Here is a 230,686-nt window from a genome sequence, read left to right on the forward strand (position 1 = left end):
TTGGAACATTTAGAAGAACTATGGAATAATGTCCTGGCTCAAGTTGAACAAAAAATTTCTAAACCAAGCTTCGAAACGTGGCTAAAGTCTACTAAACTACTTTCTTACAATGGAAGTGGTTCTACTGTGACAATTGCTGCGCCAAATTCGTTTGCTCGAGACTGGCTTGAAAATCATTATATTCATTTGATTACAGGTATATTAACGGAGCTTACAGGCGAAGACTTGCTTATTAAATTTGTTGTTCAAAAAAACCAGGATTCGGACGATTTCGATCTGCCAGCGCCGATTATCCAAGCAAAAAATAACGATCATCATGATATTTCACCAGGTATGTTAAACCCGAAGTATACTTTTGATACGTTTGTTATTGGCTCTGGTAACCGCTTTGCACACGCTGCCTCGCTAGCTGTCGCAGAAGCGCCCGCGAAGGCTTATAACCCATTTTTTATCTATGGGGGAGTAGGGCTTGGCAAAACACACTTAATGCACGCGATTGGTCATTATGTACTAGAACATAATCCAAATGCAAAAGTTGTATATTTATCATCTGAAAAATTTACTAATGAATTTATTAACTCAATTCGAGATAATAAGGCACTTGATTTTCGCAATAAATACCGCAATGTAGATGTACTGCTAATTGATGATATTCAATTTCTAGCTGGAAAAGAATCAACTCAGGAAGAATTTTTCCACACTTTTAATACATTGCATGAAGAATCGAAACAAATTGTCATTTCCAGTGACCGTCCACCTAAAGAAATTCCGACATTGGAAGATCGTTTACGTTCTCGATTCGAATGGGGACTAATTACAGATATTGCGCCTCCTGATTTGGAAACGCGTATCGCCATTCTTCGAAAAAAAGCGAAGGCTGATGGTCTAGAAGTACCAAATGAAGTTATGCTCTATATTGCGAACCAGATTGACTCCAATATTCGGGAGCTTGAAGGTGCGCTTATTCGCGTCGTTGCCTATTCATCACTTGTTAACAAGGATATTAATGCGACTTTGGCTGCTGAGGCATTAAAGGATATTATTCCTAATTCGAAGCCTCGAACTGTCACTATATTAGACATTCAAAATGCAGTAGGAGAGCATTTTAATATTCGTTTAGAGGATTTTGCCGCGAAAAAACGTACAAAGTTAATTGCCTTTCCACGTCAAATCGCGATGTTTTTATCCCGCGAATTAACGGATTTTTCGCTGCCGAAAATTGGCGAAGAATTTGGTGGACGAGATCATACTACTGTTATCCATGCTCACGAAAAAATATCTTCTATGTTGAAAAATGACGTTCAGCTGCAGCAAGATATTAAACAAATTCGAAGCATGCTAGGGAAATAATTCTGTGGATAACACAATCGTTTAAACACAAACTTATACACAGTCTATCTACATGTGGATAGACTGATTTTATTCACTTAAACATACTTATCCACAAATCCACAGGACCTATTACTATATCTTTTTTATTTTATATAAATAAATAATATAAATATGTGAGGGAAAACGAATGAAATTTGATATTTTACGTGACCGTTTATTAGAGGGTTTAAATGATGTCATGAAAGCCGTAAGTTCAAAAACAACTATTCCAATTTTAACGGGGATTAAAATCGATGTAACAAATGAGGGTATTCGTTTAACAGGTAGTGACGCTGATATTACAATTCAAACGTTTATTCCAGTTGAAGAAGATGGTCAACAAATAATTCACATTACAGAAACAGGATCGATTGTTGTACAAGCCCGTATGTTTAATGAAATTGTACGTAAATTACCAACAAATGAGGTTGAAATTCAAGTAACAACTGGTTTACAAACTCATATCCGTTCAGGTAAATCTGAATTCCACTTAATTGGCTCAGATGCTGCTGAATATCCTTTGTTACCCGAATTAACAGAGGATCAAAAATTTACTATTCCTGCAGATCTTTTAAAGTCAATTATCCGTGAAACAGTATTCGCTGTTTCCACTTCAGAAAGTAGACCGGTGTTGACAGGTGTAAACTGGCAAATAAAAAATGAAAATTTAATCTGTGTTGCAACAGATAGCCACCGTTTGGCAAGACGTAAAGTTCAACTAGAAAATTTACCTGAAGTTGAACATAGTGTTGTAATTCCTGGTAAAAGTTTAAATGAGTTAAATAAAGTTCTAGAGGATTCGACAAATCTTGTGCAAATTGTTATTACAAGTCAGCAAGTGTTATTTAAAACTGGTGAAGTATTATTCTTCTCTCGTTTACTTGAAGGTAATTACCCAGACACAACACGTTTAATTCCAGAAGAGTATCAAACAAATCTAACGATTAATGGTAAATCATTATTACAAGCAATCGATCGTGCATCTCTTGTTGCTCGTGGCGATCGTAATAACGTTGTGCGTTTCGAAATTTTAGATAATCGAGCTGTTGAAGTTTCTTCTAATTCTCCAGAGATCGGTAAAGTACAAGAGGAAATCCCTGTCGAGTCATTAGAAGGGGAGAACTTAAAGATTTCTTTTAGTGCGAAATACATGATGGAAGCATTAAAAGCAATAGATGGTCAAGATGTAGTCATTCAATTCACAGGCGCAATGAGACCGTTTATTTTACGCTCTGTTCATGATGATGCTATTTTACAGTTGATTTTACCTGTACGTACGTATTAGAAAATCGGTTATGCCTCGGTAGATGTTTGGACACCCGCTGGAAAGTGAGTAGCCCATAGAGGAAATCAGCCTCTTCGAACTAATTCGAATGTATAAAAATGGTTAATCAACACATCTGAAGTTAAACAATTTTTGTTGGAGAGAATAAAACTCCATAATTTTAAGCTCTAATGGCTTTAAAAAACATTCTGATAGTCGCTAATTGCGGCTATCTTTTTTTACTTATGACGAATTTTTAGGTATGATAGAGAGATAGACAATCTGTATTTGGAGGGAAACATAGCTATGAAGGACATTAAAATTGATGAAGAATTTGTCACGTTAGGACAGCTTTTAAAAATGACCGATGCAATTAGCTCTGGTGGCATGGCCAAGTGGTTTTTACACGAAAATGATGTATATGTAAATGGAGAAGTGGATGATCGACGCGGTCGTAAATTACGTAACGGAGATATTGTAAATATTCCTGGATGTGGTCGATTTCGAATCGTTGGACCCACTGGACAGTAGATTATGCATATAGAGCAGTTAAAACTTACAAATTACCGTAACTATGATGCCTTAGCTTTAAATTTCTCTCCAAAAATTAATGTTTTCATTGGTGAAAATGCTCAAGGAAAAACAAATGTTATGGAATCTATTTACGTATTGGCGATGGCTAAATCCCATCGAACGACGAACGATAAAGAATTAATACGTTGGGATTCAGACTATGGTAAAATAGAAGGGGCCGTTCAAAAAAGGCATGGTATTTTACCAATTGAGCTTACGATTACGAAAAAAGGCAAAAAGGGTAAGATAAATCATATAGAACAAAGTCGCCTCAGTCATTATATTGGCCAAATGAATGTCGTTATGTTTGCACCCGAAGATTTAAATGTTGTAAAAGGGAGTCCGCAAATACGACGACGTTTTATTGATATGGAGATTGGGCAAATTTCGCCTGTTTATTTACATGATTTATTAACCTTTCAAAAAATTTTAAAGCAACGTAACCATTTTTTAAAAATGAATCAAGGTAAAATGATGTCAAATGACGTGATGTACGAGGTTTATAATGAACAATATATTCACGCAGCTACCCAAATTATTCGCAAAAGATTTCAATTTATGGATTTATTGCAAGAGTGGGCAGAGCCAATTCATGCAGGTATTTCACAAGGGAAGGAAACGTTGGTTATTAAATACCGCACTGTAGCTGGTATTGAAAAAGAACATACTTCTAGTGAAATTGAAGGCTTCTTGCATAAAAAGCTAATAGAAGTTAAGGAGCGCGAATTTGATCGGGGTGTAACACTAGTTGGTCCACATCGAGATGATTTGCAGTTTTTAGTAAACGGCTATGATGTTCAGACATACGGCTCACAAGGACAGCAACGTACAACCGCTCTTTCATTAAAACTTGCTGAAATCGAGTTAATTAAACAAGAAACAAATGAAACACCCATACTACTTTTAGATGATGTATTGTCGGAACTCGACGATTATCGCCAATCGCATTTATTAAATACCATTCAAGGTGAAGTTCAAACCTTTGTTACGACTACAAGTGTTGATGGAATTCATCATGAAACGATGGAGCATGCACAGCTGTTTCACGTGAAACAAGGAGCGATTGAAGAAAGTTAGCCTGGGGAGTTTTTTAGATTACAAAAGAATGGTAATAGTCAGCTCGGTTGACTGTTCATTCATTTACACACAATGATGTTATGAAGGAGTAGATGAAAGCCGTGGCTATAGAGAACGAGGGTTTACAAAATCAGGCTTATGAAGCCGATCAAATACAGGTATTAGAAGGTTTAGAAGCGGTACGTAAAAGACCAGGGATGTATATTGGTTCAACAAGCTCTAAAGGGCTTCACCATTTAGTATGGGAAATTGTTGATAATAGTATCGATGAAGCACTTGCAGGATTTTGTACAGATATAAAAGTAACGATAGAAAAAGACAATTGGATTCGTGTAGAAGACAATGGTCGTGGTATTCCAGTAAGTATTCAAGAAAAAATGGGTAAGCCTGCTGTTGAAGTTATTATGACAGTACTACATGCTGGCGGTAAGTTCGGCGGTGGAGGATACAAAGTATCTGGTGGTCTACATGGTGTAGGGGCATCTGTTGTAAATGCTTTATCAATTGAGACAATCGTTCAAGTTCATCGTGAGGGTCATATTCATGAGATTAAATTTGAACGTGGGAAAACTATTCAAGAGTTAAAGGTTATTGGTGATTCAGATCGTAACGGTACAACTACACGTTTTAAAGCAGACCCTGAAATATTTAAAGAAACGACTGTTTATGAATATGATATTTTAGCGCATCGTATTCGAGAATTAGCATACTTGAATCGTGGTATTAGAATTACAATTGCTGATGAACGCGAAGGTGAAGAACGTTCTACTACGTATCATTATGAAGGTGGTATTCGTTCTTATGTAGAGCATTTGAATCAATCTAAAGAGCCAATCCATGATCCGATAGATGTTCTTGGAGAAAAGGATGGTATTTCAGTTGAAATTGCTATGCAATATAACGCTGGATTCTCTTCTAATATTTTCTCATTTGCTAATAACATTAATACGTATGAAGGCGGTACACATGAATCTGGTTTTAAAACTGCTCTAACACGTGTTATTAATGATTACGCACGAAAAAATGGACTTTTAAAAGAGTCAGATGCAAATCTTACTGGTGAAGATGTTCGAGAAGGTTTAACGGCTATTGTTTCGGTTAAGCATCCAGATCCACAATTTGAAGGACAAACAAAAACGAAGCTTGGTAACTCTGAAGTTAGCCAAATTACTAACTCCTTGTTCTCAGATGGTTTTGAACGATTTATGTTAGAAAATCCAACTGTTGCTCGTAAGGTTGTAGAAAAAGGTTTAATGGCTGCTCGTGCACGTGTTGCTGCTAAAAAAGCACGTGAATTTACACGTCGTAAAAATGCACTTGAAGTATCGAGTTTGCCAGGTAAATTAGCTGACTGTTCATCTACAAATCCATCTGAATGCGAAATTTATATCGTTGAGGGTGACTCTGCCGGAGGATCTGCGAAATCGGGACGTGACCGACACTTCCAAGCAATTTTACCGTTACGTGGTAAAATCCTTAACGTTGAAAAAGCACGTTTAGATAAAATTTTATCAAATGCAGAGATCCGTGCAATGATTACAGCATTTGGCACAGGTATTGGTGAAGAGTTTACTTTAGAAAAGGCTCGTTATCATAAAATCGTTATTATGACAGATGCCGATGTTGATGGTGCGCACATCCGCACATTACTTTTAACATTCTTCTTCCGTTTCCTTCGACCTCTAGTAGAGGCAGGTTATATTTATATTGCACAGCCACCTCTTTATCAAGTTAAGCAAGGTAAACATGTTGAATATTGCTATGATGAAGAAACATTAAAAGAAATTTTAGAACGACTACCAAAAATGCCGAAACCAAATGTACAACGATACAAAGGTCTTGGAGAAATGAATGCAGAGCAGCTTTGGGAAACTACAATGGATCCTGAGCACCGCACATTGTTACAAGTAGAATTAGATGATGCAATTAAAGCAAACCAAGCATTTGAGCGTTTAATGGGCGATGAAGTTGAACCTCGTCGTCAATTTATCGAAGAAAATGCAGTATACGCTAATTTAGATATTTAATTTTTCTTGAGAGGAGGTCTACACTTTGTCAGAACAAGAACGCTCCGGTGTTAAAGGAGTTAATATAACAAAAGAAATTGAAACATCCTTCCTCGATTATGCGATGAGTGTAATCGTTTCTCGTGCATTACCAGACGTACGAGATGGCTTAAAGCCTGTACATCGCCGTATTTTATATGGTATGCAAGAGCTAGGGAATACAGCAGATAAGGCGTACAAAAAATCAGCACGTATTGTTGGGGACGTAATGGGTAAATACCACCCACATGGTGACTCATCCATTTATGATGCAATGGTACGTATGGCGCAAGATTTCAGCTATCGTTACATGTTAGTCGATGGGCATGGTAACTTTGGATCTGTCGATGGTGACGGAGCGGCGGCGATGCGTTATACAGAATCGCGTATGTCTCGTATTGCAATGGAAATGCTTCGCGATATTAATAAAGACACAATTGACTATACAGATAACTATGATGGATCAGAAAAGGAGCCTATTGTCCTTCCTAGTCGCTATCCAAACTTATTAGTAAATGGAGCAGCAGGAATTGCGGTTGGTATGGCGACAAATATTCCGCCACATCAACTTGGGGAAACGATAGATGCAGTGATAGCACTTTCAGAAAATCCAGCTATCACAACGGAAGAATTGATGGAAATCATCCCAGGACCTGATTTCCCAACTGGTGGATTAATTTTAGGTCGTAGTGGTATTCGCCGTGCTTACGAAACAGGTCGTGGCTCTATCATTATTCGCGCAAAGGTAGAGATTGAACAAAAATCAAATGGTAGAGAAACAATTCTTATTCATGAATTACCATACCAAGTAAATAAAGCTAAGCTTATTGAAAAAATAGCAGAGCTTGTACGCGATAAAAAAATTGATGGTATTACAAATCTACGTGATGAATCTGACCGACGTGGTATGCGAGTAGTTATTGAAGTCCGTAAAGATGCAAATGCCAATGTAGTTTTAAATAATTTATATAAACAAACAGCAATGCAGTCGAGCTTCGGTATTAATATGCTGTCATTAGTAAATGGTCAGCCTAAAGTAATGGGCTTAAAAGAAATGTTGTATCATTATTTAGAGCACCAAAAGGTTATTATTCGTCGTCGTACGGAATTTGAATTAAGGAAAGCAGAAGATCGTGCACATATTTTAGAGGGCTTACGTATTGCCCTTGATCATATCGATGAAATTATTGCTATTATTCGTGGCTCACGTAGTGGTGAAGAAGCGAAACCTCAACTAATGGAGCGATTCAATTTATCTGAACGTCAAGCGCAAGCGATATTGGATATGCGTTTAGTTCGTTTAAGTGGATTAGAGCGTGAAAAAATTGAAGCAGAATATCAAGAGCTTCAAAAATTAATTGCTGAATTAAAAGAGATTTTAGCAGATGAAGCTAAAATTGTTGAAATTATTCGTACTGAAATAGTAGAACTAAAAGAACGCTTTAACGATAAACGACGTACTGAAATTACTTCTGGCGGTTTAGAAATGATTGAGGACGAAGATTTAATCCCAGTTGAAAATTCAGTCGTAACTTTAACGCACAATGGTTATATCAAACGTTTAGCTGCGAATACATATCGTAGTCAAAAACGTGGCGGTCGTGGTGTACAAGGGATGGGCACAAATGAAGATGATTTTGTAGAGCATCTTATGAATACATCTACACACGATACAATTTTATTCTTCACTTCAAAAGGAAAAGTATTTAGAGCAAAAGGTTATGAGATCCCTGAATTCGGTCGTACAGCGAAAGGATTACCGATTGTTAACTTACTCAATATTGAAAAGGGTGAGAAAGTAACCGCAATGATCCGTGTTGGTTCATTTGATGAAGATGCGTACTTTATCTTCACTACTAAAACTGGTATTACTAAGCGTACACCAGTATCTCAATTCGCTAACATCCGGACAAACGGCTTAATAGCTATTAGTTTACGAGAAGATGACGATCTCATTTCTGTTCGTTTAACAGATGGCGATAAGCAAGTAATTATAGGTACTCGTGATGGAATGCTTGTACGTTTCCAAGAGGATGATATTCGTTCAATGGGCCGTACTGCAGGTGGTGTACGAGGTATTAAACTTCGTGATGGTGACGAAGTAGTTGGTATGGAAATCGTAGAACCAGGACAGGAAATTTTAGTTGTTACTGCAAAAGGTTACGGAAAACGTACTTCTGAAGAGGAATATCGTTTACAAAGCCGTGGTGGTGTAGGATTAAAAACAATTCAAATCACTGATAAAAACGGTCCAATGGTAGCTGTAAAAACTGTCGATGGTTCTGAAGATTTAATGCTTATTACAATTAATGGTATGCTAATCCGTATGGATGTAAATGATATTTCATTAATTGGTCGTAGTACACAAGGAGTTCGTTTAATTCGTTTAGGGGATGAGGAGCTTGTTGCAACTGTAGCAAAGGTTGAAAAAGAAGAAGAATCTAACGACGAAGACAATGATCAAGTAGACGAATTTAACAACGCAGACAATGATCAAGTAGAAGAATAATAAAAAGGCCGATGACGACAGCTAATGTTGCCGTTCATCGGTTTTTTAGCATAAAATATGAAAAATAAGTAATTATTTTGAATTACATGATAAAATGAAAGCAACCTTATGTTTAAGCAAGTGAAATAGTGAAGAGGTGTTAATCGGGTGGAAACTATACATGTCCCAATTTCAGAGTTACGTGTTGGTAAAGTAATTTCTGAAGATATTTTTGCTAATACACAATATCCAATAATTTTTAAAAACACGATAATTTCCTATGATCATTTACAAGTTTTTTTTGCTTTTAATATTTCAAGAGTCCCTGTTTATAAAGAGGGTATAGAGGCAAAATCAGAGATGAAAGAAATAGAATTAGTCGTTCCACCAGAGGTTATTCCAACTTTTAAAAGAGTCTATGACAATTCTGTTGAGCAATTCAAAAAGGAATTTAAAAATTGGGAAGCTGGCGCAAAGGTAGATATTGCGAAAGCACGTAAAATTATTTTGCCATTAGTAGAAATGGTTTTAGAAGATCGTACGATAATTTTTGATTTAAATGAGTATTCAAATCCAAAAGACTATTTGTACCATCATAGTGTAGCAACAGCATTGATTTCTTCAGTGATTGCACAAAAATTAGGCTATGACAGAGGAATTACAATTCAAGTAGCAATTGGAGGGTTATTAGCTGATTGTGGAATGGCAAAAGTTCATCCGCGTATTCGCGATAAAAAAACAACCTTAACAGAGCAGGAGTTTGATGAAATTTATAAGCATCCAATTTATAGCTATAATATGGTCAAAGATTTAACAATCTTAAAGGAAACAATGAAAGAGGCTATTTTCCAGCACCATGAGCGTTTAAATGGTAGTGGCTATCCAAAGGGCGAAAGAATTGCTAACATTTCCACTTTTGCTCAAATTATCGCTGTTGCAGATGTATTCCATGCAATGACATGTGAGCGAGTTTATAGAGCAAAGCAATCTTCTTTTAAAGTTATAGAGATGATTAATGAATCTGAGTTTGGAAAGTTTGATATTAAAGTAGTTCGTGCACTTATAGATATTGTTGCTGATCTTCCTATAGGTACAATAGTTGAGCTATCTAATCTGGAACATGGCGAAGTGATGTTTGTAAATAAATTTGCACCAACTCGACCACTTATCAAGTTAAGTCATTCAGAGGAAATATTTGATTTAGGTAAAAATCGTACCTTCTATATATCACGTATTATAACGAATTTATAATAGTCGAAAGGCAACCCATTAACATTGGCGTTTGCCTTTTTTTGTTTTTATCTTCATTCAGAAATGTTTTTTGTAACGAAAGTGCAACGTCAGTTACAGATGACTCCCACATCTTTAGGTGGTGAGGAATGCGGGTTTTAGTTATTTTTAAGCGGGCACCCAAACATCTGTACCTGTCACTACGCTTTCGGTACAAAAGACATCCGCTGAAGTAGAAGAACTTAGTCTAAGAACGCCACGTCCTGTGGTAATTTATCTGTGCGAAATTACGACAACGGTAACTCGTATTGTGAAAGTTTGGAAAGAGAAAGAAGCTTCACGTATTCAACAAGCCTGTCTGCACAAGGCATCTCATTGTCAAAACCTCGTACTTGGACTTGATGATTTCGCCATTCGCAAGGGGCATACCTACAATACTGGTTTACATGATTTACGAAATGGCACATTTTTAGATATTGTTCCAGGACGCACCACCCTTGAATTAGAGGCATATTTCAGTGAACAGGTGACACTTTGCGCATTAAAACCGATTGTCATCGTAATGGATTTGGTAAAGGCATATCATTCATTCGCTAAAAAAATGTTTCCAACAGCAATCTGTATTTCTGATCGGTATCATGTGAATCGATACGTGACAGAAGCACTGCAAGCTGTCCGAAAGTCTGTTCAATAGAGGTTGAATCCCTTTGCGAAAAAGGATTTAAAACAACATTTTCGTATTTTAGGAAAACGAAATGACCAACTTTCGATAGAAGAAAGTTGGATTTTAAAATGACTTCTACAATATGACACTGTTTTACGACAAGTTTACGATTGGAAAGAGGCTTTTATCGACTGGTACGATTATAGTCCATCGTATAAACAAGCGAAAAAAGGTTTTCAACACTGGCTTTCGCAAGGTCGAGAAATTCTTCATCCTAAAGTGCAAGACTGTTTACAAACCATGCATAATTGGCAGGATGAAATCTGTAATTATCATCAATTACGTTTCACCAATGCGACAGTTGAAGGGTAAAATAACTTCATTAAGCCCTACAACGTCGTCACTTTTTCACGCGTAACTCGCAACACTATAAGGAAACGATTTTACTCGAGTGCAATGCAGAATGGATTGAATACGGCTCTTAGTCAAGCACATGTTTTGGTGAAGAGCCTAAACTATTGAATTATTTTTTTGAGAAAGTGTTGACATAGTTTTAGATTCTTGATATTATAAGTGAGTCGCCAAGAGGTGACGCTTAAAATAAAGTAATGAACCTTGAAAACTGAACAAGCAAAACGTAATCAATAAAGTTTTTAGTAGCTAACCTTGAGTTGGTGAACGAAACAAAATTTTGGACATCAAACATGATGCCAGCAAAACAATTTGAGCTAATCAAATTTCTTTTTATGGAGAGTTTGATCCTGGCTCAGGACGAACGCTGGCGGCGTGCCTAATACATGCAAGTCGAGCGAACAGAGAAGGAGCTTGCTCCTTTGACGTTAGCGGCGGACGGGTGAGTAACACGTGGGCAACCTACCTTATAGTTTGGGATAACTCCGGGAAACCGGGGCTAATACCGAATAATCTGTTTTACCTCATGGTGAAACACTGAAAGACGGTTTCGGCTGTCGCTATAAGATGGGCCCGCGGCGCATTAGCTAGTTGGTGAGGTAACGGCTCACCAAGGCGACGATGCGTAGCCGACCTGAGAGGGTGATCGGCCACACTGGGACTGAGACACGGCCCAGACTCCTACGGGAGGCAGCAGTAGGGAATCTTCCACAATGGGCGAAAGCCTGATGGAGCAACGCCGCGTGAGTGAAGAAGGTTTTCGGATCGTAAAACTCTGTTGTAAGGGAAGAACAAGTACAGTAGTAACTGGCTGTACCTTGACGGTACCTTATTAGAAAGCCACGGCTAACTACGTGCCAGCAGCCGCGGTAATACGTAGGTGGCAAGCGTTGTCCGGAATTATTGGGCGTAAAGCGCGCGCAGGCGGTCCTTTAAGTCTGATGTGAAAGCCCACGGCTCAACCGTGGAGGGTCATTGGAAACTGGGGGACTTGAGTGCAGAAGAGGAAAGTGGAATTCCAAGTGTAGCGGTGAAATGCGTAGAGATTTGGAGGAACACCAGTGGCGAAGGCGACTTTCTGGTCTGTAACTGACGCTGAGGCGCGAAAGCGTGGGGAGCAAACAGGATTAGATACCCTGGTAGTCCACGCCGTAAACGATGAGTGCTAAGTGTTAGGGGGTTTCCGCCCCTTAGTGCTGCAGCTAACGCATTAAGCACTCCGCCTGGGGAGTACGGTCGCAAGACTGAAACTCAAAGGAATTGACGGGGGCCCGCACAAGCGGTGGAGCATGTGGTTTAATTCGAAGCAACGCGAAGAACCTTACCAGGTCTTGACATCCCGTTGACCACTGTAGAGATATGGTTTTCCCTTCGGGGACAACGGTGACAGGTGGTGCATGGTTGTCGTCAGCTCGTGTCGTGAGATGTTGGGTTAAGTCCCGCAACGAGCGCAACCCTTGATCTTAGTTGCCATCATTTAGTTGGGCACTCTAAGGTGACTGCCGGTGACAAACCGGAGGAAGGTGGGGATGACGTCAAATCATCATGCCCCTTATGACCTGGGCTACACACGTGCTACAATGGACGATACAAACGGTTGCCAACTCGCGAGAGGGAGCTAATCCGATAAAGTCGTTCTCAGTTCGGATTGTAGGCTGCAACTCGCCTACATGAAGCCGGAATCGCTAGTAATCGCGGATCAGCATGCCGCGGTGAATACGTTCCCGGGCCTTGTACACACCGCCCGTCACACCACGAGAGTTTGTAACACCCGAAGTCGGTGGGGTAACCTTTTGGAGCCAGCCGCCGAAGGTGGGATAGATGATTGGGGTGAAGTCGTAACAAGGTAGCCGTATCGGAAGGTGCGGCTGGATCACCTCCTTTCTAAGGATATTTTCGGAATACAAACCTAGGGTTTGTAAGATTACGTTTTGCGTTCAGTTTTGAAGGTTTATGACTAAATATAAAACTTCTAAGAGGGCCTATAGCTCAGCTGGTTAGAGCGCACGCCTGATAAGCGTGAGGTCGATGGTTCGAGTCCATTTAGGCCCACCATATATACCTCTTGGGGCCTTAGCTCAGCTGGGAGAGCGCCTGCCTTGCACGCAGGAGGTCAGCGGTTCGATCCCGCTAGGCTCCACCATTTTTTTGTTCTTTGAAAACTGGATAAAACGACATTGAAATTGTAACAAACACATTTATTTTTAAGTTTTTTATAGGCTTAATAACTTGGTTAAGTTATTAAGGGCGCACGGCGAATGCCTTGGCACTAGGAGCCGAAGAAGGACGGCACTAACACCGATATGCTTCGGGGAGCTGTAAGTGAGCTTTGATCCGGAGATTTCCGAATGGGGGAACCCACTACGTTTAATCGCGTAGTATCTTGACGTGAATTCATAGCGTCTTGAAGGCAGACCCAGGGAACTGAAACATCTAAGTACCTGGAGGAAGAGAAAGAAAAATCGATTCCCTGAGTAGCGGCGAGCGAAACGGGAAGAGCCCAAACCAAGAGGCTTGCCTCTTGGGGTTGTAGGACACTCTATACGGAGTTACAAAAGAGCGAGTTAGATGAAGCGACTTGGAAAGGTCCGCCAGAGCAGGTAAAAGCCCTGTAGTCGAAAGTTCGTTCTCTCCTGAGTGGATCCTGAGTACGGCGGAACACGTGAAATTCCGTCGGAATCCGGGAGGACCATCTCCCAAGGCTAAATACTACCTAGTGACCGATAGTGAACCAGTACCGTGAGGGAAAGGTGAAAAGCACCCCGGAAGGGGAGTGAAAGAGATCCTGAAACCGTGTGCCTACAAGTAGTTAGAGCCCGTTAATGGGTGATAGCGTGCCTTTTGTAGAATGAACCGGCGAGTTACGATTACGTGCGAGGTTAAGCTTTAGAAGGCGGAGCCGCAGCGAAAGCGAGTCTGAATAGGGCGAATTAGTACGTGGTCGTAGACCCGAAACCAGGTGATCTACCCATGTCCAGGGTGAAGGTGAGGTAACACTTACTGGAGGCCCGAACCCACGCACGTTGAAAAGTGCGGGGATGAGGTGTGGGTAGCGGAGAAATTCCAATCGAACTTGGAGATAGCTGGTTCTCTCCGAAATAGCTTTAGGGCTAGCCTCGTGATGAGAATACTGGAGGTAGAGCACTGTTTGGACTAGGGGGCCATCCCGGTTTACCGAATTCAGACAAACTCCGAATGCCAGATATTTATACACGGGAGTCAGACTGCGAGTGATAAGATCCGTAGTCAAAAGGGAAACAGCCCAGACCACCAGCTAAGGTCCCAAAGTAATCGTTAAGTGGAAAAGGATGTGGCGTTGCACAGACAACCAGGATGTTGGCTTAGAAGCAGCCATCATTTAAAGAGTGCGTAATAGCTCACTGGTCGAGTGACGCTGCGCCGAAAATGTATCGGGGCTAAACGATTCACCGAAGCTGTGGATTGACATCTATGATGTCAGTGGTAGGAGAGCGTTCTAAGTGCGTTGAAGTCAGATCGGAAGGACTGGTGGAGCGCTTAGAAGTGAGAATGCCGGTATGAGTAGCGAAAGACGGGTGAGAATCCCGTCCACCGTATGACTAAGGTTTCCTGAGGAAGGCTCGTCCGCTCAGGGTTAGTCGGGACCTAAGCCGAGGCCGATAGGCGTAGGCGATGGACAACAGGTTGATATTCCTGTACCACCTCCTCACCGTTTGAGAAATGGGGGGACGCAGTAGGATAGGGTAAGCGCGCCGTTGGTTGTGCGCGTCCAAGCAGTAAGGCGTGTGTGTAGGCAAATCCGCACACTGTAACGTTGAGCTGTGATGGCGAGTCCGTATGGACGAAGTTCCTGATTTCACACTGCCAAGAAAAGCCTCTATCGAGGTGAGAGGTGCCCGTACCGCAAACCGACACAGGTAGTCGAGGAGAGAATCCTAAGGTGTGCGAGAGAACTCTCGTTAAGGAACTCGGCAAAATGACCCCGTAACTTCGGGAGAAGGGGTGCTCTTGAGCGTGCAAGCGCATGAGAGCCGCAGTGAATAGGCCCAGGCGACTGTTTAGCAAAAACACAGGTCTCTGCAAAACCGTAAGGTGACGTATAGGGGCTGACGCCTGCCCGGTGCTGGAAGGTTAAGAGGAGTGGTTAGCGCAAGCGAAGCTGCGAATTGAAGCCCCAGTAAACGGCGGCCGTAACTATAACGGTCCTAAGGTAGCGAAATTCCTTGTCGGGTAAGTTCCGACCCGCACGAAAGGCGTAACGATCTGGGCACTGTCTCAACGAGAGACTCGGTGAAATTATAGTACCTGTGAAGATGCAGGTTACCCGCGACAGGACGGAAAGACCCCGTGGAGCTTTACTGTAGCCTGATATTGAATTTTGGTACAACTTGTACAGGATAGGTAGGAGCCAGAGATCTCGGAGCGCCAGCTTCGAAGGAGGCGTCGGTGGGATACTACCCTGGTTGTATTGAAATTCTAACCCATGCCCCTTAGCGGGGTAGGAGACAGTGTCAGGCGGACAGTTTGACTGGGGCGGTCGCCTCCTAAAAGGTAACGGAGGCGCCCAAAGGTTCCCTCAGAATGGTTGGAAATCATTCGTAGAGTGTAAAGGCACAAGGGAGCTTGACTGCGAGACCTACAAGTCGAGCAGGGTCGAAAGACGGGCTTAGTGATCCGGTGGTTCCGCATGGAAGGGCCATCGCTCAACGGATAAAAGCTACCCCGGGGATAACAGGCTTATCTCCCCCAAGAGTCCACATCGACGGGGAGGTTTGGCACCTCGATGTCGGCTCATCGCATCCTGGGGCTGTAGTCGGTCCCAAGGGTTGGGCTGTTCGCCCATTAAAGCGGTACGCGAGCTGGGTTCAGAACGTCGTGAGACAGTTCGGTCCCTATCCGTCGTGGGCGTAGGAAATTTGAGAGGAGCTGTCCTTAGTACGAGAGGACCGGGATGGACACACCGCTGGTGTACCAGTTGTCTTGCCAAAGGCATCGCTGGGTAGCTATGTGTGGACGGGATAAGTGCTGAAAGCATCTAAGCATGAAGCCCCCCTCAAGATGAGATTTCCCATTACGCAAGTAAGTAAGATCCCTCAAAGACGATGAGGTAGATAGGTTCGAGGTGGAAGTGTGGTGACACATGGAGCTGACGAATACTAATCGATCGAGGACTTAACCACAATGTTTGAAACATTCAATGCACCGTTTATCCAGTTTTGAAAGAACAATTATTCTTTCATCAAGGGTTTCAAGATACGAGTAGTTCGAGGAAGAGATGGAGAGAGGAAAGGAGCGTACTCAAGTACGTGACTGACTGAACGACAGAAGCTGACGAAGAAATGCGACGTATATTGAAAGCCAAAGAGAGCTTCAAGACACAAGTAGTACAAGGAAGCAAACGAGTGAATGAGGGAGCGTACCTCCGTACGTGACCGATTGAGCGAGAGAAGCTGACGTAGTAATACGCCGTGTATTGGAGGTCGAAAATAGTCTAGTGATGATGGCAAAGAGGTCACACCCGTTCCCATACCGAACACGGAAGTTAAGCTCTTTAGCGCCGATGGTAGTTGGGGGCTTCCCCCTGTGAGAGTAGGACGTCGCTAGGCAAAGAAAACAGTCAGCTGTGTGCTGGCTGTTTTTTTTTGCTAAGGAAATTATAAAATTTGCGCTTGTAGATAACTAAAACATGAAAATAATCTTATAAAGGAGAGAACTTGATGGAATTCATTAAACGAGGAATTATTTAATGCATTTTACAAGAACATTTCAGTGATTTTGGTAATTCCATTAAGGGAAAGGTTCTCAAGTTCTATCCTCTCATGCTTAAATTATTAGAATTCTTTATTCCAATGTTCATTACCATACATAATAGTTACATTTGCGTGTTCTACTTTTAATTCGTGCTGAAGATAATCAATAAAAGATTCAAACATTTCTTCGTTTATCTCTTCTTTTTTGTTATTTAATTTAATATTGAGCGAAGAGGGGGTATCGATTGAAGGTGTAAATGCGATACTTTGAGGTTCTCCGAATGTTTCAGTTATGTAACTATAAACTTTCGGTTTTACTTGTTCTATGAATTTTGTTAACTCTTGAAATGCTATATCATCTTCCATTTGCCTCGTATGTCTATTTTCATAAACCATGAACGTATTCTGTGTTTCTGTATTTAAAATCACTGCAGCATAATCAAATTTATCGTATTCCGACCCTTTATCATACTCGACACCAGAAATTTCGTATTCCATGGTTGGATATTTCTCTTGTAAGTATTGTTCGGCTTGAGAAAGTACCTTTGCTTCTTCTTTTTCATCTGGTGTTAACGATCCCTTAAAATTAAAAAATAATAAGACAGTCCCGAATATTAGTAATATCACTATTCCTCCAATTGAAAAAATGAATATGCTCCACCACTTTAACCACTTATTCATCATTTCACCCCCCTTATATAAGTATATCATCTGTTTATTTGTAAATATGTATAAAAATGTATCATCGCATTACGTGTGGTTTATTTCCTTTCCTACTGGTGCTTTGTCGCTGCCGCTTTGCTTTCACGCAGATAAAACATTTGTTGTTGCTGTCGCTACGTTTTCGCACAGAGCAAAGCTGCCTGGGGGCGTCCGAAGAGCCGCTTGGGCCAACAAATATTTTATGTACGAAAGCGAAGTGTTAACGTAGCGGCAGCAACAGCACGATGTTGGTCACGATGGCGTTATCACAGGACGTGATGACTTTAGCCTTCGTTTCCCCTACTGGTCGCTCCAGGGTCTCATCTGTGACACTGATCCCTAAAGAGTCACCCAGCCTCCACTCAACTTATATTAATTTCTCCTAGCCGTAATTGTAGCTGTCGCTATGCTTTCGCTACAGATAACAATGCGTCCGGGTTTTGAATTGTGCTTTATGAATCTGAGTGAATGCAAACCTAAGGGATTAGGCCCTGTTTTATACAGTACTTAATCCTTTTGTTTTATAGACGTCATTTCTAAGAGCTACAGGAATTCGACATAAATCTGCATATTTATAGTTCTAATTGTTGTTACTAATTCTTATAATGTAAAGATTATTTGAAAAAGGAGAGGGAATTTTGTGGATTGATGGTGTTTTTTCTGGTGGCGGTTTGAAGGGGTTTGCACTGGTAGGGGCGTATCAAGTACTAGAGGCTGAAAATTTTCGTTTTAAACGGGTGGCTGGGACGAGTGCTGGAGCCATATTAGCTGCTTTTATTGCTGCAGGATATAGCGGAAAAGAAATCCAAACTATGTTAGAAGAGTTGGATGTACCTTCATTACTAGATCCAAGGAAGACAATCTTACCATTGCCGTTTATGAAGTGGGTTAATGTTTATCACCATTTAGGTTTATATAAAGGAAAAGCATTAGAAAAATGGTTTTTTCAGAAATTAGCTGCAAAAGGCGTTTATACATTCGGAGATTTACCTAGAGATTCGTTAAAATTAGTGGCCTCAGATTTAACAAATGGCAAAATGATGGTGTTACCGGATGATTTACACAATTATCATATTGATGCAAAAAAATTTTCTGTTGCAAGTGCTTTACGTATGAGCTGTGGTATACCGTTTTTCTTTGAACCTGTTACATTAAAAACAGGAAAAGGAGAATCTGTTATTGTAGATGGTGGAGTATTGAGTAATTTCCCGTTATGGGTATTTGATGATAGAGGTGGACGTAAAGTACGACCAATCATTGGGATTAAATTGAGTAGACGTAGAGAAGAGCAGCGCCCGCACGAAATTAAAAATGGATTAAATTTATTTGAAGCTTTATTTTCTACTATGAAAGATGCTCATGATGAAAGGTATATTTCAAGACGACATGAAAGAGATATTATTTTCATTCCTGTCGATGATTACAGTGCCACACAATTTGATTTAGATCAAGAGACTAAAGAAACGCTTTTAGAAATAGGAAGGAACCGTACTATTCAATTTTTAAAAACATGGCCAAGATTTAAGTTATAAAACTTTAAAAAAAAACGCTAGAAAACTATTGACGTTCTATAGGAGTAGATGATATTATATAAAAGTTGCTGCTGAACAAACAGCTACAACAATATAAAAACAAAATAACTTGTTGACATCATATATGAAACATGTTATTATATAAGAGTTAACTCTTAACAAAGAGATAACAAGATGAACCTTGAAAACTGAACAAGCAAAACGTAATCAATAAAGTTTTTAGTAGCTAACCTTGAGTTGGTGAACGAAACGAAATTTTGGACATCAAACATGATGCCAGCAAAACAATTTGAGCTAATCAAATTTCTTTTTATGGAGAGTTTGATCCTGGCTCAGGACGAACGCTGGCGGCGTGCCTAATACATGCAAGTCGAGCGAACAGAGAAGGAGCTTGCTCCTTTGACGTTAGCGGCGGACGGGTGAGTAACACGTGGGCAACCTACCTTATAGTTTGGGATAACTCCGGGAAACCGGGGCTAATACCGAATAATCTATTTTACCTCATGGTGAAATACTGAAAGACGGTTTCGGCTGTCGCTATAAGATGGGCCCGCGGCGCATTAGCTAGTTGGTGAGGTAACGGCTCACCAAGGCGACGATGCGTAGCCGACCTGAGAGGGTGATCGGCCACACTGGGACTGAGACACGGCCCAGACTCCTACGGGAGGCAGCAGTAGGGAATCTTCCACAATGGGCGAAAGCCTGATGGAGCAACGCCGCGTGAGTGAAGAAGGTTTTCGGATCGTAAAACTCTGTTGTAAGGGAAGAACAAGTACAGTAGTAACTGGCTGTACCTTGACGGTACCTTATTAGAAAGCCACGGCTAACTACGTGCCAGCAGCCGCGGTAATACGTAGGTGGCAAGCGTTGTCCGGAATTATTGGGCGTAAAGCGCGCGCAGGCGGTCCTTTAAGTCTGATGTGAAAGCCCACGGCTCAACCGTGGAGGGTCATTGGAAACTGGGGGACTTGAGTGCAGAAGAGGAAAGTGGAATTCCAAGTGTAGCGGTGAAATGCGTAGAGATTTGGAGGAACACCAGTGGCGAAGGCGACTTTCTGGTCTGTAACTGACGCTGAGGCGCGAAAGCGTGGGGAGCAAACAGGATTAGATACCCTGGTAGTCCACGCCGTAAACGATGAGTGCTAAGTGTTAGGGGGTTTCCGCCCCTTAGTGCTGCAGCTAACGCATTAAGCACTCCGCCTGGGGAGTACGGTCGCAAGACTGAAACTCAAAGGAATTGACGGGGGCCCGCACAAGCGGTGGAGCATGTGGTTTAATTCGAAGCAACGCGAAGAACCTTACCAGGTCTTGACATCCCGTTGACCACTGTAGAGATATGGTTTTCCCTTCGGGGACAACGGTGACAGGTGGTGCATGGTTGTCGTCAGCTCGTGTCGTGAGATGTTGGGTTAAGTCCCGCAACGAGCGCAACCCTTGATCTTAGTTGCCATCATTTAGTTGGGCACTCTAAGGTGACTGCCGGTGACAAACCGGAGGAAGGTGGGGATGACGTCAAATCATCATGCCCCTTATGACCTGGGCTACACACGTGCTACAATGGACGATACAAACGGTTGCCAACTCGCGAGAGGGAGCTAATCCGATAAAGTCGTTCTCAGTTCGGATTGTAGGCTGCAACTCGCCTACATGAAGCCGGAATCGCTAGTAATCGCGGATCAGCATGCCGCGGTGAATACGTTCCCGGGCCTTGTACACACCGCCCGTCACACCACGAGAGTTTGTAACACCCGAAGTCGGTGGGGTAACCTTTTGGAGCCAGCCGCCGAAGGTGGGATAGATGATTGGGGTGAAGTCGTAACAAGGTAGCCGTATCGGAAGGTGCGGCTGGATCACCTCCTTTCTAAGGATATTTTCGGAATACAAACCTAGGGTTTGTAAGATTACGTTTTGCGTTCAGTTTTGAAGGTTCATTCTTACGAATGAAATACTTCAAAACTTGTTCTTTGAAAACTGGATAAAACGACATTGAAATTGTAACAAACACATTTATTTTTTAAGTTTTTTTATAGGCTTAATAACTTGGTTAAGTTATTAAGGGCGCACGGCGAATGCCTTGGCACTAGGAGCCGAAGAAGGACGGCACTAACACCGATATGCTTCGGGGAGCTGTAAGTGAGCTTTGATCCGGAGATTTCCGAATGGGGGAACCCACTACGTTTAATCGCGTAGTATCTTGACGTGAATTCATAGCGTCTTGAAGGCAGACCCAGGGAACTGAAACATCTAAGTACCTGGAGGAAGAGAAAGAAAAATCGATTCCCTGAGTAGCGGCGAGCGAAACGGGAAGAGCCCAAACCAAGAGGCTTGCCTCTTGGGGTTGTAGGACACTCTATACGGAGTTACAAAAGAGCGAGTTAGATGAAGCGACTTGGAAAGGTCCGCCAGAGCAGGTAAAAGCCCTGTAGTCGAAAGTTCGTTCTCTCCTGAGTGGATCCTGAGTACGGCGGAACACGTGAAATTCCGTCGGAATCCGGGAGGACCATCTCCCAAGGCTAAATACTACCTAGTGACCGATAGTGAACCAGTACCGTGAGGGAAAGGTGAAAAGCACCCCGGAAGGGGAGTGAAAGAGATCCTGAAACCGTGTGCCTACAAGTAGTTAGAGCCCGTTAATGGGTGATAGCGTGCCTTTTGTAGAATGAACCGGCGAGTTACGATTACGTGCGAGGTTAAGCTTTAGAAGGCGGAGCCGCAGCGAAAGCGAGTCTGAATAGGGCGAATTAGTACGTGGTCGTAGACCCGAAACCAGGTGATCTACCCATGTCCAGGGTGAAGGTGAGGTAACACTTACTGGAGGCCCGAACCCACGCACGTTGAAAAGTGCGGGGATGAGGTGTGGGTAGCGGAGAAATTCCAATCGAACTTGGAGATAGCTGGTTCTCTCCGAAATAGCTTTAGGGCTAGCCTCGTGATGAGAATACTGGAGGTAGAGCACTGTTTGGACTAGGGGGCCATCCCGGTTTACCGAATTCAGACAAACTCCGAATGCCAGATATTTATACACGGGAGTCAGACTGCGAGTGATAAGATCCGTAGTCAAAAGGGAAACAGCCCAGACCACCAGCTAAGGTCCCAAAGTAATCGTTAAGTGGAAAAGGATGTGGCGTTGCACAGACAACCAGGATGTTGGCTTAGAAGCAGCCATCATTTAAAGAGTGCGTAATAGCTCACTGGTCGAGTGACGCTGCGCCGAAAATGTATCGGGGCTAAACGATTCACCGAAGCTGTGGATTGACATCTATGATGTCAGTGGTAGGAGAGCGTTCTAAGTGCGTTGAAGTCAGATCGGAAGGACTGGTGGAGCGCTTAGAAGTGAGAATGCCGGTATGAGTAGCGAAAGACGGGTGAGAATCCCGTCCACCGTATGACTAAGGTTTCCTGAGGAAGGCTCGTCCGCTCAGGGTTAGTCGGGACCTAAGCCGAGGCCGATAGGCGTAGGCGATGGACAACAGGTTGATATTCCTGTACCACCTCCTCACCGTTTGAGAAATGGGGGGACGCAGTAGGATAGGGTAAGCGCGCCGTTGGTTGTGCGCGTCCAAGCAGTAAGGCGTGTGTGTAGGCAAATCCGCACACTGTAACGTTGAGCTGTGATGGCGAGTCCGTATGGACGAAGTTCCTGATTTCACACTGCCAAGAAAAGCCTCTATCGAGGTGAGAGGTGCCCGTACCGCAAACCGACACAGGTAGTCGAGGAGAGAATCCTAAGGTGTGCGAGAGAACTCTCGTTAAGGAACTCGGCAAAATGACCCCGTAACTTCGGGAGAAGGGGTGCTCTTGAGCGTGCAAGCGCATGAGAGCCGCAGTGAATAGGCCCAGGCGACTGTTTAGCAAAAACACAGGTCTCTGCAAAACCGTAAGGTGACGTATAGGGGCTGACGCCTGCCCGGTGCTGGAAGGTTAAGAGGAGTGGTTAGCGCAAGCGAAGCTGCGAATTGAAGCCCCAGTAAACGGCGGCCGTAACTATAACGGTCCTAAGGTAGCGAAATTCCTTGTCGGGTAAGTTCCGACCCGCACGAAAGGCGTAACGATCTGGGCACTGTCTCAACGAGAGACTCGGTGAAATTATAGTACCTGTGAAGATGCAGGTTACCCGCGACAGGACGGAAAGACCCCGTGGAGCTTTACTGTAGCCTGATATTGAATTTTGGTACAACTTGTACAGGATAGGTAGGAGCCAGAGATCTCGGAGCGCCAGCTTCGAAGGAGGCGTCGGTGGGATACTACCCTGGTTGTATTGAAATTCTAACCCATGCCCCTTAGCGGGGTAGGAGACAGTGTCAGGCGGACAGTTTGACTGGGGCGGTCGCCTCCTAAAAGGTAACGGAGGCGCCCAAAGGTTCCCTCAGAATGGTTGGAAATCATTCGTAGAGTGTAAAGGCACAAGGGAGCTTGACTGCGAGACCTACAAGTCGAGCAGGGTCGAAAGACGGGCTTAGTGATCCGGTGGTTCCGCATGGAAGGGCCATCGCTCAACGGATAAAAGCTACCCCGGGGATAACAGGCTTATCTCCCCCAAGAGTCCACATCGACGGGGAGGTTTGGCACCTCGATGTCGGCTCATCGCATCCTGGGGCTGTAGTCGGTCCCAAGGGTTGGGCTGTTCGCCCATTAAAGCGGTACGCGAGCTGGGTTCAGAACGTCGTGAGACAGTTCGGTCCCTATCCGTCGTGGGCGTAGGAAATTTGAGAGGAGCTGTCCTTAGTACGAGAGGACCGGGATGGACACACCGCTGGTGTACCAGTTGTCTTGCCAAAGGCATCGCTGGGTAGCTATGTGTGGACGGGATAAGTGCTGAAAGCATCTAAGCATGAAGCCCCCCTCAAGATGAGATTTCCCATTACGCAAGTAAGTAAGATCCCTCAAAGACGATGAGGTAGATAGGTTCGAGGTGGAAGTGTGGTGACACATGGAGCTGACGAATACTAATCGATCGAGGACTTAACCACAATGTTTGAAACATTCAATGCACCGTTTATCCAGTTTTGAAAGAACAATTATTCTTTCATCAAGGGTTTCAAGATACGAGTAGTTCGAGGAAGAGATGGAGAGAGGAAAGGAGCGTACTCAAGTACGTGACTGACTGAACGACAGAAGCTGACGAAGAAATGCGACGTATATTGAAAGCCAAAGAGAGCTTCAAGACACAAGTAGTACAAGGAAGCAAACGAGTGAATGAGGGAGCGTACCTCCGTACGTGACCGATTGAGCGAGAGAAGCTGACGTAGTAATACGCCGTGTATTGGAGGTCGAAAATAGTCTAGTGATGATGGCAAAGAGGTCACACCCGTTCCCATACCGAACACGGAAGTTAAGCTCTTTAGCGCCGATGGTAGTTGGGGGCTTCCCCCTGTGAGAGTAGGACGTCGCTAGGCAAAGACAGTCAGCTGTGTGCTGGCTGTTTTTTTTTTATAAAAAACTTTAATAAGTTAAAACTTCCGGCAGATGTCACGGAATCGGAAAAGCGTTCTTTGTGCAAGCGCCAATCCAGACGTAATTATGCCGAGGTATAATTGATTAATAATTCCACAAAACTTGTCTAAAAATAAGATAGTCTTCAACTAATATGTATATAATAAATGATGAAGAACATTAAAAAGGCTATATTTTTATCAGTGTAAAAAAAGGGAGAAAAGGCTATTAGATTTGCTACCTTTAAAAATCTGAATTGTCTTTCTTTTATAAGTTTCTTGACAGTAGCTTAGCACGTTGTTAATCTTACAATTAATATTCTTTTAACTATAGGAGGACGTTACGAAAATGTGGGAAACTAAATTTGCCAAAGAAGGTTTAACTTTTGATGATGTATTATTAGTACCAGCGCATTCAGAAGTATTACCGAAAGATGTTGATTTATCAGTTCAACTAACACCAAAGATTAAATTAAATATTCCAATGATCAGCGCAGGCATGGATACAGTTACAGAATCTAAAATGGCAATTGCTATGGCACGTCAAGGTGGTATCGGTATTATCCATAAGAACATGTCGCTCGATGAGCAAGCTGAGCAAGTAGAAAAAGTAAAACGTTCTGAAAATGGTGTTATTACAAACCCATTCTTCTTAACTCCGACTCACCAAGTTTTCGATGCTGAGCATTTAATGGGTAAATACCGAATTTCTGGTGTACCAATCGTTGATAGTATGGAAAACCAAAAGCTAGTTGGGATCATTACAAACCGCGACTTACGTTTTATTTCTGACTATTCTTTAAAAATTGAAGATGTTATGACAAAAGAAGATTTGATTACAGCTCCTGTTGGAACGACTCTAGAGGATGCTGAAAAGATTCTTCAACAATATAAAATCGAAAAGCTACCAATTGTAGATGAAGAAGGTAAATTAACTGGATTAATTACGATTAAGGATATTGAGAAGGTAATTGAGTTCCCTAACGCTGCAAAAGACATACATGGTCGTTTATTAGTAGGGGCAGCAGTTGGTGTTTCAAAAGATACGATGATACGTATTGAAAAGCTTGTTGAAGCACAAGTAGACATCGTAGTAATCGATACAGCTCACGGTCATTCTGAGGGTGTACTACAAACGATTCGCTCAATCCGTGAATCTTATCCAGAGCTTGAAATTATCGCTGGTAACGTGGCAACAGCTGAAGGTGCACGTTCATTATTTGAAGCTGGAGCAGATGTAGTGAAAGTTGGTATTGGACCAGGATCTATTTGTACTACTCGTGTCGTAGCTGGTGTAGGTGTACCACAAATTACAGCTGTTTACGATTGTGCAACAGTAGCACGTGAGCTTGGTAAAGCAATTATCGCTGATGGAGGCATTAAATACTCTGGAGATATTGTTAAAGCTCTAGCGGCAGGTGGTAATGTTGTAATGCTTGGTTCACTACTTGCAGGTACTTCTGAATCTCCTGGTGATACTGAAATCTTCCAAGGTCGTCGCTTCAAGGTTTACCGTGGCATGGGTTCAATTGGAGCTATGGAAAAAGGTTCAAAGGATCGTTATTTCCAAGAGGATGCGAAAAAATTAGTACCTGAGGGTATTGAAGGTCGTCTTCCTTACAAGGGACCTCTAGCGGATACTATTTATCAACTAATCGGTGGTATTCGTGCAGGTATGGGCTATTGTGGTTCAGCTAACCTTGAGTTCTTACGTGAAAATGCTCAGTTTGTTCGAATGACAGGTGCAGGCCTACGTGAATCACATCCACATGATGTACAAATCACTAAAGAATCACCAAACTATTCGATGTAATATATTACTAGCAACTTTTATGCTCTCGAATCGTCTACAAAGATGGCGCGAGAGCATTTTTTTTATGATAGAGAGTGCGCACGGACGGTACTTTCTATGATAAAATGTCGAGGACAAGATTATTTTTTGGAGGGCTTTAAAGGTGAAAAAGACAATGAACACAGTTATTCGCTTGCTCCTAATTCCTGTTTTGTTATTTAGTGTTTTGGCAGGTGTTCCTGCAAAGGCAAATGCAGAAACAGATTTAGGATTAAATGTGGATGCTGCGATTTTAATTGACGCAGATTCAGGTAAAATTTTATATGAGCAAAATGCAGATACTTCACTAGGTATTGCGAGTATGACAAAGATGATGACTGAATACTTGTTATTGGACGCAATTAATGCAGGTACAGTTAAGTGGGATCAGGAATATCATGTAACTGATTATACGTATAAAATTTCTCAAAACCGTGCGTTAAGTAATGTACCATTACGTAGAGATGGAACTTACACAATTCGTGAATTGTATGAGGCGATGGCTATTTACTCTGCAAATGCTGCTACAGTGGCTATTGCGGAAACAATTGCAGGTACTGAAACTGAGTTTATAAAATTAATGAATAAAAAAGCGGAAGAGCTTGGTCTTAAAGACTATAAATTCGTAAACTCTACTGGACTTAACAATGCAGATTTATTTGGTATGCATCCAGCTGGTACTGGACCAAAAGATGAAAACGTAATGCCTGCTAAATCTGTAGCAAAATTAGCATATCATTTACTAAAAGATCATCCAGAGGTATTAGAAACGTCTAAAATTGCAGAAAAGACGTTCCGTAAAGGTACAGAAGATCGAATTGAAATGAGAAACTGGAACGATATGTTACCTGGATTAGCAAACCATTATGAGGGCGTTGACGGGTTAAAAACAGGTACAACAGACTTTGCTGGACATTGCTTTACAGGTACTGCAACGCGAAATGGTACACGTTTAATTTCTGTTGTTATGAAGGCTGTAGATGAAAAGGGAGAAGGCACAAGAAAAGCTCGCTTCGATGAAACAGCTAAATTATTTAACTATGGCTTCTCACAATTCTCGAAACAAGAAATTATTCCAGCGAACTATAAGTTTAAAGATCAAGAAACAGTAAAAGTTACAAAAGGTAAAGAAAAGAATGTAGCGATTGCTGTTAAAGAACCAGTTTCATTTATGGTAAAGTCATCTGAAAAAGATTTATATAAACCTAAACTGGTATTAGATAAAAAGAGTCTTGAAGCAGAGGTTAAGAAGGACACAGTTGTCGGAAAGGTAGTTATTGAGCGCTCAGAAGGCACAGATTACGGTTTTATTGACGGTAAGGACCTTTCAGCTGATGTTGTCACTACAGAGGCTGTAGAGCGTGCTAATGGTTTCTCATTATTCTTCCAAGGTATTGGTAGCTTCTTCGGAAACTTATGGGACGGTATTACCGACTTTGTTGGTGGCTTATTTTAATAAATAATGGATAGAACACGTAGATGTTTTCAAACATCTCGTGTTCTTTTTCACGTTTCCACGCTTTACTGCATACGCTAATAGGCGAAAGGATGTGTGGCTAAATGTGTGGTATTACAGGATGGGCTAGCTTTCAAAAGGATTTAAGAACAAGTGATAGAATTCTGAAGTTAATGACGCAAACGTTAAATAAACGTGGGCCTGATGATGAAAATATTTGGTGTAGTGAGCATATTGCATTTGGCCATCGACGGTTAGCTGTCATAGATTTGATCGGTGGAAAGCAGCCGATGATGAAAGTACATGATGGAGCAAACTATGTCATTACATATAATGGCGAGCTTTATAATACAGAAGAATTACGGAAAGAGCTTCAAAATCGAGGGCATGTTTTCACAACACATTCTGATACGGAAGTGTTATTAACCGCTTATATTGAATGGAAAGAGCTGTGTGTTGATTTTTTAAATGGAATTTTCGCTTTTGGTGTATGGGATGAACAAGCACAATCGCTTTTTTTATGCCGAGATCGACTAGGGGTAAAGCCTTTGTTTTATACAGAGCTTCAAGATGGCTTGCTTTTTGCATCCGAGGTGAAAGCATTATTAGCTCATCCATTGATGAAAACAACAGTTAATGCAGAAGGTCTAGCAAATATTATGGCTGTAGGACCGTCTAGAATGCCCGGAAAGTCACTTTTTCAAAATATTGATGAGCTACGTCCAGGATATGCAATGCGTTTCTCTAGAGAAGGGATACGCATTTGGCAGTATTGGCAGTTACAGAGTAAACGGCATGAAGAGTCATTAGAAGAAACAATCGATCATGTCCATTTTTTGCTAACTGACGCTATTGAACGACAGCTTGTTTCAGACGTACCGATTTGTACCTTTCTTTCAGGCGGTTTAGATTCCAGCATTATTACTGGAATTGCAGCAAACATGTTTCAGCAACAAAACAAAGGTACACTTCATACGTACTCTATAGACTATGAGGATAACGAACGTTTCTTTAATCCACATGCTTTTCAAACATCCACAGACACGTATTGGATTCATAAAATGACAGATACCTTTAGTACTACACATCACGCTGAGGAAATTTCTCAACAGCAATTAATCGATTTGTTAGTAGAGTCTGTCATTGTTAGAGATTCACCAGGGATGGCCGATGTAGATTCATCCTTATTGTGGTTTTGTCGAGAAATAAAAAAGGACTTTACCGTTGCACTATCAGGTGAATGTGCGGATGAAATTTTCGGTGGTTATCCATGGTTTACAGAAACGACTACAGGATTCCCTTGGATTCGTTCACTGTCTGAAAGGTCAACAATGTTACAAGAGCGGTGGCGTAAGAAATTAGCAGTTGAATCATATGCACAACAAGTATATTCGCAAACAATTGCTGAAGTACCATATCTTGATGGAGAGAGTATTGAGGAAATAAGGCAACGTGAAATGTTTTATTTGAATATGGTATGGTTTATGCAAACATTGCTGGAACGAAAAGACCGTATGAGCATGGGGGCAAGTCTTGAAGTTCGTGTTCCATTTGCAGATCATCGCCTTGTGGAATATGCGTGGAATATTCCGTGGGAAATGAAAAATTTAGGCGGTATAGAAAAGGGGTTGCTTCGTAAGGCAATGCAACATTTATTGCCAGAAGAAGTTTTATATCGGAAAAAGAATCCGTACCCTAAAACTTATCATCCAGTTTATACAGCAGGCGTTCAAAAATGGCTAAGAGAAATAATGAAAGATAAAAATTCAATTCTTCATGAATTATTTGAGCGACAGAAGTTAATAGGGCTAATTGAATCTGGCGGCAGTTCTTTCAAAGTTCCTTGGTATGGACAATTAATGGCTGGCCCGCAGCTTTTGGCTTATTTGGGGCAAATTCATACATGGTTTAAGTTATATAATATTCAACTAATTGAAACATAATCAATTTCAGTGGTGAGAGTCATCTGTAGCTGACGTTTCACTTTCGCTACAAAAAACATTTGTAGCTGACGTTTCACTTTCGCTACAAGAAACATTTGTAGCTGACGTTTCACTTTCGCTACAAAAAACATTTGTAGCTGACGTTTCACTTTCGCTACAAGAAACATTTGTAGCTGACGTTTCACTTTCGCTACAAGAAACATTTGTAGCTGACGTTTCACTTTCGCTACAAGAAACATTTGTAGCTGACGTTTCACTTTCGCTACAAGAAACATTTGTAGCTGACGTTTCACTTTCGCTACAAGAAACATTTGTAGCTGACGTTTCACTTTCGCTACAAGAAACATTTGTAGCTGACGTTTCACTTTCGCTACAAGAAACATTTGTAGCTGACGCTGCGCTTTCGCTACAAGAAACATTTGTAGCTGACGCTGCGCTTTCGCTACAAGAAACATTTGTAGCTGACGCTGCGCTTTCGCTACAAGAAACATTTGTAGCTGACGCTGCGCTTTCGCTACAAGAAACATTTGTAGCTGACGCTGCGCTTTCGCTACAAGAAACATTTGTAGCTGACGCTGCGCTTTCGCTACAAGAAACATCTGTAGCTGACGTTTCGCTTTTACTACAAAAAAAACTTGCTGGATGAAGATATAGAAGGAACACCCATCAACCTTTAACTTGAGGTTGATGGGTGTTTTTTCTGTATATCCCAACAGTCCATTAGCTTTTCAATGAATGATTCTATTTCATCTACAGGTATACTTCCAAAACCTAGTAAAAATTGAGCTTGTGAGGGTGTGGAGTGATCCAGGCGATAATCAGATAGTGGATAGATTTTGATTTCCGCATTGGAGGCAAGCTGCTGTAATTGCTTTTCAGACAAAGCATGCTGTACATCAAGTAAAATATGCATGCCTGCTTGCTCGCCAGTAATTTTAATTTGATTAGAATAGTTTTCTAAAATAGAAGTGAGTTTTTCATGCTTTTTTCGATAAACCTTCCTCATTCGATTTAAATGCTTTGCAAAGTGACCATCACGCATAAAATTAGCTACGATGTGTTGATCGAAACGAGGTACTGTTGATGAATAGTAATTAAATACATCATTATAAGTAGTAAGTAATTTTGGCGGAAGTACAAAATAAGCAACACGCAAAGATGGCATTAAGGATTTTGTAAAGGTACTCATATAAATGACTTTATCATTTCGATCTAATGCATGAAGTGCAGGAATTGGTTTTCCAGTATAACGAAATTCGGAATCGTAATCATCTTCAATAATGTATCGAGTGGAGCTTTGTGCGGCCCAATTTAAAGCCTGTGCACGTCTTGTTGCTGATAATACGGCTCCTGTTGGGAATTGATGTGATGGCGTTATATAAACAACGTCGGCACTAGTTTTTTCGAGCTCATGAATAACAATTCCTTCATCATCGACCGCAATTGGATAGACTTTTCGTTTATGCTGTGAAAACATACGATGTACAGCTGGATAGCCTGGGTTTTCAAGTGCAAAGCAAGTTTCGTCCCCAAAGAGGCGCAATATCATTGGTAGAAGCTGTTCTGTTCCTGAGCCGATGACAATTTGCTTGGGACTACAAACAACCCCGCGTGATTGAAATAAATAATTAGCAATCTCCGTTCGTAAAGATAGTTCTCCCTGAGGCTCACCCGTTAATAATAATTCCTTTGAGGCATCATCAAAGAGCTCTTTCGCATATTTCCGCCATGTTTGAAATGGGAAGGCATCGATATCAATAGAACCAGGATTAAAATCTATCTTGTACGATTTTTTCTTAGGTTGTTCGTGTAAAGAAGCTATTGTGTCTTGCTGAATATACGGAAGTTCGTCAATTTCCTCTACAAAATAACCAACGCGGGATTTAGACATAATATAGCCTTCTGCAAGTAATTGTGCATACGCAATTTCAATTGTTGTTTGAGAAATATTCAAAAAATCGGCTAATTTTCTTTTTGATGGTAATTTTTCTCCTACTGCTATTTTCTTTGTAATAATAGCTTCTTTAATGCCGCTATAAAGCTGGTCATAGAGCGGTTTTTCACCATTTTTTTCTAGCTGAAATAATAGCATGTCCATGTTCTTTCACTCTCCTGACCCTATGATTATTTTGTAAACTGGATATTTTTATATGGTCAATTTCTATTATACTAAATTTCATCAAACAGGTGGAGGTTAGAAATCATGAAACAAACAGGTACAGAGTTAGTAAAACGTGGTATGGCGGAGATGCAAAAGGGTGGCGTCATTATGGATGTTATTAATGCAGAGCAGGCGAAAATTGCAGAAGCGGCAGGAGCTGTAGCTGTCATGGCATTAGAACGAGTACCTTCAGATATTCGTAAGGCGGGTGGAGTTGCACGCATGGCAGATCCTCGTATTGTCGAGGAGGTAATGGGGGCTGTATCTATTCCGGTAATGGCTAAAGCACGCATTGGACATATCGTTGAAGCAAGAGTTTTAGAAGCAATGGGCGTTGATTATATTGATGAAAGCGAAGTATTAACTCCAGCGGATGAGGAGTTTCATTTATTAAAAAGTGATTACACAGTGCCATTTGTTTGTGGCTGCCGTGATTTGGGAGAAGCAGCGCGACGCATTGGCGAGGGGGCTTCCATGCTACGAACTAAGGGTGAACCAGGTACAGGTAATATTGTAGAGGCTGTTCGCCATATTCGTAAGGTGAATGCACAAGTACGTAAAGTAGTTGGTATGACAGAGGACGAATTAATGACAGAGGCTAAATTACTTGGTGCTCCTTTTGAGTTATTAAGAGAAATTAAGCGTCTTGGCCGTTTACCTGTCGTTAATTTTGCAGCAGGTGGAGTTGCTACGCCAGCTGATGCAGCATTAATGATGGAGCTTGGAGCGGACGGTGTATTCGTTGGTTCTGGTATTTTTAAATCAGAAAACCCAGAGAAATTTGCTCGTGCAATTGTTGAAGCTACAACGCATTATAAGGACTATAAGCTAATTGCTGAAATTTCAAAAGAGTTAGGTGTTCCGATGAAAGGCATCGATATTGCACAGCTTAGTCAAAATGAGCGTATGCAGGAGCGAGGCTGGTAAGATGAAGCGAATCGGTGTTTTAGCATTACAGGGAGCGGTGCGAGAGCATGTACAAATGTTAGAATCACTTGGATGTGAAGCTGTCTTAGTAAAACAAAGTGCGGATTTAGAGCAGCTTGATGGACTTGTCTTGCCTGGTGGAGAAAGTACAACAATGCGAAAATTACTGAATCGATATGAGCTATTGGAACCAATTCGCACACTTGCGAAACAAGGGCTACCGATGTTTGGAACATGTGCAGGATTGATTTTATTAGCAAAGGACTTAGTGGATTATGAATCACATTTAGCAGTAATGGACGTGGTAGTTGCACGGAATTCTTATGGACGTCAAGTAGATAGCTTTGAAGTGAAGCTCGACATACCTGAAATAGGACCTGCCATTCCGGCTGTCTTTATACGCGCGCCACATATTGTTTCTGTAGGTGAAGGTGTTAAAGTTTTAGCCGAGCATGACGGGAAAATCGTGTTAGCAAAAGACGGTCATTTATTAGGTTGTTCCTTCCATCCTGAATTAACGGAAGATACACGTATTCTAGAATATTTTGTATCTTTTATGGTATGACTTGCAAAATCTCAATTCATATAGTACAGTATGGATAAAATTTAAATAACTTAACACGATGATGGGAAGTAGTAACAAGCACGTTTTTTTTAGAGAGTCAGCGGGTGGTGGAAGCTGATAAAAGCACTTGTGAATCCGTCCTGGAGTTGCGCAGTCGAAGTGAATGAAGTAGGCTGTCGCCGGCTGAAATGCCGTTATGAAATAAGTGGATTAGACAAAGTACAAAGTGTCTAGTCAATTAGGGTGGCAACGCGGGTAGCTCTCGTCCCTTTTTTGGGGATGAGGGCTTTTTTGTGTTTTTACTAACTATTTTCCCATCATTAAGAATCTACTGGAGGTATGACGATGTTAGATATTAAACGCGTGCGCGACAATTTCGCGGAAATTAAAGAAATGCTATTAACACGTAATGAGGATTTAGGAAACTTAGACGATTTTGAACAATTAGATGCAAAGCGTCGTGAATTAATTGCAAAAACGGAAGAGCTTAAAGCTGAGCGCAATAAAGTATCTGAGCAAATTTCTATTATGAAGCGTAATAAAGAAAATGCGGATGAAGTTATTGCTCGTATGCGTCAGGTTGGCGATGAAATTAAAGAGTTAGATGTCCAATTAAATGATGTAGAAGATCGCTTTAAAGATATGATGATGCGTTTACCAAACGTTCCACATGAATCTGTACCTGTTGGCACAACAGAGGATGATAATGTAGAGGAATATACTTGGGGTGAGGTGCCAACATTTGATTTCGACATTAAAGCACACTGGGATATCGCTACGGACTTACAAATTGTTGACTTTGAACGTGGTGCAAAAGTGACAGGTAGTCGTTTCTTATTCTATCGTGGTCTTGGCGCTCGTTTAGAACGTGCATTAATGACGTTTATGATGGACTTACATGCAGAAGAGCATGGCTATGAAGAAATGCTACCACCTGTAATTGTTAACCGTGATAGCTTAACTGGTACAGGACAACTTCCTAAATTTGAAGAAGATGTTTTTAAATTAGATGACACAGATTATTTCATGATTCCAACAGCAGAAGTACCTGTAACAAACTTCTACCGTGATGAAATTTTACCTGTTGAAGCATTACCACAAGGCTTTGCAGCATATAGTGCTTGCTTCCGTTCAGAGGCAGGATCTGCGGGTCGTGATACACGTGGTTTAATTCGCCAACATCAATTCAACAAAGTAGAATTAGTTCGCTTTGTAAAACCAGAAGAATCTTATGAGCAGCTAGAATTATTAACAGGTCATGCTGAAAAAGTACTGCAATTATTAGGGTTACCATACCGTAAATTAAAAATGTGTACAGCTGATTTAGGCTTTACTGCAGCGAAAAAATATGATTTAGAGGTTTGGATTCCTGCTCAAAACATGTACCGTGAAATCTCTTCTTGCTCTAACTTTGAAGATTTCCAAGCACGTCGAGCAAATATTCGCTTCCGCCGTGAGCCAAATGCTAAACCAGAGTACGTACACACATTAAACGGCTCAGGTCTTGCAATCGGTCGTACAGTAGCAGCAATCCTAGAAAATTATCAGCAAGCTGATGGTAGCGTAGTGATTCCTGAAGTATTAAGACCGTATATGGGCGGAAAAGAAGTAATTGCTCCAAAATAAACTGAGTCGAAAGCGAAGCGGGCTGGAGTGAAAAGAAAAAACTACTGTTGAAAATCTAATCTCAACAGTAGTTTTTCTTTTTTTAAAGTAGGTTAGCGAGGGCGAACTCGATGTTTCACAGAGAAATTATGTTCATTAGAAAGTAAGTAAATAATGCCCTCAATAAAGGCTATAAAAGCTGGGATATATGTCCAAAAGAAGATTAGATACAATATACCTTGTCCAATTTTTCCTAAGTAAAATTTATGGATTCCGATTCCACCTAAAAAGATAGCAAGTACCCCTGCAACCGTTTTATTTTTTATTGGCCAAGAAGGGTTGATGCCATCATACATAGGAGCTGAATGGTGGGGCTGTGTTTGATATACAGGCTGTGATTGCTGTTGATAGACTGGTTGCTGCACAATTTGCTGTTCTTTTTGGAAATTAAATTTTTCACCACAATATTTACATTGAGCTAATGTGACATCAGCCGCTGCACCACATTGCGGACATTCGATATTTTTCATGTCAATATCTCCTAATCAATGATATTTGTTTAATTTATATTTTCTGATGTATTGTTTTTAACTACACTGTAATTATTAACTATTGAATTGATTTAACTTGGGTACCGCAGTTATTACAAAATTTAGAAGTAACATCTAGTTCTTGTCCACATGAACAAACAGGCTTGTGTAAACTAATTCCACAAGAACAACAGAATTTTGATGATTCTTCGTTTTCACTCTGACAAGAATGACATGTAATGATCTGACGCGTTAAATTTTCACCACATAAGTTGCAAAATTTACTAGTAGATAAGATATTACCATGGCAAGAAGGGCATATTATATGTGTGATATTATTACCGGGCTGCTGTACTTGTTGATTCATCATCGTTATCATTCCTTGACCTACACCTAAGCCAACTCCACTAGATGCAAATAACCCAGCTACTCCATTTTCATTTGACGCAGCAGACTCATATATATCAAAGCTACGTTGTGTTACATAACGATTGTCACCCATAATTTCGAATTTGGCTTTATCTTGTAAAATTTGATTTATCTTATCGAAATCTTCCTCTGGGAAATTAATTGATTGAATATGGAAATGGGCCATTATAAAGCCGTACGTATTGAATTCTTCAGATATTTTTCCTTTTAAACTATTTGAAATATTATGAAGCTCTGTTGTTATTTCTAGTGCAGAGATTTTCTCATTAATAATTTTATTTGCAAGTTCAGTTTTTATGGATGTAATAAGAGAACCTTTAAAGTAATCTTGTACTTTTTCAAAACTAACAATATCATCTTTATTCATAGAGCCTATAACTTCTGTAAAGAACAATAAGTAGTCATCAAGGCGAAGAGCCAATTGTCCAAATGCTCGTATACGTAATTTTACAAAGTATTTTGGGTCAATTAGTTGGATAGGATCAGAGGTTCCCCAATATAAATCCAATTTTACCGAGAGATTTATAAAGTAGATTTCTGCTGAAAAAGGTGTATCCCCTCCATATGCAAAATTCACAACATGATGAAGTAATGGTAAGTTATTAGTTGATAAAACATGCGTGCCTGAATTAAACACATCACATATTTGTCCACCCTTCACAAAAATAGCCACTTGACCTTCATTGACAATAAGTGTAGTACCTAACACTAGCTTTTCAGTTGGATGTTTGTAAATTAACCAATCACGTGAGCGTAATCCATCAAACTTCACTCTATTAAGAATAGGCATTTAAATTTACCTCCCTATTTATTTACAATAAAATAAAAATATAACTAGTTATATTCTCCCTTTTGGGTTTATATATGTCAATATTTTATCTTCGTTCAGCAAAGGTTTTTGCAACGTCAATTACAAAGTTTTTTTGTAGCGAAGCGACACGCCTAGCTTGTATAGCTAATCAACTTATATACATGGCACACGTTTTAGAAATCCCCATAATAAAACTTTTATGAGTTCCGAACTCCCAACCCAATGATGAAAAGTTTTTTAGCAGAAAAAAGAAGGTGTCCCAAGTATTTCTTGAGTCACCTTCTTTAATTAAAATTCTTCATTTTCAACAATTAATGCCTGTCGTGCCTTTTCCTCAGCCTTTTTTCGTTCACGTAAAGCTCGGAAAAAATCGGTTAAGATTTGTCCGCACTCCTCCGCTAAAATACCTTCCGTTACTTCACATTCATGGTTAAAGCGTGCATCGTTTAATAAACGGTAGAGTGAATCTACACAGCCTGCTTTTATATCTCTTGCACCATATACGACACGCGGCACACGTGATTGCAAAATTGCGCCTGCACACATCGGGCAAGGCTCTAGCGTCACATAGAGTGTTGTTTTTTCAAGGCGCCAGCTCCCTATTTTTTTACATGCCTCTTGTATAACCATTAGTTCAGCGTGAGTTGTCGCATTTTGCGTTGTTTCGCGTAAATTATGAGCTCTTGCAATAATTTCTCCATCGTAAACAAGTACAGCTCCTATAGGCACTTCTCCTAGTACAGCCGCTTTTTTTGCTTCTTCTAGTGCTTGTTTCATAAATAGACGATCTGTTTCAAAAATATCCACGAAATATCTCTCCTTATCATTTAGTGTATCTTGACTAATTGACAATTGCTACTTTAAACATTGACATTTCCAAAAGATTCATCTATATTCATATATGAACACATGATCATATATATAAATAAAAATTGTTGGGGGTAAACTAATATGGATGAACTATTAAAAAATACGGAAATGCAAGGGGGGGATAACCAGCATTTAGACGAAGAGACATTATTCGTCGTGTCTCAAACATTCAAAGCATTAAGTGATCCGACAAGAATTCGCATTTTAAATTTATTGTGTACAGATGAACATTCAGTCAACGACATTGCTGAAATTTTAGATTTAGGTCAATCAACAGTTTCACACCAGTTACGTTTTTTGAAAAATTTGCGTTTAGTGAAATTTAGAAGAGAGGGTACGACCTTATATTATTCAACAGATGACGATCATATTATGAATTTATTGAAGCAAGCTATTGAGCATGCTGCACACAATTAGATTTAATGGAGGGATAAACCATGGGACATAATCATGATCACGGCCATGACCATACACATGGCGCAAATAAAAAAGTGTTAATAGTATCATTTATTATCATTACGAGTTATATGATTGTTGAAGCGATTGGCGGCTATGTAACAAATAGTTTGGCTCTTTTATCAGATGCAGGACATATGTTAAGTGACTCCATTTCCTTAGCGATCGCCTTACTTGCTTTTATGTTTGGTGAAAAGGTAGCAAGCTATAGTAAAACATACGGCTATAAACGATTTGAAATTTTAGCGGCGGTATTAAATGGTGTGACATTAATTTTAATTGCTTTATTCATTTTCTATGAGGCAATAGAACGCTTTGCAAATCCACCAGAAGTGGCAACAACAGGTATGCTAATTATTAGTACAATCGGTCTTTTGATAAATTTTTTGGTAGCTTGGATTATGATGCGTGGCAGTGATACAAAAGATAATTTAAATATGCGTGGAGCTTATTTACACGTCTTAAGTGATATGCTTGGTTCTGTAGGAGCTATCGTTGCCGCACTATTAATGATGTTCTTTGGCTGGGGCTGGGCTGATCCACTTGCGAGTGTTATTGTTGCAGCATTAGTATTAAGAAGCGGCTACTATGTAACGAAGGCTGCTGTCCATGTTCTCATGGAAGGAACACCTTCAAACGTTGACGTTGAAGAAATCATACAAACTATTGTACAAACAAATGGCGTTCAAAGTATTCATGATTTACACATTTGGACAATAACAAGTGGAGTAAATGCACTTTCCTGTCATGCAGTTGTTAATGAACAGTTAAAAATTGCGGATAGTGAGCATATATTACGGAAAATTGAACATAATCTTGAGCATAAGGGCATAAAGCATGTAACGATTCAATTGGAAACAGAAGCGCATAAGCATGATAAATCAATTTTATGTACAATAAAAAGTGAGCAGTCACATCATGATCATCATCATTAACTAACTCATAAAAAATTTTCTACTTTACATACCCTTCGTGGGTACGGTACTATGAATGTGAAATGGGAGGTGCATTCAATTGGAGGACAAAGTGGAAGAAGATATTTGTCATGCAGAAGGCACTACGTCACATCGAAAAAGCCATCATCCAGAACGCGTTAAAAAAGATTTAACGACTCGTTTAAATCGAGTTGAAGGTCAAATCCGAGGTATTAAAGGGATGATTGAAAAAGACGTATACTGTGATGATATTATTACGCAACTGTCTGCCACACAGTCTGCTTTAAATAGCGTAGCAAAAATATTATTAGAAGGCCATTTAAAGGGATGTGTAGTAGACCGCCTATCCGAAGGTGACGAAGCAGTGTTGGATGAATTAGTAGTAACCATTCAAAAATTAATGAAGAAGTAAAAGTTTTTTTAACTTCTTTCAGCAAATGTTTTTTGTAGCGAAAGCAGAGCGTCAGCTACAATTTTTTCTGTAGCGAAAGTAAAACGTCAGCTACAATTATTTTCTGTAGCGAAAGCAAAGCGTCAAGAATATAAATTAAAGGAGAGATATTTTATGCAAAACGTAACTTTAAACGTACAAGGAATGTCATGCGGACATTGTGTAAATTCAGTGGAAAAAAATGTTGGAGCTTTAGCTGGTGTTGAACAAGTAAAAGTAAACTTAGCTGATGGTTTAGTAGATGTAGCATTTGACGAAACACAAGTATCTCTAGACCAAATTAAGGAAACAATCGACGATCAAGGCTATGACGTTAAATAATAGAAGTAGGGTGCTCATGTAGCACTCTCTTATTTTCAATTTTACATACCCCCTGTTGGTATGTAGGGAGGAGAAATGATCATGAGTTCAGAAATGAAGGAAGCGAATTTGCAAATTACAGGTATGACATGTGCAGCCTGTGCCACTCGTATAGAAAAAGGTTTAAATAAAATGGATGGTGTAGAACAGGCGACAGTTAATGTAGCTCTTGAAAAGTCATCGATTAAATATGATTCGACAAAATTAAGTGAAGAGGACTTTGAAAAGAAAATTGAAGCTCTTGGCTATGGCGTCGTTAAACAAAAAACTGAATTTGATATTACAGGTATGACATGTGCAGCCTGTGCCACTCGTATAGAGAAAGGTTTAAACAAACTAACAGGTGTATCTTCTGCGAACGTAAACTTAGCGCTCGAAAAAGCAACTATTGAATTTAACCCATCTGAAGTGACAATCGCGGATATTATGGCAAGGATCGAAAAATTAGGATATGGAGCTCATCAAAAATCGGATGAGCAAGAAGCAGTAGATCATCGAGAAGAGGCCATCAAACAACAGAAGAATAAATTTATTTTTTCGGCCATTCTTTCATTACCATTACTTTGGACGATGGTAGGACACTTTTCATTTACATCATTTTTATATGTTCCTGAATTTTTAATGAATCCGTGGGTGCAAATGGTGTTGGCCACTCCCGTTCAATTTATCGTTGGGAAGCAATTTTATGTTGGGGCATACAAAGCTTTACGCAATGGTAGCGCCAATATGGATGTACTAGTAGTCTTGGGAACATCTGCGGCTTATTTTTATAGTGTCTATCAAGCAATTATTACCGTGGGATCAAATCATGTCCCGCACCTATATTTTGAAACGAGTGCCGTATTAATTACATTAATTTTGTTAGGAAAATTATTTGAAGCGAAAGCAAAAGGTCGCTCGTCTGAAGCAATCAAAAAATTAATGGGTCTTCAAGCCAAAACAGCAATCGTTGTCCGTGACGGTGTAGAAAAAGAAGTCCCGTTAGAAGAAGTAGTTATTGGCGACACAATTTTAGTAAAACCAGGTGAAAAAATTCCTGTTGATGGTGAAGTATTAGAAGGAACAACAGCTGTTGATGAATCGATGTTAACAGGAGAGAGTCTACCTATTGATAAAAAGCAAGGTGACCTATTATTCGGTTCAACAATTAATAAAAATGGCTTTATTAAAATGACAGCGACTAAAGTTGGTCGCGATACAGCTTTAGCTCAAATTATTAAAGTTGTAGAAGATGCACAAGGCTCAAAAGCGCCAATCCAACGCATGGCAGACCAAATTTCAGGCATATTTGTACCGATCGTTGTCGGCATTGCGATTGTATCGTTTTTAATTTGGATTATTTGGGTGCGACCAGGCGAATTTACGCCTGCACTCGAAGTATTAATTACAATCCTCGTTATCGCTTGTCCATGTGCGCTTGGATTAGCAACGCCAACATCTATTATGGCGGGCTCTGGTCGTGCGGCAGAATTTGGTATTTTATTTAAAGGTGGAGAGCATTTAGAGCAAACACAAAGCATCGATACAGTAGTTGTTGATAAAACTGGTACAGTGACACACGGCAAACCTGTATTAACGGATGTTGTATTAGTGGGGAATCAAGACGAGGCACGCTTTTTATCGTTAATTGGCGCAGCAGAGAAGCAATCCGAGCATCCGTTAGCAGAAGCAATCGTTCAAGGAATTGCTGATCGTGGTATTGAGCTAGGAGATGTTCAATTCTTTGAAGCAATACCAGGTTACGGTGTGCAAGCGACTGTATCTGGTCAAGGAGTTGTCATCGGTACTCGTAAATTGATGAAACAATATGGTATTCAAATTGATGATATTTTACCAACAATGGAGCAATTAGAGGAAAATGGTAAAACCGCAATGTTAGCTGCGATTAACGGTCAGTATGCGGGTCTAGTAGCAGTTGCAGATACAGTGAAAGAGACTTCAAGAGAGGCAGTTCAGCGTCTAAAAGAAATGGGCATCGATGTTATTATGATGACTGGTGATAATCAACGTACAGCACAAGCAATTGGAGCAGAAGTTGGTGTAAATCATGTCATTGCTGAAGTTCTTCCGGAAGGCAAAGCAGATGAAGTGAAAAAACTGCAAGCACAAGGTAAAAAAGTGGCGATGGTTGGCGATGGCATTAATGATGCGCCGGCACTTGCGACAGCTAATATTGGGATGGCGATTGGTACCGGTACTGACGTGGCTATGGAAGCAGCAGATATTACACTGATTCGTGGCGATTTAAACAGTATCGCGGATGCTATTATAATGAGTCGCAAAACAATGCGCAACATTAAGCAAAACTTATTCTGGGCATTTGCTTACAATTCATTAGGTATTCCAATTGCCGCAATTGGTTTACTAGCTCCTTGGGTAGCAGGTGCAGCGATGGCATTTAGTTCAGTATCTGTCGTTTTAAATGCACTGCGTTTACAGCGAGTTCAATTATAAGCGTAACGATAGATCCACTTCGGTGGGTCTTTTTTTTATCCTCTTTCAGCGGGGGATAAAACATCCACTGAAATAGAGGAACTCAGGCGAAGAACTTCACTTCCCGATTGTCGTTTCTTGTCATCTATTTTAATAGAGGAATAGCTAGATTCTGTTTTTCATTTCCTCGCTATGATACAATGAAAAGCACTGACTAAACAATCCATAGAACATAAAGGAGGAGCTTCTGGTGACAGTTCCATTTGTTACGGTAGAAGGTCCGATTGGTGTTGGTAAAACCTCTTTATCAAAAGAGCTTGCAGCGACATTTAATTACCATCTATTAAAAGAAATAGTAGACGAAAACCCTTTTCTAAATAAGTTTTATGAAAACATTGAGGAATGGAGCTTCCAAACGGAAATGTTCTTCCTTTGTAATCGTTATAAACAATTATCAGATATAAAAAGATTTCGTTTAACACATGAGAAACCTGTTGTAGCGGACTATCATATTTTTAAAAATTTAATATTTGCAAAACGTACATTAGCATCTACGGAGTATGATAAGTACGAAGAAATCTATAAAATATTAACGAAAGATATGCCTGTACCAAATGTAGTTATTTATTTACATGCTAGTGTGGAAACGTTGATGAAACGCATTGCGATGCGTGGTCGTGAATTTGAAAAAATGATTTCACAAGATTACATGGAACAACTTGTGGCAGATTATCATACCTTTATCGAGCATTTTGAGAAAATGCACCCCGAAATTCCCGTTATTCGATTTAATGGTGATCAGCTTGATTTTGTTAAAAATCCAGATGACTTGAAATATGTTTTACAAACAATAAAGGATACGTTACAACAAAGGAGTTTGCAACAATGAATTTGAGAGAGAAATATGATATTCCTCCACAAACAGTCATTACAATCGCTGGTACGGTTGGCGTAGGAAAATCAACGATGACAAAGGCGTTGGCAGAGGCGTTAAACTTCCGTACGTCATTTGAAAAGGTGGATACAAATCCGTACTTAGATAAGTTTTATGAGGATTTTGAAAAATGGAGCTTCCATTTACAAGTCTACTTTTTAGCGGAGCGCTTTAAGGAGCAGAAGCGTATTTTCGAGTATGGCGGTGGGTTTATTCAAGATCGTTCAATTTACGAAGATACAGGAATTTTTGCAAAGATGCACTATGACAAAGGTACAATGAGCCCAACAGATTACGAGACGTATACAAATTTATTTGATGCTATGGTGATGACACCATATTTCCCGCATCCAGATTTACTTGTTTATTTAGAAGGACCAATTGATTCTGTTATTGGACGTATTCAAGAGCGTGGTCGTACGATGGAGCAACAAACACCGAATGATTATTGGGTTGAAATGCATGAACGTTATGAAAGCTGGATTAATAACTTTAATTCATGCCCAGTTCTACGTTTAGATATTAATGATTATGATTTATTAAAAAATCCTGAAGCAATTGAATCAATTGTGAGCCGCATCAGTCATATGCTAAAACAAACAAGTCATTTGCGTAAATAGGAAATACACTATGTTTAAATTTTAATGTATAGTAAGGAAACTATCGCGTTCTGGCCGAAAGCGAAGCGGCAGGCACAAACAAGTCATTTACGTAAATAGAAGGTTAGATAAAGCTAATATTTCTAAAACAATAGGAAGCTAAATTTTGGAGTTCTAACTGAACGCGAAGCAGCAGGCCCAAGCAATTGAAGAAAATAAATGATCAAAAGACGTGAGACAATATGTAGCTTATTGTGTCACGTCTTTTATAATAGGAGGGATTATTATAAGAATAGCGGTGTATTGCGGTTCTTGCTTAGGCAAAAACCCAATTTATGCAGAGAAGGCAGCCGAATTAGGGACGGTATTAGCTCAAAATGGTCATGGTGTAGTTTACGGTGGTTCGAAAGCAGGACTGATGGGAAAAGTCGCAGATGCTGTATTAGCAGCTGGCGGAGAGGTAATCGGCGTGATGCCAACTCATTTACAGAAGCGGGAATTAGCGCATGCCTCGTTAACAGAAATTCATTTTGTTGAGTCTATGCATGTACGTAAAGCAAAAATGGTAGAGCTAGCAGATGCCTTTATAGCACTACCAGGTGGTGGCGGTACAATGGATGAATATTTTGAAGTGTTTACGTGGGCACAAATTGGACTACATGAAAAGCCGGCAATTTTATATAATGTAAATAACTTTTATGATGCGCTTTTACAACATTTTCAGAAAATGTTCGAGGAAGGTTTTATACGCGCTGAGCAAAAATCACTTATTCATGTAGCTTCTACATCGGAGGAAGTATTAAATCTTTTAAAAAAACATGGGTAATATGCCCATGTTTTTAATCTTCAAAAGCACTTCTTCTGTAAATTAATTTTTTTTATGTAAATTTTATACTCATTGCTGAAAGTTGTGGATGGCATTTGATGTATATAAGTCGGAACGGAAATCAACCACACGTTATGGTGATGATCCAATTTTAGTTTGCTAATAAAATGAATGAGGTGTATGTTATGCAGAAAATAGATAAACAAGTGACTGATGATTTAGTAGTGCTGGCAATTGAACGAAATATAGCCATTATCCGTTTTGACATGGAGCGTAAAGTTGCTTATGTAAATGAACTCTTTGCTAAAGCTTTAGGCTATAAAGTTGAAGAAATGATAGGAAAAGATCATAAAGATTTTTGTTTACCGGAATTTGCAAGTAGTATAAATTATGAAAAATTTTGGCGTAACTTAGCTGCGGGTAATAGCTATCAGGATAAAATCGAAAGAATGGATGCAAGTGGAAATAGAATTTGGCTTGAGGCTACCTATATGCCTGTCTTTGCTAATAATTCAAGAAAGGTTATTGGCGTATCGAAAATTGCAACTAATATTACTGAACGTCAAAATGAAATTGTTAATGTAGCTGATACATTAAAGGTCATGTCTGAAGAGCTTCATAGTCGATCAGAGGCTGGTATTCAAAATAACGAGGATTTACTGGCAACAGTTAAAGAGGTTTCGCAAGAGTCAGCCGAAAATGTTAGAAATCTTGCGCAGCTACAGAAGCAAGCTGAATCCATTAAAGGTATTGTAAAAACCATTCAAGAGATTGCGTCTCAAACAAATTTACTTGCATTGAATGCAGCTATTGAAGCAGCAAGAGCGGGTGAGTATGGTAGAGGCTTTGATGTTGTAGCAAAAGAGGTTAGAAAACTTTCCGTAAGGGTCGAGCAATCTATTTCAGAAGTAAAAGATAATGTTGAGGGCATAGAGCGAGAGATTGGGCAAGTCACGGAAAGCATTACACGTATAGCTAAAAAAGTAGAAAGAACAAATGGTCAAATTAATGTTACAACAAATGACTTTGCTGAAATTGCTACTGCAGCAGAGGCATTAGATGAACAATCGAAGCATTTTATGGAAATTATTTAAAATAATTTAACAGGCGTGTTGACCAGGAAAAAATTTTATTGAGCGATAAAAGGATTTTTAGGTTGCTATTTTGCTAATATATTCCCATTTTTAACTGATTGTAGCTTGTAGTGGAAAAATGATGAAAGAAATGTTTAATCAATACACCTGAAATAAAAATTGAGGCATAATATAACCCGCTTTTTCCTGTATGTAATTACTCCTAAAAGTAACATGATTAAAAGTTTTATTTACATAATTTTTAATTTTCTGATATATATTGAAATAGTGGATGAATTTTATTTACAATAATTGTGTAAGGCTTTCATAAATCATAATAGGGGTGTTATAGATGACAAAGGTGGGAGTAAGTTTTAAGCATTTACCGACGACTGCGGTTTCGGATGCGACAGGAGGACACACAAATTTACACAGTAGTATTAAACCATTAGCCGATCATTACAAAATTGCTGGGCGTGCGGTAACGGTACGTTTACCAGATGGCGAAAACGGTGCGGTATTGGAAGCCATTCGAGTTGCTAGTGAAGGTGATATTTTAGTAATTGATGCTAAAGGGAATACCAATCGTGCTGTTGCCGGTGATTTTGTTCTCTCGTTAGCGAAAGGGATTGGTGTACAGGGCTTTGTCGTAGATGGTGTTATACGTGATATTGCAGCTATTCGTGAGCTAGATTTCCCTGTATTTTCTCGGGGTACTACGGTAGCAGCTGGCAATAAAAACGGAGGTGGCAAAGTAAATGTTCCTATTGCTATTGGCGGTGTTACTGTCCATCCTGGTGATTATATTATGGGGGATGTGGACGGTGTTGTTGTCGTGCCTCAGGATGATGCAGAGCGTATTGTTGCAGCTGCTGAGGCAAAAATCCAAAAGGATGAAATACGTGCACAAGAAGCACACGTAAATGGAAAAGAATCAATTATTGCTTATTTAGATAAAGTATTAGCTTCTTCCCGTTAATGTTTTTTGTAGCGAAAGCAAAGCGTCAGCTACAAATGTTTTTTGTACCGAAAGCATAGCGACAGGTACAGAAGTCTCCCACCGCTATAGGTGGTGAGGTGGATGCGGATTTAAGATACTTTTCAGCGGGTTTCCAAACATCCCTTGAAAGAAATTAAAGCCTCCGGACACAATTATGCCTCAACAAATCAAAGTAAAAAAACCTCACGATGCCATCCACATCGTGAGGTTTTTTAAAATTATTATGCTAAGTTTTCGTTATCTTTAAAGTAATTTTTCATTTTTTCTGTATCGAAACGGCCTTCCCATTTCGCCATTACTAATGACGCAAGTGAGTTACCAATTACGTTAACGACTGTACGTCCCATATCAAGGATACGGTCGATACCTGCAATGAATGCTAAACCTTCAACTGGAATGCCGACAGTACCTAAAGTCGCTAGAAGTACAACGAAAGATACCCCTGGAACACCTGCAATCCCTTTAGATGTAACCATTAATACAAGCATTAATGTAATTTGTTCACTAATGCTTAAGTGAATACCGTACATTTGAGCAATAAATAATGCTGCAATAGCTTGATACAGTGTTGAACCATCTAAGTTAAAGGAGTAACCAGTTGGAATAACAAAGGATACGATATCCTTTGGAGCACCTAATTTCTCCATTTTCTGCATAATACGTGGTAATACAGCTTCAGAACTTGCTGTTGAGAACGCTAAAATTAGCTCATCTTTTAGTACTTTAATTAAAAACATAATTCTGATACCCGTGAATCTTGCCACAAGACCAAGAACGACAAAGATAAAGAATATCATTGTTGCATAAACAAGTACAGCAAGTTTACCAAGTGGTATTAGTGAAGCGAACCCATATTTGGAAACGGTTACACCGATTAAACCAAAAACCCCAATTGGAGCGAATTTCATTACGAGGTTAGTTACCCAGAACATAGCATCTGCTACCCCTTGGAAGAAGTCTAATACTGGTTTGCCTCGTTCGCCAATTGCAGCAACCCCTAAACCGAAAATAACAGAGAAGAAGATGATAGCAAGCATATTACCTTCAGCCATTGCCTGAACGATATTTGTCGGTACAATGCTGACAATAATATCAAATGGTCCTTCGTGCTTTACTTCTTCTGTAGTTGCAACGTATTTCGAAATATCTCCTTGAGAGAGCTCGTCCATATTTACACCAGCGCCTGGCTGGAATATGTTTGCGGAAAGTAAACCAACTACAATTGCTACTGTTGTAATAATTTCAAAGTAAAGTAGTGATTTCCCGCCTAATCGTCCAAGCTGTTTCATGTCACCAGTTCCAGCAACACCAACGATTAAAGTCGAAATAATAATCGGTACAACAATCATCTTAATTAGATGAAGAAAAATATCCCCTAAAGGTTGTAAATATGTTTCAACTTTGGGGTTTCCGTAAAAGATACCGCCAATAATAATACCTAAAGTCAAACCGATTAAAATTTGAGTGGCTAGACTGATTTTAAATTTCTTCTTCAAACCCTTTGTACCCCCTAATATTAAATTTTTAGGACTTGCCTTACTTTAATACTACGGAGGACTTATGAAATCCGACAAAATCCGAGAAAATTAATTTAATTTTGTTAAAATGTCTGAATATAATACCTGAATAAATTTCTTAATATTTACTTTCGCTTTTCGATTTTGATGATCTTCTATTTGAGTCATAAGCTGACGAATCTCTTTAAAGTCAAAGTAGCGAGGTGCATAGTATTCGAATTCAGAGTTTGTATAATCAACGACACCTAAATTAGCAAGGTTTATCATTGCTGCTAATATAGTACGACGCACACGCTGTTCAATGGCTTTACTTTCCTTCAAAATATCATCTGGAGTAGCCTTTGTAACAGCAGCAATTTCCTCATATAACTCCTTTAATGGAGGAAGAGGGGCAATCTTGTGCTGATGGGCAAGCAATGTTTCGATGATAGCAATAATGTCCTCGCTTCCGATTTCGCCAACGATACCCATATCATTTAAGGTGGATTGAATATGATCTCGTGAAGTTGCTTTATGATTTATTTGTTCACTTAGATCGATGCTTGTAAGTGATTGGCGAATAACTAGCAAAGAGTTTTTTAGGCGAAATTGTTCCGTTGTCTTACGTAAAACATTCTCCACCTCAATCCGGTTTATAGGCTTATGAATAAAGAAATCTATGCCTTGCTCATATGCCTCACCGACCATCTCCTTATTCACTACCTGAGAAATCATGACAAATTGTCCCTCAAAACGATTTTGCATAAGATGCTCGACTGTTGCTATCCCATCAAGCTTAGGCATAAGCAAATCGATAAGCACAAACTCTGGCTGTGTCATTAAAATTTGTGGAATGGCATCCTCTCCATTGCGTGCTTCGCCAATAACTATACCTAAACCACTATCTTCAATAATTTGTTTTAACATGACTCGACTAGCACGATCATCATCAACAATAAAATATCTCATTTAAGTCTCTCCCGTTAGAATAGTTTGCGTAGGAACTGTAATTTTAAACATCGTGTTTTGATTGTTTGATTCAACGGATATTGAGCCATTTAATTTATTAATTAATTCAGCAACATGTGAAAGCCCAATGCCAGTTGCTGCGACACCGTCCACATTGTATTTCGTCGTGTATCCAGGTTCAAAAATAATGGAGAGATCACTTTGTGAAATACCCTTTCCGTTATCACATACTGTTATTACAGTATCATCCTGTTGCTGCTCAATAGCAATAGAAATGAAACCCTGTTCTTCAATTGCTTCTATGGCATTAGCTGTTAAATTATTCAAAAGTGCAAGCAATGCAATATGCTCTTTCGTTTGAAAATCGGCGTCTATATTTATTTTAAACTCAATGTTTTTTCCGAGTAATTCAGCATATTTACTGTTACCGTCTTCGATATAATGTAATAATTCTGACAACCTAAGGGTACCAAAACTCTTCTCACCAACAATTTTAGAGATACCTGCATAAATACGTTGTGAGTCTTTCTTTACTTCATGGATTTCCTGGGCAATATGGAGTGCCTGTAAACTTTCCGCACGATTGCCTAGCGACTTTAATTGTCGATATAAATCAAACCCACTGGCTGTAATTGTTTCGATATGGTTCATAGATTTTTTTAAATAAAGTGCCTCAACATATAAATCTGATCCGATAGTAAGCATTTCCTGAACACGTTTTTTTTGTTCAGCAATTAAAATAGAACTATAAATACCAACTACAAAAAAGCTACGCAATAAAGCAACTGCTAATAGTATAAGTAAATCATGAAGGAATAAAAAAGTATAAGAATGAACGAAAAAACGAAATAGCTGTTCTACTAAATTACTGAAGACTTCACTAAATGCAACTAATAATCCTAGCATTAGTGGTTTTTCTCTATATTGATGAATGCTTAGAATTTGTAGGCATATTGCAAACAATACATAGAATGCAGCTGCGGGTAGATGTGTAAGTAAACTATCTTTTAATGGAATATCGTGTAAAGAGTAATTAATGATAACTCGAAAAACTATTGTCACGATACTTGTCATAAATCCAGCCAAAATTATAGGTGTAGGTCTAAGTAGTGTACATAAAAAGAAAATAATACTTCCTAATCCAAAGCGAAAAGGTGTATCAGCGAAAGGCATTATTTTAATCTCACTACCGATTGCAGTTAATAAAGCAATTATAATAATCCAAGTGAGGGAATTACGAGTTATAAAAATTTTCGATTGCATTAAAAAATCCTCCCTAATCAATTTTAATAGAGCGGTATAGTAAAGAAAAGATTTTATAAAAAAAGCATGTATCATTCGGCAACGCTATGAACGAATGCTTTAACTGTTGAAGGAGAACTTGAAATTTGAATCTTTTCAACAATAATGCTTTTGATTAAGCTTAACTATTAAAACAATATTTTTCGTAACAAATAAAAAAATACCACAACCTAAGTGGAAGTGGTATCAAGTAAGTGTTACATATAATTTTTTTTGGCAAAAAAAAACGGCTACATTCGTAGTCGGAATTTTAAAAATGGAGGAGGTAGAGGGATTCGAACCCCCGCGCGGTGTTACCCGCCTGTCGGTTTTCAAGACCGATCCCTTCAGCCAGACTTGGGTATACCTCCATACTATATAGTACTGCATGTCTTTTCGACAAAACTTAATTTATCATGTTTTTAAATCCACGTCAACATATTTTTATGTTTTTTATAAAAATTGTTTATTTACATTGCAGATAGATTATTCCACATAAATATTGTGTGTATTAAGTTGCAATTTATGAAAACAGTCAGTATACTAGTTATTGCCGTGCTAGGTGGGAAGGTAGCGGTGTCCTGTAACTCGCAATCCGCTCTAGCGAGACTGAATTCCTTTTTCGAGGCTGTCCGTATTGTTTGGTCTGCCTTTTGCACGTAGTGTTGACGATTGGGTCCTGCGCAATGGATACCCATGAACCATGTCAGGTCCGGAAGGAAGCAGCATTAAGTGGTCTTATTCATGTGCCGCGGGGTTGCCTAATCTGAGCTAACGACAAGAGTAACGCTTATGTGCGGCTGTCGAAGAAAGGTGCACGGCATTAAATTGCCAATTCATACGCATCCGTCTACAATAGGCGGATGCGTTTTTTTTATTAGTTTATATTTTATATAGAGGTAAATGCTCGACAACCTTGCTAAAACCTGGCTTGGTAGTCAGTCAGCAGAAAGGGAGGGGCAGTCTCTAGAACTTTTGAGGAAGGTACACATTGTGTCTCACCCCAACATTTGATGTAGAGCTGTAGTGTTATAAGAGAATCGTCTCAAATTTCTAAAAAAACAGTGTCACTATTTTATAAATAATATGGCAAATGCTATAATAGAACTATTCTATATAATGAAGAAGAGGAGAGGAAATCATTGACGTATCAAGCATTTTACCGTGTGTATCGACCGCAATCATTTCGAGAAATGTCTGGCCAAGCACATGTCAAAAGAACGCTACAAAATGCTCTCCTAGCGAATAAAACAACACATGCTTATTTGTTTTCTGGCCCACGTGGTACGGGGAAAACAAGTACAGCTAAAATTTTTGCAAAAGCTTTAAATTGTGAGCATGCACCATCAAGCGAGCCTTGTAATGAATGTGCTACTTGTTTAAGTATTACAGACGGATCACACCCAGATGTTATTGAATTTGACGCGGCGTCTAATTCTCGCGTTGAAGAAATACGAGACATCATAGAGAAAGTTCGATTTGCTCCTGCAAGTAGCAGATATAAAGTGTATATCATTGATGAAGTACATATGCTTTCCACAAGTGCTTTCAATGCCCTTTTAAAGACATTAGAAGAACCACCTTCTCATGCTGTATTTATTTTAGCAACGACAGAGCCTCACAAATTGCCTGCAACGATTATTTCACGTTGCCAGCGTTTTGATTTTAAGCGTCTTTCGACCAACGATATTATTGAGCGCATGAAAGTTGTATTAGAGGATATTGAGTTGCCATATGAGGAACAAGGTCTGAAGGTAATCGCACAATCAGCAGCTGGTGGTATGCGTGATGCTTTAAGCTTATTAGATCAGGTCGTATCCTTCAGCGGAGAAAAACTAAAGCTTGAGGATGCATTACTTGTTACTGGTTCCATCAGCCAGGAAGTGTTCTATGAATTAGCAGAAGCTCTAAAAGTAAAAGATGTCGCGCAAATGCTAGCGCTATTAGAACAACTTATTGCCGATGGAAAAGACCCTCTTCGCCTTTCAGAGGACCTGATTACATTTTTCCGAGACTTATTATTACTGCAAACAAGTGATGATTTGGCTGAATTATTAGAGTTAGTGTCTCCAGAGGAGCGAGTGTTTACATTAGCGCATGATTTTGCACCGGATTTGTTATATGGCTACATTGATATTTTAGCGAAAACACAACAAGAAATGCGGTTCTCCCACCATACAAAGATTTACTTAGAAACGGCGCTACTTAAAATGGTGCAGTTTTCGGGTGGGGTAGTTAGTCAAACTGCCACTTCTGGTGAGGCAGTTATGAGTCCTGAGCTCGCTCGAAAGATCGTGGCACTTGAGCAAATGGTGCAACAACTATCAGCGCAATTACAAGCTGGTGGTCCAATGCAAACGACACAGGCGCCAAAAGAGCAACGTCCACGAGCTAAAAGTCCGAATGGCTATAAAGCACCAACAGGTCGTATTCAAGAGGTGCTAAAGGATGCAACAAAACAAGATGTGCAACGTATTAAATCGGTTTGGGCACAAGCGTTAAGCCAAATGCAAAAATCTCAGTCCGCTCTTTTAGCAGAAGCTGAACCTGTTGCGGCATCTTCAAGTGCTTTTGTGTTAAAATTCAAGTATGATATTCATTGTCAAATGGTTGCTGATAATCAATCCCTAAAAGCTCAATTCACACAATTAATTGCAGGGCAAACCGGTACTACGTACGAAATGCTTTGTACGCCTGAAGAGACCTGGTTAAAATTACGTGAAGAGTTTATTCGTGATCATGGCATGCAGCAGCAAAAAAAATCTCAGGATGAGTCCGGTCATGAAGTGGAATTATTAGAACCACCGGCAGAAGAGCCGTTTATCGACGATGCTCAACCACTTGCTTCACAAGATCCACTTGTGACGGAAGCGGAAAAGCTATTTGGTAAAGATTTTATTGAAATTGTTGAAGATTAATCATTTAGGAGGAATACGTTTATGCGTGGAATGGGAAATATGCAAGGTATGATGAAAAAAATGCAAAAAATGCAAAAGGAAATGATGGAAGCTCAAGAGGCTTTAAATGCAGAGCAATTTGAAGGCGCAGCTGGTGGCGGTATGGTGAAAGTATCTGTAACTGGTCAACGTGAAGTCGTAGAAGTAAATCTTGATCCATCAGTAGTAGATCCAGATGATATCGAAATGCTACAAGATTTAATTGTTATTGCTACAAATGAAGCATTGAAAAAAGTAGATGAAAAAACAAATGCAACAATGGGTAAATTCACTCAGGGCATGAACCTTCCATTCTAGGAGGTAAATAAATGTACTACCCAGAACCAATATCGAAACTAATTGATAGCTTTATGAAATTGCCAGGTATCGGGCCGAAAACCGCGGCCCGTCTGGCGTTTTTTGTATTAACAATGAAAGAGGATGACGTTTTATCCTTTTCCAAAGCATTAATTGATGCTAAACGAAATTTAAGCTACTGCTCCGTATGTGGCAACATAACTGATGTAGATCCATGCCATATCTGTACCGACAAACAACGAAATCATTCTATTATTTGTGTTGTTCAAGATACAAAAGATGTGATTGCAATGGAGAAAATGCGTGATTTCAATGGTATGTATCACGTATTACAGGGAGCTATTTCACCTATGGATGGTATTGGTCCAGAGGATATTAATGTCGCTTCACTGCTAGTTCGTTTACAAGATGAGACTGTTCAGGAGCTTATTTTAGCTACGAATTCAACTATCGAGGGTGAGGCAACGGCTATGTATATTTCTCGTCTAGTGAAGCCATCGGGTATTCGAACAACACGTATTGCCCACGGACTACCAGTAGGTGGAGATTTAGAATATGCAGATGAAGTTACGTTGTCGAAGGCAATGGAAGGTCGCCGAGAATTGTGAGTGAGGGATTAATATGTTCTTCCGCAGTAAAGGGAAATTAAAAAAAGAATTCGATGACAAGCTTGTAAATCTTATAAAAGAAACAAAAGAGGATTTACAGCAGGCGAAGATAATTGAGGAATTAGTAGATGACTATGATTTAGAAGTAATTGCTCAACGAAAAGCAACTGAGAGTATACATTATTATTTATTCAAGGAAGCTAGAATTCGGAGAGTATTAATTAAATAATAGTTTTTCAACTTATTTTAGCGGGTGTCCAAACATCCGCTGAAATAGAGGAACTCAGGACGTAATTATGCCGAGGTATAATTGATATTCATAGAAGCAAAACAGTAAACATAAACTTTCGTAATTATATTCTTAAGGGGGAAACCATGTGTCGTGGTTCGTAATTATGAGTTTTTGTGTGCCTGTAGTGCTTCTTTTTCTTTATATAATAATAAGACATGCTAAAATGGGTAAAATATTAGAAGGAATGTCTGTGTTTTGGTTTAGATTTGCTTTTGCTTTTCTTCTATTATTCATTATTCATTTGGGTATAGGGTATGCCGGCTATAATGTACCCATTAATCTATTTTCTGTGTTAACAATTGCTATATTAGGTATTCCGGGTGTATTAGGAATAACTGCTTTAATATTATTTTTATAAAACACTTGCAATACAAAAATATTGTGGTATAGTAATAAGAGTCGCTAAGATAACTAGTGAAAAACAAATGAATTAAAGAAATAATTTAGTTGTTGACATCTAGTTGAAGGCGTGATATTATATAAGAGTTGCTGTTGCGAAACGGTAACGAGATGAACCTTGAAAACTGAACAAGCAAAACGTAATCAATAAAGTTTTTAGTAGCTAACCTTGAGTTGGTGAACGAAACAAAATTTTGGACATCAAACATGATGCCAGCAAAACAATTTGAGCTAATCAAATTTCTTTTTATGGAGAGTTTGATCCTGGCTCAGGACGAACGCTGGCGGCGTGCCTAATACATGCAAGTCGAGCGAACAGAGAAGGAGCTTGCTCCTTTGACGTTAGCGGCGGACGGGTGAGTAACACGTGGGCAACCTACCTTATAGTTTGGGATAACTCCGGGAAACCGGGGCTAATACCGAATAATCTATTTTACCTCATGGTGAAATACTGAAAGACGGTTTCGGCTGTCGCTATAAGATGGGCCCGCGGCGCATTAGCTAGTTGGTGAGGTAACGGCTCACCAAGGCGACGATGCGTAGCCGACCTGAGAGGGTGATCGGCCACACTGGGACTGAGACACGGCCCAGACTCCTACGGGAGGCAGCAGTAGGGAATCTTCCACAATGGGCGAAAGCCTGATGGAGCAACGCCGCGTGAGTGAAGAAGGTTTTCGGATCGTAAAACTCTGTTGTAAGGGAAGAACAAGTACAGTAGTAACTGGCTGTACCTTGACGGTACCTTATTAGAAAGCCACGGCTAACTACGTGCCAGCAGCCGCGGTAATACGTAGGTGGCAAGCGTTGTCCGGAATTATTGGGCGTAAAGCGCGCGCAGGCGGTCCTTTAAGTCTGATGTGAAAGCCCACGGCTCAACCGTGGAGGGTCATTGGAAACTGGGGGACTTGAGTGCAGAAGAGGAAAGTGGAATTCCAAGTGTAGCGGTGAAATGCGTAGAGATTTGGAGGAACACCAGTGGCGAAGGCGACTTTCTGGTCTGTAACTGACGCTGAGGCGCGAAAGCGTGGGGAGCAAACAGGATTAGATACCCTGGTAGTCCACGCCGTAAACGATGAGTGCTAAGTGTTAGGGGGTTTCCGCCCCTTAGTGCTGCAGCTAACGCATTAAGCACTCCGCCTGGGGAGTACGGTCGCAAGACTGAAACTCAAAGGAATTGACGGGGGCCCGCACAAGCGGTGGAGCATGTGGTTTAATTCGAAGCAACGCGAAGAACCTTACCAGGTCTTGACATCCCGTTGACCACTGTAGAGATATGGTTTTCCCTTCGGGGACAACGGTGACAGGTGGTGCATGGTTGTCGTCAGCTCGTGTCGTGAGATGTTGGGTTAAGTCCCGCAACGAGCGCAACCCTTGATCTTAGTTGCCATCATTTAGTTGGGCACTCTAAGGTGACTGCCGGTGACAAACCGGAGGAAGGTGGGGATGACGTCAAATCATCATGCCCCTTATGACCTGGGCTACACACGTGCTACAATGGACGATACAAACGGTTGCCAACTCGCGAGAGGGAGCTAATCCGATAAAGTCGTTCTCAGTTCGGATTGTAGGCTGCAACTCGCCTACATGAAGCCGGAATCGCTAGTAATCGCGGATCAGCATGCCGCGGTGAATACGTTCCCGGGCCTTGTACACACCGCCCGTCACACCACGAGAGTTTGTAACACCCGAAGTCGGTGGGGTAACCTTTTGGAGCCAGCCGCCGAAGGTGGGATAGATGATTGGGGTGAAGTCGTAACAAGGTAGCCGTATCGGAAGGTGCGGCTGGATCACCTCCTTTCTAAGGATATTTTCGGAATACAAACCTAGGGTTTGTAAGATTACGTTTTGCGTTCAGTTTTGAAGGTTCATTCTTACGAATGAAACACTTCAAAACTTGTTCTTTGAAAACTGGATAAAACGACATTGAAATTGTAACAAACACATTAATTTTTTAAGTTTTTTTATAGGCTTAATAACTTGGTTAAGTTATTAAGGGCGCACGGCGAATGCCTTGGCACTAGGAGCCGAAGAAGGACGGCACTAACACCGATATGCTTCGGGGAGCTGTAAGTGAGCTTTGATCCGGAGATTTCCGAATGGGGGAACCCACTACGTTTAATCGCGTAGTATCTTGACGTGAATTCATAGCGTCTTGAAGGCAGACCCAGGGAACTGAAACATCTAAGTACCTGGAGGAAGAGAAAGAAAAATCGATTCCCTGAGTAGCGGCGAGCGAAACGGGAAGAGCCCAAACCAAGAGGCTTGCCTCTTGGGGTTGTAGGACACTCTATACGGAGTTACAAAAGAGCGAGTTAGATGAAGCGACTTGGAAAGGTCCGCCAGAGCAGGTAAAAGCCCTGTAGTCGAAAGTTCGTTCTCTCCTGAGTGGATCCTGAGTACGGCGGAACACGTGAAATTCCGTCGGAATCCGGGAGGACCATCTCCCAAGGCTAAATACTACCTAGTGACCGATAGTGAACCAGTACCGTGAGGGAAAGGTGAAAAGCACCCCGGAAGGGGAGTGAAAGAGATCCTGAAACCGTGTGCCTACAAGTAGTTAGAGCCCGTTAATGGGTGATAGCGTGCCTTTTGTAGAATGAACCGGCGAGTTACGATTACGTGCGAGGTTAAGCTTTAGAAGGCGGAGCCGCAGCGAAAGCGAGTCTGAATAGGGCGAATTAGTACGTGGTCGTAGACCCGAAACCAGGTGATCTACCCATGTCCAGGGTGAAGGTGAGGTAACACTTACTGGAGGCCCGAACCCACGCACGTTGAAAAGTGCGGGGATGAGGTGTGGGTAGCGGAGAAATTCCAATCGAACTTGGAGATAGCTGGTTCTCTCCGAAATAGCTTTAGGGCTAGCCTCGTGATGAGAATACTGGAGGTAGAGCACTGTTTGGACTAGGGGGCCATCCCGGTTTACCGAATTCAGACAAACTCCGAATGCCAGATATTTATACACGGGAGTCAGACTGCGAGTGATAAGATCCGTAGTCAAAAGGGAAACAGCCCAGACCACCAGCTAAGGTCCCAAAGTAATCGTTAAGTGGAAAAGGATGTGGCGTTGCACAGACAACCAGGATGTTGGCTTAGAAGCAGCCATCATTTAAAGAGTGCGTAATAGCTCACTGGTCGAGTGACGCTGCGCCGAAAATGTATCGGGGCTAAACGATTCACCGAAGCTGTGGATTGACATCTATGATGTCAGTGGTAGGAGAGCGTTCTAAGTGCGTTGAAGTCAGATCGGAAGGACTGGTGGAGCGCTTAGAAGTGAGAATGCCGGTATGAGTAGCGAAAGACGGGTGAGAATCCCGTCCACCGTATGACTAAGGTTTCCTGAGGAAGGCTCGTCCGCTCAGGGTTAGTCGGGACCTAAGCCGAGGCCGATAGGCGTAGGCGATGGACAACAGGTTGATATTCCTGTACCACCTCCTCACCGTTTGAGAAATGGGGGGACGCAGTAGGATAGGGTAAGCGCGCCGTTGGTTGTGCGCGTCCAAGCAGTAAGGCGTGTGTGTAGGCAAATCCGCACACTGTAACGTTGAGCTGTGATGGCGAGTCCGTATGGACGAAGTTCCTGATTTCACACTGCCAAGAAAAGCCTCTATCGAGGTGAGAGGTGCCCGTACCGCAAACCGACACAGGTAGTCGAGGAGAGAATCCTAAGGTGTGCGAGAGAACTCTCGTTAAGGAACTCGGCAAAATGACCCCGTAACTTCGGGAGAAGGGGTGCTCTTGAGCGTGCAAGCGCATGAGAGCCGCAGTGAATAGGCCCAGGCGACTGTTTAGCAAAAACACAGGTCTCTGCAAAACCGTAAGGTGACGTATAGGGGCTGACGCCTGCCCGGTGCTGGAAGGTTAAGAGGAGTGGTTAGCGCAAGCGAAGCTGCGAATTGAAGCCCCAGTAAACGGCGGCCGTAACTATAACGGTCCTAAGGTAGCGAAATTCCTTGTCGGGTAAGTTCCGACCCGCACGAAAGGCGTAACGATCTGGGCACTGTCTCAACGAGAGACTCGGTGAAATTATAGTACCTGTGAAGATGCAGGTTACCCGCGACAGGACGGAAAGACCCCGTGGAGCTTTACTGTAGCCTGATATTGAATTTTGGTACAACTTGTACAGGATAGGTAGGAGCCAGAGATCTCGGAGCGCCAGCTTCGAAGGAGGCGTCGGTGGGATACTACCCTGGTTGTATTGAAATTCTAACCCATGCCCCTTAGCGGGGTAGGAGACAGTGTCAGGCGGACAGTTTGACTGGGGCGGTCGCCTCCTAAAAGGTAACGGAGGCGCCCAAAGGTTCCCTCAGAATGGTTGGAAATCATTCGTAGAGTGTAAAGGCACAAGGGAGCTTGACTGCGAGACCTACAAGTCGAGCAGGGTCGAAAGACGGGCTTAGTGATCCGGTGGTTCCGCATGGAAGGGCCATCGCTCAACGGATAAAAGCTACCCCGGGGATAACAGGCTTATCTCCCCCAAGAGTCCACATCGACGGGGAGGTTTGGCACCTCGATGTCGGCTCATCGCATCCTGGGGCTGTAGTCGGTCCCAAGGGTTGGGCTGTTCGCCCATTAAAGCGGTACGCGAGCTGGGTTCAGAACGTCGTGAGACAGTTCGGTCCCTATCCGTCGTGGGCGTAGGAAATTTGAGAGGAGCTGTCCTTAGTACGAGAGGACCGGGATGGACACACCGCTGGTGTACCAGTTGTCTTGCCAAAGGCATCGCTGGGTAGCTATGTGTGGACGGGATAAGTGCTGAAAGCATCTAAGCATGAAGCCCCCCTCAAGATGAGATTTCCCATTACGCAAGTAAGTAAGATCCCTCAAAGACGATGAGGTAGATAGGTTCGAGGTGGAAGTGTGGTGACACATGGAGCTGACGAATACTAATCGATCGAGGACTTAACCACAATGTTTGAAACATTCAATGCACCGTTTATCCAGTTTTGAAAGAACAATTATTCTTTCATCAAGGGTTTCAAGATACGAGTAGTTCGAGGAAGAGATGGAGAGAGGAAAGGAGCGTACTCAAGTACGTGACTGACTGAACGACAGAAGCTGACGAAGAAATGCGACGTATATTGAAAGCCGAAAATAGTCTAGTGATGATGGCAAAGAGGTCACACCCGTTCCCATACCGAACACGGAAGTTAAGCTCTTTAGCGCCGATGGTAGTTGGGGGCTTCCCCCTGTGAGAGTAGGACGTCGCTAGGCACACAGCAGCCACTGAGAAATCAGTGGTTTTTTTGTATTCTTTCAAGGCTAAACAATTATGTATATTTAAACTTAGGTCCACTACTAAACCCTAAAAATGTTAGAATTTAATTGATTTGGCTCATCACCAAAAGTTGTGGATGACATTTTTAAAAATAAATGCGCTGTATATTAGTTGACATTCGTTCCGGCTGAGAGACTCCTTGGAGATTAGCGCCACAGATGAGACTCTGGAGCGAGCAAAGCGGCTCATCGGACGCCACCAGGAAGCTCTGCTCTGCGCGAAAGCGTAGCGTCAGCAACAAAGCGCCCAGTCGGAACGGGAATCAACCACACGCTATGGTGAAGAGCCATTGATTTAACTTCTTTCAGCGGATGAACAAATAAAGGGGTGTATTGAAATGGCTACGGGGTTATATTGCGAAGATATTCAAATTGAGAAAGTAAGGTTGCAGGAGTTTATTCAAAATAAAGAAGAATGGGCTGCACTTATACCAGGTTATTTACATCATGAATTTCCTAATGAACAAAATATGATTTGGGTATTTCAAGGGGATTTTGGAATTATCCAAAAAGCTGTAAAGGTTGAATTAAAGTGTAAAGAGTCCAATCCTAATCAAGTTATGTTTGATTTAATAGGTTTATCAGATCCGATAAATGGTGATGGTTTTTTTGAAATAAAACAGAATCAGGACGGATCATGTCAGCTCATTGGTAATTTAACGATGAAAGCAAGCGGTTTTTTAGCTGGGATGATGAATCCAGTATTAGAAAAATTCGTGCCACAATTAGTGGAACAACTAGTACAAGAAATGGCGGTCAAGGCTAGTAAATAATATAACTTTAAGGAGACAAGAATAATTTCTCTTGTGAATAAGATATAAATATTATTGATCAGGTGCAAAAGCTATCCTATTTGGTAGGATAGCTTTTTTATCATGCTATAATTTCGTATAATTAAATAAGAATATAACGGAAATGGGTGTTTTGTTTTGCAAAAGAAAAAGCCGATTGTAGAAGGATTAGAGCGCTTTAGACTACAACAAAATATTTCCTTTCATGTACCAGGGCATAAGCATGGAGAACTGTCCCATCTTCCACGAGCCTTTAAAGATGTAATGCGCTATGATGTGACTGAATTATCGGGTCTTGATGACTTACATCATCCAGAGGAAATGATATTAGAAGCAGAAAATTTGTTGGCAGATACATATGGGGCAATGAAAAGCTTCTTTTTAGTAGGTGGATCTACAGTTGGCAATTTAGCAATGATTTATGCCACATGTAAAAGAGGGGATACGATTATTGTCCAACGTAATGCACATAAGTCTATTTTTCACGCAATTGAGCTTGTTGGAGCAAAGCCTGTATTTGTTTCGCCCCTATGGGATGAACGAACATTAACTGCAACGCATGTTTCTTATAGAGATTTAAAAGAAGCTGTTGATTATTTCCCAGAGGCTCGCGCAGTAGTTTTAACATATCCTACTTACTACGGTATGACATCTAAAGAAATAGAGCAGCAGATTACGTATTGTCATGAAAAAGGTATTCCTGTTTTGGTGGATGAAGCACATGGAGCTCATTTTAGTGCATGTACCTTATTTCAACCATCAGCATTAACATTTGGTGCAGATATAGTCGTACAATCTGCACATAAAACGTTACCTGCTATGACAATGGCATCCTTTATGCATGTTAATTCAGACTTGATTGATGTAGACAAAATAAATCATTATTTACGTATGCTACAATCTAGTAGCCCATCCTATCTTTTATTAGCTTCTTTAGATGATGCACGTTATTATGTACAGACATATATGGAGAGTGACGGTGCATATATAATAGAAAAAAGGAATCAATGGGTAGAGGCATTACGGGCTATTGGCTCTTTGGAAGTTATTGAAGTAGATGATCCAATAAAATTATTGCTCCGCGTTGATGGCTATAGCGGCTTTCAATTACAGGAGGCATTAGAAGCAAAGCAAGTCTATGCAGAACTAGCAGATGCAAATCAAGTATTGCTTGTGTTACCTTTGTTGAAACAGGGACATAGCTATCCATTTGCAGAAATGCGTGTCCATATTAAGGATGCTATAACATTGTTATTAAGTACACCAAAGGCAGAAAAAATAACTGCTTCTCAAACAGCCTATAATTTTGTGGCAATTACGGAACTAGCATATACTTTTGATGAAATTGAAAAGTCGGAAAAAGAATGGTTGCCGTATATGCGTACAATGGGACGTATTTCTGCAAGTATGATTATTCCGTATCCACCAGGCATTCCATTGCTTGTTCCGGGTGAAAAAATAACAGTAGCAAAGCTGAGTCAGCTTGAGGAATTACTAGCTACTGGTGCGACGTTCCAAGGAAATCACCGTTTAGAAGAAAAATTGATTGAGGTCATTAAATAGTTGGAGGCAATAACAGCATGAATTGCAATTTATTTATTACATTTGAAGGTCCAGAGGGTGCTGGAAAAACAACGGTTATTCAAAAAATAGCTGAGCGATTTGCACAAGAAAATATTGATGTATTAGCAACAAGAGAACCTGGTGGTATTGAGATTGCTGAAAAAATTAGGACGATTATTTTAGACCCTGCTCATACAGCTATGGATGAGCGTACAGAGGCATTACTTTATGCAGCGGCGAGAAGTCAGCATTATTTTGAGAAAGTACGACCTGCTTTGGATGCGGGTAAAATGGTTATTTGCGATCGCTTTATTGATTCATCTTTAGCATACCAAGGATATGCACGAGGTATCGGCGTCGATGAAGTATTGTCTATTAATGAGTTTGCAATCGGTAAGAAGTTACCGGATGTGACAATATTATTTGATCTTGCACCAGAGGTTGGCTTAGCACGTATTCATGCTCACGGAGAGCGAGAAGTAAATCGTTTAGATGTTGAAAGTTTAGCTTTTCATAAGAAGGTTCGGGAAGGCTATTTACAGCTAGTGGAGCGTTATCCTGAGCGTATACATGTCGTCAATGCAGACCAAAATATTGAGCGTGTTGTTGAAGATGTATGGTCATTATTATATGAGGTAATGCAGTAAAAGAATGAAGTTGTCTACCACATTGTGATATAATGGTAACATCTATTATTTTAACTTCATTCAGTAGGTGTCACGAATTTCGAAAGGATGTTAGCCTGAAACACCTTCGCATCCTGCGAAAACGGCTAACTGACCTGCATCGTGCAGGCTACGGTACCATTCAAAATCTGGACGCATTGTTTATCTGCGACAGCGGCACATGTTTTCTGCAGCGAAAGCGAAGCGACAATTAACCAAGGTGAAATTTATTTAATGAGCACTATAACGCTTATTAAATAAAATTAAAATTTTCTTTAGACGTTACTGTTTAGGTAATTAAAATCTATTTAAGTGAATTTTATAAAAGGGGTGAGTGCGAATGAAGTTAGTCGTAGCTGTAGTTCAAGATCAGGATAGCAGCCGTTTATCGAATGCTTTAACGAAAAATCAGTTTCGCGCAACTAAGTTAGCGAGCACAGGAGGATTTTTACGCTCTGGAAATACGACGTTTCTTATTGGGACGGAAGACTCTCTCATACCCAAAGTTTTAGATATTATTCGTGATAATTGTCGAGCACGAGAACAAATGGTTGCACCTGTTTCACCATTAGGTGGAAATGCAGATTCCTATATACCTTATCCTGTGGAGGTAGAGGTAGGAGGAGCGACTGTTTTTGTATTACCAATTGAACAGTTTCACCATTTTTAAATCATTGCCTTTTTAAATACGAAGTAAATACATGATAAACTAGCTTTTGTGTATTTGATAAAGAAGGCAAGTGGGGGCGGAAACAGCTTGAAGATCAATCAAGATATACGTGTCGGGTTAAATACTAATCGCAAAGAGCCACTACAAAATAATAATCAAAATAACCGATTTGGAGATATGGTCGTCAAGCAAGGAACCAAACTGCAAACTGAACAGCTTACACGATTGTTAGGTGATATTTCTACAGCAGGTGACCGTGTTGCAAGATCACGTAATTTACGAGAACTTGCTCGTTTTAAAATGCTTGTTAAACGATTTTTACAAGAAACTGTAGAACATGGTATGGAATTAAAGCAATCCCATACATGGAATCGTTTTGGTGAAGGAAGACGCTTGAAAATTATTGAAACTATTGATACGCGTCTTGTGGAGCTTGCGCAAGATATTTTAGATGAAGAAAAGGAAGCAATTGACCTTCTTGATAAAATCGGTGAGATTAAAGGCTTATTAATTAATTTATATATGTAAAACCCGTGTCTTGTTCTCTTGTAGGCGCGGGCTTTTTTCAAATCTATTCAGCAGTTAATTTTACAACACTAGGTTAAGGACCTACTTGCAACTAGTATGTAACTAATCTATCTGCTCTGAAACCGCAGATTTTCTGTACTAAAAGTGAGCAATGGGAAACAATTACGGCGTGTAATTGATATAGGAAGGAATTTATAGTATGGCCAAGAATGTTGAAGAGCTATTCACACTACAACCAGTCGTAATGAAGCAGCTTCAAACGATTTTTGACAAAAATAGATTAGCGCATGCATACATTTTTGATGGCGAAAAAGGGACAGGCAAAGTAGATATTATGAAGTTTTTTGTCAAATTAATGCTATGTGAGCAACCAAATCAAAATGTTCCATGTGAAACATGTCGAAATTGCAGACGTGTTGATTCAGGCAATCATCCGAATATTCATCAAATTCATCCAGAAGGTCAATTTATAAAAATTGATCAAATACGTGAATTAATTGGTGAGATGAAGATGATGGGTGTTGAAGAAGGACGTAAGATTTATGTACTTCATCATGCAGATCGTCTTAATATTGCATCTGCAAACATGATACTTAAATTTTTAGAGGAACCTGATGGTGAGGTCACTGCGATTTTGCTAACGGAACAAATGCAGTCAATATTACCAACGATTCGTTCTCGCTGCCAGCATATTAAATTTCAGAAAATGCCTCGACATATATTGTTAAAGCATTTGCAAGATCACAATATTTCTTACTCGATGGCTTCTACAGTGAGCATGATGACGAACGAGCTCGAAACAGCGATATTTTTAGCAAATGATGAGCAGTTTGCACATGCTCGAAAAACAGTGTTAAAATTAGTAGAGGCAATTCGTCAGAATGTACATGAAGCAATGCTTGTTGTGCATGAAGAATGGTTGCCACTGTTTAAAGAAAAAGGCGAGATGGAGCAGGCATTGGATTTACTACTATTTGCTTACCGTGATATAGTGTCAATAAAAGCTAATCCCGAAGCAGCTTGTACTTATCCAGACATGTTACAGACATTTAAAGAAGCTGCATTACATTCGACTTATGAACGTCTATCTAGTCAAATGGAGTCAATTTTACAGGCACGTGCATCTTTACAGCGTAACATGAATAGGACGTTAATGATGGAGCAGTTAATGCTAAATCTGCAGGAGGGATATACATTTGTATAATGTAGTGGGGATCCGCTTTAAAAGGGCGGGTAAAATATATTATTTTGATCCAGCATCATATCTACTAGAGGACAGTCAATATGTCATTGTAGAGACAGCTCGCGGTGTAGAATATGGTAAAGTAGTTGTCCCTCAAAAGGTTGTTGGGGATAATGATGTTGTATTACCACTGAAACAAGTTCTACGACCAGCGGATGAACGTGATCGTATTCAAGTAGAGGAAAATGCTGCCGAATCAAAGCGCGCATTTGAACTAGCAAGTACAAAAATCATAGAGCATAATTTAGAAATGAAGCTCGTTGATGTTGAATATACATTTGATCGTAATAAAATCATCTTTTATTTTACAGCTGAAGGACGTGTCGATTTCAGAGATTTAGTAAAAGATTTAGCTTCGGTTTTTAGAACACGTATCGAACTTCGTCAAATTGGTGTACGCGATGAGGCGAAGTTGTTAGGTGGCATTGGCCCATGTGGCCGGATGCTTTGCTGCTCAACTTTTTTAGGCGATTTTGAGCCGGTTTCTATTAAAATGGCTAAAGATCAAAACTTATCTTTAAATCCATCCAAAATTTCAGGTCTTTGCGGTCGTTTAATGTGCTGCTTGAAGTATGAAAATGATGAATATGAGGAAGCAAAAGAGGGAATGCCTGACATTGGTGAAATGACGATGACACCAGATGGCCGTGGTAAAGTTGTAGGTTTAAATGTACTGGAAAGACTCATTCAAGTATATTTACAAGAGCAGGAGCGCACAGTAGAGTATACACTAGAAGAACTGCTAGCATGCGAAAAAAATCTTATATAAGATAGAGAATTGAACGAGGTGGCTTGGGTGAAGGACCGTAATTTCTTAGATACCGTTATGGAGTTCGAACAACAGCTCGAAGCAATGCAGGACCAATTCGGTGCATTGAAACAATTTGTAGCGTTAATGATGGAAGAACATAAGGCACTTGAAACAGAAAATCATCACCTTCGTACACGTCTAGAAGAACTACTTTCTAATGAAAATTCTGTACAGGCTACTGATGAAAAGAAAGAGAATCCGTTAGATATTGGCGAGGGCTACGATAACCTAGCACGTCTATACCAAGAAGGCTTCCATGTTTGTCATGTTCATTTCGGAAGTTCACGTAAAGGTGAAGACTGTCTGTTTTGTCTATCATTTTTAAATAAACAAAATGTGTAATAGAAGGCTGATTCCCACTATGGTGGTGTCAGTCTTTTGTTTTGTATAGTAGGAGGAAGAAATATGGAAGATTGGTTAAAGGGTGATGAACGGTTAGACTATTTATTGGCTGAGAATTTACGTATTATTCAAAGTCCCTCTGTCTTTTCGTTTTCATTGGATGCAGTGCTACTCTCAAAATTTATCAATGTCCCATATCATAAAGGGGAAATTGTAGATTTATGCTCAGGTAATGGTGTAATCCCGCTTTTTCTAAGTGCCAGAACAAAAGGACATATTACCGGAGTAGAGATTCAACCACGTTTATTTGATATGGCTGAACGAAGTATCCGTTACAACAAGTTAGAAGAGCAAATTGATATGGTTCTTGGTGATGTGAAGGAAATTCCTAAGAAGCTAGGAATCGAAAAATATGATGCAGTAACCTGTAATCCACCATATTTTTTGGCACATGAAGCCAGTGATAAAAATCTAAGTGAGCATTACGCTATTGCACGTCATGAACTATATTTAACGTTAGAGGAAGCAGTACAATCAGCAAGCAAATTATTAAAGCAAGGTGGAAAGGCGGCCTTTGTTCATCGACCTGGTCGATTATTAGATATTGTTACAGCAATGCGGGCAAATCGTTTAGAGCCTAAACGTTTACAATTTATTTACCCGAAAGAAGGTAAGGAAGCCAATACACTATTAATAGAAGGAATTAAAGACGGTAAACCTGATTTGAAAATATTACCTCCTCTGTATGTCTATAATGCCAACAATGAATACACAGCAGAAGTGAGAGAAATCCTTTATGGAAAAGAACAATAGCCATTATTTTTATGTGCTAGAATGTGCCGATCAATCTTATTACGCAGGCTATACAAATAATGTAGACAGACGTGTTGCTGTACATAATGCTGGTAAGGGAGCAAAATATACAAGAGCACGAGGACCAGTGAAATGTATTTATGTAGAGGAATTCGATACAAAACCAGAGGCAATGCGTGCAGAATATGCTTTTAAACAGTTAACACGAACGCAAAAAATGAAATATATAGGGAGGGATAAGTCATGAAATCTCAAAAAAGTACAATGCACGATCATACAGGTTGTTTATATTTAGTTGCAACACCTATTGGTAACCTAGAGGATATGAGTGTACGTGCGCTACGTATTTTAAAGGAAGCAGATATTATTGCTGCTGAGGATACACGTAATACCAAAAAGCTATGCAACTACTTTGATATAGCAACACCACTGATAAGCTATCATGAACATAATTTAGAGGTGGGAGGAGAAAAGCTATTAGCTTTCTTACGTGAAGGAAAAACAGTTGCATTAGTTAGTGATGCTGGTCTACCTTGTATTTCCGATCCTGGTGCAGATATAGTCGAAAAAGCAATCGAGGAAGACTTTCCAGTTGTGCCGGTGCCAGGTCCTAATGCTGCAATATCAGCATTAATCGCTTCCGGATTAACACCGCAGCCATTTTTCTTTTATGGATTTTTAAATCGAGGAAAAAAGGAACGTCGACAGCAATTAGAGCAACTAAAAAAACGTCAGGAAACCATTTTGTTTTATGAGGCTCCTCACCGTTTAAAGGATACCTTGAAAGATATGGAATCTATTATTGGTAATCGTCGAATCGTATTAGCTCGCGAATTAACTAAAAAATTCGAAGAGTTTTTACGTGGTACGTTGGCCGAAGCAGTGGTATGGTCACAAACAGAGGAAATTCGAGGGGAATTTTGTATTGTCCTTGAAGGAAACGAGAATGCTGAGGAAGAGAATGATGAAGAAGCCTATTGGATGACAATGTCTATTGTTGAACATGTCGATTATATGATTAATCATACAGGTGTTACATCAAAAGAAGCTATAAAAGAAGTAGCAAAACTACGTCAAGTAGCCAAGCGGGAAATCTATAACGAATACCATAGTTAATGTAAAGAAAGAGGTAGCCTTAATAGAGGCACCTCTTTTTTGTTCTATCTATTTAAATAGGTACCCCGTTACCAACAGTTCATGATGACATTTGTTAAGACGCCTGTCATGTACATAAGTTGATCTCCATTCCGGCTGGGTGACTCCTGTTGGCCCAAGCGGTTCATCGAATGCCTCCAGGATCAATCTCACGGGATATAAACCATTTAAATTGATAATAATTGTAAAAAATAGTACTCTTAATTATAAAAGGTCTGACATGGACATTATAAGGGACTTAAGAATTGGTTATATTATATTTTATTCTGTATTATTAGAGTTTCTCTTTATAAAATCAAAACACCTAAATTGCTGTTCTCAATTTAGGTGTGTAACAAATTATTTTTTTAAGTTAGATTGAATTTCTTTCACTAACATTTCTGCGCCTTCAGGACTTAAAATTAATTTGCCTCCAACTAGACGGAAGTTATCATCAGAAACTTCACCAGTTACAGCACATGTCATGTTAGGCATATATTTTTTTAAGATGATTTTGTCATCATCCACATAGATTTCTAAAGCGTCTTTTTCTGCAATACCTAATGTACGGCGTAGTTCGATAGGAATTACTACACGACCTAATTCATCTACTTTACGAACGATTCCTGTTGATTTCATAATTATTTTCCTCCTAATGTTAAAAGTTATATTGGTATTTCGTCAAATTTCGACATAATTTCTTTGTCTGATAGTTATCATACCAAGTAATGCCATAAACGTCAATAAATTAATACACTAATATTATTGCTTTGATAAAAATTTTTGAGAAGAAACAAGATATTTTGGTTTTTTTAAAAGGTTTTTATTATATATTTTAATTTATAGTAAAAAAGCTTCTTATTTAATACATTAAATGGATTGATTATATCATTCGACATTTTTCGCGCTCGATAAACTTTCAAGCAATTATGCCTCGGCAAAATTGTGTCCGGAGGCTTTAATTTCTCTCACCGGTTGTTTGGACACCCGTGAAAGAAGTTGAAACGAATTTCGTACTTCGTTAGAATAGATAGTATACTGTGAAACAATGGAGGCAGTTCTTGTGAACGAAAAAAATAAAACATTCTATATAACAACCCCTATTTACTACCCAAGTGGGAAATTTCATATTGGTACGGCGTATACAACTGTAGCATCAGATACGATTGCTCGTTATAAGCGTTTACGTGGCTACGATGTACGTTTTTTAACTGGGATGGATGAGCATGGACAAAAAATTCAAGAAAAAGCTGCGGAAGCGGGCAAACATCCTCAGGATTACGTGAATGAAATTGCAGATGCTGCAAAAAAACTATGGGCATTAATGGATATTTCATACGATGATTTTATTCAAACGACGGAAGAGCGTCATACGAAAACTGTCGAAAAGATTTTCCAAAAGTTTTTAGACAATGGTGATATTTATAAAGGTGAGTATGAAGGTTGGTACTGTACGCCGTGTGAATCATTCTTTACTGAAACACAATTAGTAGATGGTAACTGTCCAGACTGTGGTCGTCCGGTACACAAAGTGAAAGAAGAATCTTACTTCTTTAATATGAAGAAATACGCAGATCGTCTATTAGCTTATTATGAAGAAAACCTGGAATTCATTGAGCCGGAATCTCGAAAAAATGAAATGATTAACAACTTTATTAAACCAGGTCTAGAAGATTTATCTGTTTCAAGAACATCATTTGATTGGGGAATTAAAGTTCCTGGGGATCCTAAACATGTGATTTATGTGTGGGTAGATGCCTTAACTAACTATATTACATCATTAGGTTATCTTTCAGAGGATGAAACATTATTCAATAAATATTGGCCGGCAGACGTACATGTGGTTGGAAAAGATATCGTTCGCTTCCATACTATTTATTGGCCAATTTTCTTAATGGCACTAGATTTACCACTTCCTAAAAAAGTGTTTGCACATGGTTTCATAATGATGAAGGACGGAAAGATGTCTAAATCAAAGGGCAATGTTATCTATCCTGAAATGTTAATAGAACGTTATGGCTTGGATGCGACACGATACTTCCTATTACGCGAGCTACCATTTGGCTCTGATGGTGTATTCTCACCAGAATCTTTTGTTGAACGTACAAACTTCGACTTAGCAAACGATTTAGGAAATTTATTGAATCGCACAATATCAATGATTAATAAATATTTCGACGGCATTATTCCAGCTGAAAATCTTCAGTCGACAGAGTTTGATGCAGCCTTAAAAGAGCAGGCTGAATCAGTACGTATTAAATATGAAGAAAGTATGGAAAAAATGCAATTTAGTGTCGTATTAGCCGACATATGGACGCTTGTGTCGAGAACAAATAAATATATAGATGAAACTCAACCGTGGGTTCTAGCAAAAGAGGAATCAGATAAGCCAAAATTAGGCGCTGTTATGCGAAATTTGGCGGAAAGTTTACACCAAATTGCTGTCATGTTACAACCATTTATGACATCTACTCCTAAACGAATTATTGAGCAATTAGGCTTGGATGACAAATTCTTGGTATGGGAAACAATTGAAACATTCGGCAATACTATTCCAGCAAACATTAAAGTGGTAGAAAAAGGAATTCCTATTTTCCCTCGTTTAGAGAGTGAAGTTGAAATTACGTATATTCGTGAGGAAATGCGTGGTTCTGTGAAAACTCCACAAGAAGAAGAACCGAAAGACGTGCAAAAAGCTGTTGAGGTTCCAGAAATCCCAGAAATTACTATCGATGATTTTATGAAAGTTGATTTACGTGTAGCTACTGTAACAGCGTGCGAAACTATTCCGAAAGCAGACAAATTATTAAAGCTTCAAGTGGATCTTGGATATGAGCAACGGCAAGTAGTTTCAGGCATTGCAAAGTTCTATTCTCCAGATGAATTAATTGGTCAAAAAGTGATTGTAGTTACTAACTTAAAGCCAGTTAAATTACGTGGAGAATTATCACAAGGAATGATTCTAGCTGGTGAAAAAGATGGGATTTTAAAATTAGCATCAGTTGATCCAAAGCTAGAAAATGGTGCAAAAGTAAAGTAAAAAATTTTAGGAAGGCCTGCTGAATGAAAAATATTCAGCAGGCTTTTAAAATCCAAGTGAAAAATGAGTATTTTATTATCTTGAAATAATTTATGCGCTGTAAATATTATGATTTTCTGGGTAAATAGTAATGAGCGTAGTTCCTGAGGTTATGGGAAATGTCATATTACAAAATTGTTTGTAACAAATTTGTAATACTTACGAAAAATATGAAATAATAATTTTTAATAAAATCTATGTTAGGAGAATGACGATGTTTATCGATACACATGTACACTTAAATGCAGATCAGTATGAAGAAGACTTACAAGAGGTTATTGATAGAGCTCTGAAAGCGAAAGTAGAAACGATGGTTGTTGTTGGCTTTGACCGTAAAACCATTGAAAAAACAATGCAATTGATTGACCAATATGATTTTGTTTATGGTGTGATAGGGTGGCACCCAGTTGATGCGATTGATTGTACACAAGAGGATTTAAACTGGATTGAGGAATTAGCAGCACATCCCAAAATAGTCGGTATTGGTGAAACGGGATTAGACTACTATTGGGATAAATCACCGAAAGATGTTCAACAAGCACTTTTCCGCAAGCAAATTCATTTAGCGCAAAAGCTGAATTTACCAATCATTATTCATAACAGGGATGCAACTGGAGATGTTGTACAAATTTTACGTGAAGAAAATGCAGCTTCCGTGGGAGGCGTTATGCATTGCTTTGGTGGCAGTGTGGAAACCGCACATGAATGCATTGCTATGAATTTTATGATTAGTCTTGGTGGACCCGTGACATTTAAAAATGCACGTATGCCGAAGGAAGTGGCAACAGAAATACCTTTAGAGCATTTGATGATTGAAACAGATGCTCCGTATTTAGCGCCTCATCCATATCGAGGAAAGCGTAATGAGCCAGCATTAGTGCCGTTAGTTGCAGAAGAAATTGCACGTTTAAAAGGATTAACGATTGAAGAAATTGCACAGGCCACAACAGCAAATGCGAAAAAATTTTTTGGGATTGACATTTAGTAGCTGAGATGCCTCCAATGCTGGGTTTGTGGTTGGGTGACAAGGCAAGGTCAAATTTCTTTTCCAAAACATTCGGGTTGACAGTGCCAAATCTAGTCCGTATAATCCAACCTTGTATTAAGGAGGCGTTTTTTCATGTCAAATAATTCCATGAAAAACTTGTTCTTAGGATCATTGAGGAGTAAGCAAACAGTGATAGGAATTATTTCACTTATCCTGTTTGTATCTGTAATTTCATTCGTACTTTATCAAGGTACTAAAAAAACCGTAACGCTTGAAGCAGACGGAAAAACAACCGAAATATCAACACATGCAAAAACTGTAGAACAATTATTACAAGATCAAAATATAGACATAGCAGAGCATGACAAAATATCACCCTCTCTGAATACCAAAATTGCTAATGGAATAGCAATTACATGGGAACAGGCAAAAGAAGTAACTATTTCAGTTGACGGAAATCAGTCAAAAGTTTGGACAACTGAAACACAAGTGAAAGACATTTTGAAAGAAGCGAGTATCAACGTATCAGAGCATGACTCTTTAAAACAAGGTCTTGATACAGAGGTAGGAGCAGACAACAAAATCGATATCCAAAAAGCGTTTCAAGTATCGCTTGTAGATGGCGTAAACGAAAGACAAGTATGGTCCACTTCGACTACGGTCGCTAACTTTTTAAAACAACAAGGAATTCAACTTAATGAATTCGATCGTGTCGAGAATAACCTGAAGGACGTAATCACCCCGGGAAGTAAAATCACAGTAGTTCGCGTAGAAAAGGTTATCGATGTAGTGGAAGACTCTTTAGATTTCGCAGTTGAAAAGAAGAAGGATGCTTCATTGCAAAAGGGAAAACAAAAAGTTGTAACAGCTGGCCAGGAAGGTTTAGTGACTAAAACGTATGAAGTCGTGAAGGAAAATGGCAAAGTTGTAGCAAAAAATTTACAATCTGAAAAGGTTGTGAAAGAACCGAAGAAGCAAGTAGTTGCGGTAGGTACTAAAAATTTAGTAGCAAGTACAACTACTGTATCACGTGGTTCAGCAGAGCCAGCTAGCGGTAAAGAATTTTATGTAACGGCAACAGCCTATACACCATATTGTGATGGCTGCTCGGGTACATCTGCCACTGGCATCAATTTGCGTGCAGGCTCTGGATTGAAAGTAATCGCAGTAGACCCATCTGTTATTAAGCTAGGCTCAAAAGTTTGGGTTGAAGGCTATGGAACAGCTATAGCAGGGGATACTGGTGGTGCAATTAAGGGTAATAAGATCGACATACTTGTACAAACTGAAGCCCAAGCTAGTAATTGGGGAGTTAGGAAAGTGCGTATAAAAGTATTAAATTAAAAAAATTGTAAAATTAATCAATATGTTTTTTCGCTAATTTTAGCTTTCCTGTTTTGACTGGCAGGAAAGCTTTTTATTTTTCTTCAGTAATTTTTTGTTCTGGAGGATGAAGCGTAACTAAAAGCTATAGCGAAAGTGAAGCAGAAACAACATTCAACTCGAGAAAGAGTATTATAGAAGAAGATGAATAGCCGTGTATTTCTGTACAATCGTACAGTGCAGTTGTAAAATGGTCTGAAGATAAGGTAGAAAAGAGGAGCCTTTTTGCGAATAAAAGAAATCATTGTTGTTGAAGGGAAAGATGATACAACAGCTATTAAGCGAGCTACACAAGCAGATACAATAGAAACAAATGGATCGGCTATCTCAGAGGAGACATTGAAGCGAATTCAACATGCTCAGGATAAAAGAGGTGTTATTGTTTTTACTGATCCAGATTATCCAGGACGTCGGATTCGTGCCATTATCGAGGAGCATGTAAAAGGTGTAAAACACGCTTTTTTACCAAAAGCTAAAACAATTGCAAGAAACGGTAAAGGACTAGGCATTGAGCATGCAGCAGATGAGGATATACGAGAAGCACTACGACATGTCTATACCCCAAATGCTGATGAGCTAAACACTGATGATATTACTCTTGAGGATTTAATGACGGCACGTTTAATTGGCCATCCACAGGCGAAAATTCGACGTGATCGCCTTGGAGAAATATTGAATATTGGTGCAACAAACGGTAAACAACTTCATAAAAGATTGAAAATGTTTCAAATCACAGAAAAGCAATTTGGTGCGGCAGTCGCACAGTTAGATCAGGAGGAAAACGATGCATAAGGATATTGCAACACCAATTAGAACACAAGAAATTTTAAAGAAATATGGATTTTCATTTAAAAAAAGTTTAGGTCAAAATTTTTTAATAGATCCGAACATTTTACGAAATATTGTTAGTCATGCAAATTTAACTGAGAATAGCGGTGCAATCGAAGTTGGTCCTGGTATTGGAGCATTAACAGAGCATTTAGCGAGAAATGCAAAAAAGGTTGTATCTTTTGAAATTGATCAACGCTTATTACCTGTATTAGAAGATACACTTAGTCCATATAATAATGTTACTATTGTACATTCAGACATTTTAAAGGCGGATGTTGCTAAGGTAATTAATGAAGAGATGCCGGGTATTGAGGATATTATGGTTGTAGCAAATTTACCTTATTATGTGACGACACCGATTTTATTGAAATTACTCAATGATCGTTTGTCAATTCGTGGCTTTGTTGTCATGATGCAAAAGGAGGTAGCGGATCGTATTACGGCTAAACCTGGAACGAAGGAGTACGGTTCTTTATCAATTGCGATCCAATATTATGTAAAGGCTGAGATTGCTATGACAGTACCGAAGACTGTTTTCATGCCACAGCCAAATGTAGATTCTGCGGTAATCCGTCTTATTAAACATGATGAGCCTCCAGTAAAGGTAATTGATGAGGATTTCTTATTTGTTGTAACTCGAGCGTCGTTTGTACAGCGTCGAAAAACAATTTTTAATAATTTGCAATCAGGTTTACCAAATGGAAAGGAACATAAGGAAAAAATTTTGGAAGCCTTAACAGCGGTAAATATTGAACCAACACGTCGAGGAGAAACGCTTACTATACAAGAGTTTGGAAAATTGGCAGATGCACTATATCCAACGTTTGCAAAGTAAAACTTTTTTGTTAACATTTTTGATTTTACGTAAAAAAATTTGTTTTTTCATAAAAAATAAGTTGACAACATTTATTCCAGGCTGATAAAATATTATATTTTGTTGACATTTTTGGGCGAATCGCTTATACTAAGAAGTAGTGAGGTGTAAGCGAAAATGCCAAAAACTTTAGCGGACATTAAAAAGTCGTTGGATTGTCATTTGGGTAAACGTTTGCAGTTAAGAGCAAACGGAGGTCGCAAGAAAACGGTCGAGTGTGCAGGGGTATTGCGTGAGACATATCGCGCTATTTTTGTAGTTGAGCTTGATCAAGAAGACAATACGTGCAAGCGCGTATCGTATAGCTACACAGATATTTTAACTGAAGCAGTAGAGATTACATTTTTAGACGAAGCAAAGGCTGCTGTCGCAAAATAGTTTCTAGTACTTATTTCTATATTTTGAAACACTCATGTATGTTAAAAACTACATGAGTGTTTTGCGTTTTCTGGGACATACTAAATTCGTCAGTTGTTAAAGGAGGAGTTTATATGCCTAGAAAAGGTATCATGTCACCTCGTTTAAAAGAAGAGATCGCTAAAGAACTTGGATTTTATGATGTTGTGCAACGAGAAGGCTGGGGCGGCATTAAAGCTCGAGACGCTGGTAATATGGTGAAACGTGCCATTGAAATGGCTGAAAGAGCAAATAGTGAGCAAGAGCATAATAAGTAGACTATTTTTGTTAAAATAGACCACTTATAAAAGATAACTTCATTTCGAACAGGGATGAAAACTTCCTGTCGACACAACAACACAACTGACGAGAGAGAACCGTTACACCAAACAGGGGTATACGGTTCTTTTTTTCCGTTTTCGCTTTCCCATTATGGTAAAATAAAATGAATAATCTTTGTGAAAGATGAACGGCTGTTTATACTAAGGAGGAAGAAAGATGCTTTATGTAAAGGCGCCTGCAAAAATAAATTTAACATTAGATGTACTTTATAAAAGACCAGATAATTATCACGAAGTAGAGATGGTCATGACGACTGTCGATTTGGCTGATCGTATTAGTCTGGAATCTCGAGAAGATGGCGTAATTGAAATAATTTCGACTGATAATTTTGTGCCAAATGATCACCGTAATTTTGCTTATCAGGCAGCGCGTCTAGTTAAAGATACATACGGCATTGGACAAGGTGTATCCATTACTATAGAAAAAGAAATACCAATTGCAGCAGGGCTAGCAGGCGGAAGTAGCGATGCGGCTGCTACACTGAAAGGTTTAAATGAGCTGTGGGATTTAGGGTTATCTATAGATGAATTAGCCGAACTAGGTGCTAAAATTGGTTCAGATGTTTCGTTTTGTGTCTATGGAGGCACAGCATTAGCAACAGGGCGTGGAGAAAAAATTCAGGAATTACCTGCACCGCCAAACTGTTGGGTAGTCTTAGCTAAGCCGAAAATAGGTGTCTCTACAGCTGAAGTGTATGGAGGGCTAAAGGTTGAAGGATTAGAACATCCAAATACGAAGCAAATGATTCAAGCTATTGAAACGGAAAGTTATGAGTTACTATGTGCATCGTTAGGGAATGTTTTGGAAACTGTAACATTTAAGCTACATCCAGAAGTAGTAATGTTAAAGGAACAGATGAAGCGCTTTGGAGCAGATGCAACATTAATGAGTGGGAGCGGTCCGACGGTGTTTGGTTTAGTAGATAGTGAAGCTCGTGTAAGCCGTATTTATAATGGCTTACGTGGTTTTTGTGAAGAAGTTTATGCTGTCCGGATTTTAGGTGAACGAAATACGCTTGCTTAAAACCGCAAATTTATGTTAATTTTACCTATAAATATTCGTGTTTAGGAGAGGGTCGCATGAAATGGAAACGTAGTGAACGACTAGTTGATATGACGTACTATTTACTAGAACATCCACATCAGTTGATCCCGCTAACTTATTTTTCAGAACTATATCAATCTGCAAAGTCTTCTATTAGTGAAGATTTGACGATTGTAAAAGAAACTTTCGAAGAAAAAGGAATCGGGTTATTGATAACAGTACCGGGCGCTGCTGGAGGAGTTAAGTATATTCCTAAAATGTCCGAGGCTGAGGTCCGTTTAGTTATTCAGGATTTAAAGGCGGAGCTTGAGCATTCAGATCGTTTATTACCAGGCGGTTATTTATTTATGACCGACTTACTCGGCAATCCAGATTTAATTAATCGAGTTGGAAAGGTGTTTGCATCCGCATTTGCTGACCAAAAAATTGACGTCATAATGACTGTCGCGACAAAAGGGATTTCTATTGCCCATGCCATTGCAAGACATTTAAATGTACCAGTTGTTGTTGTTAGAAGAGATAGTAAGGTAACTGAAGGCTCTACAGTCAGCATCAACTATGTATCGGGTTCTTCCAGAAGAATTCAGACAATGGTATTATCGAAAAGAAGCATGAAGAGTGGACAACGAGTGCTTATAACTGACGACTTTATGAAGGTCGGTGGTACAATGAACGGCATGAAAAATCTATTAGAGGAGTTTGACTGCCAGCTGGCGGGTATTGCAGTACTTGTAGAGGCTGAGCATGCAGATGAAACGTTAGTAGATGATTATTATTCACTGGTGAAGCTTCATGAGGTCAATGAAAAAGACCGTACAATTGCATTAAGCGAAGGTAACTATTTTTCTAAAAAGGGGAAATGACAAATGAAAGTAGTAGCAACAACAAATGCACCAGCAGCAATCGGACCGTATTCACAAGGGATTATCGTAAACGGCATGTTTTATAGCTCAGGTCAAATTCCACTAACGGCAGCCGGCGAATTAGTAGAAGGCGATATCACAGTTCAAACAAATCAAGTATTTGCGAATTTAAAAGCAGTTTTAGAAGCTGCTGGAACATCTTTAGACAATGTTGTTAAAACAACTGTTTTTATGAAGGACATGAACGACTTTGTGGCAATGAATGAAGTATATGCTAGCCACTTTGGCGATCATAAACCAGCTCGTTCAGCAGTAGAGGTTGCACGTCTACCAAAGGATGTTAAAGTAGAAATTGAAGTTATTGCCATCGTTAAATAAGTAATTTTTAAGCTCGCTAGAAGAGAAGTGATTAGCTCTTTTAGTGGGCTTTTTTTTATCTTTGTACAACAAATGTTTTTTGTGCGAAAGCGAAGTGTTAACGAAGCGACAGCGGCAAATGTTTTCTGTGCGAAAGCGACAACCACGCTAAGGAGAAATTGATTAGTATTAGAGCGATTGTCAAACAATTGTCAAAATTTATGTATATAAAGGAAATATTATACTAATGAGTATTCAAATTTTTTTGAAAATTTGATAGACTATAAAAAGGAAAATATTCGGTAATAAAGAATATTATATTTTCATTTAGGCATCTAAGAAGAGAGGTGGTGAGAAAATGGAAGTTACTGATGTGAGGTTACGTCGTGTACAGACAGATGGTCGCATGCGTGCGATTGCTTCCATTACACTCGACAACGAGTTTGTGGTTCATGATATTCGTGTGATAGATGGCAATACAGGTTTATTCGTTGCTATGCCAAGTAAACGAACGCCAGACGGTGAATTTAGAGATATTGCACATCCTATTAATTCGACGACTCGTAATAAAATTCAGGAGATTATTTTAAACGAGTACCATAATTCAAGCGAAACAGAAGAAGTAGAAAAAGCAGAAGAATTAGAAGAAATCGGTGTATAGTTTCAAAGGAATAAATAGTAATGCGCATCACCATAACGTGAGATTGATTGCCGTTCTGACTGGGCGCTTTGTAGCTGACGCTTCGCTTTCGCTACAGGAAACATTTGTAGCTGACGCTTCGCTTTCGCGCAGAGCAAAGCTTCCTAGGGGCGACTGATGAGCTGCTTCGCTTGCGCTTAAACAAATGTCATCCACAAATTTTGGGATGATCCATATTAATGGTGATTATTCAAATTCTTACACTTTTTGTATACACCTGGTAACATTAGATAATTAGGGCTCTTCTTAATTGGAGAGTTCTTTTTATTTTGTGAATAAGAGAAAAAGAGCAGTTTTAGGACATACATATTAACATTCGAGCATAAGGTGCATTTGATTTGGAAATTCATCTTTTTGTCAACTCTACATACCTTGAAAATAGATGAATTTTGCTATATAGTCATAAGAGAAAATGAGCGTATTGGAGGACTTACAGATGAGCAACATTTTTGCTGTCATTTTGGCTGCAGGTCAAGGTACACGTATGAAGTCCAAATTATATAAAGTGCTCCATCCAGTATGTGGGAAGCCGATGGTGCAACATGTGGTGGATCACATTCAAACGTTAGATGTGAGTCGCATCGTAACGGTTGTAGGACACGGTGCAGAAAAGGTAAAACAACAGCTTGGAGATAAAAGCGAGTATGTTTTACAGGCTGAACAGTTAGGGACAGCTCATGCTGTACAGCAGGCTGAGGAAATTTTAGGTAGCGAAGAAGGGACAACATTAGTTGTTTGCGGTGATACACCACTTATTCGCCCTGAAACGATGCAAGCTTTGTTCGAGCATCATCAAGCAAAGAATGCTAAGGCTACTATTTTAACAGCGATTGCTGAAAATCCAACAGGCTATGGTCGCATTTTACGTGGCGAAAATGGACAGGTGGAGCAAATTGTTGAACAAAAGGATGCTTCAGCAGAACAGCAATTAGTTAAAGAAATTAATACGGGCACATACTGCTTTGATAATAAAGCGTTATTTGAGACATTAAAGCTTGTGAAAAACGACAATGCACAGGGCGAGTTTTATTTACCTGATGTGATTGAAATTTTACAAAAACAAGGCGATATCGTTGAAGCATATGTAACGGAAGATTTTGAAGAAACACTTGGTGTTAATGACCGTGTTGCTCTGTCACAAGCAGAGACGCTAATGCGTACAAGAATTAATGAAAAGCATATGCGTAACGGGGTCACAATTATTAATCCAGAAGCAACATATATTAGCGCAGACACGGTGATTGGTCGAGATACTGTTATTCAGCCGGGCTCTATGATAGAAGGTGCAACTGTTATTGGTGAAGATTGCATAATCGGGCCAAACACACAAATCATAGATAGCCGTATCGGTGACCGAACAACTGTGCATTCTTCTGTTGTGCGTGAAAGCGCTGTAGCAGAAGACACAGCTATTGGACCTTTTGCACATATTCGACCACTTTCTGATATTGGTAGCCATGTGAAAATTGGTAACTTTGTAGAAGTGAAGAAAAGTAAACTAGGTAATGACACGAAAATATCACACTTAAGCTATATTGGTGATGCTGAAATAGGAAGTAATGTCAATGTTGGCTGTGGTTCCATTACAGTAAACTATGATGGGAAAAACAAGTTCCAAACAATTATTGAAGATGATGTATTTGTAGGATGTAATACTAACTTAGTAGCGCCAGTGAAAGTTGGAAAAGGTTCATTTATTGCAGCAGGATCTACAATTACAAAAGAAGTTCCTGAGGATGCACTTGCAATTGCTCGTGCAAGACAAGAAAACAAACCGAATTATGTAAGCAAATTAAATTCAAAATAATTATCAACTAAACAGGAGGCCATCATGCCGTATCATTATGCAAACTCACAATTAAAAATATTTTCACTTAACTCTAACAATCCACTTGCTCAAGAAATTGCGCAAGAAATGGGTGTTGAATTAGGTAAATCTTCTGTTAAACACTTCAGCGATGGAGAAGTTCAAATTAGCATTGAAGAAAGTATTCGTGGTTGTGATGTGTTTATCGTGCAGTCTACTTCTGCACCTGTAAACGAACATTTAATGGAGCTTTTAATTATGGTGGATGCTGTAAAACGCGCATCTGCTCGTACAGTAAACGTTGTAATGCCTTACTATGGATATGCTCGTCAGGACCGTAAAGCAAAAGCACGCGAGCCAATTACAGCTAAATTAGTAGCAAACTTACTTGAAACAGCAGGTGCAACACGTGTAATCGTTTTAGATTTACATGCACCGCAAATCCAAGGTTTCTTCGATATTTTAATCGACCACTTGATGGCAGTGCCTTTACTATCTGATTACTTCAAATCAAAAGGTATTCCAGAAGATGAAATCGTTGTTGTTTCACCAGATCATGGTGGTGTAACACGTGCTCGTAAAATGGCAGAACGTTTAAAAGCACCTATTGCAATTATTGACAAGCGCCGTCCAAAACCAAACGTTGCAGAAGTAATGAACATTGTTGGTAATGTTGATGGTAAAGTGGCAATCTTGATTGATGATATTATTGACACTGCAGGTACGATTACAATCGGTGCGGATGCATTACGTGCTGCTGGTGCGAAAGAAGTTTATGCTTGCTGCTCTCACCCAGTACTATCAGGTCCAGCAATCGAACGTATTGAAAACTCTTCAATTAAAGAATTAGTTGTAACAAATACTATCCAGCTTTCTGAAGAGAAAAAATCTCCAAAAATTACAGAACTATCAGTAGCTAAATTAATGGCAGATGCAATCTCTCGTGTTTATGAAAATAAATCTGTAAGTACTCTATTTGATTAATATAAATAAACAAATTTCACATACAGTAAATTGATGTGACATAGTAAGGACAAATCTACGTTTGCAAGTAGATTTGTCCTTTTTTATAGGTCTCTTTTGTGTGAATTTTCTTGTAAAAGGGTATAATAGTAATTGTGACTTAATAATATTTACACTACTGTATAAAAAATAGAGGTAAATATTATTAGAGCCTTAACAAATGTCATCGAGGATTTTAAAGTATTAATGACATTCATGATAAGGCGTAAATAATTTTTCTTGGAAGGGGAAGTATAGATATGAGTACAGTATTAAGTGTTACAAAGCGCGAAGCTGGGCATCGTTCAACATTAACCCAACTTAGAAAAGGGGGAGCCATTCCTGCGGTTATTTACGGCTATAATTTAGATTCTACCCCAATTTCTATTTCAGCGAAGGAATTCAAAAAATCCATTATAAAAAATGGACAAAACGCTGTGTTTTCGATGAAGCTAGACGAGAAAAAAGTGAATGTTGTTGTGTCAGAAATACAACAATGCTCTCTGAAAGGTGAAGTAAATCATGTAGACTTTTTAGCAATTAATATGTCTGAAGAGTTAGAAGCTGACGTGCCTATTAAACTTGTTGGAGAGTCGGTTGGTGTAAGTGAAGGTGGCATTTTGATGCAGCCTAACTTAGAACTGAAAATTAAAGTAAAACCAGCTGATATGCCAGAAGCAATCGAAGTGGATATTACTAAACTTAAAATTGGTGAGTCAATCACAATAGCAGATATTCGAGAATCAATAGATTTTGAGATTGTTAGTGAAGGTGAGCATATATTGGCAACAATGATGGCACCAGTTGCTGTAGTTGAAGAAGAAACTAGTATTGAACAAGAGTAAATATAGATGATAAGGAAAGGCTATTAAAGAAGGTTAACCTTCTTTAATAGCTTTTTTGTGTTTTTTGGAACCCCATATACTTCATATCATTAAAAGATTAACGAAGGAGAACGATATTTTATTTGAGACCTATATGTTTTTTTTTGTGGGGGCTCAATTATTGCTCTTGGAAAGCATCTGGGCTTTTCTAGTCAATCAGTGCTTTTGTTTTTTGAATTTTTTCATTCAAGAAATGTACAAAATGCTTTCTTAGTACATGATATGGTAAAATAATGACTATTAGATTTGAAAGAAGAGGGGTACTTATGAAAATTATCGTTGGTTTAGGAAATCCAGGTAAACCTTATGAGCATACAAGACATAATATTGGCTTCGATGTTATAGATGCGTTAGCTGAAAAATGGGGTGCACCTTTAACTAATTCAAAGTTTAATGGTATGTATGCAACGGTACATCGTCCTGAAGGAAAGGTTCTACTTGTTAAACCTTTAACATATATGAATTTATCAGGGGAATGTGTTGGTCCCCTAATGAACTATTTTGATATTGATGTGGAAGATTTAATTGTTATTTATGACGATTTAGATTTAGAGACAGGTAAATTACGCCTGCGTCAAAAAGGTAGTGCAGGTGGACATAATGGTATTAAATCATTAATTCAGCATTTAGGCACGCAAGAATTTAATCGCATTCGTGTTGGGGTTAACCGCCCGCCGGCTGGCATGAAGGTAGCAGATTACGTGTTATCGAAATTTTCAAAAGAAGATCAAGCTGTTATGGGAGACACTATTGAAAAGTGTGTAAATGCTATAGAAGCATCTCTTTCAAAGCCATTTCTTGATGTAATGAATCACTTTAACGGGTAACAATAAGTTAAAGTTTGGTGTGAATATTCCAGTTGTTTAGGATGACGGTTTAATTTCTCTCAGCGGGTGGTGTTTTCGTAGCGAAAGAGAAGCGTCAGCTACAAGTGTTTTGGGTAGCGAAAGCAAAGCGACAGCTTACTAAATTGTATAGTCTAATTTTAGACACAATGCAAAAACTATTCTCTATTTTAAAGAGCAATTATGCTAAGACAAAATTGAAAGTGCATAATCTTTTTTAGAAATGTCTATACTTTAAGTAGTAATTGCTTAAAGGAGGATGATTTGGAGATGTCAGTTCGCTATCGATGTCGGCATTGTGAAGTAGAAATAGGGACACTACCATTTGATGCAGATGATACAATTCGAAAACTGCATATTTTTGAAATGGGAGAAGCGGATGATTATGTTGAGAAAGACCAACATGGACAAACGACGGTGCACTGCATTTGTGAGCAATGTGAGGATTCGCTAAGACAATATCCAGATTATCATGCACTCAATAAATGGATTCAATAATTGGAAGGATGCTTTGGCGCACTTTCGTGCGTTCAAAGCTTTTTCCATTGAAAAAATGGACAAAAAAGATGCGTATCATAGTACTAGATTCGTAGTATATGACGAAAAGAATTACGCGCTGAAAGGAGCTTTTGACTGTGGAAGTTTTACGACAGCTTGTGTCGCAGGACAAACATATCACATCATTTTTACAGGAGATTCAGAGCGGTCATACTGCTTCACAACTTATTACGGGATTAACAGGAAGCGCACGTCCAGTAATGGTCGATGTGTTATTTGAATATGTAAAAAAACCAATCTATATTGTATCTCCTAATCTATTACAGGCACAAAAAATGGCCGACGAGCTTGTGGGACTTTTAGGTGAGGAGCATGTTCATTATTATCCTGCAGATGAGTTTATTGCCGCAGACTTGTCTGTTGCCTCTCCAGAGTTACGTGCAGAGCGTATCGCGACACTTGATCACTTAGCTAGAGGTGAAAAAGGGGTTTATGTGATACCAGTTGCGGGCTTACGTAAAATGATGCAGCCTAAAGAACATTGGTTACATTATTTTTTACAAACAGCAGTAGGCGAGGAAATTCAGACTGAAGAATGGCTGCAAACATTAGTAGAGATGGGTTACGTACGTAATTCAATGGTAACAACACCAGGAGAATTTGCGCTACGTGGTGGCATACTAGATATTTATCCGCCGTATTTAGAGTCACCTATTCGTATTGAGTTATTTGATACGGAAGTAGACTCTATTCGAACATTTTCAGCGGATGATCAACGTTCCATTGATAAATTGCAGAAAGTGCGTATCCTACCAGCATCTGAAGTTATTTTGACGAAGAAAGAAAGAGTAGTGTTGGCAAGTCGTTTAGAAGCTGCATTGGCGACAAGCTTAAAGAAAGTCAGAAAGCAGGAGACAAAGGAGCTACTGTATCAGCATATTCAACACGATATTGAATTGCTACAACAGGGGAGTTTACCAGACTATGTAAACAAATATGGTTCTTTATTGTATGAGAAACCTGCTTATTTAGGTGACTATTTTACACATGATGGGATTGTACTGTTTGATGAGCTCGGGCGTATTCAGGAGGTTATGGATGCCTGGGAGCGTGAAGAGGATGAATGGTTTTTATCATTAATTGAAGAAGGAAAAATGGTGCATGATGTAAAGCCTGCCTTCTCTTTAAAAGAAATTTTAGCAATGCTGTCACAGCAAAAATTATATTTCTCATTATTTTCTCGGACATTTGCAGGTGTAACGTTTAATAAGACGACAAACTTTTCTTGTAAGCCCATGCAGCAATTTCATGGCCAAATGTCATTATTACAAAATGAGGTTGAACGCTGGCTACTTGGTAAATTTACTGTACTTATCGTTACAAGGGATAAAGAACGTGTTAAACGTGTACAGCAGATGCTTGAGGAATATGATATTCATACATCAATTGGTGATCCGACAGAGCCAGGTATTTATATTGTGGATGGTTCACTGTCTAGTGGCTTTGAATTACCGCTACAACGTCTAGCGATTGTGACAGAGGATGAACTATTTAAACAACAGGCAAAGAAAAAAGCACGTCCTCAAAAAATGACGAATGCAGAGCGTATTAAAAGCTATACAGAAATTAAACCTGGCGACTATGTTGTACATGTACATCATGGTATAGGTAAATATATTGGTGTGGAAACATTAGAGGTAAATGGTACACATAAGGATTACTTGCACATTCGATACCGCGCAGATGATAAGTTATATGTACCAGTAGAGCAAATAGATTTAATTCAAAAATATGTGGCATCTGAAGAACGTGAACCAAAGCTACACAAACTAGGTGGAGCAGAGTGGAAAAAAGCCAAAGCAAAGGTATCCTCTGCTGTTCAAGATATTGCAGATGATTTAATTAAGCTGTATGCGAAGCGTGAAGCCGAGAAGGGTCATGCCTTTGAGATTGACAACGATGATCAGCGCAATTTTGAGGCTTCATTCCCTTATGAAGAAACAGAGGATCAGCTACGTTCAATTATTGAAGTAAAACGTGATATGGAGCGTGAACGCCCTATGGATCGTCTTGTATGTGGAGATGTAGGGTATGGTAAAACGGAGGTAGCGATTCGTGCTGCATTTAAAGCAATTCAAGATGGCAAACAAGTAGCATTCCTTGTGCCGACCACGATTTTAGCACAGCAGCATTACGAAACGATTCGTGAGAGATTTCAAGGTTTTGCTATTAATGTAGGTCTCTTATCTCGTTTCCGTACAAAAAAAGAGCAAACAGCGACGTTAAAGGGTATAAAAGAAGGGCAAGTTGATATTGTCGTTGGAACGCATCGAATTTTATCTAAAGATTTATTATTCCAAGACCTTGGGCTACTAATTGTTGATGAGGAGCAACGTTTTGGTGTAACACATAAAGAAAAAATTAAACAACTAAAAACGAATGTCGATGTATTGACGCTAACGGCAACTCCAATTCCAAGAACATTGCATATGTCGATGGTAGGTGTTCGAGATTTATCGGTCATTGAAACTCCACCAGCAAATCGTTTCCCTGTACAAACCTATGTAATGGAACATAGCGGTGCATTAGTACGAGAAGCTATTGAGAGAGAGATGGCGCGCGGAGGTCAAGTATTCTACTTATACAATCGTGTAGAAGATATGGCTCGTAAGGTTGAGGAAATTCAAATACTTGTCCCAGAAGCGCGTGTAGGACATGCACATGGTAAAATGACGGAATCAGAATTAGAATCTGTCATATTAGCCTTTTTAGAAGGTGACTATGATGTGCTTGTAACGACAACCATTATCGAGACGGGTGTGGATATACCGAATGTGAACACATTGATTGTCCACGATGCTGATCGAATGGGCTTAGCGCAGCTTTATCAATTGCGTGGTCGTGTTGGACGTTCTAATAGGGTTGCATATGCATATTTTATGTATCAACGTGATAAAGTTCTTACAGATGTGGCTGAGCAACGATTACAGGCGATTAAAGAATTTACAGAGTTAGGATCAGGTTTTAAAATTGCTATGCGTGACTTATCCATTCGTGGTGCTGGTAATTTGCTTGGAGCACAACAGCATGGCTTTATTGATTCTGTCGGCTTTGATTTATATTCACAAATGCTACAAGAAGCAATTGCCGAGCGTCAAACAGGTGTGAAAAAAGAAGAAAAGCCTGACATTGAAATTTTATTGAGTGTTGATGCCTATATCCCAGATGTATACATTCCTGATGGCTATCAAAAAATTCAAATGTATAAACGTATTAAAGCAATGGATCAAGTGGAGGAATATAGCGAAGTCATGGAGGAATTAGAGGATCGTTTCGGTGATCTTCCGATTGAAACAGAGCGCTTACTGCGAATTGCACGTATGAAGGTATGGGGATTAGGTGCAGGGGTATTATCTGTGAAAGAAAAGCAAAAGATCGTCACGATATTGTTGTCTGCAGAAGGTACAGCACAAGTTGATGGTGGTAAAATTGTTGAAGAATCCATGAAATTTGAACGTGCTGTCGGTTTTGGTATGGATGGAATGCAATTGAAATTTACGATCGATGAACGAAAATGTGGAAAATATCAACCCTTTGATATTTTAGAAGAAATGATGCAAATTATTGCTAATTCAAAAAAACAACAATAAAAGAAAAGCTGATCATAGCTCGCGAGGGAAATGATTAGCTTTTTTTATTCGGCTAAGGAGAAATCTCTATAAGTGATAAGTGTTGAAACGTCAAAGTCGAATTGATTATTATTGCTCAATAAATTTCTTCATAAATCATTAATAAAAATTTGTTCTGTGGTTAATCTAAGATAAGTTGATTGAAGTTAAAAATCTACATGCTAAAACCAATTAAAGCACAAGTGCTTAGGCTTACAAGGCTTTTTGAAAAATATTGTTGGTCGTGAAATCCTTTTTCTTCAGTTTTTGCATAGATTGCTTTATAAAAAACCATACTATTGTTGAATAAAAATTTCATTGTAGCGAAAGCGAGGCATTAAGAATGAAGGCAACAGGAATTGTTCGTCGTATTGATGATTTAGGGCGTGTGGTTATTCCAAAAGAAATTCGTAGGACGCTACGTATTCGTGAGGGTGACCCGTTAGAAATTTATACAGATCGTGAAGGCGAAGTCATTTTAAAGAAATATTCTCCAATTAATGATTTGGGGGAATTTGCAAGAGAATATGTAGAAACATTATATGAAACGTTAGGTACTCCGGCATTTGTAACCGACCGAGATGAAGTAATTGCTGTCTCAGGGATCGGTAAGAAAGAGTACATTAATCGTCGTATTACATCCTTTGCGGAAAGTTTTATGGACGAGCGTTCAACAAAAATAGAAAAAATGGAAACAACTATTGAGATTGTTCCTGGACAATATGAGCAAGTAAAGTCATATTGCGCAACGCCTATTATGGTAAATGGTGATCCAATCGGCTGTATTATCGTTTTGTCTAAAGTACATTTTGTCGGTGAGGTTGAAGTAAAAGTTGCAGAAACAGCTGCTAATTTCTTAGCTAAACAAATGAATAGTTAATGAAAATTTAAAGTTATTGCGCTGACCTTTTAGGCTGAACAATAACTTTTTTTCGTACATAGTTGTATACAGAAGTATTTATGATAGTGCTATCGGGCGCGTCAAACTTTTGAGATATGCTATACTATTGGCATTGTTATAGAAGGAATGAGGGCAATTTATGTCGGAACGTTTTGGCATGAAAAGCTACATGAAGGGCGCGGCCTTACTTACAATTGCTGCTCTTATTGTGAAGGTTCTTAGTGCAATTTATCGTGTGCCTTTTCAAAATCTTGTTGGTGATGACGGGTTTTATATTTACCAACAGGTGTATCCAATTATATCTATTTTCGTCGTATGGACATCGAGTGGCTTTGCAGTAGCCATTTCTAAAATGCTAGCAGATAATGATTGTATTTTAGACCCGCTGGAGCGAAATCAGAAACGTAGCGGTATTTTGCGTATTGTTTTTCTTTATTTAACAGTACTATCGTTGTTGTTTTTTGCTGTTTTATTTGGTGGTGCTGAAATACTTGCACAGCTCATGGGTGATACTCAGCTAGCGCCTTTAATACGGACTGGTTCATTTGTAGTGCTTGTCATGCCAGCGCTTGCTATTTTGAAGGGTGGCTTCCAATCAAGAGGTATTATGGAGCCAATTGCTTATGCACAAGTCCTTGAACAAGCTGTGAGAGTATCTGTCATTTTAGCGGGTACATTTATTATTATGACGACGACAAAATCACTATATAGTGCGGGACAAATGGCCATTATAGGTACAGTAATTGGTGAAATTGTAGGCTTTTTATTACTTGCGTTTATCTTTAAAAAACGTTTTGGTCTATTTAAGGACAAAAAACTACAGCAACGTATCGAAAGTTTTTCCGTTATTAAAGAGGTAACATTGCTAAGCTTAAGCGTAAGCATGAGCGGTTTATTGTTACTAGGCTATCAGCTAGTTGATTCTTTTACTATTTATTCACTATTAATCGAAGGTGGTATGGATCAGACGCTAGCTAAGGAAACAAAAGGCGTTTATGACCGCGGACAGCCATTAGTGCAACTTGGAGTTGTTATTGCTTCTGCTCTTTCACTTGCTATTGTGCCTCTTGTCGCACATATGTCCAAAAAACAGGAAGGTCGTAGTGCAATTCCGTTTATACAGCTAACCTATAGAGCGTCTATATTATTTGGGTGGGCAGCATCTCTAGGTTTAATACTCGTTATGCCTTATATTAATGCAATGCTCTTTAAAACAGATACACTGTCGGAAGTACTTATGATATATGTGTTACAAATTGTGCCTTTGTCGATTATTTTGACATTTACAGCTATTCTGCAAGGCTATGGAAAATTAAAAAAGCCAGCTTTATTTTTGATTGTAGGTTTTATTTTAAAAATAATATTGAATGTGCTGACAATTAATTTGTTTGGTGTATTAGGTGCGGCCATTGCTAACAATGTGGGTCTATTGTTTACTGCACTTATGCTTGTTTTCTATTTAAAGAAAATCACGGCCATTCAATTAGCGCCAGCAGATTTTTATAAAAAAGTAGGGATTGCATCACTCAGTATGGCAGCTGTAGTATTAGTTTGGTTACAATTTGTACCAGTGTTGTTAAACCAATTTTTATCGCCTCGCTATGTCGCGGTGGTAGCAGGTTTGACAGCGGTATGTTTAGGTGCATTTGTAATGATTACAGTCATTGTTAAGTTACGTGTGCTAGCTGAAAAAGAGTGGTATTTACTGCCATTTGGTCGAAAAATGGCTGTTTATCAATTATGGTTAAATCGGAAGAAGTAGGTGGATGGATTGAATAATTTAACAGTTATTGGCTTAGGTGCGGGTGATTTTGATCAACTGCAAATGGGTGTCTATAAAAAATTAAAAACGGCTAGAAAATTATATGTTCGTACAGTGGATCATCCAGTATTAGAGGAATTATCAGCAGAAGGCTTACAATTTGAGAGCTTCGATGCAGTCTATGAAAAACATAGTTCATTCCAGCCTGTATATGAGGAAATTGCAGAAAAGCTTGTAGCTACTGCAGCGATTGAAGATGTGATGTACGCTGTACCAGGCCATCCACTTGTTGCGGAGCAGACTGTACAATTGCTTATTGCAGCGGCGGATGAGGGAAAAGTAAATTTAATCATTGAAGGTGGGCAAAGCTTCTTAGATCCAATATTTGGCGCGTTGAAAATCGACCCAATTGAGGGCTTTCAATTGCTAGATGGCACTAGCTTTTCTATGCATGACATTAACTTGCATCAACATATTTTAATAGCCCAAGTATATGATACATTCAGTGCGTCAGAAGTAAAGCTAACGTTAATGGAGAAATACGATGACGAATACCCTGTTACAGTTGTTACAGCAGCGGGCTCGTCACAGGAAAAGTTAATAACAATACCACTTTATGAACTCGACCAAAGTGTTGAGGTGAACAATTTAACAACTGTATATGTGCCACCTGTTAAATCACAAGAGGAGGCATTAAGGGACTGGACAACTTTCCGTCAAATTATTGCTACTTTACGAGGTCCAAATGGCTGTCCATGGGATCAAAAGCAAACGCATGAATCATTGAAAAAATATTTATTAGAAGAGGCTCATGAATATTTGGCAGCTGTAGATGCAGAGGATGACTTTGCGATGATCGAGGAGCTTGGGGATGTGTTATTACAAATATTCCTTCATGCACAAATCGGAGAAGATCAAGGTTACTTTACATTAGAAGATGTTTTAGCTTCAATTAGTGAAAAAATGATTCGTCGACATCCGCATGTGTTTGGGGATGTATCGGTAGAAGATGCAGATGACGTTGTAGCTAATTGGGAAGCTATAAAAGCAGAAGAAAAAGGTAAAAGTGATAAGCCGCTATTAGAAGAAGAATACCGGGCGTCCTCAGCTTTACAAACAGCGTATAATTATCAAAAAAGAGCTGCAAAGGTAGGGTTTGACTGGCCAGATGTAGATGGTGCATGGGACAAGTTTACGGAGGAATGGCAGGAATTTCGCCATGAGGTGACGAAAGGTACAAATGCGTCACGTCTTGATGAATTTGGAGATGTGCTATTCACACTTGTGAATTTAGCACGTTTCTACAAGCTATCTCCAGAAGAGGCTATGATACATGCCAATGAGAAGTTTTCGAGACGCTTCGGTTATGTGGAAGCAAAGGTAAAGGAAAGTGGGAAGCCGTTTTCGGATTATACATTAGAACAGTTAGATGCTTTCTGGAATGAAGCAAAACAGCTAGAAAAGGAGTAAAAATATGCGATTAGATAAATTTTTAAAAGTATCACGTTTAATTAAGCGTCGTACATTAGCAAAAGAAGTGGCAGATCAAGGTCGTATTACGATAAACGGTAAGGTAGCAAAAGCTAGTAGTGCTGTAAAAGCAGGTGACGAGCTAGCCATTCGTTTTGGACAAAAAATTGTAACAGCGCGTGTAGAGGAATTACGTGATACTGTGAAAAAAGAAGATGCAGCAAAAATGTTTACTATTTTGAAAGAAGAGCGTTTGGAAAAAATTGAACCTGAATATATTGATGATGAAGACTAATTAATAGTGACTTACATTTAGTCCTGATCTCCTCTGAAGTTCTCAAAAGCTGTCACTGATTATAGCCACAATAATGCTGATGAAAGTTTAACAACTTTAATAAAGTTGTCATGCTTTTAAGGTTGTCCGCATAAAGTGAACAGAAGCTAGGACGACTAAAGGAGGAAGAAAATGACGCTACATCAAGAAAGTAACCGTTACACAATTCCATCTGGAGAACATATTTTAACGATTCGTAATCGTAAAAGAATGGACATGACTTCTGTAAAATCAATTGAACGCTTTGATCAGGAAGAGTTTTTTATCAAGACGTCCCAAGGGCATTTGTTAATCCGTGGAGAGGAACTGCATATCGTTCATTTAGATGTTGATAAAGGGTTATTGACACTTGAAGGAACTGTAAAAACCTTACAGTATGACGAGGAGGAAAGTGGCTTCTCGAAAGGTTTCCTTCATAAGTTGTTTGGATGATTGTTAGTGAACAATTTGTTCAGCTATTAGTCATGGTTTTGAGCGGTATAGCAGTTGGGTTCATTATTGATAGTGTAAGGCTTATTGTTTTTTCGACTCCAAAAAGGTCAAGCCTTCGAAGGTGGATGATGGTATTAGAATTACTCGCTTGGATTCTACTTGGAGGACTGACATACTATTTATTATTTTGGCTGAAAGATGGCGCTTGGCGGGCTTATGACCCGCTAGCGCAAATAGCCGGAATTTTTTTGTATCAAACGTTTTTTCAAACATTTTTACGTTTCATCGCAAAGATTTTTGTGAATATAACATGGAGACCTTTCTGGTTCGTCGTACAATTAATAATTGCTATCATTCGACAAATTTTACAGATACTAATAAACATTGGAGCTTTTATTTTAAGACCTTTTGTCAAAATTTATTCGTATTTGTCCAACACTTTTTTAAAAAAATTCCGATATATCAAGTATAATAAAAGACAACAATAATTTTCGGAGGTGCGGGCATGTCTAGACGTCATTCATCAAATGATGGCCAACAAAACTTTACTAAACTTGATAATGACTATGTCCGTAACACGGATAGAGCTATAAATCGTAAAAAACAATCACGGAAAAGAAAAATACGGCGTATTGTCTTTTTTGCAATTGTGCCAGTCGTTATTATCGCCTTTCTCATAAATATACTTTTTCAACAAAATAAAACATTAGCTGTAAAAGAGAAGAAGAAAGACGAAGTGAATCAGCATCTAACTGAAGTGAAGGAAGAACGAGATTCATTAAATCTTAAAATTAAACAATTAGAAGATGATGAATATATCGCGAAGCTATTACGCAAAGAGTATTTCCTATCCGAAAAAGGTGAAGTTATTTTCATTATACCGGAAGAGAAAGAAAAAAAAGGAGATATACCAGAAAAAAAGGATAAAAAAGACGTCATACCAGAAAAGAAAGATAAAAAAGGCGACTGAAAAGCTATGTATTGTTGACACTCTTTTTTTGTTATATATAATGAAAAGAGAAACTTATTGCAGTAAAAAGTTTGATTAAATTGATTACATGACTCAAAAGAGTCGCTTAATTTTTAAGGAGGAGCATTTTTTTTATGTCAATTGAAGTAGGCAGCAAGGTACAAGGTAAAGTAACAGGAATCACAAATTTTGGAGCATTCGTTGAGCTGCCAGATGGCAAAACAGGCTTAGTACACATCAGTGAAGTTGCTGACAATTATGTAAAAGATATCAATGAGCATCTAAAAGTTGGAGATGAAGTTGAAGTAAAAGTGATGAATGTTGAAGCGGACGGAAAGATTGGTCTTTCAATCCGTAAAGCAAAGCCTCAAGCTGAGAGACCAGAGCGTCCAGCACGTCCACGTCGAGAAAATCGTTCTAATGATCGCAACGAACGTCATCAGCCAAAAGAGAATTTTGAGCAAAAAATGGCGCGTTTCTTAAAAGATAGTGATGAACGTCTAGCAACACTTAAACGTGCTACAGAGTCAAAACGCGGTGGTCGTGGCGCAAGAAGAGGGTAGTTTGCTGACTGTTTTAATCGTAGAAAAAGTGTATGAAATAGAGTTGGGATTAGCTTTTTACTAAAGCTAATCCCTTTTTTTATCTTCTTCTGGATGCAATTATGCCGGGGCATAATTGCTTAGTTAAATAATATGTAAGGATATACGATTTTTCCTATAACGTGGATGTTGGTCTTTTTTTCTTCTTAGGAGCTGGTGCGGGTGCTTGTTCAGTAGGTGCTTCTGAAGACTTTTCGACTGGGTTAGCAACCATTTTGATAAGTAGAAACACACCATATACACTAATGGCTAGTCCAGTGATGAGTAAAAATATTTGTACAACAAATGGTAAATTAATAAGAATGGATACGAGAATAATCATAGAGCCACTTCCACAAATTAAAGCAGCTTTTGTTAATAAACCCAAAGGAAATAAACCTCCTAGTCAATACGTTCTTTTCATTATTAGTATGCCATATTTTTTGTAGACAGTAAAAAACATAGGCTCTTCACCAAAACGTGTGGTTGATTTCCGTTCCGACTGGGCGCTTTGCCGCTGACGCTTCGCTTTCGCACAGAGCAGAGCTTCCTGGGGGCGTCCGATGAGCCGCTTCACTCGCGTTGCTCGCTCCAGGGTCTCATCTGTGACGCTGATCCCCAAGGAGTCGCCCAGCCTTCACTCCAATCAACCTATATTGCATACGTTTTAACAAATGTCACCCACAACTTTTGGTGATGAGCCAAAACATAAGTAAGTATGGATTTTTCTAGTATGTAAATTTCGACTTAAGAGGGTTGCTACACCATCTTTTCTAACTTCTTTCCGATTCCGGACGCAATTATGCTGAGGTATAATTGATCCTACAAAAAAATAGGCGTCTCAGAAACGATTCTGAGACGCCTATTTGAGATGACCCCTACGGGATTCGAACCCGTGTTACCGCCGTGAAAGGGCGGTGTCTTAACCACTTGACCAAGGGGCCTACTATGGTGGCGGCCGAGGGGATCGAACCCCCGACCTTACGGGTATGAACCGTACGCTCTAGCCAGCTGAGCTAGGCCGCCATTAAGATTTTGGAGCGGAAGACGAGGTTCGAACTCGCGACCCCCACCTTGGCAAGGTGGTGTTCTACCACTGAACTACTTCCGCATTTGTTTTTTAAGGACAAGTTAAATAATACAAGCCTTTGTTACTAACGTCAAGGACTTTTTGAAAAAAATTTAATAAAAATATATGGTTTTATTAATTATTTAAAATGTATGCCATTTATATAAGTTGATCTTCGTTCCGACTAGGCGACTCCTAGGGGATTAGCAATAGAGGAATGAAGGCTAAAACCATCACATCCTGTGATAACGCCTTCGTGACCAAAATCGGTGCTGCTGCCGCTTCGTTAGCACTACGCTTTCGCGCAAAAAACATCGTGCTGCTGCCGCTTCGTTAGCACTACGCTTTCGCGCAAAAAACATCTGTTGGCCCGAGACCCTGCACGAAGCGGCTCATCGGACGACCCTAGGAAGCTTTGCTCTGCGCGAAAGCGAAGCGTCAGCTACAAGGCGCCTGGTCGGAACGGCAATCAACCACACGCTATGGTGATGAGCCTTTTCTTGGGAAATTTATCAAACTTTTTGTTCTTAAGTAGAAAAGTATCAGCGTAACTGCTGACTATAGTATTTTGACGAAATAGGGGGCATCGATCAATGAAAAAGAAAGGATGAAAGGGCACTAGACCTCTTATGGCATAGATTTTGTAAAGAATATTATGTAGCGACAAAGAAACTTAGTTAAGGGAATTTTCTGTTATTTAAAAACAATTACATAGGAGGAAATATTTCTAATCTAGTACGGCTTATAGTTTTTGTAGAAATTGTTGCCATTTCTCGTATTTATGCATATGTATTCGTCGAAATGTTTATATTTTCTTCTGTCACCGTCAGACAATCTTTCCACTCATAATTTTTTATAATAGCCAAAAGTGCAGAAGCAGAAAGGGGATAGTGAAATGACGAGTATTGAATGGTATAACACAGCAAATGTAGACGATGATCAAAAATTAGGAGCGAAAAAAAGGCAATTGCTGATAGGCTCTCTACTTTTTTTAACATCCTTTTTTTTAGCTCAGTCTGTTGTATTTGAAGCCGCTGTACCTTTCTCGGTTCCTTTTTGGGCAATTATTCGAACGAAGTATAAGGAATATGCCAAATATGTTTTGTGCGGTGGTTTAATAGGGTGTTTTTTTCTTGGCCTTGGACAAGTCTTTATTTTAGCGTTACAAATCGTTATGTATGAATGTATTATGCGCTTCCGTTATTGGCAACTGCCTCAAAGTATTGCAGTCTCTTTAGCGGTACTGCTTGTACAGATAATGTGGCAGGGGGTGATGTACCAAGGATTACCACCGGTGCTTGTACAATTTTATGTAGGTTGTGAAGCAGCTTTAGCTCTTATTATGACGCTGTTTATGCAAGTACTGTTTGTTAATTCTTATGAATGGTTTACGAGTCATTGGACATATGAGAAGCTAGGCTCTGGATTAGTTGTATTTGCTGCTATGCTCACAGGGATGCAAGCAATTGTCATTAGCTATTTTTCACTCCCCATTTTTTTAGTACAATTATTAATTTGCTTTGGTGCGTTAGTAGGAAGTGTACCATTGGCGACGGTTATCGGAGCCGTGCTTGGGACTCTCATTGGTGTTGCAAAACTTTCATTTTCAGGTATGCTGTCTGTAGCAACTTTAACGGGGCTGTGTGCAGGGATGGGAGCTCGTGCCGGAAGATTTGGTGTAGCAATTGGTAGCATTCTGCCAAGTGTGTTTTTTTTATTTTACGATGCAACATTGCCATTAGACAGTGTTTATTTTACATCGATTGCTATTGGCAGTATTGTTTTTCTAGCCGTCCCGAAAAAATATTCGGATAAGGTACGGGACAAGCTGTTTCCGCAGCGTGAGGAGATTTTGCTCGCCCGTCAAAATTGGTTAACGGAGCATGTTACGTATAAATTAGAACATTTTCAGCATTTTGTGCAATTTATGAAGGAACTTGTGTTTGAACGCTTTATGACGGTCCCGATAGAAGAGGCAAAGGAAGTATCACCAATGAATACATGTTTAAGCTGCTTTCGCTACGATCGCTGTTGGGGAGCGCAAAATAACGGAATGGACAAACTTATGACGGACTGGTTTCATATGAAAGGCGTCGGAAAGGAATCTACTCTTCATCGTGTCGAAGAACAACTACGCTATAAATGTGTGAAATCAACGAAAATTTTCGAAGAATTGGAAACAGAGCTGTACAGAGAGCGCATTAATGGACAGTATTTTCATGGTAAGAAAATGATTGCACTTCAGCTACGTGATATGAGCAATCATCTAAATCAATTAATAGCGGAAATGAAAGAAGAGACTATCTCCTTCGTCAGTGTGGAAAAGGACATTACTCAACGATTAACAGAAGCACATATTGAATGCTTTCAACTAGATGTATTAAGTAATAAGCCTGGAGCACGAAAAATTGTCTGTGCCTTAGCACCAGCACGTGTCAATTGGGAAGAAGATACGACAGTAGCTGAACGAATGATATTGCCAATTTTATACGATATTTTTGAAGAACCATTTGAAATTGAAAAAGTAGTAGCATGTGATATACCATTTCGTCACATTCAAGTAAGCTTTAGATCAGCTATAAGCTTTGAAGTAGAGTATGATATATATAGCATGTCTAAAGATGCGACTTTATATTCAGGTGATTCCCATGCATTATTTCAATTGCATCCTGGACTATTTGCAATTTTATTGTCAGATGGTATGGGGCAGAGTAAAGAAGCACAGCATGAAAGTAGAAAATTGATACATTTAATGCGGGAATGCTTAAATTACAATATGAATCCAGAAACTGCGATGCATACGTTGCATTATGTCATGTCTTTAAAGCAGCAAAATGATATGTATGCAACGCTTGATTTTGCACTTGTCGATTTACAACACGGTGATTTGTGGTCGTGGAAGGCCGGGGGAATGTCTACGTATATTTTACGTGGGAAAGAGGTGCTGAAGGTTGAAAGTAATGCAGCGCCTGTAGGATTTTTATCCATTTCAGCAGTTGAGGCTGAAAAAAGAAAGCTTAAAGCGGGCGATGTAATTTTAATGCACTCTGATGGATTATTTTCAAGTATTGATGATTGGGATGAGCAGGAGGAGACATTTTTAGCGTATGCACAGCAGGTAGCAGGCACTACTAAATCCATACAGGAAAAACTAACAACGATTATGCAATCTTTCCAATCGTACTATAACATCGACGACGATTGCACTGTATTGATGCTAGAAGTTACACATGTTGTACCTACATGGGCTGTGTTTAGACCAGTTCAACATTCTATGAGCAAATCAACATGATAGAAAACGAAAAGGGGAGGAGAAGCGTTTGTCATTTGAATTAAAGGTCAAATTATTTATTGAAGAAGAGCAATTATTACAGCAAGACGACCACCTTCTCGTCGCCGTTTCGGGTGGAGTAGATTCAATGGCTTTACTTCATTATTTTGTCAAAACAAAAGAGCAATGGGGGGTTACGGTAGAAGCCGTCCATGTTGATCATATGTTAAGAGGTGAAGCATCTGCAGAGGATAGAGATTTTGTCCAAAAATATTGTGATGAGTATGGTGTATACTTACATGCGAAAGCAATTCCAATACCAGAAATCATGGCTTTAGAAAATGGAAATACACAGCTTATCTGTCGTAGAGAACGGTATCAATATTTTAAAGAGGTCATGCAAAAAACAAATGCTAGCAAGCTTGTAACTGCACATCATGCGGACGACCAACTGGAGTCAGTATTAATGGCCCTGACAAAAAATGCAACGATCAATGGTATGCAAGGTATACGTTCACAACGCTTTTTTGAAGGAAAATCATTAATTCGTCCGTTTTTAACGGTTACAAAGTCCGAAATAAGGGAATATTTACTTACACAAGGTTTAAATTATCGGGAAGACGCTAGCAATTCTAAAGACACCTATGTACGCAATCGTTTTAGACATCATATGGTGCCATTATTGGAAGCAGAAAACCCTCGAGTAACTGAGCAGGTGACCCATTTTACAAAACAATTGCAAGAAGACGATGCCTATTTAATGGCATTAGCGGAAGATGTATTTTCTAGAACGATAAAAAATATTAGCGGAAATACATATAGCATGGAAATTGAGGCTTTTCAATTGGTATCACTTGCTTTACAAAGGAGGCTCATTTTAATACTATTAAACTATCTTTACAAAGATTCAAATACGATACAAAGTTATGCTTTATTGACTTCAATTTCAAAGCTTTGTGATACGACAGCCGGGTATGCTGAAGTTCACTTGGCAGAAGATTTTATAGCAGTTCGCCGTTACGGAACATTAACAATTCAGAAGAAAGAACTATTAGAAGATCAAGTTTCTCCTGAGAAAAAAGTTATTTCGACTGCTAATGGGTGGACAACTCTGACAAATGGTGAACATTTATGCGTAGTCAAGTTGTCTGATTTATCATCTGAAATGATGACGGATACTGCGCAACTTTTTTATTTTAACGCTAGCAAACTCAAACTTCCGCTCTATGTTAGAGTACGTAAGGAAGGGGACAGAATACTGTTAAAAGGAATGGATCAGCCAAAACGCTTATCTCGCCTTTTTATAGATGAAAAGATTCCTTTAAATGAGCGAAATAGCTGGCCGTTACTGATTTCTCAATCTGATGAGGTAGTAGCGGTAATTGGTGTGCGTATGGGAATGTTTTTTTCAACCACTCCACAACCAAACGATGATACAGTGCTCATCGTAGACTAAGGTCTTTGTAAAATTTCACCACAAATGGTTGAAAATTTTTTATACACACGAGGAGGAATCGATATGTTACAAAATGACATCGAAAAAGTTATGATTACAGAAGAACAATTACAAGAAAGAATCGCTGATTTAGGAGCACAACTGACAGAGGAATATAAAGATGCATTCCCGCTAGCTGTTGGTGTTTTAAAAGGGGCAATGCCTTTTATGACTGACTTGATGAAACGTTTCGATTCTTTCATTGAGCTAGACTTTATGGATGTTTCTAGCTATGGTAATGCCACAGTTTCGTCAGGCGAAGTAAAGATTCTAAAGGATTTAAATACAAGCGTTGAGGGACGTGACGTATTAATTATCGAGGATATTATTGATAGCGGCTTAACTTTAAGCTATTTAGTAGACTTATTTAAATACCGTAAAGCAAAATCCATCAAAATCGTCACATTGTTAGATAAACCATCAGGCCGTAAAGTAAACTTGGCTGCTGATTATGTTGGTTTTAAAGTACCAGACGGCTTTGTTGTAGGATATGGTTTAGATTATGCAGAAAAATACCGTAATTTACCGTATATCGGCATTTTAAAGCCAGAAGTCTATTCTTTCTAACGAGTAAAAAGTTAACGAAAGAACATCAGCTATGAAAAGAGAAAGCCTCCAGCAAAGGCCATAGATTTTTAGTTTGTTGGCTTATCACCAAAAAGTTGGGGATGACATTTGTTAAAACGAATGCCAGATTTGAGACTGGGCGACACCTTGAGGATTAGCGCCACAGATGAAGCACTTTAGAGAGCAACGTGAGTGAAGCGACTCATCGGGTACCCTTAAGTGCCCAGTCTAAATGGCAATCAACCTCGCGTTTTGGCGATGAGCTTTTATAAGAAATTCAAAAATTTAGGCACATTGTTCAGCTGTATCAAGATAAAGTAACAGGTACAGTTACGCAGGGACAAAGTTAAAAAATGCATAAATATGTTTCGATTTCGACAAAAATCGGACGAAACTTTTTTAAAGTAGGGCTTTTCGTTGTATGATGAAATCATGATATGTTAAGATTTTACTTATAATTTTTCTGTTTGTAATGAGGAGGCTGGAGATGAATCGAATATTTCGATATACCATATTCTATTTACTGATATTCTTGGTGATTATCGGTATTTTTGGTACTTTCAATGGTGGCAATGCGCCAACGAAAGAGTTAACTTATAATGAGTTTCAAGAAGCTCTAGATAAGAATCAAATAACAAGTGCTACAATTCAACCTGATAAATCAGTATACATCGTTGAAGGTACACTGAAGGGTTACGAGAAGGGTGCACGCTTTACAACAAATATCCCTCGTGAAAACCAAGCTTTAATGGACCGCATCGATGAGGCTGCTAAGGATAAGAATAGTAATATTAAATATTTAACAGCACCAGAAACAAGTGGATGGATTCAGTTCTTTACAGGGATTATTCCTTTCATTATTATCATTTTCTTATTCTTCTTCCTAATGAGCCAGTCTCAAGGTGGCGGTAATAAAGTGATGAGCTTTGGTAAAAGTAAAGCTAAACTTTATGATGATCAGAAGAAAAAAGTTCGTTTTACAGATGTAGCGGGTGCTGATGAAGAGAAAGCGGAGCTTGTAGAAGTTGTTGACTTTTTAAAAGACCACCGCAAATTCACTGAAATCGGTGCACGTATTCCAAAAGGTATCTTACTTGTAGGTCCTCCAGGTACAGGTAAAACATTACTTGCACGAGCAGTAGCGGGTGAGGCAGGCGTACCATTCTTCTCGATTTCAGGTTCTGACTTCGTAGAAATGTTTGTCGGTGTCGGTGCATCACGTGTTCGTGACTTATTTGAAAATGCGAAGAAAAACGCACCATGTATCATCTTTATCGATGAGATTGATGCTGTAGGTCGTCAACGTGGCGCAGGTCTTGGTGGTGGCCATGATGAGCGTGAACAAACACTGAACCAATTGTTAGTTGAAATGGATGGTTTTGGAGCAAACGAAGGTATTATTATTATCGCTGCAACAAACCGCCCAGATATTTTAGATAAAGCGTTATTACGTCCTGGTCGATTTGACCGTCAAATTACAGTAGGACACCCTGATGTAAAAGGACGTGAAGCTATTCTAAAAGTACATGCGCGCAACAAGCCTTTAGCAGATTCAGTTGATTTAGCAGCTGTTGCACAACGTACACCAGGTTTCTCAGGTGCCGATTTAGAGAACTTATTAAATGAAGCAGCGCTTGTAGCAGCTCGTAAAAGCAAACGTTCAATAAATATGGCAGATATCGATGAGGCATCTGACCGAGTAATTGCTGGTCCAGCGAAAGCTAGCCGCGTATACTCTGCAAAAGAGAAAAAACTTGTATCCTTCCATGAAGCCGGCCACGTAGTTGTTGGTTTAGAGTTAGATGAAGCAGATACAGTACACAAAGTAACAATCGTTCCTCGTGGTCAAGCTGGAGGTTATGCGATTATGTTACCGAAGGAAGAACGTTTCTTCACAACAAAACAAGAGTTACTTGACCGTATTGCAGGGCTTCTTGGTGGTCGTGTGGCAGAGGAAATCGTACTTGGCGAAGTATCTACTGGAGCACATAATGACTTCCAAAAGGTAACAAGTATCGCACGTGCTATGGTCACTGAATATGGTATGAGTGAAAATCTTGGTGCAATGCAGTTCGGTTCAAGTCAGGGTGGTAATGTATTCCTTGGTCGTGACTTTAATTCAGATCAAAACTATTCTGATTCGATTGCTTATGAAATCGATAAAGAAATGCAGCAAATTATCGATTCGCAATATGCACGTACTAAACGAATCCTAACTGAAAAACGTGGATTACTTGATTTAATTGCTAAAACATTGATGGAAAAAGAAACATTAAATGCGCAAGAAATCGAGCATTTACGTGATCACGGTGTTTTACCGGAACCGGAAGTTGAAATAGTTTTGGAAAAAACTGCCGAAGTTGAAGCTCAACCAACATTAGATGTAGTTGGTGAACCAGTTGTTAAAAAAGAATTGCTTAGCAATGAGCCAAATCCAACAACAGCTGAGCTTCCAAAAGAAGGTCAAGAGCCAACTGATACAGCAAAAGGTATCGATGAAAAACGTGATTAATATTAGAAAGACTGTTTACGATTTTTGTAAGCAGTCTTTTTCTTTGCCTTTCTTCAGCAGAAGATATTAGGATAGAGATATTATACGCAGCTGCGTATAGAGGTTCTAATATTTGTTTGGGATATCCGTCCAGAACATTTGATGTAGAGCCAACATAGATAGGAGTGTTGAAACGTGGGAAACGTAATATTGAATAATGGTCTAGAAATGCCGTTAATCGGCTATGGCGTTTTTCGAGTACCTGAAGGGGATGACTTGGCTAAAGCGGTAAAAACAGCTATTGCAAAAGGTTACCGTAGCATTGATACAGCGCAAGTATATCGCAATGAGGAAAGTGTTGGGCGAGGAATTCGCGCAGCCATTGACGAGGGCTTAGTAACACGTGAAGAACTATTCGTAACATCAAAGGTTTGGAATGATGGACTCTCCTATGATGAAACACTAGCAGCTTATGATAGTAGTTTAGCAAAATTAGGATTAGATTATTTAGATTTATATTTAGTTCACTGGCCAGGTATTGATACAAATTACGTTGATGTTTATAAAGCGCTTGAAAAGATCTATCAGGACGGACGTGTACGCTCTATTGGAGTTAGTAATTTTCATGTCCACCATTTAGAAAATTTATTAAAGGAAACTTCGGTGATTCCTGTTATTAATCAAATTGAATTTCATCCACACTTAATTCAAGAGGAAGTGCGTGCGTATTGCAAGGAAAAAAGAATACAGGTAGAGGCATGGTCACCACTAATGAATGGTTCTTTGTTGGAAGAAGCATTGATACAGAAGCTAGCTTTAAAATATGGCAAAACGCCAGCACAAATTGTGTTACGCTATGATGTTCAGCATGGTGTAGTAACTATTCCAAAAACAATGACTCCTGCACGTATGACGGAAAATCTAGCTGTCTTTGACTTTGCATTAGCAGAGGAAGAAATGGCTCAGTTAGATGCGCTAAATGATGGATTACGTAGTGGACCAAACCCGGAGAAATTTAATTTTAAATAATATGAAAGGAGCTACCTAATATGAGGGTGGCTCCTTTTCAACATACTAAAAAAAGTGAAGTTGATTTCCGTTCCAGGCTACTCGCTTTGTCGCTGACGCTACGCTTTCGCGCAGAGCAGAGCTTCCTGTGGGCGAGCGTCGAGCAGCTTCCTCCGCTTGCGCTCCGTGCAGGGTCTCGCCTGTCTCGCTTTCCCACGGGAGTCGAGTAGCCCTCCACTCCAATCAGCAATAGCGTAAATTTTTATAAATACTATTCATTTCAAAAGTAAATAATATTGCGACTTATAACAGGGAAGTAATTGTAGACCTGTTATTGCTAACGCTACGCTTTCACACAAAAATACATTTTGTTGAAGTTTTTTATAACTATAAATAGAGTGCCGTACCAGAAGATATACGCTAAGTAGATTGGTTGATTGAAGTGGAGGCTGGGCGACTCCTTGGGGATCAGCGTCGAGGGCACTGAAAAACTCATCAAAATTAAAATTTTTTAACTCAAAAAAAATATCGGGCGCCATTTCATCCTTTTTTAGGAAGGGGTCGTCCGATTTCTTTCATTATTCTTTGCTTTTTTCGTTCATTAGTTTTAAAATTCTCTTCATATTCACGACAAATAGCGTTGCGGCTGCTTGTATTTGCATACCAAATAGACCCGTGGCGTTTGCTTGATTATACCCGTGTCTGTTTTTTATTTCACTATTCTTTGCTTCGATTTTATAGCGTTCTTTTGCCAATTGTTTAAAGGATTCCGTTTCCTGAAACACTTCTTGTTCTATGTGTTCATTTGACAGAAGAGAAACTGAATAACTTTTTGTTTTCGCTCCTTCTTTATAACACCCTTCTTTTAAAGGACAAACTTTACATTTTTCTATATCAAAGAAATATTTTAATTGTGTATTTTGCGTGGAATTCTTACGCTTTTTAATACTTTTACTCTTTGCTAAATGTCCAGCAGGGCACACATATAAATCGGCATCTTTATTAAACTCAAACTTACTTTCTTGCTTCCGTTGACCGTTCGTAATAACAGGATGTAGCCTTGAAATGAGTTGAATCTCTTTCTTTTTTGTGTATAATAAATTCTCTTTACCAGAATACGCTGTATCTCCAAGAATGGTGTTCACTTCTATGCCTGCTTGCTCACTCTTCTCTACTAGCTCTTGTAAATAATTCCCGTCACTTTTTTCACCTGTTGTTACAACTACTGCTGTTATAAGTCTTTCATCACTCATTGCCAAATGTGTTTTATAACCAAAGAAAGGATTCTCTTTAGATTTATAACCGACACGTGCATCAGGATCAGCTGAGTAATTTATTTTAAGCTCATAATCTTCAATAACTTCTTTGAGGACATTTACTTTTTCTTGTACACTTGGTATTTGAGCAATAGCCTTATTTTCTTCTATTATTTGAATGACTTGGTGACAATAGTCCACTTCTTTTTGGATATCTTGAGAAGTCGGTTTAGTGGGAAATTTTGATTTCATTGTTTCATCGAATTGATACACGGCTTTTCGTACCTGTTTTGATTTCTCTTGTAAAAACTCTTTCGGGGACTTCTGTTGGTAGCGTGCCTTCGTATGTGTTGCGTCTACAATCAATGTTTTACTTTTTAAAACACCCTGTGCAATAGCTAGTTCTACGGTTTTGTGAATGAGTAAATCTAACAATTGGACATCTTGTAAACGTAATCGACGGAATTTTGTTAAAGAACTTGCCTCAATAACACCTTCTTCTGGTGCCATATCTAAAAAATATTTAAAGGACATATCATATTTAGAACGTTCTACTACATCAACATCAGAAATATCATAAATTGCCTTAAGTAATAAATATTTGAACATACGAATAGGTGAAATAGCGTAACGACCATTATCTAGACAATATTTAGTCTCTAATTCCTCTAAAACAAAAGTAAAATCAATTAATTCCTTCATTTGACGAAGCATATTATCTTTTGGCACAACTAAATCATAGATTGCCATATGAGGACTAAGAGCAAGCGTTTCTTGTTTGGAAAGCATAAAAAGCACCACCTAAAATGAACAGTATACTAATAATTATAGATGAAAAAGAAAAGGAAGTAGAGAAAAAATTCGCTACTTCCTTTATCTAACCACTTTTTCAGTGCCCTCGATCAGCGTCACAGATGAGACCCTGGAGCGCAGCGAAGCGGCTCATCGGACGCCCCCAGGAAAGCGCCCAGCCGGAACGGAAATCAATTTCACGCTTTAATATGAAAGGAGCTACCTAATATGAGGGTGGTTCCTTTTTAAGTGAAGCATGAAGGGCTATTTCATAGGAATAAAAGTATGGTATCATTTTCTAAAGTGTTTTAACTTTAAGTGTATGCATTGTTTTAGTTGTATCAATCGTATAGTGACAGGTACAATTACGGTGAGGTGCAATAAATAGGAGGCATCAGCCATGATTTTAGTTTTAGATGCAGGGAATTCGAATATCGTATTAGGTGTCTATGATGACACCGATCAATTAGCCTTCCATTGGCGTATGGTGACAGACCTTCATAAAACTGAAGATGAATACGCAATGCAAGTATTATCTTTCTTTAATCATGCAGGCATTTCATTTGAACAAGTTACGGGCATTATTATATCCTCTGTTGTACCACCAATTATGTTTTCGTTAGAAGCGATGTGTCAAAAGTATTTTCGTAAAAAACCGCTCGTTGTAGGACCAGGTGTGAAAACAGGATTGAATATTAAATATGAAAACCCACGTGAAGTTGGCTCAGATCGCATAGTTAACGCTATTGCAGCTCTTGAAGCATATAAAGCACCACTGATTATTGTTGATTTTGGTACTGCTACAACATATTGTTACTTAAACGAAAAGGGTGATTATATGGGCGGTGCTATTGCTCCAGGTATTTCGATTTCTACGGAGGCGCTCTATACACAAGCAGCTAGATTGCCACGTATTGAAATATTGCGCTCTACACATATTGTTGGAAAGACAACCGTATCTGCGATGCAGTCCGGAATTTTTTACGGCTTCGTTGGGCAAGTTGAGGGAATTGTTAATCGCATGAAAGCGCAAAGTAAGGAAGAGCCTTTAGTTATTGCTACTGGAGGATTAGCAAATTTAATTGCTGGGGAGACGCAAGCTATTGATGTAGTCGATCCGTTTTTAACATTAAAAGGCTTATATAAGCTATATAAACGCAATCAATAAGAAATGAGGGACATTTCATTTATGAAAGACTATTTAGTACGAGGTTTAGGATTTAACGGACAGGTTCGTGTTTTTGCAGCGTGTACAACAGCAACAGTAGGAGAAGCACAACGTCGTCATAATACATGGCCAGTTGTGTCGGCTGCTCTTGGTCGTTCTATGACTGCAGCTGTGATGATGGGTGCAATGTTAAAAGGTGAAGAAAAAATCACCGTTAAAATTGAAGGAAACGGTCCAATTGGTCCAATGGTGATTGATAGTAACGCTAAAGGAGAAGTACGTGGCTTTGTAACGAATCCTCAGGTTCATTTTGACTTAAACGAGCAAGGTAAGCTTGATGTACGTGCAGGTGTAGGGACAGAAGGTGCATTAACAATCGTAAAAGACCTAGGCTTAAGAGATATGTTCTCTGGACAAACACCTATTATATCAGGTGAAATTGCTGAAGATTTTACTTACTACTTTGCTACATCAGAGCAAGTACCTTCATCAGTTGGTCTAGGTGTTTTAGTAAATCCTGATAACACAATTCTTGCAGCTGGTGGCTTCATCCTTCAATTAATGCCAGGTTGTGAAGAAGAGACAATCGATGAAATTGAACAGCATCTAGCTACTATAGAGCCAGTTTCAAAAATGATTGAAAAAGGCTTTACTCCAGAGCAAATTTTAGAAGCTGTGTTAGGAAAAGGTCATTTGCAAATTTTAGATTCCATGCCAGTAGAGTTTAAATGTCAATGTTCAAAAGAGCGATTTGGTGCAGCGATTTTAGGGTTAGGGACACAGGAAATTCGAGAAATGATTAAAGAGGATGGCGAAGCAGAAGCACAATGTCACTTCTGTTTAGAAACATACCGTTTCTCAAAAGAAGAGCTAGAAGGATTTATCGATGAGCTCAACGCGTAATCGACGCCCTTTAAACGCTACAACGTCCAACAACCAAACGCCCTTATTGCAACGCCGTTTAAAAACTAAACCCGCATTAACAGTTATTATAATTTTGTTATTAGGAAATATTTTGTGGTTTATTGCTTGGTTAATCCCAGATAACGTTCAAGAAATTGGTAGCGATGAACAAGTCGCTGCCATTGACGGGGATATTATTACACGTCAAGAGTGGATGGTTGCCATGGAAGAACGCTATGGTAAAGAGACACTACAAAATTTAGTGAATGAATCTGTGATGGAAAAGGCAGCAAAGAAATATAAAATAAAAGTTACGGATGAAGAGATCGATTTAGAGTTAGCTTTAATGCGATCTGCTCAGGATAAATTTGATACAGCCATGCAAAATCTTTCATCAGAGCAGCTACGACAAAAAATTCGCTCACAGCTTATTTTAGATAAGGTACTGACAAAAGATGTGGTTATAAAAGAAGGCAGTATTGAAAAATATTATGAGGAAAATCAGGCATTATACAATACGAAAACAAGCTATCGTACTAATTTTATTGAGGTGAATTCCAAAAAGGCTGCTGAGGAAGCGTTAAGTGAAATAAAAAACGCCTCTGATTTTTCAGTGCTGGCACGTGAAATCTCGGTAGATAGCGCATCAGCTAGTTTAGGCGGAGATATTGGTTTCCTTACAGAAAAACAAGAAAATGTTGATCCTGCCATTTTAAAAGCCGCTGAGGGTTTAAAAGCAGGTGAGATTAGTAAAGCATTTAAGCTTGATAACGGACATTACGGAATTGTACAAGTTCAAGAAATAGGCGAAGGACAATCCTTTACATATGACGATGTGAAAGAACATATTGAACGTGAGCTCGCGTTAGAGCAATTGCCACAATCGGTTACACCAGAAGCATTTTGGTCTGAATTCAGTGCAACTTGGTATTACGGAGAAGCTAAAAAAGGTAAATAACAGATTGCTCCGAAATGAGCTTAAGGAATCTGCGAGATATCTGTGGGAAAAATGAGCCAGGAAAAACCTGCAGACGTTTAGCGTCAACAGAGTAGCGGCTTTTCTAGGATATTGAGCAGGTTTTTTGTTTACTCTAGTTTAGCTCGATGGCAATAAATATTCTGAAAATATAAGTTTATTGATTGACAATCGAATGGAAAAATTGATAAAATCAAAATAAGTAAAACCTATGAAAATAGTAGGAATTAGGAGTGGATGGATAAATGAGTAGATTAGCGAACTCAGTAGCTGAATTAGTTGGTAAAACACCAATTGTAAAGTTAAATCATGCAACTGGCGAAAACGAAGGTACTGTTTATGTAAAATTAGAATATTTTAACCCGGGTAGCTCAGTAAAGGACCGTTTAGCTTTAGCGATGATTGAAGCGGCTGAGAAAGATGGTACATTAAAGCCAGGTGGTACAATTATTGAGCCTACTTCTGGTAATACAGGTATTGGTCTTGCGATGATTGCTGCGGCTAAAGGCTATAAAGCGATATTAGTGATGCCAGAAACAATGAGCTTAGAGCGTCGTAACTTATTACGTGCATATGGTGCAGAGCTTGTATTAACACCTGGACCAGCAGGGATGAAAGGTGCAATTTCTAAGGCAGAGGAATTATCTGCTGAGCATGGCTACTTCTTACCACAACAATTCACGAACCCAGCTAATGCTGTTATTCACCGTTTAACAACTGGACCGGAGATTGTAGAAGCATTTGAAGGTTTAAAATTAGATGCATTTGTATCTGGTGTTGGTACAGGAGGTACAATTACGGGTGCAGGCGCTGTGTTAAAAGAGAAATATCCGGATATTGAAATTATTGCTGTTGAACCAAAAGATTCACCTGTACTTTCTGGCGGTCAACCAGGACCTCATAAAATTCAAGGTATCGGTGCCGGATTCGTACCAGAAGTGTTAGATACAGATGTTTATTCTTCTGTATTCCCAGTAGAAAACGAGATTGCTTTCGAAGTAGCTCGTAAAGTAGCGCGTGAAGAAGGTATCTTATGCGGTATTTCATCTGGTGCAGCGATCCATGTTGCTATTGAAGCTGCAAAACGTTTAGGGAAGGGCTCGAATGTTCTTGCAATCGTACCTTCTAATGGGGAACGTTATTTATCAACTCCGTTATATCAATTTGAAGACTAACCTAATAATTTGTATGTAAGGCTCCTTTAACGAGGAGTCTTTTTTTGTTGATATCTATATCTTTCCGAATGCAGGAACTTACAGTACTTAAATTTAAAAATATTCGCTTCTAGGCAATATTCAAGTTAAGATGGAATCACATCAAATGACTTAAAGGGGAATAGCAACTTGAAGACGATATTTACGAAAACAATAACGATGGATGCAGAGTCGTTTTTTTATAGTTATAAGGAGCAAACAGAAACAGAAAAAGCTCATGTATTTTTAGAAAGTGGACGCGGAGGACATTTTACAATAGCTGCATGGAATCCGTTAGCTACAGCGCAGTCGGTCGAAAATGGCCTGCTTATAAATTGGAGAAATGGTGAGAAAGAAGTTTTAAATGGTGAACCACTTGCATTGCTAGAGGAATTGGTGGAGAAATATCACCTTTCATACAATGATGAGCTTCCTGTTTTTCAAGGTGGAGCAATAGGGTTTGTTGCATACGATTACGCGCGTAAAATTGAAGTGCTCCCTAACACTGCAGTAGATGATTTACATGTACCAGATATTTATTTTTATATTTTTGATTGCTGGGCAGTACACGATGTGAAAACCAATAAAGTAACGCTTATGAAGCTAGCAGACTGTGACGTAGATTTAGAAGAACGTGCTAATGCATGGCAAGGGGCAGCGCAAGAAGGATTGCTTACACGCAAATTTGAGAAAACAAGCGCTGTAGAAATAGTGAACGACGAAAGTGAATTGCTAGTATCATTTGCTGGGACTGACTTTGAAGACGCGGTAAGTAAAATCCAAACATATATAGCTCAGGGCGATGTGTTTCAGGTGAATTTGTCAGTACGTCAATCCAAAAAATTAAATGCAACTGCAATGGATGTATATGAAGCATTACGTGCATTTAATCCATCACCTTACATGGCTTATATAGAAGCACCGGATTTTGCTGTCGTTTCTGGATCACCCGAGCTTTTGGTGAAGCGTCACGGTACTGAGTTGTCTACGCGACCGATTGCTGGCACACGACCAAGAGGAAAATCCGAAGCAGAGGATTTAGCATTAGCACAGGAATTGATTGATAACGACAAGGAACGTGCTGAACATGTAATGCTTGTTGATTTAGAGCGCAATGATTTAGGGCGAGTATCTACATTTGGAACGGTTGAAGTGGATGAATTCATGGTCATTGAACGCTATTCGCATGTGATGCATATTGTTTCCAACGTGCGAGGAGAAATAGCTGAAGGGAAAACGAATGCAGACGTTATCCGTGCTATGTTTCCAGGAGGAACAATAACGGGTGCACCGAAAATTCGTACGATGGAAATTATTGAAGAGTTAGAACCTGTAAGACGAGGATTATATACTGGTTCAATTGGCTGGCTAGGCTACACAGGTGATATGGAATTTAATATTGTTATTCGTACAGCATTTGTTAAAGACGGAGTAGCGCATATTCAGGCAGGAGCGGGCATTGTTATTGATTCTGTTCCAGAAAAAGAATACCAAGAGTCTTTAAATAAAGCGAAGGCGATGTGGCAGGCAAAGGCAATGGCGGAGGAGCGAGCAAAATGATTTTAATGATTGATAACTATGATTCATTTACGTATAACCTAGTGCAGTATTTTGGAGAATTTGGTCATGAATTAGTGGTAAAAAGAAATGATGTATTGACGTTGAAGGATATTGAACAACTTGCACCAGATATGATTGTCATTTCTCCAGGACCATGTAGCCCAAATGAAGCAGGTGAAAGCCTGAACATTATTAAGAATTTCGCGGGAAATATTCCGATTTTAGGCGTTTGTCTTGGCCATCAAGCCATTGCTCAAGTATTTGGAGGGAATGTTATACGAGCTGAGCGTTTGATGCATGGTAAAACATCACCTGTGTTACATGCTGAAATAGGTTTGCATAAGGGAATGCCAAATCCATTTGAAGCTACTCGATACCACTCTTTGATTGTTGAAAAAGAAACATTACCAGCATGTTTTGAAGTAACTGCATGGACAGAAGAAGGCGAGATTATGGGTATTCGCCATAAGGACTATCCAATTGAGGGCGTGCAATACCATCCTGAATCGATCATGACGGAGCAAGGTAAAAAGCTTCTACGCCAGTTTATAGAATTGTATGTAGAGGGAGCGAAGTAAATGCTGTGTTGGATGAACGGTGACTATGTAGCGGCGCAGGATTTGCGCATTTCGCCATTCGATCATGGGTTTTTATATGGCTTAGGTTTTTTCGAAACATTTCGAACGTATAAGGGAAAGGTGTTTTGTTGGGAAGCGCATATCGAGAGGTTGCAAACAGCGCTTTCTCAATATCGTATTCATATGCCTTATACTGAAGATGAATTACTAAAGGTTGTTCAGCGATTAAATGAACAGGCGAATGGACAGGATGGCTATTTCCGTATAAATGTATCAGCTGGAGAGCATAGTATCGGTTTACAGCCGACAGAATATAGACATCCGAATGTTATTGTTTTTCGCAAAGAATTACATGATACACCTAGAGGTATGGAGAAAAACGCACAGTGGCTTGTAACACCTCGTAATACTCCTGAAAAAGGGCTACGAGTGAAATCGCATCATTATGGTAATAACGTTCTTGGGCGTTTTGAGATGCCATCTTTGGCACAACAAGAAGGCTTCTTTTTAACGGAAGAAGGCTATGTTGCTGAAGGTATTACATCAAATATCTTTTGGGTGAAAGATGATATACTATATACGCCTTCCTTAGAGACTGGTATTTTACCTGGAATTATCCGAGCATGGATAATTGAGCGAGCGCAATCTCTGGGGATTAAGGTAAAAGAAGGTTTCTTTACTAAAGAGGATGTAGAGCAATGCTCAGAATGCTTTATTACCAACTCTATACAAGAGTTAGTTCCAATTCGTAAATTAGAAAACAAGCAGTTACTAGGCAATAAAGGGCCTATTTATTCGTGTTTACATGAAGCATTTGTCAATGAAGTGGAACAAGAATAGAAGGAGCGTTAACATGCTAGAAAAATATACAACACCATTAACTATTAACGGTATCACGTTAGACTATACAGCAGAAACTTTTGTGATGGGTATTTTAAATGTCACGCCAGATTCATTCTCAGATGGAGGAAAGTTTAATAACGTCGAAGCTGCAGTTACACAAGCGAAAAAAATGGTAGCTGAGGGTGCTAAAATTATTGATGTTGGCGGAGAATCAACACGTCCAGGTTATGAGCGTATTTCCGATGAAGATGAAATTGCACGTATTGTGCCAGTTATTCAAGCTTTAGTAGCTGAAGTGCCTGCAATTATATCGGTTGATACGTATAAAGCAAACGTAGCACGAGCGGCTATCGAAGCTGGTGCACATATTATTAATGATATATGGGGTGCAAAGGCTGATCCTAAGATGGCTCAGGTCGCTGCAGATTTAAATGTACCGATTATTTTAATGCACAATCGGGAAAACACTGATTATGGAACTGATTTTTGGGCAACGGCAAAGGCTGATTTAGAGAAGAGTATTGCTATTGCCCGGAATGCAGGTATACCAGATCATCATATTATTTTAGATCCAGGCATAGGCTTTGCGAAAACTACCGCTCAAAATATAGAAATGATGCAGCATTTAAAGGAGCTCGTAGCAATGGGTTATCCTGTTTTACTAGCGACTTCACGTAAGTCAATGATCGGTAATGTTTTAAAACTGCCTGTTGAGGAGCGTATAGAAGGTACGGGCGCAACAGTTGTTTACGGTATTGAAAAGGGATGCCATATGATTCGTGTGCATGATGTAAAGGAAATGGCGCGAGCTACACATATGGCTGATATTTTAGTTGGTAAACGTATTTTTAAGGAGGAAGCATGATGGACTATATTCATTTAAAGGATATGCAGTTTTATGGCTATCACGGTGTCTTAGCAGCTGAAACTACACTCGGTCAACGCTTTCGTGCTAATGTTTCACTTGCTGTAGACATGACAATGGCAGGAGAAACTGACGACTTAAATTATACGGTGAATTATGCAGAGGTTTATGCGTTATGTCGTGATATCGTAGAAGGTGAGCCGTTCAAGCTTATTGAAGCACTTGTATCGAAAATAGCAAACAGTATTTTAGAGACATACTCAGAAAAGGTTAAGGGTGTTCGCGTGGAGCTTATTAAACCAGATCCACCAATCCATGGCTATTATAAAGAAGTATCAGTAGAGGTAACGAGAGGTGATTACTAATGAATAATGTGTATTTATCAATCGGGACAAATATGGGAGATCGATTTGAAAACCTACAACATGCTGTTAAACTTTTAACGGAAAATAAGGAAATTGAAGTTGTGCACACTTCTTCGGTTTATGAAACAGCTGCTGTAGGCTACACTGACCAAGCCGACTTTTTAAATATTGCAGTTCATATTAAAACGAGTTACTCATCTTCTGAAATGCTAAAAATCTGCCAATGGATTGAAAGTGAACTAGGTCGTGTTCGTGAATTTCGATGGGGCCCTCGAATCATAGACCTTGACATTTTACTCTACAATCACGAAGATATTGAAACAGAGAGCCTAATTGTTCCACATCCAAGAATGTATGAGCGAGCTTTCGTATTAGTACCACTGATAGAAATTACGCCTACACCAGTTGGAGAACAACTGCAAAGGGCGCATGATATAATGCAACAGATGGATTGTGAAGAGGAAGGCGTAACTTTATGGCGAGCATCAGCAGAGCTGAAAATGATGCAGCCCGTCAATTAAGTTCCTAATCCAGGGGTTAAAGGTTATTGGGATATGCCATAATTGCATAGCATTAACGATAGATATATATAGGAATAGGTGAGAACCTATAGAAGGGGGAAAACATCATTGAGTCAGACAACTGAGAAGCCGTTTCAAATTGGCGATATAGTTATGGACAACCGTGTCGTTTTAGCGCCAATGGCTGGAATTTGTAACTCTGCTTTCCGTTTAACTGTTAAGGAGTTCGGGGCAGGGCTAGTATATGCAGAAATGATTAGTGATAAAGGGATTGTCCAGAAGAACGAAAAAACACTAGGCATGCTTTATATCGATGAGCGTGAAAATCCACTTTCATTGCAAATTTTTGGTGGTGATAAGGAAACACTAGTGGAAGCGGCCAAGTATGTAGATGAAAACACAACCGCCGATATTATCGATATTAATATGGGCTGCCCAGTTAATAAAATTATTAAATGTGAAGCGGGCGCTCGTTTACTTTTAGATCCGAATAAATTATATGAAATGGTAGCGGCTGTTGTCGATGCCGTAAAAAAACCTGTCAGCGTAAAAATGCGTATTGGTTGGGATGATGAGCATATCTTTGCTGTTGAGAACGCACAAGCTGCAGAACGTGCTGGTGCTTCGGCGGTGGCTGTTCATGGACGTACGCGGGTACAAATGTACGAAGGAAAGGCGAATTGGGATATCATTCGTCAAGTGAAGGAAAATGTAAAAATTCCTGTGCTTGGTAATGGTGATGTAGAAACTCCTCAAGGTGCAAAACGTATGCTTGATACTACTGGGGTGGATGCAGTAATGATTGGGCGCGCTGCTTTAGGTAATCCTTGGATGATTTATCGTACAGTTCAATACCTTGAAACTGGTGAGCTAAAAGAAGAGCCAAGTGTACGTGAAAAAATTGATGTGTGTTTGCTTCACTTTGAACGCCTTATGCAATTAAAAGGAGAGAGTGTGGCAGTACGTGAAATGCGTAAACATGCTTCGTGGTATTTAAAAGGTATTCGTGGTAATGGTAAAGCGCGTAAAGAGATTAATCAAACAGAAACTGCAGTAGCGCTTCGTGCACTATTAAATGGACTTGTACAAGAATATGAAGAACTTGAATCTAAATTAATAGTACCGGAAGCAAAAGAATTAATTTATTAACTTTTTCAACGGGTGTCACGGAAATCGGAAAGGAGTTCTTAGAGGATGTTAGCCTAAAATCATCACATCCATGCGATAACGGCTAACTGACCTGGATCACGCACGCCTAAGCACAAAGCCGATTCTATGCCGAGGCATAATTGATTACGTTGAAAAGGCGTCTCACAGTTGGTTTTGAGACGCCTACTTTTCTGCTAACTTTAGTTTTTAGAATTATAAATTATTCCTCCTCTTATGGAAAATTACGTCGAAACAGATGATTACAGCAATAAAATTGTGTACAATAGAAATATTATGGACGTAAACGTAACGCGGACAATTTAATAAGGAGTGAAACAAGTGTCAAACATAGAAGAATTAAATGATCAGCTTTTGGTGAGACGCCAAAAAATGACAGCTATTCGAGAAAATGGTCAAGATCCATTTGGTAGTCGTTTTGAACGTACTCATTTATCAACAGAAGTACGTGAACAATTTGCAGATCAAACAAAAGAGCAGCTAGAGGAAAACCTACAAGAGGTTATTATTGCGGGTCGTATTATGACGAAACGTGGTAAAGGAAAAGCTGGCTTTGCACATATTCAAGATCTAGGTGGCCAAATTCAAATTTATGTTCGTCAAGATCACGTTGGCGAAGAAGCGTATGAATTATTTAAACAAGCTGACCTAGGTGATATCGTAGGGATTCGTGGTAATGTTTTCAGAACGCAAGTAGGAGAGCTTTCAGTAAAGGCTGAAGAGTTTACATTCCTATCAAAAGCTCTACGCCCTATGCCAGAAAAATTCCATGGCTTACAAGATGTTGAACAACGATATCGTCAACGTTATTTAGATTTAATGACGAATGAGGATAGTAAAACAACATTTATTACACGTTCTAAAATCATCCGTGCTATCCGCAACTATTTAGATAACACAGGATATTTAGAAGTAGAAACACCAATGCTTCATACAATTGCTGGTGGTGCAGCGGCTCGTCCATTTATTACACATCACAATGCGCTTGATATGGAATTATACATGCGTATTGCTATTGAACTGCATTTGAAACGTTTAATCGTAGGTGGACTAGAGAAAGTGTATGAAATTGGTCGTGTTTTCCGAAATGAAGGAATCTCAACACGCCACAACCCTGAATTTACAATGATAGAGCTGTATGAAGCTTATGCAGACTACAAAGATATTATGTCTCTAACAGAAAACCTTATTGCTCATGTAGCTCAAGAAGTTTTGGGTACTACCACAGTTCAATACGGTGAAGATGAGATTAACCTTGCTGTAGGTTGGAAACGAGTTCATATGGTAGATGCAGTAAAAGAAGCTACAGGTGTAGACTTCTGGCAGCCTATGACTAAGGAACAAGCTCAAGCACTTGCTAAAGAACATGGAGTAGAGGTTAAAGAAACACATGAGGTAGGACATATTATTAACGAGTTCTTCGAGCAAAAGATTGAGGAGACTCTTGTTCAGCCTACGTTTGTTTATGGCCATCCAGTGGAAATCTCGCCTCTAGCGAAGAAAAATCCAGAGGACGAGCGTTTCACTGACCGTTTCGAATTATTTATCGTTCGCCGTGAGCACGCAAATGCCTTTACAGAACTAAATGATCCTATCGATCAACGTGAACGCTTTGAAGCTCAGCTAGTTGAAAAAGCAGCTGGTAACGATGAAGCGCACGAAATGGACAACGATTTCATTGAAGCGCTGGAATATGGTATGCCTCCAACAGGTGGATTAGGTATTGGTATCGACCGTTTAATTATGCTTCTTACAAATTCACCATCAATTCGTGATGTATTATTATTCCCAACAATGCGTCATATTACTAAATAGTTGTTTTATGAATAGCGCAATGAAAAAGAATTGCTTCATATTATAGTGGACAATTGTGAATAAGCAGGAGCCGAGGTGCAGGAGATGCACTGAGGCTCCTGTTTTTTTGAAAGTTAAATTAAACGATGCCCTGATAAATTTGGATTTCAAATTAATGATCTAGACGCAACTATGCCGAGGTATAATTGATTAGGTAGGTTCAGACTGCCTCTAATGTCTTTAATAATACTGGACATTTTCCTTGGTGAAAGAATAGAGTATAGCTATAAATAGAATATACAATGGCTTCATTCGGTGAGAAATGAATGAAAGTCGGAGTCGGTATGGTGGAATGCTAGGGCGAGATTCCTGGTTTGCATCTGAAGCGATGATTTAGTATTAATTGGTTTATGTTTAAAAAGTTTAAATTGAAAAGAATTAATAAGGTGTTTAAACGGCAAATGAATATAGGGTATACTTTAAGAGTTCTATAATTTGCAGATAAAGTAGAAATAGACATTAATAGAAGTTTTATTGGAGGCTTATAATGAATTATAAAATCTTTAACAAACATGTATTTGAACAGGCGCAGCTACGTTCAGTTTCAGATGTTCAGTTAACTGAAGAAGAACTTGAAAATGGTATGAAATTAGCAGTTTCTAAGATAGATCCGACCCTATCTTTATATTTAGTGGATATAAACGGTCAGAAGAAATTTGACGTCCGTTGGGATGATTCTTCCGAAATCTTCAGTGGCTGGTATTCTGCGTGGGATAATTTCTCTTGGTGCCTGGATATAGTTGAGAAACAAGATAATTAATTTAAATTAGTAGATTTTTAGATTTAAGTTTTAAAAAACAATGTTGAATTCCGCATTGAAAAGGGAACAAGTATTATATCTTATTATGAAGCGGAACAATAAAGAAGTAACAAACATGAATAAGTAGGAGTCGAGGTGTAGGAGAATCACTTTGGCTCCTTTTTTCTTGATTGAGTATTGGTTAGTGCAATATGTAAATGACGTGTTAGAAGGGTGATGATGCATTCTAATGTGTAGGATCTTAGATGTTTTTCAAAGAAAGCTTGAGAAAGTATCCTTAAAAAGGGGCTATATTTTTAATAGAAGTAAGACTCTTCTTGTTTAGTTTGTTGAGATTTTCAAGAAAGAGATGTATAGTAAAACAAATAAAGTGGTATGCTAGGAGATTACAAGAGTTATTTGGTGCTCGAAAAATCGTAAAATAGCTTACTAATTCAAGATTTATAAAAAAGATAATTTTATAGCGGAAAAACACTTGCGAATGTATTAGATTCGTGATAAATTATTACTTGTCGTTAAGACGACGCAAGAAACAAAAACGAGTTCGAAAAAACATTAAAAAAGATGTTGACATCGAAATTCGAGAATGATATTATATAAGAGTTGTCACTTAACTTCTGAAACGAAGTTGGAAAACTTTTGAAAAAAGAGTTGACAACGAAAATGAAAAATGTTAAACTATAAAAGTTGTCAAAACAAAACGACAACGAAATGAACCTTGAAAACTGAACAAGCAAAACGTAATCAATAAAGTTTTTAGTAGCTAACCTTGAGTTAGTGAACAAAACAAAATTTTGGACATCAAACATGATGCCAGCAAAACAATTTGAGCTAATCAAATTTCTTTTTATGGAGAGTTTGATCCTGGCTCAGGACGAACGCTGGCGGCGTGCCTAATACATGCAAGTCGAGCGAACAGAGAAGGAGCTTGCTCCTTTGACGTTAGCGGCGGACGGGTGAGTAACACGTGGGCAACCTACCTTATAGTTTGGGATAACTCCGGGAAACCGGGGCTAATACCGAATAATCTGTTTTACCTCATGGTGAAACACTGAAAGACGGTTTCGGCTGTCGCTATAAGATGGGCCCGCGGCGCATTAGCTAGTTGGTGAGGTAACGGCTCACCAAGGCGACGATGCGTAGCCGACCTGAGAGGGTGATCGGCCACACTGGGACTGAGACACGGCCCAGACTCCTACGGGAGGCAGCAGTAGGGAATCTTCCACAATGGGCGAAAGCCTGATGGAGCAACGCCGCGTGAGTGAAGAAGGTTTTCGGATCGTAAAACTCTGTTGTAAGGGAAGAACAAGTACAGTAGTAACTGGCTGTACCTTGACGGTACCTTATTAGAAAGCCACGGCTAACTACGTGCCAGCAGCCGCGGTAATACGTAGGTGGCAAGCGTTGTCCGGAATTATTGGGCGTAAAGCGCGCGCAGGCGGTCCTTTAAGTCTGATGTGAAAGCCCACGGCTCAACCGTGGAGGGTCATTGGAAACTGGGGGACTTGAGTGCAGAAGAGGAAAGTGGAATTCCAAGTGTAGCGGTGAAATGCGTAGAGATTTGGAGGAACACCAGTGGCGAAGGCGACTTTCTGGTCTGTAACTGACGCTGAGGCGCGAAAGCGTGGGGAGCAAACAGGATTAGATACCCTGGTAGTCCACGCCGTAAACGATGAGTGCTAAGTGTTAGGGGGTTTCCGCCCCTTAGTGCTGCAGCTAACGCATTAAGCACTCCGCCTGGGGAGTACGGTCGCAAGACTGAAACTCAAAGGAATTGACGGGGGCCCGCACAAGCGGTGGAGCATGTGGTTTAATTCGAAGCAACGCGAAGAACCTTACCAGGTCTTGACATCCCGTTGACCACTGTAGAGATATGGTTTTCCCTTCGGGGACAACGGTGACAGGTGGTGCATGGTTGTCGTCAGCTCGTGTCGTGAGATGTTGGGTTAAGTCCCGCAACGAGCGCAACCCTTGATCTTAGTTGCCATCATTTAGTTGGGCACTCTAAGGTGACTGCCGGTGACAAACCGGAGGAAGGTGGGGATGACGTCAAATCATCATGCCCCTTATGACCTGGGCTACACACGTGCTACAATGGACGATACAAACGGTTGCCAACTCGCGAGAGGGAGCTAATCCGATAAAGTCGTTCTCAGTTCGGATTGTAGGCTGCAACTCGCCTACATGAAGCCGGAATCGCTAGTAATCGCGGATCAGCATGCCGCGGTGAATACGTTCCCGGGCCTTGTACACACCGCCCGTCACACCACGAGAGTTTGTAACACCCGAAGTCGGTGGGGTAACCTTTTGGAGCCAGCCGCCGAAGGTGGGATAGATGATTGGGGTGAAGTCGTAACAAGGTAGCCGTATCGGAAGGTGCGGCTGGATCACCTCCTTTCTAAGGATATTTTCGGAATACAAACCTAGGGTTTGTAAGATTACGTTTTGCGTTCAGTTTTGAAGGTTCATTCTTACGAATGAAACACTTCAAAACTTGTTCTTTGAAAACTGGATAAAACGACATTGAAATTGTAACAAACACATTAATTTTTTAAGTTTTTTTATAGGCTTAATAACTTGGTTAAGTTATTAAGGGCGCACGGCGAATGCCTTGGCACTAGGAGCCGAAGAAGGACGGCACTAACACCGATATGCTTCGGGGAGCTGTAAGTGAGCTTTGATCCGGAGATTTCCGAATGGGGGAACCCACTACGTTTAATCGCGTAGTATCTTGACGTGAATTCATAGCGTCTTGAAGGCAGACCCAGGGAACTGAAACATCTAAGTACCTGGAGGAAGAGAAAGAAAAATCGATTCCCTGAGTAGCGGCGAGCGAAACGGGAAGAGCCCAAACCAAGAGGCTTGCCTCTTGGGGTTGTAGGACACTCTATACGGAGTTACAAAAGAGCGAGTTAGATGAAGCGACTTGGAAAGGTCCGCCAGAGCAGGTAAAAGCCCTGTAGTCGAAAGTTCGTTCTCTCCTGAGTGGATCCTGAGTACGGCGGAACACGTGAAATTCCGTCGGAATCCGGGAGGACCATCTCCCAAGGCTAAATACTACCTAGTGACCGATAGTGAACCAGTACCGTGAGGGAAAGGTGAAAAGCACCCCGGAAGGGGAGTGAAAGAGATCCTGAAACCGTGTGCCTACAAGTAGTTAGAGCCCGTTAATGGGTGATAGCGTGCCTTTTGTAGAATGAACCGGCGAGTTACGATTACGTGCGAGGTTAAGCTTTAGAAGGCGGAGCCGCAGCGAAAGCGAGTCTGAATAGGGCGAATTAGTACGTGGTCGTAGACCCGAAACCAGGTGATCTACCCATGTCCAGGGTGAAGGTGAGGTAACACTTACTGGAGGCCCGAACCCACGCACGTTGAAAAGTGCGGGGATGAGGTGTGGGTAGCGGAGAAATTCCAATCGAACTTGGAGATAGCTGGTTCTCTCCGAAATAGCTTTAGGGCTAGCCTCGTGATGAGAATACTGGAGGTAGAGCACTGTTTGGACTAGGGGGCCATCCCGGTTTACCGAATTCAGACAAACTCCGAATGCCAGATATTTATACACGGGAGTCAGACTGCGAGTGATAAGATCCGTAGTCAAAAGGGAAACAGCCCAGACCACCAGCTAAGGTCCCAAAGTAATCGTTAAGTGGAAAAGGATGTGGCGTTGCACAGACAACCAGGATGTTGGCTTAGAAGCAGCCATCATTTAAAGAGTGCGTAATAGCTCACTGGTCGAGTGACGCTGCGCCGAAAATGTATCGGGGCTAAACGATTCACCGAAGCTGTGGATTGACATCTATGATGTCAGTGGTAGGAGAGCGTTCTAAGTGCGTTGAAGTCAGATCGGAAGGACTGGTGGAGCGCTTAGAAGTGAGAATGCCGGTATGAGTAGCGAAAGACGGGTGAGAATCCCGTCCACCGTATGACTAAGGTTTCCTGAGGAAGGCTCGTCCGCTCAGGGTTAGTCGGGACCTAAGCCGAGGCCGATAGGCGTAGGCGATGGACAACAGGTTGATATTCCTGTACCACCTCCTCACCGTTTGAGAAATGGGGGGACGCAGTAGGATAGGGTAAGCGCGCCGTTGGTTGTGCGCGTCCAAGCAGTAAGGCGTGTGTGTAGGCAAATCCGCACACTGTAACGTTGAGCTGTGATGGCGAGTCCGTATGGACGAAGTTCCTGATTTCACACTGCCAAGAAAAGCCTCTATCGAGGTGAGAGGTGCCCGTACCGCAAACCGACACAGGTAGTCGAGGAGAGAATCCTAAGGTGTGCGAGAGAACTCTCGTTAAGGAACTCGGCAAAATGACCCCGTAACTTCGGGAGAAGGGGTGCTCTTGAGCGTGCAAGCGCATGAGAGCCGCAGTGAATAGGCCCAGGCGACTGTTTAGCAAAAACACAGGTCTCTGCAAAACCGTAAGGTGACGTATAGGGGCTGACGCCTGCCCGGTGCTGGAAGGTTAAGAGGAGTGGTTAGCGCAAGCGAAGCTGCGAATTGAAGCCCCAGTAAACGGCGGCCGTAACTATAACGGTCCTAAGGTAGCGAAATTCCTTGTCGGGTAAGTTCCGACCCGCACGAAAGGCGTAACGATCTGGGCACTGTCTCAACGAGAGACTCGGTGAAATTATAGTACCTGTGAAGATGCAGGTTACCCGCGACAGGACGGAAAGACCCCGTGGAGCTTTACTGTAGCCTGATATTGAATTTTGGTACAACTTGTACAGGATAGGTAGGAGCCAGAGATCTCGGAGCGCCAGCTTCGAAGGAGGCGTCGGTGGGATACTACCCTGGTTGTATTGAAATTCTAACCCATGCCCCTTAGCGGGGTAGGAGACAGTGTCAGGCGGACAGTTTGACTGGGGCGGTCGCCTCCTAAAAGGTAACGGAGGCGCCCAAAGGTTCCCTCAGAATGGTTGGAAATCATTCGTAGAGTGTAAAGGCACAAGGGAGCTTGACTGCGAGACCTACAAGTCGAGCAGGGTCGAAAGACGGGCTTAGTGATCCGGTGGTTCCGCATGGAAGGGCCATCGCTCAACGGATAAAAGCTACCCCGGGGATAACAGGCTTATCTCCCCCAAGAGTCCACATCGACGGGGAGGTTTGGCACCTCGATGTCGGCTCATCGCATCCTGGGGCTGTAGTCGGTCCCAAGGGTTGGGCTGTTCGCCCATTAAAGCGGTACGCGAGCTGGGTTCAGAACGTCGTGAGACAGTTCGGTCCCTATCCGTCGTGGGCGTAGGAAATTTGAGAGGAGCTGTCCTTAGTACGAGAGGACCGGGATGGACACACCGCTGGTGTACCAGTTGTCTTGCCAAAGGCATCGCTGGGTAGCTATGTGTGGACGGGATAAGTGCTGAAAGCATCTAAGCATGAAGCCCCCCTCAAGATGAGATTTCCCATTACGCAAGTAAGTAAGATCCCTCAAAGACGATGAGGTAGATAGGTTCGAGGTGGAAGTGTGGTGACACATGGAGCTGACGAATACTAATCGATCGAGGACTTAACCACAATGTTTGAAACATTCAATGCACGTTTATCCAGTTTTGAAAGAACAAGAAAGTTTTAAAAAAAGCTTGCAATTATAACGAAATATGTTATAATAAATCTTGTCTTTAAAATAGTCTAGTGATGATGGCAAAGAGGTCACACCCGTTCCCATACCGAACACGGAAGTTAAGCTCTTTAGCGCCGATGGTAGTTGGGGGCTTCCCCCTGTGAGAGTAGGACATCGCTAGGCATAATACCCAGGAGGATTAGCTCAGCTGGGAGAGCACCTGCCTTACAAGCAGGGGGTCGGCGGTTCGAGCCCGTCATCCTCCACCATTTGCCGGTGTAGCTCAGTTGGTAGAGCAACTGACTTGTAATCAGTAGGTCGTGGGTTCGACTCCTATCGCCGGCACCATAGTTTTGAGCCATTAGCTCAGTTGGTAGAGCATCTGACTTTTAATCAGAGGGTCGAAGGTTCGAGTCCTTCATGGCTCACCATTTAAATTGCCAACAAAATATGCGGGTGTGGCGGAATTGGCAGACGCACTAGACTTAGGATCTAGCGCCGCAAGGCGTGGGGGTTCGACTCCCTTCACCCGCACCATATTTTAAATTTAATAATTGCCAGGATAAATAAATCTTATGCACATGCGGAAGTAGTTCAGTGGTAGAACACCACCTTGCCAAGGTGGGGGTCGCGAGTTCGAACCTCGTCTTCCGCTCCAAATGTGCCGGGGTGGCGGAACTGGCAGACGCACAGGACTTAAAATCCTGCGGTAGGTGACTACCGTGCCGGTTCGATTCCGGCCCTCGGCACCATTTTATTTTAATAATTAGCGCCCGTAGCTCAATTGGATAGAGCGTCTGACTACGGATCAGAAGGTTATGGGTTCGACTCCTGTCGGGCGCGCCAATATAACAAACGGGAAGTAGCTCAGCTTGGTAGAGCACTTGGTTTGGGACCAAGGGGTCGCAGGTTCGAATCCTGTCTTCCCGACCATTTCCTAAAAATAATATTAACTATGGGGCCTTAGCTCAGCTGGGAGAGCGCCTGCCTTGCACGCAGGAGGTCAGCGGTTCGATCCCGCTAGGCTCCACCATTTAACTTTAATGAACCTTGAAAACTGAACAAGCAAAACGTAATCAATAAAGTTTTTAGTAGCTAACCTTGAGTTAGTGAACAAAACAAAATTTTGGACATCAAACATGATGCCAGCAAAACAATTTGAGCTAATCAAATTTCTTTTTATGGAGAGTTTGATCCTGGCTCAGGACGAACGCTGGCGGCGTGCCTAATACATGCAAGTCGAGCGAACAGAGAAGGAGCTTGCTCCTTTGACGTTAGCGGCGGACGGGTGAGTAACACGTGGGCAACCTACCTTATAGTTTGGGATAACTCCGGGAAACCGGGGCTAATACCGAATAATCTGTTTTACCTCATGGTGAAACACTGAAAGACGGTTTCGGCTGTCGCTATAAGATGGGCCCGCGGCGCATTAGCTAGTTGGTGAGGTAACGGCTCACCAAGGCGACGATGCGTAGCCGACCTGAGAGGGTGATCGGCCACACTGGGACTGAGACACGGCCCAGACTCCTACGGGAGGCAGCAGTAGGGAATCTTCCACAATGGGCGAAAGCCTGATGGAGCAACGCCGCGTGAGTGAAGAAGGTTTTCGGATCGTAAAACTCTGTTGTAAGGGAAGAACAAGTACAGTAGTAACTGGCTGTACCTTGACGGTACCTTATTAGAAAGCCACGGCTAACTACGTGCCAGCAGCCGCGGTAATACGTAGGTGGCAAGCGTTGTCCGGAATTATTGGGCGTAAAGCGCGCGCAGGCGGTCCTTTAAGTCTGATGTGAAAGCCCACGGCTCAACCGTGGAGGGTCATTGGAAACTGGGGGACTTGAGTGCAGAAGAGGAAAGTGGAATTCCAAGTGTAGCGGTGAAATGCGTAGAGATTTGGAGGAACACCAGTGGCGAAGGCGACTTTCTGGTCTGTAACTGACGCTGAGGCGCGAAAGCGTGGGGAGCAAACAGGATTAGATACCCTGGTAGTCCACGCCGTAAACGATGAGTGCTAAGTGTTAGGGGGTTTCCGCCCCTTAGTGCTGCAGCTAACGCATTAAGCACTCCGCCTGGGGAGTACGGTCGCAAGACTGAAACTCAAAGGAATTGACGGGGGCCCGCACAAGCGGTGGAGCATGTGGTTTAATTCGAAGCAACGCGAAGAACCTTACCAGGTCTTGACATCCCGTTGACCACTGTAGAGATATGGTTTTCCCTTCGGGGACAACGGTGACAGGTGGTGCATGGTTGTCGTCAGCTCGTGTCGTGAGATGTTGGGTTAAGTCCCGCAACGAGCGCAACCCTTGATCTTAGTTGCCATCATTTAGTTGGGCACTCTAAGGTGACTGCCGGTGACAAACCGGAGGAAGGTGGGGATGACGTCAAATCATCATGCCCCTTATGACCTGGGCTACACACGTGCTACAATGGACGATACAAACGGTTGCCAACTCGCGAGAGGGAGCTAATCCGATAAAGTCGTTCTCAGTTCGGATTGTAGGCTGCAACTCGCCTACATGAAGCCGGAATCGCTAGTAATCGCGGATCAGCATGCCGCGGTGAATACGTTCCCGGGCCTTGTACACACCGCCCGTCACACCACGAGAGTTTGTAACACCCGAAGTCGGTGGGGTAACCTTTTGGAGCCAGCCGCCGAAGGTGGGATAGATGATTGGGGTGAAGTCGTAACAAGGTAGCCGTATCGGAAGGTGCGGCTGGATCACCTCCTTTCTAAGGATATTTTCGGAATACAAACCTAGGGTTTGTAAGATTACGTTTTGCGTTCAGTTTTGAAGGTTTATGACTAAATATAAAACTTCTAAGAGGGCCTATAGCTCAGCTGGTTAGAGCGCACGCCTGATAAGCGTGAGGTCGATGGTTCGAGTCCATTTAGGCCCACCATATATACCTCTTGGGGCCTTAGCTCAGCTGGGAGAGCGCCTGCCTTGCACGCAGGAGGTCAGCGGTTCGATCCCGCTAGGCTCCACCATTTTTTTGTTCTTTGAAAACTGGATAAAACGACATTGAAATTGTAACAAACACATTTATTTTTAAGTTTTTTATAGGCTTAATAACTTGGTTAAGTTATTAAGGGCGCACGGCGAATGCCTTGGCACTAGGAGCCGAAGAAGGACGGCACTAACACCGATATGCTTCGGGGAGCTGTAAGTGAGCTTTGATCCGGAGATTTCCGAATGGGGGAACCCACTACGTTTAATCGCGTAGTATCTTGACGTGAATTCATAGCGTCTTGAAGGCAGACCCAGGGAACTGAAACATCTAAGTACCTGGAGGAAGAGAAAGAAAAATCGATTCCCTGAGTAGCGGCGAGCGAAACGGGAAGAGCCCAAACCAAGAGGCTTGCCTCTTGGGGTTGTAGGACACTCTATACGGAGTTACAAAAGAGCGAGTTAGATGAAGCGACTTGGAAAGGTCCGCCAGAGCAGGTAAAAGCCCTGTAGTCGAAAGTTCGTTCTCTCCTGAGTGGATCCTGAGTACGGCGGAACACGTGAAATTCCGTCGGAATCCGGGAGGACCATCTCCCAAGGCTAAATACTACCTAGTGACCGATAGTGAACCAGTACCGTGAGGGAAAGGTGAAAAGCACCCCGGAAGGGGAGTGAAAGAGATCCTGAAACCGTGTGCCTACAAGTAGTTAGAGCCCGTTAATGGGTGATAGCGTGCCTTTTGTAGAATGAACCGGCGAGTTACGATTACGTGCGAGGTTAAGCTTTAGAAGGCGGAGCCGCAGCGAAAGCGAGTCTGAATAGGGCGAATTAGTACGTGGTCGTAGACCCGAAACCAGGTGATCTACCCATGTCCAGGGTGAAGGTGAGGTAACACTTACTGGAGGCCCGAACCCACGCACGTTGAAAAGTGCGGGGATGAGGTGTGGGTAGCGGAGAAATTCCAATCGAACTTGGAGATAGCTGGTTCTCTCCGAAATAGCTTTAGGGCTAGCCTCGTGATGAGAATACTGGAGGTAGAGCACTGTTTGGACTAGGGGGCCATCCCGGTTTACCGAATTCAGACAAACTCCGAATGCCAGATATTTATACACGGGAGTCAGACTGCGAGTGATAAGATCCGTAGTCAAAAGGGAAACAGCCCAGACCACCAGCTAAGGTCCCAAAGTAATCGTTAAGTGGAAAAGGATGTGGCGTTGCACAGACAACCAGGATGTTGGCTTAGAAGCAGCCATCATTTAAAGAGTGCGTAATAGCTCACTGGTCGAGTGACGCTGCGCCGAAAATGTATCGGGGCTAAACGATTCACCGAAGCTGTGGATTGACATCTATGATGTCAGTGGTAGGAGAGCGTTCTAAGTGCGTTGAAGTCAGATCGGAAGGACTGGTGGAGCGCTTAGAAGTGAGAATGCCGGTATGAGTAGCGAAAGACGGGTGAGAATCCCGTCCACCGTATGACTAAGGTTTCCTGAGGAAGGCTCGTCCGCTCAGGGTTAGTCGGGACCTAAGCCGAGGCCGATAGGCGTAGGCGATGGACAACAGGTTGATATTCCTGTACCACCTCCTCACCGTTTGAGAAATGGGGGGACGCAGTAGGATAGGGTAAGCGCGCCGTTGGTTGTGCGCGTCCAAGCAGTAAGGCGTGTGTGTAGGCAAATCCGCACACTGTAACGTTGAGCTGTGATGGCGAGTCCGTATGGACGAAGTTCCTGATTTCACACTGCCAAGAAAAGCCTCTATCGAGGTGAGAGGTGCCCGTACCGCAAACCGACACAGGTAGTCGAGGAGAGAATCCTAAGGTGTGCGAGAGAACTCTCGTTAAGGAACTCGGCAAAATGACCCCGTAACTTCGGGAGAAGGGGTGCTCTTGAGCGTGCAAGCGCATGAGAGCCGCAGTGAATAGGCCCAGGCGACTGTTTAGCAAAAACACAGGTCTCTGCAAAACCGTAAGGTGACGTATAGGGGCTGACGCCTGCCCGGTGCTGGAAGGTTAAGAGGAGTGGTTAGCGCAAGCGAAGCTGCGAATTGAAGCCCCAGTAAACGGCGGCCGTAACTATAACGGTCCTAAGGTAGCGAAATTCCTTGTCGGGTAAGTTCCGACCCGCACGAAAGGCGTAACGATCTGGGCACTGTCTCAACGAGAGACTCGGTGAAATTATAGTACCTGTGAAGATGCAGGTTACCCGCGACAGGACGGAAAGACCCCGTGGAGCTTTACTGTAGCCTGATATTGAATTTTGGTACAACTTGTACAGGATAGGTAGGAGCCAGAGATCTCGGAGCGCCAGCTTCGAAGGAGGCGTCGGTGGGATACTACCCTGGTTGTATTGAAATTCTAACCCATGCCCCTTAGCGGGGTAGGAGACAGTGTCAGGCGGACAGTTTGACTGGGGCGGTCGCCTCCTAAAAGGTAACGGAGGCGCCCAAAGGTTCCCTCAGAATGGTTGGAAATCATTCGTAGAGTGTAAAGGCACAAGGGAGCTTGACTGCGAGACCTACAAGTCGAGCAGGGTCGAAAGACGGGCTTAGTGATCCGGTGGTTCCGCATGGAAGGGCCATCGCTCAACGGATAAAAGCTACCCCGGGGATAACAGGCTTATCTCCCCCAAGAGTCCACATCGACGGGGAGGTTTGGCACCTCGATGTCGGCTCATCGCATCCTGGGGCTGTAGTCGGTCCCAAGGGTTGGGCTGTTCGCCCATTAAAGCGGTACGCGAGCTGGGTTCAGAACGTCGTGAGACAGTTCGGTCCCTATCCGTCGTGGGCGTAGGAAATTTGAGAGGAGCTGTCCTTAGTACGAGAGGACCGGGATGGACACACCGCTGGTGTACCAGTTGTCTTGCCAAAGGCATCGCTGGGTAGCTATGTGTGGACGGGATAAGTGCTGAAAGCATCTAAGCATGAAGCCCCCCTCAAGATGAGATTTCCCATTACGCAAGTAAGTAAGATCCCTCAAAGACGATGAGGTAGATAGGTTCGAGGTGGAAGTGTGGTGACACATGGAGCTGACGAATACTAATCGATCGAGGACTTAACCACAATGTTTGAAACATTCAATGCACGTTTATCCAGTTTTGAAAGAACAATTATTCTTTCATCAAGGGTTTCAAGATACGAGTAGTTCGAGGAAGAGATGGAGAGAGGAAAGGAGCGTACTCAAGTACGTGACTGACTGAACGACAGAAGCTGACGAAGAAATGCGACGTATATTGAAAGCCGAAAATAGTCTAGTGATGATGGCAAAGAGGTCACACCCGTTCCCATACCGAACACGGAAGTTAAGCTCTTTAGCGCCGATGGTAGTTGGGGGCTTCCCCCTGTGAGAGTAGGACGTCGCTAGGCAATCTAAAGTCTGAGAATTGTTTCTCAGGCTTTTTTAATTTTTAGGCTGTCTTATACAACAAATGTATAGGACAGCCTTTTATTTTCAGTCAACGAATGTATTTTCTGTGCGAAAGCGAAGCGACAGCAACAAAAGTGTTTTCTGTGCGAAAGCGAAGCGACAGCAACAACATTTCGCCAAGGAAAAATCTAAAATTCAAGAGCGTTTCGAAGATTATTTAAATAAGATTGGCTAACGGGTAGTTCACTTCCATCCTTTAGCGTGACAATAAAGTTGGAAGTAAGATCACGAGCCATTTTTTTTATGAAATGAATATTAACAATATAAGATCTGTGAATGCGAATAAAAGATGACGGTAGACGCATTTGAAGTTCTTTCAGTGTAATACTTGTTTTAAATTGTTCCCCCTCCACATAAAACCACGTTTTTTTCTGCAGGCTTTCAATATGAGAGATTTTTTCAATTGCAACAGGATTCCATTCCTCTTCTTGCTTTCCAGTTAAAAATTGAAAGGGCTCTACTTTCTTTTCGGTAAAGCTTGAAGGTAATACTACAACAAGTGCTGCAGGCACATTTAAAATGTTTATAGGGTAGCCTATCCCGTAATAGGGTGTTTCAAATAAGGAATTATCTAAAATGGCGTCTGTTCGTTTCCTTGTGCGTAGAACTTGCTCTGCAATGCTACCGGATTGTACTTGTTGACCTACCTCCAAATTGATGTTTTGATGTCCAGAATGAAAATAGATATAGGAGTTTTCGGCAGCAATTGCAATAGATGAATGGACTGGAACCCAGTCTTTTAACATTGAAATAAACTGTTGTGAAATATCTTTTGGCAAAGAATTAAACTCATTGTTCATTGTGAATATCCCCCTTGTTTGTAAACAGTTTACCAAATTTCGTCGCCGAAAAAAGCGGTTTCATCATTAAAATTTGGTATTTTATCTAAAAATAATGAAAATTCAGATGTTCTGTTATATATTAATTTACAACAAATAAACCTGTTATGGAACAGTAGATTAAAAGTTTTTTAACAGAGTATATTGTATACAAAGGGGAAGGTGGAATTTTAATATGTCAACACGTCAAGAAAAAATCCAAGCATTAGAAAAACAATGGGCAGAAAACCCACGTTGGGCAGGCATTGAACGCGGTTATTCAGCTGAAGAGGTTGTTAAGTTACAAGGTTCTGTTGTACTTGAACAAACTTTAGCAACTAAAGGTGCGGCTCGACTTTGGAACTCTTTACATGAAGAACCGTTCATTAATGCATTAGGTGCATTAACTGGTAATCAAGCTGTACAACAAGTGAAAGCCGGATTAAAAGCAATCTATTTATCAGGCTGGCAAGTAGCTGCTGATGCTAACCTTTCTGGTCAAATGTATCCTGACCAATCTTTATATCCAGCAAACTCTGTACCGGCAGTAGTTAAGCGTATTAACCAAGCTTTACAACGTGCAGATCAAATCGATCATGCTGAAGGACGTGTAGATCAATTTGATTGGTTCGCTCCAATCGTAGCAGATGCTGAGGCAGGCTTCGGTGGTCCTCTGAATGTATTTGAACTTGTAAAAGGCATGATTGAAGCTGGAGCTGCTGGTGTTCACTTAGAAGACCAATTAGCTTCTGAGAAAAAATGCGGTCACTTAGGTGGTAAAGTTTTACTTCCAACACAAAATGCTGTTCGTAACTTAATTGCTGCTCGTCTTGCAACAGATGTAATGGGCGTTGAGACGATTTTAATCGCTCGTACAGATGCTGACGCTGCTGATATGGTAACATCTGATATCGATCCGCGTGATGCTGAGTTTATTACTGGCGAACGTACTCCAGAAGGCTTCTTCCGTACAAAACCAGGCATCAAACAAGCGATTGCTCGTGGTTTAGCATACGCGCCATATGCAGATTTGATTTGGTGTGAAACTTCTAAGCCATCACTTGAGGAAGCTCGTGAATTTGCGGCAGCTATTCATGCTGAATTCCCAGGTAAATTGTTAGCTTACAACTGTTCACCTTCATTCAACTGGAAAGCGAATCTATCAGAAGAAGAAATCGCAGAATACCAACGCGAGTTAGGTAAGTTAGGATATAAATTCCAGTTTGTTACATTAGCTGGTTTCCATGCATTAAACCACTCTATGTTCGAGCTTGCGCATGATTATAAAGATAATGGTATGGCTGCATACTCTAAGCTACAACAAGCTGAGTTTGCATCAGAATCAAAAGGCTACACAGCTACACGTCACCAACGTGAAGTAGGTACTGGTTACTTTGATGACGTATCTCAAGTTATCTCTGGTGGTACTTCTTCTACAACAGCGATGGCTGGCTCTACTGAAACAGAACAATTCGTATAAGTTTCATAAAATACGTGTATTCCTAAATTCATAATCATAGATCTGTCTCCTCCGCTCCTCCTAAAGCGGGGGATGACTATTTAAAATCGCAAAGGTGGGGGAAACAACTGATGGAACAAGCAACAACAGGTAAGCTTAAAATTGTTGGGGAACAAAACGAGCAAACAAAAGAAATTTTAACACCAGAAGCCCTTGAGTTTGTTCTTGCCCTGCATGAAAAATTTGATGCTCGTAGAAAAGAGCTGTTAGAGGCTCGTCAAGAACGTCAAAAGCGTCTTGATGCAGGTGAGAAACTCGACTTCTTACAAGAAACAAAGCATGTTCGTGAGGGAGATTGGACAATTGCGCCACTTCCAGCAGATTTGCAAGACCGTCGTGTAGAAATTACAGGACCTGTTGACCGTAAAATGGTTATTAATGCTCTAAACTCTGGTGCAAAAATGTTTATGGCTTGCTTTGAGGATGCATCTGCTCCGACATGGGAAAACATGATTGGCGGCCAGATTAATATGCGTGATGCTATTAATAAGACAATTGAATTCACACAAGCATCCAATGGTAAAACATATAAGTTAAACGAAGAAACAGCTGTATTATTAGTTCGTCCACGTGGTCTTCATTTACTTGAAAAGCATGTACTAGTGGATGGGGAACCGATTTCAGGTAGTTTCTTTGATTTCGGTCTGTATTTATTCCACAATGCTAAAAATGCATTGGCACAAGGTACTGGGCCTTATTTCTACCTACCGAAGCTTGAAAGCCATTTAGAGGCTCGCTTATGGAATGATATCTTTGTTTATGCACAGGATTATATTGGAATTCCACAAGGGACAATTAAGGCTACTGTATTAATCGAAACAATTTTAGCAGCATTTGAAATGGATGAAATTTTATATGAACTACGTGAACATTCAGCGGGTCTGAATTGTGGACGTTGGGATTACATTTTCAGCTATATTAAACGTCTGCGCAATCAACCCGATGTAATTTTACCAGACCGCGGACAAGTGACAATGACTGTACCATTCATGAAGGCATATACGTCTTTATGTATTCAAACATGTCATAAACGTAATGCTCCTGCGATGGGTGGGATGGCAGCACAAATCCCTGTTAAGGGTGATGATGACGCGAATGCTGTGGCATTTGCAAAGGTTGCAGAAGATAAACGCCGTGAGGCAACAGATGGCCATGATGGAACTTGGGTAGCACATCCAGGTATGGTTGCAACGGCGATGGAACAGTTTGATGCGATTATGACGACGCCAAACCAAATCCATAAAAAACGTGAGGATGTAACTGTTGCAGCGGAAGATTTAGTAGCTGTTCCAGAAGGTACAATTACACTTGAAGGTCTTCGTGTTAACTGTAGTGTAGGGGTTCAGTACATCGCTTCTTGGCTACGAGGAAACGGAGCTGCACCGATTAACAACTTAATGGAGGATGCTGCAACTGCAGAAATCTCCCGTACACAAGTATGGCAATGGATTCGTCATCCAAAAGGTATCTTGGAGGATGGTCGTGGCATTACATTGGCATTCGTACTAGAAATCTTGGAGGAAGAACTTGTGAAAATTAAAGAGGCTGTTGGGGAACAAGCCTATAACAGCGGTCGCTATGATGAAGCTGCTGAGCTGTTTAAATCTTTAATTGAGCAAGATGAGTTTGCCGAATTCTTGACGCTTCCAGGTTACGAAAAATTAGCTTAATTTGCTTTCAGCAATCGCTGAAAGAAGTTAAAGCCTCCGGACGCAATTATGCCGAGGCATAATTGATTTGAAATACGAATCTACTAAACGAACATATCCAACTTTCCTAGATTGTTGTGGACTGAACTCGAATGCAGTCCACTCTAATTTTCTACTAATGTGACGAGCGGGGTCTGTTCCCCCGTTCCGTACTGAAAAATGAGCACGGTTACAAATTTATAAGGGGTCTACTTAAATAAAGAGATTTAAAAGGGGTGAAAGATGTCTTGCGGGCTTAGATGGGGAGCTTGTAAGGCATCTTTTTATCTTCATTCTAAGGAGGAGCGTAAAATGCGTAATAAAGAATTATTATTAGTTCCTGGACCAACTCCAGTAGTCGATGAAATTTATGATGCATTAGCAAGTGAAACGAGGGGACACACAGACCCACGTTTTGTTTCGATCTATAAAAATGCCATAGAACAAACAAAAAAATTATTACAAACAGATGGCGAGGTTTTTGTCATAGCTGGATCTGGAACACTTGCTATGGAAATGGCGATTGTTAATACAGTTGGCAAAGGAGAAAAGCTACTCGTAATTAGTCACGGTTATTTCGGTGACCGATTTACACCATTAGCCAAAGCTTATGGTATTCATGTAGAAGTACTACAGGCTGAATGGGGTAAGCAAGTTGAGATTTCTACAGTTGAAGAAAAATTAGCAGAGGGTAATTTTAAAGCTGTTACAATTACACATGCGGACACTTCTACAGGTGTAGTATCCGATTTGGATGCATTGGTATCCGTTATTAAGAAGGCTGGTGCACTAGTTATTTTGGATGGAGTTGTAGCGACAGCTGCTCTTGATGAAAATATGAGCAAGGAATATGGTCGTCCTGACTACAAATTAGATATTGTGTTAACAGGGTCGCAAAAGGCAATTGGTGTACCACCAGGTTTAGCGATTATCGCCTTCAATCAAACTGCTTTAAAGGCACGTGAGGCATTAGGGTCAATTCCGGCCTATTATAGCGACATTAAAAATTGGATTCCGGTAATGAATGACCCAGGGAAATACTTTGCAACGCCTCCGGTAAATTTAATTTATGCATATGATGTGGCGATGAACATTGTACTAGAAGAGGGGATGACAAAACGTGAGGCACGTCATGTCGCATATGGTTGTGCAATAAGAGCTGCATTATCCACGTATGGTATGGTGGCACTGGCCGAGGAAGCGGTTGCTGCACCGACACTTAGCTGTTTACTTTATCCTGAAGGGGTAGAGGATGCGAAATTCCGTGCAAAACTTGCAGAAAAAGGCGTGATAGTAGCTGGTGCACTAGCGCATTTAGCAGGAAAAGCCTTCCGTATTGGGCATATGGGCAATACAACCCCCGTAATGCTTGAAGAGGCAGTAAGATTAATAGGGGAAACATTAAATGAAGTAGGCTGCACAGTGGATATAGAACAAGCTGTTACATGTTTACAAGAAAAATTAGCTATTGTTGCGAAATAACTATTTGAAAAGAGATGTCATGAATCATGAGACATCTCTTTTTTTTGATTAATTAACTTCGGTGGGAACAAAGCCATCATAGCCTATATTGCCAAGGATTATTTAAAGGATGTTCATATTAAACATAAAATTGGCTCATCACCAAAAGTTGTGGATGAAATTTGTTAAGATGTATGCCTTGTATATAAATTGATCTTCGTTCCAACTGGGCGACTCTTTGGGGATCAGCGTCACAGATGAGACCCTGCAGCGTAGCGGATGTTATCTGTGCGAAAGCGAAACGACAGCAACAAATGTTTTATCTGTGCGAAAGCGAAACGACAGCAACAAATGTTTTATCTGTGCGAAAGCGAAACGACAGCAACAAATGTTTTATCTGTGCGAAAGCGAAGCGGCAGCGGCAAATGTTTTATCTGCGCGAAAGCGAAGCGGCAGCGGCAAATGTTTTATCTGTGCGAAAGCGAAACGACAGCAACAAATGTTTTATCTGTGCGAAAGCGAAGCGACAGCTACAAAGCGCCCAGTCGGAATGGAAATCAACCACACGTTAGGGGGATGAGCCATGAAATTGCAATATCCTTTTTTTATGCACAAAAAACGATAATTTGTTATATTGTTTATATAACAATTATGGAGATGATATGAATGTTTATTCAAATAGAGCCACAATCTGACGTTCCCATTTATGAACAGGTGACGCGGCAAATTATTGAAGGAATTGCAAGAGGGGATATGAAGCCGGGTGATGCTTTGCCATCTGTACGTAATTTAGCGGCTGATTTAGGTGTAAATATGCATACTGTTAATAAGAGCTATCATGAGCTAGAGGAGAAGGGGATTATTACAATTAGAGCCAAATCAGGTGCTATTATTCGTTCGGCAGAGGAGCGCGCCTTAACTTCTGAGCAATTACAGCAAATTGAAAAAAATTTAAAGCCTGTTGTGGCAGAAGGAATGGTGCTCGGCGCAACAGCAGAGCAAATCGAGCACATGATGAAAAAAGTATTTGCTGATTTGCAAATAGCAACAGAAGGGGTGTAGTACATGCTACTTGCTGTTTTTTCAACAATCTACATCATAACATTAGCTTTACAAGCGTTTGTTCCGTTTATAGTACGGGAAACGATTGTCTTTGGTGTGACTGTACCTGAACAAAACGTAAAACATCCCATATTGAGGGAAATGAACAAGCGTTATGCTCAAATTGTAGGAATTTCTGGTGTAATGTTGTTAATTGTTATGATTGTCAGCTATTATTACCTTGCACCGTCTGAGTTCATGCAAGGTAATTTGCTGCTTGGATGCTTATTTGCCATGCTTGCAGTCAGTATGACACTATATTGGGTGTACCATCAAAAAGTTTTAAAACTTAAAAAGCAAGAGCAATGGGGCTCGAATATTAAACAAGTTCGTGCAATTGACTTAACAGCACGAAGTCTTGATGAAATGCTTCCGTGGCCATTTTATGTAGTTCCTTTTGGTGTTACGGTGTTTTTAATTATCTTTACATTCCTTCATTATGATCAAATACCGAACAATATTGCTGTACACTGGGGGCCTAACGGTGAAGCGGATTCTTGGAGAAGTAAAACGTATTTTACTGCGCTTTCACTGCCGCTTGTTATGCTAATGATGCAATGTATGATGTGGGGGATTGTAGATTCCATTAAGCGATCGGCTATCAAATTGGCTGTTAATCGTAAAGATGAATCATTGGAAGATCAGTTAAAAAGTCGAAAATATATTAGTTGGAACATTATGTTATTAAGCTATGCCATAACTATATTATTTACAGTATTACAGTTAAGCAATATCTATCCTTCGATGACTACAGGAAATAGGCTGTTGCCGGTATTTATATTATTTTTATTACTCGTTCTTGGCTCAGTATTTGTTTACGCATGGAAAAAACGCAAGCTGAGGGTGGAGTATGGGGATAATATCGTTTCAGAGGTAATGGATGTTGATGAGGATTGCTATTGGAAGGGTGGATTAATTTATATGAATCGTCAAGATCCTTCCGTTTTTGTCGAAAAACGCTTTGGGGTCGGTTGGACGATGAATTTTGCAAATCCACGAGGCTATATCGTAATTGGTCTGCCATTACTTATATTGCTGTTGATTTCTTTCTTTTCGTTATAATATGGATGAAAGTAGTTATTAAAGATCTCCTCATTCCTATCGGGACAATGTACAACGTAAGACTCAATGGATGCTTGCAGATTGTCCGCGGTGGGGAGTGAACTTAAAATAGTGTACAGGATGGAGGTAAGGCTTGAATGAAAATTCTCGTTGTAGATGATGATGTACATATTTTGCAGCTAGTGAATATTTACCTGACAAGAGAGGGCTATCAGGTGTTGCAGGCGGAAAACGGACATCAGGCTCTTAAATTACTGGATGGAAACTTGCCTGATTTGGCTATTGTGGATGTCATGATGCCAGGAATGGATGGATTTACATTAACCGAAACATTGAGCCAGGATTACGATATTCCTGTTTTGTTATTAACGGCAAAGGGCGAGATTGAGGACAAGGAACGAGGGTTTTTGGCAGGCTCAGACGACTATGTTGTGAAACCATTCGAGCCTAAAGAATTACTGTTTCGCATAGCTGCCATATTACGTAGACTTGATAAGAAAAATCAGGTAACAATCCAGGTGGGTAGGCTAGTTATTGATCGTCGAAGCTTTGAAGTTATCATTGGGGACGATACACTCGTTCTGCCTTTAAAGGAATTTGAGCTATTGGCATTACTAGCATCTCGCCCGAATCAGGTGTTTACACGTAGTTATATTATGGAACAGGTGTGGGGCTATGATTATGATGGAGATGAGCAAACTTTAAATACACATGTGAAGCGGATCCGTGAGCGTCTGCATCGTTATGAAACAGATGTTGAGATTACAACGGTACGTGGTGTAGGCTATAAGCTTGAGGTTATTGCATGATGAAAACGTTATATAGTAAGTTTGTTGTCACGACTTTGCTCGTTATGATAGGAAGCTTGTGCATCGGTTTTTTAGCAACAAATACTTATTATCACCAAGTTATAAAGGAAAAAAATGATGCTAAAAATGTGAATATTGCGCAGGATATTGCGAAATACATCGAGACAGCAAAACCTAAAGATTTAGATAATTATTTCAAAACTCTTGGCGAAATTGGTTATCAAACTTATGTAACGACTGGTGATGAAGGGCAATTTTATGGTGGTAAATATCGTGATAAAACACTGTCATCCAATACTGTTAAGCATGTTTTAGACGGGGAAATTTATCATGGTATGCGCGATTTTCCAAAAGAGACTTTTATGACAGGCTTTTTTGCGAATGAACTAATTAATACGATAGGTGTGCCATTTACATATGAAAATAAGCATTATGCACTGTTTATAAGACCGGATATTCGCTTGTTATTCTCTGAGGTGCATACGATACTCGGTGGGCTTATTCTTGTGATGGCAGTACTTAGTTTATTGTCAATGCTACTATTTGCAAAAGCACTAATTCGCCCTATTACACAGTTAACAGAGGCAACACATCAGCTTGCACATGAAAAGTTCGATACGTTACTGGATATAGATCGAGCGGATGAGATTGGACAATTAGCAGTTAGCTTTAATGTCATGACAGAAAAATTACAGGAAAATGATCGAATACGTAAAGAGTTTATTAGCAATGTATCCCATGATTTTCAGTCGCCATTGTTGAATATCCAAGGCTATGTTGATTTGTTAAGGAATCCCTTGCTGACCGACAAAGAAAGGCAGGAATATACGACGATTATTGAGCTAGAAACGAAGCGTCTGTCGACATTAACGAAGCAATTACTTTTACTAACATCACTCGACCAATCTACAAGGTTGTTAAAGTGTGAGCCTTATCGAGTAGATGAGCAATTGAAGGAAACGGTAAGAAAATATCGCTGGCAGCTTGAGGAGGCAAATGTACAATTATCGTATCAGCTTGAACCAGTAACATATGATGGGGATGCTGGGCTATTACAAAATGTTTGGGACAATTTATTGACGAATGCCATTAAATATAATGTCGTAGGCGGGGAAATTCATGTTCACTTGCAAGAATCCCCAACCTCAGTTGAAGTAATCGTTGAGGATAGTGGTATAGGGATGACTGCTGATCAATTACAAAAGGTATATGATCGCTTTTATCGCGCGGATGCTTCTAGAACAAAGCAAGGTACTGGGCTTGGACTAGCCATCGTAAAGCAAATTGCTGAGCTACACGGAGGAACGGTTCAAATGGAAAGTACAATTAATTCGGGTACAAAGGTTCGAATCGACTTACCCAAATTGTAATGAGGAGTTCATATAAAGTTCATGTTCATGGGATACACTACTGAATAAGTTGAAAAAACTTAGGAGGAGTTAACGTATGGAACAAAAATGGAGTTTACGCCTTATTCGTCTTGCTGCAATTTTTGCCTTATTTGGTACGTATCTAGGCTCACATATGTCTGGTTCTGGTAGTTATGAATATAGACCGATACACGCCCACGTTTTATTAGTTGGCTGGTTAAGTATGTTTGCATGGGGCATTTTCTATCGTGCCTTCAAAGTGAAATCACAAAAATTAGTAGCTGCACATGGTTGGACAGCAATTATCGGTGTTTTTGGCTTAACAATCGGCATGTGGTTCTACAATATAAATCCATTTAATTTTAACCCAACATTTACATTGGTCTTCTTTATCGTAGGTGGGACAACATTATTAATTAGCTTTGCTTTATTTATCTTTGTAACATTTATGGTAAATCAAAAAGAAGAAATGAAGAACTAGAAAAAATACCGTGTCACTGTCTTTATTAAGAGGTGGCACGGTATTGTTTATGAAGAACAGTTTTATTTGGTTTTTCGCCAAAGGTTCGGTATGATATTTATTGAAATATATACCATATATAAGTTGATTGGAGTGGAGACTGGGCGACTCCTTGGGGATCAGCGTCACAGATGAGACCCTGCAGCGCAGCGAAGCGGCTCATCGGGCGCCCCCAGGAAAGCGCCCAGTCGGAACGGAAATCAACCCCACGCTATGGTAATGTCCTTTATTTTATATTTTCAAGTGACTTTTTAAGCCATTTTGTTGCCTCAGTATAATCCTGTGCAACACCGTGTCCTTTTTTGTAAAGCATACCAAGCTGGAATTGTGCCTTTTGATGACCTTGTTTGGCGGCCAGTCGATATAGTTGGGCTGCTTTCGCAAAATCCTTCGGTACCCCTTGTCCATGACTATGCATTTGAGCTAATTGGTATTGTGCTTTTGCATGGCCCTTAGCGGCAGCTTGTTCAATCCATTTTGCTGCCTCAGTATAATCCTGTTCGACACCTTTTCCTTTATCAAATAAATTACCGAGCTGATATTGAGCACCTGAATGTCCTTGAATAGCTGCTAGTCGGTAGCAGCGCCGTGCCTCTTCTAAGTCCAGTTCGATCCCCAACCCGTGCTCATATAATAACCCTAATTGATATTCAGCCTGAATATGAGACTGATCAGTAGCGGCTCTCCACCATTTTATTGCTTCAACATAATTCAATTCAGCTTCATATAATAATCCGAGCTCGTACTGAGCATCAGCATAGCCCTTTTCAGCAGCAGCTTTGAAGTATGGGAAAGCTTTGTCTGGTTGCTGAAGTTGGTATACATAAATACGTCCAAGCTCAAAGCCTGAACTTATATGTCCATTGTTAGCGGCAAGCTGTAACCATTTTTCAGCTGAAGCTACATCATTTTCTTTGACATAAAGCACACCGAGACAGTATTGAGCATTTAAGTGTCCTTTATGTGCAGCGAGCTTAAACCATTTTATAGCCTCTACACGATCTTGAGGTATACCTTGACCAGTGTTATATAGCACAGCTAATTGAAATTCAGCATTTGTATGGTCTTGAAGAGCAGCAAAATGAAGCCATCTCGCAGCTTCTTCAAAATTTTGCGAGATCCCACGGCCTTTAAGATACATATAGCCAAGATTATACTGAGCACTTGCATCGCCAGCTAATGCAGCCATTTCAAAGTAAGCTATAGCTTCCTCATAGCTTTGTTCAACACCAGTCCCATTATGATAAAGGAAGCCCAGATTATTTTGAGCACTTGTATTCCCCTGATTGGCCGCTAACATGTACCATTTTGCTGCTTCGGCAAAGTTCAGTGGCATACCAAGTCCTTGATTGTATAGAACACCCAGATTGTACTGAGCATCTGCGTTCTCTAAATTTGCAGCAGCTTTGTAATATTGAGCGGCTTCTTCATAATTTTGTACAACACCATGGCCTAAATGATAGAGCACACCTAAGCTATAAAGTGCGTTTGCATCATTTTGCGCAGCGGCTCGTTTATACCACATTTTTGCCATTGCATAATCTTTCTTTACACCACGGCCTTGATTATAGAGAGCGCCTAAATTATATTGAGCACTTACATTTCCTTGTTTTGCAGCAAACTCAAACCAGCTTGCAGCATTTTTATAAGCCTCGGTTGATTGGTCATCTTGAAGTAGCATATTTACATCAAAAGCTGAAGTAATATCTTCAAAGGGGCCAATGCGAATCAATTTTGCCTTTAAGCTACGGTCATAGCGTTCAATAAACCATTCTACAATATCACTTATATAATCAAGAACAATTTTTGCCGCCTTTGCCTCCACGATTTCACTACTATTATTAGAAGTCATTTTGTTTACAAGATTCATTAATAAATAAATGCGACGTGGATGTATTTTTGCAACAAAGCTACGATTATTGAGTAATGATCGAATATTTTTTAGCTTCGGTTCTGATTGCATTTCCAGCTTATAAAGCTCATATAAAATTTCCTCCAGTACAAGGAGTGATTTTTGTAGGGATATAGCTGGCTTTGAAACAGCAAGCGAGCTAGCATCCTGCAAATTTTTAGATAATTTAATAAGGGACAAAGCTTTTAATTTTTTACAATGATCTTGGAGAATTTCATATTGAAATGACAATAGTACTCACCGCTTTCATAAAAATGGGTCATCACCATAACGAGGGGTTGATTTCCGTTCCGACTGGGCGCTTTGTTGCTGCCGCTTCGCTTTCGCACAGCTAAAACATTTGTTGCTGCCGCTTCGCTTTCGCACAGCTAAAACATTTGTTGCTGCCGCTTCGCTTTCGCACAGCTAAAACATTTGTTGCTGCCGCTTCGCTTTCGCACAGCTAAAACATTTGTTGCTGCCGCTTCGCTTTCGCTACAGAAAACATTTGCCGCTGACGCTACGCTTTCGCGCAGAGCAGAGCTTCCTGGGGGCGTCCGATGAGCCGCTTCACTCGCGTTGCTCGCTCCAGGGTCTCATCTGTGACGCTGATCGAGGGCACTGAAAAACTCATCAAAATTAAAATTTTTTAACTCAAAAAAAATATCGGGCGCCATTTCATCCTTTTTTAGGAAGGGGTCGTCCGATTTCTTTCATTATTCTTTGCTTTTTTCGTTCATTAGTTTTAAAATTCTCTTCATATTCACGACAAATAGCGTTGCGGCTGCTTGTATTTGCATACCAAATAGACCCGTGGCGTTTGCTTGATTATACCCGTGTCTGTTTTTTATTTCACTATTCTTTGCTTCGATTTTATAGCGTTCTTTTGCCAATTGTTTAAAGGATTCCGTTTCCTGAAACACTTCTTGTTCTATGTGTTCATTTGACAGAAGAGAAACTGAATAACTTTTTGTTTTCGCTCCTTCTTTATAACACCCTTCTTTTAAAGGACAAACTTTACATTTTTCTATATCAAAGAAATATTTTAATTGTGTATTTTGCGTGGAATTCTTACGCTTTTTAATACTTTTACTCTTTGCTAAATGTCCAGCAGGGCACACATATAAATCGGCATCTTTATTAAACTCAAACTTACTTTCTTGCTTCCGTTGACCGTTCGTAATAACAGGATGTAGCCTTGAAATGAGTTGAATCTCTTTCTTTTTTGTGTATAATAAATTCTCTTTACCAGAATACGCTGTATCTCCAAGAATGGTGTTCACTTCTATGCCTGCTTGCTCACTCTTCTCTACTAGCTCTTGTAAATAATTCCCGTCACTTTTTTCACCTGTTGTTACAACTACTGCTGTTATAAGTCTTTCATCACTCATTGCCAAATGTGTTTTATAACCAAAGAAAGGATTCTCTTTAGATTTATAACCGACACGTGCATCAGGATCAGCTGAGTAATTTATTTTAAGCTCATAATCTTCAATAACTTCTTTGAGGACATTTACTTTTTCTTGTACACTTGGTATTTGAGCAATAGCCTTATTTTCTTCTATTATTTGAATGACTTGGTGACAATAGTCCACTTCTTTTTGGATATCTTGAGAAGTCGGTTTAGTGGGAAATTTTGATTTCATTGTTTCATCGAATTGATACACGGCTTTTCGTACCTGTTTTGATTTCTCTTGTAAAAACTCTTTCGGGGACTTCTGTTGGTAGCGTGCCTTCGTATGTGTTGCGTCTACAATCAATGTTTTACTTTTTAAAACACCCTGTGCAATAGCTAGTTCTACGGTTTTGTGAATGAGTAAATCTAACAATTGGACATCTTGTAAACGTAATCGACGGAATTTTGTTAAAGAACTTGCCTCAATAACACCTTCTTCTGGTGCCATATCTAAAAAATATTTAAAGGACATATCATATTTAGAACGTTCTACTACATCAACATCAGAAATATCATAAATTGCCTTAAGTAATAAATATTTGAACATACGAATAGGTGAAATAGCGTAACGACCATTATCTAGACAATATTTAGTCTCTAATTCCTCTAAAACAAAAGTAAAATCAATTAATTCCTTCATTTGACGAAGCATATTATCTTTTGGCACAACTAAATCATAGATTGCCATATGAGGACTAAGAGCAAGCGTTTCTTGTTTGGAAAGCATAAAAAGCACCACCTAAAATGAACAGTATACTAATAATTATAGATGAAAAAGAAAAGGAAGTAGAGAAAAAATTCGCTACTTCCTTTATCTAACCACTTTTTCAGTGCCCTCGACGCTGATCCCCAAGGAGTCGCCCAGTCTCCACTCAACCTATATGGCATACGTTTTAACAAATGTCATCCACAACTTTTGGTGATAAATCATAAAAATATTCTTTTTTCATATATCGGGAAAATATCGATATTATTGATACATTAGGGTTATCAGTTGAATTGCCCTTGTTAAATGATACTATTTGATATAAGGATATTCGTTGAAATTCGTAGTAGATATTGCTAAAAAGTGCAGCTACCAAAGTTCCGCTGTATAGTGATCCGGGGGATAGAAATGATGAAAAATATTGTAGCAATTATACCAGCCTATAATCCACAACATTCACTTATAACCTATGTCCATCAATTGTTAGCCACCACTATTAGCCAAATTATTATTGTCAATGATGGTAGCGATCAAAAATATGCAGGTATTTTTGAGGAGTTGAAAAAGATTGACTGCTGTCGAGTGCTTGAGCATGACCACAATATTGGTAAGGGTGGGGCATTAAAAACAGCATTTGCCTATGTAAGGGAGCAAAGGGGCGCTTTTCAAGGTGTGATTACAGTAGGTGCTCATAGCCAACATACGTTACAAGATGTAAAGCTAGTTTTAACGATGACAAAGGTATTTTCTGAAGGAATTGTGCTAGGAGTCCGTAACTTCCATTCTTCTGACAGCACTCTTTTATCATACTGGGGTAATCGTGCAACAAGCTTATTTTTTGAGCTTCTTTATCATAGAAAGCTAATGGATACACAAACAGGCTTACGTTTTATTTCTATAAAGGAGCTACCATGGCTGATGAAAGTAAAAGGTGAGCGATATGACTACGACACAAATATGTTAGTTGCTGCACTTAAAAGGAAGTGTCCAATTTTTGAAGTAGAGATAGGACAGTTACGAATAAAGAAAAATACAGTTATTCAGTATGATGAAATAACAAATGCAAGGTCAATTATTGCTAAAATGCTTAAGAATTACTTAAAACCAAGGAATAAGTAGGTTTAATTTTGAAATAATGTGCTAGGATAAAAAATAATAATTACTCATGAACGTAGCGAGTATAGGAAAGAAGGGGCAATAATGATGGAATATTCAGATCAAGTGAAAAATCGTGTGAAACGGATGGAAGGCCAGCTACGTGGAATTTTAAAAATGATGGAAGAAGGAAAAGATTGTAAGGCAGTTATTACTCAATTATCGGCAGTACGTTCAGCAGTAGATCGTACAGTAGGTGTAATTGTTAGTACGAATCTTTTAGAATGTGTACAAAATGCTGAAGGTGACGGCGAGAAAATGAATGAAGCTATTCAGGAGGCCGTCAATTTAGTAGTGAAAAGTCGTTAACATAGAGCGAAGCCTGCTTAGATGGAAAAGGCTATAGAAACTCACTAAAAACAGGTGGGTTTTTATTTTTTTGCAAAAATCGGTACTAATATTTTATTATAGGGAGTTTTGACCTATTCTATAAAGTAAAATCGGTAGTTGAAAGTCATAGTTAGTGAACTTGTACGATAGATTTGTAGTTACTTTTTCTGCTATCCTAATTACAGGATATAACAAACGGGAAGGTGATTTATTATGAAGAAATGGTTGATAAGCGGGGTAGCATTACTAATGTTAAGTCCAACAGCAGCATATGCTAAAAATACAGACGCACATCCAGTAAATACTTCACCAGTTATTAATGTAGTAGCAGATGCCAAAGTAACAACTTGGGATCAATTCACAAAAGAAATCGCAAAACAATTAAATAATTTCGAACCAGAGATTAAAATTACATATAGCGGTCCAATGACTGATTTCAGTAAAAAAATTATGGAGACCTTTGAAAAGGCACAAGAGCAAGCGGTCTATGCAAGTGGTCATATGGAAAGCATGACTGTTTCTGCAGATTCAGCAGGCAATGTGACATATAAAATAAAATATTTCACAGACAAAAAACAAGAAGCGGCCGTACAACAAAAGATTGATCAAGTATTAAAAACAATTATTAAGCCTTCAATGAAAGAATTTGAAAAAGTAAAAGCGATCAATGATTATATTGTTTCAAATACTGCATATGGCACTAAAACAAGTGCTAGTCCTCATGGTGCATATGCATTACTAATGGAAGGACAAGCTGTATGTCAAGGCTACGCTTTAACAACTTATAAAATGTTGGAGCAAGCAGGAATCGAATCCAAGTATGTAGTAGGCTATGTTAATGGTAATCAGGCACATGCGTGGAATTTAGTGAAGGTTGATGGTAAGTGGTATCATTTAGATACAACATGGAATGATCCACTACCAAATCGCGTCGGCTCTTCTTCATATGATTATTTTTTAGTAAATGATGCACAGCTAAAGAAAGACCATAAGTGGGAAGCTTCAGATTATCCTGCTGCAACAAGTACAACATATAGCTATATGCAAAATGTTCATTTCGCATATGAAGTTAATAATACATTGTACTTCAGTAATACAGCGGATAACGATAAATTGTACAAGCTTGATTTAACAAACGGTAAGAAAACAAAGGTAATGGATAAACGTGCCTTGTACATCACAGGATCAGACAACAATTTATATTTCAGTGATTACAGTAACAGTGGTTACTTAACAAAATTAAATCTTCAAACATTAAAAACTGAGGTGCTTGTGAAGCAATCAGTTGCTAACTTAAGCGTTAGTGATAATCGTTTAAATTATAATGTTAATGCAAAAGAACAAAATCTTAAAATAAACTAAGCTTCAACTATCTTTATAAAATGAAAGCACAAGGACTTCCGAGTAAGCCCTTTGTGCTTTTTTTGTATATAATGAAAACAGGAAAACAGTCGGAGGTGAGCATTTTGTGGAAAAAATTAGCCATTATCGTAATTATCGTTATTTTTATTGACCCTATTTATACAGCTGGTAAAGCGGTTGTACAACAAGTGATAACTTGGGCAAATAATGATGAAATAGAAACGATGCTTCTCTCAACGAAGGAAAAAATTATAGATGCCACTGCTAAACTTTCAGAGAATGCCTCAATTGAAACGGCCACACCTGTAGAAGAACAGCCGGAAGAAAAGGTACCCGTTACAGCTCCTACTTCTAAAACACCTGAAGCAAAGTTAGTTGTAACAAATGCAAAGGAAATGGCTGATGCGATGTATGCGTACTACAGTAGTTTTTCACCTACGTTTGAGATTCAATATAAAGGAGATACACAACGGATTGAAAAGATTGTGGAGGAAGCCTATGAAAATGCGACAAAGCGGGATGATTATGTATATGGGCATATTAGCAAACGTTCAATTCGTTTTGAATATGGAGGAAATACAGCCACTATTTTTGGTGAGCAAAGTTATTTAATGACACCTGAACAGGCCGCATCTGTTGAAATGAAAGTTCAAGAGATTGTAGCCTCTATCAATAAAAAATCATTAAGTGATGTAGAGAAGGTTAGGGCTGTCAATGATTATATTGTTGCCAACACTGCCTACACAGACCAAACCAATTCAAGCCCACATAGCGCATATACAGTGCTGGAAGAACATGGTGGTGTTTGTCAGGGCTATGCATTGTTGGCTCATACGATGTTACAAAAGCTAGGGATAGAAACAAAATATATAGTCGGCTATGTCGGACAGCAAGGACATGCTTGGAATTTAGTAAAGCTTGATGGTCAATGGTATCATCTTGATACTACATGGAATGATCCAGTACCTGATCGTAAAGGGGCGATTCGCTATCAATATTTTTTAGTGGATGATCGAACGATGGCAAAAGATCATAAGTGGATTGCTGAAGACTACCCGAAAGCAACGAGTACAACGTATAACTACTTTCACGATATAGATTTCTCTACACAGGTAGGACAGCAAATTTTTTATAGCAGTGTTTCTGATGATAATAAATTGTACGTGCTTGATCTGAAAACAGGTAAATCGCAGCGTGTTTCCCGTTCGCGTGCACAATACATTGTTTATGCAGATGGTTGGCTATATTTTAGTAATTATTCACAAGGAGCGTATTTAACGAAAATTCGCCCGGATGGAAGCGGAGAGCAAATATTAAATCGGGAAGATACGAAGGATTTATTTGTGAAGGATGGCTATTTATATTTCACGACAAATGAACTGAAAAAAATGGCGCTTTAAGGGTGATCAATGAAAACGATCTCCGTGCAGGGTATCGCCTGTCTCACTTTTAGTGGGGGAAGCTTTATTCCTCGACGAAAGCGAAGTGACAGCAACACGGTTTTTGTCTGTGCGAAAGCGAAGCGACAGCAGCACGGTTTTTGTCTGTGCGAAAGCGAAGCGACAGCAACACGGTTTTTGTCTGTGCGAAAGCGAAGCGACAGCTACAAATGTTTTATCTCTGCGAAAGCAAAGCGTCAGCAACAAAGCGCCCAGCCAGAACGGAAATCAACCCCTCGTTTTGCCGAAGAGCCATATTTTATTTAATAGAGCATCCTAATTTCATTGAACAAAATAGTTTTCAACAACATGAAAGGCCTATGACATTACAGATTGTCATAGGCCCTTTTTGTTCGCTCTATAAGATAATAGATTGGTTGGTGCTGACACAGGGAAACTTCGATTTGCGGATACATCGACTTCATTTCCTGTGAAAAAGTTTTAAAAATTAATGGATTATGCTTAATGGCACCACCATTACAATAAAGAGTAAATGCTTCTCCTTGATAACCAACTTTTTTCAACACGGCGCATGCAAGGAGCACTAATTCCTGAGCAGCACGCATTGATATTTGAATGGCACATGAATCCTTTTGGGTCACGGCATCTGCCAAAAAGGCTCCCATTTTTGCAAGCTGTGCATTTGTGTAAGATGGACGGAACAGCCATGTAGCTAGCTCTGTAACATCTTGGATCCGTAAGTAATCATAGACTGCATCTTTTAATAGGGTCGGCTCACCACGCCCGTCTTCCATTCGGAAAATGGCGCGTATAACCTCTTGCCCTAACCAATAGCCACTACCTTCATCTCCGGCACGATGTCCCCAACCACCTGCACGTACTATTATTTGCGAGCCATCAAATGCGTACGCAATGGCTCCTGTTCCAGCTATGAGTAAAGCGCCTGTCTGTTCAGCCGTAACACCTAGTAAAGTGGCCTGTGCATCATTTTCAATAATAAGCATATCTATCTTTAATTGTAGTGCTGATATTACGCTATGAACGATTGCTGACACGATTTCATGATCTTTGGGAGAATCAATCCCAGCCATTGCAAAGGTAGCTACAGATATATTTGAGCACTCTTGCTTTTGCAAAAAGTCCTGTACATGGGCCAATAACGCATGCAATATTGCTGTAGCAGATTCAGCACCGATTGCTTGATAATTCGAGCCACTCGTTGATTTTGTATATTTTATTTCACCTGACTCGGCATGTACGACCGCACATGCCGTTTTTGTAGCACCACCGTCAATAATAAGTAGCCATTCCATCATTGATTCCATTCCTCTATAAATACAGTTAATTGTTTTTCTGCCTCAACAATTATAGACTCTTTCAAACGAATCCATTCATAAAGGTTCTGAGCATTTTCCTTGGAGCGTTCAAGAGAGGCTTTCATCGTTACGGGTGCTGGACCACCAGGTAATGTACGGACAGCAACAAAAGTCTCTGGTTTTAATGTGTTATAAAAATCTTCTTCAGAGATTTTTAAGGGCTTACCAGTAATCAATTTGGATTGCATATTCGCTAGACCCCATGTAAGACTTGCTAGAGATTCCTCGCCATGAGAGAGTAAGACCTTAATACATTTACTAACAATACTATGTGCTTGGCGGAATGAAATCCCTTCAGAACGCACTAATGTATCGGCAAGCTCAGTTACATTGGCAAAGCTATTTTCTGCTCGATTTCTTAGTTTTTTCTTGTTCACATTCATTGTCACAACAAGCGAACCAAATAGTTTGTAAATACCTATTAAACGGTCGATAGCACGCCATAAATATGGTTGCATATCATCTTCTGTGTCCACGATATCTCCAAACGGTGTATTATGTACCATTTGTAATACTGTACTAGCATCACCAACAACCGCAGATAGCAATGAACGTGTATGCTCTATCGAAACAGGATTACGCTTTTGCGGCATGATCGAGCTAACTTGCACGTACGGGCTCGCCAACGTAAATGCATTGAATTCCTGTGTAGCCCACAGTAGGAAATCCTGGGATGTACGGCCAAGATTAAGAGCTGCAAGCTGAACGATACTCGCCGCTTCTGCGATATAATCTGCACCAGCAACAGCATCCCATGCATTTTCGATAATATCATCAAATGCCAATAACTCACGCATGCGCTCACGATTAATATTGAAGCCTGTTGTCGTTAATGCTGCTGCTCCCATACTGCTACGATTCACCGTTTTATAAACATGCTGCAAGCGTTCAAAGTCTCGTTCAAGTTGATCGATGACAGCTTTCAAATAATGGGCAAAGGTTGTTGGCTGTGCCTGCTGTGTATGTGTATAGCCAATCATAATCGTATCAACATGCTCTTCAGCAGCTGCGATTAAATCATCCCGTAATGTCAGTAATTCTCGCATAAGCAATAACAATTTTTTTCTTAAAGTCATTCGATAGATGGCAATGCCCATATCATTACGACTTCTACCTATGTGAAGATTCCCGGCAACATCGCCAGCAAGCTCTATTAATTTATTTTCGATGCGGAAAAATAAATCCTCATATCGCGGGCTGTAATCCTCTATACGATAATAGTTCAAGTCTAGTTTTTTTAGTGCAATACCAATTTGTTTTGCTTCTTCTTTTTTTACAAGTCCCTGTTCTTCTAACATTTTTAAGTGTGCAATATTGATTTGTAGCATGATGGTTAAAAAGTTCTTCTTGGCTTCTTCATAAGCTGGCTGTAAGACGATTTTACGATAAATATTAGAGGGGAAAATCATACCATCTTCTTGCTGCGTTTTGCTGCGGAAATCTTCAAACATATTAATTGCCTCCTAGTAGATAGCAGTTATATGGCCGAACCAGCACTGCCTTTAGATAACTTCTCGGAAATAATAAGCACAATTAAAATTAAACAAATTTGTAAGACGCCATATGCACAAGCAGTTCCAAATTTAAATGCATACAATTTTTGGAATATCGCCACTGATAATGGGATTGTTGACGTACTGTAAATAAGAATAGATGCTACGAATTCGCCGAAGCTTTGAACAAGTGCTAGTAATGTACCTGCCAAAATGCCTGTAAATGTTAGTGGCAATACAATACGTCTAAATGAATACCACCAAGTTGCACCTAAGCTTCGTGATGCTTCTTCGATAGACTGATCTAATTGAACAAGAGATGCCGATGTAGACCGGAAAACGAGCGGTAAATGTCTTATGAAATAGGCTAACGGTAAAATCCAGAATGTCCCAATAAGAACCTGATTAAAGGCGAATATATTTTCCGTACTAAAGGCTGCGATTAAATTGACAGCTACCACCGTTCCCGGTAACGCCCAAGGAACCATGATTAAAATATCGAGTAATGTTTTACCTTTAAAGTTTAACCGTACCATAGCGTAGGCTGCTGCGACACCGAAAAGGATATTGCCGAGTGTTGCAACGATCCCCATTTGAATGGAGTTCCAAATTGGTCGCCATGTCCGTTCATCTGTAAAGAGTGCTTGATAATGATCCAATGTATAGTCGGTTGGGAGAATTTGCGTTTTCCATGCACCATCAACAGAAAATGAAATTAATATAAGCACTAAAATCGGCAAAATTAAAATTGATGTGCCTAGGAAAGACGCAATAGTCGCTAAAATTTTCATGCTTTTTGAAGACACTTCAGATCGATGCACACTAATCCCTTTACTGAGGTTTTGATAATTTCGGCGGTTTTGATACCAACGCATAACAATTAAAAAGGTAATGGACACAAAGGATAAAATCATAGATTGTGTTGCTGCCATATCTAAATTCCCATTCGTACGTGATAAATAGATTTGCATCGTCATTGTGCGTTCGACACCGAACATTAAAGGTGCCGTGTAGGATGCCATAGATATCATAAATACGAGTAAGGATGAGGCAACAATCGAAGGTGTTAACATGGGCAAAATAACCTTTGTCCATACTCGAATACGACCGGCACCTAAGCTAGTTGCGGCTTCCTCTAAAGCTGGATCAAGACCTTTTATAGCTGCTGAGGCGGTTAAGTAGAAGTAAGTGTACATAGTGAATGTATGTACTACGATAACCCCCCATATGCCTTTTAATGAAAAAGGTACTTGCTCTAAACCGAATAGGTGCTGAAATGCACGTGGGAAAATACCACTTTCTCCATACAAAAATGTAAAGGAAAGTACACCTACTAATGGCGGAAGAGCCATAGGTACCAATACTAAAACAGAGAGTATCCGTCTGCCTGGGAAATCATAGCGTTCCAGTAGAAATGCCATGGTCACACCGACAATTGCACAGCAAATAACACTAATAACGGATATATATATACTAGTCCATAATGCCTCTATATTTGCGGGGCTAGCGAGATTAAAAAACTTTTTATAATTAGCTAGCGCATCATCACTAGAAAAGCTTTCTATAAAAGTTTGATAGAATGGGTATACGACATAGGCAAACAACACTAAAAATAAAGGTGCAACTAATATATACACAAACCAATTTGAACTAGTTAGTCGTGTCCATGCATTTCCTTCTGAAAGTTTAAGATGTGTTTTTTCCATGTTGTTACCCTCCTATTCCCCTAAAAAATACAGTGAATCTTGGGCTATATTTAAAGTGATGTCTTCACCAATTTTTTTGAACTGACCGTTCATATTAATAATCATTACTTTTAGTGAAAAATCAATACAGTCCACAATGTAGTTCACACTAATCCCTGTAAATTCAACGAAGGTAATTTTACCTGTTAATGTGTTTTCACCAGTACCTTGATGAATAGATTCAGGACGAATAGAAATAAAAACTTTGTCTCCAATCATATGCGTTAAAGTGGGGGAGCTTTGTTTCTTTCGCCCAGTGAGAACAAGTCCACTTGCTGTTTTTACTTGTATATCGTCACCATTGACGGCGTCGATTGCCGCTTCAATGAGGTTTGTCTCACCAATAAAATCTGCTACGAAGCGGTTTGAGGGCCGATTATAAATTTCTTGAGGAGTACCGATTTGTCTGACGTGCCCATTTTCCATGACCATAATACGATCTGACATGGACATAGCTTCCATTTGATCATGCGTAACATAAATGGTTGTGACACCGAGCTCGGACTGAATTCTTTTTATTTCAATCCGCGTTTCTTCACGTAATTTCGCATCTAAATTTGATAATGGCTCGTCTAATAATAAAATATCAGGTTCAATCACCAGTGCTCTTGCCAATGCAACCCGTTGCTGCTGCCCACCAGATAATTCATTAATTTTCCGATTGCCATATTGTGATAAATGGACAAGCCCTCTAATACGGTCAACTTTTTGCTTAATCTCTGCCTTTGAAAATTTCCGTACTTGTAAGCCAAAGGCGATATTTTCGTCTACCGTCATATGTGGAAAGAGGGCATAATTTTGAAACACCATACCGATGTTCCGTTTATTCGGTTGAAGTCTTGTCACGTCAAAATCATCAAAAAGAATTTTCCCCTCCGTTGGATAATAAAAACCGGCTATCATCCTAAGCGTTGTCGTTTTCCCACAACCACTTGGACCGAGAAAAGTGAAAAACTCACCAGCTTTAATATGGAGATTTAAATCTTTTACGCCATGTATTTGACCGAATTTCTTAGAGACATTTTCTATTTTGACACTTTTCAAATGAAATGCTCCTTTCTCGTTAGAAAATTAGTTGCATGAAGCCTCGAGCAAAATATACTCGAGGCTTATAAACATGAACAATATTCGTAGATGTTTTAGATTTCAGAACTATAGGACAAGTTAGGAATTGGTCACTTTTTTCCTCGGCCTTTAATATTGTTATCCCAATGCTCCATCCATTCAGCTTCTTTCTCAGTCATGAGCTGCCAATCTATATCAAAAGTTTTTAAATCTAATTCTTTATACCACTCAGGCATTGCGGCTTTATCGATATCTGAGCGAGTAGGGATTTGATAGTAATCGTTGGCTAGTTGAGTCACCATTCCTTTTTCAAATATGAATTCTGTGAAGAGCTTTGCATTTTCTAAGTTTTTTGCATTGTTTACAACAGCAACACCATCAACTAAAATCGGAGCACCACTCTTCGGATAAATGTAATCGAACGGATAATCAGTCGTATATTTCTTTAATAAAATATCTTGCAAATTCCATAAAGAAACGCTGCCTTCTTGTCGTGTCATCTTTAAATAAAGTGCATTTGGATCTTGCGTATATTCCTTCGTATTGGCATCTAATTTTAATAACCAATCGTAGCCCTTCTCAGGTGTATCTGCACCTTGACGTAAAATCATAGATGAGTAAATAGTACGCATCGTCCCAGATGCTAACACACCACGAATTAAAATTTTATCCTTCCACTTTGGATCTAATAGATCATCCCAATCTTGTGGGCCCGTTTCTTTCGTTAATAATTCTTTGTTAATCATAATGACCTCTGGCAGTAACATTTCACCAAACCAACGACCATCTGCATCTTTATAAGCTGCATCAATGGAGTCGTTAAAGCTAGGCTTCCAAGCGTGAAGTAAATCCTCATTGGCACCGACAGTTAGCGCAGATTGCGTACCGCCCCACCAAAAATCAGCCTGAGGATTTGCTTTCTCACCACGTAGGCGTTCTAAAATTTGTTGTGCGCCCATCGTTAAAAATTCCACTTCAATGTCCGGGTACTTTTCATTAAACTGAGCGATTACCTTTTTCACCATTTCTTCATCGCGCCCTGTATAGATCACAAGCTTTCCAGATGGTGTAGCTGCAACATCGGTCTTTTCAGAATTAGACGTTTTGTCGTTATCCTTTGCATCTTTTGTAGCAGTCTTGTTAACACTACTACAAGCAGCTAAGACAATAACCATCAGCACAAGTAAAAAACCGAAAATACGTGTTTTCTGCATAATCTTCCCCCTCCCTAATAGTGAAAAACTTACATATAGCAGTATAATCCGGAGACACTGCATTAATGTTAGAATAATTAAAAAATTATAATTAGATTCATAATAACTAAGTAAATAATAGATAGCAAAGGTGTTTAACTAAAGCTGAAAACTCTTAACTCTTTAAAGTAGCGAGTAGTCTCGATTTTGGGGGGATTGAGAATAGATTATCAAAATATGTACGAAAGTGTGCAAATATTGACTTGTATCAGAAGGTTTTACCCTTAGTCAGCGATAATCATTAAAGGATTTCCTTTAAAGGATGTCCTTTTTTGTTTTTTTTTGAAAATGGAATGATTTTATATAAAGTGTTGAAAAATGGTTCTTGATGCTTCGACAGTGCAAGTAATACAGAAGTGGTACCATCAAAAACTCTTTACACAAGATCTTAAAAGTGCTACTAGTTTTCAACAATACTCGTTGAAAATCATTCAAATCAAGTGCAAATTTTAAAACGCATTAATTTCAAATTCACTATTATCAAATTTTGCTAGAAAATTAACAAAAGTTGATTTTTATCCTTTTGTAAAGTGCGATACAATCGGAGATTGCAAGAGATGAAAAGTAAAAAAAATACTTAAAAGAGGGAAAAAATGTTTAAAGGAGTTTGGTTAGAGGTATAGGTTAAGTGTAAAAAGTAAATAATTTTGTATTTGTGGTAATAGTAGTGATGCTTCTGAGTATTTCTTTTTAATCTATTGCTAAATCACATATTTATATATTGAAAGGAGATTACTAAATGAAAAAAGTATTTTTACTATTAGTTTCCATGCTTTTGGTGTTTTCTCAATTGTCATTGGGTAGTCTAACTGTTTATGCGACAAGCAATGGTGAGAATGATATTGTAATGCCCGATGATGAATATGAGAAAGAACCATCGAACAAAGAAGATGAAACCATAACTTTAGATTATGAAGACGAAGTTAAATTGCCAAATGATAATATTGTAGTCCCGGTTAATGAGGAGGGGGACTATAGGGAGGATGACTATTTAACAAAAATTGTAGGCAATGGTGTTGTCATTATAGGATATCAGGGCGATAAATCAGATATCGTAATTCCAAGTGAAATCAATGGTAAACCAGTTATAGAAATAGGGTACCTAGCATTTGCTAATAAGCAACTCAGAAGTGCAACGATTCCTTCAAGCGTGACAACAGTAGGAGAGAGTGCATTTGCTTATAATCAATTAACAAGTGTAGAAATACCATTAAGTGTGACAACGATAGGAGATCGTGCATTTTCTAATAATCGTTTAACAAGTGTAGAAATACCATCAAGTGTGACAACGATAAGAGAGAGTGCATTTTCTAATAATCAATTAACAAGTGTAGAAATATCATCAAGCGTTACAATGATAGGAATCGGTGCATTTTCTGATAATCAATTAATCAGTGTAGAAATACCAACAAGCGTGACAACTATAGGAAGCAGTGCATTTTCAAAAAACCAATTAACGAGTATAGAAATCCCCTCAAGTGTGAAAATGATAGAACCATATGCGTTTGCTTATAATAAATTAACAAGTATAAAAATCCCAACAAGCGTGACGACGATAGAAATCGGTGCATTTTTTGAAAATCAATTAACAAGTATAAAAATCCCCCCAAGCGTAACGACAATAGGAAACAGCGCATTTGCTTATAATAAATTAACAAGTATAGGACTATCCTCAGGCGTAACAACGTTAGGAGAGCGGGCATTCTTTAGTAATAAATTAACAAGTATTGAGATCCCTCCAAGCGTAACAACGATAGAAAACTATGCATTTGCTTATAATCAATTGACAAGTGTAGAAATCCCCGCAAGTGTGACCACAATAGAATCGGAAGCATTTAGTTATAATCAATTAGATTTTATAACTTTTCATGGAGCACATGAATTCCAATGGGCTACAACTCCTTTTAAATTCCAATTTAAGAATGGAAAATCTTTTTTAGGATGGTTTGAAGATGAAGATTATACGATAAATTGGAATAACACTGTATCCAAACCAATGACTGTTTACGCTAAGTGGAGTCCCTTTGCTGTCATGTTTGATACCGATGGCGGAAATGAAGTTCCATCCCAAACAGTAGAATATGGTGAACTAGTGAAAGTACCATCCTCTCCAGTAAAAGCTGGATACACATTTGGAGGTTGGTATAAAGACAAAGGACTAATAGAAGAATGGAATCTCGATCAGGATGTAGTGAAAAAGGATATCACACTATACGCTAAATGGTTGAAACAAAGCTACATCGTTACTTTCGATGCCAATGGCGGAAACAAAGTACCATCCCAATCAGTAGGGGCTGGAGAGTTAGTAAAAGCCCCATCTACTCTAGTAAAAGAAGGGTACACATTTGCAGGGTGGTATAAAGACAAAGGGCTAACTGAAGCATGGAATTTCGATCAAGATGTAGTGGAAAAAGATATCACGCTATACGCCAAATGGTCGAAAGCAAGCTATATCGTTACTTTTGATGCCAATGGAGGAAGTGAAGTTTCATCGCAAACTGTTGGATATAACGAGTTAGTGAAAGCCCCTTCTAATCCAACGAAGGCAGGCTATACATTCAACGGCTGGCACAAAGATAAAGAATTGACAGTACTATGGGATTTTGCAAAAGATGTAGTGACAAAAAACGTGACATTGTATGCGAAATGGACAAAGGATAATACGTCGGGCGGTAGCTCAGGTGGTTCAGGAGGATCTTATCTAAATATCGTCACTTTTGACTCCAATGGTGGCAGTAAAGTGCCGTCACAAACGGTTGGCTTCAACGACCTAGTGAAAGCACCATCCACTCCCGTGAAAGAAGGCTATCAATTTGTTGGCTGGTATAAGGATGCAGCGCTTAACAATGCATGGGACTTTGCGAAAGATAAAGTAACAGCAGACATAACGTTGTATGCGAAATGGACAAAGGATAATTATATTGTTACTTTTGATTCAAACGGAGGCAGTAAAATCCCTTCACAAACAGTGGCATATAAAGCTTTAGTGAAAGCACCTGCTAATCCAAAGAAGGAAGGCTATTTGTTTATCGGCTGGTATAAAAATAAAGAATTCACAAAAGCATGGGATTTTGCAAAAGATGTCGTCGCAGAAGACTTAACATTATATGCTCGATGGATGAAGGAGAGTAATGGTTGTGATATTACTTTCAAGGATATTGATCATAACTGGGCACAAGATATGATTAAAGAAGTTGCCAAGCGATGCATTATTATAGGTTATCCAGATGGCACTTTCCGACCAAATGATATGACGCAACGTCAACACGTAGTACTTATGATTGACCGTGCATTACAACCAATACCAATTCGAGAGTCTGTCTCCTTTTCGGATGTCCCTAAAAGCCATCCCTATTATGAACAAATCACACGACTACAACGAGCGGGAATTGTGGATGGTTCAAACGAGGCATTTCGTCCAAACGCTTATATCACACGTGCCCAAATGGCAAAAATGATGGTGCTTGCATTTGGCTTAACGCCAGCAGGCAATAGTACGTTTAAAGATGTCGATCCATCGCATTGGGCAAGTGGATATATTGCCGCTCTAGCAGACAATAACATTGCACTAGGCGATGAAAACGGTAATTTCAGACCGAATGAAAATTTGACGCGTGCACAATTTACGGCATTTATGTACCGAGCGCTTGGTTTATAAAACTTAATACAGAAATAAGGGAGATGTATCAAAAAATATGATACATCTCCCTTCTAATTTAGATTAAAGTATTTACTTACTAATAGGCTCTAAAGATTTTTCCTTTTGTTGCCGTTGCGAAAGTATTGTCGGTAGCATCATACCGACAATAACCAAAATGATACCCGCTATTTGTAAAGAAGTTAGTGGTTCATCTAGAACAATCACTGAAACGGTAACGGCAACGGGTAACTCTATAGCACTTAAAATGGAGGCAAGAGCCCCTCCCACTTTAGGAACAGCTATAGAGAATAAATAAATCGGCAAAATAATACCGAAAATCCCAAGGGTTAATCCAAATTTCCATAAGCCTTCGTTAAATAATTTTCCGTTCCAAATAATTTCAGGATTTAGGAAAATACAAATCAAAATAAGAGCGACGAAGGAAACAATTAACACGCGTGATGTAGTTGTAATACCCTCCACATGTCGAGAGTTAAATTGGATAAAGCAAGCAAAGGTAAAGGCAGCAGCAAAACCTAGTAGCCAGCCTTGAACAGCGATACCGCTTAAATCTACATTTAGTACACCAGCAGCTAAAATGGTTCCAGCAAATAATACAATGAGAGAAATCACTTCAGCTCGACTTGGTAATCGCTTATGTAGTGCGCAATCTAATAGTAAGCCTATCCAGGTGAATTGGAACAGCATGACTACTGCAAGAGAGGCTGGTAGATACTTTAATGATTCACCGTATACAATCCCTGTAGTACCTGTAAATATTCCAGCGCAAACTAAAATAAACAGTCCCTTTTTAGAAAGCTTCGGCAACTGTCTTTGTGTCACTATAAAAATAGTTAGAACTATGATAAAGCCAATAATATATTGACTGGATACTGCTTCCCCTGATGTAAAGCCATGCTGCATAGCTACTTTGACAATTGTCGATAAAATTCCATAGCTACTTGAAGCGATGACTATTAATAGAGCGTAAAATAAATTTTTATTCATGTTTTTGTGTTTCACTTCCTAAAACTGTTTCACCATATGATGAAATGGTTCATCGATTATAGACCAAGGCTCTGTAATGACAAAGTCCATGCGTTCATACAGGCGACGAGCGTCCCCTTTTTGCGTTTCAACATTTAGTGATAATTTTGTATAGCTTCGTTTTTGTGTTTCTTCGATTGCGAATTGTAGTAATAATGTTCCAATTCCTTTACCTCGAGCTTCTGGTGCTACACAAATGGTATCGATATAATATTCATCTTCATGAGCCTCTTTATCGATGATAATGGATGGTGCATTTTTTTCTTCAAGCCATTTTACGAGATTTGCATCCATGTGAATGGCGTCAACACCATTATAGTAAACAAGAATTCCTACTACTTGCTCATCTTTAACAGCAACAAAAGTATTTAAATAGGAATGTCGATTGTCCTCACGCTTGAATAGTACAGTAAGTTCCTGTTCCACTGCTTTAGCTGTTTGTTCTCCTGTTAAACGGTTGGCAATATCACCAATCGCATCAATAATTAATGGTACAACGGCATGGGCATCCTGTAGTTGCGCTTGTCGAATTGTAATACTCATTGTCAAAATCCCTACCTTCCTATAGGCAAGTATAACAAAGATAGAGGATGTCTCAAGTTTTTGAATAAATGGTGATATTCTGAAAGAAGGTAAGGCCTCCGGCGGATGTCACGGAATCGGAAAGGAGTTCAATATAGGATGTTAGCTTAATGACATCGCATCCATGCGATAACGGCTAACTGACCTGCATCACGTAGGCCTAAGCACAAGGCCGATTCCGGTCGCATTGTTTATCTGTGCGAAAGCGAAGCGACAGCAACATTGTTTATCTGTGCGACAGCAACAATTATGTCAAGGCATAATTGATTATTTTTCCGAAAGTTTAAAACTTTATTCGACAACAAATTTCGTGTTAATCTATAATGACTAGAGTTTCAGGAGGACAACGATGACAAAGGAAGATAAGGATTTTATTTTAGTTTATGGAGACGCTTTTATTGATTATATTGCTGATGATGTAACAAATACATCCTTTACAAAATATATGGGTGGTGCAACGGTGAATGTTGCTGCAGGTATTAGCCGTATCGGTGCTCCATCTGCATTAATTACGATTACAGGAGATGACGAAGGCTCTCAATTTGTTCGAGATGGCCTTGCACAAGAAGGGGTAAACCTGGATTATGCCGTATTTGATCCTACAAAGCGTGTTAGCGGTGTTTATGTACATTTAACAGAAGCATGTGAGCGAATTTTTAAGGATTATGTCGATGAGACGCCTGATTTACAAGTTGAAGCGTCACAATTAAATGACGCAGCTTTTAAACATGCATCTGCTTTAACAGTGTGCTCGGGTACAATGTTCCATCCTACAGCCCTTGAAACAACACGTGCTGCTGTAGAGATGGCAAAGGAAAAAGGGACTATTATTGCAATGGATGCGAATATTCGTCCTCTACGTTGGAGCAGTGAACAGGTTTGCCGTGAGACCATTACTTCATTTTTTGAGCATGTAGATATTTTAAAGGTTACTGACGAAGAATTGTATTTCCTTACAGAGACGACTACGTTAGAAGAGGGAATTGAGCAATTAAATAGTTATTTAGTACCGATTATTTTAGTAACAGTAGGGGAAAATGGCACATATGCGGTATTAAATGGTGAAGTTATTCATGTACCGACAGAAAAGGTTGTGCCAGTAGATACTACAGGTGCTGGAGATGCATTTATGGCTGGTGTATTACGCGATGTTCATTACAATGGCTTACCTACAACGGAGGAGGAACTTGTCCGTTGTGCAAGCTTTGGTAATAAGCTAGGTGCTTTGGCAGCAACTAAGGCAGGAGCATTAACAGCTCTTCCATATTATGATGATATTAAGCATTTGCTAAAATAGTCGTTTGGAGCGTGCATACAATGGAGAAAAACTACGATGTATTAGTAAAGGACCGATTATTTTTTGGCGGTGCAAAAGATGCAGATTCTGCTTTTGAGCAAGAAGTAGTTGATGTCGTGATTGATGTTCGAGTAAACGGCTTAAGTGCTGAGGAGCAGGAGGCGGCTTCCTATGTGTACAAGCATATGCCAATTGCTGATGAGGAAATAGAAGTCGCACCATCTATTCAAAAAGTTGCAAAAGAAATTGTTTCTACCTATGAGAATGGACAGAAAGTATACTTCCATTGTGGAAGTGGGGGAGGTCGCGCAGGTGTTGCAGCGACTGCCGTATTAATGGAGCTTGGCGTAGCTAATTCTCTAGAGGAAGCGGAAGAGGCTGTAAAGAACGCTCGTCCACAAGTAACAATCCGACCTAAAATGGAAGATGCTTTGCAGAAGCTATATAAATAAATGAGAAGATGTGCCAAAGGATTTTTCCAATTTGGTACATCTTCTTTTTTATGACACTGCTAATCTATGACTCTTTCTTTTTCAATAGTTGGTTTATTTTTAAAAATATAATTCACTTTAATTTTTTGTAAGTTAAAAATACAAATTTTGGAGTGATTCAATTGACTACATTTACACCATTACAAGAATCTCAAGCCTTCGCGGAAGCTTTTCTATTGTCTACGGAGCAGTCATCTGTAAACCATCCTTATAAGAAGGACAAAGGTCGATATCCACGAGTACGGAAATTCTTCCAAAACTATTTGTTAGATGGTACAAGTGATGCTTCCACCTATCAACAAGGTGTTGGGCAATTAATGATGTTCTGTGCCCAGTTTGCTCAACAAAAGGCACTAGCTGGGGAGCGTGATGCAGTTTACGAGGAAATTGTTAAAACTGTGATTCCTAAACTTTTGGAAAGAACATATAATTTTCCGACAATCAATCCATTAGCTGGTTTTATTTATCTTGGTGTAGCAATGCTTAAGAAGTTAGATGAATGTCAGAGCGATGTATCGCTTTCTAATGTGGATGCTTTGTTAGTAAGATACCGAGACTATTTTGCTAATGAAGTATTAAATTCTAAAGAATACTATGCTTTAATGTATCATCGTACGCCGTCTGCTTGGACATACAATGATTCAGAAAAAGCGTATCGTTTTTCTACTGGTCCATATTCGGGGCAAATCGGATACTGGATAACGACAGCAGATTTATCGAACGATCCTCAAAAAAATTACTTAGAAATGCCTACAGTTCTTGATAGTTCAGGACAAGTTTCTTTTGCTGGTATTCAACCAGGAACAAGCGGTAGAGATTATATAGGTCACCATTCCTATTACAACACTAAAAACGAGCGATTTATTCTTAATGCGTCGATAAATGCAATTGCTTTTTGGATGGCGGCACATGTTTATGATGTAAAAGTTAATGGGACTGGAGCTTCATTAGATCCTGCATATAATATGAAAAATGCAATCCGAGATGTTCTTAGTTATACACATTGGGGATCTAATACTTCAGTTGCTAATGCTTCTAAAGGATGTTTCCAACAAGAGCCCTTTAACAATTCATTAACTGCTAAAAGGGTTCTTCCGGTTCATGGATTTTCCGAAGTAACTTTGGCAAATAGCATGCTACGATCTCGATTCGATTCTCCAGCCTATAATACATTTGCAATAACGTTCTTACAAATTTTTGCAAGTTTAATTGAAAACCCAACAGCTTCATCATGGTACAATCTTGTTCCAAATGTTGATTCAGATTCTGGGATTATGGTGACACAGATGATTAATACTTACCAAGACATTTTCACTAACTACTCAACTATTAAAAACACTTTAATTAGTAATGTGTTTAGCCAAGCTAAATATTGGGGTATGTACATTCCAGAAAATGCTATGTTAGATTCATCCGAGTTGATTAAAAATCCATGGCAAATGCCTAATAAGGGTGAGGGAATCAATCAAGCAATGGTTGGATTGTTCAATGTTTACCCTGGATTTACAGGTCAAGGCTTTGCAAATATTAATAATAAAATCGGAAAAGCAATAAAACTTCAACTTAAAGTTGGTCAAGCATTACATGGTCAAAGTTACTTCCCATCGCACGGTCGTTCAGGCCTTTGGGATTTAGCCCGCTTAGATGTATTAGCCGATGCTTCAAATACAGAAGGGACAGTTAGTTCAGCTACAGACCTTACTACTACTGACAAAGAATCTCCAAACTGTGCTGGTGCTCGTCGCACATTTTACGCTTTAGCTATGGCGTTAGCAGTCGATGATTCTAATGGTTTTGAATCAAATTAAGGCATTGTTCAACACGAGTGAATAAAACAAATGACTAAAAAAGCCTAATTATAAACACGTATAAATTTGGTAATCACGAATTTATACGTGTTTTTATGACCGTAAACTTTACTACTTTCGCACAGAAAACATCAGTTGGCTCAAGCGCTCATCGGACGCCCCCGGGGAGCTTTGCTCTGTGCGAAAGAGTAGCGACAGCAACAACAATGTTTTTTGTAGCGAAAGCGAAGCGTCAGCTACAAAGTGCCCAGTCGGAACGGAAATCAACCACACGTTATGGTGATAACCCTAATATTTGCCCGGTTTGTCGTTGAATACCAGTTGGAATAAAGTTATTATTGTGTCTAGGGAGGTTCTTCAATTGTCTTTAAATAAAGAACGAATTGACGCAGTAAAATTTATGCGAGTAACGGCGATGTTACTTGTTATTTTAATTCACGCTACTGGAGTTGCATTAAGTAAAATCCCACATGATAGTCCCTCATATTTTTTCTATTTATTTTTAAATCGCTTTACACGCTTTGAAGGCTCTGTTTTTGTATTTTTAAGTGGCCTTACATTGTTTTACAATTATGAATCAAAACCCTTTACAAAACAAACGTGGACAAACTTTTATAGGCGTAGATTTATGTTTATTCTAGGGCCATTCCTCATTTGGTCCATTTTTTATGAGCTATTTTCCTATTATCAAGGATTTCGAGTGTTTACAGATTGGAAGACGATGTTCACTTCTATCGTTACGGGGGGAGCCTATTATCATCTATATTTCATTTTAATTTTAGTGCAGCTCTATTTTTTAATGCCGCTTTTCATCTATCTTGTAAAGCGCTTTTGGTGGTTTAAAAAATATTTATTATTCATTGGCTTTGCCGTTGAATTAGCTGTTCAAAGCTACTTTGAGATGTTTGATATTTCCTTTACCATTCCATTATTTACAATATATATTGCGAGCTTTTTCTTCGGTGGATGGGTCGCATTACATTATCAATCCTTAAAGGAACAATGGTCGAAAAAGCAATATTTCATGTGGATTTCTTGCACCTTTTTATTAGGAATTTTTTATACAATGCTGTATTATTTCCGTAATATATTAGGATACGATGAAATTTCATATATGGTATTCAAATTTTTATCTATTAGTTATATGCTTCTCTCATGTTTCGTACTATTCAAAATCAGTATTTATTTAGTCCATCACGGAGGACGAAAGCTCAATGACTTTGCAGAGCATTTAAGAATTTATTCGTTTGGGTTTTATTTAGTGCATCCATTTATTTTATACCTATTAGGCGATAGTTTGAGAAGCCTCATTCCATCACATATACATTTATACATATTTATGAGATTTATCTTAACGGTCATTTTCTGTTATGTATTTATTCGCATAATGCATCGTCTTTTTCCGCGTGCTTGGTTTTTATTCGGAAATTTACCTGCGCCAGAGAGAAATAAAACCTCTTAGTTAATACACAATGACGTAGAAATATGAGACAAGACAAGATAAAAATTAAAAAAGAAACAAGAATCAGTATGCAATATTTTATATATGCTGCAACTGATGATCTAGCCGAAAAGCACTGTCAGATCAACCATGTATAAATGTATCCACAATTTATAGTTATTCAAACGAAAAGGCAGTAACGACAAGGGTTTGTCCTTTGTTGTTACTGCCTAATTCAGTTTTATGTAAACTGAAAGTGTATGAGAATGTATAAATTAAATCCTAATTTTCGATTCCAAAAATATCCGAATAATTTTGGTATTGTTCAACTTTGTGATTTTTTAAATCTTTACGATGTTTGAATGCTAATTGATTCGGATTATTATTCATAAGTATAAATAACTTCCAGGGCTTGTTGAGCATTTTCTAATCCTATAATTTGACCATCATCATCCACACCGATATACAATTCACCACCAATTGTATTGGCAAAGGCAATGACTGCTTTTTGGATGTTATTAGTCACTTCGCGTTTCCATTCTAATGTTGGTGATTTTTGCCAGTTCATTCAATACCATTCCTTTATTGATTATCAACATAAATAAAAATTAATCGATTAATCAATTGATTAATATCATATATAAATATCTAGTAATTGTATGTAAGATGACCGGCTAAATAATAACAATTTTGTTATATACACAATAGAACAAAATTGTTATAGTAGGTATATAACAATGGGTGAGGTGATCTGTATGATGGAGGAATTAGCGAAAATTCCTTGGGCAGTTATAGCGCCACTAATCATAGTTCAAATTATTTTAATGATTGTAGCTCTATTCGACTTACGTAAAATCCATGCAACAAATGGACCGAAAATATTATGGGTGTTTATTATTATTTTTGTTAATCTTTTAGGGCCAATTGCGTACTTTATAGTGGGGAGAAAACAATCATGACGACATTACTTCAAGTAACGGGGCTTACAAAGCAATTTGCAGACAAAGTAGTGGTAGATGGAATTGATTTCACATTAACAGAAAATACATCGACAGCATTAATTGGACCAAATGGTGCAGGTAAAACAACGACTTTATCGATGTTAACGGGTCTATTAAAACCTACCTCTGGAAGTGTAAAAGTGCTGAATGGTGATTTAAGATCTAATATTGGCTTTTTACCACAATTTCCGCAATTTCATCCGTGGCTAAGTGCGCTAGAGTTTACTGAAATGGCTGCAAAGTTAAATGGTGTGCCTGCAAAAAAAGCGAAATTAGCAGCACAAAAGACACTTGAGTTTGTGGGGCTAGGCAATGATGCAAATAAGAAAATTGCCACATTTTCTGGTGGCATGAAGCAGCGGCTTGGAATTTCCCAAGCAATTGTTCATAAACCTAAATTACTGTTATTAGATGAGCCTGTATCTGCTTTGGATCCGGTTGGTCGAAGGGAAGTCCTTGATTTATTGAAGGGCTTACAACAAGAAACCACTATTCTATATTCGACACATATTTTAAATGATGCCGAGGAAATGACTGATCAATTGTTGTTTTTACGGAATGGAGAGCTAGTAGAGCAAGGAACGTTGCGCGAGGTGCGTCAACGATTTGATGAACCAAATTATGTTGTGGAATTTAATACTGAAGAAGAGGCACAACATTTTACTAATAAATCTGAGCTCTTAGGAAATGTAAAGGGCCGTTTCGTATATATAGAAATCATTAATGAAAAGCCGAGCATGCAGGAGCTACTGCATCATTTAAGTAATGCTCCTTATAAAATACGGAAAGTGGAACGACAAACAGCATCACTTGAAGAGATTTTCATGAAGGTGGCGAGAAAAATATGAGAGGATTTAATGTACTTCTACAAAAGGAATTCAGAGAAGCTTGGCGAAGCTGGAAGTTTTTATGGATACCTCTTGTATTTGCTTTGCTCGGAATGAGTGATCCACTGACAAACTATTATATGATGGATATTTTAAATGCTGTTGGTAATTTACCAGAAGGCTTTGAAATGTTGATGCCAGAATTAATGCCAGTTGACCTATTACAAGCTTCCATTGGGCAATTTCAGACGATAGGGTTACTCGTATTAATGGCTACTTTTGTAGGGACTATTAGTAAAGAAAGAGCAAGTGGCATGGCTACTTTATTGTATGTACGTCCTATATCGTTTAGCGCTTATTTTATGAGTAAATTTGTCGTCATGAGTACTGTTGGCTTTGTTAGTATTTTAGCTGGTTTTGCTGCGAGCATTTACTACACGGTCGTACTTTATGGAACATTTGAGATAGGGTCACTTGTGGCAAGTTTTTTCACGTATTTTTCTTGGTTGCTCTTTGTGCTAGCGGTGACGTTGATGATGAGTGCTACCTTTAAAACAATAGTTGCGACTTCATGTGCATTTATTCTTATTTTTGTGGGGCAAATTATTAATGCAATAGTTGGTACATTTTGGACGATATCCCCGTGGAAGTTACCTGTATATGGCGTTCAATTAATGAGGGGTACGATGGAAATGTCTGATTATTGGTGGAGTCTCGTGATTACAATAATATCGACAATCGTTTGTATTGGTATTGGAACGATCACTATGAAAAGAAATGCATCGATGACGAAAATTTAAAGGAAGTATTAAGGTGAAAATCCGCGTAAACTTTTATGGTAGGGTATGAGAACTAAAAACAGCGGCCCTATCAATTAAAAATTATAGCGGATTTTTACCATGTTATTTCTTAGATCATACCACCATTCATCAGCAAAATAAGACCGACGAAAAACATTATCCATGACAGGGCTGAACTTGTGCTTTTATCAAGAAGTGCTTGTATTTTTCTTAACGGCGTATTCATAAAGCGTCTGAATAGTATGTGTAAGCCGAGTAAGATGATTGCTGGTGTAATCATCATTAGATTATATCCGGCCATGATGGGCAACCATTCATAAAAAGCTAAATGGTTGCTTGTTAAGATGCCTATTGTGGCGAAATAGGGTAAAGCCATTGCCACTTCTAAAAGAGAAGTCGTGAACCCTAAAGCAATCATTGCTCCAATACTAAACGATTTTGGCTTAGGGGATCCTGAAGTTTTTTTCTTCGGTACTAACCAACTCCCGACAAATAATAGCGCACCCACAATTGTCATTAGTAATCTAGCAGAGTGGCTATTTAATGCATTGGCAATTGGATCAAAAACGACATCTAAGCCAAGCATTAAGAAAATGCCGGTACTAAAATAAAATAGAGCTACTGTCGTTAAATAAGCTAATAGCAGTCGACTTTGCTGCTTTTTTGCCACAAGCAATACATATATAGTCACACCGATTATAGCTGGGCTAAACATATCTAGTATAGCTAAGCCACCAATAAACAATAAAGTTTCTGTGCTCATTGTTGAGGATCCCCTTTACGGATATTTTTAGCTTCATAAATAGTAAAAGCCTGTTCAATAAAATGTATGAAATCCTCCTCCAACGGGTACAAGCCAAGCTGTTCAGACTGTGAGGAGGATTTTCGTATTTCCCACATCTTTTCTAAAAATGATTCATGCCCTTTGTATTCCTCTGCTGCTTTTTCCATCATTCGTTTAATAATGCGTTGCACTGGAGCTGATTTAGCATCATAATTTTCCTTCAATTCCTTTAATTGACCTAATAAACCAATCCACTCTAAAGAATGCGGATCATTGCGATTTAAATTCGGGAGTTTTTTTATTAGCTTCAAATCAGTATCAGAAAAAATTTGTTTTCGAAATGCCTGTTTCTCCCCATTTTCTTGATTAGAAAGTTTAATGATCTTCTGAATAAGTGATTCATTTAAACTTCCCTCGATGGTCAAAGCATGCTGTAATCCAAGTATGGCGCTCTCCATCTGCTTTAATTTTTCTTGCTCCTTTTGCACAAAAGCAAGCTGATGATCTAAGCTTGCCGACCAATCCCAAGATTCATTGAGCAATGTTTGAATATCTTTTAATCGATATCCTAATGTTTTTAAAAACACAATTTGTTGTAGTGTTTTTAGCTCTTCCTCACCATATAACCTATGTCCACCTTCTGTTTTGGCTGTCGGAAATAATAAACCAATCTCTTCGTAATAACGCAGTGTTCGAACTGAAATCCCTGTGTGTTTTGAAACTTCATGAATGACAAGCAATTCGCGGCCCCCTTTTTAACTGTTACCAATATTGTACAAAATGACGTTGCGTAACTTTCAAGTAGTTTAGAAAAGAATTTTTTATCTTCATTCAGCAGATCTTTTCTGTGCGAAAGCGAAGCGACAGCAACAAATCTTTTCTGTGTGAAAGCGAAGCGACAGCAACAAATCTTTTCTGTGCGAAAGCGAAGCGACAGCAACAAATCTTTTCTGTGTGAAAGCGAAGCGACAGCAACAAATCTTTTCTGTGCGAAAGCGAAGCGACAGCAACAACAAAGCGCTCAGTCGGAACGCAAATCAACCCCACGTTATGGTAATAGGCTATATTATGTATCTTATCTTGGAATATCCAAAACTTAGGAATATAATGTAGCTATAACTCGGAATTTGTCAAATAACTCGGAAAATATGAATATATAATTAGGAGAGGTGGATATAATTGGATATAGAAAATTCCAATCGGTTTCTTACAGCGTTTAATCGGATAGATCAAAGGTTAAGAGATATTATCGGTGCAAAGGATTTTATGCCCTTTTATCGTCTCATCGATCAAGCTAAAAAGAAGGATGTACTAGTTCGTAAATATGAAGACGATTTGCGCTCTTATGCAGATTTACGAAATGCAATTGTTCATCATCGTACATCCTTAGAATATGTAATTGCTGAACCACATTTAGACGTGGTGGAAAGAATTGAATATATAGAGGCAACACTCGCTAAGCCCATACTTGTTGGACAAATGTTTCGCAAAAAAGTGCTAGTGTTTCAGGAAAGTGACTCATTAAAACATGTATTAAAAGTTATACGCCATCGTAAATATACACAGTTTCCTGTATACCATAAAGATCAGTTTAAAGGACTTGTGACGACAGTAGGAATTACAAACTGGCTAGCTACGGTGATGGTAGGCAATCAAATACCTGAGCAAATTCCGACTTTGTACGACATTTTATTACATGAAAAAAATAGAGTGAATTATAAATTTGTGAGTAGATACATAACGATTTACGAGGCTGAAGATATTTTTAAACAAGGAGTAGAGCGGGGAAGCCGTTTTGAGGCGTTGCTAATAACGGAGCACGGGAAGCCACATCAAAAACTAATCGGCATTGTTACGCCATTAGATATTGTAAAAATAGATTAAGCAAGACGAGACAAGCTGTTAAGGGCTTGATCGTCTTGCTTTATCCTTCAAGCTTACATATAGAGAGCCATTTGCTTGAACTTGGGCAAAAAAGACATCTTCAACGGATTGGACATTTTGTTTTTTTAGCTTCTTCATAAGCCAATCTTCTGTCAACTCAAGTTCAACTAAATTTTCATAAATAACCTGCCCATCTGAAGCTACTTCTGTTGGTATATAGGTTGGTGGTGTTACATCGGCCTTCACATCTTGTTTGGTAGCCGGTTGTTCAGTGGGCTTTGGTAGCACACTTAGTTTACCCGTCGTTTCAAGTAATGCATATTGCACATCTTGTACAGAGAATACGGCTTGTTCTCGTAGCATCATTGTTAACTCATCCATATGCAAACGGTTTTTTCTTAAAGCAGATTCTAAAATAAGTCCATTTTGAATAAGGATTGTCGGCTTATCATCGACAAGTACACGAGCCTTTTTAGATTTAATGGTAATAATGGTCATCAAATAAGTTAAAACGCCCCACCAAACTAATGCAATAAGCCCATCTAAGAATGGTGTTTCAGCCTGTGCTGCTATTTCAGATGCAATCGAACCAAATGTGATACCTGTCGTATAGTGGAAAAATGTAAGCTGACCAAGCTGCTTTTTTCCGAGAATTCGGGCTACAATTAGTAGTGCGAAAAAAGCAAGTGTTGCTCTAAGTATCATTTCCCAAAAATTAGCGTGAATAAAATCGTCCATACATAAATCAACTCCTTAAACTACTGTCGAAAAATAGCTTGTGCAAAAAGGTCAATAGTATGCGAAAATCGTTTGTATACCAAATTTTGAGATAAATTAGAAAGTGGGGTGGTAACATGAAACAGGTTGGAAATTTTAATAACCCTGTCTATCCAATTATGATTGCAATAGCTGTTGCTCATCTTATCAATGATACGATGCAGGCTGTTATTCCAGCGATGTTCCCGATATTAAAGAGTGATTTAGGTTTAACCTTTACACAAATAGGGCTTATATCATTTGTCTTGAACATATTTGCCTCAGCGTTACAGCCAGTTGTTGGCTTTATCAGTGATAAAAAGCCAATGCCATACGCGTTGCCAATTGGTATGATTAGTTCGTTTATAGGTATTGCAATAATCGCGTTCACAACGCAGTATTGGATTATTCTTATTGCGGTATTATTTTTAGGTTTTGGTTCAGCTATATTTCACCCTGAAGGATCAAGGGTGTCGTTTATGGCAGCAGGCTCCAAAAGAGGACTTGCACAGTCGGTTTATCAAGTGGGCGGAAATTCTGGACAAGCACTTGCCCCACTAATTAGTGCTTATATTTTTGATATTTTTGGACAACGTGGTGCGGCAATTGTATTAGTGGTGGCAACGGTCGGAATTATTCTGTTGAGTAAAATTGCAGGATGGTATAGAAAGCAGTTGGAGCAAGAGCGCGTAGCAAAGAAAAAACGCGTCTTAGTTTCTACGATGCCTCCTTTAACAAAAAAACAAGTAGGCATCGCGTTAACGTTACTATTTACTATTATTTTTGCGAGATCATTTTATACTACTAATATTACAAGTTTTTATGTATTTTATTTAATGGATCATTATGGTGTTAGTCTTCGTCTTGGACAAATTTTAATTTTCAGCTTTATGGCATTTGGTGTCATAGGAACATTTTTCGGAGGTTCATTATCAGATCGAATTGGTAGAAAAAATGTTATTTTATTATCCGTAGTTGTACCAATGCCATTTTGTTTAGCATTGCCTTATGTACCGCTATGGACTGCAATGATATTTTTAGTGATTATCGGTACACTCATTATGATTAGCTTCTCGGTAACAGTAGTCTACGCACAGGAGCTTGTCCCAACAAAAATTGGTACAATGGCAGGTTTAACAACTGGCTTTGCTTTCGGAATGGGTGCAATCGGTGCGATGGTAATTGGTGTATTAATGGACCAAAGGGGTATCGATTTTACGATGATGGTCGTATCTTTGTTACCATTATTATTACTAGTTGCATTTTTCTTACCTAAGGATACGCCAGCTTCGGCGGTGTAGCTTAATATTAGGAATAATTTTCGTCTTTGTAACGGCTCCTGTGGCAGGGCAATTAATATGTCGAGCAGCGTACCGTTCTCGCGTACCTTTAGCAGAAGGGGCGGGGAGGACGAACTGAAGAAAAATATATATGAGACAGGCAGATCTCCATTTTTGGGGATTTGTTTTTTTATTCATTTTGAAATTCCTCAGATTAGAGGGATAAATGTTGTGAAAACTGAAAATAGTAAAGTAATGCTGACTCATTACTAAAAACGTATGCCATGTATATAGGTTGATTGGAGTGAAGGTAGGGCTCCTTATGGATGATGAGTCAATGTTGATTGAAAAATCAAGATAAATTGATTTGTCAGAAAATTTTGTGTATAATATTTTATCTAAAAATTTTTAGTTTAGCTTGATTATTGCTTAAAAAGGGTATATCTTAATTAGCAGATAGATTTTTTATTCTTAAAGATGAATAAATATCCATTCGATATTTTCGAGAACTAGATTCTCGTAGACAATAAAACATAAATAAAAGGAGATCGTTGAATATGAAGAAGAAATTTTTCATGCTAATGCTCGTTCTAGTAATTGGTGTACTAGCAGCATGTGGCGCAAAAGAAGATAAAGCGAATAATGCAAGTTCAAATGCTGACAAAGGCACAGAAGAAAAGCAAGTATTAAAAGTAGGTACATCATCTGATTATGCACCATTCGAGTATGTTGATGTAGCAAAAGGTGAAGAAATTATCGGTTTTGATATCGATTTAATTAAATTAGTTGGTGAAAAATTAGGTGTAGAAGTGCAAGTTCAAGATATAGACTTCAACAGCCTAGTGCCAGCTCTACAAGCAGGTAAAGTTGATGTTGTTATTTCTGGTATGTCACCGAACAAAGAACGTGAAGAAGTTGTAGACTTCTCTGATAAATATAATCAAACAGAGCAAGTGATCATTGTAAAAAAAGATAGCGGTATTAAAAGTGAGGCTGATTTAGCTGGTAAAAAAATTGGTGTGCAAACAGCTTCTATCCAAGAAAATTTAGGTAATAAAATTGCTAAAGAAGTAGATGCAACGGTTGAAGGACGTACACGAATTCCTGAAATTATCCAAGACATGATGTCTAAACGTTTAGATGCTGGGATTGTAGAAAGCGGTGTAGCAAAAGGTTATTTGGCAACAAACGATCAACTAGAAGCGTTCCCGGTTAAAGAGCAACCTGAAGACTACAAAGCAATCGCTGTTCAAAAAGGTAGCGATCTTAAAGATAAAATTAACAAAGCATTAAAAGAATTAACGGATGAAGGCAAAATTAAAGAGCTAGAAGAAAAATGGTTAAAAGTTAAATAAGCAAGTTGAACTGCGATAGCTCTATTTCGAGCTATCGCTTATACTTTTCATTTCCTAAAAAAGAACGAGAAAGGAGGGGACGCTGTGAATTTAGATTTTACAGCTATCATTCCCTCTATTCCTTATATATTAAAAGGGATAGGTGTTACACTTCAAATTGCAATCGGGGCATCAATCATCGGTTTTATAATTGGTATATTACTAGCATTATGTAAAATTGGTAAAGTAAATGTTTTGCGTTGGTTTGCGGATTTTTATACATCGATTTTCCGTGGTACACCGCTCGTACTACAATTAATGATTATTTACTATGCAGTGCCACAATTATTAGATATTCAAATTGACCCAGTTCCAACGGCTATTATTGCATTCGGTTTAAACTCTGGTGCTTATATTTCTGAAATCATTCGCGGTGGTATTAATGCGGTCGATAAAGGACAGATGGAAGCGGCACAGGCACTAGGTATTCCATATGCAAAAATGATGAAGGATATTATTATCCCACAAGCCGTAAAAAATATTTTACCATCTTTAGTGAATGAATTTATTACATTAAATAAAGAAACAGCAGTTGTAACAGTTATTAGTGCACTGGATATTATGCGTCGAGCGTATATTGTAGGTGGCTCAACATACCGCTATCTTGAGCCTTTACTATTTGCAGGTGTAATCTACTACATTATGACGCTTGTATTAACGTTCCTTGGTAAAAGAATTGAGAAAGGAATGAGAAAAAGTGATTAAAATTGAAGATTTACACAAATCATATGGACAAAATGAAGTACTAAAGGGTATTTCAACAGAAGTTAAAGAAAAAGAAGTAATTGCCATTATTGGACCATCTGGATCTGGTAAATCAACATTCCTTCGTTGCTTAAATTTGTTGGAAGAGCCAACGAACGGAAAGATTACAATTGCTGGTGATGTTCTAACGGATAAAGGGACAGATATTATGAAAATCCGTGAAGAAGTTGGCATGGTGTTTCAACATTTCCATCTTTTCCCTCATAAAACGGTGCTCCAAAATTTAACATACGCACCGATCAATGTTAAGGGTATGGACAAGGCAGCTGCTATCAAAAAGGCTGAAGATTTATTAACGAAGGTAGGCCTATTTGAGAAGCGCAATGAATATCCAAACCGTCTATCAGGAGGGCAGAAGCAACGTGTTGCCATTGCCCGAGCACTAGCGATGGATCCTAAAGTAATTTTATTTGACGAACCAACCTCAGCTCTTGACCCTGAAATGGTAAAAGAGGTATTGGCTGTTATGAAAAACCTTGCTGATACTGGGATGACCATGTTAATCGTAACGCATGAGATGGGCTTTGCTCGTGAAGTTGCGGATCGTATATTATTCCTTGATGGCGGAAAGTTAATTGAGGATGCACCACCAGAGGAATTTTTCACATCCCCATCTACACAGCGTGCGAAAGATTTCTTAGAAAAAGTATTATAAACAGGGAAACGCATTTAGACTTCTTGAAGGAGTGTCTAGATGCGTTTTTTTTACTTTTGTTCATTTGTTGTGGTATTTATACGATTTAGATGGCGGAAAGAAGAGTCTAAGTGACGGATGGAAGGGCAGAAGTGACGGAAAGAGAAGCTAGGGCGGCGGAAAGAGAAGCAAGAGCGACGGATAGAATCGAAGCGAAGGAAAGAAGAGCCAAAGCGACGGATAGAAAGGCTGAAGTGACGGAAAGAAAAGCCGAGGCGACGGAAAGAAGAGCCAAGGTGACGGATAGAAAGGCAGAAGTGACGGAAAGAGTAGCCGAGACGACGGAAAGAGAAGTTAGAGTGACGGATAGAATCGAAGCGACGGAAAGAAGAACCAAAGTGACGGATAAAAAGGCCGAAGTGACGGAAAGAAGGCCCGAGGCGACGGAAAGCGAGGCTAGAGCGACGGATAGAATCGAAGCGACGGAAAGAAGAGCCAAGGTGACGGATAGGAAGGCAGAAGTGACGGAAAGAAAACCCGGGGCGACGGAAAGAGACGCTAGAGCGACGGATAGAATCGAAGCGACGGAAAGAAGAGCCAAGGTGACGGATAGAAAGGCAGAAGTGACGGAAAGAGTAGCCGAGACGACGGAAAGCGTGGCTAGAGCGACGGATAGAATCGAAGCGACGGAAAGAAGAGCCAAGGTGACGGATAGAAAGGCAGAAGTGACGGAAAGAGTAGCCGAGACGACGGAAAGCGAGGCTAGAGCGACGGATAGAATCGAAGCGACGGAAAGAAGAGCCAAGGTGACGGATAGGAAGGCAGAAGTGACGGAAAGAAGACCCGAGGCGACGGAAAGAGAAGCTAGAGCGACGGATAGAATCGAAGCGACGGAAAGAAGAGCCAAAGTGACGGATAAAAAGGCCGAAGTGACGGAAAGAAGAGCCAAGGTGACGGAAAGAAGAGCCAAGGTGACGGATAGAAAGGCAGAAGTGACGGAAAGAGTAGCCGAGACGACGGAAAGAGAAGTTAGAGCGACGGATAGAACGTCATAAAAGGAGAGGCAGTCACCGGAACGTAGTGGAGAGATATCTTACCAGGCGTGTTGATTAGGAAAAAATAGGTTTTATTATTGATCGATGAAAGGGTTTTTCTTGTTGCTATTTAGTGTCGAGCCCCAAAACAGAATCGCTAAAGCTACTTTCGTTCGTTTTATAGGAATACTTTGAAGATTTATCGAAACTAAATCGCTCTTTATCGAAACTATTTGAGCTTTTATCGAAACAAAATCTTATTTTATCGAAACTATTTGGGCTTTTATCGAAAAACAAGCTCTTTCTATCAAAGAAATCAACATCATGGTGGATAAAAATGGTTAATCAACACACCTGATATCTTACATTAATATGAAGAAACATCAAATCATGAATAAAAGAGTAACTTAATGAGAATGATGTTATTCTTTTTGTGCAATCTATGGATTTTCACAGCATAGACTTACAATTCGAAAGTTTTATGCTTATAATAGGAGGGTAAGATTTTTATCTGAAAAAGTAGCCACAAAGTGAGCGATTGCGATTGAAAAAATTATTATATGTAGCTTTTTTTCTTGTTTTTATAGTCATTTTTTTGTACGTAAACAATCACTGGCTGGTTGTAAGCAAGTATGAATTCGAGTCAGAAAAAGTGCCTGCCAGTTTTGATGGGCTACGCATTACGCAAATAACAGATTTACAGGATGCTCTCTTTGGCGAACAGCAAGAGAAACTCATAGCGAAGGTGAAGGCAACAAATCCTGACCTGATTTTTATTACAGGTGATTTAGTGGATAGTAATCGTTATGATTTGGAGCGAAGCTTGCAGGCTGTTAGAGGATTAGTTAAAGTAGCGGATGTCTATTATGTACTAGGAAACCATGAAGTAGCGACAAATAAAGTTAATGTAATTTATGAGGAGCTGTCATCGTTAGGTGTACATGTGTTGTCCAATGAATCGACCGTCATTGAGCGCGACGGGGAGCGCTTGGCGATTGTTGGCATAGAAGATCCGTTATCGGGTAGAACAACGAAAGAAATGCTAGAAATAGCAACAAAAAATGTTCCACCAAATGTACTAACGATTTTACTAGCGCATCGACCAGAAGTGTTTAATACGTATGTGGAGTTTGGCATTGATTTAGCATTTGCAGGACATGCTCATGGTGGGCAAGTTCGAATTCCTGGTATTGGCGGACTTTTCGCACGAGGACAGGGAATATTCCCAAAATATACGTCTGGTGTTTATACGGAAGGAACAACAACTATGGCCGTTAGTCGAGGACTAGGTAATAGTACAGTGCCTATTCGAATTTTTAATCCACCAGAGATTCTTGTAATGGAATTAAAGAAAAAATAAGCACTGCGTCTTTGCTACGCAGTGCTTTCTATTTGAGGCTGGGACAAAACCTCATTTTTCTGCAGCGAAATTGGAGCGGAGCGCAACGGCAGCAACAGAAATCTTTAATGAGCTGCAGTTTTGAGATTTGTCGAGAACTTTTGATTGTTTATCGACCAACTTTATCGATTTATCAACCAACTTTTTTAGTTTATCAACCAACTTTTGAAAAATATCGACATTTATCTTCATGCAACACTAAATTTAACATCAAAAAAGCGCGAGAAATCAACGTTTCTAAATTGATTTCTCGCGCTTTTTAGGTTTTGGCCAGTTATGTCCCAGCCTCTAGTTTGTAATTCATCATCGGAAAGGCTAGTTAAGTACTTCTTGCATAGCTTCAAATAGTTGCTCGGTAGAGATCATACACTCGCCACCGCCTTGTACCATTTGATCACTTCCGCCACCTTTTCCATTAATGAGTGGCAGTGCCTTTGTAGCAATGTCTTTCATGCTTTTTTCAACTTTTGCGCCACGTGCTGCGACAAACTGAAGCTTGTCTTCGTTTTCTGAAACAAGTAATACGATAGCTTCTGTCTGCTCAGCGACAATCGTTCTAGCTAATTTTTGAAGCTCTTGCATAGTGCGCTGATTAAAGGCGGCAGTAATAATGCGCTTGTTACTTGAAACTAGCGCTTTTGCTTCATAATTTAGCAGCTCCTCTTTTGCCGCCAAAAGTGCTTTTTCCGTATTTTTCTGTGTTGTTAAGATTTTTGTAAGTGCTGTAGCTGCTTCAACTTCAGGTACACTCAATTGTCTTGCAACATCAGCTAGTACTTTCTTACGCATGGCAAGCTCCGCTAAAACTCGATGGCCACAGACAAAAGAGACACGAATATTGCCTTTCATTTTTTCCGTTCCAAGAATTTTTATCGCGCTGACTTGTCCAGTTGATGTTGGGTGGGTACCGCCACAACCGTTGTAATCAAAATCAGGAATAATAACAAGTCGAATATCTCCTGTAACGGCTACATCTTTACGTAGGCTGTAGTTCTCTAATTCTTTTTCTGTAATCCATGTCGTTTCAATTGGACGATTTTCCAAAATAATTTCATTGGCACGAGTTTCCGCTGCTACAACCTGTTCCTCTGTAAGGGTGTCCACGGCAATATCAATTGTGACCTGCTCACTACCTAAGTGAAAGCTAACAGTTTGTGCATCAAAAAGCTCCACAAACGCAGCTGTTAAAATATGTTGACCAGCATGCTGCTGCATATGATCAAATCGTCGTTGCCAATTCAATTGTCCATGCACTTCTCCCATCAAAGTCGAAGAATCATCTTGAATATAATGACGAATTTCATCATTAATTTTCTCGACATCAATAACCTTGATATCATTTAAAGTACCAGTGTCATGAGGTTGTCCGCCTCCTGTTGGATAAAATGCAGTATTTGATAGCACCACGTAGTTACGACCATCTGCATCGGTTCCTTTATTGACAATTGTTGCATTAAATTCACGTAACATAACATTTTGATAATATAGTAGCTCTTTCAAGAAAAAGCCTCCTTTATGTAAGAGAATCACGTCTCTCGATTAATTTATTTTCATTGTGGCATAATTACTTTCAAGTGTATACGAGTTTTCTATTTGACCCATGCTGAATTTGATTTAATATATAAAGGAACAGGTTAACTTAAAGGAGATCATACAATGGAAATTACACAATTCTCAATGGAAGAAATTTTAGATCCAACAAATATTATTGAAGGTAAGCGCTATGAATTTATTTTAGATGTAGATATTGATGAAGAAGATGAGCTTTACCACGAAGCAGGTATTGAGATTCGTGTATTAATTGCTGAAAAAGATGAAGCACCATTTATTTTAAATTACTTCATCATGGAAAAAGCAGAGAGCGAGTATTTAGATTTTGCATTAGAGGATGATGAGCTAGAAGAGATTTTAGCATTCTGCAAAGAGGAAATGGCAAAAGCATAATAGGCAAGTGTGGATTGTACAGGTAAAGAAAATTTCTTTACCTGTTTTTTTAAGAATTATTTAAGCTTGGTGAAATATTAGTGTTGTGTTCAAGGGCTAAACTGAGTTTTAGAATTAAAAAAGAGGTTTTAAAACGAAGAGGTGCTTTATGTCAGTTTATACACATTCAATAATGGTAGCTTTATTAATAACAATTTTCTCATCCTTTATGCTATTTGTGCCTTGGCTTATTTATACGTATCGGAAATATGGCTACTTATCTGTATCCAAAACTATTATTACGTTCTCATTTATTTTTTACTTTTTATCGGCATTATGCTTAGTTTTATTGCCTTTCCCAGAAACGCGTGATACTTGCTCTTTGCAAGCCCCAGATACTGTCCATTATAATTTACATCCTTTTCAATTTGTCACGGATATTTTAAAGGATAGTGGGATTGTTTTGACGAATCCATCAACATGGATTTATATACCGAAGCAGCCTGCTTTTTTTCAGGCACTTTTTAATTTCTTACTGCTCATGCCTTTTGGCGTGTACTTGCGTTATTTCCTTAAAAAAAGAAAGTACTGGAAACGTGCATTTCTATTTAGCTTTTTGCTAACATTGTTTTATGAGGTAACCCAATTTACAGGGATTTATGGCATCTTTAATTGTGCGTATCGAATTTTTGATGTGGATGATTTAATGCTTAACAGTGTTGGTGCACTAATAGGGTTCTTCTTAGCCCCTGTTGTGTGGGCGCTGTTTCCTTCTCATGAAAAGGTGACGGCTAAAGCAGCAGAAATGGTCGAGAAAGATATTGTCAAACCGTTATCGATTTTGTTGGCACTAGCAATAGATTTATTTATAGCGCAAGTCATATTGTTCTTCGTTAGTGTCGTAACAGGCTATAGTGGCATGTTTGAGTTTTTAATAAAAATTGCTTTGTATATGTTGCTCTTTGGTGTTGTTCCAAGCTTTACAAAAGGTGCAACATTAGGGATGAAGTTTATGCGATTTACAATGGTCAGTGAAAATGGCAAAAGTATTGTCAGTCAATCGTTGCGTCGTTGCGTTGCTATTCTCGTGATAGTCTGCATTTCGGAGATTATAACAATTATAGGGAACATAAAATTAGATATGGATTCACCATTTTATGTACTACAAATTGTCATTACCATGTTAGCCTTTATAGCGAACTTTGTTCTAATGATGGTTATTGCTATTCATGTAATTCGTGTCATTGTAAGTGGAGGTAGACGCCGCTTTTATATGGACTATTATGCAGGCCTACTAGCAACGAGAAGAAAATAAGGGGGATTGTTGGATGAAATACGTAATCATCGGGGGAGATGCTGCCGGAATGTCAGCAGCAATGGAAATATATCGAAATGTACCAGGAGCAGAGATTACTTCTTTAGAACGTGGATTTATTTATTCATATGGGCAGTGTGGGTTGCCCTATGTTGTAGATGGACGTATTTCATCGACAAAGCGTTTAATAGCAAGAGATGTTGAAACATTTCGTGATAAGTACGGCATTGATGCACGTGTTGGGCATGAGGTTAACGGAATTGATGTGGATCAGCAGCTTGTGTTTGGAACGCAGGCATCTGGGGAATCATTTGAAATTCCCTATGATAAGTTACTTATTGCAACAGGGGCAGATCCTATTATGCCAGTAAAAAAGGGTTCAGATTTAACAGGTATACACACAGTAAAAACAATACCTCAGTTAGATGATTTACTAGCCGATTTGACGCCAGATATAGAACAAGTAACAATTATAGGGGCAGGTTATATTGGGCTAGAGATGGCTGAGACGATACATGCTTGCGGTAAAAAAGTAAGATTAATTCAACGAGGTAGCTCTGTTGCGAGAATTTTAGATGAAGAGCTGGCGCAACATGTCCATGCGGAAGCAAAAAAGAACGACATCGAGCTTGTGCTAAATACAAAAGTAGAGGCATTTGAGGGGAATCACCGTGTTGAGCGTGTTATGACGGACAATGGCGCATTTGAAACAGATTTAGTCATTATGGCTGCGGGGATTAAACCAAATACTCAATTTTTAGAAGGTACAGGTATAGCACTAGAGAAAAATGGTGCGGTGATCGTCAATCGACATTTAGAGACATCTGTTGAAAATATTTATGCTGCAGGAGATTGTGCAACGCATTTTAATATAGTGAAAGAACGCTTAGATTATGTACCTCTTGGAACGACAGCTAATAAGCAAGGTCGTTTAGCGGGACTCAATATGTCGGGTAAGTTTGCGCCGTTTCGTGGGATTGTAGGTACGTCGATCTTAAAGTTTTTCAATTTAACGATTGCCACGACGGGTATTAATGAGCGCAATGCTAAAGAGCTAGGTTTTGAATATGAGGCATTTAAATTGTCTGCGCGCCATATTGCTGGTTATTATCCAGGTGCCCAACGGATATTTATTAAAATTGTTGTTCGTAAGCGAGATCAACAGCTTTTAGGCGCACAAATTGTTGGCCCAGCAGGTGTTGATAAACGTATCGATGTTTTTGCGACAGCCTTATACAATAAAATGACGTTACCAGATTTACTAGATTTAGATTTATCTTACGCGCCTCCTTTCAATGGTGTTTGGGATCCTTTACAACAGATTGCTAGAATAAATGCGCGTTTATAACGTAGGGGGTAATTAGACATGAGCATTTACGACATTCAAGTCGCTTTAGAAGACGGTACTCAGTACAGCTTAGATCGTTATAAGGGGAAGGCAATGTTAATTGTTAATACCGCTTCAAAATGTGGTTTTACACCGCAGTTTGAAGAATTAGAAGGTCTATATAAAAACTATCAGGATGAGGGCCTTGTTATACTTGGCTTCCCATCAAATCAGTTTAAACAAGAGGTAGCAACTGCTGAGGAAGCGGCGTCACAATGTCGTTTAACATATGGGGTGACGTTCCCTATGCATGAAATTGTGAAGGTCAATGGCAAAGATGCACATCCTATTTTTGATTATCTAACGTCTCATTCAAAAGGCTTTCTCGGTAAAAGTGTAAAGTGGAATTTCACAAAATTCCTTGTGAATCGCAACGGCGAGGTTGTTGGACGCTATGGATCAGCTGATAAACCGAGTAGCTTTGAGGGCGATATTAAAAAAGTATTAACATAATAAAGTTGAAGGATTCATGCACAGTTTTGTGTGTGAATCCTTTTTTTTGTGTGCTTTGGAAGGTGGATGTCGATAAAACTTAAAAGTTAGGTGATAAAAAGTAAAAGTTGGTGGATAAAACATGAAAGTTTATCGATAAAACGAAAAAGTTAGGTGACATTTTGTTAAAACGAATGTCATGTGGATAGGTTGATAGGATTGGAGGCTGGACGACATAATAAAGTAAAATGATTCGCACAAAGTATGAGTGTGAATCATTTTTTATGCTCTTTTGAGGGTGGATGTCGATAAAACTTAAAAGTTAGTGGATAAAACGTAAAAGTTCGGTGATAAAACATGAAATCGATAAAACTAAAAAGTTGGATGACATTTTGTTAAAACGTATGTCATGTGGATAAGTTGATAGGATTGGAGACTGGGCGACTCCTTGGGGATCAGCGTCGCAGATGAGACCCTGCAGCGTAGCGAATGTTTTCTGTGCGAAAGCGTAGTGCTAGCGTAGCGGCAGCACCAAAAGCGGCTCATCGGACGCCCCCAGGAAGCTCTGCTCTGCGCGAAAGCGAAGCGTCAGCGGCAAATGTTTTATCTGCGCGAAAGCGAAGCGTCAGCGGCAAAGCGCCCAGTCGGAACGAAAATCAACCTCTCATTAAGGTGTCGATTTAAGGTTGTTGTAAGCTTGCGTCAAATTTGCTGTAAGTTTGGGGTCGTATACTGAAGTCAGAAAGAAGAGGTGAGCGTTTATGACGCCATTATTAAAGGTACAAAATGTAGAAAAAACTTACGGCAAAGGCGCGAATATATTTACAGCGCTATCGGATATATCATTTGAAGTAGAAAAGGGAGAGTTTGTTGGTGTAATGGGGCCTTCAGGGGCTGGGAAATCAACGCTACTAAATGTGTTAGCAACGATTGATACGCCAACGACTGGTGAAATTGTTATTGGTGATACAAACTTAGCGCGCATGAAGGATGCAGAGTTAGCAGATTTTCGTCGTGACAATTTAGGGTTTATCTTCCAAGACTATAACTTGCTTGATTCGTTAACAGTTCGTGAAAATATCGTATTGCCGCTCGCGATTGCAAAAGTGCCAACAAAGGCAATTAACGCAAGGGTAGAACGTATAGCCACACTGTTTGGTATAAAAGAGTTACTCGATAAATATCCATATCAAATTTCAGGTGGACAAAAGCAACGTACAGCTTCATCACGTGCGTTAGTAACAGAGCCGAAGTTAATCTTTGCGGATGAACCGACTGGTGCTCTTGATTCAAAATCAGCAACAGACTTGCTTGAAAGTTTAAGTGATTTGAATAATTCTCAAGCTGCGACAATTATGATGGTTACACATGATGCATTTGCAGCAAGCTTTTGCCAGCGCATACTATTCATTCAGGACGGACAGCTTTCTAAGGAAATTCATCGTGGTATTCAAACAAGAAAGCAGTTTTTCCAAGAGATTTTACAGGTGCTTGCTGGCATCGGAGGTGGAGTAAATGACGTTATTTAGTTTAGCGCGTAAAAATATTCAGCGCAATTTGTCGAATTACTTTTTATATATCGCCTCGATGGTATTTAGTATCGTTATCTACTTTACGTTTGTGACATTGAAATATAATGATGATCTTTCAGCATTAAAACAATCATCGCAGCAAATTAAAGGATTGATGAGTGCATCATCCGTTGTGCTATTATTCTTTATCATCATCTTTATGGCGTATTCCAATTCGTTCTTTATGAAGAGACGAAAAAAGGAAGTAGCACTTTACTCTTTATTAGGTGTGCGTAAGCAGAAAATTGGCTTAATGCTCTTTTTTGAGAATTTAGTGATTGGGCTTGTCTCTCTAGTGCTTGGAATTGTTCTTGGATTCTTTATGTCACAAGGGTTATTAATGATTTTAGTACGTCTTATGGGCTATGAGGTTGTAGGAAGTTTAACATTTTCAACTGAAGCACTATTAAATACTACGGGGATTTTTACGTTATTATTTTTATTCACATCTTTACAGGGCTATCGTGTCATTTATCAATTTAAACTGATTGACCTGTTTCATGCTGAGAAGCAAGGAGAAAGAATTCCGCGTGCATCATTAGTAGCAGCTATTCTTGGGACGTTGCTAATTGCATTTGGTTATTACACAGCATCTGAAGATATATTCACGAGTGAGATTTGGAGATTCTTCACAGTATTAGGTACTCCGCTGCTGGTGATAGGTGTGACAATTGCAGGGACATATCTATTATTCCATAGTGTTAGCGTATTTGTATTAACGACGTTGAAAAAAGCAACAACTTGGTCATGGAAATGCTTGAATTTAATCGGTGTATCACAATTATTGTACCGTATTCGAGCAAATGCTAAATCTCTTTCAATCATCGCTATTTTAAGTGCGACAACGATCACAGCAGGTGGCGGCGTTTTCGGAATGTACTACAATGCGGAAGCAACGGTACGTCAAATGCTACCTAACACATTTATGTGGAAGGGCGATACGGTGAAATTTTCGCAAGAAGACGTTTTATACAATGAATCGCTTTCTGTGAAAAATTTACGTGTCGATAATGAAAATTCGTTTTTTGAATATACATTATTAAAGGAATCCGACTATAATCGTTTAGCAAAATTGCAGGGGAAAGAAGAAGAGTTGCACATTGCAGATGGTTCAACAGTGTTACTTGATGCCACTTTTGATGAACGTTTTTCACATGATTTCACGGGTGAAGGGTTTAAATTGGAGAACGGGGAATCATTTCAGGTTGAAAAAATGTATACAGAGAGTGTATTAAATTATATTGCAGCTGGTACAGTACTCGTTGTTAATGATGAAGTGTTTGCTGCCATAAACGCAGAGAATGTTAAGATGCAAGTTGTTGGTATGGATAATGACTTGAAGAAAAAAGCCGTTTCAAAGGAAATTTACAATCAGCTATCTACTGAACAGCAAGAAGGTTTTTCAAGTGTTCCGCAAAGTTATGAGGATAGTTTAGCAACCGTTGGATCACTATTGTTTGTAGGAAGCTTTTTAGGACTAGTCTTTTTAGCAGCGACAGGAAGTATTATTTATTTCAAAATTTTAACAGAGGCTGAGGAAGATCAGGCGAAATATGCAATTTTAAATAAAATCGGTGTTAACAGTAAGCAAATATTAAAAACAGTTGCAGGGCAGGTTGCTGTCATCTTTAGTGCACCACTCATTGTTGGCATCGTGCATAGTGCATTTGCGCTACTAGCCTTTTCGCAGCTATTTAATATGGATATAACAAAACCAGTAATACTGTGGATGATTGCTTATTCAGCAATTTACGGCATATATTATATCTTTACAGTTCGTTCATTCTATAAAATTGTGAGACAGGGGAAATAATATGAAAAAGGTTTTCTTAGGTATAGGCGCATTGTTCTTGTTGTTCGTAGCAGGCCTTGTTGTTCTGATGACCGTTGATTTTAACCGTTTAAATAAAGAAGCATACTATGTTCATATCACTGCTGATGGTAAATTGGAAGAAAATAAATCTAGTAACGGAGAGATATGGAAATCTTATTGGTACGAGCTACCTGCCTATGACAAAAATGGGAAGGAAAAAACATTGAAGTTTTCAGCTCATAAAAATTTACGTCACGATTCGTATTTGAAGCTTTATGTAAAAAAAGAAACGGAAGTTACATCATATGATGAAGTAAAATTCCATGAGCTACCTACAAAAATACAAGAGCAAATGAAATAATAAGAAGAAGGAGTAGGAGTAGTCCCTAACGAAACAGGGCTACTCCTTTTTTTCTACTTGAAATTGAATGCTGACAGTTGTACCTTGTTGTCCTTCTGAGGTAATCGTTACAGTTCCTCCGTGCGCTTCAATAATATCTCTAGCAATAGCAGTACCTAACCCGGTACCATGTGTTTGTTCAGTATTTGTACCTCGGTAATAGCGCTCAAAAATATGTTCAAGGTCTTCTGCAGCAATGCCACTGCCATTATCAGAAATCGTAATAGAATGATCATCAACATGAACGTTGACTGAAACATCAGAAGGATTATGAAGCAAGGCATTGTGTAAAAAATTCATCACTGCTCGGCGCATAAAGTGCTCGTCAATGTGATGCTTTATAACATCTTTAGCCGCATTAAATTCAATATTGGCCTGCTCATATTGTGGCGTATTTAGTGTATCAATAACGATTTCGCGGATAAATTGCACCATATTTACCTCGGTTAAGCTGAGTGGAAGCTGCTGATGTCTTAATCGCATAGTTAGGTTTAAATCATCCAGCAAATCTTGCATATGCAATGATTGCTTTTCGATAATTTGAGCGTATTCCGTTTGTTCATGAGGCGTTAATGTCCCGTCATTCAGTAGCTCCGCATAACCACGAATCGAGGCAAGAGGCGTTTTCATATCATGTGAGACATTACTGATCCATTCCTCGCGCATCATCTCTAAACGTTTACGCTCCTGCTCATGTGCAGCTAAATCTCTTGATACCTCATTTAAATTCTCAAAAACTGGTTTGTACACGCCACCTGGCATTTTACTAGGCATATGCTCACGATTCTTTAAATGACGAATACGTTCAATCATGGCATATAGAGGCTTGGTTAACGTTCGGCCGAAAAGCCAGCCAACGAGTGCAGCTACTAATAAATCAGCAATGACAATGAGAAGCCCAAACTTGCCGATAAATTGTAATGCCGATGAGCCAGAAATATGAAATACATATCTCGAAACACCACTTCCCTTGATGCCGATTAGATAACTAATACTTTCTTTACTTCCCATATAAACGGTTGTATCACGATCGAATTCTTTATATTTATAAACTTGAATTAAGTCAATTGGTGCATAGTGTGAAGGAGCTTTTTCTGGAGTAAAATGGGCATCAATGACTTGTCCATTAGCATCAAGCAATTGAATCCAAGCATCTTGCTGATGCAATTGTTGAAGTCCCGCCTTACTTATAGAAGGTGTTCCGTTACTTATATCGATATATTGCTGAAATTCACGAACGAATCTTTCCTCTGAATAAGCAGAGGCATTATAATTATTGACCTGCTGGAAAATTAAAAAACCAATTAAAATGGCTGTATTCACAAAAATAACAATGATGACAATGGAAATCACAGAAAGTAGAAAGCGGGAAGTTAGTTTCCATCTCATCCTTGTGTCCCTTTTGGAATGACAAATTTATAGCCTAGTCCTTTTACGGTTGTAATATACACAGGTTTTGAGGCATCTTTTTCAATCTTTTCGCGCAGACGTCGAATATGCACCATAACCGTATTGTCTGAGCCGAAAAAATCCTCTCCCCAAACACTCTCGAACAGTGTCTCTTTACTTAAAATACGATTAGGATTGTGCATAAAGCAAGCCATCAAGCCAATCTCCTTCGCCGTTAGCTCCAATAAAACGTCCTCTTTATGTACCTCCGTTTCATCCCCATTTAGCAGAAATGGACCAACTTGTATGGCCTTCGCGGAAGTCATTGGTGCTACCTCCTGTGTTTGATAGCCAGCTCTACGCAGCTGTGCCTTCACACGATAGGCAACCTTTTTAGGACTAAAGGGTTTTGTAATATAATCGTCTCCACCAATAGCGAGCCCTAAAATTTTATCAATTTCCTCATTTTTCGCTGACATGAAAAGCACTGGTACATGCGACACGTCTCGAATACGTCGACATAAATCGTAACCTTCACCATCAGGAAGCATCACATCAAGAAGTACAATATCGGGTTGTGACTGTTGAAAGCTCGTCCATGCTTCTTGAATGGAGCCCGCCGTATGAATTTGTTTATAGCCCTCTTTTTGTAGACTGACTTTTAGCAGATTTGCTAAATCAGCCTCATCATCCACCACTAAAATAGTTGGTTCTTGCATGGTTAAACACGTCCTTTCCGTTTTTTTATGAAATCACTAATAACTCTTAGCGATAATTAGAAGTGTATTGAAAGACTTTTTTCTTATTATAAATGAAACACACTGGAAAGACGAAAAGATGTCATTGCTTGCTACGTTAAAAAAAGTTGAGAGTTTTAGTGAGTGGGCTTCGATATAGTTAGTGAAGAAGCTTTTTCAATCAACATAAAGGAGGCGAAATGATGAGATGTTCAGCTGAAAATTTCATTAGCCGTTTACAAAATCAAAAAGAAGATGCGCTTGAATATGTAATTGACCATTATTCAGGCTTCGTCCATGCAATCGCTTATAAAATCCTTTCCGGCATCAATAAGGACTCTATTGATGACTGTGTTAATGATGTATTCCTAGCCATTTGGCAAAATGCAAAACAATTTAAAGGCGAACCAGAGGATTTCAAAAAATGGATAGGGATGCTGACAAAATATAAAGCCATAGATTTATTCCGTAAGCTTGAAAAACAACAGGCACGAGAGAAGGGGGACGAGGGGCTCTTGCAAAAGCCCGATATAAAAGATACACAGCAGGAGCTTTTGAAAAAGGAGCAAAGAAACGATTTACTATTAGCAATTAGTCACTTAGAAAATATTGATCGAGATATTTTCATGATGAAGTATTATTTGCAATTAACAAATACAGAGATAGCAGAAGCACTGCATTTATCAAAAGCCGCCGTAGAAAACCGGCTTTATCGAGGGAAGAAGAAACTAGCATCAACAATACAGTTGAAGGAGGCATTCATATGACAAAAAGTTATAAAGAGTGGCTGGATCTGGATGTGGATCAAATTGAACCAATCGAATTATCTGCACAGCAAAAAATGAAGCTTAAACAAACGATTTTAAAAAAGCAAACAACAAGGAAGCGTATGCCAAAATGGGTGCGTCATATAGCAGTAGCAGCAATAATTGGCATTAGTATGATAACGACCGTAAATATTGCTTTTCCAACACTTGCTTCACAAATTCCGTTTATGAAAAATATTGCTAGCTATTTTGATAATAAAAGCACAATGTTTGAGAATTTTGATAGTTATGCAACGGAAATTGGACAGGTTCATTCTAGTAATGGCTTATCTATGATGATAGAGAATGCTGTGTATGACGGTACCTCACTGACAATTTCTTTTGCACTTGAAACAGATACAGATTTAGGAGATTCTCCGTTTATAGAAGGAGACTTCATGGATTTCAAAGGAGCTGTTGGTGGTGGAGGAAGTAGCCGACTGGAAAAGATAGGTGATAATAAATATATCGGATTAGCAAATGTAACACCTCATTTCGATAAAGAGGCTCCAGATGAATTAGAAATAACGTGGAAACCAAAAGCTTTTCTCAACACGGATAAAGATACAAAAGTGGAAGGGGATTGGGCATTTAATTTTAAGGTTTCTAAGTTAGCAGGTGAGCTACAGCTAGTCAATGAAACTGTTACAAACTATGATGTCACAGCCCGATTTACAGCACTTGGAAAAAATGATATGTCTACTGTTATTCACTATGAATATGAAGTTGTCCCAGAGGTGCTAAAAAAGTGGCCAGAAGTAACAGTTCAATTTGATCAATTGCGAGACAATCTTGGCAATACCTATGTAGTAAACGGAAATGGAGCTAAAAGTGAGGACAGTGGCATTTCCTATAAATCGAGTGCTACTGTACAGACCATTGATCCAGCGGCTACATCGATTACATTTGTTCCTAATATCTATTTTTCCTTAGGCTCAGGGCAAGGTATGGAAATAAAAGAGATGGATTCTGTGACAATTCCATTAAAATAAATTTACCCGCGGAAAGTGTGTGAATATCCACGACTGAAATATACTAACCAGAAATAAAGGGTTTTTGTGCAATCAAAAAGTACAAAAACCCTTTATTGTTGTGGATCGTCATAATTAGCGCGATAACTATTTCCTTATTAATTCGAAATAAAAGTTAACTAACTAACCGAAGTGTCCAAGATAAATTACCTTAAGAAGTGGCGTTCTTAGCTTGAGATCTGCCCACCAATCAGTTATCTTGAAAGGCAAAATAATGGCTCACCAAAAGTTGTGGATGACGTTTTTTAAATATATGCGCTATATATTAATCGAAACGGAAATCACCAACACGTTATGTGATGAGCCAAAATAATACTTTATATACTCGTTTGAAAAGTCTATAGTAAGCACGGAACTATTTTTTTAGGGGTTAGCTAGGGCCCTTGAAAAAGGAAGGCTTATATTAAAATGTCTTGAAAAGCCTTAAAATCAACGATGCAACTTAAGGTTGCGGAAAAAGTAACCAATGAGTTCTCGATTAATTTTATGGTTTTCAGTAAAGTTAAGGTATCAAAAATGATAGGCGGAATGATTTATGAATTTATCTCAGAGTTTAAAAAATAAAAGAGAAGAGCACAATTTTTCACAAGAAGATATTGCTCAAAAATTAAATGTTTCTAGACAATCTGTTTCAAAATGGGAAAACGGAAACTGCTATCCGGATTTAGATAATCTTATTTTATTAAGTGAGCTATATAATATTTCGCTAGATGAATTGGTTAAGGGCGATAAAAATTTTCAAAAAAAAATTGTAATCCAAAATACTGAAAATAAACTTCAAACGACTAGATGGTGGGTTTTGATACCGATTATTGGTATGCTATACGGATTGCTTTCGATGATTTTGAATCATTTTTAAACAATATAGCTTTTACATAGAGTACACTTAACTCCGGCGTTCGCTCACTGATCGCTGGAGCTTTTTTAACTCCTTTCCGATTCCGGACGCAACTATGCCGAGGCAAATTGATTAGCATAAAGACTTTTTGAAACTTTTTACAGGTAGAAAGCGTAATAAGAGTATCAAACCATCTAGGAGGGAAAATTGATGTTTAAAAAAATAGCAGCAGACGCACTTGGACTTTCAGATATTGGAGTAGTTATAACTCGTGAGGACTATGATAAGGCGGATGCAGATGACTTTATACTGCATGAAATTGACGAGAAAATTTATTTCTTAATTAAGACAAAAGCAGATGAGTATTGTTTTACAAATCGTGCAATTATTCATGTAGACGGTGAAAGCGCGATGAGCAAAAAGCGTTTACTGCGTCGTTATGACTACTCAATGCACAATATTAGTGGAGTGTTCCTTGAAACAGCAGGAACTATTGACCTTGATGTCGAAATTAAATTTACAATCAACAATACGCCATTTTCAATTGACATTCATAAACGTTTTATTAATGACATTAAAGATTTATATAAAGCGTTGCATGCCATTAGCTATGAGCAAAAGCAAAATGCATACAAGCTAGAGGTAGCAGAAAAGAGTTTATCGATTGCTTCTTCTTCCATTGGCCGTATCGGGAATGACAATGTCATACCATCTGCATCATTCGAGGAGATTACACGGTTTGCGAATAATTGGATGATTGACCATAAGGACAAATACAAGAAAGAAGATTTCTCACACGTTTTTGATTTATACATTAATAACTAAGAAAATATAGGCTACTAAAAAGAAAACTAGTATGCTTGAAGATATTCTTCCATGCACAATTTATGAAAAGAGCTGTACACAATCAACTGTAAATAGCGATGATTGTGTTTATGTCAAAATAAAGTGCAGACTTTTACGATACATTTGTACGAGTCTGCACTTTTTTATGTATAGATGGCTTTAAAATCTACGAAGTTAAACTAGCTTTTATTCATTTAAAATAATAGAAATACACTGATAAGAAGTGATTTCTATACTATTTTGATTTCTCAATGTATATGTGTAGCGATATTTTCCTTGAAATGGCAGGAAATATCAATCTTAATGTCGAAATTTAACTTTATATAGGAGAATTTTTTAGGCATTTTAAGATTTTAACAAAAATCTATATACATAAAATCAGAACTAGGAGCGTGACGAAAAGTGATAAACGAATTGCATGTGCTAGAAAAAGAAGAAATGGAAAATGAAGACCTTGTACAGCCGCCGCAAGCCGCAGAAACATTATTCGTTAATGAATTCATAGATGGAATTTTAGATCCACAACAGAAAATGCTTGGACCTGTAAAAGACGGTGGGACAATTATTGCTAATACGACGCCAGGATGCTGGGGCCCAATGCTAACACCGACGATTCGTGGTGGGCATGAAGTGACAAAGCCTGTATTTGTAGAAGGGGCAGAGGTAGGGGATGCCATTGTCATCAAAATTAAATCCATACAGGTGACATCATTAGCAACAGCCTCTGGACACGATGAGGCAATTTCGGATCGATTTATTGGGGATCCATTCGTATCAGTAAAATGTCCAGGCTGTGGTAAGCTTCATCCAAGTACAGTTGTCAAAGGGATAGGTCGGCAGTCTATTCGCTGTTCGACATGTGATACAGAAACATCACCTTTTAACATGACAAATGGTTATACAATGGCATTAGATCATAAAGGTAATATTGGTGTGACTGTTGGACGAGAAGGGGCTCGCCGTATTGCTCTTGATGCGAAAAATTATATGCGCACACCTGAAAATTCTGTGCAAAATCCTGTAGTAGCGTTAGCACCAAGTGATTTGATAGGTGTTATGGCAAGAATGCGTCCGTTTTTAGGGCAGCTTGGAACGACACCTTCAAAAGCGATGCCAGACTCTCATAATGCTGGTGATTTTGGTGCGTTTTTAATCGGAGCACCACATGAATATGCATTTACGCAGACGGAATTAGATACACATCGCACAGATGGGCATATGGATATAAGCCGTGTTCGAGAGGGAGCAACAATTATTTGTCCTGTAAAGGTTCCAGGCGGCGGTGTGTACATTGGTGATATGCACGCAATGCAAGGGGACGGCGAAATTGCAGGACATACAACGGATGTTGCTGGTATTGTTCAACTACAGGTAAGTGTATTGAAAAAAGTAGACTTGGATGGTCCAATTTTATTGCCAAATACAGAAGATTTACCATATACAGCGAAGCCTTTTACAAAGGAAGAAAAACGTCGTGCACGTGAGCTTGCAGAGGAATTCGGTGTTAAGCATGTGGAGGAGGCATTTCCTGTATCAGTTGTTGGCTCTGGAACGTCATTAAATGAAGCAACAACTAATGCTATAAGCCGTGCTGCAAGGCTCTTTGAGATGAGTGAGCCAGAGGTTATGAATCGAGCGACGATTACAGGCTCGATTGAAATTGGTCGTCATCCAGGAGTCGTAACAGCAACCTTCCAAGTACCTAAAACAGTACTGAAAAAAGCACGAATTTATAAGCCAGTAAAAAAACAATACGATTAAAAGTATAAAGAGAAGCCCGAAAAGAAAGCAAACTAGAAGTATTTTATAGTTTGCTTTTTTGTGTTGTAGGGAGAAAATTGAACGAATCTTCTTGGGTTAAAAAGCAAGGCTATGATGAAAGGGTGGGGGACATGCTCCTTCACGAACAAATTTGCTGATGCCATAACAGGTGCAATTGATGGATTGCATTGCTTGATGAACTATACGGGGACACGATGCTTTATGGCGTCACTTGGTGGGATCGGTGTACTCGTAAATCGTCGTATGGAATGCGCCGTTATCCCAGGTTGCAGAAAAAACTTTTTTAATATTGTTGGAAAAATGGTCAAGGGAATTTTTGTGAATGTTGTGTCGCCTTATATAGAGTGATTTTCGTTTCAGGCTACCCGTTTCCTCCGTTTCGCTGTTGCTGCCGCTGCGCTTTCGGGGCAGAAAAACATAAGACAAATAAAATTTGTCTTATGTGAAAACCTTTTTGCATCTGCCGCTGCGCTTTCGATGCAGAAAAAATACGTCAAAAAAACTTTGACGTATTTAAAAGCTTTTGCCCCTGCCGCTCCGCTTTCGGGGCAGAAAAAATACGTCAAAAAAAAACTTTGACGTATTTTTTTGTAACTATTTAGTTGGTCGCCCGTCTACTGTTGTGAGAATGCTTTTTTCTCGATTACATTTGTGAATGGCGCATAGCTTTTATTAGTTGTGCGTACTAGGGTGCTAGCTTTGACTAGCGTAGGCAATGAGCTATTTGTGACAATACAAATGGGCTACCAACTTATGAGTGATTGTCCAATGCTCATTTGCCGTATTTCTTTCAGATATTTTTATATACAGCAAGCTTCAATTTTTTAACCCATCTAGGAGGTATTTGTACCTTTTATAGATGGCTTTTTTTATGTTGATCTAGCTAAAATTGTTCAATTTGCACAACTATATTGATTGTAACTTCTTAATACATATCTCTATTTTTTTAGCATATGTTGGATAAGATTTGTTATATTGAAGAAAGAGTGTTAAAGGCACGTATTTTACATGATAGGGGAAGATCTTTGTTGGTTGAATTTGATAGGGGGATCCAGTTACATGCTGTTGGATTGTGATGAGCAGTTATTCATGACATATAAACATAGTGGTGAAAAAGGTGCTGAAAAGTTACTTTCAAAATGGTTTGAGGCAGAGATTGACTCACAGGTAGACCCGAAAATACTAGGTACTGCACTTTCACCAAATTTATTTTTAGTGAATGAAGAAACGGCGATGAATATTGCGTTTTCAACTGCACGAAAATATTGGGGTCGTGTAACGACAGACATGCAAACTTTTTTTAACAAGCATGGTTTGGATACTAAATTTGTAAATGAACGTCTCAATGATTTTTTTTATACGCAAAAAGGCAAGGAAACCTTTTTTGAGCAGCTTTTTGCACAGCATACAATGGACTTAGAGCGATTAATCTGGCTAATTTTTGGGAAGCGAATGCAAATTACAATGCCGGTTAATGAGCTAGAAAAGATATTTTTATATAAATTTGAAAATGTTTATTTTGTGCATATGATTTATAAAGAAGATACTCAATTTTGGCATTGGCTTTTCATCAAAAAAGTTTATTCACTGTTTATCCACAAACCTTTAGAAGAATTCACATTTATCCATGAAATGATGGGTCATATTGAACAATCTACAAGAAAAACTTATGCACATGTGGATAACTTTGTGGATTATTATAAAAAGACTCTGGATAAGTGTATAACTTATGTGGATAACCGTAATTCTACTTGCTTGGCGAAAAAACAGCTACATCTTTACCAGATTGTAACTCACTATCGTTTATCAGAAGGGGATTATCGGTGTGTTAAAACTTTAATTACTTCCTTTGAAGCGGATTGGCGTTATTCGATGTATGCATTAACGGAGAAAGAAAAAGTTCTGATAGCCTATCTTCTGTTTCATATAGCGCATCGGGAGAAGAATAATGAAAGTGTTATTCAATATGGTGAGTATTTATTAGAAGATGAACGGCTTAATAATTACGCGATAGAAGTTTTGTTGGAGTATAAGGAGTTATTGCCTAATCGTAAGCCAACACCTCCTGCCATTATTAAAAATTATGAACTTAATTTTTTAGAAAATTTGTATGCTGTATTGCTTGATCATTATGTAAGAATGGAGCGTTATCAAGAGGGGCTCCTGCTTTTACAGGAACATGTACTAGCATCCAATAAAAAAATACATGCCTCTTTAGTGCAGAAAAACTATAGTAATGAGCAATTTATCGCGATTGAAGCATCAGTTCAGCAAGATATTGCTCTACATGTTAATAATTCATTACAGCATATTGGTTTGTCTGTGGAAGAATGGCGCCAACATTACCGTCAGCCTGATACGCCTTATTATTTGGTAGCACAGAGCGCATCCTTGCATATGCTAAATATTTTAAAAGTTTTATTTGTTACGGAGCAGTACGAGCTTTTTGAAAAATTAATGGAAATCTATAAAAAATATTTGCTCATAGAGGATCATTTCGAAAAGCTAAGAGTATTTATAAGTGCGTATGTTTAACTTCTTTCAACGGATTAGAAATACAAAAAAAGTGTCTAATATGTTTTAAATGCAGCATTAGACACTCTTTTTATTTCATATATTTTGCGTAATGGTACTATTCTAAAACCCCTTTGTCCTGTAAGTCAGCAATTTGCTCGACACTATAGCCAAGTGAAGATAAAACTTCTTCATTATGCTCTCCAAGTTTGGCACCGACATGCTTGTACTCTGGCTTGGCGCCGTCAAACTTAAAAGCAGAAGCAATTTGCTTTTGTATTGTACCATCGCTCTTGGGAATATCTACAATCATGTCACGAGCCTTGAGCTGTGGATGCTCGCATGCTTCCGGAAAAGTTAAAACTGGTTCGACACATCCCTCGAAATCCTCGTTAAATACTTCAAGCCATTCTTTGTAAGTCTTCGATAAGAATGCATCATGGACTGCCTCTTTAAAACGAATTTGTGTATAGTATGAATCATTAAAAGTATTATCAATGAGCTCAGGAATATCAAGCGCTTCACAGAGCAATTTGCGGAATTGAGGCTCAAGACTTCCTACAGAGAAGAATCGGCCATCCTTTGTTTTGTAAAAGTCATAGTAGCTGCCGCCATTTAAAATTTCCTGTTCGGGCTGAGGAACACGACCACCGCCAATATAGGCAGACCCATACATAGCGTTGAGCGAGAATACCGCATCCGTCATACTTATATCAATATATTGTCCTTCACCTGTTTTTTCGCGGTGTAAAGCAGCTGCGAGTATACCAATTGCCGCGTGCATTGTACCCCCGGCAATATCAGCTAGCTGAATACCCATTGAGACAGGTTTTTTATCTTGATGGCGTGAATAATCAAGTAAGCCGGCTAATGATAAATAGTTATTGTCATGTCCTGGTCGATTGCTATATGGTCCAGTTTGTCCATAGCCTGTAATTGAACAATAAATAACCTTTGGATTTACTTCTTTTAGAGCTTCATAGCCAATGCCAAGTCGTTGCATGACGCCTGGTCGAAATCCTTCGATAATGACGTCGTACTCTTTAACGAGTGACTTGACAATTTCTATAGCTTCAGGCGATTTTAAATTTAATGTTAATGATTTTTTAGAACGATTCAAATGTTGATGAATATATGACTCGTGATCATCGTCGTAAGGAGGCATAATGCGCGTTAAATCTACACGCTTTGAAGATTCAACGTGAATAACCTCTGCGCCTAAATCAGCAAATATCATTGTCGCCATTGGCCCTGGTAGTAATGCAGAAAAATCGAGAATTTTTAACCCCTTTAAAATACCCAAATCTCCCAACCCCTTTTTGTGTAGGCTACAATGCCATCTATTTTTGAGAAGGAATTGTAGCGCTTTTCTCATTATCCCCATTTTGTGAAAAGCGTGCACCATTTCTGTATTAATACAGAATGTTTGTTAATTTATCAGTATTATAACAGAAGAATTGATGGCTTGACCATGTTAAGTTTTATTATAAAATAATTAGTCAGAAAATTATATGTCAGAATAACAATAAAAGTAAAAAAATTTAGAATAAAGATTCTCTGTCAAATTTCAGATAATAACTTTCATTTGTCTGAAAATTTTATCGTGATAAAGATGTAAAAAAATCTCTATGCAATAAATTTTCGCATAGAGATTTTTGTGTGCTATTGATTATCGATTAACCAAATTATTTAGAATAGAAGTTAACTGTATAATAGGGTGCACCGTTATCTTTAAAACAGACACCAACAAAAATATGTGTAAATTCTTTTCTTAAAATATTTGTACGATGTCCTTTTGAATTCATCAGTGCTTCATGGGCAAAAATACTATTGTGCTGTCCATGGGCTAGATTTTCGCCATACCAGAAGTAATTAACTCCACTAACAGTGAGACGGTCATTGGAATGATTACCTACATGATCCTTATGGCTAAAAAATTGATGTGTAATCATATTGCTGCTGTGCTGTCGAGCAATGTGATTACATTTTTTATCATAAATAAGTGGCTGTAATCCTTCTATAACTCGCTCATGATTAATAAGTTCAACCATTAAATCTTCAAGCCCTGTTCGTAGTTCATTGCAAGGCTTACCATAATAACCACTTTTACTTAATTCTGTTTCGGCATTAATCCAAATGATAGAACGAACTTTATTGTTTTTGTGTAAATCATAGAAAAAAGTAACATAGTGATGATCAATTAAATAGGTCCCATGTGTAGCATTGCCTTCACAATCATTATAATCGAGTAAATAACTTGTATTTTGATAGTGAATGGCACTGAGCGGAAGACCATATTTTTTATACACATCTGTTCGATTGGCACCGATAAGAACACCAAATACGCTATACCCAATACGTGTTTCATATCCTCCAATCTCATTAGAATTATGTTTTCCTACGAGGGAGAATTGGGCGTAGTCCGCATTTACTCGATGCCATTTCATTTTATATTCACTTTGAAAGCTAGGTAGTGACAAAGTTTTTGATGTTTGAACGAGCTGTCTTTTTTGGATTAAAAGAAGTATTGGCCCATAATGCCATACTGAAACCAAACATAATTGGAGCTGCTTTACGTAACAACATATTTATACCCTCTTCTATAAATTTACAATAAAAATCTATCGAAAATATAAGAGCTTTATAGATATAAAATACTATATTTTTATTCTGTTAACGATGCTAAAATTTTGGAACTTTCCCTACTATATGGATCATCCTCCGAAAGTTGGGTATGGTGGTGATTTAAACATATGTAATGATCTTCGTTCCAACAACGCGACTCCTTGGAGGGCAGCGTCACAGGGCTTATCGGATGCCCCGAGAAAGCGCCCAGTTGGAACGGAAATCAACCCCACGTTATGGTTATGAGCCTACTATCGTACTTTTGTTATAATAGGGTCATGAAAAACACTATTTTGACAAATGTTTTTTCTTAACACACGAAATTATCCTTAATAAGGAATTTTTTGTGCTTTAATAGACTGATAGAGATAAAGTTAATTGGCAGTAGTTGAAAAAGATATTTATAAGAAATTATAAGCTAGAGGTAAAGGGTAGAAAATGAAATCAAAACGTATAAAGTTAAAACATTTAATCATGGGAGTTGCGTTGGCTGCATTTTTCTTAACAAGCATTGGTAGCATTTGGAGCGGTTATCGAATGAATGTTGACTCCATTAAAGAAAATACGCTTGAAACGAATCGAGTATATGCTCAAAAATTAGCGACAACCGCAAGTGCTTATCTAGAGGAAGCTTTTAAGATTTTAGGATATAGCGCCAACCATATAAAGTCGAAAATGAATGATGAGAATGCGTTGAATAGTGAAACAGAGCGTTTGAAAATGCAAGATAATATGTTTAACGCAGTGTTTATCACAAATGCAGAAGGTCTTGTATTATCTGTTACACCACCAGCTGAAGAGGCACAAGGTCAAGTATTAACAGCTGTTGAAACAGAAGAAGCGTTATCGAAAAGGGAGCCTTTTGTCTCAAAACCTTATGAAGGGATTACAGGGCGTCTTCTGATTTTTATATCGTATCCTATTTTTTCAGAGAAAGATGAATATTTAGGAATGGTTGCTGGGACAATTTATTTAAAGGAACGAAATGTTTTTAATACGTTACTAGGGGAACATTATTATCAGGATGGTTCGTATGTTTATGTAGTTGATTCAGACGGACGCGTTATCTATCATCAGGACCCAAGTCGTGTCAATGATATTGCTATTGATAATAAAGTTGTTCAAGCAGTAGTTTCTGGAAAAAATGGAGCACAGCAAGTGGTGAATACAAAAGGAATAGAAATGCTTGCTGGTTATAGTACAGTCCCTTTAACAGGTTGGGGTGTTGTTGCTCAAAGACCATTAGATGTAGCATTAGAACCTTCATTTGATCGTGTACAGGATGTCATTATAAAATCCATTCCTCTTATGCTAATTTCACTCATTATTGTACTTTGGGCGGCAGCACGTATTGCAAATCCTTTACAGCAATTAGCTACTTTAACAGAGGAGAGCTTGGAAACGAAAAATGTAGAAGGCTTGAAATCTGTGCGTGGCTGGTATTTTGAAGTTTATTATTTGAAGAGTGCTCTTATACACAGTTTAACGTTTTTACAGGGGCAAGTGTCTTATTTTAAGGATCAATCTACAACAGATCCATTAACAGGTATAACGAATCGTCGCACGATGGATGCAATGCTAGCTGAATGGCTGGAAAACAAGTTGCCGCATGCCTTCATTTTGTTTGATTTAGATCATTTTAAGAGTGTTAATGATACGTATGGCCATGCAGTCGGCGACAAAGTATTGCAATTTTTAGCTCAAAATATGAAAGCGGTCGCTCGTGATGGAGATGTTTGCTGTCGCTACGGTGGCGAAGAATTTGTTTTGTTATTGCCAAATACTACAGCTGAGGAAGCGGCACAGGTGGCGGAGCAACTGCGCCATATTTTGGCTCATACTATAAGTCCTTGTGGTCGCCCAGTGACATTATCTGCTGGAGTTGCTGTATATCCACAAATGGCTGACACTGCAGAAAAGCTGATTGAAGCTGCGGATGGGGCGCTGTATCTCGCAAAACAAGCTGGACGAAATCAAGTCATGGTCGCTGAACAAGAAAATAAATAAAAAAATGTATTGAAATAGGCTTACATCTTTTATTTTTTGGGTACACGATTAATACGACAATCATTTGGGCAAGCTACTTTTAAGTCATTCCCCATATGACTTCTAAAACATGTTCAAATGATTCGTAAACTCGGGACACATCTCTCGATCGACTTGACAAGATGTAAGGTTATCCCCCTTTCCCTTATGACATCGCAAGTTCGACCGGATGTATGCCTATATATCGCTAAAGCCAAGAGAGCACCGATGCTCCTTGGTTTTTTTGTGTTATGAAAGGAATTTCAAAAAAACGGTTGGTCAGTAGACGAAGAGTGTAGTGTCCAAACTGTTTTTTTGATTCATCACCAAAAGCTAGGGATAACATTTGTTAAACGCAGACTGTAAATATAAGCAGATCTTCGTTCCGACTGACACCCCCAACAAAGCGCCCAGTCGGAACGGAAATCAACTCCACGTTATGATGATGTGCCTTTTTGAGCTTATTGCTAGCTTTTATTAACGATTTTTTTCCATTATTTTAGAAATGTCTATGAAGGTTCACTATCTACCTGTCGATATAAAGGGTATGATGAAAATGATATTTTGTACGTATCAAAATACATAAAAGAAAGGAAGAGTGGGATGGATAAAACAAAAATCCAAAAAGTGAATAAAGCACTGATAGCAACGGTTTTTGCTACTAGTGGGATTGCTGTTGTAGTGCCACCACCACAAAAGGCAGCAGCAGCTACTTCACCATTTACAGATATTGACCAATATTCAAGTCATTATGACAATATTTTAAAACTATACTCTCAAGGTGCGATTAGTGGGTATGCAGATAAAACTTTTCGACCAAATCAAAATGTAACACGTGGTCAGGCAGCAAAAATGCTAGCAACTGTTTTAGACTTAGACTTAAAAAATGTACAAGATCCATATTTTAAAGACGTTCCACAGGGCAGTGAATACTATAAATATGTAGCCGCATTGCAAAATGCAGGAATCATGTCTGGATATTCAAATGGAACATTTATGCCAAATGAAGTCGTTACACGTGGGCAATTAGCGAAAATATTAGTGCTAGGCTTTAAATTTGAGGTGGCATCTAATTACAACCATAGCTTCAAAGATGTAACAAGCCAAACAAGCAACGCCATCTATATACAAACTTTAGTTGATTTAAATATTACAGAAGGAACAACACCTGTCACATTCTCACCATTTGATGCGGTAACTCGTGGACAAATTGCATCCTTTATTGTGCGTTCACAAGAGAAAAAGAGCAATGCCACATCTTTCAAAATTACAGGTGTTGAAGACGATGTTGTCTACATAAATGCTGAACCATATTCAGTACCAGAAAGTCTTTCACATATTTTTAACGAATATAATGCACCAGTATTAAAAGGTGCGTTTATTGAAGGGGATCTTTCAGGCAAAACTATTCGCTCTGTATCGAAGCTAACATTGAATGCGAGCGGGACAAGCTCAAAATTCCTAGAGTTTGATGGAGATCATGGTTCCTTCGGTGCGACAATTATCGTAAATGGGAACTATATTGAATTTTCAAATGTTACATTGACTGGCACAATGTATGTGAACGAAACGGTACGTCCACCTTTACATTTAGGTGTTTCCAACTATAATCCATTATCGATTGGCCGTATAGCAAGCAATAATTTTGCGTTTATCGACTGGTCTAAACCCGAAAATCCAAATGGTGAAAATCCACCCCCGTCCAATAACGGTCCGACAACGGATTTTGAAAATTGGACAGATCAGAATTCAAACAAGAATCCTGATAAAAACAAGCCATTTGAGAATTGGTCTAAAGATAAAGTGACGATGAAAAATGTTGAAAAACATATTGAATTTTATAACAGCACTGTATCACGCCTAGTCGTATCTCAAAGCGGTACAAAAATCGAAACAAATATGAAGCTACCACGTGTAGACATCATCAGAAATGTCCGTGAATTTGAGATTCAAGGAAATATCGGGACACTAAACCTCAATACAGATACAAAGCTAACAATCTACGGAGATGGCAAGATCGACTGGATTAACTACAATAGCTATACAGATTTAGAGCTTTATTTGGACGGTCGTGTAGGTACTCTGTACGTTGATAATGCATATGGTTGGGTTGATATTGGAGATTACACATATATTGACAAAGTTATTATACCGAAGGGCGAGTCACCGAATAATATCTTCGACGACTTCCTAGAGGATAAAGATAATGTAGGCATTATTACTGATCCAGACGGTAAACCGATTGATAAGGATGAAATTGAGAATCAAAAACCGACTGATAAAACGAAACCAATGGTTGATATCACAAAGGTAACACCATTAAATGGTAGCGATGCTCAGGTGGATTTTACGTCAGATGAAGTCGGCACTTACTATTATATAGTTCGTGAAAAGAGCGCTGATGCACCAACAAAACGAGAAATGGTAGAACGTATTGCTACTGAAAACGCAGCAAGTGGAACAGGTGCGGCTGTAAAAGGCACAAACACTGTTAAAGTCACTAATCTAGGTGAGAAAAAAGAATATGTCGTTTATGTAATGGTAGTTGATGGAGCGAAAAATGCTTCGGATATTAAATCACAATCATTCCAAATGAAGGATGGCTCACCGCCAGCCGTAAAGTCACTTACAGTAGATCCACTAAATGGCGGAACACGCGCTGAGTTAAAATTTACAGCGAGTGAGCCAGGGGAATATTACTACTATGTGCGTAAAAAGACGACTGCCGCAGATCCTACAACTGCAGACATTATTGCTAAGCCAACAGGTAAAGGGAAGGCAGTTGCGGGTAAACTTGGGATTACTGAAATTTTAACAGGTTTAGAAGCTGAAACAGAGTATCAACTTTATGTAGTGATGAAGGATGATTCGGGTAATAAATCGGTGGACCCTATTCCGAAAGAGGCTATAAAGGAATTCAAGACAAGTGCGTTAGACAAAATTCCTCCATATATAGTTGGAGGAGAATTATATAAATTGGACGAGATTAAAAACGAATTTTATGTAACAGTGAGCGAAGAGTTAGATCCTATTACTGCTGAAAAAGTAGAGAACTATGAATTTACAGGTACAGGGATTATTAATGTAGGCTTACAAAAACCAATTCGTCCCGAAAAAGTTGTCTATAATAAGTCTCAAAAAAGGTTAATCTTCACTGTTCCTTCATTAACAGGTTTTGTCAATGGAGATAACTTAGTTGTAACTATATCTCCAACTGTTAAAGACTTAGCTGATAATGAATTCGAAAACATTAATAATATTCCGCCTAATAGTGTTCCAAGAAATACAGCTGAATATATTCATAAAGATGGTGAGTGGCCTTACTTAACAATCATAGGGGAACCTGCGATTAATAAGGAAAAAGATCAGACACTCGTGGAATTCAATGCAACAAAAGCAGGTACTTATCATTATTTAATTATGGAGTCAGACTTAAAGTTAACAAGGGATGATCGCCTACGTTTAATTGAAGCTGTTCAATTGAATTCAAAAACTTTTAAAGTTGGAACAGAGGATGTAGCTATTGTCGGTAGTGGTGGTAATAAACCAGCGCAATTAGGACAACAAAAGGTTACCATTCCGCTTCCAAATGCGACACCACCATTAGATCCATTTAAGAGCTATTCGATTTATATGGTGCTACGAGATCGTTCAGGGAATGTATCTGACATTCAAACAAAACATGTTATTGATGACCGTACACCACCGAAAATTGAAAATACATCAATAAAAATAGCAGAAGGTGACAAGAAGGCTACTTTTAGATTTATGTCAGATGAAGATGGAACATATCACTACATCTTGAGAAAAGAAGGAGATCCAACTCCACCACCAACAAGTGCAGCAGAGGTTATTGCTAAAGGAACAGCAAGCAATATGCGGAAAGATACAAATGAAATTAATCTTTCCTTAGAACCTCATCAAAAATACGAGCTTTATGTTGCTGTAAAGGATCGCTATAATAATGAAACAATGTTACAGGTGGGTACAGAATCGAAAGTTTACACGTATGATGAAAAACAAAATAAACCAATGAATCTGACACCTGGCGAGAATGGCACAGGTGTTATGGCATACAAATTCTTCTCAGATGGGACACCACCAAAAGTAGAAGATCCTATCTTTAAACGTCTCGATGGCAAAACATTTGAAGTAACCTTTTCAGAGGCTGTTGATCTAAAGGATTCAGATTTTAAATTAATAGATCCAGATACAAATACAGCTATTTCACCATCCTATGCTTCATGGAAATGGGAAGATACGACTGGTAAAAAGGATTCTGACCCTCGTAAGCTAATTCTTAATTTTGCTAATGAAGTGAAACAAAGCTTTGACATAACTGTAAATGCTACAGCTAAAGATAAAGGTGGCTGGACATTTAGTAAGGAAAGAGCAGAGTACAAATATCCAACGAAAGTGAATACAATTACTTCTGCAACATTATTACCTGATACACAGTTCCTAAGTAATCTAAATATTTCTAAACAGGTTCAAGTTGTCGCAAACCTAAATACTGATATTACATGGGATCAGCACTATTATTGGGCAGTCCTTTCTGAGGGATATGAATTAACATTAGAAAATGTACAAGAGATTATAACGAAAGCAGATAGCAGTAATTTCACATATATTCCTGGTGGAGCAATCGTTTCATACGGAAAAGGAAAAATTACAGCACCTAATGACGCAAGTTCTGCCAAAACGTTTACAGCTATCCAAACTGGAAGTGATCCGAATTCAACAAACGTGTTCCAAAAAGACCAACGTATTTATCTATTCACAAAAGATAAATATGGAAATATTGTTTACGCGAAAGAATCAACAGCTCCAACAGCTCCAACTTATGTATTAATCAAGCCTAGAACTCAATAAGCATAAAAAAGAGGCAGGGCATAACGAGGGCACTGAAAAACTTATGTTTTTTAAACGATTAAGTTTTTCGAAATTAATAAAGAGGCACTTTTTGTTCGGATTTGAACAGAAAGTGCCTCTTTTCTTTGATTATTTTTATTCTTTTTCATTCAATAACTTGACTTTTAATTTAAAGATCACTTTGTTGAAAGATATTAAATTTCATATTTCCTAAAAATTATCCAATCTTTTAGGATGAAAAAAACCCTCCTGAGTAAAAACGTAGCAGAAGGGCTGTCGTATATATATTTAATAAGTATTTCGTTTTATTTCGGCAAGCTTTCGCTTTAATATTGCATTTTGTTTATTCATTTGGGAAATTTGATTTTCAATAATTTTTTTTCCATAACCTTTAGGGGCAGAGGCGATTAAAACAACATTATCATCTGATTCTTTTTTCATTGTTGCATCCTCCTATCAGCTTTTTTAAGAAATAACAAAACCGATATCCTTTAATTAGCCCCTCCATCACACCCAACCAAACGCTCGAGCAACTGTCGCCGTTAGCCATGTTACGCTAATGGCGATAACAGTTGGAATTAAAAATGACATAAATGTCCATTTCGCACTTTTTGTTTCTTTATAAATGTTGACTAAAGTCGTTCCGCAAGGGTAGTGCAGGAGTGAGAATAACATCATATTTAAAGCTGTTAGCCACGTCCAGCCGTGGTCGATAAACACTTGTTTTAGCTTCGATAAATCTTCAATTTCTAGCATAGCTCCTTGAGATAAATACGCCATAATTAGGATAGGGATAACAATTTCATTGGCTGGTAGCCCAAGGATAAATGCAGCCATAATAAAGCCATCCATACCAAGAGCCTGACCAAATGGGTCTAAAAAGTTAACAAAGTGCATGAGAATACTTGTATTCCCAACGTAAATGTTGGCGAATACCCAAGTTAAAATAGAGGCAGGTGCTGCAACGATAACCGCTCTTTTTAATACATTCCATGCTTTATCAATACTTGCTCGTATGATTGTATTCCAAAACTTTGGTCTTCGGAATGGTGGAAGCTCTAATGTGTAATGAGTTGGTACGCCTTTTAAAGCCGTTTTAGAAAGGACCCAAGATACAGTTAATGTTACAACGACACCGAACATGACAAATCCCATCAAAATTGCTGCTGTCATAAATGTACCTGCTGCCCCGGTAAAACCAGTTACCATAAATAATGATGCTAATAAAATAAGTGTTGGCCATCTCCCGTTACAAGGAACAAAATTATTCGTTAAAATAGCTAACATTCGTTCACGAGGAGATTCTATAATTCTAGTAGATAGAATAGCTGCAGCATTACAACCAAAGCCCATTGCCATAGTTAATGATTGCTTCCCATGTCCTCCTGCTCGTTTAAATAAACGGTCCATGTTAAATGCTACTCGTGGTAGATAACCGTAGTTTTCTAATAGAGCGAACATAGGGAAGAATATAGCCATTGGCGGTAGCATAACACTAATAACCCAACCAGTCCCTCTGAACAGCCCGAGAACTAAAACACCATGTAACCATTCTGGTGCGTGCATTACTTCAAAAAGTGTTGTTAGCTTACTCTCTAAATAGCCAAATAAGCTCGATAACATATCTGATGGTACGTTTGCGCCAGCGATAGTAATGTAAAAGACAGTCCCAAGCAGAATGAGCATAATAGGGAATCCCCAAATGCGAGATGTAAAAATTTCATCTAATTTATCGGATCTGTACATTGCAGGCTGCTGCGATACGACCTTTTTACATAAGGATTTACTTTTAGTATAAATATCACTAACGATTTCATCTCGAATATCCTCATTCGAAACTTCTTTCACTTCAGCTAAAATGTTTTTTAACGCACTATGATTTAACACTGACTGGGACTCCATTTGTTCTCACCTCTCTCTGTCTATTATTCCCATGATTTTGCAGTTTTAAGATCAATTCCTCATCACCGTCAAGCAAGCGAAGGGCAACCCATCTCGATGGATATTTATCATCAAAATAACCTTCTAATTTCGATTCTACCTTTGTTATGGCTTCCTCTATTTCTTTCGAATAGGTCATGCGATAAGGAGTTGTAACAATTTGCCCATTTACTAGTTGATTCAATGTATCTAACAATTGATCAATTCCTTTTTTATTTCTAGCTGATATTTTTACGACAGGGACTCCTAGTTCGCGAGCCAATTTCTTTTCATCAATTCGGATACCTTTTTTCTCAGCTTCATCAATTAAATTGATGCAAATGATGACATTGTTAGTCATTTCTAATACTTGGAGCGCAAGATTTAAATTTCTTTCTAATGATGTCGCATCAAGCACAACAATCGTTGCATCCGGTTGGTCAAAAATAATATAATCTCTTGCTACTTCTTCATCTGTTGAGTTAGAAAATAGAGAATAGGTCCCGGGCAAATCTACGAGTACATATTGCTCGCCTTTATGCTGAAAAGATCCTTCTGCGTGAACAACCGTTTTCCCCGGCCAGTTCCCAGTATGCTGCTTCAAGCCTGTTAATGTATTAAACAATGTGCTTTTACCTGTATTTGGGTTACCTGCTAAAGCTATTTTATTTACTATCACTTTGTATCCCCCCTAACAATTTCTCCTAAAATCTTAGAGCTCTCATCATTACGTAATGCAATTGTTGTATTGCTTACACGATAAGCTACAGGGTCTCCTAAGGGACTTTTACGAAGAACAGAGATTTCTGCTCCTTTTACAAAGCCTAAATCTAATAATCTTCTTCTTAAAGGACCCTCGATCTTTATTTCTTTTATTAAAAAACAATCCCCAAATGAGCATTCAGAAAGTGGTATTAATGTTTTTGTCATACGCCTTTTTTATTCCTTTCGTTAATAATTTTTCCCTAACTTCATATTGTTTCTTTAAGGAAATTTTATTCAAGAATATGCCTGTTTTATGACAGATGTCAATGGTTTTCGGAATTTTTTTTTTGAAAAGTGTGATAAAAGAGCGTATTGAATAGGAGAATTTGGCAATGCGTATTTGTTTGTTGGACCAAGGAATGTTGGTAAAAGGGGGCTGCTTGGCATATCAGAAAGAGCAAAAGTCGTTGATGCACGGATATAAAATAATCCTTATTATGGTGTATTAATGTAAGTTAGATTTCGTTACAAGTGTCCATGAATCTTTAAGAGGGGGGCTATTTTTGATGTTGTGATTGAAGAGCAGAGAAAAAGATAACCCTCTGCAAAAATGCAGAGGGTTATGATGAAAAATATTGAGCGGATTAATTTCTAACAATCTGGAATGTACCAGGTGTAGTAGTTTGAATAAAATGTCGATTTCCTTCTACTGTGTAATCAGCTGGGATTTGCTCGTTAAAGTCATAAGTACGAACGATGGAGGCATTTGATGGTAAATTCTCGAGAATGATTTCCATATCTGCCTCGAATTCAACTGGTTTATTATTTAATGTTGCTTGGAATGTGATCTGATTCAAATTTCGTGTAATTTGAATTTCCATAACACCAGTATCCTTATTAAGAAGCGTTCCTAGCGGTGGAATAATAACCGTCATATTGGATTTTGTTGTTAAAATGAAGCGCTCTGTACTATTTTCCGAGTCAGCAACATTAATTTTTGCCGTATAGGTATTTTTGTTTCTAGTCATAGCTGTAATTTTACCTGGTAAGGCTACTGTATCCGAAAAAACTTGAGTTTTTGTTTTGCTCCCTTTAGTCGGTAGCTCATATTTTCCATTTACATAGTCTGCTAATGTCCAGACATTTGGCACAAGCTGCTGTTGCACAGGCGTTAAAGCTTCGAAAGCTGTTTTGACTGCCTGTACATCTTGAGCAGTGGACGTCTTAGGCGATAAAGCTGCAATAGCGTTCTCCACTTCCTTTGCCGCCGCCTTGTCCTTCACAACAAGCTGTTCAGCATCTAATAAAATCTTTTCGACGCCAGCAGGTAATGAGACGTTTGTATATTTGCGTAGTGCATTGAGCTCAGCTCTTGCATCAGCTACATCTTGATGGAAGCTAATACGAGAAGAGTTTAACAATTGGATTTTATTGACTACTTTATCGATAGATGTATTTGGTGTGATATAGGAATTCAGTATTTTTTGTGATTCTGCACTCACATATGTTTTTTGCGCTGCATTTAACGTATTGTACCAATCTTTCGTTTCCATGACATTTTGATAGTAATTGGATGAAGTTGAATCCACTGAAGCTAATTTTTCATCAATTTGTGCAGCAAGCTTACGATACGCTATTCTTGTCTGTTGGTGATTTGACAGGGTTGAATAATTCGTAACGTATTGTTTTTCCGTTTCAGTTAACGCATTGTAGGCTTTGAGCGCTGCCTCAAGGTTTCCTTGGAATGAGTAATAAGTATCGTTAATGTTCGAAATAAGCTGTATAACATTCGAAACGTTAGAGTTGTAGTAATAATTATTGTATATGTAAGCAGTTTTTGTATGTCCCGCGATATCAGCAGCCGATGCTGACGTAGTAGGTGCAGTATAGATCAGTGAAGGAACAGCAACTAGTGCGAGTAAAGTTAGTTTTCTTTTGTTTTTCATAATATGGGAAACCTCCTGTATGGTTTTGAATAAGTGTGATGGTAACTCATAGGGATTTTTGTCCTAGATAAAATAAGAAATGGTTTATTATTTACCTGCTGAAAAGAGTTCTGTCTAGACGTAAATATCTTAGTAGATGTCGATAACCTAATTTTATCATAGCTTAGGATTTTTTTATGTATATTTTGGATGAATAGGTAAATAGGTTTTGCGTTTTTTTTAAGATTTTGTGTCTTATGTACTTATGAGAGTCTAGAAGGTTAACGAAATATGATGATAAAAACAGGCAATGTTGATGAAAGAACAACAATATTGCCTGTTTTTTATGTGTATAGAATGTGTTCTTTTAAATGTGGATTGTGGATATTGTCATGGAAGCAATTAAAGCACCTATGACAAATTATTGTTGTATATGTTTTGTATAGGTCGATTTTCTATAGTTAATGATGAGGGAATCTGTCGAAAAGAACGGATCTCTTGGAAAAAGATGTTGTTGAGTAAAAGGAGGTATGAGAGTTCATTCACTTGTAATTTAGGAAACTTTAAAAAGATTGGAGAAAAAATATGCAAACAACAAAACAGCAAAAGTGGTGGAAGTATTCACTAAGTATGATGCTTTCAATAATTCTTATTGCTAGTAGTTTATCATTCGCTATAGTACCCGATAGAGCACAGGCAGCAAGCACAACCCCCGAATTAATTGTAGATTATGAATTTACGGATCAAGGAACGGGTAAAATTTTACCAAAGGATAAAAAAGGTAATTCTACATTAGTGGAGGTTTCCGGAACACATGGCGGGCAAACATATGGAAATACAACTGCAACATATGGATCTGATAGTACAGGCCCTTATTGGCAATGGACAACAAATACTAATCGTGGGGGTGGTTTCACACTAGATATTGATCCAACTAAAGTAGGGATTGATAAAACTTATACGATCAGCGTACGTTTTTCTTATGATACATTTCATAGTAGCTGGACGAAAATTATAGATTATAAAAATAAAACTGCTGATCAAGGATTTTATTTTAATGATAATAAACAATTGAAATTCTTTAACGTTGGTACTGATGGAAAAAAATCAGCTACCCCAAAAAGTATAATCGACATTATTGCCACAAGAGATGATAGTACAAAAAAATTCACTGCCTATATGATGGTAGACGGTGTATTCCAAAAAGAAATTGAAGTGAATGATAGCCTCTCCAGTTGTATCCCCTTCTATTGTAGATAACAAAATTCGATTTGGTTTTTTCCATGATGACCATATATCATCTGGTAAAGAAACAACAACAGGTGGGAAAGTATACTCAATTAAATTCTGGGATGGGGCTGTAACACCTGCAAATGTACTTGAGGTTACTGCTGCTAAAGGGGAAACTGAGAGCTCAACAAAACTAACACTCCCATCACCTCAAACATCAGAAAACAAATTTAAAGTACTTGTTTCAGACAAACTACTAACATATCCTATGCCTGGAGATACACTTCCAGCGGGTGTCCAAGATTATACTTCAGAAACTGATTTACCCAATGTAGATGGAACTAAAAATAAATATATTGGAATTTATGAAGTGGATTCAGCTGGTCAAATCGTAGGTTTCCGTTTAATTACATTGAAAGATAATGAAATTCAGGCAAATAAGCAAGCCTTACGAGATAAGAAAAATGAGATTGAATCACAAAATTTAAATGAATCAAACTATACACCAGAAAGTTGGACAAGTTTACAAACAGCATTGACTAAAGCAAATGCTGTATTAGCAAATCCAGATGCAACACAAGCAGAAGTAGATAATGCAAAAACAGCATTAGAAAACGCAGAAAAAGGCTTAGTTCCAGTCTCAGCAACTGTCGATAAATCTAAACTACAAGAGAAGATTGGCGATATTGATGGAAAGCTTGGAAATGGAACATTAAAGGCAGAAAATTACACACCAGAAAGCTGGAATGCATTACAAAAGGCACTGGAGAAGGCAAAAGAAGTATTTGCAAAACCAGATGCAACACAAGAAGAAGTAGATAATGCAAAAACAGTATTAGAAAAAGCAGAAAAAGACTTAGCTCCAGTCTCAGCAACTGTCGATAAATCTAAACTACAAGAGAAGATTGGCGATATTGATGGAAAGCTTGGAAATGGAACATTAAAGGCAGAAAATTACACACCAGAAAGCTGGAATGCATTACAAAAGGCACTGGAGAAGGCAAAAGAAGTATTTGCAAAACCAGATGCAACACAAGAAGAAGTAGATAATGCAAAAACAGTATTAGAAAAAGCAGAAAAAGACTTAGCTCCAGTCTCAGCAACTGTCGATAAATCTAAACTACAAGAGAAGATTGGCGATATTGATGGAAAGCTTGGAAATGGAACATTAAAGGAAGAAAATTACACACCAGAAAGCTGGAATGCATTACAAAAGGCACTGGAGAAGGCAAAAGAAGTATTTGCAAAACCAGATGCAACACAAGCAGAAGTAGATAATGCAAAAACAGCATTAGAAAAAGCAGAAAAAGACTTAGCTCCAGTCTCAGCGACTGTCGATAGATCAAAACTTGAAGAGAAGATTGATGACATTGATGGAAAGCTTGGAAATGGAACATTAAAGGCAGAAAATTACACACCAGAAAGCTGGAGTGCATTACAAAAGGCACTAGAGAAGGCAAAAGAAGTATTTGCAAAACCAGATGCAACACAGGAAGAAGTAGATAATGCGAGAACAGCATTAGAAAAAGCAGAAAAAGACTTAGCTCCAGTCTCAGCAACAGTCGATAAAACAGCTCTTCGAGATAAAGTAGCAGAAGCTAAAGCCAAAAATGAAGGGGAATACACGCCTGATAGCTGGAAAACGATGCAAGAAAAAGTAACAGCGGCTCAAGCAGTGCTAGATAATGAAAAAGCAACGCAAGAAGAAGTAAAACAAGCATTTGCAGAGTTAAATGAAGCAGTATCGAATTTAGTTCCAGTTTCAACAGTGGATAAAACGGCTCTTCGAAACAAAGTAGCAGAAGGTAATGGATTAAATTCAAATCAGTATACACCTACAAGTTGGACTACTTATGCAACGGTTAAATTACAAGCAGAAGCAGTATTAAACAATCCTAAAGCAACGCAAGCAGAAGTAGATGCTGCATTAGCACAATTAACAGCGGCTCAGATCGCACTAGTGAAAGTACCTGTCCAAACACCAGGCCTAGGTTCACTTAAGCCATCAACAGGTACATTAAGTCCGAACTTCTCATCAGAAGTCACAAACTACACAATGAACGTTGATTACGCAACATCTCAACTATCATTTACAGCGTTACCACTTAATCCAGGTGCGAAGGTGACTATGACAGCCAACGGAAAAGCTATAAACATGGCTGATTTCTTCCCACTAGCAGTTGGAGAAAATACAGTTATGATTACAGTGACAGATGATACAGGCTCAAAAACATACATTATTAAAGTTAACCGTGCTAAAGATACTTCATCTGGATCAGGTTCTGGATCTGGATCAGGCGGTGGCGGAGGAAGTACATGGACACCACCAACACCTCCGACTGAAACAAGCACAACAACAAAAATCAAAGTTGATTTAGAAGTCGACGGCGTTAATCCGATGGAGAAAACACCGGTTGAAATTGAGCGCACGAAGCACGCAAACGGTCAAATTACTGACTTTGTGGCATTAACAGAAGCGAGTGCGAAAGAAGCCGTACAGAAAGCCAAACAAATTGGCAATAACATTGCGCGTATCGTAATTCCAGATGTCAATGACGAAGTGGATAAAGTAACGGTTGAAGTACCAAAACAATCGATTCAAACGCTACGTGAAAATGGCTTATCTTTAGAAATTTCAACGGATAATGCGCATATAGCAATCCCAGTAAGTTCTATTGACGGAGTAAATGACAACTTCTACTTCCGCCTAGTGCCAGTGAAAAAGGAAAGCGAGCGCAAGGTGATTGAAGAGCGAGCGAGAGTTGAAAAAGTAGTGCGCGAGACACTACAAAGTAATGATGTGCGTGTTGTGGCACGTCCGATGACAATTGAAACGAATATGCCAAGTCGTCCTGTACAAGTGACACTGCCACTAAAAGGTGTGAAAGTGCCAACAGCGGCGGCAGAGCGTGAAGCATTTTTAGAGCGTCTTGCGGTGTTTATTGAACATACGGATGGCGAGAAAAAAGTTGTATTCCCAGAAGTGGTGACAATGGCGAAGGGTGAACTTGGTTTACGTTTCACTGTGGACAAGTTCAGCACATTTACGGTTATTCAATTCGAGAAACCAACAGTAGGTAAGCATGAGGCTTATATTAAAGGCTTCCCGAATGGTACATTTGGTCCTGAGGAAAACGTAACACGTGCGCAAGTAGCGACAATGATTGCGCGTATCTTAGGCTACACAGATGACCAAACAATAGATTACGCACCGTTCAACGATATTCCAAGTAATCATTACGCTGCAGGGGCTATTGCCTTTGTGAAAGAGCAAGGCATTATGAATGGCGATATGAATGGTAATTTCCGTGCAAGCGAGAACATTACACGTGCACAAATGGCGACAGTAGTTGCGAACTATAAGCAGCTTCAGTTAGATGAAGGTGTAGCAATTACTTTCAACGATACAAAAGGCCATTGGGCACAATGGATTATCGAAGCGAACCGTACTGCCGGCATTATTAACGGTCGTGAGGATGGAAGCTTCGCACCAAACGAGCACCTAACACGTGCGCAAGCTGTTGTCATGATGAACCGTATGTTTGAACGCGGTCCACTAAATGGCGTGACAACACCAAGTTTCTCAGACGTGAAAGCTAAACACTGGGCATTTAAAGAAATTGAGGAAGCGGCAAAATCACACTCGTACTTTATCGACGAAGATAAGAACGAGCAGCTTTCTAAATAAAAAATAGCAAAAGTGGCTGGGACAAAACTGGACAAAACCTTAAAAAGCGCGAGAATGTTGATTTCTCGCGCTTTTATGATGTAAAAGTTTTCAATTTTGACTTAAAACTATGCTTATGTCATAAGCGACACAAATCATCAGTGCGGTCAGATAGTGTTACATGAAGGTAGATGTCGATATTTTTCGAAAGTTGGTTGATAAATTAAAAAAGTTGGTTGATAAATCGATAAAGTTGGTCGATAAACAATCAAAAGTTCTCGATAAATCTCAAAACTGTAGCTCATTAAAGCGAACGAAAACAAAAGTATCAAGCAGACACGATGTTTATGCGAATGAAGGATGACTATTTGAAAAACGGTCAATTAATTCGAAGGCTAATTTACGTTTCACTCTATTTACTGTCTGTGGAAAATCAACGACAGTAAATATATGGAAATACACTACTGTTAACAGAGAAATAGGGTAAAGAAAATAGAATGACTTGTTCAAACATAGAAAAAGAGGCCGGGCCAAAACTGGTCAAAATCTTAAAAAGCGCGAGAAATCAATTTTAGAAACGTTGATTTCTCGCGCTTTTATGATGTGATATTTTTTATTTTGCTTTGAAAATATACTTACGTCCCAGCCTCTTTTTTCAATCGAGACGGATAGAACCCTCGAAGTGACGGATAGTGCCCCTCCAAAGCGACGGATACCCCCTCGAACTGCCGGATAGATCAACCAAACCTCGATGAACAAAGCCGATATCGCCTGACGCCTATTTAGGAATTGGGAACGAGATGGTCGTGCCTTGTCCAATTACACTTTCTACTGTTAATTCCACACCAAATAATTGCTTTAGGCGTTGTTCAGTGTTAACGAGTCCGACGCTTGTTTGCTTTTTAGGGCCAGTGTTATCGAAGCCAACACCATTATCGGAGATGGATATTGCAAAGTGCTCCTCGGCTTCTGCGATGCGAATTGTGACGGTTCCTCCTTGTATGCAAGGTAAAATGCCATGCTGGATGGCGTTTTCGACCAGTGTTTGAATTGACAGTGGTGGGACTGATAGCTCTATATTTTCTGGGATGTCCCATATTACTTGAACTCTATTACCGAAGCGTATTTGCTCGATTGCTATATAGGAGCGAACGAGCTTTAATTCGTAGCTGATCGGCACCACTAAGTCGGCATTTTGGAAATCAAAGCTCATCTGCAGATAATCACTGAAGGCTAGCAGTAACTCTTCCATTTGCTCATCGTCTACTCCGTGTAGGGATATAATCGAGTTGAGTGTATTAAAGAAAAAGTGAGGCTGAATTTGTGCTTGTAGCCATGCTGCCTCAATCCGTAGACGTTCTTCGCTTGTTTGCTTGACGCGAACAAGTGCATTGACCCTAGATTTAAGTTCTACATATTCCATTGGCTTCTTAACATAATCATTGGCACCATTTAAAAAGGCAAGCTGTATATCTTCTCTTTGCTGACGAGCTGTTAAGAAAAGTATTGGCAGTTCGGAAATAGAGTATCGCTCGCGAATTCGTTGCGCTAACTCATAGCCTGACATATGTGGCATCATAATGTCAGAAATAACTAAATCAAAGCTACCTTCCTCAAGTTTTTCTAGAGCCTCAGCGCCACTTAATGCAGTTTCAATTTCATAAGGCTCTGTAGACAGCACATTAGTAAGCACCTGTAAGTTTACAGAGTCATCATCAACAATTAAAATACGTGAATGACTTGTCACAAGAGATCCTTTTTCGGTAGCTGCAGCAATTTCACCTTCAAATTTGGAAAGATTGCTTAGTAATGACACATATTTTGAAAGAGAGGTGTCTTTCTCAACGCTTAAATCTGTTTCATCGACAGCCGAATCTTCAGCTATCGGTAATGAGAAAGTAAATGTAGAGCCTTTGCCAACCGTGGATGACAGCGATATTGTGCCTCCATGTAAGGTAACGAGCTCCTGGCATATACTTAAGCCTAGTCCAAGTCCACCACCCATAGATGTCATACTCGAATCAACTTGCTCATATGGTTCAAATATACTTTCTTGCATGTCCTTTTCAATACCAATCCCCGTATCTGTAATAGAAATATATAGTTTTTTACCAACCACTTCAGCATCAAATGTAATAGAGCCTTTTTCAGTAAATTTAATGGCATTATGAAATAAGTTCGTAAAAATTTGAATAAGCCGAGTTTCGTCCGCTAATACAGGCGGTAAATCTTTAGGGATGTTTATTAGTAGCTCTACTGGTTTCCCTTTTAACATAAAAAGAAAAATGTTGCTTACACCGCTCGCTAAATTATAAACATTAATCGGCTTTGGATGAAGACGAATAGTTTTTTCCTTTAGTCTTACTAAATCTAGTAAATCGTCTAGCATATAGGACATATGATTACCAATTGTCAGTAGAAGCTTTAAATCGTCATTATTTTTTTCAGCGAGCTGAGGATCCTGCTTAACTAAAAGTGTTTGTGCAATACTCATCATGCCGTGCAGTGGATTGCGAAGCTCATGAGAGGTATTCGCAAGAAAATCATCCTTCGTGTTAATCTCTTTTTGCAGCTTTACTGTAAGCTTTTCAGTTTGCAGCGTTGTTTGGAAATATTGCGTAAACCAAAATGCCGATAAAGCAGTAATACCTATTAGCAAATCGAATGGGTAATGACTATAGGGAAGCTGTGTATTTTGTTTGAATGAAAAAAATAACGAATTAGAGGCTACTGCAGTAGCTGTTAATAATAAAAATATTCCCCCTTTTTGTCCTTTATTTACTATAAAGATGAAGAAAATGGTTATAATTATAGGTGAGATAATAAAAAGTAACGTAAAAATAATTTTAGTTTTATTAATATACTCGATAGGAGCTACTACAATAAATACTAAGTAAATAGAACATAGCATTGGAATAATGCTTAATATTTTAGGTTTAGCATATTCCTTTACTAATTCTCGAAGGAATAATGTGAAAAATAATATGTTCATGATATAAGAAAAATAAAATATTTTGCTTGCCCAAATCCAGTTAATAGGTAAGTAAATATATAGCAATTTATTACTTGAAACCAATACGGTTATACAAGCAGAAATTATACTCATTGCGAAGTAAAAAAGTGATTTATTTCTAATTCCTATTGCAAAAATTAAAATAGTAAAAAGTAAGAAAAATATAAAGACTAAGCAAACTGCGATTTGCGTTGCTATTGAAAAAAACTTTGTGCGTTCCATAGAGTGTAAATCGCCAAAAATAATTTCCTTAGTAAAACCGCCCTGTGCATAGCGATTTGTTTGGACACCTTGTATGATGATCTCGCTTTCACTGGAATCTAGCGTAAAATAATGTGTGATAGGCCTACTGGAGGGGGCAGTTTTTTCATTATCTGATGTCATGTCTCCTAGACCACCGATAAGCTTTCCATCAACATAAAGCTCATATGGTGACAGTCCTTCAGGTATGGTAATGCCATACAGTTGAGGCTTTGTGTCATCTTTCAAAATAGTTAAGCGATAAGAACCATAATGACTATTTGTTTCGTTGTTAAAGTATTGATCCCATGATTCTGGTAAAGCGGAATAAATTTTATGACCATTCTGTTCAGATGGTTTTGGATTATCTGAAACGAGTAGGGTGTTTGGATAAAACTCCCACTCGCCATGTAGCTTTCTTTTAAAGTCTTTGCTTGTTTCAATACCTCGTAAATCGATAGTACCTTGTTTTGCAACTGCTCCTTCTGGGACATCAATGAGATTCATCCAGGTAAATCGAAGTAATAGAAGCAAGCTAAAGAATAAACTAGCTATTAGAAAAATCTTTAAATTTTTGGAGAGAATTTGCTTTTTTATCATAGAGGATAGTTTTCGACAGATTCCTTGAAAAACCCTTCAAAGGTAACGTTTTTCTATCAAATTTAGAACGATATTAAATAGTATGACAAGTGTTTAAGGAGTGGATGGTATGAGAATTGTGATAGTTGATGATGAACATCTACCATTAACGAGATTAAAAACCTTACTTGAAAAAAGTGGTATCTCGGAAATTGATATAGTTGGAGAATATACAGATTCTCTAGAAGCGATTGCTCAAATACATAGTTTACAACCTGATGTTGTATTTTTAGATATTGTAATGCCTAGTATGAATGGACTTGAGCTAGGTGAAAAAATTCAAGAAATATCGCCAAACGTGGAAATTGTCTTTACCACAGGCTATGACCAATACGCTATAGATGCTTTCAATTTACATGCTATAGATTATCTCTTAAAGCCTGTACAAAAGCTTCGTTTACATAAATCATTGGAACGACTTCAACGCATGATCGAAAAGAATCAGCCAATCACAGCTAAACAAAAAATGATTAAGCTGTTAGGGGGTCTGAAGGTAGTGTCGCCAGATGGTAATTCACACTTAATGAAGTGGCGTACGTCGAAAGCAAAAGAATTGTTTGCTTATATGCTTAGTCACCGTAATGAAATAATTTATCGAGACACCATTTTGGAGTTGTTTTGGCCAGAATCTGATATGGATAAGGCATCTAAGCAGCTTTATACAGCTATCTATACAATTCGACAAACTTTAAAAAAATATGGATTTGACGGTGTGCAAATCTCCAGTCCGTTGTTGAACTCAGGTTATAAATTATTGGTGGAAGATGTAGTAATTGATGTGGAACAATGGCTGGCTCAATTAAAATCTTTACCTCCGCTACAACAGAGTACAGTAGAAGACCATGAGCGTGTATTCCAAGCCTATACAGGGGATTTTTTGGGCGATAGTGATTATATATGGTCGGAAAGTGAAAGAGAGCGACTAAGACGTTTGTGGTCACATCATGCACAGCAATTAAGTGAGTTTTATAGTATACATAAAAACTATCTTGCTGCGGTGAAGGTGCAAGAAAAAGTTCAATCATTTTCACCTAATGAGGAAGATAGCTATTTCACCTTGATGAAGCTCTATCATTTACTGAACAATGCCGCTGCTGTGGGGGAACAATATTGGCTGTTAAAGAAAATGTTGCAGGAGCAATTAGCGGTAGAGCCTAGTGAAGGAATTGTGAGATGGTATAAAAATTGGGAAAGAGAATCTACACAGGCTCAAATAGATGTTTTTGTCTAAGATTGGCTCTAGATAAGAATGAGGATTGGAAAAAACTAGCTGATATTAAAGAAAAAAGGATCATCACCAAAAGTTGTGGATGACATTTTTTTAATATATGCACTGTATTTTAGTTGATTGTAGTGGAGACTGGACGCCCCCAGGAAGCTTTGCTCTGTGCGAAAGCGTAGCGTCAGCGGCAAATGTTTTATCTGTGCGAAAGCGAAGCGTCAGCAACAAAGCGCCCAGTCGGAACGGAAATCAACCACACGTTTTGGTGAAGAGCCGAAAAAGAGGAATCGATGCTGTTCGATTTCTCTTTTTCTATGTTTGCCCAAGTCATTCTATTTTCTTTACCATATTTCTCTGTTAAGGGCAGTATATTTACGGAGATTTACTGCCTTGAGAACTTTTGATTGTTTATAAACTAACTTTATCGATTTATCGACCAAATTTATCGATTTATCAACCAACCTTTTAAATTTATCACCCAACTTTCGGAAAATATCGACATCTACCTCCATGAAACACTAAATTTAGCATCGAAAAAGCACGAGAAATCAATGTTTCTAAATTGATTTCTCGCGCTTTTTAGGTTTTGGCCAGTTTTTATTTTCTACCTTTTACTACCGTCACTTTGGGCTTCCTTATAAATGCTGATTGCCTTGTCTAAACTGTTAATAGCATCTGTCACTTCGTAGGAAGATGCATAGGAGTTATTGACAACATATTGAGCGTTTTGCACTGCTTTTTCTAGGTCACGTTTTGCTCTTTCCGTTGTCCACTTTTCATAATAGGGTATGTCAGTTCCATCTCCGTTAGCAGAAGTCTTTACATACTGAACAGAATTAATGAGTGACGTTAGCCAAGATTTATCAACATAATTCCGATAGTTTACACCGGATTTATGATTACTTCTATAAGTTGAAATAGCACTATATAAATAATTATATGCTGACGAAATTTCTGACTGAGACGAGTAGCCATTATTTGCAACGTTTTGAGCGTAGGAAACAGCAGAAACTAGAGCGTCTTTTTCACTTTGTGTCGTCCAAATTGTAGTAGAAGATAATTCAGATCCATTAACAGAAACGGTTACATATTGAACAGAGTTAATAAGTGATAAAAGGGAAGATCTATCGGCATTAGTTTGGTAAGTACCATATTTTTGTGCATTCTTATAAGTGTTGATCGCGTAGTTTAAATTGCTAATAGAATTTGTAATATCAGACTGAGATGCATAGGAATTATTGGCAACAGACTGAGCGGATGAAACGGCAGAAACTAAAGCATCCTTCTCACTTTGAGTCGTCCAAGGTGTATATGAAGCTACATCATTACCATTATTCCAAGAAACTGCAACATACTGAACAGAGTTAATAAGCGATAAAAGGGCAGATCTATCTCCGTTAGTTTGGTAAGAAGTACCATATTTTTGTGCATTCTTATAAGTGTTGATCGCGTAGTTTAAATTGCTAATAGAATTTGTGATATCAGACTGAGATGCATAGTAATTATTGACAACAGACTGAGCGGATGAAACGGCAGAAACTAAAGCATCCTTCTCACTTTGAGTCGTCCAAGGAACATATGAAGCTACATCATTACCATTGTTCCAAGAAACTGTAACATACTGAACGGAATTGATAAGCGATTGAAGTGAAGACTTATCACCATAAGTATATTTTGTTCCATTTTTTTGTACGGCTTGGTAATTTGCTAAAGCGTTTTTGTATTGTGTAATCGCATTGCTCACTTGCTCATGTGAGGCGTTAGGATTATTAGCTACTGTTCTTGCACTAGCTACTGCTGATTCGAACACTGAACGTTCAGCTTGTGTTGTCCATTTGTCAGTCGTTAAAATGTCATTTCCGTTATAAGAAACTGCAACGTACGGAGGTGAAGCCACTAATTTACTTAGCTCAGTTTTATTCGCGACAGGTAAGGTCACAGAGGCTTTTTTATCATCCACCTGCACTCTGTTAATGAAGTGACCTGAATCCAATGCCACTTTTGCCCCTTGCTTGACAACCACTTGTTCAATTTTACCTTCTCCATAAAGTTTAAAATCTTTCTCCACATCGATTGTAAGCTTATCAACATTGGCCATCACTTCAAATGAATCAACTTTACCTACCACATCGACTTTAGAAATAGGTTGGTTAGCGGTTACATTTACTTTAGAACGCTCCACATTCATTTTGGGTGATTTAATATCTTCTAAAGAGACATATAACCAATTTATTTTTCTTGTCAGCAGAGGCTTTAATGTGATGATCTCGCCAACGGCTACTTCATCAATTGTAATTGCACTCTTTACTCGATTCGTTATGATAAGTTCACCGTCAATATCGACATTTTGCACTTTAACATAATCCGCATTTACAGTTAGGTTTCCTTCTATCTGCGCATCACCGCCATTAAAATACACTGCTTTTTTGTTTGTACCAGCTTTATTTAATGTTAGTGCTGTAACGCTCGTAATTTCACCGTTTTTCACTACTATTGTCGCTTCGGCATTCATCAATGCAGTTTTATTCGATGTGTTAAAGAGGGGCTTCAGCGACTGACTAATTTTAAATTGGCCATTGGATGTAATTACTTTCTCTTTATTGATATTGGTAATGGTAACGGTTTGTCCCTTTGTTTTGGCTGCAGCTACCTGCTTTTCAATTTGAATAGAGTGGTTTAAAGGTGAATCACTCGAAGCTGCGTTTGCGGGTAACACTGGCAACACTAAGGTTGTTGTAATAGCTGTTGCCATAAAAGTAGATAATGCTTTATTTTTCATGTTAGTCACTCCGATCATCGTATTTAATGGATAATATATCATATATTTCTTTAATTTAGAATGTAAGAATGAGTTTTTACTTCTTATCATAAGTGGGGAAGACGTTTGTTAAACCGTATGCCATGTAGATAAGTTATTTTCGTTCCGACTGGGCGACTCCTTGGGAATTAGCTTAGCGTCACAGATGATCATATTTAAATAAAACAACAGGCGTGTTAATTAGGATCGAGAAAAATAGTCAATCAACACACCTTATAAAACAATTAAGCCCTTTTTCTGTATCATGTATTTTTAAAAAATATAATCCTTGATTTCTCTTTAAATCTGCGAAATTCTACTTTATTCGCTAAATCTATTGTTGTGGTACAACCTTTCATCCATTATGATTATGTTATCTTCCGGCGGATGTCACGGATTTTCAAAGGAATGAATTGTGCCTGCACAATTCAAAATTCGGACGCATTGTTTATCTGTAGCGAAAGCGAAGTGTCAGCAACAAATGTTTTCTGTGCGAAAGCGAAGCGACAGCAACAAATGTTTTCTGTGCGAAAGCGAAGCGACAGCAACAAATGTTTTCTGTGCGAAAGCGAAGCGACAGCAACAATTATGCCAAGGCGAAATTGATAAAAGGGGTGTTGTGATGGGCAAATCTAGGAGTATTGCTTTAAAGTTATCTTCCCTAATTATAGGGTTATTTTTAGTGCTATTTATTACATATACAACGATTACAGGTCTTATTATAAAGACGCAAAGTGTTGATGATGCGGAAAGTGCGACACTTGAAACGGCTGAATATTCGGCAGCAAAGATGAGTGAACGTTTTGAGAAAGCGAATACGACATTGCTAACAACGAAGCGAATAATTGAGGGCATGGAGAAAAAAGGCGAGCTTTCCGCTAAAACCATAATAGATATGATGGAAAGTAATTTAGCTAATAATGAAGATTTACTTGGTGTGGGTGCTGTTTTTGAACAGAACTCTACAAAGGTAGATCCGACCATTAATGCTACTTTGGTGGATTCAAAAAATCGCTTTGTCCCTTATTTAAGTAAAGATGGGGATAAAATAACAACTGCTTCTCTTGAAGGCCTCGAAGATAAGGGTGTTTCTGAATGGTATTGGATACCAAAAGAACAAGGACGGGCAGTTCTAACGGAGCCCTATGACTATAATGTAAATGGACAGACAGTACCGATGACAACGATTTCTGTTCCATTAGTCGATGCTTCAGGAGAATTTTTCGGCATATTGACGGCTGATTTAGCTATTGATTATTTAAAAGAATTGACAGAGTCCGTAAAGCCAGAAGGTGGCTATGCAGCTATCATTACTGATAAAGGAGTTTTAACTGCAAATAGCTTTGGTGAGGCTTTAAAGGGACAAAATATGCAAGATAATATGGACTGGGCAAGCATTAGACAAACAATGGAAAAAGGCGAGCTCAAAAGTATGTATGTGGATTCCAAAGAGCTTAAGGAAAATTCATTTAATGTTTTTGCTCCGATGATTTTAGATGGAATTGATGAAACATGGACTGTACAAATAGTGCTACCAAAATCCAAAATATTAGAAACGTATAATCATGTACTTGTTTTTACAATCATAGCGTCAATTATTATAGTCGTTTTAATGACCGTTGCTAGTGCGCTGTTTATCTATAAATTATTGAAGCCATTAAAGTTTTTACGGACTTCTATTGAAACGGCAGCAGATGGGGATTTAACTCAAAAAGTAGATGAGAAGTATATTAAACCTGATGAGATTGGTGCGGTTGCATTAGCTTATAATAATATGTTGGATCAAACGAATAGTGCCATTCAAACAGTGCTGAATTCTGCGACATCGCTAAATCAAGCATCCAATCATGTTCACGAAGCGTTTAATGAAATCGTTGCTTCAAGTCAAGAGGTCTCTGTAGCCATTAATGAAATTGCGCAAGGAGCATCGAAGCAATCTGAGGATACAGAAGAAACAAATTATCAAATAATGGATTTGTCTGATCAAATTGATGCTATTACAACGCTTTCGAATGAAATGGATGAGCTATCGAATAAAACAAAAGCAACTACAGATAGAGGAATGAAAGAAGTCGAGAGCTTACGTGAACGTAATTCAGAAACGAATGCAATGAATGGACGTATTCAGCAGCAAATGGAGTCATTGGCGTCTAATATTTCTGATATCAATCAAATTATAGCGTCAATTCAAGGCATTACAGAGCAAACGAATTTATTAGCCTTAAATGCAAGTATTGAAGCGGCTCGTGCTGGTGAGCATGGTAAAGGTTTTGCAGTTGTCGCTGAGGAAGTACGAAAGTTAGCAGAGCAATCCAAAAAGGAAACAGAGGTCATTAAGCGAACAGTAGGTAGTATTCTTGAAAACTCTCAGCAAACAGTTGCTGTCATTGCTTCAAACGCAGGCTTAATGCAAGCTCAAAATGAGTCTGTACAAAGCACGGAGATTGCGTTTAAAGACAATAGCGAGCTTTCTAGTTCTATCGAAACGTCGATTAATGAGTTAATGTCTATGCTTTCTCACATGTTAGAGCATAAAAATCAAGCGATTATGGCGATTCAGAGTATCTCTGCTATTTCTGAGGAAACTGCTGCATCTGCAGAACAGGTAAGTGCATCTGCTATTGATCAACAAGCGGAACTACAAAAGGTTGCAGAATCCATCAATAGTATGAATGAGATTTCAAAGGAACTACAAGCGGTCGTTAATCGATTTAAGCTTGCTTAATGTTAAATAATGATTTGTATGAAAGACTGTCTGATATATGAGGCAGTCTTTCTTGTTGCATTTCCTAATAAAAACGTGTTGTACATTTCTGCTAGGTTAACGTTGAGGTGCATTGACCGAGCATAAAAACAGCACTACTATAGGAGAGGAAAGGGGGACATCGATATGATGTATCTCGGTATGATCTTCTTCCAAATTGTAGCTCCTATTTTAGTGCTTTTAGTACTTGGTGCAGTTTTACAAAAGAAATTTCGCTTTAATTTAAAAGCGCTATCTCAGCTTATTACATATTGCTTCATGCCAGCCGCTGTTTTTGTGAATTTATATGAAACGAGTATCGAGCTGTCGGTACTTGGACAAGTTGCGTTATTTATTTTACTCTTTATCGGCAGTCAAATGGTGCTTAGTCACTTTATAGCAAAGGGACTTGGTTTAGTAAAAACAGAGGCTGCAGTGTTTAAAAATAGTGTTGTCCTTATTAATTCAGGCAACTATGGTATTCCGGTCGCGCAAATGATTTTCGTGACGCAGCCGATTGGAGTAGCGATTCAGGTCATTCTTGTGATATTTCAAAATATGACGACCTATACATACGGCTTATACAATTTAATTTCTTCAACGAAATCGGGCATGTCCATTGTGAAAGATTTCCTCAAAATGCCTATTATTCATGCGCTTATTATTGGTGTAGCGCTGAACTTTTTTGATATCGCTATCCCGCAGTTTATAAAAATTCCGATAGACCATGTGGCAGATGGCTTTATCGCTGTAGCGTTAATAACATTAGGGGCCCAGCTATCACAGCTTGAAATCAAATCGATGTTCAATAAGACGGTATTTATTAGTTGTTTTACACGACTAATCGTAGGGCCAGCCGTAGCATTACTTATCATTTTTACACTTGGTTTAGATGGTGTCGTGGCACAATCTCTTTTTATAGCTAGTTCTTTCCCAACGTCGCGAAATAGCTCTAGTTTGGCATTAGAATATGACGTGGAATCGGCAACTGCTGCACAAACAGTTTTATTTTCAACGATTGTAAGCTGTATTACAGTGACGATTGTGATTTATGTAGCGGAGCTGTTGTTTACCTAGTGAGTAAAAACTGAAATCGTTCCGATAAAACTAGATAATATTCCGATAAAAGCTAAAATTGTTCCGATAAAATGAGATTTTGTTCCGATAAAAACTGAAATTGTTCCGATAAATCTTCAAAGCTTTCATATGACACTTGATGAGTGTGCCAAAAATTATCAAATGAAGCTTCCATCTCTTAGCAATATCTGCTACACTAGCATCAAACTTAATAAGTACTAACTAGGGGAGTCTGATGAGTCAGGCTGAGAGGGAAACGCATTGAGGTTTCTTGACCCTTTGGACCTGATCTGGCTCATACCAGCGTGGGAAAGTTAACCATTATTGCACTCTATGTTATTTGCGATAACTATACCTTTACATTCTTAGCCGGATCCAAAAATTTTTTGGATTCGGCTTTTGTTTTTGTTGGGGTGAGCTAGATTCGGTCCTTATATAAATATAAAAGGGAGCGAAGTAGTTTATGACAACAGTTAGCGACAAGAATATTACGATTATGTCTAGTTTTGAAGGAAGTAAAAAAGTTTACGTAGAAGGATCTCGACCAGATATTTTAGTACCAATGCGTGAAATTGCTTTAAGTCCTACGACAGGAAGCTTTGGTGAAGAGGAAAATGCGCCGGTTCGTGTTTATGATACGAGTGGCCCGTATACTGATCCTGCATATAAAGTAGACATTACGAAAGGATTGCCAGCTTTACGTAGTGCATGGATCAAAGAACGGGGGGACGTCGAGGAATACGAAGGTCGTACTATTAAGCCAGAGGATAACGGTTTCCGTAATGCTGATGATCCACGTATTAAAGAAAATGTTTTTCCTGATTTATCTAGAAAACCTCTGCGTGCTAAGAAAGGTAGAAATGTAACACAGCTTCACTATGCGCGAAAGGGAATAATTACTCCAGAAATGGAATTTGTAGCGATTCGCGAAAATATAGACCCTGAATTCGTGCGCTCAGAAATTGCGGCAGGTCGTGCTATTTTGCCTTCTAATATTAATCACCCTGAAGCCGAGCCAATGATTATTGGACGTAACTTCCACGTGAAAATTAATGCCAATATTGGAAACTCAGCGGTGTCATCCTCAATTGCGGAAGAGGTAGAAAAAATGACATGGGCTACACGCTGGGGTGCTGATAACATTATGGATTTATCGACTGGAAAGCATATTCATACGACACGTGAATGGATTATTCGTAATGCCGCAGTGCCAGTAGGAACAGTGCCAATCTATCAAGCGCTTGAAAAAGTAAATGGTGTGGCAGAGGATTTAACGT

Annotated in this window: 180 protein-coding genes, 17 tRNA genes, 15 rRNA genes, 1 other RNA gene, 3 pseudogenes, 1 riboswitch and 1 other annotated feature (1 of these 218 cut by a window edge); of the genes and pseudogenes, 170 read left to right on the top strand and 46 right to left on the bottom strand. The window is 39.2% G+C overall.

All coding sequences use genetic code 11. The annotated features are described in order from the left end of the window. The 13 genes and pseudogenes from dnaA to rrf (QUF91_RS00420) all read left to right on the top strand — a co-directional run bounded on the left by dnaA (nt 1) and on the right by rrf (QUF91_RS00420) (nt 16,708). A complete protein-coding gene (dnaA, locus tag QUF91_RS00360; RefSeq protein WP_068985823.1) occupies nt 1-1,350 on the top strand; it encodes a chromosomal replication initiator protein DnaA in 1,350 nt (449 codons plus the stop codon). A 169-nt stretch (nt 1,351-1,519) separates the two neighbouring features. Continuing rightward, nucleotides 1,520-2,656, top strand: coding sequence for a DNA polymerase III subunit beta (gene dnaN, locus QUF91_RS00365; RefSeq protein WP_289416445.1), 1,137 nt, complete (start codon nt 1,520-1,522; stop codon nt 2,654-2,656). A 285-nt stretch (nt 2,657-2,941) separates the two neighbouring features. Continuing rightward, nucleotides 2,942-3,166, top strand: a complete 225-nt coding sequence (yaaA, locus tag QUF91_RS00370) for a S4 domain-containing protein YaaA (protein WP_285397751.1) — start codon at nt 2,942-2,944, stop codon at nt 3,164-3,166. A 3-nt stretch (nt 3,167-3,169) separates the two neighbouring features. Then, the gene (recF, locus tag QUF91_RS00375; RefSeq protein ID WP_285397752.1) at nt 3,170-4,285 is read left to right on the top strand and encodes a DNA replication/repair protein RecF; all 1,116 of its coding nucleotides are present in this window, start codon (nt 3,170-3,172) and stop codon (nt 4,283-4,285) included. Nucleotides 4,286-4,377: 92 nt separating this feature from the next. Continuing rightward, on the top strand, nt 4,378-6,312 hold the full coding sequence (gene gyrB, locus QUF91_RS00380; RefSeq protein WP_285397753.1) for a DNA topoisomerase (ATP-hydrolyzing) subunit B: 1,935 nt from the start codon (nt 4,378-4,380) through the stop codon (nt 6,310-6,312). 25 nt (nt 6,313-6,337) lie between these two features. Further along, a complete protein-coding gene (gene gyrA / locus QUF91_RS00385; RefSeq protein WP_285397754.1) occupies nt 6,338-8,839 on the top strand; it encodes a DNA gyrase subunit A in 2,502 nt (833 codons plus the stop codon). A gap of 147 nt (nt 8,840-8,986) precedes the next feature. Beyond that, nucleotides 8,987-10,069 (top strand): HD-GYP domain-containing protein, encoded by a 1,083-nt coding sequence (locus QUF91_RS00390; protein ID WP_285397755.1) that lies wholly within the window; start codon nt 8,987-8,989, stop codon nt 10,067-10,069. Between the two features lie 289 nt (nt 10,070-10,358). Further along, nucleotides 10,359-11,084: pseudogene (locus tag QUF91_RS00395) on the top strand (ISL3 family transposase). 371 nt (nt 11,085-11,455) lie between these two features. Next, nucleotides 11,456-13,007, top strand: a 16S ribosomal RNA gene (locus tag QUF91_RS00400). A 94-nt stretch (nt 13,008-13,101) separates the two neighbouring features. Continuing rightward, nucleotides 13,102-13,178 (top strand) — tRNA-Ile (locus QUF91_RS00405). A gap of 12 nt (nt 13,179-13,190) precedes the next feature. After that, nucleotides 13,191-13,266 (top strand) — tRNA-Ala (locus QUF91_RS00410). Nucleotides 13,267-13,354: 88 nt separating this feature from the next. After that, nucleotides 13,355-16,282: ribosomal RNA gene (locus tag QUF91_RS00415) — 23S ribosomal RNA — on the top strand. Nucleotides 16,283-16,592: 310 nt separating this feature from the next. Then, nucleotides 16,593-16,708, top strand: a 5S ribosomal RNA gene (rrf, locus tag QUF91_RS00420). The 16S, 23S and 5S rRNA genes sit together here with 2 tRNA genes alongside, the layout of an rRNA operon. Before the next feature lie 225 nt (nt 16,709-16,933). On the opposite strand, the gene QUF91_RS00425 is transcribed toward rrf (QUF91_RS00420), so the two are convergent. Beyond that, nucleotides 16,934-17,533, bottom strand: coding sequence for a hypothetical protein (locus tag QUF91_RS00425; protein WP_289416449.1), 600 nt, complete (start codon nt 17,531-17,533; stop codon nt 16,934-16,936). Between the two features lie 659 nt (nt 17,534-18,192). On the opposite strand from QUF91_RS00425, the gene QUF91_RS00430 reads away from it, so the two are divergent. From QUF91_RS00430 to asnB, 7 genes are all read left to right on the top strand, one after another. Beyond that, nucleotides 18,193-19,086, top strand: a complete 894-nt coding sequence (locus QUF91_RS00430) for a patatin-like phospholipase family protein (RefSeq protein ID WP_289416450.1) — start codon at nt 18,193-18,195, stop codon at nt 19,084-19,086. Nucleotides 19,087-19,395: 309 nt separating this feature from the next. Continuing rightward, nucleotides 19,396-20,947, top strand: a 16S ribosomal RNA gene (locus tag QUF91_RS00435). A 181-nt stretch (nt 20,948-21,128) separates the two neighbouring features. Next, nucleotides 21,129-24,056, top strand: a 23S ribosomal RNA gene (locus QUF91_RS00440). Between the two features lie 310 nt (nt 24,057-24,366). Next, nucleotides 24,367-24,482, top strand: a 5S ribosomal RNA gene (rrf, locus tag QUF91_RS00445). Nucleotides 24,483-24,867: 385 nt separating this feature from the next. Further along, nucleotides 24,868-26,331 carry an IMP dehydrogenase gene (gene guaB / locus QUF91_RS00450; RefSeq protein WP_285395035.1) on the top strand — a complete coding sequence of 488 codons (1,464 nt, stop codon included), beginning with the start codon at nt 24,868-24,870 and terminating at the stop codon, nt 26,329-26,331. Nucleotides 26,332-26,473: 142 nt separating this feature from the next. Continuing rightward, a complete protein-coding gene (locus QUF91_RS00455) occupies nt 26,474-27,805 on the top strand; it encodes a D-alanyl-D-alanine carboxypeptidase family protein (protein WP_285395033.1) in 1,332 nt (443 codons plus the stop codon). 104 nt (nt 27,806-27,909) lie between these two features. Continuing rightward, the gene (asnB, locus tag QUF91_RS00460; protein WP_285395031.1) at nt 27,910-29,748 is read left to right on the top strand and encodes an asparagine synthase (glutamine-hydrolyzing); all 1,839 of its coding nucleotides are present in this window, start codon (nt 27,910-27,912) and stop codon (nt 29,746-29,748) included. Here asnB and QUF91_RS00465 read toward each other — a convergent pair. Further along, complete coding sequence (locus tag QUF91_RS00465; protein WP_289416454.1) at nt 29,730-30,461, bottom strand: hypothetical protein; 732 nt, start codon at nt 30,459-30,461, stop codon at nt 29,730-29,732. The two genes, asnB and QUF91_RS00465, sit on opposite strands and share 19 nt — an antisense overlap. Continuing rightward, a complete protein-coding gene (pdxR, locus tag QUF91_RS00470) occupies nt 30,422-31,846 on the bottom strand; it encodes a MocR-like pyridoxine biosynthesis transcription factor PdxR (RefSeq protein ID WP_289416456.1) in 1,425 nt (474 codons plus the stop codon). The genes QUF91_RS00465 and pdxR overlap by 40 nt, the downstream gene beginning before the upstream one ends. 105 nt (nt 31,847-31,951) lie before the next feature. Here pdxR and pdxS point away from each other — a divergent pair, with 105 nt between their 5' ends. The 3 genes from pdxS (at nt 31,952) to serS (ending at nt 35,027) form a co-directional block, all read left to right on the top strand. Beyond that, complete coding sequence (pdxS, locus tag QUF91_RS00475; RefSeq protein WP_068986813.1) at nt 31,952-32,836, top strand: pyridoxal 5'-phosphate synthase lyase subunit PdxS; 885 nt, start codon at nt 31,952-31,954, stop codon at nt 32,834-32,836. A gap of 1 nt (nt 32,837) precedes the next feature. Beyond that, on the top strand, nt 32,838-33,401 hold the full coding sequence (gene pdxT, locus QUF91_RS00480; RefSeq protein WP_285398044.1) for a pyridoxal 5'-phosphate synthase glutaminase subunit PdxT: 564 nt from the start codon (nt 32,838-32,840) through the stop codon (nt 33,399-33,401). A 49-nt stretch (nt 33,402-33,450) separates the two neighbouring features. Then, nucleotides 33,451-33,674, top strand: a binding site (T-box leader). A 72-nt stretch (nt 33,675-33,746) separates the two neighbouring features. Then, nucleotides 33,747-35,027: a serine--tRNA ligase gene (gene serS, locus QUF91_RS00485; protein WP_285398043.1), complete on the top strand. Its 1,281-nt coding sequence runs from the start codon at nt 33,747-33,749 to the stop codon at nt 35,025-35,027. A 92-nt stretch (nt 35,028-35,119) separates the two neighbouring features. On the opposite strand, the gene QUF91_RS00490 is transcribed toward serS, so the two are convergent. The 3 genes from QUF91_RS00490 to tadA all read right to left on the bottom strand — a co-directional run bounded on the left by QUF91_RS00490 (nt 35,120) and on the right by tadA (nt 37,583). After that, the gene (locus QUF91_RS00490; protein WP_285398047.1) at nt 35,120-35,362 is read right to left on the bottom strand and encodes a TM2 domain-containing protein; all 243 of its coding nucleotides are present in this window, start codon (nt 35,360-35,362) and stop codon (nt 35,120-35,122) included. A 253-nt stretch (nt 35,363-35,615) separates the two neighbouring features. Continuing rightward, entirely contained in the window at nt 35,616-36,755 is a 1,140-nt protein-coding gene (locus QUF91_RS00495; RefSeq protein ID WP_289416461.1) for an SPFH domain-containing protein, read from the bottom strand. A gap of 309 nt (nt 36,756-37,064) precedes the next feature. Beyond that, on the bottom strand, nt 37,065-37,583 hold the full coding sequence (gene tadA, locus QUF91_RS00500; RefSeq protein WP_289416462.1) for a tRNA adenosine(34) deaminase TadA: 519 nt from the start codon (nt 37,581-37,583) through the stop codon (nt 37,065-37,067). 144 nt (nt 37,584-37,727) lie between these two features. Between tadA and QUF91_RS00505 the strand changes: the two genes are divergently transcribed. The 11 genes and pseudogenes from QUF91_RS00505 to QUF91_RS00550 all read left to right on the top strand — a co-directional run bounded on the left by QUF91_RS00505 (nt 37,728) and on the right by QUF91_RS00550 (nt 46,692). Beyond that, nucleotides 37,728-38,063, top strand: coding sequence for an ArsR/SmtB family transcription factor (locus QUF91_RS00505; RefSeq protein WP_285398040.1), 336 nt, complete (start codon nt 37,728-37,730; stop codon nt 38,061-38,063). A gap of 20 nt (nt 38,064-38,083) precedes the next feature. Further along, nucleotides 38,084-39,037 (top strand): cation diffusion facilitator family transporter, encoded by a 954-nt coding sequence (locus QUF91_RS00510; protein ID WP_285398039.1) that lies wholly within the window; start codon nt 38,084-38,086, stop codon nt 39,035-39,037. A 79-nt stretch (nt 39,038-39,116) separates the two neighbouring features. Further along, nucleotides 39,117-39,449: a metal-sensitive transcriptional regulator gene (locus QUF91_RS00515; protein ID WP_285398038.1), complete on the top strand. Its 333-nt coding sequence runs from the start codon at nt 39,117-39,119 to the stop codon at nt 39,447-39,449. A 153-nt stretch (nt 39,450-39,602) separates the two neighbouring features. Beyond that, a complete protein-coding gene (copZ, locus tag QUF91_RS00520; RefSeq protein WP_285398037.1) occupies nt 39,603-39,809 on the top strand; it encodes a copper chaperone CopZ in 207 nt (68 codons plus the stop codon). A gap of 81 nt (nt 39,810-39,890) precedes the next feature. Next, complete coding sequence (locus QUF91_RS00525; protein ID WP_289416464.1) at nt 39,891-42,302, top strand: heavy metal translocating P-type ATPase; 2,412 nt, start codon at nt 39,891-39,893, stop codon at nt 42,300-42,302. A gap of 229 nt (nt 42,303-42,531) precedes the next feature. Next, nucleotides 42,532-43,170 (top strand): deoxynucleoside kinase, encoded by a 639-nt coding sequence (locus QUF91_RS00530; protein WP_285398035.1) that lies wholly within the window; start codon nt 42,532-42,534, stop codon nt 43,168-43,170. After that, nucleotides 43,167-43,835 (top strand): deoxynucleoside kinase, encoded by a 669-nt coding sequence (locus QUF91_RS00535; protein WP_285398034.1) that lies wholly within the window; start codon nt 43,167-43,169, stop codon nt 43,833-43,835. Before QUF91_RS00530 ends, QUF91_RS00535 begins: the two co-directional genes overlap by 4 nt. A 211-nt stretch (nt 43,836-44,046) precedes the next feature. Beyond that, a complete protein-coding gene (locus QUF91_RS00540; protein WP_483308069.1) occupies nt 44,047-44,640 on the top strand; it encodes an LOG family protein in 594 nt (197 codons plus the stop codon). Nucleotides 44,641-44,825: 185 nt separating this feature from the next. Further along, nucleotides 44,826-45,197 (top strand): annotated as a pseudogene (locus tag QUF91_RS28235) (PAS domain S-box protein); the annotation flags it as partial. 45 nt (nt 45,198-45,242) lie between these two features. After that, on the top strand, nt 45,243-45,734 hold the full coding sequence (locus tag QUF91_RS28240) for a methyl-accepting chemotaxis protein (protein ID WP_481817460.1): 492 nt from the start codon (nt 45,243-45,245) through the stop codon (nt 45,732-45,734). A gap of 331 nt (nt 45,735-46,065) precedes the next feature. Next, nucleotides 46,066-46,692 carry an RraA family protein gene (locus QUF91_RS00550; RefSeq protein WP_285398032.1) on the top strand — a complete coding sequence of 209 codons (627 nt, stop codon included), beginning with the start codon at nt 46,066-46,068 and terminating at the stop codon, nt 46,690-46,692. 242 nt (nt 46,693-46,934) lie between these two features. Here the strand turns inward: QUF91_RS00550 and QUF91_RS00555 are convergent, their stop codons facing one another. From QUF91_RS00555 to QUF91_RS00570, 4 genes are all read right to left on the bottom strand, one after another. Further along, nucleotides 46,935-48,209 (bottom strand): cation:dicarboxylate symporter family transporter, encoded by a 1,275-nt coding sequence (locus tag QUF91_RS00555; protein WP_285398031.1) that lies wholly within the window; start codon nt 48,207-48,209, stop codon nt 46,935-46,937. 90 nt (nt 48,210-48,299) lie between these two features. Next, entirely contained in the window at nt 48,300-49,178 is an 879-nt protein-coding gene (locus tag QUF91_RS00560; protein ID WP_285398030.1) for a response regulator, read from the bottom strand. Continuing rightward, nucleotides 49,179-50,441, bottom strand: coding sequence for an ATP-binding protein (locus QUF91_RS00565; protein ID WP_285398029.1), 1,263 nt, complete (start codon nt 50,439-50,441; stop codon nt 49,179-49,181). Between the two features lie 296 nt (nt 50,442-50,737). Beyond that, nucleotides 50,738-50,830 (bottom strand) — tRNA-Ser (locus tag QUF91_RS00570). Nucleotides 50,831-51,012: 182 nt separating this feature from the next. On the opposite strand from QUF91_RS00570, the gene ffs reads away from it, so the two are divergent. From ffs to rsmI, 20 genes are all read left to right on the top strand, one after another. Next, an RNA gene (ffs, locus tag QUF91_RS00575) (signal recognition particle sRNA large type) lies at nt 51,013-51,280 on the top strand. Nucleotides 51,281-51,601: 321 nt separating this feature from the next. Beyond that, nucleotides 51,602-53,377, top strand: coding sequence for a DNA polymerase III subunit gamma/tau (dnaX, locus tag QUF91_RS00580; protein ID WP_285398028.1), 1,776 nt, complete (start codon nt 51,602-51,604; stop codon nt 53,375-53,377). Between the two features lie 21 nt (nt 53,378-53,398). After that, the gene (locus QUF91_RS00585) at nt 53,399-53,713 is read left to right on the top strand and encodes a YbaB/EbfC family nucleoid-associated protein (protein ID WP_079564086.1); all 315 of its coding nucleotides are present in this window, start codon (nt 53,399-53,401) and stop codon (nt 53,711-53,713) included. Nucleotides 53,714-53,724: 11 nt separating this feature from the next. Next, on the top strand, nt 53,725-54,321 hold the full coding sequence (gene recR, locus QUF91_RS00590) for a recombination mediator RecR (protein WP_049662542.1): 597 nt from the start codon (nt 53,725-53,727) through the stop codon (nt 54,319-54,321). Between the two features lie 13 nt (nt 54,322-54,334). Beyond that, nucleotides 54,335-54,550: a YaaL family protein gene (locus QUF91_RS00595; RefSeq protein ID WP_285398027.1), complete on the top strand. Its 216-nt coding sequence runs from the start codon at nt 54,335-54,337 to the stop codon at nt 54,548-54,550. 148 nt (nt 54,551-54,698) lie between these two features. Next, nucleotides 54,699-54,971, top strand: a complete 273-nt coding sequence (locus tag QUF91_RS00600; RefSeq protein ID WP_285398026.1) for a pro-sigmaK processing inhibitor BofA family protein — start codon at nt 54,699-54,701, stop codon at nt 54,969-54,971. 287 nt (nt 54,972-55,258) lie between these two features. Beyond that, nucleotides 55,259-56,810, top strand: a 16S ribosomal RNA gene (locus QUF91_RS00605). Nucleotides 56,811-56,991: 181 nt separating this feature from the next. Beyond that, a 23S ribosomal RNA gene (locus QUF91_RS00610) occupies nt 56,992-59,919 on the top strand. 188 nt (nt 59,920-60,107) lie between these two features. Continuing rightward, a 5S ribosomal RNA gene (gene rrf, locus QUF91_RS00615) occupies nt 60,108-60,223 on the top strand. Between the two features lie 401 nt (nt 60,224-60,624). Then, nucleotides 60,625-61,059, top strand: a complete 435-nt coding sequence (locus QUF91_RS00620) for an SRPBCC domain-containing protein (protein WP_285399915.1) — start codon at nt 60,625-60,627, stop codon at nt 61,057-61,059. A 156-nt stretch (nt 61,060-61,215) separates the two neighbouring features. Continuing rightward, nucleotides 61,216-62,640, top strand: a complete 1,425-nt coding sequence (locus QUF91_RS00625) for an aminotransferase class I/II-fold pyridoxal phosphate-dependent enzyme (protein ID WP_289416475.1) — start codon at nt 61,216-61,218, stop codon at nt 62,638-62,640. Between the two features lie 17 nt (nt 62,641-62,657). Beyond that, a complete protein-coding gene (tmk, locus tag QUF91_RS00630) occupies nt 62,658-63,287 on the top strand; it encodes a dTMP kinase (RefSeq protein ID WP_285399917.1) in 630 nt (209 codons plus the stop codon). A gap of 358 nt (nt 63,288-63,645) precedes the next feature. Continuing rightward, complete coding sequence (locus tag QUF91_RS00635) at nt 63,646-63,975, top strand: cyclic-di-AMP receptor (RefSeq protein WP_010857007.1); 330 nt, start codon at nt 63,646-63,648, stop codon at nt 63,973-63,975. Nucleotides 63,976-64,062: 87 nt separating this feature from the next. Beyond that, on the top strand, nt 64,063-64,503 hold the full coding sequence (locus QUF91_RS00640) for a YaaR family protein (protein WP_285399920.1): 441 nt from the start codon (nt 64,063-64,065) through the stop codon (nt 64,501-64,503). Between the two features lie 199 nt (nt 64,504-64,702). Beyond that, nucleotides 64,703-65,707 carry a DNA polymerase III subunit delta' gene (holB, locus tag QUF91_RS00645; RefSeq protein ID WP_289416476.1) on the top strand — a complete coding sequence of 335 codons (1,005 nt, stop codon included), beginning with the start codon at nt 64,703-64,705 and terminating at the stop codon, nt 65,705-65,707. Then, a complete protein-coding gene (locus QUF91_RS00650) occupies nt 65,700-66,515 on the top strand; it encodes a PSP1 domain-containing protein (protein WP_285399923.1) in 816 nt (271 codons plus the stop codon). The genes holB and QUF91_RS00650 overlap by 8 nt, the downstream gene beginning before the upstream one ends. A gap of 27 nt (nt 66,516-66,542) precedes the next feature. Continuing rightward, nucleotides 66,543-66,899 carry a DNA replication initiation control protein YabA gene (gene yabA, locus QUF91_RS00655; protein ID WP_285399924.1) on the top strand — a complete coding sequence of 119 codons (357 nt, stop codon included), beginning with the start codon at nt 66,543-66,545 and terminating at the stop codon, nt 66,897-66,899. A gap of 63 nt (nt 66,900-66,962) precedes the next feature. After that, nucleotides 66,963-67,712: a tRNA1(Val) (adenine(37)-N6)-methyltransferase gene (locus tag QUF91_RS00660; RefSeq protein WP_285399925.1), complete on the top strand. Its 750-nt coding sequence runs from the start codon at nt 66,963-66,965 to the stop codon at nt 67,710-67,712. Next, on the top strand, nt 67,696-67,959 hold the full coding sequence (locus QUF91_RS00665; RefSeq protein WP_285399926.1) for a GIY-YIG nuclease family protein: 264 nt from the start codon (nt 67,696-67,698) through the stop codon (nt 67,957-67,959). The genes QUF91_RS00660 and QUF91_RS00665 overlap by 17 nt, the downstream gene beginning before the upstream one ends. Beyond that, entirely contained in the window at nt 67,956-68,828 is an 873-nt protein-coding gene (rsmI, locus tag QUF91_RS00670) for a 16S rRNA (cytidine(1402)-2'-O)-methyltransferase (RefSeq protein ID WP_285399928.1), read from the top strand. The genes QUF91_RS00665 and rsmI overlap by 4 nt, the downstream gene beginning before the upstream one ends. A gap of 378 nt (nt 68,829-69,206) precedes the next feature. Here rsmI and QUF91_RS00675 read toward each other — a convergent pair whose 3' ends face one another. After that, a complete protein-coding gene (locus QUF91_RS00675; protein ID WP_004229214.1) occupies nt 69,207-69,485 on the bottom strand; it encodes a transition state genes transcriptional regulator AbrB in 279 nt (92 codons plus the stop codon). A gap of 409 nt (nt 69,486-69,894) precedes the next feature. Between QUF91_RS00675 and metG the strand changes: the two genes are divergently transcribed. The 11 genes from metG to spoVG all read left to right on the top strand — a co-directional run bounded on the left by metG (nt 69,895) and on the right by spoVG (nt 79,664). Beyond that, nucleotides 69,895-71,886, top strand: a complete 1,992-nt coding sequence (gene metG / locus QUF91_RS00680) for a methionine--tRNA ligase (RefSeq protein WP_481817485.1) — start codon at nt 69,895-69,897, stop codon at nt 71,884-71,886. 253 nt (nt 71,887-72,139) lie between these two features. Next, a complete protein-coding gene (locus QUF91_RS00685; protein ID WP_285399931.1) occupies nt 72,140-72,910 on the top strand; it encodes a TatD family hydrolase in 771 nt (256 codons plus the stop codon). Nucleotides 72,911-73,045: 135 nt separating this feature from the next. Then, on the top strand, nt 73,046-74,257 hold the full coding sequence (locus QUF91_RS00690; protein WP_285399932.1) for a resuscitation-promoting factor: 1,212 nt from the start codon (nt 73,046-73,048) through the stop codon (nt 74,255-74,257). Between the two features lie 264 nt (nt 74,258-74,521). Further along, nucleotides 74,522-75,088, top strand: coding sequence for a ribonuclease M5 (gene rnmV / locus QUF91_RS00695; RefSeq protein ID WP_285399933.1), 567 nt, complete (start codon nt 74,522-74,524; stop codon nt 75,086-75,088). Beyond that, a complete protein-coding gene (gene rsmA / locus QUF91_RS00700; RefSeq protein ID WP_289416478.1) occupies nt 75,081-75,962 on the top strand; it encodes a 16S rRNA (adenine(1518)-N(6)/adenine(1519)-N(6))-dimethyltransferase RsmA in 882 nt (293 codons plus the stop codon). Before rnmV ends, rsmA begins: the two co-directional genes overlap by 8 nt. A gap of 156 nt (nt 75,963-76,118) precedes the next feature. Next, a complete protein-coding gene (gene veg, locus QUF91_RS00705; RefSeq protein ID WP_053594102.1) occupies nt 76,119-76,379 on the top strand; it encodes a biofilm formation stimulator Veg in 261 nt (86 codons plus the stop codon). 113 nt (nt 76,380-76,492) lie between these two features. Continuing rightward, the gene (locus QUF91_RS00710; RefSeq protein WP_049667357.1) at nt 76,493-76,675 is read left to right on the top strand and encodes a small, acid-soluble spore protein, alpha/beta type; all 183 of its coding nucleotides are present in this window, start codon (nt 76,493-76,495) and stop codon (nt 76,673-76,675) included. Nucleotides 76,676-76,895: 220 nt separating this feature from the next. Continuing rightward, nucleotides 76,896-77,762, top strand: coding sequence for a 4-(cytidine 5'-diphospho)-2-C-methyl-D-erythritol kinase (gene ispE, locus QUF91_RS00715; protein ID WP_285399937.1), 867 nt, complete (start codon nt 76,896-76,898; stop codon nt 77,760-77,762). 56 nt (nt 77,763-77,818) lie between these two features. Continuing rightward, nucleotides 77,819-78,646: a pur operon repressor gene (gene purR, locus QUF91_RS00720; protein WP_285399938.1), complete on the top strand. Its 828-nt coding sequence runs from the start codon at nt 77,819-77,821 to the stop codon at nt 78,644-78,646. A gap of 3 nt (nt 78,647-78,649) precedes the next feature. Further along, the gene (locus QUF91_RS00725; RefSeq protein WP_068986585.1) at nt 78,650-79,024 is read left to right on the top strand and encodes a RidA family protein; all 375 of its coding nucleotides are present in this window, start codon (nt 78,650-78,652) and stop codon (nt 79,022-79,024) included. Nucleotides 79,025-79,361: 337 nt separating this feature from the next. Beyond that, nucleotides 79,362-79,664: a septation regulator SpoVG gene (spoVG, locus tag QUF91_RS00730; RefSeq protein WP_285399939.1), complete on the top strand. Its 303-nt coding sequence runs from the start codon at nt 79,362-79,364 to the stop codon at nt 79,662-79,664. A gap of 2 nt (nt 79,665-79,666) precedes the next feature. Here the strand turns inward: spoVG and QUF91_RS00735 are convergent, their stop codons facing one another. Next, nucleotides 79,667-79,801 carry a hypothetical protein gene (locus QUF91_RS00735; protein WP_289416484.1) on the bottom strand — a complete coding sequence of 45 codons (135 nt, stop codon included), beginning with the start codon at nt 79,799-79,801 and terminating at the stop codon, nt 79,667-79,669. A 338-nt stretch (nt 79,802-80,139) separates the two neighbouring features. Between QUF91_RS00735 and glmU the strand changes: the two genes are divergently transcribed. The 14 genes from glmU to QUF91_RS00805 all read left to right on the top strand — a co-directional run bounded on the left by glmU (nt 80,140) and on the right by QUF91_RS00805 (nt 94,839). Then, nucleotides 80,140-81,510, top strand: coding sequence for a bifunctional UDP-N-acetylglucosamine diphosphorylase/glucosamine-1-phosphate N-acetyltransferase GlmU (gene glmU / locus QUF91_RS00740; RefSeq protein WP_285399940.1), 1,371 nt, complete (start codon nt 80,140-80,142; stop codon nt 81,508-81,510). 24 nt (nt 81,511-81,534) lie between these two features. Continuing rightward, nucleotides 81,535-82,494, top strand: coding sequence for a ribose-phosphate diphosphokinase (locus QUF91_RS00745; RefSeq protein WP_285399941.1), 960 nt, complete (start codon nt 81,535-81,537; stop codon nt 82,492-82,494). 278 nt (nt 82,495-82,772) lie between these two features. Continuing rightward, entirely contained in the window at nt 82,773-83,357 is a 585-nt protein-coding gene (locus tag QUF91_RS00750) for a 50S ribosomal protein L25/general stress protein Ctc (protein ID WP_285399942.1), read from the top strand. A gap of 305 nt (nt 83,358-83,662) precedes the next feature. Next, the gene (gene pth / locus QUF91_RS00755; RefSeq protein ID WP_285399943.1) at nt 83,663-84,223 is read left to right on the top strand and encodes an aminoacyl-tRNA hydrolase; all 561 of its coding nucleotides are present in this window, start codon (nt 83,663-83,665) and stop codon (nt 84,221-84,223) included. Nucleotides 84,224-84,511: 288 nt separating this feature from the next. After that, on the top strand, nt 84,512-84,739 hold the full coding sequence (locus QUF91_RS00760; protein ID WP_143996615.1) for an anti-sigma-F factor Fin: 228 nt from the start codon (nt 84,512-84,514) through the stop codon (nt 84,737-84,739). Nucleotides 84,740-84,876: 137 nt separating this feature from the next. Further along, nucleotides 84,877-88,389 carry a transcription-repair coupling factor gene (gene mfd / locus QUF91_RS00765; RefSeq protein WP_285399944.1) on the top strand — a complete coding sequence of 1,171 codons (3,513 nt, stop codon included), beginning with the start codon at nt 84,877-84,879 and terminating at the stop codon, nt 88,387-88,389. Nucleotides 88,390-88,750: 361 nt separating this feature from the next. Next, on the top strand, nt 88,751-89,287 hold the full coding sequence (spoVT, locus tag QUF91_RS00770) for a stage V sporulation protein T (protein WP_068986592.1): 537 nt from the start codon (nt 88,751-88,753) through the stop codon (nt 89,285-89,287). A gap of 160 nt (nt 89,288-89,447) precedes the next feature. Continuing rightward, nucleotides 89,448-91,070: a putative polysaccharide biosynthesis protein gene (locus tag QUF91_RS00775; RefSeq protein ID WP_289416488.1), complete on the top strand. Its 1,623-nt coding sequence runs from the start codon at nt 89,448-89,450 to the stop codon at nt 91,068-91,070. 9 nt (nt 91,071-91,079) lie between these two features. Beyond that, complete coding sequence (yabN, locus tag QUF91_RS00780) at nt 91,080-92,540, top strand: bifunctional methyltransferase/pyrophosphohydrolase YabN (RefSeq protein ID WP_289416489.1); 1,461 nt, start codon at nt 91,080-91,082, stop codon at nt 92,538-92,540. 4 nt (nt 92,541-92,544) lie between these two features. Next, nucleotides 92,545-92,835 (top strand): RNA-binding S4 domain-containing protein, encoded by a 291-nt coding sequence (locus QUF91_RS00785; protein WP_285399949.1) that lies wholly within the window; start codon nt 92,545-92,547, stop codon nt 92,833-92,835. Nucleotides 92,836-93,006: 171 nt separating this feature from the next. Then, nucleotides 93,007-93,306 (top strand): sporulation protein YabP, encoded by a 300-nt coding sequence (gene yabP, locus QUF91_RS00790; RefSeq protein ID WP_004229167.1) that lies wholly within the window; start codon nt 93,007-93,009, stop codon nt 93,304-93,306. Next, entirely contained in the window at nt 93,303-93,794 is a 492-nt protein-coding gene (yabQ, locus tag QUF91_RS00795) for a spore cortex biosynthesis protein YabQ (protein ID WP_353957831.1), read from the top strand. The genes yabP and yabQ overlap by 4 nt, the downstream gene beginning before the upstream one ends. 17 nt (nt 93,795-93,811) lie before the next feature. Next, nucleotides 93,812-94,276, top strand: coding sequence for an FtsB family cell division protein (locus QUF91_RS00800; RefSeq protein ID WP_285399953.1), 465 nt, complete (start codon nt 93,812-93,814; stop codon nt 94,274-94,276). A gap of 134 nt (nt 94,277-94,410) precedes the next feature. Beyond that, entirely contained in the window at nt 94,411-94,839 is a 429-nt protein-coding gene (locus QUF91_RS00805; protein WP_274795172.1) for a S1 domain-containing RNA-binding protein, read from the top strand. 154 nt (nt 94,840-94,993) lie between these two features. Here the strand turns inward: QUF91_RS00805 and QUF91_RS00810 are convergent, their stop codons facing one another. The 5 genes from QUF91_RS00810 to QUF91_RS00830 form a co-directional block, all read right to left on the bottom strand. Further along, entirely contained in the window at nt 94,994-95,245 is a 252-nt protein-coding gene (locus QUF91_RS00810; RefSeq protein ID WP_285399955.1) for a hypothetical protein, read from the bottom strand. Between the two features lie 18 nt (nt 95,246-95,263). Continuing rightward, nucleotides 95,264-95,479, bottom strand: a complete 216-nt coding sequence (locus QUF91_RS00815) for a hypothetical protein (protein ID WP_289416498.1) — start codon at nt 95,477-95,479, stop codon at nt 95,264-95,266. Between the two features lie 250 nt (nt 95,480-95,729). Beyond that, a tRNA-Glu gene (locus QUF91_RS00820) sits at nt 95,730-95,801 on the bottom strand. A gap of 5 nt (nt 95,802-95,806) precedes the next feature. Then, nucleotides 95,807-95,883: transfer RNA gene (locus tag QUF91_RS00825), tRNA-Met, on the bottom strand. 10 nt (nt 95,884-95,893) lie between these two features. Further along, nucleotides 95,894-95,968: transfer RNA gene (locus QUF91_RS00830), tRNA-Gly, on the bottom strand. A gap of 853 nt (nt 95,969-96,821) precedes the next feature. Between QUF91_RS00830 and QUF91_RS00835 the strand changes: the two genes are divergently transcribed. The 5 genes from QUF91_RS00835 to QUF91_RS00855 all read left to right on the top strand — a co-directional run bounded on the left by QUF91_RS00835 (nt 96,822) and on the right by QUF91_RS00855 (nt 104,779). Further along, nucleotides 96,822-99,218, top strand: a complete 2,397-nt coding sequence (locus QUF91_RS00835) for a SpoIIE family protein phosphatase (RefSeq protein WP_289416499.1) — start codon at nt 96,822-96,824, stop codon at nt 99,216-99,218. 28 nt (nt 99,219-99,246) lie between these two features. Then, the gene (tilS, locus tag QUF91_RS00840) at nt 99,247-100,653 is read left to right on the top strand and encodes a tRNA lysidine(34) synthetase TilS (protein ID WP_289416500.1); all 1,407 of its coding nucleotides are present in this window, start codon (nt 99,247-99,249) and stop codon (nt 100,651-100,653) included. 63 nt (nt 100,654-100,716) lie between these two features. Then, nucleotides 100,717-101,259 (top strand): hypoxanthine phosphoribosyltransferase, encoded by a 543-nt coding sequence (gene hpt, locus QUF91_RS00845; RefSeq protein WP_285399023.1) that lies wholly within the window; start codon nt 100,717-100,719, stop codon nt 101,257-101,259. Nucleotides 101,260-101,746: 487 nt separating this feature from the next. Further along, nucleotides 101,747-103,771, top strand: coding sequence for an ATP-dependent zinc metalloprotease FtsH (gene ftsH / locus QUF91_RS00850; protein WP_285399021.1), 2,025 nt, complete (start codon nt 101,747-101,749; stop codon nt 103,769-103,771). Nucleotides 103,772-103,945: 174 nt separating this feature from the next. Then, nucleotides 103,946-104,779, top strand: coding sequence for an aldo/keto reductase (locus tag QUF91_RS00855; protein WP_285399020.1), 834 nt, complete (start codon nt 103,946-103,948; stop codon nt 104,777-104,779). Nucleotides 104,780-105,336: 557 nt separating this feature from the next. Here QUF91_RS00855 and QUF91_RS00860 read toward each other — a convergent pair. Further along, nucleotides 105,337-106,803 carry an IS1182 family transposase gene (locus QUF91_RS00860; RefSeq protein WP_285398117.1) on the bottom strand — a complete coding sequence of 489 codons (1,467 nt, stop codon included), beginning with the start codon at nt 106,801-106,803 and terminating at the stop codon, nt 105,337-105,339. Nucleotides 106,804-107,206: 403 nt separating this feature from the next. Here QUF91_RS00860 and QUF91_RS00865 point away from each other — a divergent pair, with 403 nt between their 5' ends. From QUF91_RS00865 to rrf (QUF91_RS01010), 30 genes are all read left to right on the top strand, one after another. Beyond that, nucleotides 107,207-107,974, top strand: a complete 768-nt coding sequence (locus QUF91_RS00865; RefSeq protein ID WP_289416505.1) for a type III pantothenate kinase — start codon at nt 107,207-107,209, stop codon at nt 107,972-107,974. A 21-nt stretch (nt 107,975-107,995) separates the two neighbouring features. Beyond that, nucleotides 107,996-108,877: an Hsp33 family molecular chaperone HslO gene (gene hslO, locus QUF91_RS00870; RefSeq protein ID WP_285399016.1), complete on the top strand. Its 882-nt coding sequence runs from the start codon at nt 107,996-107,998 to the stop codon at nt 108,875-108,877. Then, on the top strand, nt 108,861-109,835 hold the full coding sequence (locus QUF91_RS00875; RefSeq protein WP_285399015.1) for a peptidyl-prolyl cis-trans isomerase: 975 nt from the start codon (nt 108,861-108,863) through the stop codon (nt 109,833-109,835). The genes hslO and QUF91_RS00875 overlap by 17 nt, the downstream gene beginning before the upstream one ends. A 263-nt stretch (nt 109,836-110,098) precedes the next feature. Beyond that, nucleotides 110,099-111,028, top strand: coding sequence for a cysteine synthase A (gene cysK, locus QUF91_RS00880; protein ID WP_285399014.1), 930 nt, complete (start codon nt 110,099-110,101; stop codon nt 111,026-111,028). 198 nt (nt 111,029-111,226) lie between these two features. Continuing rightward, nucleotides 111,227-112,606, top strand: coding sequence for an anthranilate synthase component I family protein (locus QUF91_RS00885; protein ID WP_285399026.1), 1,380 nt, complete (start codon nt 111,227-111,229; stop codon nt 112,604-112,606). Further along, nucleotides 112,603-113,184, top strand: coding sequence for an aminodeoxychorismate/anthranilate synthase component II (pabA, locus tag QUF91_RS00890; RefSeq protein WP_285399013.1), 582 nt, complete (start codon nt 112,603-112,605; stop codon nt 113,182-113,184). Before QUF91_RS00885 ends, pabA begins: the two co-directional genes overlap by 4 nt. After that, nucleotides 113,185-114,024 carry an aminodeoxychorismate lyase gene (gene pabC, locus QUF91_RS00895; RefSeq protein WP_285399012.1) on the top strand — a complete coding sequence of 280 codons (840 nt, stop codon included), beginning with the start codon at nt 113,185-113,187 and terminating at the stop codon, nt 114,022-114,024. 13 nt (nt 114,025-114,037) lie between these two features. After that, a complete protein-coding gene (gene folP, locus QUF91_RS00900) occupies nt 114,038-114,892 on the top strand; it encodes a dihydropteroate synthase (protein WP_285399011.1) in 855 nt (284 codons plus the stop codon). Then, nucleotides 114,892-115,257, top strand: a complete 366-nt coding sequence (gene folB, locus QUF91_RS00905) for a dihydroneopterin aldolase (RefSeq protein WP_285399010.1) — start codon at nt 114,892-114,894, stop codon at nt 115,255-115,257. Before folP ends, folB begins: the two co-directional genes overlap by 1 nt. Beyond that, nucleotides 115,257-115,778: a 2-amino-4-hydroxy-6-hydroxymethyldihydropteridine diphosphokinase gene (folK, locus tag QUF91_RS00910; protein WP_289416508.1), complete on the top strand. Its 522-nt coding sequence runs from the start codon at nt 115,257-115,259 to the stop codon at nt 115,776-115,778. The genes folB and folK overlap by 1 nt, the downstream gene beginning before the upstream one ends. 108 nt (nt 115,779-115,886) lie before the next feature. After that, nucleotides 115,887-116,927, top strand: a complete 1,041-nt coding sequence (dusB, locus tag QUF91_RS00915; RefSeq protein ID WP_285399007.1) for a tRNA dihydrouridine synthase DusB — start codon at nt 115,887-115,889, stop codon at nt 116,925-116,927. Between the two features lie 330 nt (nt 116,928-117,257). After that, nucleotides 117,258-118,760: a lysine--tRNA ligase gene (gene lysS, locus QUF91_RS00920; protein ID WP_285399005.1), complete on the top strand. Its 1,503-nt coding sequence runs from the start codon at nt 117,258-117,260 to the stop codon at nt 118,758-118,760. A 526-nt stretch (nt 118,761-119,286) separates the two neighbouring features. Continuing rightward, entirely contained in the window at nt 119,287-119,559 is a 273-nt protein-coding gene (locus QUF91_RS00925) for a hypothetical protein (protein WP_285399003.1), read from the top strand. 846 nt (nt 119,560-120,405) lie between these two features. Further along, nucleotides 120,406-121,957: ribosomal RNA gene (locus QUF91_RS00930) — 16S ribosomal RNA — on the top strand. 181 nt (nt 121,958-122,138) lie between these two features. Beyond that, nucleotides 122,139-125,066 (top strand): 23S ribosomal RNA (locus tag QUF91_RS00935). 113 nt (nt 125,067-125,179) lie between these two features. Further along, a 5S ribosomal RNA gene (rrf, locus tag QUF91_RS00940) occupies nt 125,180-125,295 on the top strand. Nucleotides 125,296-125,305: 10 nt separating this feature from the next. After that, a tRNA-Val gene (locus QUF91_RS00945) sits at nt 125,306-125,381 on the top strand. Nucleotides 125,382-125,384: 3 nt separating this feature from the next. Then, nucleotides 125,385-125,460 (top strand) — tRNA-Thr (locus QUF91_RS00950). 7 nt (nt 125,461-125,467) lie between these two features. Next, nucleotides 125,468-125,543, top strand: a tRNA-Lys gene (locus QUF91_RS00955). 21 nt (nt 125,544-125,564) lie between these two features. Continuing rightward, a tRNA-Leu gene (locus QUF91_RS00960) sits at nt 125,565-125,649 on the top strand. A gap of 46 nt (nt 125,650-125,695) precedes the next feature. Then, nucleotides 125,696-125,770: transfer RNA gene (locus tag QUF91_RS00965), tRNA-Gly, on the top strand. A gap of 5 nt (nt 125,771-125,775) precedes the next feature. Then, nucleotides 125,776-125,864, top strand: a tRNA-Leu gene (locus QUF91_RS00970). 17 nt (nt 125,865-125,881) lie between these two features. Beyond that, a tRNA-Arg gene (locus QUF91_RS00975) sits at nt 125,882-125,958 on the top strand. Nucleotides 125,959-125,968: 10 nt separating this feature from the next. Next, nucleotides 125,969-126,045, top strand: a tRNA-Pro gene (locus tag QUF91_RS00980). 24 nt (nt 126,046-126,069) lie between these two features. Next, nucleotides 126,070-126,145 (top strand) — tRNA-Ala (locus QUF91_RS00985). A gap of 145 nt (nt 126,146-126,290) precedes the next feature. Next, nucleotides 126,291-127,842: ribosomal RNA gene (locus QUF91_RS00990) — 16S ribosomal RNA — on the top strand. 94 nt (nt 127,843-127,936) lie between these two features. After that, nucleotides 127,937-128,013: transfer RNA gene (locus QUF91_RS00995), tRNA-Ile, on the top strand. 12 nt (nt 128,014-128,025) lie between these two features. Then, nucleotides 128,026-128,101, top strand: a tRNA-Ala gene (locus QUF91_RS01000). A gap of 88 nt (nt 128,102-128,189) precedes the next feature. Next, nucleotides 128,190-131,117, top strand: a 23S ribosomal RNA gene (locus QUF91_RS01005). 187 nt (nt 131,118-131,304) lie between these two features. Further along, nucleotides 131,305-131,420 (top strand): 5S ribosomal RNA (gene rrf / locus QUF91_RS01010). A gap of 189 nt (nt 131,421-131,609) precedes the next feature. Here the strand turns inward: rrf (QUF91_RS01010) and QUF91_RS01015 are convergent. Continuing rightward, nucleotides 131,610-132,281 carry a LytTR family DNA-binding domain-containing protein gene (locus QUF91_RS01015; protein ID WP_285400092.1) on the bottom strand — a complete coding sequence of 224 codons (672 nt, stop codon included), beginning with the start codon at nt 132,279-132,281 and terminating at the stop codon, nt 131,610-131,612. Nucleotides 132,282-132,495: 214 nt separating this feature from the next. Here QUF91_RS01015 and aceA point away from each other — a divergent pair, with 214 nt between their 5' ends. The 10 genes from aceA (at nt 132,496) to QUF91_RS01065 (ending at nt 142,107) form a co-directional block, all read left to right on the top strand. Beyond that, a complete protein-coding gene (gene aceA / locus QUF91_RS01020; RefSeq protein ID WP_285400093.1) occupies nt 132,496-133,779 on the top strand; it encodes an isocitrate lyase in 1,284 nt (427 codons plus the stop codon). A gap of 110 nt (nt 133,780-133,889) precedes the next feature. Then, entirely contained in the window at nt 133,890-135,488 is a 1,599-nt protein-coding gene (aceB, locus tag QUF91_RS01025; RefSeq protein WP_285400095.1) for a malate synthase A, read from the top strand. Between the two features lie 330 nt (nt 135,489-135,818). Continuing rightward, nucleotides 135,819-136,988, top strand: coding sequence for a pyridoxal-phosphate-dependent aminotransferase family protein (locus QUF91_RS01030; RefSeq protein WP_285400097.1), 1,170 nt, complete (start codon nt 135,819-135,821; stop codon nt 136,986-136,988). Nucleotides 136,989-137,205: 217 nt separating this feature from the next. Further along, nucleotides 137,206-137,547 (top strand): hypothetical protein, encoded by a 342-nt coding sequence (locus QUF91_RS01035; protein ID WP_289416514.1) that lies wholly within the window; start codon nt 137,206-137,208, stop codon nt 137,545-137,547. Between the two features lie 86 nt (nt 137,548-137,633). Next, on the top strand, nt 137,634-138,029 hold the full coding sequence (locus QUF91_RS01040; RefSeq protein ID WP_285400100.1) for a GntR family transcriptional regulator: 396 nt from the start codon (nt 137,634-137,636) through the stop codon (nt 138,027-138,029). Nucleotides 138,030-138,032: 3 nt separating this feature from the next. After that, nucleotides 138,033-139,130: a DUF1648 domain-containing protein gene (locus tag QUF91_RS01045; protein ID WP_289416515.1), complete on the top strand. Its 1,098-nt coding sequence runs from the start codon at nt 138,033-138,035 to the stop codon at nt 139,128-139,130. A gap of 137 nt (nt 139,131-139,267) precedes the next feature. Next, nucleotides 139,268-139,939, top strand: coding sequence for a response regulator transcription factor (locus QUF91_RS01050; protein WP_285400104.1), 672 nt, complete (start codon nt 139,268-139,270; stop codon nt 139,937-139,939). Beyond that, the gene (locus QUF91_RS01055) at nt 139,939-141,309 is read left to right on the top strand and encodes a sensor histidine kinase (RefSeq protein ID WP_289420010.1); all 1,371 of its coding nucleotides are present in this window, start codon (nt 139,939-139,941) and stop codon (nt 141,307-141,309) included. Before QUF91_RS01050 ends, QUF91_RS01055 begins: the two co-directional genes overlap by 1 nt. A gap of 76 nt (nt 141,310-141,385) precedes the next feature. Further along, nucleotides 141,386-141,790, top strand: coding sequence for a hypothetical protein (locus tag QUF91_RS01060; protein ID WP_285400105.1), 405 nt, complete (start codon nt 141,386-141,388; stop codon nt 141,788-141,790). A 170-nt stretch (nt 141,791-141,960) separates the two neighbouring features. Beyond that, the gene (locus QUF91_RS01065; protein ID WP_285400107.1) at nt 141,961-142,107 is read left to right on the top strand and encodes a hypothetical protein; all 147 of its coding nucleotides are present in this window, start codon (nt 141,961-141,963) and stop codon (nt 142,105-142,107) included. Here the strand turns inward: QUF91_RS01065 and QUF91_RS01070 are convergent. Further along, nucleotides 142,056-143,972, bottom strand: coding sequence for a tetratricopeptide repeat protein (locus tag QUF91_RS01070; protein ID WP_289416518.1), 1,917 nt, complete (start codon nt 143,970-143,972; stop codon nt 142,056-142,058). The two genes, QUF91_RS01065 and QUF91_RS01070, sit on opposite strands and share 52 nt — an antisense overlap. A 464-nt stretch (nt 143,973-144,436) precedes the next feature. Then, nucleotides 144,437-145,903 carry an IS1182 family transposase gene (locus QUF91_RS01075; RefSeq protein WP_285398117.1) on the bottom strand — a complete coding sequence of 489 codons (1,467 nt, stop codon included), beginning with the start codon at nt 145,901-145,903 and terminating at the stop codon, nt 144,437-144,439. Between the two features lie 387 nt (nt 145,904-146,290). Here QUF91_RS01075 and QUF91_RS01080 point away from each other — a divergent pair, with 387 nt between their 5' ends. The 5 genes from QUF91_RS01080 (at nt 146,291) to QUF91_RS01100 (ending at nt 150,435) form a co-directional block, all read left to right on the top strand. Further along, entirely contained in the window at nt 146,291-147,001 is a 711-nt protein-coding gene (locus tag QUF91_RS01080; protein WP_289416520.1) for a glycosyltransferase family 2 protein, read from the top strand. 84 nt (nt 147,002-147,085) lie between these two features. After that, nucleotides 147,086-147,346, top strand: coding sequence for a metal-sensitive transcriptional regulator (locus QUF91_RS01085; protein WP_053993550.1), 261 nt, complete (start codon nt 147,086-147,088; stop codon nt 147,344-147,346). A 234-nt stretch (nt 147,347-147,580) separates the two neighbouring features. Beyond that, a complete protein-coding gene (locus QUF91_RS01090) occupies nt 147,581-148,729 on the top strand; it encodes a transglutaminase domain-containing protein (RefSeq protein WP_285398376.1) in 1,149 nt (382 codons plus the stop codon). A gap of 95 nt (nt 148,730-148,824) precedes the next feature. Then, nucleotides 148,825-150,129 (top strand): transglutaminase domain-containing protein, encoded by a 1,305-nt coding sequence (locus QUF91_RS01095; RefSeq protein WP_289416525.1) that lies wholly within the window; start codon nt 148,825-148,827, stop codon nt 150,127-150,129. A 9-nt stretch (nt 150,130-150,138) separates the two neighbouring features. Beyond that, the gene (locus QUF91_RS01100; RefSeq protein ID WP_289416527.1) at nt 150,139-150,435 is read left to right on the top strand and encodes a hypothetical protein; all 297 of its coding nucleotides are present in this window, start codon (nt 150,139-150,141) and stop codon (nt 150,433-150,435) included. A 59-nt stretch (nt 150,436-150,494) separates the two neighbouring features. Here the strand turns inward: QUF91_RS01100 and QUF91_RS01105 are convergent, their stop codons facing one another. From QUF91_RS01105 to QUF91_RS01125, 5 genes are all read right to left on the bottom strand, one after another. Next, nucleotides 150,495-151,445, bottom strand: coding sequence for an N-acetylglucosamine kinase (locus QUF91_RS01105; RefSeq protein WP_289416528.1), 951 nt, complete (start codon nt 151,443-151,445; stop codon nt 150,495-150,497). Next, on the bottom strand, nt 151,442-152,956 hold the full coding sequence (gene argH, locus QUF91_RS01110) for an argininosuccinate lyase (RefSeq protein ID WP_289416530.1): 1,515 nt from the start codon (nt 152,954-152,956) through the stop codon (nt 151,442-151,444). The genes QUF91_RS01105 and argH overlap by 4 nt, the downstream gene beginning before the upstream one ends. Before the next feature lie 26 nt (nt 152,957-152,982). Next, nucleotides 152,983-154,704 (bottom strand): ABC transporter permease, encoded by a 1,722-nt coding sequence (locus tag QUF91_RS01115; RefSeq protein ID WP_289416532.1) that lies wholly within the window; start codon nt 154,702-154,704, stop codon nt 152,983-152,985. Between the two features lie 12 nt (nt 154,705-154,716). After that, a complete protein-coding gene (locus tag QUF91_RS01120) occupies nt 154,717-155,787 on the bottom strand; it encodes an ABC transporter ATP-binding protein (RefSeq protein WP_289416535.1) in 1,071 nt (356 codons plus the stop codon). Nucleotides 155,788-155,918: 131 nt separating this feature from the next. Beyond that, entirely contained in the window at nt 155,919-157,022 is a 1,104-nt protein-coding gene (locus tag QUF91_RS01125) for an extracellular solute-binding protein (protein WP_289416536.1), read from the bottom strand. 778 nt (nt 157,023-157,800) lie between these two features. Here QUF91_RS01125 and QUF91_RS01130 point away from each other — a divergent pair. Beyond that, nucleotides 157,801-160,719: an InlB B-repeat-containing protein gene (locus QUF91_RS01130; RefSeq protein WP_289416539.1), complete on the top strand. Its 2,919-nt coding sequence runs from the start codon at nt 157,801-157,803 to the stop codon at nt 160,717-160,719. A gap of 72 nt (nt 160,720-160,791) precedes the next feature. Here QUF91_RS01130 and QUF91_RS01135 read toward each other — a convergent pair whose 3' ends face one another. Together QUF91_RS01135 and QUF91_RS01140 are read right to left on the bottom strand one after the other, a co-directional pair. Then, nucleotides 160,792-161,709: an EamA family transporter gene (locus QUF91_RS01135; protein WP_289416541.1), complete on the bottom strand. Its 918-nt coding sequence runs from the start codon at nt 161,707-161,709 to the stop codon at nt 160,792-160,794. Nucleotides 161,710-161,727: 18 nt separating this feature from the next. Further along, on the bottom strand, nt 161,728-162,291 hold the full coding sequence (locus tag QUF91_RS01140) for a GNAT family N-acetyltransferase (protein WP_289420011.1): 564 nt from the start codon (nt 162,289-162,291) through the stop codon (nt 161,728-161,730). Between the two features lie 388 nt (nt 162,292-162,679). Here QUF91_RS01140 and QUF91_RS01145 point away from each other — a divergent pair, with 388 nt between their 5' ends. From QUF91_RS01145 to QUF91_RS01165, 5 genes are all read left to right on the top strand, one after another. Beyond that, on the top strand, nt 162,680-163,627 hold the full coding sequence (locus QUF91_RS01145; protein ID WP_285398365.1) for a carbohydrate kinase family protein: 948 nt from the start codon (nt 162,680-162,682) through the stop codon (nt 163,625-163,627). A gap of 20 nt (nt 163,628-163,647) precedes the next feature. Then, nucleotides 163,648-164,079, top strand: coding sequence for a protein-tyrosine phosphatase family protein (locus tag QUF91_RS01150; protein WP_289416544.1), 432 nt, complete (start codon nt 163,648-163,650; stop codon nt 164,077-164,079). Nucleotides 164,080-164,240: 161 nt separating this feature from the next. After that, nucleotides 164,241-165,926 carry a hypothetical protein gene (locus QUF91_RS01155; protein WP_289416546.1) on the top strand — a complete coding sequence of 562 codons (1,686 nt, stop codon included), beginning with the start codon at nt 164,241-164,243 and terminating at the stop codon, nt 165,924-165,926. Nucleotides 165,927-166,021: 95 nt separating this feature from the next. Next, nucleotides 166,022-166,240, top strand: coding sequence for a hypothetical protein (locus QUF91_RS01160; protein ID WP_285398362.1), 219 nt, complete (start codon nt 166,022-166,024; stop codon nt 166,238-166,240). A gap of 47 nt (nt 166,241-166,287) precedes the next feature. Beyond that, nucleotides 166,288-167,388, top strand: coding sequence for an acyltransferase (locus tag QUF91_RS01165; protein WP_289416548.1), 1,101 nt, complete (start codon nt 166,288-166,290; stop codon nt 167,386-167,388). A 361-nt stretch (nt 167,389-167,749) separates the two neighbouring features. Here QUF91_RS01165 and QUF91_RS01170 read toward each other — a convergent pair whose 3' ends face one another. After that, the gene (locus QUF91_RS01170; protein WP_285398360.1) at nt 167,750-167,935 is read right to left on the bottom strand and encodes an AlbA family DNA-binding domain-containing protein; all 186 of its coding nucleotides are present in this window, start codon (nt 167,933-167,935) and stop codon (nt 167,750-167,752) included. Between the two features lie 187 nt (nt 167,936-168,122). On the opposite strand from QUF91_RS01170, the gene QUF91_RS01175 reads away from it, so the two are divergent. From QUF91_RS01175 to QUF91_RS01185, 3 genes are read left to right on the top strand one after another with little or no spacing between them, the layout of a single operon-like run. Next, nucleotides 168,123-168,326 carry a PLDc N-terminal domain-containing protein gene (locus QUF91_RS01175; protein WP_285398359.1) on the top strand — a complete coding sequence of 68 codons (204 nt, stop codon included), beginning with the start codon at nt 168,123-168,125 and terminating at the stop codon, nt 168,324-168,326. Further along, nucleotides 168,323-169,216 (top strand): ABC transporter ATP-binding protein, encoded by an 894-nt coding sequence (locus tag QUF91_RS01180; protein WP_289416550.1) that lies wholly within the window; start codon nt 168,323-168,325, stop codon nt 169,214-169,216. Before QUF91_RS01175 ends, QUF91_RS01180 begins: the two co-directional genes overlap by 4 nt. Beyond that, nucleotides 169,213-169,995, top strand: a complete 783-nt coding sequence (locus tag QUF91_RS01185) for an ABC transporter permease (protein WP_285398357.1) — start codon at nt 169,213-169,215, stop codon at nt 169,993-169,995. Before QUF91_RS01180 ends, QUF91_RS01185 begins: the two co-directional genes overlap by 4 nt. 109 nt (nt 169,996-170,104) lie before the next feature. Here QUF91_RS01185 and QUF91_RS01190 read toward each other — a convergent pair whose 3' ends face one another. Continuing rightward, on the bottom strand, nt 170,105-170,758 hold the full coding sequence (locus QUF91_RS01190) for a GAP family protein (protein ID WP_289416554.1): 654 nt from the start codon (nt 170,756-170,758) through the stop codon (nt 170,105-170,107). Then, on the bottom strand, nt 170,755-171,519 hold the full coding sequence (locus QUF91_RS01195; RefSeq protein WP_289416555.1) for a MerR family transcriptional regulator: 765 nt from the start codon (nt 171,517-171,519) through the stop codon (nt 170,755-170,757). Before QUF91_RS01195 ends, QUF91_RS01190 begins: the two co-directional genes overlap by 4 nt. A 144-nt stretch (nt 171,520-171,663) precedes the next feature. Here QUF91_RS01195 and QUF91_RS01200 point away from each other — a divergent pair, with 144 nt between their 5' ends. Continuing rightward, entirely contained in the window at nt 171,664-171,879 is a 216-nt protein-coding gene (locus QUF91_RS01200) for a hypothetical protein (protein ID WP_289416557.1), read from the top strand. Nucleotides 171,880-171,958: 79 nt separating this feature from the next. Then, nucleotides 171,959-172,663: a CBS domain-containing protein gene (locus QUF91_RS01205; protein ID WP_289416559.1), complete on the top strand. Its 705-nt coding sequence runs from the start codon at nt 171,959-171,961 to the stop codon at nt 172,661-172,663. Between the two features lie 18 nt (nt 172,664-172,681). Here QUF91_RS01205 and QUF91_RS01210 read toward each other — a convergent pair whose 3' ends face one another. After that, the gene (locus QUF91_RS01210) at nt 172,682-173,401 is read right to left on the bottom strand and encodes a DUF421 domain-containing protein (RefSeq protein ID WP_289416560.1); all 720 of its coding nucleotides are present in this window, start codon (nt 173,399-173,401) and stop codon (nt 172,682-172,684) included. A gap of 116 nt (nt 173,402-173,517) precedes the next feature. On the opposite strand from QUF91_RS01210, the gene QUF91_RS01215 reads away from it, so the two are divergent. From QUF91_RS01215 to QUF91_RS01235, 5 genes and pseudogenes are all read left to right on the top strand, one after another. Beyond that, complete coding sequence (locus tag QUF91_RS01215; RefSeq protein ID WP_289416561.1) at nt 173,518-174,720, top strand: MFS transporter; 1,203 nt, start codon at nt 173,518-173,520, stop codon at nt 174,718-174,720. A gap of 1 nt (nt 174,721) precedes the next feature. After that, nucleotides 174,722-174,852: pseudogene (locus tag QUF91_RS01220) on the top strand (Na+/H+ antiporter subunit G); the annotation flags it as partial. Nucleotides 174,853-175,256: 404 nt separating this feature from the next. Then, complete coding sequence (locus QUF91_RS01225) at nt 175,257-176,054, top strand: transporter substrate-binding domain-containing protein (protein WP_285396962.1); 798 nt, start codon at nt 175,257-175,259, stop codon at nt 176,052-176,054. Nucleotides 176,055-176,138: 84 nt separating this feature from the next. Continuing rightward, on the top strand, nt 176,139-176,798 hold the full coding sequence (locus QUF91_RS01230; protein ID WP_285396961.1) for an amino acid ABC transporter permease: 660 nt from the start codon (nt 176,139-176,141) through the stop codon (nt 176,796-176,798). Continuing rightward, nucleotides 176,791-177,513 carry an amino acid ABC transporter ATP-binding protein gene (locus QUF91_RS01235; RefSeq protein WP_285396960.1) on the top strand — a complete coding sequence of 241 codons (723 nt, stop codon included), beginning with the start codon at nt 176,791-176,793 and terminating at the stop codon, nt 177,511-177,513. The genes QUF91_RS01230 and QUF91_RS01235 overlap by 8 nt, the downstream gene beginning before the upstream one ends. Nucleotides 177,514-177,619: 106 nt before the next feature. Here the strand turns inward: QUF91_RS01235 and QUF91_RS01240 are convergent, their stop codons facing one another. Continuing rightward, a complete protein-coding gene (locus QUF91_RS01240) occupies nt 177,620-178,462 on the bottom strand; it encodes a hypothetical protein (RefSeq protein ID WP_289416566.1) in 843 nt (280 codons plus the stop codon). 608 nt (nt 178,463-179,070) lie between these two features. Between QUF91_RS01240 and QUF91_RS01245 the strand changes: the two genes are divergently transcribed. Continuing rightward, on the top strand, nt 179,071-179,886 hold the full coding sequence (locus tag QUF91_RS01245) for a metallophosphoesterase (protein ID WP_285397129.1): 816 nt from the start codon (nt 179,071-179,073) through the stop codon (nt 179,884-179,886). Nucleotides 179,887-180,240: 354 nt separating this feature from the next. Here QUF91_RS01245 and QUF91_RS01250 read toward each other — a convergent pair whose 3' ends face one another. Beyond that, on the bottom strand, nt 180,241-181,425 hold the full coding sequence (locus QUF91_RS01250) for an alanyl-tRNA editing protein (protein WP_285398654.1): 1,185 nt from the start codon (nt 181,423-181,425) through the stop codon (nt 180,241-180,243). 156 nt (nt 181,426-181,581) lie between these two features. On the opposite strand from QUF91_RS01250, the gene QUF91_RS01255 reads away from it, so the two are divergent. From QUF91_RS01255 to QUF91_RS01290, 8 genes are all read left to right on the top strand, one after another. Next, entirely contained in the window at nt 181,582-181,869 is a 288-nt protein-coding gene (locus tag QUF91_RS01255; protein ID WP_289416568.1) for a DUF6509 family protein, read from the top strand. A gap of 148 nt (nt 181,870-182,017) precedes the next feature. Continuing rightward, nucleotides 182,018-183,163 (top strand): VanZ family protein, encoded by a 1,146-nt coding sequence (locus QUF91_RS01260; RefSeq protein WP_285398657.1) that lies wholly within the window; start codon nt 182,018-182,020, stop codon nt 183,161-183,163. A 13-nt stretch (nt 183,164-183,176) separates the two neighbouring features. Continuing rightward, a complete protein-coding gene (locus QUF91_RS01265) occupies nt 183,177-184,511 on the top strand; it encodes an FAD-dependent oxidoreductase (RefSeq protein ID WP_289416570.1) in 1,335 nt (444 codons plus the stop codon). A gap of 18 nt (nt 184,512-184,529) precedes the next feature. Then, nucleotides 184,530-185,003 carry a glutathione peroxidase gene (locus QUF91_RS01270; protein WP_289416572.1) on the top strand — a complete coding sequence of 158 codons (474 nt, stop codon included), beginning with the start codon at nt 184,530-184,532 and terminating at the stop codon, nt 185,001-185,003. A gap of 468 nt (nt 185,004-185,471) precedes the next feature. Continuing rightward, nucleotides 185,472-185,666, top strand: coding sequence for a hypothetical protein (locus QUF91_RS01275; protein ID WP_289416574.1), 195 nt, complete (start codon nt 185,472-185,474; stop codon nt 185,664-185,666). Between the two features lie 77 nt (nt 185,667-185,743). Next, nucleotides 185,744-186,511 carry an ABC transporter ATP-binding protein gene (locus QUF91_RS01280; protein WP_285398663.1) on the top strand — a complete coding sequence of 256 codons (768 nt, stop codon included), beginning with the start codon at nt 185,744-185,746 and terminating at the stop codon, nt 186,509-186,511. Further along, a complete protein-coding gene (locus QUF91_RS01285; protein ID WP_289416576.1) occupies nt 186,498-188,366 on the top strand; it encodes an ABC transporter permease in 1,869 nt (622 codons plus the stop codon). Before QUF91_RS01280 ends, QUF91_RS01285 begins: the two co-directional genes overlap by 14 nt. A 1-nt stretch (nt 188,367) precedes the next feature. Next, the gene (locus tag QUF91_RS01290; protein WP_285398666.1) at nt 188,368-188,727 is read left to right on the top strand and encodes a YxeA family protein; all 360 of its coding nucleotides are present in this window, start codon (nt 188,368-188,370) and stop codon (nt 188,725-188,727) included. 39 nt (nt 188,728-188,766) lie between these two features. Here QUF91_RS01290 and QUF91_RS01295 read toward each other — a convergent pair whose 3' ends face one another. Next, entirely contained in the window at nt 188,767-190,155 is a 1,389-nt protein-coding gene (locus tag QUF91_RS01295; RefSeq protein ID WP_289416579.1) for a sensor histidine kinase, read from the bottom strand. Beyond that, on the bottom strand, nt 190,152-190,874 hold the full coding sequence (locus QUF91_RS01300; RefSeq protein WP_289416580.1) for a response regulator transcription factor: 723 nt from the start codon (nt 190,872-190,874) through the stop codon (nt 190,152-190,154). The genes QUF91_RS01295 and QUF91_RS01300 overlap by 4 nt, the downstream gene beginning before the upstream one ends. Nucleotides 190,875-191,095: 221 nt before the next feature. Between QUF91_RS01300 and QUF91_RS01305 the strand changes: the two genes are divergently transcribed. The 7 genes from QUF91_RS01305 (at nt 191,096) to QUF91_RS01335 (ending at nt 198,730) form a co-directional block, all read left to right on the top strand. Then, nucleotides 191,096-191,659, top strand: a complete 564-nt coding sequence (locus tag QUF91_RS01305; protein ID WP_289416582.1) for a sigma-70 family RNA polymerase sigma factor — start codon at nt 191,096-191,098, stop codon at nt 191,657-191,659. Next, a complete protein-coding gene (locus tag QUF91_RS01310) occupies nt 191,656-192,690 on the top strand; it encodes a DUF4179 domain-containing protein (RefSeq protein WP_289416584.1) in 1,035 nt (344 codons plus the stop codon). The genes QUF91_RS01305 and QUF91_RS01310 overlap by 4 nt, the downstream gene beginning before the upstream one ends. 574 nt (nt 192,691-193,264) lie before the next feature. Beyond that, nucleotides 193,265-193,588, top strand: coding sequence for a helix-turn-helix domain-containing protein (locus QUF91_RS01315; protein ID WP_285398675.1), 324 nt, complete (start codon nt 193,265-193,267; stop codon nt 193,586-193,588). 189 nt (nt 193,589-193,777) lie between these two features. Then, on the top strand, nt 193,778-194,392 hold the full coding sequence (locus QUF91_RS01320) for a PH domain-containing protein (protein WP_289416588.1): 615 nt from the start codon (nt 193,778-193,780) through the stop codon (nt 194,390-194,392). Between the two features lie 459 nt (nt 194,393-194,851). Next, nucleotides 194,852-196,174: an acetamidase/formamidase family protein gene (locus QUF91_RS01325; protein WP_285398677.1), complete on the top strand. Its 1,323-nt coding sequence runs from the start codon at nt 194,852-194,854 to the stop codon at nt 196,172-196,174. Nucleotides 196,175-196,285: 111 nt separating this feature from the next. After that, nucleotides 196,286-196,543 (top strand): hypothetical protein, encoded by a 258-nt coding sequence (locus tag QUF91_RS01330; protein ID WP_289416592.1) that lies wholly within the window; start codon nt 196,286-196,288, stop codon nt 196,541-196,543. 711 nt (nt 196,544-197,254) lie between these two features. Next, entirely contained in the window at nt 197,255-198,730 is a 1,476-nt protein-coding gene (locus QUF91_RS01335) for a hypothetical protein (RefSeq protein WP_289416593.1), read from the top strand. A 97-nt stretch (nt 198,731-198,827) separates the two neighbouring features. On the opposite strand, the gene QUF91_RS01340 is transcribed toward QUF91_RS01335, so the two are convergent. After that, on the bottom strand, nt 198,828-200,012 hold the full coding sequence (locus QUF91_RS01340) for a CaiB/BaiF CoA transferase family protein (RefSeq protein ID WP_285398157.1): 1,185 nt from the start codon (nt 200,010-200,012) through the stop codon (nt 198,828-198,830). 382 nt (nt 200,013-200,394) lie between these two features. Continuing rightward, complete coding sequence (locus QUF91_RS01345; RefSeq protein ID WP_483308101.1) at nt 200,395-201,189, bottom strand: CAP domain-containing protein; 795 nt, start codon at nt 201,187-201,189, stop codon at nt 200,395-200,397. 583 nt (nt 201,190-201,772) lie between these two features. Between QUF91_RS01345 and QUF91_RS01350 the strand changes: the two genes are divergently transcribed. Then, nucleotides 201,773-203,341 carry a sensor domain-containing diguanylate cyclase gene (locus QUF91_RS01350; protein WP_289416595.1) on the top strand — a complete coding sequence of 523 codons (1,569 nt, stop codon included), beginning with the start codon at nt 201,773-201,775 and terminating at the stop codon, nt 203,339-203,341. 621 nt (nt 203,342-203,962) lie between these two features. Beyond that, nucleotides 203,963-208,231, top strand: a complete 4,269-nt coding sequence (locus QUF91_RS01355) for an S-layer homology domain-containing protein (protein ID WP_289416596.1) — start codon at nt 203,963-203,965, stop codon at nt 208,229-208,231. Between the two features lie 288 nt (nt 208,232-208,519). On the opposite strand, the gene QUF91_RS01360 is transcribed toward QUF91_RS01355, so the two are convergent. The 5 genes from QUF91_RS01360 to QUF91_RS01380 form a co-directional block, all read right to left on the bottom strand. Further along, nucleotides 208,520-208,672 carry a hypothetical protein gene (locus QUF91_RS01360; protein ID WP_285398162.1) on the bottom strand — a complete coding sequence of 51 codons (153 nt, stop codon included), beginning with the start codon at nt 208,670-208,672 and terminating at the stop codon, nt 208,520-208,522. 66 nt (nt 208,673-208,738) lie between these two features. Beyond that, the gene (locus tag QUF91_RS01365) at nt 208,739-210,133 is read right to left on the bottom strand and encodes a nucleoside recognition domain-containing protein (RefSeq protein WP_289416597.1); all 1,395 of its coding nucleotides are present in this window, start codon (nt 210,131-210,133) and stop codon (nt 208,739-208,741) included. Further along, on the bottom strand, nt 210,105-210,830 hold the full coding sequence (locus tag QUF91_RS01370; protein WP_289416598.1) for a FeoB small GTPase domain-containing protein: 726 nt from the start codon (nt 210,828-210,830) through the stop codon (nt 210,105-210,107). The genes QUF91_RS01365 and QUF91_RS01370 overlap by 29 nt, the downstream gene beginning before the upstream one ends. Further along, nucleotides 210,827-211,081, bottom strand: coding sequence for a FeoA family protein (locus tag QUF91_RS01375; protein ID WP_285398165.1), 255 nt, complete (start codon nt 211,079-211,081; stop codon nt 210,827-210,829). Before QUF91_RS01375 ends, QUF91_RS01370 begins: the two co-directional genes overlap by 4 nt. Nucleotides 211,082-211,500: 419 nt before the next feature. Then, entirely contained in the window at nt 211,501-212,802 is a 1,302-nt protein-coding gene (locus QUF91_RS01380) for a hypothetical protein (RefSeq protein WP_289416599.1), read from the bottom strand. A 564-nt stretch (nt 212,803-213,366) separates the two neighbouring features. On the opposite strand from QUF91_RS01380, the gene QUF91_RS01385 reads away from it, so the two are divergent. Continuing rightward, nucleotides 213,367-214,041, top strand: coding sequence for a hypothetical protein (locus tag QUF91_RS01385; RefSeq protein WP_289416600.1), 675 nt, complete (start codon nt 213,367-213,369; stop codon nt 214,039-214,041). After that, nucleotides 214,001-217,699 (top strand): S-layer homology domain-containing protein, encoded by a 3,699-nt coding sequence (locus QUF91_RS01390; protein ID WP_289416601.1) that lies wholly within the window; start codon nt 214,001-214,003, stop codon nt 217,697-217,699. Before QUF91_RS01385 ends, QUF91_RS01390 begins: the two co-directional genes overlap by 41 nt. A gap of 519 nt (nt 217,700-218,218) precedes the next feature. Here the strand turns inward: QUF91_RS01390 and QUF91_RS01395 are convergent. Beyond that, nucleotides 218,219-218,437, bottom strand: a complete 219-nt coding sequence (locus tag QUF91_RS01395) for a hypothetical protein (RefSeq protein ID WP_289416602.1) — start codon at nt 218,435-218,437, stop codon at nt 218,219-218,221. Between the two features lie 19 nt (nt 218,438-218,456). Then, complete coding sequence (locus tag QUF91_RS01400; RefSeq protein WP_289416603.1) at nt 218,457-221,438, bottom strand: hybrid sensor histidine kinase/response regulator; 2,982 nt, start codon at nt 221,436-221,438, stop codon at nt 218,457-218,459. Between the two features lie 202 nt (nt 221,439-221,640). On the opposite strand from QUF91_RS01400, the gene QUF91_RS01405 reads away from it, so the two are divergent. Together QUF91_RS01405 and QUF91_RS01410 are read left to right on the top strand one after the other, a co-directional pair. Beyond that, a complete protein-coding gene (locus QUF91_RS01405; RefSeq protein WP_289416604.1) occupies nt 221,641-222,801 on the top strand; it encodes a response regulator in 1,161 nt (386 codons plus the stop codon). A gap of 156 nt (nt 222,802-222,957) precedes the next feature. Beyond that, nucleotides 222,958-223,206 (top strand): hypothetical protein, encoded by a 249-nt coding sequence (locus QUF91_RS01410; RefSeq protein ID WP_289416605.1) that lies wholly within the window; start codon nt 222,958-222,960, stop codon nt 223,204-223,206. 190 nt (nt 223,207-223,396) lie between these two features. Here QUF91_RS01410 and QUF91_RS01415 read toward each other — a convergent pair whose 3' ends face one another. Then, nucleotides 223,397-225,571 (bottom strand): S-layer protein, encoded by a 2,175-nt coding sequence (locus tag QUF91_RS01415; RefSeq protein WP_353957861.1) that lies wholly within the window; start codon nt 225,569-225,571, stop codon nt 223,397-223,399. Nucleotides 225,572-226,004: 433 nt separating this feature from the next. On the opposite strand from QUF91_RS01415, the gene QUF91_RS01420 reads away from it, so the two are divergent. The 3 genes from QUF91_RS01420 to thiC all read left to right on the top strand — a co-directional run. Next, complete coding sequence (locus QUF91_RS01420; protein WP_353957832.1) at nt 226,005-228,314, top strand: methyl-accepting chemotaxis protein; 2,310 nt, start codon at nt 226,005-226,007, stop codon at nt 228,312-228,314. A 165-nt stretch (nt 228,315-228,479) separates the two neighbouring features. Continuing rightward, complete coding sequence (locus tag QUF91_RS01425) at nt 228,480-229,409, top strand: AEC family transporter (protein ID WP_289416607.1); 930 nt, start codon at nt 228,480-228,482, stop codon at nt 229,407-229,409. A gap of 214 nt (nt 229,410-229,623) precedes the next feature. Continuing rightward, nucleotides 229,624-229,738: riboswitch (TPP riboswitch) on the top strand. A 134-nt stretch (nt 229,739-229,872) separates the two neighbouring features. Continuing rightward, on the top strand, nt 229,873-230,686 hold the start of the coding sequence (gene thiC, locus QUF91_RS01430; RefSeq protein WP_285396612.1) for a phosphomethylpyrimidine synthase ThiC. 965 nt of this gene lie beyond the right edge of the window; 814 of the gene's 1,779 nt are visible here — the first part of the coding sequence; the start codon lies at nt 229,873-229,875; its stop codon lies off the right edge, out of view.

This window comes from Lysinibacillus sp. G4S2 (assembly GCF_030348505.1).
GTDB lineage: Bacteria > Bacillota > Bacilli > Bacillales_A > Planococcaceae > Lysinibacillus.

Excerpts from the sequence above, each read along its gene's own strand:
- dnaN (WP_289416445.1), top strand. The coding sequence starts at position 1,520 with ATGAAATTTGATATTTTACGTGACCGTTTATTAGAGGGTTTAAATGAT.
- yaaA (WP_285397751.1), top strand. The coding sequence starts at position 2,942 with ATGAAGGACATTAAAATTGATGAAGAATTTGTCACGTTAGGACAGCTT.
- recF (WP_285397752.1), top strand. The coding sequence starts at position 3,170 with ATGCATATAGAGCAGTTAAAACTTACAAATTACCGTAACTATGATGCC.
- gyrB (WP_285397753.1), top strand. The coding sequence starts at position 4,378 with ATGAAAGCCGTGGCTATAGAGAACGAGGGTTTACAAAATCAGGCTTAT.
- QUF91_RS00425 (WP_289416449.1), bottom strand. The coding sequence starts at position 17,533 with ATGAATAAGTGGTTAAAGTGGTGGAGCATATTCATTTTTTCAATTGGA.
- guaB (WP_285395035.1), top strand. The coding sequence starts at position 24,868 with ATGTGGGAAACTAAATTTGCCAAAGAAGGTTTAACTTTTGATGATGTA.
- asnB (WP_285395031.1), top strand. The coding sequence starts at position 27,910 with ATGTGTGGTATTACAGGATGGGCTAGCTTTCAAAAGGATTTAAGAACA.
- pdxR (WP_289416456.1), bottom strand. The coding sequence starts at position 31,846 with ATGGACATGCTATTATTTCAGCTAGAAAAAAATGGTGAAAAACCGCTC.
- pdxS (WP_068986813.1), top strand. The coding sequence starts at position 31,952 with ATGAAACAAACAGGTACAGAGTTAGTAAAACGTGGTATGGCGGAGATG.
- pdxT (WP_285398044.1), top strand. The coding sequence starts at position 32,838 with ATGAAGCGAATCGGTGTTTTAGCATTACAGGGAGCGGTGCGAGAGCAT.
- serS (WP_285398043.1), top strand. The coding sequence starts at position 33,747 with ATGTTAGATATTAAACGCGTGCGCGACAATTTCGCGGAAATTAAAGAA.
- QUF91_RS00490 (WP_285398047.1), bottom strand. The coding sequence starts at position 35,362 with ATGTATGATGGCATCAACCCTTCTTGGCCAATAAAAAATAAAACGGTT.
- QUF91_RS00495 (WP_289416461.1), bottom strand. The coding sequence starts at position 36,755 with ATGCCTATTCTTAATAGAGTGAAGTTTGATGGATTACGCTCACGTGAT.
- QUF91_RS00505 (WP_285398040.1), top strand. The coding sequence starts at position 37,728 with ATGGATGAACTATTAAAAAATACGGAAATGCAAGGGGGGGATAACCAG.
- QUF91_RS00510 (WP_285398039.1), top strand. The coding sequence starts at position 38,084 with ATGGGACATAATCATGATCACGGCCATGACCATACACATGGCGCAAAT.
- copZ (WP_285398037.1), top strand. The coding sequence starts at position 39,603 with ATGCAAAACGTAACTTTAAACGTACAAGGAATGTCATGCGGACATTGT.
- QUF91_RS00525 (WP_289416464.1), top strand. The coding sequence starts at position 39,891 with ATGAGTTCAGAAATGAAGGAAGCGAATTTGCAAATTACAGGTATGACA.
- QUF91_RS00535 (WP_285398034.1), top strand. The coding sequence starts at position 43,167 with ATGAATTTGAGAGAGAAATATGATATTCCTCCACAAACAGTCATTACA.
- QUF91_RS28240 (WP_481817460.1), top strand. The coding sequence starts at position 45,243 with ATGTCTGAAGAGCTTCATAGTCGATCAGAGGCTGGTATTCAAAATAAC.
- QUF91_RS00550 (WP_285398032.1), top strand. The coding sequence starts at position 46,066 with ATGACAAAGGTGGGAGTAAGTTTTAAGCATTTACCGACGACTGCGGTT.
- QUF91_RS00560 (WP_285398030.1), bottom strand. The coding sequence starts at position 49,178 with ATGAGATATTTTATTGTTGATGATGATCGTGCTAGTCGAGTCATGTTA.
- QUF91_RS00565 (WP_285398029.1), bottom strand. The coding sequence starts at position 50,441 with ATGCAATCGAAAATTTTTATAACTCGTAATTCCCTCACTTGGATTATT.
- QUF91_RS00585 (WP_079564086.1), top strand. The coding sequence starts at position 53,399 with ATGCGTGGAATGGGAAATATGCAAGGTATGATGAAAAAAATGCAAAAA.
- recR (WP_049662542.1), top strand. The coding sequence starts at position 53,725 with ATGTACTACCCAGAACCAATATCGAAACTAATTGATAGCTTTATGAAA.
- QUF91_RS00595 (WP_285398027.1), top strand. The coding sequence starts at position 54,335 with ATGTTCTTCCGCAGTAAAGGGAAATTAAAAAAAGAATTCGATGACAAG.
- QUF91_RS00620 (WP_285399915.1), top strand. The coding sequence starts at position 60,625 with ATGGCTACGGGGTTATATTGCGAAGATATTCAAATTGAGAAAGTAAGG.
- tmk (WP_285399917.1), top strand. The coding sequence starts at position 62,658 with ATGAATTGCAATTTATTTATTACATTTGAAGGTCCAGAGGGTGCTGGA.
- QUF91_RS00635 (WP_010857007.1), top strand. The coding sequence starts at position 63,646 with ATGAAGTTAGTCGTAGCTGTAGTTCAAGATCAGGATAGCAGCCGTTTA.
- holB (WP_289416476.1), top strand. The coding sequence starts at position 64,703 with ATGGCCAAGAATGTTGAAGAGCTATTCACACTACAACCAGTCGTAATG.
- QUF91_RS00660 (WP_285399925.1), top strand. The coding sequence starts at position 66,963 with ATGGAAGATTGGTTAAAGGGTGATGAACGGTTAGACTATTTATTGGCT.
- QUF91_RS00665 (WP_285399926.1), top strand. The coding sequence starts at position 67,696 with ATGGAAAAGAACAATAGCCATTATTTTTATGTGCTAGAATGTGCCGAT.
- rsmI (WP_285399928.1), top strand. The coding sequence starts at position 67,956 with ATGAAATCTCAAAAAAGTACAATGCACGATCATACAGGTTGTTTATAT.
- QUF91_RS00675 (WP_004229214.1), bottom strand. The coding sequence starts at position 69,485 with ATGAAATCAACAGGAATCGTTCGTAAAGTAGATGAATTAGGTCGTGTA.
- metG (WP_481817485.1), top strand. The coding sequence starts at position 69,895 with ATGGAGGCAGTTCTTGTGAACGAAAAAAATAAAACATTCTATATAACA.
- QUF91_RS00685 (WP_285399931.1), top strand. The coding sequence starts at position 72,140 with ATGTTTATCGATACACATGTACACTTAAATGCAGATCAGTATGAAGAA.
- QUF91_RS00690 (WP_285399932.1), top strand. The coding sequence starts at position 73,046 with ATGTCAAATAATTCCATGAAAAACTTGTTCTTAGGATCATTGAGGAGT.
- rsmA (WP_289416478.1), top strand. The coding sequence starts at position 75,081 with ATGCATAAGGATATTGCAACACCAATTAGAACACAAGAAATTTTAAAG.
- veg (WP_053594102.1), top strand. The coding sequence starts at position 76,119 with ATGCCAAAAACTTTAGCGGACATTAAAAAGTCGTTGGATTGTCATTTG.
- QUF91_RS00710 (WP_049667357.1), top strand. The coding sequence starts at position 76,493 with ATGCCTAGAAAAGGTATCATGTCACCTCGTTTAAAAGAAGAGATCGCT.
- ispE (WP_285399937.1), top strand. The coding sequence starts at position 76,896 with ATGCTTTATGTAAAGGCGCCTGCAAAAATAAATTTAACATTAGATGTA.
- purR (WP_285399938.1), top strand. The coding sequence starts at position 77,819 with ATGAAATGGAAACGTAGTGAACGACTAGTTGATATGACGTACTATTTA.
- QUF91_RS00725 (WP_068986585.1), top strand. The coding sequence starts at position 78,650 with ATGAAAGTAGTAGCAACAACAAATGCACCAGCAGCAATCGGACCGTAT.
- spoVG (WP_285399939.1), top strand. The coding sequence starts at position 79,362 with ATGGAAGTTACTGATGTGAGGTTACGTCGTGTACAGACAGATGGTCGC.
- glmU (WP_285399940.1), top strand. The coding sequence starts at position 80,140 with ATGAGCAACATTTTTGCTGTCATTTTGGCTGCAGGTCAAGGTACACGT.
- QUF91_RS00745 (WP_285399941.1), top strand. The coding sequence starts at position 81,535 with ATGCCGTATCATTATGCAAACTCACAATTAAAAATATTTTCACTTAAC.
- QUF91_RS00750 (WP_285399942.1), top strand. The coding sequence starts at position 82,773 with ATGAGTACAGTATTAAGTGTTACAAAGCGCGAAGCTGGGCATCGTTCA.
- pth (WP_285399943.1), top strand. The coding sequence starts at position 83,663 with ATGAAAATTATCGTTGGTTTAGGAAATCCAGGTAAACCTTATGAGCAT.
- QUF91_RS00760 (WP_143996615.1), top strand. The coding sequence starts at position 84,512 with ATGTCAGTTCGCTATCGATGTCGGCATTGTGAAGTAGAAATAGGGACA.
- spoVT (WP_068986592.1), top strand. The coding sequence starts at position 88,751 with ATGAAGGCAACAGGAATTGTTCGTCGTATTGATGATTTAGGGCGTGTG.
- QUF91_RS00775 (WP_289416488.1), top strand. The coding sequence starts at position 89,448 with ATGTCGGAACGTTTTGGCATGAAAAGCTACATGAAGGGCGCGGCCTTA.
- QUF91_RS00785 (WP_285399949.1), top strand. The coding sequence starts at position 92,545 with ATGCGATTAGATAAATTTTTAAAAGTATCACGTTTAATTAAGCGTCGT.
- yabP (WP_004229167.1), top strand. The coding sequence starts at position 93,007 with ATGACGCTACATCAAGAAAGTAACCGTTACACAATTCCATCTGGAGAA.
- yabQ (WP_353957831.1), top strand. The coding sequence starts at position 93,303 with ATGATTGTTAGTGAACAATTTGTTCAGCTATTAGTCATGGTTTTGAGC.
- QUF91_RS00800 (WP_285399953.1), top strand. The coding sequence starts at position 93,812 with ATGTCTAGACGTCATTCATCAAATGATGGCCAACAAAACTTTACTAAA.
- QUF91_RS00805 (WP_274795172.1), top strand. The coding sequence starts at position 94,411 with ATGTCAATTGAAGTAGGCAGCAAGGTACAAGGTAAAGTAACAGGAATC.
- QUF91_RS00835 (WP_289416499.1), top strand. The coding sequence starts at position 96,822 with ATGACGAGTATTGAATGGTATAACACAGCAAATGTAGACGATGATCAA.
- hpt (WP_285399023.1), top strand. The coding sequence starts at position 100,717 with ATGTTACAAAATGACATCGAAAAAGTTATGATTACAGAAGAACAATTA.
- ftsH (WP_285399021.1), top strand. The coding sequence starts at position 101,747 with ATGAATCGAATATTTCGATATACCATATTCTATTTACTGATATTCTTG.
- QUF91_RS00860 (WP_285398117.1), bottom strand. The coding sequence starts at position 106,803 with ATGCTTTCCAAACAAGAAACGCTTGCTCTTAGTCCTCATATGGCAATC.
- QUF91_RS00865 (WP_289416505.1), top strand. The coding sequence starts at position 107,207 with ATGATTTTAGTTTTAGATGCAGGGAATTCGAATATCGTATTAGGTGTC.
- hslO (WP_285399016.1), top strand. The coding sequence starts at position 107,996 with ATGAAAGACTATTTAGTACGAGGTTTAGGATTTAACGGACAGGTTCGT.
- QUF91_RS00875 (WP_285399015.1), top strand. The coding sequence starts at position 108,861 with ATGAGCTCAACGCGTAATCGACGCCCTTTAAACGCTACAACGTCCAAC.
- cysK (WP_285399014.1), top strand. The coding sequence starts at position 110,099 with ATGAGTAGATTAGCGAACTCAGTAGCTGAATTAGTTGGTAAAACACCA.
- QUF91_RS00885 (WP_285399026.1), top strand. The coding sequence starts at position 111,227 with ATGGATGCAGAGTCGTTTTTTTATAGTTATAAGGAGCAAACAGAAACA.
- pabA (WP_285399013.1), top strand. The coding sequence starts at position 112,603 with ATGATTTTAATGATTGATAACTATGATTCATTTACGTATAACCTAGTG.
- pabC (WP_285399012.1), top strand. The coding sequence starts at position 113,185 with ATGCTGTGTTGGATGAACGGTGACTATGTAGCGGCGCAGGATTTGCGC.
- folP (WP_285399011.1), top strand. The coding sequence starts at position 114,038 with ATGCTAGAAAAATATACAACACCATTAACTATTAACGGTATCACGTTA.
- folB (WP_285399010.1), top strand. The coding sequence starts at position 114,892 with ATGGACTATATTCATTTAAAGGATATGCAGTTTTATGGCTATCACGGT.
- folK (WP_289416508.1), top strand. The coding sequence starts at position 115,257 with ATGAATAATGTGTATTTATCAATCGGGACAAATATGGGAGATCGATTT.
- QUF91_RS00925 (WP_285399003.1), top strand. The coding sequence starts at position 119,287 with ATGAATTATAAAATCTTTAACAAACATGTATTTGAACAGGCGCAGCTA.
- QUF91_RS01015 (WP_285400092.1), bottom strand. The coding sequence starts at position 132,281 with ATGAACAATGAGTTTAATTCTTTGCCAAAAGATATTTCACAACAGTTT.
- aceA (WP_285400093.1), top strand. The coding sequence starts at position 132,496 with ATGTCAACACGTCAAGAAAAAATCCAAGCATTAGAAAAACAATGGGCA.
- aceB (WP_285400095.1), top strand. The coding sequence starts at position 133,890 with ATGGAACAAGCAACAACAGGTAAGCTTAAAATTGTTGGGGAACAAAAC.
- QUF91_RS01030 (WP_285400097.1), top strand. The coding sequence starts at position 135,819 with ATGCGTAATAAAGAATTATTATTAGTTCCTGGACCAACTCCAGTAGTC.
- QUF91_RS01040 (WP_285400100.1), top strand. The coding sequence starts at position 137,634 with ATGTTTATTCAAATAGAGCCACAATCTGACGTTCCCATTTATGAACAG.
- QUF91_RS01045 (WP_289416515.1), top strand. The coding sequence starts at position 138,033 with ATGCTACTTGCTGTTTTTTCAACAATCTACATCATAACATTAGCTTTA.
- QUF91_RS01050 (WP_285400104.1), top strand. The coding sequence starts at position 139,268 with ATGAAAATTCTCGTTGTAGATGATGATGTACATATTTTGCAGCTAGTG.
- QUF91_RS01055 (WP_289420010.1), top strand. The coding sequence starts at position 139,939 with ATGAAAACGTTATATAGTAAGTTTGTTGTCACGACTTTGCTCGTTATG.
- QUF91_RS01060 (WP_285400105.1), top strand. The coding sequence starts at position 141,386 with ATGGAACAAAAATGGAGTTTACGCCTTATTCGTCTTGCTGCAATTTTT.
- QUF91_RS01065 (WP_285400107.1), top strand. The coding sequence starts at position 141,961 with ATGAGACCCTGCAGCGCAGCGAAGCGGCTCATCGGGCGCCCCCAGGAA.
- QUF91_RS01075 (WP_285398117.1), bottom strand. The coding sequence starts at position 145,903 with ATGCTTTCCAAACAAGAAACGCTTGCTCTTAGTCCTCATATGGCAATC.
- QUF91_RS01080 (WP_289416520.1), top strand. The coding sequence starts at position 146,291 with ATGATGAAAAATATTGTAGCAATTATACCAGCCTATAATCCACAACAT.
- QUF91_RS01085 (WP_053993550.1), top strand. The coding sequence starts at position 147,086 with ATGGAATATTCAGATCAAGTGAAAAATCGTGTGAAACGGATGGAAGGC.
- QUF91_RS01090 (WP_285398376.1), top strand. The coding sequence starts at position 147,581 with ATGAAGAAATGGTTGATAAGCGGGGTAGCATTACTAATGTTAAGTCCA.
- QUF91_RS01100 (WP_289416527.1), top strand. The coding sequence starts at position 150,139 with ATGAAAACGATCTCCGTGCAGGGTATCGCCTGTCTCACTTTTAGTGGG.
- QUF91_RS01105 (WP_289416528.1), bottom strand. The coding sequence starts at position 151,445 with ATGATGGAATGGCTACTTATTATTGACGGTGGTGCTACAAAAACGGCA.
- argH (WP_289416530.1), bottom strand. The coding sequence starts at position 152,956 with ATGTTTGAAGATTTCCGCAGCAAAACGCAGCAAGAAGATGGTATGATT.
- QUF91_RS01115 (WP_289416532.1), bottom strand. The coding sequence starts at position 154,704 with ATGGAAAAAACACATCTTAAACTTTCAGAAGGAAATGCATGGACACGA.
- QUF91_RS01125 (WP_289416536.1), bottom strand. The coding sequence starts at position 157,022 with ATGCAGAAAACACGTATTTTCGGTTTTTTACTTGTGCTGATGGTTATT.
- QUF91_RS01130 (WP_289416539.1), top strand. The coding sequence starts at position 157,801 with ATGAAAAAAGTATTTTTACTATTAGTTTCCATGCTTTTGGTGTTTTCT.
- QUF91_RS01135 (WP_289416541.1), bottom strand. The coding sequence starts at position 161,709 with ATGAATAAAAATTTATTTTACGCTCTATTAATAGTCATCGCTTCAAGT.
- QUF91_RS01140 (WP_289420011.1), bottom strand. The coding sequence starts at position 162,291 with ATGAGTATTACAATTCGACAAGCGCAACTACAGGATGCCCATGCCGTT.
- QUF91_RS01145 (WP_285398365.1), top strand. The coding sequence starts at position 162,680 with ATGACAAAGGAAGATAAGGATTTTATTTTAGTTTATGGAGACGCTTTT.
- QUF91_RS01150 (WP_289416544.1), top strand. The coding sequence starts at position 163,648 with ATGGAGAAAAACTACGATGTATTAGTAAAGGACCGATTATTTTTTGGC.
- QUF91_RS01160 (WP_285398362.1), top strand. The coding sequence starts at position 166,022 with ATGACCGTAAACTTTACTACTTTCGCACAGAAAACATCAGTTGGCTCA.
- QUF91_RS01170 (WP_285398360.1), bottom strand. The coding sequence starts at position 167,935 with ATGAACTGGCAAAAATCACCAACATTAGAATGGAAACGCGAAGTGACT.
- QUF91_RS01175 (WP_285398359.1), top strand. The coding sequence starts at position 168,123 with ATGATGGAGGAATTAGCGAAAATTCCTTGGGCAGTTATAGCGCCACTA.
- QUF91_RS01180 (WP_289416550.1), top strand. The coding sequence starts at position 168,323 with ATGACGACATTACTTCAAGTAACGGGGCTTACAAAGCAATTTGCAGAC.
- QUF91_RS01185 (WP_285398357.1), top strand. The coding sequence starts at position 169,213 with ATGAGAGGATTTAATGTACTTCTACAAAAGGAATTCAGAGAAGCTTGG.
- QUF91_RS01190 (WP_289416554.1), bottom strand. The coding sequence starts at position 170,758 with ATGAGCACAGAAACTTTATTGTTTATTGGTGGCTTAGCTATACTAGAT.
- QUF91_RS01210 (WP_289416560.1), bottom strand. The coding sequence starts at position 173,401 with ATGGACGATTTTATTCACGCTAATTTTTGGGAAATGATACTTAGAGCA.
- QUF91_RS01215 (WP_289416561.1), top strand. The coding sequence starts at position 173,518 with ATGAAACAGGTTGGAAATTTTAATAACCCTGTCTATCCAATTATGATT.
- QUF91_RS01225 (WP_285396962.1), top strand. The coding sequence starts at position 175,257 with ATGAAGAAGAAATTTTTCATGCTAATGCTCGTTCTAGTAATTGGTGTA.
- QUF91_RS01255 (WP_289416568.1), top strand. The coding sequence starts at position 181,582 with ATGGAAATTACACAATTCTCAATGGAAGAAATTTTAGATCCAACAAAT.
- QUF91_RS01260 (WP_285398657.1), top strand. The coding sequence starts at position 182,018 with ATGTCAGTTTATACACATTCAATAATGGTAGCTTTATTAATAACAATT.
- QUF91_RS01265 (WP_289416570.1), top strand. The coding sequence starts at position 183,177 with ATGAAATACGTAATCATCGGGGGAGATGCTGCCGGAATGTCAGCAGCA.
- QUF91_RS01270 (WP_289416572.1), top strand. The coding sequence starts at position 184,530 with ATGAGCATTTACGACATTCAAGTCGCTTTAGAAGACGGTACTCAGTAC.
- QUF91_RS01275 (WP_289416574.1), top strand. The coding sequence starts at position 185,472 with ATGTTTTCTGTGCGAAAGCGTAGTGCTAGCGTAGCGGCAGCACCAAAA.
- QUF91_RS01280 (WP_285398663.1), top strand. The coding sequence starts at position 185,744 with ATGACGCCATTATTAAAGGTACAAAATGTAGAAAAAACTTACGGCAAA.
- QUF91_RS01285 (WP_289416576.1), top strand. The coding sequence starts at position 186,498 with ATGACGTTATTTAGTTTAGCGCGTAAAAATATTCAGCGCAATTTGTCG.
- QUF91_RS01290 (WP_285398666.1), top strand. The coding sequence starts at position 188,368 with ATGAAAAAGGTTTTCTTAGGTATAGGCGCATTGTTCTTGTTGTTCGTA.
- QUF91_RS01295 (WP_289416579.1), bottom strand. The coding sequence starts at position 190,155 with ATGAGATGGAAACTAACTTCCCGCTTTCTACTTTCTGTGATTTCCATT.
- QUF91_RS01300 (WP_289416580.1), bottom strand. The coding sequence starts at position 190,874 with ATGCAAGAACCAACTATTTTAGTGGTGGATGATGAGGCTGATTTAGCA.
- QUF91_RS01305 (WP_289416582.1), top strand. The coding sequence starts at position 191,096 with ATGAGATGTTCAGCTGAAAATTTCATTAGCCGTTTACAAAATCAAAAA.
- QUF91_RS01310 (WP_289416584.1), top strand. The coding sequence starts at position 191,656 with ATGACAAAAAGTTATAAAGAGTGGCTGGATCTGGATGTGGATCAAATT.
- QUF91_RS01315 (WP_285398675.1), top strand. The coding sequence starts at position 193,265 with ATGAATTTATCTCAGAGTTTAAAAAATAAAAGAGAAGAGCACAATTTT.
- QUF91_RS01320 (WP_289416588.1), top strand. The coding sequence starts at position 193,778 with ATGTTTAAAAAAATAGCAGCAGACGCACTTGGACTTTCAGATATTGGA.
- QUF91_RS01325 (WP_285398677.1), top strand. The coding sequence starts at position 194,852 with ATGGAAAATGAAGACCTTGTACAGCCGCCGCAAGCCGCAGAAACATTA.
- QUF91_RS01330 (WP_289416592.1), top strand. The coding sequence starts at position 196,286 with ATGATGAAAGGGTGGGGGACATGCTCCTTCACGAACAAATTTGCTGAT.
- QUF91_RS01335 (WP_289416593.1), top strand. The coding sequence starts at position 197,255 with ATGCTGTTGGATTGTGATGAGCAGTTATTCATGACATATAAACATAGT.
- QUF91_RS01350 (WP_289416595.1), top strand. The coding sequence starts at position 201,773 with ATGAAATCAAAACGTATAAAGTTAAAACATTTAATCATGGGAGTTGCG.
- QUF91_RS01355 (WP_289416596.1), top strand. The coding sequence starts at position 203,963 with ATGGATAAAACAAAAATCCAAAAAGTGAATAAAGCACTGATAGCAACG.
- QUF91_RS01360 (WP_285398162.1), bottom strand. The coding sequence starts at position 208,672 with ATGAAAAAAGAATCAGATGATAATGTTGTTTTAATCGCCTCTGCCCCT.
- QUF91_RS01365 (WP_289416597.1), bottom strand. The coding sequence starts at position 210,133 with ATGGAGTCCCAGTCAGTGTTAAATCATAGTGCGTTAAAAAACATTTTA.
- QUF91_RS01375 (WP_285398165.1), bottom strand. The coding sequence starts at position 211,081 with ATGACAAAAACATTAATACCACTTTCTGAATGCTCATTTGGGGATTGT.
- QUF91_RS01380 (WP_289416599.1), bottom strand. The coding sequence starts at position 212,802 with ATGAAAAACAAAAGAAAACTAACTTTACTCGCACTAGTTGCTGTTCCT.
- QUF91_RS01385 (WP_289416600.1), top strand. The coding sequence starts at position 213,367 with ATGCAAACAACAAAACAGCAAAAGTGGTGGAAGTATTCACTAAGTATG.
- QUF91_RS01390 (WP_289416601.1), top strand. The coding sequence starts at position 214,001 with ATGATAGCCTCTCCAGTTGTATCCCCTTCTATTGTAGATAACAAAATT.
- QUF91_RS01400 (WP_289416603.1), bottom strand. The coding sequence starts at position 221,438 with ATGAATCTCATTGATGTCCCAGAAGGAGCAGTTGCAAAACAAGGTACT.
- QUF91_RS01405 (WP_289416604.1), top strand. The coding sequence starts at position 221,641 with ATGAGAATTGTGATAGTTGATGATGAACATCTACCATTAACGAGATTA.
- QUF91_RS01415 (WP_353957861.1), bottom strand. The coding sequence starts at position 225,571 with ATGAAAAATAAAGCATTATCTACTTTTATGGCAACAGCTATTACAACA.
- QUF91_RS01425 (WP_289416607.1), top strand. The coding sequence starts at position 228,480 with ATGATGTATCTCGGTATGATCTTCTTCCAAATTGTAGCTCCTATTTTA.